This is a genomic window from Acidovorax sp. LjRoot118 (assembly GCF_964253575.1).
GTDB lineage: Bacteria > Pseudomonadota > Gammaproteobacteria > Burkholderiales > Burkholderiaceae_C > Acidovorax.
This window is the reverse complement of the sequence record NZ_CAXURB020000001.1, coordinates 3,370,883-3,592,304: the sequence shown is the minus strand read 5'-3', so window position 1 is coordinate 3,592,304 and position 221,422 is coordinate 3,370,883. Positions and strand designations below refer to the sequence as shown.

The window sequence follows — 221,422 nt, the reverse complement described above, 5'->3', positions numbered from 1 at the left end:
CTCGAGAAGAACGTCCAGGCCTTCACCGACGTGCAGGCCCAGCTGGCCGAGCAAAGCCAGAGCGTCACGCCCGAGATGTGGGCCCAGTTCATGAACCTGCAGTCGCCCATGCTCAAGGGCATGATGGGCAACTACGTCGAGCAGTCCCAGTCCATGCTCACGCAGATGCAGGAGCAGATGCAAAAGCAGACGGAGCAGATGCTGGGGGCGTTTGGCCTGAAGCGCTGATACGAACAAAGCGGAGGTCGCCATGGGCTTTTTGCAACGCCTTTTTGGGGGCGGGGACCGCAGGCTCGCACACCCCGTCTTCGGCGACCTGCTGCTCATCCGTGCCAAACACGGTGCCTACTGGGAAGGCGAGACCCAGCTGGCTGGCCACCCCCTCACCCTTGCGATCAAGGCCCCAGGCGCGGCCGAGCCTGTGCCCGCGCAGGTGGCGTTTTTCGAGCGCTACACCCAGGCCCCCGACCTGGCCTTCCACAAAGGGGAGGACCTGCTGGTCGGCGAGTGCGAACAGTGGCTGCGCAAGCCCTTTCCAGCCGACTGGCGCGAGGCTTTTGCGTGGGTGGCCCTGTCCATCCCGGCCGATGGTGACGAACTCAAGCCCTGGGACCTGTCTTTCGAGTGCCTGCAGGGTGTAGCGGCGCGGCGCCATTTCACCTGCTACATCGAGCGAGGGCATGCCGTGCGGGTGGAGGTGAGTGGGTAGCGGTGCTGGGCTTTTGGTCAAGCTGGCGGCCCCTGGCCCCTGTGGAACGGTGTTTAACAGCCCCTGGAGAGCCCCCTCCATACCCCTTTGCCCCCGGAACTGGGACAATACGGGGATATGAGCGAAGTACTGTCCCCCACGAAAACACCCAAAGTCGGATTTGTCAGCCTGGGTTGCCCCAAGGCGCTGACCGATTCCGAACTGATCCTGACGCAGCTGAGCGCCGAGGGTTACGAAACCTCCAAGACCTTCCACGGGGCTGACCTGGTCATCGTCAACACCTGCGGCTTCATCGACGATGCCGTCAAGGAAAGCCTGGACACGATCGGCGAGGCGCTGGCCGAGAACGGCCGGGTCATCGTTACCGGCTGCCTGGGCGCGCGCGAAGGCGCGGACGGCGGCAACATGGTGCGCCAGATGCACCCCAGCGTGCTGGCCGTGACCGGCCCGCATGCCACGCAGGAGGTGATGGACGCCGTTCACCTGAACCTGCCCAAGCCGCACGACCCCTTCATCGACCTGGTGCCGGGCAACTTCGGCGTGGCGGGCATCAAGCTCACGCCCAAGCACTACGCCTACCTCAAGATCAGTGAGGGCTGCAACCACCGTTGCACCTTCTGCATCATCCCTTCGATGCGCGGCGACCTGGTGTCGCGGCCCATCGGCGACGTGCTGAGCGAGGCCAAGGCCTTGTTCGCAGGTGGCGTGAAGGAACTGCTGGTGATCAGCCAGGACACGTCGGCCTACGGTGTGGATGTGAAGTACCGCACCGGCTTCTGGGACGGCAAGCCCGTGAAGACGCGCATGCTCGAATTGGTGCAGGCCCTGGGCGAGATCGCCGAGCCCTACGGTGCCTGGGTGCGCCTGCACTACGTGTACCCCTACCCGAGCGTGGACGAGGTGATTCCTCTCATGGCCACGGGCCGCGTGCTGCCTTATCTGGACGTGCCCCTGCAGCACAGCCACCCTGACGTCTTGAAGCGCATGAAGCGCCCCGCCAGCGGTGAGCGCAACCTGGAGCGCATCCAGCGCTGGCGCGAGGCCTGCCCCGAGATCGTCATCCGCAGCACCTTCATCGCCGGCTTCCCCGGCGAGACGGAAGAAGAGTTTGCCCATCTGCTGGACTTCGTGCGCGAGGCGCAGATCGACCGTGCCGGCTGCTTTGCCTACAGCGACGTGAATGGCGCCGCCGCTAACGAGCTGCCCGGCATGCTGCCCATGGAAGTGCGCGAAGAACGCCGCGCCCGCTTCATGGCCGTGGCCGAAGAAGTCTCCATCGCCCGCCTGCAGCGCCGCGTGGGCGCCACCATGCAGGTGCTGGTCGACTCCGCCCCGGGCCTGGGCCGCAAGGGTGGCGTGGGCCGCACGTATGCCGACGCGCCCGAGATCGACGGCACGGTGCAGCTGCTGCCGCCCGAGAAGATCAGCAAGACCATGAAGGTGGGCGAGTTCACGCGCGCCCGCATCGTGGGCGTGCGCGGGCACGATTTGATCGCGCAGCCGATCTGAACCCATGGATGGCCCCCGCGCCTGCCTGCGTCCACCCGGCGAGCCGGGCTGAAAACGCAAGCGTGGCCGGGAGCGATGCGGATGTCCGTGGCTGAAATCCAGGCAGGTGACCGGGTGCGGTTGCTGGGCCTGCCGGACTGGCTGGTGCACGACCTCCCGCAGGACGAGCAAACGGAGCTGCGGGCCTTCGTCGGCCAGATCACCGAGGTGACAGACATCGACGCCTACGGGTATTTCTGGCTGGGCTTTGGAGGCACGGTCGATCTGGAAGAGCAAGCTCGCTACAGCGGCCACTCCTTCTGCGTTCCGCGCGAATTCCTGGAGCGAGCCATTGATTGAGCCGGGGCCGCACTCCTCTAAAAAATCGCGATACCTATGCTACGTACTTTGATCGGTCTTTGGTTCTGCCTGGCTGCAGCCATCTCGCTTGCAGCGCCTGCGGCCGCGCCGGTGCGCGGCGAGATCGATGCCTTGTTGGCCGCGCTGCAGGCTTCCAACTGCGAGTTCCAGCGCAATGGTTCATGGCACGCAGCCACGGAGGCCAAGACCCATCTGCTGCGCAAGCTGGAATACATCGAAAAGCGAAGCACGCTGCCCAGCGCAGAAAAATTCATCGAGCTGGCCGCCTCGTCGAGCAGCGCCTCGGGCCAGGCCTACCAGGTCCGGTGCAACGGCACCGTGCAGCCCAGCGCCCAGTGGTTTGCGAGGCAGCTGGAAAGAATCCGGGCCGCTGGCTCTGCGGGTGCGCCTGGAGCCCTTGGCGCTTCATCCGCCAAGTAGGTGCCTGCGGCCCATCGCGGGCGGTTGAAGCATGTGGGGTGGTTCCCTTCCCGTTTTCGGGGCGGCCACGGGTTGCCAGATAGCAGCGCCCTAAGCTGGTGCGCAGCTGCGAAGCCCTGTTCAATTGCCTGGCCACACTGCCGCTCGCTACATAAATCTTTACACATTTGCACTGTAGCGCCGAGGGCGCAGCATCTGCGAAACCGCGCACTTCAAGGCACACTCCGGGGCATAACGGCAAGGTACTCCAGACGCCTGCAGCGCAACGCCGCAAGGGCCTGTTTCGCCTTGCCGTGCAAAACACAACAACACGACAAAAGCCGCCCCGCCGCCCATGCGCCTGTTCAGCAACGCATTGCGCGTCTCGATGCTCGAGGCGCGGTTGTTTCGCCGCTTTCCCAAGCTGCGCTGGTCGCTGCTGGGCGTGGTGGTGATACCGGCGTTCTATGCCTTCATCTACCTCGAATCGGTGTGGGACCCTGCCAGCCACACCGGCAACCTGCCGGCCGCCATCGTCAACCTAGACCGGGGTGCCATGGCCAACGGCCAGGCGGTGAACCTGGGCATGGACCTGGCGCAGACCTTGAAGGACAAGCAGCAGTTCGGCTTCTACGAAGAGGGCGACCCCGATGCTGCGCGGCGCGCCGTGCGCCAGGGCAAGAGTTTGTTTGCGCTGGTCATCCCTGCCGACTTCAGTGCCGGGGCCATGGCGGCTGGCTCGCCGGGGGCGGGCAAGCTGGTGGTGTTTGCGTCCGAGGGCAACAACTACGCGGGTGCCGGCTTTGCCAAGCGTTTTGCCGAAGAGCTGGGCCACCAGGTCAACGAGTCGCTCAACGAAAAGCGCTGGGAGGTGGTGCTGGGCGCCAGCTCTTCGGCGGCCGACAGCCTGCAGCGCCTGCACGAGGGCGTGGCCCGCTTGCGTGAGGGGGCGGCGGCGCTGCACAGTGGCACGGGCAAGGCCGAGGGCGGCTCGGCCCAGTTGGCCAAGGGCGCAACGGATCTCTCCACCGGTGTGGCACAGCTGGGCGATGGCATGAAGCAACTGGGAGCGGGGGCCCGCACGCTCGATGCGAAAAAGCCCGAGCCTGCCGACCTGCAGACCCTCAAGACCGGCGCCGCGCAACTGGCCAGCGGGCATGGCGAGTTCAAGCAGGCCCTGCCGCAGCTGGAAGATGGTGCGCAGCGCCTGGCCGATGGGGCAGGGCAGTTGCGCGATGAGTCGAAATCCATCCTCTTCGTGGGCGACAAGGTCTCGGGCGCCGCCGGGCAGTTGGCCGATGGCGCCACCCAATTGCGTGGCGGCCTGCAGCAGGCCGGCCAGGGCGAGGCCAAACTGGCCGAGGGCGCGCAGGCCCTGTCGCAAGGCGTGGCCCAGATGGCGGACGGCTTTGCCGCCTATTCGGCCGGCGCATCCACGCTGGCAGCCAAGGTGCCGGCCGATGCCAAGGTGGACCAGTTGGTGGACGGCAGCAAGGCGCTGGCGGGCGCCGCCAGCGAGCTGCGCACAGGCCTGCTGAAGGTGAAGGATGGATCTTCGCAACTGGTGCTGGGGCTCGACACGCTGGAGGCCGCCCTGCCCACCGTCGGCCCGGGGATGGAGGGCACGGCCAGCGGCCTGGCGATCTCGGTCCAGCCGCAGATCGAGATCGATGCGCCGGTCAAGAACAACGGCATGGGCCTGGCGCCCAACTTCATTCCCATCGCGCTGTGGCTGGGCGCGGTGATGACGGCCTTCATCTTCCACCTGCGCCGCCTGCCCGAAGAGGCGGCGGGCTACTCGCGCGTGTCGCTGCTGCTGGGCAAGCTCGGGGTGCTGTGGAGCGTCAACCTGGTGCAGACCGCCTGCGTGCTGCTCATGGTCTGGTTCATGCTGGGCATACAAGCCGTCAACACCCTGGGCCTGGCGCTTTCCATGGCGGTCACGTCGCTGACCTTCATGCTCGTCATACTGGCCCTGGTGCGCGCCTTTGGCGACGTGGGCAAGGCCATCGCCCTGATCCTCATGGTGCTGCAGCTGTCGTCCGCCGGCGGCGTGCTGCCGGTGGAGCTGACCAGCGCCTTCTACCGCGACATCAGCCCCTGGCTGCCCTTCACCTGGTCCATCAAGGCCGTGCGCGCCAGCGCCTTTGGGGCCCTGGGCGGCGAGTGGGGCATGGCGCTGGCCGTGCTGGGCCTGTTTGCGGTGGGGGCCTTCGTGTTCTCGCTGCTGGTGGGGCAGTGGAAGTTTGTGCCACCCGAGGAGCACCGACCGGCGATGGACATATGAGCCGGCACTGCCGGCCGGGCCGGGTGGGGTGACAGAAGGGCGGTGAAGCCCTGGGGGCTGGTGGTAGATTCGTTCAGCCCTTCCTCCCCTTGCTGCCCCCATGTCCGCCATTTTGTTTTTGCTGGTCGTCCTGTTCTGGGGGGCGGTCGCGTCGGCATTGGTGTTCAAGCTGGTCAGGCGCATCCCCGTGGCCACTGGATGGCGGGCGGCGCTGTGGTTCGTGGCCACGCCCCTGCTGTTGGTGGCCCCCATGGCCGATGAGATCGCCGGGGCCCGGCAGTTCGAGGCGCTGTGCCGGCCGGAGAACGCGATCAAGGTGCACTTCAAGGTCGCGCACCCGCGCGACCTGCTCGAGGTGTTCCAGCAGCGCGATACGGTGCCGGGCCGGCTGATTCCCATCAGCATCCAGCAGGTGGACTACCTGGACGGCAAGACAGGCACCCTGGCCGCGTCGATCAAGGTCTACAGCACCGAGGGCGGCTGGTTCTCGCGCAAGATCCTGCACGGCTGGGGCCCCTGGTTCGGACGCGGGCAATGCAGCCCGCACCCGGGCCAGGTGCGACAGTGGCTCACCCTGGCGGGAACCATCTGACACTCAGGCGAACTCAATCCCCTTGGCCGTGAGGCCCACCAGGTCGATGCGCACGGCCGTGGCCTCCAGGTTGCCCGCCATCACCACCAGATCGGGGGCCGACACCCCCCCAGCCATGATGTCGGTCAGCAGCTTGAGTTCGCTGTCGGTGCCCGCCCGGCCCACCACATTGGTCCACAGCGTCTGCGCAATCTGCGTGGGCGTGCTCGCTCCCAGCAACTGCAGCCCCAGCCCGGCAATGGTCTGGCTGCTGGCCCCGGCATCCAGCAGCCGGATCACCTCGCCCACCACGCCCTTGTTGGCCAGCAAAGCCGGCCCGCCCAGGGCACCCAGCAGCTTGGCCGCTTCGCCCGCATGGCCGTTCAGGTCCAAGGCCAGCTTGGTGTCATTGAACGTGACCCGCTCCACCCGCGTCACATCCAGCATCGCCCCATCCGTCAGGCGCTGCAGGGTGAAGCTGCCATTGTTCTGCGATTGCACATAGGTCTGTGAGAGGGTTGCCGGGATGACCACGGTGTCGATGCCTGCACCCCCATCCACATACCGGGCCAGGCCCAGCGTCGGCGTGATGGTGTTGTTGCCTGCATCACCGGTCACGGTCACATCCCGCACGGCATCCACGCGCACGGCTCCCGCTGCACCCATGCCTTCCAGCAACTGCGCCGGCGTCTTGCCCGCACTCTGCTCGGGGAACACTTGGGCGAACAGCGTGGCCACTTCCAGCGCCGTCTTGCCCGTCAGGCTCTGGATGATGGCCCCCTCGCCCTGGTTCAGATCGCGGCCAATCCACTTCTGGAACAGGTAGGCACCCGCTTCTTCGGCGGCGCTGTGCGCCACCGTCAGGCTCGGGCCCGTTGCAAAGCGCACCTGCTCGACATCCACCAGCCAATCGGAGACACCGGTGGCGGTGTGCGTGAGCTTGATGCCTGCGCCTTCGAGAGTCACGGTGTAGTCGGCGCGTGTGCCCTCCTGGATCGCCACGTCAAAGCCCGTGCCCCCATTCAGGCGGTCACTGCCGGTGCCGCCCGAGAGCAGGTCATTGCCCGCGCCGCCAAACACGATGTCGTCCCCGGCATCGCCGAAGACCTGATCGTCGCCACCTTCGCTGCCCACCACATCGTTGCCGCCGCCGCCATGGATTATGTCGTCGTCCGGGCCCAGCACGATCCACTGGGCCGATCCATCGCCGCTGGCGATGTTCTGGCCGGCGCCGCCGATGACCCTGACGGCTCCGATGATGAGAGCGAACTCCACCTTGTCCAGCTGGATCACGGAGCCCGGCGGCAGGCCTCGCGCGTCGATCACCAGGGCTTCCTGGCGGTCGGGGTGCGTGGTGCTGCCTTCGCCCGTGCCGTCGGCACCGGTAATGGCGATGGGCTGGCCCGGTGCGATGCCTGGGGTGGTTGCCAGGGTGATGGTGCGCACGACGACCTGGCCCGCATTGGGCACGGTGGCCAGGTAGTTGTCGATAGCGTCCACTTGCCCACCCGCTCCAGCGGCCCCGGCGGCGGTGACGAGCTGCAGGCGCAGCGCCGCAGGGCTGGTGGCCGGCTCGGAGCCTTGCGATGTGGCGCCCACCCCCGTGGGCAAGCCTATCTGCAGCAGGGTCTCACCATTGCTGGTGGCCAGCGGTATGTCGGCCAGCTGCGGGTTGGGCGTGCCTGCATTGTCGGGCCGGCCGCTGCTGACCGGTGCAATGCTCTGCGTGGTCGTGGTCGAGCCATCCGCGTTCTGCACGGTGCTGGTCTGTACGGGAGTCCCGTCCACCACGGTCGGTGCCGGTGACGGCGCAGGTGGCGCCGGGTCCGGGGCGGGCGCGGGGGCTGGAGCGGCCACCGTGGTGAAGTTCAGGCCTTCGGCGTCGGAGATGCCGGCAAAGGCGTTGCCTGCGCCGTCCTTGAAGGCCAGGCTCTCCACCTGCAGGTAGTAGGCGGTGCCGTAGGCCAGGTCGGCATGGGGATCGATGGTGACCGCAGCGCCGGTGATGCTCAGGCTGCCGTTCAGGCTGCCCTCGCCGGATGTGACATCGAACTGCTCGATCAGCGTGCCGGCGCCGTTCTTGAGCAGCACCAGGCCTTCTCCTGCCACCACGTTTTCGGAGAAGGTCAGCATGAGGTTGGCGGTGGTGCTGACGCCGGCAGCATTGTCCAGCGGCGTGCTGGAGGACAGCACCGGCACCACACCGTCGATGGCCAGGGCCTTGTTGTTGCCCAGCGAGTTGGCCGCACCCGGTGCCGCCAGCGTCAGCGTGCTGGCATTGCCCGCCGCATCCTTGATGGTGCCGCCATTCAGTGCCAGCGCCGCGGTGCCCAGGTAGTCCAGGTCTGCCGTGGTGTCGCCCGCCTGCACGGTGTAGGTGAAGGTCAGGGCGCTGGTGCCGCTGCCACTGGTGTAGTTCACTGCACGGTCGGTGGTGCCGGTTTCCAGTGTCAGCTGGGGCGTGCCCGTGACGGTGACGGCCTCGCTGAAGTTGACCTGCAGGCTGACGGTGTTGCCAACCTTGTAGGTGCCGTTGGCGGCGCTGGAATTGACCGATGCGACCGTGGGCGCGGTGGTATCTATCACGATGGCTTTGTTGTTGCCCAGCGAGTTGGCCGCACCGGGCGCCGCCAGCGTAAGCGTGCTGGCGTTGCCTGCCATATCCTTGATGGTGCCGCCATTCAACGCCAATGCGGTGATTCCCAGGTAGTCCAGGTCTGCCGCGGTGTCGCCGGCCTGCACGGTGTACGTGAAGGTCAGTTCACTGGTGCCGCTGCCACTGGTGTAGTTCACTGCACGGTCGGTGGTGCCGGTCTCGAGCGTCAGTTGGGGCGTGCCCGTGACGGTGACGGTTTCGCTGAAATTGACCTGCAGGCTGACGGTGTCGCCCTCCTTGTAGGTGCCGTTGGCGGCGCTGGAGTTGACGCTGGTGACCTGGGGGGACACGCCGTCGATCACGATGGCTTTGTTGTTGCCGAGCGAGTTGGCCGCGCCGGGCGCCGCCAGCGTAAGGGTGCTGGCGTTGCCTGCCGTATCCTTGATGGTGCCGCCATTCAACGCCAATGCCGTGATTCCCAGGTAGTCCAGGTCTGCCGTGGTGTCGCCGGCCTGCACGGTGTATTTGAACGTCAGGGTGTTGGTGCTGCTGCCGCTTGCGTAGTTCACCACCTGGTCGGTGGCGCCGGTTTCCAGCGTCAGTTGCGGGGTACCCGTGACGATCACTGTTTCGCTGAAGATGACCCGAATGCCGACGGTGTCGCCCGCCTTGTAAGTGACGTTGGCGGCGCTGGAATTGACCGACCCGACTGCGGGCCCCGTGTTGTCGATGGTGTACAGCTGGCCTGCGGTGTAGCCGCCGGGGATGGCGTTGCCGGCCGTGTTTTGGATGCCGGTCCCTGAACTCTTGAGGTCCAGGCGCACAGTGCCATCACCGGAGATGCTGTTCACCGTCACGGTGTAGGTGTCTCCGCTCCCCGTCACGCTGGAGATAGTGCCGTTGGCAGTATTGCTTTTGGTCAGGGAGAAGTCTGAAGTATCGACCCCGCTGACGCTTTCAGAGAACTTGACGGTGAAATTGACGCTGGTAGCGTTGGTGATCGCGGTGGAGACGCGGTTGATCGAAGACACCGTGGGTAGGCCGGTGTCATCCCCCGCAAACGCCGCCCTGTACTCTACGATGTCCTGCGCATCGAACGGCAGCATCGTCTCGATCTGCCCCGCCCAATACTCCAGGTCCCAGTCGCCGCCCAGCGCCAACGCGCCAGTGCGATCAGTGGACGCTGCGACATCGGCGCCATGCAGCGCGCTGGACAGGCTGTTGACGAATGCCTGCCCATCTTCGCCCTGGGCCACCGAGCAGCCGTACAGCAGCACGTCGGAACCCGGTGCCAGGTGGCTGGCGATCTGCGCGAGCGCGCCGGCCTGCTCACCCAGGTTGGCGGTGTTCAGGCGCAACTCGCCCAGGTGCAGCTGGCCTTCGGAGCCGTGGGTGACCAGGTGCAGCGCGTCCAGCGTGCCGTAGTCGGCCAGCGCCAGTGCCAGGGCTTCCAGGCCGTTGCCGCCTGCGGGCAGCAGGATGATCGGCATGGCGGGGTCCAGGCTGGCAACCAGCGTCTCCCAGTCGGCGATACCGGCATCGATGGCGATGACTTCACGGGTGGCGGGGGTTGTGGACATGGCGGTGCCTTGTGGTCAGAAAAAGGGATGGCTGCAGCGATGGCACCGTGAGCGGTGCCGATGGCTTGCAGGGGCAGCAGATGAAGCGGTGGCGTGGCACTGTCAACCGATATGGCCGGCCATGGTGAAACGGCTGGCGCTGAAGTCTTGCGGGGCGGTTTCCACGGGCAGCACCTCGTGGAAATACTCGCTGGGGAAGAACACGATGCTGTCGTTGTGCGGAACGATGCGTGTGAACAGGGTGCGCACATAGGCGCGCGGGTCGAAGCGGCTGTCGTACAGCAGCAGGTCGCCACCGCGGTAGGGCTTGGGCTCGCGGTGAAAGTAGTAGACGAAACTGATCCGCCGACCCGTATGGCTGAGTCCGTTGTCCTGGTGGGCCTTGAAGAAGTCGCCGGCCGCATACGCCGCGATCTTGAGCTGGATGAAATCGATGTCGAACACCGGCATGCCCAGCCGCTCGCACAGCAGGGGCAGACGCTCGCTGACCGCGGCGCGCATCGCCTCGCCCGGGGAGCCCACGTCGTAGGTGACCAGCGTGCTGCGCTGCTTTTCGTACTGGTCTGCCGCCTGCAGCTCCGTCGGCCTGAAGATGTCCTGGCGCGAGATCGCGTAGTCGAGCAGGTGCTGGTTCAGCGCATGGCCGAAGAAGCCATCGAACTGCACGAAGGGGGCAGGCGCAAAATCGGATTGCGGCAGGCGTGCTGGCGCATTGCCACCATTGAAAATGGCGTTCAGCAGGTCGATGCGAGGCGCTCCGGCCTTTCGGGCATGCAGGCGCCGGTACTCCGCCGCCGCAGCGGCCATGTCGCCCCGGCGCCGGTGGATGTCTGCCAGCAGTTCGTTGTCTGGCGCGGCGATTTTGCCCGCCCCGATCAGCTCCAGCAGGCGCTGGTCGCGCGCATCGGGTGACAGCGGCGCGCGGATTGCGGTGGCTTCAGTGGGCATGCAGTGCCTCCGATGGGGTGCGCATCGCCTCCCATTGATCCCACAGCTGGTTCAGTGGCGCCATGGCGCTGCCCATGGCCTCCGACACAGGGGCGCGCTCACGCGGGCGAAAGGGGACTTCACCGGCCTGCTTGGCATCGTATTGCGCCACGTGCACCATGCGTGCCTGCTCCGCTGCGTCCAGCCTGAGGCCGAAGTGCTCGGCAATGTCGGCCATGGCGGCCGGCAGCTGGGCATAGTTGATCGCCAGAGCCCGCCCACTCCAATGCGGCAGCGGGGCGGCAAACAGGCGCTGCAGAACCTGCGCCAGCGCTTGAGGGCCATCGGCCTGGTGGCCGCCCAGGGCAGGGGCCAGTTGCGGGAGGGCCGCCCAGCGCGGCGGCCGCGCCACCAGGGATTGCAGCACGTCGACCGGGTCCCGGTAGACGAAGACCCAGGGGGTGGCGGGAAAGAGCGCCAGCAACTGCGGCAGGTGCAGCAGGTTCCAACTGGTGAATTTGATGAAGCAGTCCACACCGACAGCCGTGCCGCACAGGGCGTGTATCAGCCCCTTGAGCTGCGGCCACTTTGCCTGTGGGTCCAAGCCGTGGGCCAGCAGCCACTGGTTCACGGGCGCAGGCTCCGATACCACGCGGTGGCGGGGTATGCCGGCCAGGCTGCGGCTCACCAGGGTGGACCCGCAGCGCGACACGTGGAAGATGAAGCCCGCCGGTGCCTTGGCCGGCGCCACCTCTGCCAGCGCCTCCAGGGGCGTGAGCTTCTGCACGGCGTTTGCCTGGACCAGCGCGTCGATGGTCTGGCGAAAGAAGGGTTCTGTGAACAGCGGCTTGGCGCCGGGGTGGATCCATCGAACAAGGCTGCGCTGGCCGGCAGTGGTCAGTTCACAGGGAATCCAGTCGGTGCTCATGCGCGTTTGCCACTTTCATAGGGAAGCACTTCATGGTGGCAATGCATTCGATTGAGGTCGCGCGGGTCTCGAGCGGGCCATCATGGCCCTAGAAGCTGCGCCCCCAGCACCTGCAGCGCCATCGCTGCAGTGCCCACGATTTGTATCATATTGCAACTTCGCTGTAAGGGTATTTGCCGGCCTTTGCGGGCCGGCCAGCCCGGGGGGGCTGGGGCAGGGCAGGGCCCTGCCTTTGATGCAAGCCAGGCTGGCTTCAAGCGAACTCAATCCCCTTGGCCGTCAGCCCCACCAGATCAATCCGCACCGCGTTCATCTCCAGATTCGCCGCCATCACCGTCAGCTCGGAGGCTGATACCCCCCCAGCCATGATGTCGGTCAGCAGCTTGAGTTCGCTGTCGGTGCCCGCCCGGCCCACCACATTCGTCCACAGCGTCTGCGCAATCTGCGTAGGCGTGCTCGCTCCCAAGAGCTGCAGCCCCAGCCCCGCGATGGTCTGGCTGCTGGCCCCGGCATCCAGCAGCCGGATCACCTCGCCCACCACGCCCTTGTTGGCCAGCAAAGCCGGCCCGCCCAGGGCACCCAGCAGCTTGGCCGCTTCGCCCGCATGGCCGTTCAGGTCCAAGGCCAGCCTGGTGTCATTGAACGTGACCCGCTCCACCCGCGTCACATCCAGCATCGCCCCATCCGTCAGGCGTTGCAAGGTGAAGCTGCCATTGTTCTGGGATTGCACATAGGTCTGTGAGAGGGTTGCCGGGATGACGACTGTGTCGATGCCTGCACCCCCATCCACATACCGGGCCAGGCCCAGCGTCGGCGTGATGGTGTTGTTGCCTGCATCACCGGTCACGGTCACATCCCGCACGGCATCCACGCGCACGGCTCCCGCTGCACCCATGCCTTCCAGCAATTGGGCAGGCGTCTTGCCCGCACTCTGCTCGGGGAAGACCTGGGCGAACAGCGTCGCCACTTCCAGCGCCGTCTTGCCCGTCAGGCTCTGGATGATGGCCCCCTCGCCCTGGTTCAGATCGCGGCCAATCCACTTCTGGAACAGATAGGCGCCTGCTTCTTCGGCGGCGCTGTGCGCCACCGTGAGGCTCGGGCCCGTTGCAAAGCGCACCTGCTCCACATCCACCAGCCAATCGGAGACACCGGTGGCGGTGTGCGTGAGCTTGATGCCTGCGCCTTCCAGCACGACGGTGTAGTCGGCGCGTGTGCCTTCCTGGATCGCCACGTCAAAGCCCGTGCCCCCATTCAGGCGGTCACTGCCCGTGCCACCGGAGAGCAGGTCATTGCCTGCGCCGCCAAACACGATGTCGTCGCCGGCATCGCCAAAGACCTGGTCATCGCCGCCCTCGCTGCCCACCACATCGTTGCCGCCGCCGCCATGGACGATGTCGTCATCGGGGCCGAGCACGATCCACTGGGCACCGCTGTCGCCGCTGGCCATGTTCTGGCCCGCGCCGCCGATGACGCGCACATTGCCCACCACGGCGATGAACTCGATGTTGTCCACCTGGATCACCGAACCTGCAGGCAGGCCGCGCGCGTCGATGATCACCGCCTGCTTGCCATCGGCAGGGTTGGCGCTGCCGTTGATGACGAGCGGCACGCTGGGATTGAAGCCCACCCCTGCCGTAGGCTTCAAGATCTGCACCGACAGCGGTTCATTGGGCCCCAGGGTGGCATAGAACACCTGGCCGGCGTTGGTCAGCTCGGGGTTGTTGCCGGTCACGCGCTCGATGCGGAACCCCAGTTCTGCCAGGGCCGCAGCCCCTGTGGACGTGCCGGAGAGGCCTTCAGCCGACAGCCCCACCCCGGTGGGCACGCTGACGGAGACGATGGAATGGCCATCGGCTGCCTTGACGATAGGGATGTCGGCCAGCGGAGTGGGTGTGCCTGCGGTATCGGGCCGGGTGGGCAGCACCACCGGCACGGTGATGATGGTGGAGCCTGCAGGGCCCGACTCGGTGGTGACGGGCACGCCGTCGATGGTGGTGGCCGGTGGGGTGCCGCCGCCAGAATCGACTGCAATGGCCGTGCTGACCACCGTGGTGGTGTTGTTCAGCACCGCCGACGCAATGCCGTCATTGACGCTGATCGTGAACGTGGTGGTCTCGGTCGCCCCCGGAGCCACACGACCCACTGCCGGTTTGAACACCAGGGCGCGAAGCGCGGCCTGGATGTCGGCGGGGGTGCCTGCCGCATGGGTGTACGTGAGCCCGCCATCGGCGGTGGAGAAGCCCGAGGCCGTGAGCGAGGCCGCAGTGAACGCCCCCTTGGCCGCAGTGTCCAGCGTGATGATCACCGTCTCCGAAGCACCCACATCCGGGTCGCTGATGACGATGCCCGCGAACGGAGAAACCGTCGCGTTGTCGTTGACGGCTTGCCCCGCCACGACCCCACTCACGGCGGGCGCCACGTTGTTGCCAGAGACCGTGACCGAATTGCCAAACAGGTCCGCAATCACCACCGCCACGGCCGCACCCGTGTTCCAGTCCTCCAGCATGCCGATGTTGTAGGTGGTGGTGTCGGTGGAGCTCGTGCCATCCTTGTTCAGCCGCAACGCCAACTGGGCCTTGTCGTTGGCGCTCATGGTCATGGTGAAGCTGGTGTTGGACGTGATGTCCACATTGGACGTATCGGTCAGCGTGTAGTTGAACGCCCCCTGGCCCAGAAAGCGAATGCGGTTGGCCGTGATGTCATTGTTCGCCCCGGTCAGCGAGAGGAAGTTGTTGCCCGTGACCACCAGCACGCCGGTGGCCACGTTGTAGGTGGCGCTGGTGACGGTGGGGGCCACCACATTGGTCACCGTGACACCATTGCCCGTCAGGTCGGCCACCACCACGGCGGCGTCTGCCCCGGCGGCCCAGTCCTCTGCGGCGATCAGGTTGTACGTATTGACACTGGTGGAGCTGGTGCCGTTCTTGTTCATGATCAGGTTGGCACCCAGGCGGTCGGCCGCGCTCAGGGTCAGCGTGAAACTGGTGCCGCTGGTGATCTCCACATTGCTGGTGGTGGTCAGCGTGTAGCTGGCACCGCCTTCGCCCTGCAGGCTCAGCTTGTTGGCCACGATGTCATTGACCGCGCCGGACGCAGCTGTGAGCCCGGTACCGGTGACCGTCAGCACGCCGGTGTTGGCGTTGTAGACGGAGCTGGTGATGGTCGGGACAGCCACGTTGCTCACCGTGATGGGCGAAGTGGCATCGGCAATGTCGCCGCCGGTGACCACGCTGTTCCAGTCGTCGGCCGCAGCCAGGTTGTAGGTGGTGCCGCTGGTGGACGTGGTGCCGTTCTTGTTGAACAGGGCCTCCACAGCCACCTGGTCTGCGCCGGCCAGGGTCACGGCAAAGCTGGTGCCCGAGATCACTTCGACGTTGCCCGTGGTGCTCAGCGAGCGGGTGGTACCACCTTCGCCAGTGATGGTCAGGTTGGACACCGTGACGTCGTTCGTTGCCCCCAGGGTCTGGACCAGACCCGTGCCGGTCACGGTGAGGACGTGGGTGGTGACGTCGTAGGTGGCCGAGGTGATGGTGGGTGCCGAGACATTCGACACGGTCACCGCGTTGCCCGTCAGGTCTGCACCCGAGGTGGTCGTCGCATCCCAGCTGGCGGCGGCGGCCAGGTTGAAGGTGGTGGCGTCTGCGGCCGTGGTGCCGGCCTTGTTCAGCAGGCCGCCCACGGCCAGCTTGTCTGCGGCGTTCAGGGTGACCGAGAACGCCGTGGCGCTGGCAGCGGCGACGTTGCCACTGGTCAGGGTGTAGGAGCCCCCGCCCTGGCCGACGACCGACAGCTTGGAGACGTCGATGGTGTCGCCGGTGACGATGTTCACGGCCGATACCGAGAGGATGCCGGTGGCGGCATCGTAGGTGGAAGAAAGGATGCTTGGGGCGGCGTTGGCAACGGTGATGCCGTTGCCGGTGAGGTCGGCGATGTTGCCGCCCGTGACCACGCTGTTCCAGTCATCGGCCGCCGCGATGTTGTAGGTGGTGGCGCTGCTGGCCGAAGAAATACCGTTCTTGTTGAGCAACGAGGCGACGCCGGCGATGTCTGCGCCCGTGAGGGTGACGGTGAAGCTGGTGGCCGAAGTCACTTCCACATTGCCCGTGGTGGACAGGGTGCGGGTGGCACCGCCCTCGCCGGTGATGGTCAGGGTGGACACCGTGACGTCGTTGGTGGCGCCGATGGTCTTGACCAGGCCGGTGCCGGTGACCACCAGGGTGTTGGTGGTGCCGTCGTAGGTAGCCGAGGTGACGGTGGGGGCGGCCACGTTGGAGACGGTGACACCGTTGCCCGTGAGGTCGGCCGCAGCGCCGACAGTGGAATTCCAGCCCGTGGCCCCGGCCAGGTTGAAGGTGGTGGTATCGACTGCGCTTGTGCCGTTGTTGTTCAGTACGCCGTTGAGGGCCAGCTTGTCTGCGGCATTCAGGGTGACGGAGAACGCCGTGGCGCTGGTGGTGGTGACGTTGGTGCTGGTCAGCGTGTAGCTGCCAGCCTGGCCGGTGAGGGACAGCTTGGATACATCGATGGCATCACCGGTCACCATGCCGGTGCCGGTGACGGACAGGATGCCGGTGGCGGCATCGTAGGTGGCCGAGGTGAGGGTGGGCGAGACCACGTTGGAGACCGTGATGCCGTTGCCTGTGGTGTCGGCGATATTCAGTGCAGCATCGGCACCATTGGCCCAATCGTCTGCCGCAGCCAAGTTGTAGGTGGTGCCGCCTGCGGATTGTGTGCCGTTGGCGGTGACCAGCGTGCGCAGGCCGTTTTTGTCGGTAGCGGACAGGGTGAGCGTGAACCCCGTGTCCGAGGTGATCTCCACGTTGGAGGTATCGGTCAGCGTGTAAGTGCCGCCGCCCTGGCCGGTGAGGGTGAACTTGTTGGCAATGATGTCGTTGGTGGCGCCACTGCGGTGCGTGAAGCCGGTGCCTGTGACCACCAGGGTGCCGGTGCTGGCATCGTAGGTGGCCGAGGTCACGGTGGGGGCCGCGACGGTGGCAGTGACGCCATTGCCCGTGAGGTCTGCAACCACCACGGCGGCATCAGCCCCGGCAGCCCAGTCCTCTGCTGCGGCCACGTTGTACGTGGTGCCGCCGGTGGAACTGCTGCCGTTCTTGTTGATGATCTGGTTGATGCCGGATTTGTCGGTAGCGCTCAGGGTCAGCGTGAACGCCGTGTTCGATGTGGTGGCGATATCGACATTGGCCGTGTCGGTCAGGGTGTAGGTGGCACCGCCCTCGCCGGTCAGGGTGAACTTGTTGGCGATGATGTCGTTGTTGACGCCCGTCAGCTGCACCAGGCCGGTACCCACAAAACTGAGAGTCCCTGTGGAGGCGTCGTACGTGGCCGACGTAATCGTCGGTACAGGCACATTCGAGACAGTCAGCGGGTTGGTGGCGTCGGAGATGTCGCCGTTCGTGATCGTGCTGTTCCAGTCATCGAAGGCGACGACGTTGTAGGTCGAGCCGCTGGAGGATGTGGCGCCATTCTTGTTGAGCAGGCTGTCAACAACGATCCGGTCGTTGCCGGACAGCTGCACCGCAAAGCTGGTGGCATCCGTCACTTCGACATTGCTCGATATCACCAGGGTGCGGCCCGTGCCGCCCTCGCCGACGATGCGCAGCTTGTTCACGGTGATGTCATTGGTCGCGCCAACGACCTTGACCAGACCGGTACCGGTGACGGTCAGTATTCCGGTGGCAGCGTCGTAGCTGGCCGAGGTGATGGTGGGGGCGGTGACGTTGCTGACCGTGACGCCGTTGCCGGTGAGGTCGGCGGGGGCGGACGCCGTGGTGTCCCAGTTGGCAGCGCCAGCCAGATTGAAAGTGGTGCCGCCGGCGGCCGAGGTGCCGTTGTTGTTCAGCACGCCATTGATGGCCAGCTTGTCTGCGGAGTTCAACGTCACCGAAAACGCCGTGGCGCTGGTGGCCGTGGTGTTGGCGGTGGTCAGGGTGTAGCTTGCGCCACCCTGGCCGGTGAGGCTGAGCTTGGTAACGTCGATGGTGTCCCCGTTGGTCATGCCGGCGGCTGTGACCGACAGAACGCCGTTGGAGGCATCGTAGGTGGCGCTGGTGATGGTGGCGGGTGGCACTGCAGCCGCCACCACGATGTCGTCGATGTAGATCGAGATATCGGCAGCGCCGTTCTGCTGCACGATTCGCACTTCGTCCACGTACTGCCACTGGGAGCCCGATACCGAAACGGTGGTGTTGCTGCCGAATGCCGGTGCCGTGAAGTTCTGCGTGGCGCCCGAGACGGCACTGCCGTTCAGGTAGCCGACGAGTCGGTAGGTGTTGGCACCCCCGCCGTTTTCCACGGTGATGGAGACAAAGGAAAACTCCTCGCCCGTGGTCGCCTTGAGCACCCCCGCAGCCTGGGTACCGCTGGAAGCAGCGACATAGGTGCCGTTCATGTATGCCGCGTGGTCGCTGCCCCCGTCGGCCATGGACGTGTCGGTGCTCAGTTGCGTCACGTCGACATAGCCCCCGGCATCCTGGGTTCCGGCGCTGTTCAATAGGGTGAATGTCCAGCCATTGATCGGGCGTGCCACCCCGGTCGTGCCCTGGCTTTGGCCGGTACCGCCATTGACGGCGACCCCGTCGAAGGTTTCGCTGACCGGCGCTGCCAGCAAGCCGCCGTAGGATGCCGGCCCCTCCATGGCGGGGGTATGTATCGCACCGTGCTGGCGCCCCAGCAACCAGTCGCCGCCCAAGGCTGCCGCACCTGTGAGGTTGGTCGATGCGGCAACGCTGGCACCGAAAAAGTCTGACAGGGTGCGCAGTAGTGCAGCGCCCGCAGCGCCTGCCCCTGAGTGACACCCATAGAGCAGTACGTCACCATCTTCTGCCAGAGTGGTGCCGATGGAACGCAGCATGTCGGCATGGCCAGGCGCATTGCCCGCATCCAGCACGGTGGTTCCCCAGTGAAGGCGGCCGTGGCTGCCATGGGACAGCACATGCAGCGCGCCGATGCCGCTTCGCCCCTGCAGGTGCGCGGCCATCTGCGCCAGCCCATCGCTCCAGCCATCGATCATCACCACCTCGGCACCTTCGGGCGCGGCGGCCGCCAGCATCTGCCAGTCGTGCAGGTCATCGAACACGAAGACCAGCTCAACAGAGTCGCGTGTGCCCGGTGGCAGGTAGTTGTCGGTGGCGTTCGGGCTGGTCATGGGCGTTTCCTCATGGATGTGGCAGACCTGCTGCCCGCCGGAGCGGGGCGGTCGCCATGTGTTCTGGATTGACGGGGGCAAGTGGCGCACAGGCCTGACAAGACCTGCAACGGCACTGCCGCGTGGTGCGCGGCATCCCGGAACATGGGCGGGTCACAGCGGGCGACGGGTGCGTGCATGTAGAGGGGCCCTGCCCATCGTCAGGTGGGGCACCCCTGCTGCGGTCGCACACTGTGAAACCGGTTTTACCAGAAAGCAAGTCATTTACAAACGAATACTCGTCGTTGGATGCCCGTGCTGGTAGTTACCCCGATGCGACAGCTCCGTCGCGCCTGACGCCGATTCAGCGCGGCTGCAGCACCTGGTCCGGGTCGCCGCGGTACAGCGCAAAGAACTCGTTGAGCGAGGCCGCTACCCGCACGGGTGGGCTGTCTGCGCTCAAGGGGCCGGCGAAGACTTCCGAGCGGCCATCCGCCGCCGTGCGCAGGCGAAACACCTGGCTATGGGTCAGAAAGTCTGCGAACTGAACGCCCCATTCGGAGGGCGGGCCCTGGTTGGCGCGGCTGACTTCGTCGAGCGACCACAGGCGCCAGAACTCGCCGTCCATGGTGACCATGCCGCCCAGGGTGGTGTACAGGGTGAGCACTTCGGCGGTGGCGGGCTGGCCCAGTTGGGCAAACAGCGCCTGGACCTGCGCAGGATCGCCGGGCGGCAGCATGTCGACCCCATCGATGCGCCAGCGGGGGAGGAGTGCGGTGAGGTCGGTGGCGAGGTCGGCGGTGGGGTCCATGGCAATGATTGTGCGCGAGGCCTGTGACGCTCGCAAGAAATCGCTGGGCCGGCGGTGGATCGGGCCGCAAGGCCCGCGCCGTGCAGGGGGCACCAACAAAAAAGGCTTCCCGGAGGAAGCCTTTTTCGGAGGTCTTGCAGGTGGGCCTGCAGAACCTTAAACGCGCTTGCGGTATTCGCCGGTGCGGGTGTCGATTTCGATCTTGTCGCCTTGCGAGACGAACAGGGGCACGGGCACTTCGAAGCCGGTGGCGATCTTGGCGGGCTTCAGGACCTTGCCGGAGGTGTCGCCCTTGACGGCAGGTTCCGTCCAGGTGATTTCGCGCTCGACGCTGGTGGGCAGTTCGACCGAGATGGCCTTGCCGTCGTAGAACACCACTTCGAGGGCCATGCCGTCTTCGAGGTAGTTAAGTGCGTCGCCCATGTTTTCGGCTTCGACTTCGTACTGGTTGTAGTCGGTGTCCATGCAGACGTACATGGGGTCGGCGAAGTAGGAGTACGTGCAGTCCTTCTTGTCCAGGATCACGTTGTCGATCTTGTCGTCGGCCTTGAACACGTTTTCGGTGCCGAAGTTGCCGATCAGGCTCTTGAGCTTCATGCGCACGGTGGCTGCACCGCGGCCGCCACGGGCGTATTCGGTCTTGAGGACGACCATGGGGTCCTTGCCGTGCATGATGACGTTGCCGGCGCGGATTTCTTGAGCGATTTTCATAGCAGTTTGGTTGCTTGGGTTGGGGGCCGCTCAACGCGCTGGCCACACGCCCCTGGGGGCTGTGCAACTGGCCGGCGCATGTTCCGCGGCGGGATTGCGCGGTGTGCGGGCACTTTGGTACCGCGCCTCGATTTGCGCAAAGCCTCGGATTTTACCTTTTTTCCGCGATAAATCCTACCAACTGGCCCACCAGGTCGGTTTGTTGCATGAGCCGTGCGCGCGCCGCACGCACGCAGGCGGTCCACTCGGCCAGGGTTTCATCATCCGGAATGATCAGCGGGCCGTGGCCGGGGATGCCGTTCCACGCGGCGTGAAAGCCGCGCAGCGAGGCCGGGGCCTGCAGCCAGTCGAGAAACGCCGCCAGCTTGGCGTGGTGGGCGCCATCGTCCTGCGGGTAGATGTGCCACACCAGGGCGCGGCCGGCCCACAGGGCGCGCACCAGCGAGTCCTCGCCGCGCACGGCGTTGAAGTCGCTGGCCCTGAGCAGGTCGTCGAAACCCGGCTGGTCGGTGGGGGCCAGAAACTGCAGTTGCAGCGGGCCATGCTCTGCCGGCAAGGTGGCCAATGCGGACCGCACCGCCTGGGTGGCACGGCCAGGCGTGACCAGCAGGCGGGTGGGTACGGCACCGGGCTGCATGGCCTGGGCCAGCAGGGCGGGCAGGGCGGCGGGCTCGTAGCAGAACAGCGACATCCAGCGCTGTGGCGTGATGGTGGCCGCAGCCTGGCCCGCGCGCCAGGCGGCGGCAAAGCCGGGTGGGCGCTGGTCCAGCAGGCCCGGCTCGCGCAGCAGGCCGCCCGTGGCGGGGGTGAAGCCGGGGTAGAAGAACCAGCGCGTCCAGCCCCGGGCGGGGCCGGACATGATGAGCGAGGGCAGGCGGTGGTTGCGCTCCACATAGGCCTCGGCCGAGAGGTATTCGAGGTTGATCCACACGGGTTGCCGGTCTTGGGCCCGCCCCACAGCCCAGGCCAGGAAGGGTTCGGGGATTTCGCAGCCAAAGGCCTCGACCAGCACATCGGGCGCGGCCTCGTGCGCGGCGGGCACCGCGCCGCCCCAGGGGCGCAGCTCGACCCCTGGGTGCCCGGCCGGCGCCATCCACCCCAGGGCCGAGGCATCGTCCACCCACAGGCGCACGCGCTGGCCGCGCGCGGCCAACTGGCTGGCCAGGCGCCAGCACACGCCGATGTCGCCATAGTTGTCGATGACCTGGCAGAACACATCCCACTGCAGCGGGGGCAGGGCCGGGGCCGTCATGCGGCAGGCCCTTGGGCAGGGGCACGCAGGTGGTCCACCAGCAGGCGCGCCACGCTCGACAGCGACTCTTCCGAGCGCACGCACAGCACCAGCTGGCGGTGGGCCCAGGGCTCGTTCAAGGTGACCACGCGGATGGGCTGGCTGCCCTTGTACAGGGCGGCGCTGCCACGCGGCATGACGCCTACGCCCAGGCCGGCGGCGACCATGAGGCACAGTGCGTCGTAGCTGGTGACCTGCATGCGCAGGCGCAGCGGCAGCCCGGTTTCGGCAGCGGCCTTGGTGAGCTGGTTGTTGATGGCGCTGCCCGGGTGCGCGCCCACGAAGTCGTAGGGCAGGGCATCCACCAGGCGCACGGATTTGCGTCGCGCCAGGGCATGGTCGCGCGGCACCACCAGGGCCAGCTCGTCGGTGCGGTAGGGCAGTTGCACCACGCGGTCGCCATAGTGGCCGTGGTTGAGGATGCCGATGTCGGCCGCGTTCTCGGCCACCGATTGGGCGATGGCGGTGCTGATCTGCTCCTGCAGCCGCACATCCACCTGCGGGTGCAGGGCCATGAAGCTTTGCAGCTGCGCCGGCAAGAACTGGCTGATGGCCGAGATGTTGGCCACCACGCGCACGTGGCCCCGCAGGCCGGCGCCGTAGTCGCGCATCTGCGTGGCGATGCCGTCCAGGTCGTTGAGCACGCCGCGTGCCAGGTTCAGCAGGGCATAGGCCGCAGCCGTGGGCTCGGTGCCCTTGTTGCTGCGGGTGAACAGGGTGACGTGCAGGGCATCCTCCAGGTCGGCCAGGCGCCGGCTCACGGCCGACGCGGCCAGGTGCTCGCGCGCGGCGGCGGCGGCAATGGTGCTTTCTTCCATCACGGCAACGAACAGGCGCAGGGAGACGGGGTCGAGCTTCATGGGTTTGATATTACCTGCCATGCCGGATTGCGATGGTGGGCTGTCATAAGAGCGTTTTGCCCGCAGGGCTTCTTTGCGCATCATGCGGGGCAACACAGCAGACCTCATCCCGCAGGCTGCGACATTGGAGACAAGAACACGATGGGTGCCACACCAACCCCCACCGCCGCCGCCCTGCAGGGCGTGCGCGTGATCGAGATGGGCCAGCTGATCGCCGGCCCCTTCTGCGGCAAGACGCTGGGCGACTTTGGCGCCGAGGTCATCAAGATCGAAGCGCCAGAATCGGGCGACCCGCTGCGCAACTGGCGCCTGATCAAGGAGGGCACCTCCGTCTGGTGGCAGGTGCAGTCGCGCAACAAGCGCTCCGTGGCGCTGGACCTGCGGCAAAAGGAGGGCCAGGACATCGCCCGCCAACTGATCGCCGAGGCCGACGTGCTGATCGAGAACTTTCGCCCCGGCACGCTGGAGGGCTGGGGCATGTCGCCCGAAGAGCTGCACCGCATCAACCCCGGGCTGGTGATGCTGCGCATCTCGGGCTACGGGCAGACCGGGCCCTACCGCGACCTGCCGGGCTTTGGCGCCATTGGCGAGGCCATGGGCGGCCTGCGCCACCTGACGGGCGAGCCGGGCCGGGTGCCGGTGCGGGTGGGGGTGTCGATTGGCGACACGCTGGCGGCGCTGCACGGCGCCATTGGCGTGCTCACGGCGCTGTACCACCGCAAGGTCAACGGCGGCCAGGGCCAGGTGATCGACGTGGCGCTGCACGAGGCGGTGTTCAACGTGATGGAAAGCCTGATCCCCGAGTACAGCGCCTTTGGCGCGGTGCGCGAGGCGGCGGGCAGTGCACTGCCGGGCATCGCGCCGTCCAACGCCTACCCCTGCACCGATGGCTGGGTGCTGGTGGCGGGCAATGGCGACAGCATCTTCAAGCGGCTGATGCAGGCCATCGGCCGGCCCGACCTGGGCGCCGCGCCCGACCTGGCCGACAACGCCGGCCGCGTCGCGCGCGTGGACGAGATCGACGCCGCCATCGGCGCCTGGAGCGCACCGCTCACCGTGCAGCAGGTGCTCGACGCCCTTGGCACCGCCCGCGTGCCGGCCGGCAAGGTCTACACCGCGCGCGACATTGCCGAAGACCCGCACTACCGCGCCCGCGACATGCTGCTCACGCAGGAGACGCGCGACGGCTACAGCGTGCAGGTGCCCGGTATCGTGCCCAAGCTGTCGGCCACGCCGGGGTCCATTCGCAGCAGCGCGCCGCACCTGGGCGACGACACCGATGCCGTGCTGGCCGAGGCGGGCCTGACGGCCGAGCAGATCGCGCTGCTGCGCAGCAAGGGGGTGATCCAATGACTAACGCAACGCAAGTAGGTGGCGTATGGGCTGGCGCGGGCAAGCGCATCCACATGCAGGAGGTGGGCCTGCGCGACGGCTTGCAGATGGAGGCCACCTTTGTGCCCACGGAGGACAAGATCGCGCTGGCCAATGCGCTGTCCGAAGCGGGCCTGTCCAAGATCGAGGTGACCTCGTTCACCTCGCCCACGGCCATCCCCGCGCTCAAGGATGCCGAGGTGGTGATGCGCGAGATCACGCGCCGCCCCGGCACCGTTTACACCGCCCTGGTGCCCAATGTGCGCGGGGCAGAGCGGGCCATCGAATCGCGGGCCGACGAGCTCAACCTGGTGATGTCGGCCAGCGCCACGCACAACATCGCCAACCTGCGCATGACGCAGGAGCATTCGTTCGCCGCGCTGGCGCAGGTGGTGGCCACGGCGCAGGCGGCGCGCGTGGCGGTCAACGTGTCGCTGTCGTGCGTGTTCGGCTGCCCGATGGAGGGCGAGGTCGCGCCAGGCGCCGTGTTCGGCTGGGTGCAGCGCTTCGTCGACCTGGGCGTGGGCGGCGTCACGCTGTGCGACACCACGGGCATGGCCTACCCCACGCAGGTGGCGGCCATCACCGCGGCGGCGCGCGCGCGCTGGCCGGGTGTGGAGTTCACTTTGCACTTTCACAACACGCGCGGCATGGGCCTGGCCAATGTGCTGGCGGGCATCAGCGCCGGGGCCGACCGCTTCGACGCCTCACTGGGCGGCCTGGGCGGCTGCCCCTACGCGCCCGGCGCCAGCGGCAACGTGTGCAGCGAGGAGATCGTGCACGCGCTCGACTGCATGGGCTACGCCACCGGCGTGGATTTGCCGCGCCTGCTGGCCGCCGCGCAGCGCCTGCCCGCGCTGATCGGCCACGACATCCCCAGCCAGATCGCCAAGGCCGGGCCGCGCCTGGCGCTGCACCCGGTGCCGGGGGACTTCGAGGCGATCAGGGAGCGGGCCCTGGCGCGGGAGAAAGAGCTGCTGGGGGGAGGGCGCGCCGCATAGCGCACCGCTTTTTTCAGCGCTGTTCTGGTTTATTCATTCAAAGAAAACAATAGACAGGAGACAAGACCATGAGCGATTCGAGAGCCCATTTCAGCCTGCCGCGCAGGCTGGTGTTTGCCGCAGTGCTGTGCACCATGGCGTTCACGGCCGCCGCGCAGGATGCCGCCAAGTTCCCCGGCAAGCCCATCACCGTGGTCGTGCCCCAGGCCGCGGGCGGTGCCAACGACGCCATTGCACGCGTGCTGGCGCAAAAGCTCAGCGAGCAACTGGGCCAGCCCGTGGTGGTGGAGAACCGCCCCGGCGCGGGCGGCAACGTGGGCACGGCCTACACCGCCAAGACCAAGGCCGACGGCTACACCCTGCTGGTGACGGCCGACAGCGCCCAGGTCATCAACCCCTGGCTGTACAAGAGCACCGGGTTCGACCCGGTCAAGGACTTCGAGCCCGTGGCGCCGCTGGCCACTGCGGGCTATGTGCTGGTGGCGCACCCGTCGTTTCCGGCCAAGAACATGGCCGAGCTGATTGCCGTGGCCAAGGCCAGCCCGGGCAAGTATTCGATCGCCTCGGCCGGCAACGGCACCCTCAACCACCTGATCGGCGAGATGCTGCAAAAGGCCGCTGGCATCGAGTTGCAGCACATTCCCTACAAGGGCTCTGCCGCCGCAGCCACCGACGTGGTGGGCGGGCAGGTGCCGCTGTCGGTGCAGAGCCTGCCGTCGTCCATCGCCTTCATCAAGGCCGGCAAGCTCAAGGTGCTGGGTGTCGTCAATGAAAAGCGCGTGGCCGCGCTGCCCGATGCGCCCACCATGGGCGAGACGCTCAAGGGCTTTGGGCAAACGCCCTGGTACGGCATGTTCGCGCCCGCTGGCACCCCGCCCGCCGTGGTGGCCTTGCTGCAGGCCGAGGTGGCCAAGGCCCTGGACCACAAGGACGTGATCGACAAACTGGCCAACGTGGGCTGCGAGCCGTTCAAGGGCACATCGGCGCAGCTTGGCACCTTGGTCAAGGACGACCTGGCGCGCTGGCACAAGGTGGTGCAGGACACGGGCGCAAAGGTCGACTGACGCCCGAGCAGCACCCCCTTCGAGATTCATTGGCAACTGAAACAACTGAGATAACGGAGACACATCCCTCATGACAACCACCCGCAAACAATTCACCCTTCTGGCCGTGGCCGCGCTGGCCGCAAGCCTTGGCGGCAGCGCCTGGGCCCAGGGCGGTAGCACCTATCCCGCCAAGCCCGTCACGCTGGTCGTGCCTACGGCCGCGGGCGGCACCACCGACCTGTCGGCCCGCATGCTGGCGCAGGCGCTGGGCCCGGTGCTGGGCCAGTCGGTCATTGCCGACAACAAGGGCGGCGGCAACGGCGCCATTGCGGCCAGCGCCGTCAAGCGCGCCGAGCCCGATGGCTACACGTTGCTCATGCAGTACTCGGGCTACCACGTCATCTCGCCCCACCTCACCAAGCAAAAGCAGTGGGAGCAGAGCGACTTCCAGCCCGTGGCCAACGTGATCTCGGCCCCGCAGATCATCGTGGTGCGCAACGACCTGCCGGTGAAGACCCTGGCCGAGCTCATTGCCTACGCCAAGGCCAACCCCGGCAAGCTCAACTACGCCTCGTCGGGCAATGGATCCTTGCAGCATGTGACCGGCGCCATGCTGGAGCAGCAGGGCGGCGTGAAGATGGTGCACGTGCCCTACAAGGGCACCGGCCCCGCGCTGCAGGACCTGCTGGGCGGCCAGGTGGACCTGACCTTCGGCACCGCGCCGCCCTTCATGCCCCACATCGCCGCCGGCAAGCTGCGCGTGCTGGCCGTGACCGGCAAGGAGCGCCTGCCCAGCCTGCCCGATGCACCCACCACCGCCGAGGCCGGCTACCCCAAGGTGGACGCCACCTCCTGGTTCGCCGTGTTCGCCCCGGCCGCCGTGCCCAAGCCCGTGATCGACAAGCTCGCCGCCGACATCCGCACCGTGGTGCAGAGCCCCGCCTTCAAGCAAAAGGCCCAGGAGCAGGGCGCCACGGCCGACTACCAGACGCCGCAGCAGCTGGGCGACAAGGCCAAGGTGGAGCTGGCGAACTGGGCGACGGTGGTGAAGACTTCGAAGATCGAAGCCGAGTAAGACGGCTTGGTCAACGCGTCTGCAGGCTCACCCGTTGAGCAGGCAGGCTGCAAGCGCCAGAAGGGCCCGCCGCGTGCGGGCCTTTGTCATGGGGGGTGTCTTTCAGCGTCAAACTTCCGCATCTGTTTCGCATCCAAATGACCATGCCGCTGACCCACGCCCACTCTCTCGGCCATGCCATGGTCCACTGCATCCGCCGATCACTGCCCCTGGCGGCCATCGCCATCGCCTGCACCCTGTCTCCGATGAAAGAAGCCAGTGCCCAGAGCCTGGGCTGCGGCGGCCTGCTGGTGGGCGTGGGCGATTCGCGCGCCAGCCTGGTCATGAAGTGCGGCCAGCCGTTTGCCACCGACACCGTATGCATCCGCGTCCCGCGCGTGGTGTGGACCGTACCCCTGCACCCACGCGAGGCGCCGCGCCAGTATGTGACGGAGACATGCGAGTACGTGGACGAGTGGACCTACCACCGCGGCGCAGGCAACTTCATGTCGGTGGTGCGGCTGCAAAACGGGGTGGTGGCGCAGATACGGGATGGGGTGCGGGTGCCGTGACCGTGCGCCTCTGGTACTTCACGGCGCAGGTCCCGCATCGAATGCAAAATTCATCCCATGCCAACGACCCCACTACAGTGCACCATCCTCGTCGCGGCGGCCATGGCATCTGCCACGGCTGCCGCGCGGACATACAACGACTACCTTGTCGTGAGCGAGGCCAAGCAGGCGGCAGCAGACGCCCTGCCCGATCCCAAGAGCGTGCGGTTTCGCGGTTTGTTCCTGTCGGAGCATGGCGATTCCAAAATCACGCTGTGTGGCGAGATCAACGGCAAGGACCGAGCGGGCAGGTCCATGGGGTTCAGGCGCTTTTTGGTCGAGGACACCCTGGACTCGATGTTCGACCCCCATGCGGGCCCAGGGGCAACGCCGGGGGAGGCCATGTTGCAGGGGATCTTTGACCGCGTCCACAAGCGGGTGTGCTCCAACAAGGTCAAGGATGTCCGGTAGGGCAAGGCACTGGTAACTGGCCCATCGGCTTCGCGCGGCCCCATCACCGCAATGCGCGGTTCACTGCCGGCAGCTCACTGCTCATCCTGCGCATAGATCTGCGGCGCCACGCCGAACACCCCCGCCAGCAGGTCGCGTACCTGCGCATAGCGGGGCTGCCTGACAATGAGCTCTGCCATGCGCGGCGGACAGGGCCGCAGGTTGATGAAGATGCCGAACTGGCACAGGCACATGAACGACACCTCGGGCACGGGCGCGTTGTCCCATTTGAGCAGCGCATTGCCTTCGCGGGCCGCGTCGATGACCAGCTCCATCAGCGTACGCACGGGGTGGCCGGCGGGCAGGGCGAGCCTGTAGCCGTAGTCGCCCTCGATGGTGGACCAGTCGTAGAGCTTGTCCGTGAAGGGCAGGGAGCGGTTCTGGTAGGTCTGGTAGTGCGCAACGACCTCGTCTGCCGAGCCGAAGGTGATGGTCTGGAACAGGTCGTAGAAATGGTCGCCGACGATGTCGGGGTCCACCTGGGCATCTTCTTGCGGCGTGCGCGGGGTGTTGGCCAGGTCGCTTTGGAAGAAGGCGTCGATCTCGGGGCGCAGGGTGTCGAGGGACACGTAGCCTGCGCTGATCAGCGCGTTCAGCAAGCTCTTGAATTCGGCGGTGGTCATCGCCTCGAAGTTGGGTTTACCCAGCACCACACCTGTCATCGGGAATCCTTGTCAATAAACGGAGGATATTTTCGTCTGTTTGCAGGGTCACCGTGCTGAGGGGCCGGGTGTGCAGTGTGACCCTGGTCGCCGCTGAATTTTGCTATCTCTGAGCATCATCGTTGCAGTGCTTTGTTGCCGATGGCGGCGCATACGCCCTGGCAAAGGTGGCCAGCGCACGCTCGGCCACACCTTGCATCGCCTGCTCCGTCAGGGGTGGCGGGTTGCGGTAGTACCAGCGCAGCTGGGTTTCTGCGTTGAGCAGCGCGAACAGCTGCAGCGCCGCCACATGTGGGTCCTCCGTGCGCAGGTGGCCGTTGTCCATGGCAGCGCGCAAGAACTCCGCCAGTTCGCAAGCGCCCCGTTGGGGCCCCGCCTCGTAGAACAGCTCGCCCATGTTCGAGTGCCCCGCCTCGGCCAGCACCATGCGGTGGGTGGCCAGCATTTGCGGGCTGCACAGAAACTGCACCAGCTTGTTGCAGAAGCTGCCCAGCACCCCATGGATGCCGCTGCGAATGTCGTGGGCCGCCAGTTCATCGAAGGCGGTGCGGATGTGCCGCTCGCCCGCTGCCAGGGTAACCGCCTGAAAAAGGGCCTCCTTGGACGGGTAGTAGCCGTAGATGGTGGATTTGGAGCCCCCGATGCGGCGAACGATCTCGGCGATGGAGGCGCGTTCGAAGCCAAGTTCCAGAAAAACCTCCGAGGCGACCTCCAGGATCGCCTCGCGGCGCGCTTCCGTCCGGACCTTCATGTTGTCTCCTTAAGTGTACCGATGGGTCCATTTTTGCTTGACAGGCGGGCTGTGTCAATTCGATAATTAACAATACCGTACCGTTCGGTACAGTTAAAACCTTCATTTTTGACCTTTTTGTGTCTGCCTGGCATTGCGAGATGCCTGGGCCCAGGAGCTCTTTCCATGCGCATGCATACCGCTATTCAACGACCCGTGGCCTGGATGGCTGCCGTTTCAGCCCTGGCGCTGGCGGCCTGTGGCGAAGCACCCCAGCCCCCTGCCGCGGGGGGCCAGGGCGTCCCCCAGGTCAGCGTGGTCACCGTGCAGCCCCAGCGCCTGCCGCTGACGACCGAGTTGCCGGGCCGTGTCGCCCCCGCCCTGATTGCCGAGGTGCGGCCCCAGATCACGGGGCTGGTGCTGCAGCGCCGCTTCAAGGAGGGCAGCGACGTGAAGGCGGGCGATGTGCTGTACCAGATCGATCCTGCGGTGTACCGCGCCAATGTGGACAGCGCCCAGGCCACGCTGTCCAAGTCCGAAGCCAATCTGGTCACGGTGCGGCTCAAGGCGGGGCGGTTCAAGGAGTTGGCTGCCATCAAGGCGGTGAGCCAGCAGGATGCGGACGATGCTGCTGCTGCGCTGCTGCAGGCCGAGGCGGAGGTCAGCTCCGCCAAGTCGGCGTTGCAAACGCAGCGCATCAACCTGGACTACACCCGCATCACGTCGCCCATCAGTGGGCGCATCGGGCGCTCGGCGGTGACGCCGGGTGCGCTGGTGACGGCGAACCAGGCCAACGCCCTGGCCACGGTGCAGCAGCTGAACCCGATCTATGTGGATGTGACCCAGTCCACGACCGCACTGCTGGCGCTCAGGCGGTCCATGGATGCGGGCACTCTCAAGAGCGGGACGGCCAAGGTACGGCTGGTGCTGGAGGACGGCAGTGTCTATGCGCAGGCCGGAACGCTGCAGTTTTCCGACGTGACGGTGGACCAGGCCACCGGGGCGGTGACCTTGCGCGCCGAGTTCCCCAACCCGCGTGCCGAGCTGCTGCCCGGCATGTATGCGCGCGCCGTGCTGGAAGAGGGCGTGCTGGAGCAGGCCTTGCTGGTGCCGCAACCGGCTGTGGGCCGCGATGCCACGGGCCAGCCCTATGCCTTCGTGCTGGGCAGCGATGGCAAGCTGGAGCAGCGTGCCTTGGTCACCGACCGCGCGGTGGGCGAGCAGTGGCTGGTGCGCGACGGGCTCAAGGCAGGCGACGTGGTCGTGGTCGAGGGCCAGCAAAAGGTGCGCGCCGGCCAGCCGGTGCAGCCGCAGCCCTACGCGCCTGCCCCATCGCACAAGTCGGCTGCCACCCAGAAGGTGGCGACCACCAGCACCGCTGCTGCCGCCCCCGGCGCTACCGCTGCCACCGCCGCGGCCCATTGAGCACCGCCAACAGAGACCACCATGGCCCGTTTTTTCATAGACCGCCCCATCTTTGCATGGGTGCTCGCCATCATCACGATGCTGGCGGGCGTGATGGCAGTGCTCACGCTGCCCATCGCCCAGTACCCCACCATCGCGCCCCCTGCCATCGCCATATCGGCGTCCTACCCTGGTGCATCGTCCAAGACGCTGGAAGACACCGTCACCCAGGTCATCGAGCAGAAGATGAAGGGGCTGGACCGGCTGTCCTACATCGCGTCGAACAGCGAGTCGTCGGGCAACGTGACCATCACCCTGACCTTCGAGAATGGCACCAACCCGGACACCGCCCAGGTGCAGGTGCAGAACAAGCTGGCCCTGGCCACGCCGCTGCTGCCGCAAGAGGTGCAGCAGCAGGGCGTGCAGGTCACCAAGTCGGCGAACAATTTCCTGAACGTGCTTGCCTTCGTCTCGGAGGATGGCAAGCTCAATGGCTCCGACCTGTCGGACTATGTGGCCGCCAACGTGCAGGACCCCATCAGCCGCGTGGAGGGCGTGGGTGACACCACGCTGTTTGGCTCGCAGTACGCCATGCGCATCTGGCTGGACCCCAGCAAGCTCAACAGCTTCAACCTGACACCGCTGGATGTGAAGGCCGCCATACAGACCCAGAACGCGCAGGTATCTGCCGGCCAACTGGGAGGCCTGCCATCGGCGGCCAATCAGGAGCTCAATGCCACCATCACCGCGCAAACGCGCCTGAAGACGGCCGATGAGTTCGCCGCCATCTTGCTGCGCACGCAGGCCAACGGCGCAGCCGTGCGGCTGAGCGACGTGGCACGGATCGAGCTGGGCAGTGAGAACTACGCCACGGTGGCCCACTTCAACGGCAAGCCCGCCGCCGGCCTGGCCATCAAGCTGGCCACGGGCGCCAACGCACTGAACACCGTCAAGGCGGTGGATGCCAAGCTGGAAGAGCTGTCCAGGTTCTTCCCCCCCGGTGTCAAGGTCATCAAGCCGTATGACACCACCCCGTTCGTGCGCATCTCCATCCAGGAAGTGATCAAGACGCTGGTGGAGGCCGTGGTGCTGGTATTCGTGGTGATGTACCTGTTCCTGCAGAACTGGCGCGCCACGCTCATCCCCACCATCGCCGTGCCGGTGGTGCTGCTGGGCACGTTTGGCGTGCTGGCTGCGTTTGGCTATTCGCTCAACACCCTGACCATGCTGGCGATGGTGCTGGCCATCGGCTTGCTGGTGGACGATGCCATCGTGGTGGTCGAGAACGTCGAGCGGGTGATGGGCGAAGAGGGGCTCTCGCCGCTGGAGGCGACCCGCAAATCCATGGGGCAGATCACGGGCGCCCTGGTGGGCGTGGCGCTGGTGCTGGCCGCCGTGTTCGTGCCCATGGCGTTTTTCGGTGGTTCCACGGGCGTCATCTACCGCCAGTTCACCGTCACCATCGTCTCGGCAATGACGCTGTCGGTGCTGGTCGCCATGGTGCTCACGCCGGCCCTGTGCGCCACCCTGCTCAAGCCGGTTCCCAAGGGCCATGCGCTGACGGACAAGGGGTTCTTTGGCGCCTTCAACCGCGCGTTCGACCGCAGCAACCGAGGCTATCAGGGCGTGGTGCAGCGCATGCTCAAACGCGGCGGGCGCTGGATGGTGGGCTACGCCATCGTGGTGGTGGCCGTGGGCTTTGTGTTCACCAAGATCCCGGCCGGATTCTTGCCCGACGAAGACCAGGGTACCTTGTTCGCCATCGTGCAATTGCCACCCGGCGCCACGCAGAAGAACACGCAGAAGGTGCTTGAGCAGGTGCAGCATCATTTTCTGGAAGAGCAAAAGGACGCCATCTTCACGGTGGCTGGCTTCAGCTTTGCGGGCAGCGGGCAGAACACGGGCTTCGCGTTCATCAAGCTCAAGGCCTGGGATGAGCGCACGGCGCCTGGCCTGAAGGCACAGGCCGTGGCCAACAAGGCCATGGGCGCACTGTCGCAGATCCGCAATGCCTCGGTCTTTGCATTTGCGCCCCCTGCTGTGTCCGAGCTGGGCAATGCCAGCGGTTTCGATCTGATGCTGCAGGACCGGGGCAACCTGGGCCACGCGGCACTCATGCAGGCGCGCAACCAGCTCTTGGGGGCCTTGATGAAAGAGCCCGGCCTGGTGGCCGTGCGGCCCAACGGCATGGAGGACGCACCCGAGTTCCGCCTGGAGATCGATGAGCACAAGGCGGGCGCGCTGGGGCTGTCGATGGGCGACATCAACAACACCTTCTCCGCCGCCTGGGGCAGCAGCTACGTCAATGACTTCATCGACAAGGGCCGTGTGAAAAAGGTCTTTCTGCAGGCCGATGCAGCCCATCGCATGTCGCCTTCGGACATCGACAAATGGTACGTGCGCAACAGCAGCGGCACGATGGTTCCGTTCAGCGCGTTCTCGACCTCGGGCTGGATCAGTGGCTCGCCCCGGCTGGAGCGTTACAACGGCGTGCCATCGGTGGAAATCATGGGCATGGCGATGCCCGGCGCCATGTCCAGCGGTCAGGCACTGGACCTGGTGGAGCGCCATGCGGCCGATTTGCCCGCTGGCATCGGCTTTGAGTGGACCGGCGTGTCGCGCCAGGAGCGGGAGGCCGGTGGCAAGGCCGCGCTGCTGTATGCGGTGTCCATCCTGGTCGTGTTCCTGTGCCTTGCGGCGCTGTACGAGAGCTGGTCGATTCCGTTTTCGGTGCTGCTGGTGGTGCCGCTCGGGGTGCTGGGCACCCTGGTCGCCGCAGTGCTGACCTGGAAGATGAACGACGTGTACTTTCAGGTCGGCCTGCTGACCACGGTGGGACTGGCGTCCAAGAACGCGATCCTGATCGTCGAGTTCGCCAAGGAGTTGTATGCCAAGGGCATGCCGCTGGTCGAGTCGGCCATCACCGCCGCGCGCATGCGGTTGCGACCCATCCTGATGACCTCGCTGGCGTTCATCCTGGGGGTGCTGCCCCTCATGCTGAGCAAGGGCGCGGGCGCCGGTGCGCAGAACGCGCTGGGTACTGCCGTGGTGGGGGGCATGGTGTCTGGCACGGTGCTGGCCATCTTCTTCGTGCCGCTTTTCTTCGTGGTCGTGCAACGGCTTGTCGGGCGCAAAAACCAGGCCCCCTCGGATGCTCCGCACGCTGGTGCACCTGTTTTGTCGGAGGGCCACTGACATGCCTCGTTCCCTGACCCTGACCCTTGTGGCTGCAGCGCTGCTGCTGAGCGGTTGCGCCAACCTGGCACCGCATTACGAGCGGCCCGCTGCCGTGGTGCCGGCGGTGTACCCCGCCGCGTCGGCCGATGGCCCGGCTGATGTACCGGCCATGGCCAGCCTGGCCTGGGGCGATTTTTTTGCAGATGCCAAACTGCGCCGCCTGATCGAGCTGGCACTGGCCAACAACCGCGATCTGCGCGTGGCCATCCTCAACATCGAGCAGGCCCGCGCGCAGTACCGTGTGCAGGACGCGCAGATGCTGCCCAGCATCAACGCTGCGGGCAGCGGCACTGCGGCGCGCACGCCGCCCGGCCTGTCGGGCACCGGCGCGGCGGTCACCAGCCACCAGTACAGCGCCAATCTGGGGGTGAGCGCCTATGAACTGGACCTGTTTGGCCGCGTGCGCAACCTGAGTGATCAGGCGCTGCAGCAGTTTCTGGCCACTGAGCAGGCGCGCCACGCCACCCAGATCAGCCTGGTGGGCGAGGTGACCACCGCCTACCTGACCTGGGCCGCCGACCTGGAGCGGCTGGCCCTGGCCCGCGAGACCTTGCGCAGCCAGGGCGAGTCGTACCGGCTGACGCAGACGCGCTTTGAACTGGGCGCGGCGTCTGCCCTGACGCTGCGCCAGCTGCAGACCAGTGTGGAGAGCGCCCGCGTGGACGTGGCCCGCTATACCGGCCAGGTGGCGCAAGACCGCAACGCCCTGGCGCTGCTGCTGGGCGCGCAGGTGCCTCAGGCGCTGGAGCCCGACGCTCTGGGCGACACACTGAATGCCTTGCCCGAGTTGCCAGCGGGCGTGCCGTCGGACCTGTTGCTGCGCCGGCCCGACCTGCTGCAATCGGAGCACCAGCTCAAGGCCGCCACCGCCAACATCGGCGCTGCGCGGGCGGCGTTCTATCCACGCATCAGCCTGACGGCCACGGCCGGCAGCGGCAGTGCAGACCTGTCGGGCCTGTTCAAGGCGGGCTCGGGCAGCTGGAGCTTCGTCCCGCAGATCAGCCTGCCCATTTTTGACGGCGGGGCCAACCAGGCCAATCTGGACAGCGCCGTGGCTGCGCGCGACATCGCGGTGGCGCAGTACGAGAAGGCCATCCAGACCGCGTTTCGCGAGGTGGCGGACGCGCTGGCGCAACGCAGCGCCGTCGGCGATCAACTGCACGCGCAAACTGCGTTGGTGCAAGCCAGTGGCGAGGTGCTGCAGATGTCGCAGGCCCGCTTTGACCGGGGGGTGGACAGCTACCTGGACGTGCTGGACGCGCAGCGCACCTGGTACAGCGCGCGCCAGGCTCTGATCGGCACGCGCCTGGCACGGTTGAGCAATGGCGTCACCTTGTACAAGGCGCTGGGGGGTGGCTGGTCGACCCCGCAGTCATGAGTGACGCAAGGAGCGGCAACGCCTTGGCGAATGGCGCCAGTGTGACGCATGGCATGCCCGTCAAGAGCGCCCTTGCCGAGCAACCCCATGTTCATTGCCGGCAGCGCTTCTCAGCGGCCTTGACCGGGGTGGAAATGCGCCCCGGGCCTGCCTTGCCGCATCCCACTGGTGGGTGAAACACGCCAGGCAAACCCGGGGACAAACCGGCAAGCCACTGGGCCCTTGCGGGCCCTCTCCCTACTTCCTCTCTTCTTTGTTAACGATTGTAGAAGCGGGGGGCGGTCTTGGCAGGCACCCAAATGGGGGAGGTGGCAACAGCCGTTGCCGTGCTCTGGGCTGCTGCGCGCGTTGGTGGGGTGGTGCCCCAGGTGGCTCTAGCCTTCGTTTATGCTGGGTGTCCGATCTTTGGGGGGCCCCGCCGCCATGCTGAGCTATATCACCCTGGGTGCGAACGATATGCATGCATCCGACCGCTTCTACTCTGCGTTGCTGGGGCCGCTGGGTTACCGCAAGCAGGTCGATAGCGAGGGCCTGGCGTTCTCGCTACCCGAGCATGCTAGCCAATCCGGCAGCCCCTGCGTCGTCTACGTGAAGCCGCCTTTCGACGGAAAGCCGGCGACCGTGGGCAATGGTTCGATGGCGGCGTTTCGCACCGGCTCGCACGACTTGGTTCGGCAGGTGCACGCGGCGGCGGTTGCCGCCGGTGGCACCGATGAGGGCCCGCCCGGGTTTCGTGCTGCCTACAGCAAGAATTTCTTTGTCGCGTATGTCCGGGACCCGGTGGGGAACAAGATTGCGCTTTTCTGCAATGAAGTTCCCCATGCATAGGGGCCCCGGCGCCGAGAAATCCACAACCATGGATATCCAGGTCACCCGGCAGGCCTGCTGCTCTGCCGACGACCAGGCGGGGCCGCTGCAAGCCGTTTACTCGGTGGACGAGCATTGCACCCTCGCGGATCTGGTGGAGGGCATCCGGGTGTCGAAATTCCTGCAGTTTTCATCCACGCACAACCGGCTGTCTGGCCTGGTGCAGGGGGCATGTGTGGTGGAGGTGTTGGCAGGGTGGGGCAGCAAGCCGGAGTTTCATGTGGACCCGGCGGCATCGGTGGGCTCCGTCATCGGCTTGCACACGTTGGACTTTTGCTTTCTCCATGCCCAGTAGAAGCGGGCTGCACCTATCTGGCTGCTGCGGTCTGCGAAAGGGCGCGCAACCGCACTGCAGCCTTGGCATCGATCACCGCATCTGCGACGCCGATGGTCGCTACGCCGCGTCGGGCTCCATCTGCACGTTCCAGGCGTCCACGATTTCTGCCAGCTTGGGGCTGCGCTTGGTGCCGATCTGCAGGCCTTGCGATATCGCGGCGACGATGTGCTTGGCCCCCAGGTCCAGGCTGGGGGGCGCGTCTGCGGCGCTGAGGACATCCCTGGCCCGCAGCAGCAGCACCCCGGCCTCAGCGATCAGATCAGTTTTGTCGATCTCGAAAAAGTCGTCGCGGATGGGCTTGTGCTTGTCGAGCCGCGTCTTGATCGCGTCAGAAAATAAATCGGGCACCGCCTTGTGCAGGCTGAGAAAGAACTTCTCGTTCGCCTGCAGGGAGCTCAGGGTGTGCCGGTACCTGGTGGGCAGGTGGGGCGCGTAGGTGCGGATGGCCGTCGCCAGCTCTTGCTGGGCGCCGACCCGGGCGGCGACGCCCGTGGGGGATTCGAACGCTTCGCGGATCAGCGCAAGCTTGGCCTCCGACGCCTGAAGCGCCACCCGCAACTGCCCCACATGCTGCTCGTAGCGGACTCTGTTGAAGGCCGTGCCTTCGTTGATTTCGTACAGCTTCCAGCTGAGTGCGCCGCAGGCTGCCAGGGCGGCAACGATCACGAAGATCACGATAAGCGCTGTTGACATGCGGGGGCCGGATGGGTGGGTGGATGAATCTGCGGAGCATACAGGTTGTGCAGATTGGGCGATGTAAGCAGGCTTCAGGCGCAGCAAGGCAGTTGGGGCCGAATACGCCGCAGGAGCTTGCGTCACTGCGTGCAGTCGGGCCGCAGGGCGCTCTCCGGTCGCTCGCCGCGTGCGCCCATTGAGGCCAGCGCTGGCTTCAGGCCCCGCGCAGCTCGGTCTTGCGCTCGATGACCCGCGACACCAGCCCGTACTCCACGGCCTCTTCGGCCGATAGCCAGTGGTCGCGCTCGATGTCGGCCAGCACCACCTCGATGGGTTTGCCGGTTTCGCGGGCGATGGTGCGGGCGATGCGCTCGCGGGCCTTGACGATTTCGCGGGCCTGCACGGCGATGTCGGTGGCCTGGCCGCCGGCGCCGCCGCTGGGCTGGTGGATCAGAAAGCGCGTGTTGGGCAGGCAGTAGCGCCGCTCGCGCGGGGCCGCGAGGTACAGGTGGGTGGCAGCGCTGCCCACCCAGCCGGTGCCGATCATGTTCACCGGCGCGGCGATGAAGCGCACGATGTCGTGGATGGCGTCGCCCGATTCGAGGTGGCCGCCGGGCGAGCTGACGATGATGTCGATGGGCTCGGGGCCCTCGGCATCCAGGGCGATGAGGCGGCGCGTGACGTCGGCCGCGGTCACGTCGGTCACGGTGCCGAAGATCAGCAGGGTGCGCGCCTTGAAGGCCTTTTCCTCCAGGTAGGAGGTGCGCGGCTCGGTGGCGCTGGAGGGTGGGGGAGGGGTGTCGTCTGCGGCGTAGTACATGGAATGGGTCTTTCGGTTGAGATGAACTGCCTTGACGAACGAGCCTGCGGTTTCGTGACATGGCCCGTGTGGCCGCGCCAGCAGAGTGCGCGGTGCTATGGCAAGATTTGTGGATGCTTGATGACCGCCACCACCTGCCCCTGACAGACCCATCCTACCGCCGCAGCCTGGTGCGTGCCGCCGCGCGCCTGCTGGGCCCGGCCGAGGCCGAGGATGCCGTGCAGGATGCCTATGTGCGCGTGCTGGAGGCCGATGCCGCCACCATGCGCGGGCTTGGTGCCGCGCAGGCCTGGCTGCACACGGTGGTGCGCAACCTGGCCATCGACCGGCTGCGGCGCCGGCAGTGGATGCAGCAGTGGCTGGCCGAAGTGGCCGGCCGCGATGGCGGCACGGAGCGGGCGTCGTCGCCCTCGGCCGAGTCCGAGGCGTTGCTGGCGCAGCAGGCCACGCACGCCCTTCGCATGCTCGCGGCCCGTTTGGCGCCAGCCGATGGGGCCGCAGTGCTGCTGTACGAGGTGTTCGAAGCCAGCCATGCTGAATTGGCCCAGGCCGGCGGCAAGACCGAGGCCGGCAGCCGCCAGCAACTGCGGCGGGCGCTGCTGCGGTTGCGGCAAGCCGATGGGGGTGGCACTGCCGAGCCCCTTGCACCGTCTGAACCGGGCGAGCGTGAAGAGGCCGCATTTCGCGTCTATCTGCAGGCGCTGCAGCTGCGCGACCCGCAGGCGCTGTGGGCCATGCTGGGCCAGCCGCCGGTGCGTGCGGTGGTGCGGGCCCTGTCGGCATCGGGCGGCCCGGCTTCGGCGTATGCGGCCACCGCCGCCACGACCAGCTGCGGCATCGTGCAGGTGGGCGGGCAGCTGGGCCTGGTGTTGACGCTCGATGGCGTCAGGCTGTGTGTGCTGCCGCTGGGTGTGCGGGCGGAGTGCGAGACGCTCACTCCATCGGCCGCTTGATCACGAAGCCCCGCTCCGTATCCCCGTTGAAGCCCAGTTTTTCGTAGAGGCGGTGGGCTTGCGGCCGCTGGGAACCCGAGAGCAACACCACCTTGCAGCAGCCAAGGCGCCAGGCTTCATGGACGGCGAACTGGAGACATGCCTCGGCCAGACCCAGACGCCGAAAGGCCGATGCGGTGACCACATGCTCGATGAAGCCGATGGGGCGGCCTGCGCTGGCGAGGTTGGCCACCAGGGCCAGCATGCAGGTCGCGCCTACCTGGCCTTCGTGCTCGCACACCACAATGAAGGATTGGGGGCTGTCGTGGACGTTGTTCCACAGCTCCAGGGCCCGGCCTGGGGCCAGCGGCGGGTCGTGCGGCCGCAGCTCGCGGTACAGGGCGAGCACGGCGTCCATGTCGGATGCGATAGCACGGCGGGCGATCATCGTGTGGGCTCCAGATTGGCTGGGTTCGGTCGGCTGGTCCACTGTAGCGGCTGGGGCGTGCCATCATCCGGCTCTACCTGAAAGCAGCCATGGTGCGTTCTCATTTCCAGGTTCCCTTTCGCGGCGTGCAACTGCACGGAACCACCACCCACAGCCCATCCCACAGCACGCCACGCACCCTGGCCCTGCATGGCGGCGGCGCCTCGTCGCGCCTGGGGTACCAGCCCTTGCTGGACTTTCTGGCTGAGCGCAGCCACGCCAGCGTTGCGTTCGACTTTGCAGGCCAGGGCGAGAGCACGAGCAGCATGGCCGCGTCGGGCCTGCTCGACCGGGCGCAGCAAGCCCTGGCGGTGGTGGACTTCCTCCAGATGCCCCGGCCCGTGTCGCTGATCGCGTCGAGCATGGGCGGCCATATCGCATGTTCGCTGATCGAGGCGCTGGCACCACCTGCACTGGTGCTTTACTGCCCGGCCGCCTACGAAGCTGCGGCACTGGAAGTGCCCTTCGGGCCGGCGTTCCAGCAGGTGATCCGCGCGACGAGCGACTTTGCTGCTTCACCCGCATTCGATGCGCTCGAACGCTTCGAGGGGCGCTTGCTGCTGGTGCTGGGCGCCGAGGATGCGGTGATCCCACGGCAGGTGGAGGACCAATACATCCGGCGTGCCCGCAAGGCCCGGAGCGTGGAGGTGCTGCTGCTCGATGGCGCGGCCCACCACTTGCATGCCTGGCTCAAGGACCGGCCGGTAGAGTTCGCGCACGTGGCGCAGCGGGTGCTTGCGATCCTGGAAGGGACGGGCTGAGGGGGCTGTCGCGCACGAACGTCGGGGTCGGACTCAGTCGTCTGCACGGTAAATGTCCAGGTCGAGTTCTATGCCCCGCTCCCCTAACGCACGCAGCGATTGAGGAGACAGGCTCAGCCCTTCGTTTGAACTGTTCAAGAAAATTCCGCAGAACAGATCGAGTTGGTATCTGCTGTTGAGATGGGCCCAGATATGCAGGTCCGAGGTGAGCTGATCAAGGAGTTCAGCGATTTGGGCATTCAAGTCTTGCGGCTTGCTCTCGGTGGCATTCAGCCGCCAGCTACCGGTTCTGGCAACGCGAATCCTGCCGTTGCTACCCATGATTTGCTCGCCCATGCGGTAGGCTTGTGTCGGTAGGGAACGCAGTAACGCTGTTATCTCATCAGGATCAAGATCGTCCCCGATGAATCGGAGCGCGGCAACAGAGCGATGAACGGGACCCATGTTGAGTGTGTAGACCTGGATGATTTGACGGTACCTGCCGTTCACGGCAGGTTTGGGCTGAGCAGTGGGCGCTATGGTACGGGCTGGCTGTTCAAGAGCCCCCAGCACCAGCCCGCCAGCGCACCGCCCCCCCCATCGCCAGCGCCGCCACCACCACGCACACCGCGGCTGCCGGCCAGCCATGGCGGTCCACCGCATTGCCGACCAGCAGCGGCCCGAGCGCCTGGCCCAGGTTGCTGCCCTGCATGAGCAGGCCCACGGCCAGCGCGGCGTGGGCGGGGGTCGCTGTGACCTGCGGCACCGACGACAGCAGGCTGGACGGCACCAGGCCGCCCATGGCCGAGAACACCAGGCACAGCGCAAAGGCGGCCCACGGGGGCAACACCGGCACGAAGATGCCCAGGGCGCAAAGCGCCATCGCGGCGGCGGCGGCCGTGCCCAGCACGGTGCGGCCCACCCGGGGCAGCAGCGCGCCTGCGGCCAGGTTGCCCGCGATGTTGGCGGCGCTGGCCAGGGCCGCGAGCAGGCCCACCGCGCCGGGGCCCACCTGCATGCGCTGCTGCAGCAGCACGGGCAGAAAGCTGAAGAGCGCGAAGAACATCAGGCTGTAGAGCAGAAAGGTGGTGGCCAGCGCCAGTGCGGGGCCGCGCCATACCTCGGCGATGCGCGCGGGCGGCGATGCGGCCGTGGCATGCGCGCCGGGGGCGCGGGGAACCGCCCACAGCACCAGCACTGCAATGAGGCCCGAGGCCAGCGCTGCGGCAACCCACAGGCTGCGCCAGCCTCCAAACCACGGCCCGGTGAGCATGGCCAGGGCGATGCCGGTGGGCATGAAGCAGCTCCACAGCGCCATGGCGCGGCTGCGGTCGGCGGCCTGCACCAGCCGCGCCAGCACGGTGGGCCCGCCCACGGTGATGAGCACAAAGCCCAGCCCCTCCACCCCGCGCGAGGCGAGCAGCGCCGCATAGCTGCCGGACAGTACGGCGAGCAGCGCGCCAAGCACCGTGGCCACCAGGCCCAGGGCCAGCATGCGGCGGTCTCCCGCACGGGCGATGACAGAGCCCGCAGCCACGCCACCCAGCGCGCCAAGCACGGCGAAGGTGCCGCCCAGGGCGCCCAGCATGGCCAGGCTGAGCCCCAGGCCGGACTGCAGCTGCGGTGCCGCAATGGCCACCTTGCCCAGGTGGAAGGACGAGGCCACGCCGGCGGCCACCACCACGGCCACGGCGCGCCAGTCGGTGGGTGGCGGGGCGGGTAGTGGTCGTGCAATTTCGTTTGCGTGCATCACGCCACCCCCTGCGCAAACCCGAGCGCCTCGGTGCCGCTACCCGGGCTGCGCATGCCTTGGGACGTGGGTGTGGTGTGACCGCAGGAGGGATAGGAGGGAACGAGAGCCTGGGTCATGGTGGCGCCAACGTCTTTCTGTGATCGGGATGAGTCCAAGTATCGGCACATGGATTGATCTACGGAAGCCATAAAATTCAGGCCATCTTGATCTATGAAACAGATCAACAAGGCCCTTCATGCTCGACGCCCTCACCCTCGATCAGATCCGCATGTTCGTCACTGTGGCCGAGGCCGGCAGCTTTCGCGCCGGGGCCGCGCGCCTGCTGCGCGCCCAGTCGGCCGTGAGCCATGCCATCGCCAACCTGGAGAACCAGCTGGGCGTGGCGGTGTTCGACCGCAGTGGGCATCGGCCCACGCTCACGGCGGCGGGCGCCGCCCTGCTGGAGGACGCGCGCGCCGTGCTGCTCAAGGTGGACTTTCTGCGCGCGCGAGCCCGCGGCCTGGGCGAAGGCGTGGAGACCGAGCTGGCGCTGATGGTGGACACGCTCTACCCGCTGCCCCTGGCGGCTGCCGCGCTAGGCGAGCTGCGCGCAACACTGCCCTCGGTGCGGCTGCGCCTGGCCACCGCGCCGCTGGGCGGCACGCTGCAGGCGCTGCGCGACGAGGCCTGCGACCTGGCCATCATGGCGGGCGAGGATTTCCGCAACCCGCGCATCGAGACCGAGGCATTGCAGGCGGTGCCCATCGTGGCGGTGGCGGCCCGGGCACACCCCTTGGCCCAGCGCCGCACCAAGACCCTGGCGGGCGCGGACCTGGCCGACCACCTGCAGATCGTGCTGGAGGACCCGAGCGACCTGTCCGAAGGGCGCGACTTTGGCGTCCTCTCACCCCAGACCCTGCGCGTGGGCACGCAGGACGCCAAGCGCGCCCTGATCCTGGCCGGCGTGGGCTGGGGCCGCCTGCCGCAATGGGCGGTGGAGCGCGAGCTGGCCGAAGGGCACCTGCTGCCCCTGCCCGCCACGGCCCTGGGCCCGCAGGGCGTGGCGCAGATGCAGACCTACCTGGCCTGGCGCACGGACCGGGCCTTGGGGGTTGCGGCGCTGGCGTTGCGGGAAGTGCTGCACCGGCTGGCGGCGGCTCCGGTTGCGCGAGTGCGAAGGCGAGTGCCGGGTGAGTCTCCGGTTGGTGCGGGTGCAAAGGCAGCCTGAGCGGGCTGCCGGCGCCATTCAGGCCGGCACCTGCCGCCCGAACGCCCAGGCCTTGCACCGCTCGTAGAAGGGCTCGCCGCCCCAGGCCCGCCAGAAGGCGGCCTCCGGGCCGTTGGTGCCAGGGGCCCGGCCCATGAGCTCGGTGGTGCGCTTCCTGTCCTGGGCCACGCAGGCCATGGCGGCGTGCTGGACCAGGTCGGTGCTGCTGGGGCGGTGGCTGACCAGGTCAGTGAGTGCTGTGTCCATGGTGTTCCAGTCGGTCACCCCGGGCTTGAAGGGTGCCAGCCGCAGGGCCGGCGCGTGGAAGAAGGCCGACAGGTAGATGACCGCGTGCATGCCCTTGCCCCGGGTCTTGGCCGTGCGCTGCACGGCCATGTCCGCCAGCTCCCGCAACTGGGGCAGGGCGTCGGTGCTCTTGAGGTCGAGCGCGGTCACCACTTCCTCGAAGAACATTTCCCCTGGCTCCGACATGGCGGGCAGGTGGGCCTTGACCAGGGCCACCGTCTGCGCTGGAGTGGCGCCGCCCATGGTCTTGAGGGCGATGTAGGTGGCGTTCCACATCGGGTCCTTGCGGCCTTGCTCCTTCACCTTGTCCAGCGCCTGGATGGCCTCTGATGTCTGGCGTTCCTGCGCAGCCCAGTCGCGGTTGGCGGGGGCATCGCGCACCGCCAGCCGGCCCAGGAAGATGGCAGCCGGCACGCTGGTGGGCGATGCCTGCACCCACTGCCTGGCCACGTCCCAGGCGGCTGTGGCTTCGGGCGTGTTGCCGCCCACGCCGCCGCTGCGCGCCCGCAGGGCGCTGAAGAAGGACTCGGCACCATTGCGGCTGGAGTTGGTGGCGGGCTGCTCCGACGCTGCGGCGTACAGGCTCTCCACCTGGGAGAACGCCTGTCGTTCAAGCAGTTGGTAGGCGCCCATGTAGTCGCGAAAGGTCGGCTGGGCCAGTCCCGTGCCGGCCATGCCGAGATACAGGAGCAAGGCGGTGGCTACCGCCAGCGATGGGCGCCGCATCACGAGGCGTTGCCCTGCGACCAGCTCTTGCAGCGCACGTACTCGTTGCGGCCTTCCCAGGCGTCGGGCACCACGTCCTGGGCGATGCGCTGCAGCACCTCGGCCGTGGTCTTCTTGTCCTGGGCGGCCACGCAGGCCATGCGGGCGTACGAGTTGAGGTTGTAGTTGTCGGGGTAGCGCTTGACCAAGTCCTCGAAGCCTGCGCGGATGCGCGGCCAGTCCACGTCGGGGCGGGCGAAGACCGCGGCGCCCTGGTGGTTCAGGCCGTAGTACACGTTCCAGTAGATGCGGGCGTAGAAAGTCTGGCCTTGTTCGGCCTTGGTGTTCTCCACCGCCTGCGCCGCCAGGTCGGCAATCGCCTTGTAGCTGCCGCCCCATTGCGGCAGCAGGCTTTGCGAGATGGTGAAGTAGACGTCGTGGTTGCGGGGGAAGGCAGCGATCGCGTCCTGGGCCAGCTTGGCATAGTCCTGGCGGCTGGCCTGGCCGTACTGCGCGTAGGTCAGCAACTCGGACCACCAGTTGGGGTCCTTGCGGCCGTATTCGGCACTCGCGAACAAGGTGCGCAAGGCCTGCTGGTTGAGCTCCTGGAATTTTTTCATGTCCTCGTCACGCACGGTGTTGGCGTAGCCGCCGCCGCGGTGCGCCCAGGCCTGCTTGCTGTAGGCGCTGGCCAGGGTCATCGCGGCCAGGGTGGACTGGGGGTTCTGCTTCAGCCAGGCCTGGGCCCGTTGCTGGTGCTCGACCCAGAAGGCGTCGTTCACGCGCGGGCAAGGCTCCTTGGCGCACGGGGGCGGGGGTGAAGCCCCGCCGAATCCGCTGGCGATGGAGCGCACCATGCGGTTGGCGCGGTAGACGCCGGAGGGCATGCGGGCGTCCTCGCGCAGCGCCTTGGTGTACCAAGCGTCCAGCTTCGCGTACTCGCCCGACGAATAATTCTTGATGAACAGCACGGCGATTTCGCTGCGCTCCTCGGCATCGCCGGCATGGGCTGGGCCGGCGGGTGCAATGAACAATGGCAAAGCCAGGGCAACCGCGGCTGCCCAGCGCGTGGTGAGTTTCCTCATGATTCGATTCCCTCTCTTTTTTGATGGGAGGGAATTTACACCGCTTGTGTGGCGCGCAAATGCAAGTGATTGTTCAGGGCCCGTTCACCGCAGCGCAAACCCCGCGCCCTTGAGCGCCTCCACCAGCCGGTGCCGGCCCTTGAGCGCATCGGCATTGGCCAGGCGCTGCAGCACCAGGTCGCCAGGGCCTGTTAACCCTGTTTTCAGGGATCGCGTTGCCTGGCCTGGGAGCCGTCTGCGGCGTTGCCCGCGCTTGCAAAGTGCACGCCTTGGCAAAGTCCGCAACGCCGTGATGCGCCCGCTGCCACCCGGCCCGAAGGGTGAGGGTATGGCAGGGCCGCACTTGTCGTTGCCGTGCTCGCTGGGTATCCAACCCGGCTGCGCCTGGCGCCTAGATTGCGGCCCTGCCAGACCCTCACGCACAGCTGATTTCCCCGCTTCAGTGGACTCGGGTCTGCACCGTGTCGGGCGGCAGGGCGTCGGGCAGAAAGTTGCGCACCGAGCGGTGCGACAGGATGTGCTCGACCACGGGGTGGCGGGGCACGGGCCAGGTGGCGGCCTGGGCGCCGTAGCGGGCCTGCAGGTAGGTGGGGGTGTAGGTCATGGCGTGGCTGGTGGGCAGGGGTGAAACGTGGCGTGACACGTCACCGCCAAGGTAGCATTCCCCGCAGGGCCGCCAAGCGCGAAAACCGCATGTGTCTATGCGGTGTGGTGATATGGGGCACCGGCCCGCAGGCTCCCTGATCCAGTCCATAGGCGCAAAGCCTGCAGACTGGCAGGCGCCAGACTTCGTTCAGACGCTCACGACGCCGGGTATCTGCACATCGGTCGCCACATCGGCCCCGTAGTCGACGCCTTCGACCCCGAAACCGAACAGGCGCAGGAATTCCGATTGGTAGCCTGCGAAATCCGTGGTCTCGCGCAGGTTCTCCGTAGTCACCTGGTGCCAGGCCTGGCCGACGGGGGCCTGGACTTTTTCTTCCAGCTCCTTTTCGTCAGCCCTGAGGCGGCCCTCTTCGTCCAGGTGGGGCGCCGCGCCATACAGGCTGTCGCGAAAAAGCCCGTCGACCTGTTCGATGCAGCCTTCGTGGGTGCCCTGCGCCTTCATGACCTTGAACAGCAGCGACAGGTACAGCGGCATCATGGGGATGGCGGAGCTGGCCTGGGTGACCACGGCCTTGAGCACCGATACGCGCGCATCGCCACCGTGGGCGGCCAGTTGGCTGCGGATGCCGATGACCCGGCGGTCCAGGTCTTTCTTGGCGGCGCCGATGGAGCCGTTCCAGTAGATGTCGCGGGTGATCTGCTCGCCCAGGTAGGTGAAGGCGGTCGTCTTGGCGCCGTCGGCCAGCACGCCGGCGGCCTGCAGGGCGTCGATCCACATCTGCCAGTCCTCACCGCCCATCACCGCCACGGTGTCGTCGATTTCCTTCTGTGTCGCAGGCTGCAGGGCGGTCTCCTTGATCACGGCGCTGTCGGTGTCGAGGCTGCGCACCTGGATGGCCTGGCCGATGGGCTTGAGCGTCGAGTTGAAGACTTCACCGGTGCCGGGGTGCTTGCGCCTGGGCGCGGCAAGGCTATAGACCACCAGATCGACCTGGCCCCAGTCGCGCCGGATGGTCTCGATGGTCTGCTGCTTGACTTCGTCGGAGAAGCCGTCGCCGTTGATGCTGGCCGCGTACAGGCCCTCGGCTGCCGCTTGCTGGTGGAAGGCGGCGGTGTTGTACCAGCCGGCGGAGCCTGGCTTGTCCGGCGTGCCGGGGCGTTCGAAGAAGACGCCGAGCGTGCCCGCGCCGCCCGCAAAGGCAGCGGTGATGCGGGCGGCCAGGCCGTAGCCGGTGGATGCGCCGATCACCAGCACCCGCTTGGGTGCCCCGCCTGCACCGCCGAGGGGGCCGCGCGCCTTGACGTAGTCGATCTGCTGGCGAACGTTGGCCGCGCAGCCCAGGGGGTGCGCCGTGACGCAGATGAAGCCGCGTATGCGGGGTTGAATGATCATGAAGAATCCGGGGATAGAGTGCCAGTTGGCTTGAGAATACCGCACCCGTAACTGCGCCCACACGCTGGCGCCTGCCCCTCACCTGCCCGGCCCCTGCCCATCGGATGCCGGGCCGCGTGGTCGGTAAGCCCTGCCTGCGTTGCCGCGACAATAGCCCCCATGTCCGAAGAAGAAGTGCATTCCGAAGAACTGCTGGCCCAGGTGGCCGCGCTGCCGCCCCTGCCGGGCGTGTACCGCTATTTTGACGCGCAGGGCGCGCTGCTCTACGTGGGCAAGGCGCGGCACCTCAAGCGCCGGGTGTCGAGCTATTTCACCAAGAACCATGGCGGCACGCGCATTGGCCACATGGTGAGCAAGATCGCGCGCATGGAGACCACGGTGGTGCGCTCCGAGGCCGAGGCGCTGCTGCTTGAAAACAACCTGATCAAGACGCAGAACCCCAAGTTCAACATCCTGTTTCGCGACGACAAGAGCTACCCCTACCTCAAGATCACCGGCGCACCGGGCGCACCAGTGGGGCAGGGCTCGCCCTCGCAGGTGTTTCCGCGCATGGCCTATTACCGGGGGTCGGTGGACAAGAAGCACCGCTACTTCGGGCCGTACCCGAGCGCCTGGGCGGTGAAGGAGTCGATTCAGCTGCTGCAGAAGGTGTTTCGCCTGCGCACCTGCGAGGACACGGTGTTCGCCAACCGTACGCGGCCCTGCCTGTTGTTCCAGATCAAGCGCTGCTCGGGGCCGTGCGTGGACCTGGTCTCGCCCGAGGCCTATGCGGCCGACGTGCAGCACGCCGAGGCGCTGCTGCGCGGCGAGACGCAGGAGGTGCTCAAGGCCATGGAGGTGCGCATGATGGCGCACTCGGACAAGCTGGAGTTCGAGCAGGCGGCCGACGTGCGCAACCAGATGCAGGCACTGTCGCGCGTGCTGCACCAGCAGTCCATCGAGACCACGGACGACAAGGACGTGGACATCCTGGCCGTGCGCGTGCAGGGCGGCCGTGCCTGCGTGAACCTGGCCATGGTGCGCGGCGGGCGCCACCTGGGCGACCGGCCGTACTTTCCGGTGCATGTGGAAGACGCCGCGGCCATCCATGAAGAGGAAGAGGATGCCGCAGTGCCAGCGCTAGCCGAAGGGGAGGGCGGCGCCGATACTGCCCCTGCCTCCCCAGCGCGCAAGCGCCGCGTCGAGGCGCTGGTGCTTGAAGCCTTCATCGCCCAGCACTACATCGGCGTGCCCGTGCCGCCGGTGCTGGTGTGCAGCGAGCCGGTGGACAAGGCGCTGATGGAGGCCCTGTCGGAGCAGACCGGCGTGCGTGTGAATGCCATCCACCAGCCGCGCGAGCAGCGCCGCGCCTGGCTGGACATGGCGCAAAAAAATGCCGACCTGCAACTGGCCCGCCTGCTGGCCGAAGAGGGCTCGCAGCAGGCGCGCACCCGCGCCCTGGTGGAGGCGCTGGACCTGCCGCCCGAGGACCTGGACCAGCTCACCATCGAGTGCTTCGACATCTCGCACACGGCGGGCGAATCGACGCAGGCCTCGTGCGTGGTGTTCCACCACCACAAGATGCAGAGCAGCGAGTACCGCCGCTACAAGATCGAGGGCATCACCGGCGGCGACGACTATGCCGCCATGCGCCAGGTGCTCACGCGCCGCTACAGCAAGGTGGTGGAGGCCGCACGCGAGGCCGGTGGCATCGACTTTGCCGCCGCGCCGCCGCCGGATACCGCCAACGCCGAGGGGGCGGTCAAGCCCAAGGGCGTGGCGCGCCTGCCCGACCTGGTACTGATCGACGGCGGCAAGGGCCAGGTGGGCGTGGCGCGCGAGGTGTTCACCGCCCTGGGGCTGGACCTGACGCGCATCGTCGGCGTGGAAAAGGGCGAGGGCCGCAAGGTGGGGCTGGAGGAGCTGGTGTTTGCCGATGGCCGAGAGAAGGTCTACCTGGGCAAGGACTCGGCTGCACTGATGCTGGTGGCCCAGATCCGCGACGAGGCCCACCGCTTTGCCATCACCGGCATGCGCGCCGCGCGCGCCAAGGTGCGCGTGGGCGGCGGCCAGCTCGAAGAGATCCCCGGCGTGGGCCCCAAGAAGCGCGCCCGCCTGCTGCAGCGCTTTGGCGGCGTGCGCGGCGTGGCCAGCGCCAGCGTGGAGGATCTGATCACGGTGGATGGCATATCGCGCGACCTGGCCGAGGAAATCTACAAGGCGCTGCGCTGAAGCCTGCAAGGGTGGTGCGCTCAGCGGCGCTGGGCCCGTGGCTGCGGCGTTGACCTCTGAGCACCCAACATGAGTGCTCAGAGGGCGGGCGGCCGCAGCGCCGGGCCGCCCCAAGCAAGGCCAGCCCCCTTGGGGGGCAGCGACCACACGAAGTGGGGAGCGTGGGGGCTCCATCCTTGGGGCAGGGAGCGACACGCAGTGCGCGACCGTGGGGGCTATCCAAGGTCGTGCACAATCGCGGCCATGTTCTGGACTATCCCCACCCTGATGACGTGGACGCGCATCGTCGCGATACCTTTGATCGTGGGGGTGTTCTATGCGCCGATAGACCCCGGCATGCGCAACCTCATCGCCACGGTGATGTTCGTGGTGTTCGCCGCCACCGACTGGCTCGACGGCTACCTGGCGCGCAAGCTCAACCAGACCTCGTCCTTCGGCGCCTTCCTCGACCCGGTGGCCGACAAGTTCCTGGTGTGCGCGTCGCTGCTGGTGCTGGTGCACCTGCAGCGCGCCGACGTGTTCGTGGCGCTGATCATCATCGGGCGCGAGATCGCCATCTCGGCCCTGCGCGAATGGATGGCGCAGATCGGGGCCAGCAAGAGCGTGGCCGTGCACATGATCGGCAAGGTCAAGACGACGGTGCAGATGGTGGCCATCCCCTTTTTGCTGTACGACGGACGCATCCTCGGCGTGATCGATACGGGCGTGTGGGGCACCTGGCTGATCTGGGCCTCTGCTGTGCTCACGGTATGGTCCATGGTGTACTACCTGCAGAAGGCGTTGCCCGAAATTCGCGCCCGTGTGAAGTAGATCGACCCAAAAAACTCTTCTGGCGTCGTTGCTGCGTCTTGTCGTACCGCTGGTACTGCCTGCGACGCAGCGCCTAGCCAGAACCGCTGCGCTGAGTTTTGTGGGCCGATCAATTCTTTGTGTATAAGCTTGCTCTGAAATCGCGCATCGGCATGGCTGCTATGCTCTTTTTGTGCCCCGTGTTGGGGCACCCAAAGCCTGCAAGCGCAGGCCTGGCAAGGCTGTCAATCGGGAATCGCGCGCATACGGCGCGTTTGAGACAAAAGCGCGCCGCAAGCCCGGCCAGGGCGTGAAATACGACTAGAATTCAGCCCAACGCTGTTGCAATACGGCGTGTTGTATTGACACCTTGAAAGTCGATGGCTTTAATCTGATGCAGCAGCCCCTGCTGTGTACGCCAGTCATTCCCCCGTCTGCAGACATCCAGCCTCACTCGGTTGAGCCTTCTGACGTGTGAAGACCAGATACCCCAAGACACACTTCATTCATCAACGCTTTTCCCGAGAGGCTTCTTGTGAACAAAACCGAACTGATCGAGCACATCGCTAACAACGCCGACATCTCCAAGGCCGCTGCAGCGCGTGCCCTGGAATCCACGATCGAGGCCGTCAAGAAGACCCTGAAAAAGGGTGGTACCGTTTCGCTCGTCGGTTTTGGCACCTTTGCCGTGGGCAAGCGCGCTGCCCGCACCGGCCGTAATCCCCGTACGGGCGATACGATCAAGATCAAAGCTGCTAAAGTGCCGAAGTTTCGTCCAGGCAAGGCTTTGAAAGACGCCTTGAACTGAAGACCCGTTTAGGTGGGGTCCTTAGCTCAGTTGGTAGAGCGGCTCCTTTACACGGAGTAGGTCGGCGGTTCGAGACCGTCAGGACCCACCACCCCCACCGGACCAAAAGGCGAACGCAAGTTCGCCTTTTGTTTTTTTGTCACTGAAAGTTTGATCATGTTTGAATCCATCCGCAAGCACTCCAAGATCGTCATGATCTTGTTGTTCTTGCTGGTCATTCCCTCCTTCGTGTTGGTGGGCATCGACAGCAAGTACTTCTCTGAAAAGAGCGAAGTGGTCGCCCGCGTTGATGGCAACAAGATCACCCAGTCCGACTGGGAAAATGCCCACCGCGCGGAGAGCGACCGCATCCGTGCGCAGCAGCCCACCATGGACGCGAAGATGCTCGACTCGCCCGCAGCCCGCTACGCCACGCTGGAGCGCATGGTGCGCGAGCGCGTGCTGGCCGCCGCCGCGCAGAAGATGCACATGGTGACCAGCGACGCCCGCCTGGCCCGCAGCCTGGCCGAGATCCCCCAGATCGCCGCGCTCAAGCGCCCCGACGGTACCATGGACACCGAAGGCTACCGCACCCTCGTCGCCAGCCAGGGCCTCACGCCCGCCGGCTTTGAGGCGCGCGTGCGCAACGATCTCTCGGTCAACCAGATCCTGGGTGGCGTGGTCGGCTCGGCCTTTGTGACCGACGCGCAGACCGGCCAGGCGCTCGATGCGCTGTACCAGCGCCGCGAGATCCAGGTCGCCCGCTTCAACGCCGCCGACTTCGCCGCCAAGGTCACCCCCACCGATGCCGACCTGGAAACCTATTACAAGGCCCACCCCAACCAGTTCAAGCAGCTCGAATCGGCCAACGTCGAGTACCTGCTGCTCACGCTCGACTCCGTGCGCGACGGCATCACGCTCAACGAAGACGACCTGCGCACCTACTACAAGGAAAACGTGGCCCGCCTGGCCGGCAAGGAAGAGCGCCGTGCGAGCCACATCCTGATCAAGGCAGGGAAGGACATGTCCGCCGCCGACCGCGAAAAGGCCAAGGCCCGCGCCACCGAGCTGCTGGCCCAGGTGCGCAAGGCGCCCGCCACGTTTGCTGACGTGGCCAAGAAGTCGTCGGAAGACACCGGCTCTGCCGCGCTGGGTGGCGACCTGAACTTCTTCGCCCGCGAAGCCATGGTCAAGCCGTTTGAAGACGCCGCCTTTGCCCTGAAGAAGGGTGACATCAGCGACGTGGTGGAGTCCGACTTCGGCTACCACATCATCCAGGTCACCGACATCAAGACGCCGCGCCAGCCCACCTTCGAAGAACTGCGCCCCTCCATGGAGAAGGAACTCAAGGCCCAGCAGGCCCAGCGCAAGTACGCCGAAGTGGCCGAGGCCTTTGCCAACGGCGTGTACGAGCAGGCCGACAGCCTGGCCCCCGTGGCCGAGAAGCTCAAGCTCAAGGTGCAGACCGCCAACGGCGTGACCCGCACCCCCGTGCCCGGCGCTACCGGCGCGTTTGCCAACGCTAAGTTCCTCGAAGCCCTGTTCTCCTCGGATTCGGTGCAGAACAAGCGCAACACCGAAGCCGTCGAAGTGGGCCCGAGCCAGATGGCGTCTGGCCGCATCGTCTCGTACACCCCGGCCGAAACCCTGCCGCTGGACAAGGTGCGCGACAAGGTGCGCACCCTGTATGTGGCCGAAAAGGCTGCCGAGCTGGCGCGCAAGGAAGGCGAGGCCAAGCTGGCCGAATACACCGCCAAGCCCGACACCGCCAGCGGCCTCACGGCCCCCGCCGTGATCGCCCGCGACACGCCCATGAACTACCCGCGCCCCCTGATCGACGCCGCCCTGCGCGCCAACGCCGACAAGCTGCCCGCCTGGACCAGCGTCGACCTGGGCGCCGGCCAGGGCTACGCGGTGATCAAGGTCAACCGCATCGTCCCCCGCGACAAGCCCGAATCCCAGCGCGCCCAGCAAGAGCGCATGCAGCTCATGCAGTGGTGGAGCTCCGCCGAGGGCGTGGCCTATTACGAGATGCTCAAGGAGCGCTTCAAGACCGAGATCAAGGTGACCCGCCCCTCCGAGTTCACCATCAGCCAGACAGAAAATTGAAAATTGGGCCCGGAGGGTAAAAACCCGGGTTATAATTTGAATCTCAAACGGTGGCTGTAGCTCAGTTGGTAGAGTCCAGGATTGTGATTCCTGTTGTCGTGGGTTCGAGCCCCATCAGCCACCCCAGATAAAAAAACAAACCCGCCAGTGCTGTGAAGCGCTGGCGGGTTTTGTCTTTTGCAGGCCCCTGCAGCCACCTTTTCGGGTCATGGCGCTGGTGCGGGCCGGGTGCTAGAGTTCATTGCACAAGGGGGGGTGAACCTCCCCAGGGGGTGATGGACGTGAACCGGATGATCATCGGCACGGCACTGGCGCTGGGCTGCCTGTTGTTGGCGGCCGGGGGCGGTGCGCTCTACCGCCACGCCGTGGTCCTCCCCGGCGAGCAGGCCGACAAGCAGGCCCTGGAAGCCCACCAGCGCACCGAGGTCTACGCCCGCGAGGTGGACCGCACTGTCAACTACGCGCGCTGCCTGGGCGCCGTCGGCTCGGGCTCCAGGGCCACGCAGGCCGAGCACTGCCAGAAGCTGGGGCAGGGCGCAGGCTGCGAGCTGCCGCAGGACATGGCCAGCGCCGTGGGCCGCCAGCATGAGCGCGGCGAGGTGCAGTGCTTCAATGAGGCGAAGATTGGCTTGTAGGCGGCTGCCCACCAAGCCCACCAAGGCCAGGTGCTGCAGGTTGCATGCAATGGCGCATGCCTGTCGAGCGCAGCAGGTACGCTGATGGGTCTTGCCGACCCCTCCAAAAAAGCCCGCTGTCGCTTCAAGGGCCCCCAAGCGCTACCGTGACTCGCCGGGCCCCTCGCCGGTCTTCTGCGGGGTCGACTACAGGCAGTCTGAATACGGCTGCATGATCTGTCCTTATGCCGTGCTGCGCGGTAGCGCCAATGGAACCGGCTGTTCGCTATTCGCTATTCGCCAGCAGAACCACGGGCCCTCCAGGTCTTGCCGAGTGTCGCCTTATGGGCAACAATCGTCGCTCAATGAGCAACAATTCTTCCTTGATGGACCTGCTGTTCCCTGGCACGCGCCAGCGCGTGCTGGCAGTGCTGTTGCTGCAACCGCAGTCGGCCTGGCACCTGCGGGAGCTGGCGCGCCTGACCGGCAGCCATGCGGGCACGTTGGCGCGCGAGGTGGACAAGCTGGCCCATGCCGGCCTGTTGCTGCGCAGTGAGCAGGGCAACCAGGTGCGCTACCAGGCGAATAGGGCCCATCCGCTGTTTGACGACTTGGCGGCACTGTTTCGCAAGACGCATGGCGTGGTGCCTGCCGTGCGCGAGGTGCTGGCGCCGCTGGACGCACAAATCCAGTTAGCGCTGGTGTTCGGCTCGGTGGCGCGTGGCACGCCCTCGCCAGGCAGCGATGTGGACCTGCTGGTACTTGGCCACGTGGGTTTCGTTGCGCTAGCGCAGGCGGTGTATCCGCTGCATGCAGCGCTGGGCCGCGAAGTGAACTCGGTGCTGTACACCCCCGAAGAGTTTGCGCAGCGCGTGCGCGATGGTGATGCGTTTGCGCGTGACATACTGGCCAAGCCAAAGCTGTTTGTGAAGGGAGGGGCCGATGGGCTTGCAGAACTTGCTGGCGATAGGGCGCTTGCAGGCCCACCAGCCTGATGCGGCGGGCATTGCCAAGCTGCTGCAGGCAGCGCGGCGCAACCTGGCCGATGCGGGCATTGCGCAGGTCAGCCCCGACAACCGCTTCGATGCGGCCTACAAATGCATCATGCAGTGCGCGATGCTGGGTTTGTGGGCCAACGGCTACCGCACATCGACCAGTCAACCAGGTCACCACCAGACGGCCATCCAGAGCCTGGGCCTGACGATAGGCCTGGCGCAGACAGACATCATCGTGCTCGACGCGCTGCGCAGGCAGCGCAATGTGAGCGACTATGAGGGGGACCCCGTTTCGACCGCCACGCTGCAGGCCTGCATCGACCAGGCCGCACAGCTGCTGTCCCGCGTCGAAAGCTGGCTCCGCGCCCACCATGCCCATCTAGTCCACTGAAGCCGCAGCGCCAGGCAGGCCGCTTCGAGCGCGACATCTGCGCCTACCCCGCACCCACCTTGCGCAGCAACCCCGGCGAAACCTTCCAGCCCTGGCCTTCGTCGGTGCGCACGCTGGCTGTCTTCTTGTTCAGGCGCTGCACGATGCCCTGCTTGACGCTGCCATCGGTGGCGGTGAACTGCACCCGGTCGCCTTCGGTGAACTGGGCCAGCGCTACCGTGCTCTTGGCCTGGGCCAGCAGGTTCAGGCGTTCGATCACCATGCGGTTGAGGTAGAGCAGGTCTTCTTCGCCCATGTGGCGCAGGGCCTGGGTGAACAACTCGCGGTCCACAATGGTTTGTTTGGAACTCGTCATCGGTGCATGTCTGTGCCGCCCGACGGGGCGGCTCGGGCCGATTTTATGGCAGTGGGGCGGCCTCAATGGATGGCTACGCACCCTGCAGGCGCTGGCCCCATTGCTCCATCCACGGCCCGGCCATCGACAGCACCATCATCACCCAGGCCACGGCGGCAAAGCGCCCGGGCCAGGCGGCGGGCGAGCGCCCCTGCCGCAGGGCCCCATGCAGCGCGCAGGCGGACAGCGCAAACGCCATGGGGATGGCCCAGGCCGACACCCAGGCCAGCACGGGCTGCCGGTCGGCAAAGATGGCCGGGTGGGCGAGGGCGAAGACCATGAGGCAGGCGATCTGCAAGGCGGGTTGCCGCAGCAGGTAGGCGGCGGGGGCGTTGGGGCTGGCGATGGCGGCTGAAGTGACTGCGGGCTTGCTGCGCATGGGTGGGGGGATCTCCTCGCCGCAATGTAGCAGCGGTGCGGGCTCTGATACCCGTTTGGGCGGCGTTTGTGGCGAACGGACACGTTGGTTACACAAGGCCAGGGATCGCTGTCGCGGACGATTGGGGAGCTGCGGCTGATCACCTCTGCGCGACCCTTGGCGATGGTGTGGCGAAGCCGCTTCCAGTGCGTTATGTACCATTGGTAAGTTACCATGGGTATATAGCAACCTACAGGGCTTTCGCCATGCACGCACTCATCGTCGTCTCGCACCCCGACCCGGGCTCCCTCACCCACGCTGTGGCCGAGCAGGTATGCCATGGCGTTCGGTCCGCAACTGCGCCAGGCACACACACGGCCGAGCTCGCCGACCTGGCCGCAGAGGGGTTCGATCCCCGTTTCTGCGAGGCCGACGTGGCCCTGCACCTGAAGCAGGCGCCACCCCCGGCCGACGTGGCGGCCGAGCATGCTCGGCTTGCGCGGGCCGATGCGCTGGTGCTGGTGTACCCGGTGTACTGGTGGTCGTTTCCGGCCCTGCTCAAGGGCTGGATCGACCGGGTGTTCACCCAGGGGTATGCCTATGAAGAGGGGGCGGACGGCAAGCTGGCGAAGAAGCTAGGGCACCTGCAGGTGCACTTGCTGGGCATTGGCGGCGCCGACATGGGCACCTATGAACGGCATGGCTATTCCGAAGCCATGAAGACGCAGATCGACCATGGCATTTTTGGCTACTGCGGCGCGCCGGTGGCCAGCTCCAGGCTGCTGCTACAGTCGTCGCAGCAGGACATGGCGGCAGCGCATCTGGCGGCAGCGCGGGAGCTGGGCAGCCGCCTGTTTCCACCCTCGTCCTGAGCATTCCCCTTTTCCCCTCATCTCGTCCGCATGCCCCGCAAACCCATCGCTGTGCCGCCGCCAGAGCACGCACCCCGCCGCCGCATGGCGCGGAGCGAGCGCGCGCGGCAGTTGCTCGATGTGGCGTGGACGCTGCTGCGCACCGAGGGCGCCGACGCCCTCACGCTCGGGCGCCTGGCCGAAGAGGCCGGTGTCACCAAGCCCGTGGTGTACGACCATTTCGGCACGCGCGAAGGGCTGCTGGCCGCGCTGTACCGGGACTTTGACGGGCGCCAGACGGCGGTCATGGACGCTGCCATCGCCGCCGCGCGCCCCAGCCTGAGGGACAAGGCCGGAGCCATCGCCGCGGCCTATGTGCAGTGCGTGCTCACGCAGGGCAGCGAGATACCCCAGGTGCTGGCGGCGCTGCAGGGCTCGCCCGAGATGGCCGCCGTCAAGCGCCAGTACCAGGAGGTGTTCATCGCCAAGTGCCAGGCCATCCTGGCGCCGTTTGCCGTCGAGCAGGGCCTGGCGCGCGCCGGGATGTGGGCCATGCTGGGCGCGGCCGATGCGCTGTCGGACGCGGCAGTGGGCGGCGACATCACCGACGTGCAGGCGCGCGATGAATTGCAGCAGACCATCATGGCCATGGTGCGGCGCAGCGCTACGCAGCGCTGAGCGGCTAACAAAACTCTGAGCCCGGCGGCTGATCCGAGGCGTGAGGCTTTGGAAGTGCGTCACTCCGCCAATGCGCAGGCGTGCCGCAGGATCTCGTCCTTGAGCCAGAGCACGGCCGGGTCGGCGTTGGAGCGCTCGGCCCAGCACACGTACAGGCGGTAGTCGGGCAGCTCCACGGGAAGGGGTGCGCTGCCGAGCTGGCTGGCGTAGTGCTGGGCCACGCGGCGCGGGAACACGGCGATCAGCTCGCTGGCGCACATCAGGTCCACCATCTGGCTGAAGGTGGCCACGGCGGCCTGCACGTGCCGCTCGCGGCCCTTGCGCGAGAGGGCCTGCTCGACTGTGTCGTCCAGCACCGAGCGGGTCTGGCCCAGCACCAGGTGCGGTGTGGTGCAGAAGGCATCGAGCGGCATGGGCGACGAGGCCAGGGCAGGGTGGCCGTGGCGCGCCACGACCACGTAGCTGTCTTCGTACAGCAGCGTGGATTCGACACCGGTGGCCGGCGACAGCCGCGGGTGCAGGCCCACGTCCACATCGCCCTTGCGCAGGCGCTCGGTGAGGCGGCCGTAGTCGGCCAGCTCCCACGACAGGCGCATGCGCGAGCCGCGCTGCGAGAGCTCGGTGCACAGCAGCGGCAGCATCACGCGGCAGGTGTGGTCGCTGCCGGTGATGCGCAGGATGCGGTCGGAGGTGGCGGGGTCGAACGCCTGCTCCAGGTTCATCAGCTTGTGCATCTCGTTGAGCACCGCCTCCACGCGTGGCGCCAGGGCCAGTGCGCGCGGCGTGGGCACGATGCCGTGGCCGGTGCGCGTGAACAGCGGGTCGTCGAAGACCTCGCGCAAGCGCTTGAGCGATGCGCTCACCGCCGGCTGGCTCAGGAACAGCCGCGCAGCCGCGCGCGACACGCTGCCCTCGCGCAGCAGCGCATCGAAGGTGCGCAGCATGGGCAGGTCCAGGCCCCGGATATCAGACTGGGCCATATCAGCTATCCAAACGTTTGAATTGATCCATATCGGGTTGTCTCCTATCGTACCGGCACCCAACGAAAACAACGGAGACAAGACATGAAGAAGAATGCTGGCAACAGCCCGGATGGACTGCGCGTGCGCAGAAGAACCATGGTGGCGGCCATGGGCGCGGCCCTGACACTGCCCGGAGCGGCTGCATGGGCGCAGCAGGCCGCTGCGGCCGCCTTCCCTGCGCGGGTGATCCGCATCGTGCCCTTCGGCACGGCGGGCGGCCCCATCGATGCCATTGCCCGCGTGTATGCCGACAAGCTGCAGCAGCGCTGGGGCCAGAGCGTGATCGTGGATGCCAAGCCGGGGGCCAGCGGCATCATTGCCGCCGATGCGGTGGCCAAGGCCGCGCCCGACGGGCACACGGTGATGCTGACCCTGCCGCTCACGCACATCAACAACGCGATCCTGCAGCCCAAACTGCCGTACGACCCGGTGAAAGACTTCGAGCCCATCTCGCAGCTGGCGCTGGGCGGGCCCATGCTGGTGGCACGGGCCGATGCGCCGTACAGCAACGTCAAGGAGTTCGTGGCCTTCGGCAAGCAGCAGAAGAACCTCACCTACGGCACCTGGGGCAATGGCTCGGCCGCGCACCTGATGGCCGAACTGCTCAAGCGCCAGACCGGGCTGGCGCTGATCCACGTGCCCTACAAGTCCGAGTCGGCGGCGCACAACGACCTGTTCGGCGGCCAGCTGGACTTTGCCTGGGCCAACCCGGCCACGGCGCGCGCCCAGGTGCAGGGCGGGCGCATGAAGGTGCTGGGCATCGCGGCCAGCGGGCGCGTGTCGTCGCTGCCGGATGTGAAGACCTTTGCCGAGCAGGGCTTCGCCGGCTTCGATCTGGACAGTTGGATCGGGGTGTACGCCCCCGCCAAGACGCCGCCCGCCGTGCTGGGCAAGTGGAACGACGCGCTGCGCGAGATCACCAAGATGCCCGACGTGCGCGACAAGCTGGCGAGCTTCGGCTTCGAGCCGCTGGGCAACACCGCCGCGCAGTTCAAGGCCAGCTATGCAGCCGACTACCCGCGCGTGGCCGAGCTGATCAAGGCCGCCGGCGTGACCGCTGATTGATGGACCGCTATCCCTCGATGGATTTCCCGAAAGACCGAACCATGAACCCCAGCACCGCACCCAGGGTGATCCCCATAGCTGTCGACACCGGCACTGCCTACGGCCTGCCCGCGACCAGCTCCAACACGACCCTGGCGCAGGTGGGCGCGGGCACGCCCATGGGCGAGCTGCTGCGCCGCTACTGGCACCCCATCGGCCTGGCGGCCGATGCCACCGACACGCCGAGCAAGGTGCGCGTGCTCGGGGAGGACCTGATCCTGTTTCGCGACAAGGGCGGCCGGCCCGGCCTGGTGTACCCGCACTGCGCGCACCGCGGCACCTCGCTGTATTACGGCAAGGTGGAAGAGCGCGGCATACGCTGCTGCTACCACGGCTGGCTGTTCGACGTGCAGGGCCACTGCGTGGAGCAACCCTGCGAGCCCGAGCTGGGCCGCGCACGCGGCAAGGTGCGCCAGCCCTGGTACCCTGTGCAGGAGCAGTACGGCCTGGTCTGGGCCTACCTGGGCCCTGCTGACAAGAAGCCCGTGCTGCCGCGCTACGAGGCGCTGGAGCGGCTGGACGAAGGCGAGCTGCTGGAGGCCAACGACGCCAGCATCGGCGGCGGCGGGCCGGCCATCGTGCCCTGCAATTGGCTGCAGCATTACGAGAACCTGGTGGACCCGTTCCACGTCGTCGTGTTGCACTCCACCTTCAGCGGCACGCAGTTCGTCGAGCAGATGGCGCAAATGCCCCAGGTGACCTGGGACACCGTGCCCCTGGGCGTGCGCACCACGTCCATCCGCGCCATGCCCGACGGCAAGGTGTTCCGGCGCATCAGCCAGGCCGGGCTGCCCACGCTGCGGGTGATACCGAGCCCCCGGCTGGGGCGCTATGGGCGTGTGGAATCGCTGGGCTGGATACTGCCCATCGACGACCACCACTTTCGCATCTACGTGGTGGGCCGCGTGCAGGAGGTGGGCGAGCTGGCGCGCATGCGCTCGCGCATGAATGGCAAGCTGTGGGAGGAGCTGACCGAGGCCGAACACCGTGCCATGCCCGGTGACTACGAGGCCATGGTGAGCCAGGGCGCCATCGCCCACCACTCCGAAGAGCACCTGGCTACGACGGACCGCGGCATCGTCATGCTGCGCCGGCTGCTGCAGCAGCAGGTGGACAAGGTGCAGCGCGGTGAAGACCCTGCCGGTGTGAGTTTTGACCCCGATGCGCCGCCCGTGGTGTTCGATGCAGGCAACTATCTCGAAGAAGCATGAGCATTGCCAGCGACGAGACTTTTACCGTGCGGGTCGCCCGCAAGCGGCAGGAGGCGCAGGGCATCGCCAGCTTCGAGCTGGTGCACCCCGAGGGGCAGGCGCTGCCGCCCTTTTGCGCCGGGGCGCATGTGGACGTGCACCTGCCCGGCGCCACCGTGCGGCCGTATTCGATCTGTAGCCCGCCGCACGAGCGCTCGCGCTACCGGCTGTGCGTGCTGCGCGAGCCCGCCTCGCGCGGCGGATCGAGCACGCTGCACGATGCCGTGGCCGAGGGGGACATGCTGCGCATCGGCCGCCCGCGCAACCTGTTCGCGCTGGCCGAGGGGGCCAGCCACCACCTGCTGCTGGCCGGGGGCATCGGCATCACGCCGCTCTTGAGCATGGCGCATGCGCTGGCGCACGAGGGGGCCAGCTTCGCCTTGCACTACGCGGTGCAGGCGCGCGAGCGCGCAGCGCTGCTGGCAGATATCGACGAGGCGGGCCTGGCGCCGCACACCACGCTGTACTGCAGCGGTGACCGCGCAGGCACGCGCATGGGCATTGCCGCCCTGGTGGCCGGTGCGCCGGCCGGGACCCATGTGTATGCCTGCGGGCCCGCGCGCTTCGTGCAGGCGGTGCAAGAGTCGGCGGCTGCCCAGGGCTGGGCCGGCGAGCGGGTTCATGTGGAGCGGTTTGCTGCCGAGGCAGTGCACCACGACGGCGATTCCGCCTTCGAGCTGGTGCTGGTCCGCTCCGGCCGCGTGGTGCCCGTGCCCGCCGGCCGCACGGCGGCCGAGGCGCTGGCCGATGCCGGCGTGGCCGTGCCCACCTCGTGCGAGCAGGGTGTGTGCGGCACCTGCCTGCTGCGCGTGACGGCCGGCCGGCCCGACCACCGCGACCTGTACCTCTCGCCCGAGGAGCAGCAGGCCAACGACCAGTTTCTGCCGTGCTGCTCGCGCTCGCTCACGCCGCGGCTGGTGGTGGATTGGTGAGGTGTGCGCCGCTCCTGGTCGAGCGCTGCAGCCCCGGTCTTGAGGGGCTTTTCTGTGACGGTTCTCCGGCCTGCAAGGATGGGCGTAACCTTGCCGCCTTCCGTTCGATGTTCTGGACGACTTTCTGGAGTACCGCATGCAGTATCGCAAGCTGGGCCGCACGGGCCTGGAGGTGTCACGGCTGTGCCTGGGCGGCATGACCTATGGTGCGCCCGACCGGGGCAACCACCCCTGGACGCTGGACGAGGACCAAAGCCGCCCCCTGATCCGCCAGGCCGTGGAGGCGGGTATCAACTTCTTCGACACGGCCAACGTCTATTCGGACGGCACGGGCGAGGAGATCCTGGGCCGGGCGCTCAAGGAGTTTGCGCGGCGCGAGGAGATCGTGATCGCCACCAAGGTCCACGGCCGCATGCGGCCTGGCCCCAACGGCGCGGGCCTCAGCCGCAAGGCCATCCTGCACGAGATCGATGCGTCGCTCAAACGGCTGGACACGGACTATGTGGACCTGTACCAGATCCACCGCTTCGACTACGGTGTGCCCATCGAGGAGACGCTGCAGGCGCTGCACGACGTGGTGAAGGCGGGCAAGGTGCGCTACATCGGCGCGTCGTCCATGTTCGCCTGGCAGTTCTCGAGCATGTTGCACGCTTCCAAGTCCAACGGGTGGACGCAGTTCGTGTCCATGCAGAATTACCTGAACCTGCTGTACCGCGAAGAAGAGCGCGAGATGCTGCCGCTGTGCGCCGACCAGGGCATCGCCGTCATCCCCTGGAGCCCCTTGGCACGCGGGCGCCTGACGCGCGACTGGAACGAGAGCAGCGAGCGCATGGAGAGCGACCAGTTCGGCAAGGGCCTGTTCGCGCGCACGGCCGATGCCGACCGCCAGGTGGTTGAGGCCGTGGCCCGCGTGGCAGCGGCGCGCGGCGTGCCGCGGGCCCAGGTCGCGCTGGCCTGGGTGCTCGCCAAGCCCGGGGTGACGGCGCCCATCGTCGGCGTGTCCAGGCCTGGGCACCTCGACGATGCGCTGGCGGCGTTGGCCATCGAGCTCACCGCCGAGGAAATCGAGCAACTGGAATCGCCTTACATTCCCCACCAGGTGGTCGGGTTCAGCTGAAGGGGCGCGCATGACCCCGCTACCATGCGCATGCCGCAGGGGCCTGTGCCTCAGCACACCAGGAGATTGTCGATGCAGCAACGCCACCTGGGAGCCCACGGGCCCCTGACCTCCGCCATCGGCCTGGGCTGCATGGGCATGAGTGAGTTCTATGGGGCGAGCGATGACGACAGCTCGCTGCGCACCCTGGCGCGTGCGCTCGACATCGGCGTGACCCATTTCGACACGGCCGACACTTACGGCCTGGGCCACAACGAATCGTTGCTGGGCCGCTTTATCGCCGCTGCCGGGCCGGCTGCGCGCGAGCGCATGGTGGTGGCCACCAAGTTCGGCATCGTGCGCCAGGCCGGGCAGTACGAGCGGCGCATCGACAACTCGCCGGCCTACCTCCGCGAGGCGTGCGAGGAGTCACTGAAGCGCTTGGGGGTTGAACGCATCGACCTCTACTACTGCCACCGGCGCAACCCCGAGGTGCCCATCGAAGACGTGGTGGGTGCCATGGGCGGGCTGGTGGCGGCTGGCAAGGTGGGTGCCATCGGCCTGTCCGAGGTGTCAGCCGACAGCCTGCGCCGCGCCCATGCCGTGCACCCCATCGCGGCGCTGCAGAGCGAGTATTCGCTGTGGAGCCGGGGGCCGGAGGATGGCATGCTGGACCTTTGCGCTGAGCTGGGCACGGCCTTCGTCGCGTACAGCCCGTTGGGGCGCGCCTTTCTCACCGGCACGGTGGACGTGACGGCGCTGGCCGACAATGATTTTCGCAAGCACAACCCGCGCTTCGTGGGCGATGCCGAGGCCGCCAACCGGCAACTGGTGCAGGCGCTCGATGCGTTTGCCGCCGCACGCGGGCGGTCCAGCTCGCAGGTGGCGCTGGCCTGGCTGCTGGCCAAGCACCCGCATGTGCTGCCCATACCGGGCACGCGGCGCATCCAGTGGCTGGAGAGCAATGCCCATGCGGCCGAAGTACGCCTCGACTCCCCTGAAGTCGCCGAGCTGGATGCCCTGTTCGACCCTGCCAAGGTGGCCGGGGCGCGCTACCCCGATGCCGGCTTTGTCGGCATTGAGGGGTGATGTGGTGTCCCGCCATGCCGCGCTGTTGCTAGCCCTGGCCATGGTGACCGGCGGCGCGCACGCTGCCGATGGGGGTGTGCCGGCCGAGCCGATTCGGCCAAGGATCGACCCCGTGGTGAGCGCCGGGTTCGAGCGCATCGTGGCGCGCTGTCGGTTCATCTACACACAGCCCTTGCGGCCGCTGCAACGGGTGATGCTGCTCAAGGGCGACGATGCGCCCGCCACCTACGCGCTGGCGGGCATGTCGCACGAGCTGGTGATGACCTCGCACCCCGTACGGCCCTACCTGGGCCGGGTGATGCTGCGCTACGCCCTGGTGCTCAAGGACCCACCCGCGGACGCGCAGGCCCAGGCCGAGGAGGCCGAGTTCGGCACGCGCATCGTCGAGACCGTGAACTTTGCCTGGCAGGACCGGCGCTGGATTTTTCGCGGGACCACGGTGGCCCTGTTTACCGGCAGACACGACAGGCTCGATCTGCCGGTGGTGGACATGACTCCCGCAGAGAGCCGGGCCGAGCATGCGGCGGCGGTCAAGGCCTGCAGGCTGGGGAGCTGAGCGCCGGCCTCAGGTCCGCTGTGGAGTGCCCCCCTGGCCCGCGACAAGAGACAGGACGTGCCGGATGGACCGCACCGTGGCCTCTGCCGAATTCGGGAGCAGGGCGAGAACACGGTCCGAGTCGCGGATGTTTTCCACGGCAGCATGGAACTCCTGTAGCTGCCTTGCTTTCGCTTCGGCTGACGACATCCGTCGCGCGTACGCATGCCTGAAGCCTCGCTCTTTCCGGCGCATGCCGCGTCGAATTCCACCGAGGCCAGGTAGTTGAAGTCGCGCAGCAGTTGCGCCAGGGCCCTGGCCGCGGGTTTCTCGGCCTTGGAGAACAGGCGCGCCCCTTCCACCAGATCCAGGTCTGCGGCACGCGCGAGCATGAGCACACGCTGCTCCAGCGTCAAAGAGGATTTCATGAGAGAGAGTGCAGGGGCTTTGGCAATGGAGCCAGGATTATGGCGTTTCAGCCTGTCGCCAGGCACTGCCGCAAGAGCCCGCAATCGGCCTCACAATGTGCCTCGCACCACTTTTGGTGTCCACCGAATCCACACTCCAGGTCTCGCCCATGCAAGCCGCCAAACTCCGCCAACGCCGGGGCGACCCGGATTTTGCCAACAGCGCTGCCGAAGCCATCGCGAAACTGCTTGTCTCTGGAGAACTGCGAGGTCCCCTGGACCTGAGAGGCATGGCCATCGAGACGGACAAGCCCATCGCTGGCTTGCCGGTATTCAACCTGTTCCGCACCCATGTGTCCGAGGTCGATCTGTCGTGCTCCCAGATCGAGGGTTCGATGTCCGAGGCCGTTTTTGACCAGGTCCACTTTGATCGGTCAAAGCTGAGCCATGTGCGGGCGGCGAAGACGGTCTTTCGTTCCTGCACGTTTGACGGCGCAACGCTCCGCCTGAATGTGGATGACGCGCGTTTTGAATCGTGCAGTTTCCGTGATGCAAGTTTCATCGCGACGGCCTCTCTCAAGGAGTGGGGCGGGCGCCGCGCTTTCTTCACCCGGTGCGACTTCTCGGGCGCCCGCTTTCGGCGGCAGGAGTTCCGTGCCAGCACTTTCGAGAACTGCATTTTCGATGGCTGTGTCTTTGACCAATGTGACTTGCGTGGCACCAGGTTCCTGGGCGAGTCGCCGCAGTTGGAGCAGTGCGTGGTCTAGGGCCGACCCGCCCCGATCATCCGGCAGCCCGTTCCGGCGCGAGGCGAAGGGCGGCCCCGGGTGCAGCAATCTGTTGGACGGCGATGCTGCCCGCCAGTCTTGCGCAGGCATCACCTTGGCGATGCAGCCGGGCTCGGGTAGATTGGGAACCGGAGGAGAAAAATTCAATGAAACCAACAAACCTGGAAGATCCACTGGCCGATGCGCCAGCGGAGCTGTTGGCGTTTTTGGACCAGGCGGCCAGCCTGCAGTCCAAACCGCTGGGCATTGCGGTGCTGGGCCGCGACGCCTGCCGTGAATACTCGCGGGCCGTGCGCGGCACGGCGTGGGGCGAAGCCCTGGGCCTGGTCGCGTTGGACGACGCCAACAACTCCATGCCGCACTGCTACGTGCTGCGCGGCCCTGCGGCCGGCATGGTGCTGCAGTTCAATCGCGTTGACGGGCAGTCACTGCGCTACCCGAGCCTTGCCGCCTTTGCATCGGCCCTGCGGGCGGCATTGGCAGGCGGCACGCACATCGAAGACCTGGCGCCGGCCACCATTGCGCCTTCGGCGCGGCAGGCCGAAGTCGTGGCGCGCCTGCTGGGCGCAATGGCGCCCCGCGCGGACCAGGAGGCGTACGCCGACGCAGCCGCCACGGTGGAGCTGCTGCTGCCCCAGCTCAATCCTGACAACCTGCCTGTGCTGCAGGCGCTCGCCTCGGACACCGATTTCTACATCCGCGAGTACGTGGCCCTGTTCCTCAAGCGCCACGCCTGTCCTGCATACGAAGCCCTGGCCAGTCGCCTGGCCGAGGACGGCCATGGCCAGGTCGCACGGCCGGCAGCCGAAGCAGCCAAGGCGATCCGGCGCATGCTGGGCGAAGCCAGACGAGAAGCGATCGCCCGCGCCAGGGCCGGGGCCGTTGATGTCCAGGTACGCCGCACCTAGTGTCCCGAGTTGGAAATTCGTTGAATAAATCTACCGACAATCCCCGCCATGCGTCGTTGCAAATGCTCGTCATGCGCCCGGCATGTCTGCGCTTTGCGCCTAGCCTGGCAGCGATTTCAGCAGATTTCTTTCTTCAACGAACTTCCAACTCAGGACACTAGTGCGCAGTGGCTTGCGATGCTTTCCATGCAATGGCTCCTCTGGACACTGGCTGCAGCCGCGCTGCTCGCGCTGGGCTTCTGTGCCACCATCGCGATCACTTTCTGGTCTGGCTTCCAGTTCAAGCGCTGCCCTGTCTGTCACAGCCGAAGGTCGCAGTTCCTTCGCTACGGCCGTCTGCATGCAGAGGAAGCTTTCAGCGTCTATCGCTGCAAATCCTGCCTGGCCCGGTTCGTCATCGCGGATGGTGCAAGCCATCGGCTCGAAGGAAGCAAGTGGGCTCAAGAGGCTCCTCCATCCACGTGAGGCAATCCACAGCTTCCCTCCATTCCGGCAGGGCGCTCTGCTGCTGGCGCCTGGCGCCTACAGCCATGTTGATCGATGCAGCAATCCGATGGGGTCGCCGCACAATCCCCGTATGTTCTCTGTGAAGACAATCGCAAATGGTCTATTACGAACTCATCGCCAGAGATCCTCAGTTGAGCTGCTACCTGTTCTCCGAGGACGACCCTCGCGGCAGGCGCGTGGTGCGCCCGCAGTACAAGCCGTTCGTTTGTCCGCGGTGTGGAAAAGTCGATGAGCTTCGTGCCCTGGCGCAGGCCGGGGTGCCGCAGATGACGTTCAGGTCGGGCAGAAGTGTGGTCTCCACTTGCGACGACTTCAAGCTGTGCGACCAGCGGCTCATCGATGGGCTCGGGGCTGCCGGCATCAGCGGTCTTGTGTTTCTTCCCCTGGATGCGCCACAGGGCTACTTCGTCGTGTTGCCAACCGCTCGTGCAAGCGTGGACGAGCCGACGGCGGGCATGGTGACCCATGGCGAGCGCTGTGTTCTGTGCGCAAGGTGGCGGGAGACCACGGTCGGACCACTGTGCGAGAGCATCGAGAAGCCGCCGGATGAACGGGCCATTTTTTCGCCCGCAGTCTGGTCCGAGTCGATCCTGGGAGTGCGCCCCATGTTTCTCTGTGCAGCGCCGGTGGCCAAGGCGGTGTCGTCGCAGAAGTTCAGCGGCCTGGAATTGGCCAGGGCGTTCTGACCCATGCGGGCATGGGCAGCTACCTGGAATGCCCTCAAACCAATGCCGAGGCCATGTGATGGATGGCACCAGGCCCGGTGTGGTGGGGGAGGAGCGCGATGGCAAGCGCAAGCAGAGGGTGGGTCTGGGTACCGGATACCCCTCGTCCATCGCGCTGCGCAGGTACTTGTCAAAGGCAACAGTCCCCGCAGCGGGTCTGCCGGCGTCGCGCATCGCCGAGACACTGGAGCCCGCCTGGCGGGCTGTCCAATTTTTCCAGCGCTGCCCCCATCGCGTGTCGGATCGCCTGGCACTAACGTGGGGCTTTTGGATGGGCTGGGGCACGCTACATTTCTGCAGCATCGCCCTTTCGTTGAATTCCCATGGCACCTGTACCCTTCACCCTGACCCGCGCCGATTTTGCCGCGTTGCAGCAGCGCGTCGCTGCCCTTGGAAAGAGGCCAATCCGAGGGGGGCGCAAGCTCGGGGGCCTGCGTCTGATGGCTGCCAGGCTGCTGGTGTGGCTGGTGATTGCCACCGTGCTGTTCAGCATGTTCAAGGTGTTCGACTCGCCCTCGTTGGCGCCGCGTTACATTGCCTGTGGCGCCTTCGGCGCCGTGCTGGCCTTTGTGCTCGCGGCAGCTTGTGCGCCTTTGCTGGCACAGCGTGCGATTGCCGATGGTGGCTGGTTTCTTTCTCCCCAGAGCGTGGTGTTGTCGGAGGTCGGCGTGCTGCAGCAGGTCAAGGGAGGGTGCATGCAGTGGGAATGGTCGGCGTTCATGGCACGGGAGGAGAGCAGCACCATGCACTACCTGTTCATCGAGCCGGGGCAGTGCGTGCTTCTGCCGAAGGCCGCCTTGCAGCCAGAGGCGCATGCGCTCATCCGCCGGCATGTGCCCGCAAAGCCTGCCGCGGGACAAGCGGCGCCAGAGAACAGCGAAACCAGCCCTTCTGCAGCGCCTTAGGCCGGTGACGATCCCCTGCGAAATCGCAAACAGGTTCTTGGCCCGGGCCAGTTAGTTGCCCGCCTGAAGAACAGCCGCCTGGCAGGAGTTCGCGCCGCCATCCGCCTGCGGGCTCGCACTGCAGGCCGCTGCATCGTAGTGGCCCAGCAGCACGGGCAAGCCGGCAGCGGACATGATGGCTGTGGGGGCCCGGGTTGCGGTGGGCGTTGTGGTGGTTGTCGCTGTGGTCGTTGCCACCGGCGGCGGGGCGGCAGGGCCGTCACCGCTGACGGGGTCGATGGGATCTGGAGCGCTGCGGGTGTTCCAGGTGATCGCAGCATAGCCGGCGGCGTACTTGGGCATGTCGACGTCGATGGCGCCCTGGTAGGTCATGAGTGGGGCGCCGCTCAGCTGGCGCACATAGAGCCACTGGCCCTGGTCGGTGCTGCCGCCATTGGCATCGAGCTGGCCGCCCATGAAGCGCAGGCTGCCGCTGCCATCGTGCACGACGAACTGCTCGTCATCTTCCTTGACCAGGCGAGAGAACAAGGCTTCGACGTGCTGGCCGGTCCTGGCGGCCTGGTATTCCGCATCGCTCAGGGGGGCCAGACGGGCAGGTTCCTTGCCGTACCTCAGCACAAAGGCCGATTGGGTGGCGAGGGGGGCATACCCCGAGAGCAGGAGCGAGCGCGTGCCTGCGGGGACGAAGATCTTGAACTCCTTGTGGTGTTGCAGTTGGGCGCCGGTGAATTCGGTCAGCGGCAGGGAGCCTCCGCCCGGGAAGGCGCAGCCGCCGGTGCCGAAACCGATCGCGCAGCCCGTCACGCCGGTCGGGGCGTACTGCTCCTTGAACCCGACTTTGGTGTCAAAGGTGTAGGTGAAGCTGCCGGCTGCGGGGGGGAGTGGCGTTTTGTGCGGGAGCTGGTGAATCGACAGAAAGTTTGCAGCCTGTGCAAACGTGCTGAACGCCGCCAAAAATACCAGAAACAGGGACCTCATTGAAACACTCCAAAAATTACGCTCGGCAAACGCTGGCCGCCCCTGGCCGGCCCCACCCTGGGCATGAACTGCCATTCTTGGTGGGGGGCCTCTGCTCATTGCTAAAGCAACGTCGGGGCGTTGAAGCGGCGCAGCGTACCCGAGGTTGCGAGGAGAGGGGGCGCTATCAAGGGGGCTATTCCCTTCAATTCGCAGGGTCACCCACCGCATGAATCGCATGGCCCATGCACTTCCGAAGGCGGGCGCAAAAGCGCCCCCGGCCCAGGGGTCGGGCCCGAAGCAGGGCTTTAAGGTTTGGTGCCTGCAGTAGCGGCCGCGCCGTCGTAATTCGCCTCCCGGTCCATCGCCGGCATGGCCACACCGGTATCGGCTGCGGTGCCGGTGGCGGGCGGGTCTTCTTCCTTCAGGGGCCGGGCCGCCAGCGAGTTTCTGCGCCAGCCGCCATAGCGGTAGTACAGCCCCGCCAGCACCACCGAGGTGACCGAGCCCAGCGGAAAGCTCCACCACACCGCCTCGGCGCCCCACGCATCCTGCAGGCCCCAGGCAAAGGGCACGCGCACCAGCAGCATGGAGATGAACAGGATGATGAGCGGCGGCAGCACCGCACCCGTGGCGCGCACCACGCCGAAGATCACGATGGTCACCCCGAACAGCACGAACGACCAGCTGGCCACGTTGTTGATGTGCACCGCCACGCCGATGGCGCCGCTGTCACCGGGCAGGAACAGGCCCAGCGCATAGCGGTCGGCCCCATACAGCAGCAGCACCAGCGCGCCGGTGAGCAGCAGGTTGAACAGCACGCCTGCGCGCGCGATCTGCTCCACGCGGTCCCAGCGGCCGGCGCCCACGTTCTGTGCGGCCATGGACGAGACGGCCGCGCCCGTGGCCAGGGCCGGCATCTGCACATAGGTCCACAGCTGCGCGGCCACGCCATAGGCCGCCGCCGTCTGCACGCCGTAGCCGTTGACCAGGCCCATCATCACCAGCGCGGCGGACGAGATGACGATCATCTGCAGCCCCATCGGCACGCCCTTGACCACGATGGTGCGCAACAGCTGCGGCCTGGGGCGAAAGTGCGAGAGCTCATGCCGCCCCGGCAGCAGCGGGTGGCGGCGCCGCGCCAGCAGCACCAGCAGGCCGGCAAAGCTGATGCCCTGCGCCAGCAGCGTGGCCAGGGCCGAGCCGGCGATGCCCAGGGCCGGCAGCGGCCCGGCGCCGCGGATCAAGAGCGGGTTCAAGGCCACGTCGATGGCGACCGACAAGGCCATGAAATAAAACGGCGTGCGCGAATCGCCCGAGCCGCGCAGCACGGCCATGGCGAAGGCAAACGAATTCATGATCGGCACCGCCACGAAGATCACGCGCAGGTAGGCCACGGCCGAGGGCAGGGCGGCCTCGGGCGTCTTGAGCAGGCCCAGGATCTCGGGCGTCCACACCCAGCCGGCGGCCGCTATCAGCGCCGATACGGCCAGGAAGAAGGTGGCGCCCGTACCCACCACGCACTTGGCGCGCTCGATGTCGCGCGCGCCGTAGGCCTGCCCGATGAGGATGGTGGCTGCCATGGACACGCCGAACACCGCGCCCAGCAGCAAAAAGAGCACCAGGTTGGCGTTGGAGGTGGCCGTCAGCGCCTCTTCGCCCAGCAGGTTGCCGATCCAGATCGCGTTGACCGAGCCGTTGAGCGACTGCAGCACGTTGGCGCCCAGCACCGGCAGCGCAAAGGCGATCAGCGTGCGGGCGATGGGGCCCTGGGTGAGGTCGCGGTTGGGGGCTCGGCGGGGAGGGGGGGTATTCATTGGCGGGGCGTGGGGTGCAGGCAGTCTACGTGCTGGCGTGCCCGTGCGCGTAGGACGTCGCCGCCAGGATGATCTTATTCCAGCACGAGCGCACGGAGGCCGGCGCAGGCTTGGCGGCCTTTTGGGGCAAGGGCCGGACCTTCCCAGGGAGCCTGTTGAACCCCGCGGTCCTTGCAGCCGTGGTACTGGTGCGCAAGGTCAATCAACTGGGTCTGCTGGAGGACACGGAAGCGTTACGCGCCTCGTTGACGATGGGCGGAGACCGAGGGGCGTTCGATGGCTGATGGCGCTGTGACGACGTGCTTGTATCAAGGGCGGAGGCCGGGTCTCGGCCCGGCGGCCGAGGCACTTGTTCTTTGCGTCGCCAAAGAGGGTGTAGAAGAAATAAATTATAATAGCGCCGCATTGACCAAGCAGGAGCAGCGCAATGGCAAAGACAGGCCGACCACCCGTGATCCCCCCTGGCGAGTACGCCACCTTGCGCGAGGTGGTCCGAGACAATCCGCAGGCGACGCTGCCCGAGTTGGCGCTGGCCTGGGCCGATCACATGGGCCGCAGCGCCCCCAGCACGGTGACTCTGCGTGCGGCACTGAAGGCTGCCGGCCTGCAGCGAGCGCGGCCCAAGTCGCAGCTGTCCCGCTCGCAGCCTGGTCAGCCTGGCACGCGCTACGGCTACACCGCCCAGCATCGGCCCGCCAGTCAATCCGGCAACGCCATTGCCGGTGCCCTGACCGATGCCGAATGGGCGCTGGCGCAGGACCTGTTCGAGCCCCAACCGGGCTCGCGTGGCAGACCGGCCACCTACTCGCGGCGTAGCGTTGTCGATGCCTGCTGCTATGTGCTGCGCACCGGCTCGTCCTGGCGCAACCTGCCGGTGCAGATCTATCCGCCCTGGCAGTCCGTGCAGAAGGCCTTCGTCAACTGGGCCCGCCAAGGCAAGTTCGAAGCGCTGCACGAGCGTCTGCGCCAGCAATGGCGCCAACGCCTGGAGCGCGCTGCGCAGCCCAGCGAGGCCATCATCGACTCGCAGTCCAACCGGGGCAGCCCTCAGGGTGGAACCTTGGGCTTCGATGCAGGCAAGAAGGTGCAGGGGCGCAAGCGCCATCTGGTCGTGGACACACTGGGCCTGCTGCTTGCGGTTGTGATCACCAGTGCAGCCGTGCAGGACCGCGACGCGGCCGCGCAAGCGGTAGCACAGGCGTGCAAGCGCACGGATGGCTCGTTCAAGACGTTGTGGGCCGACAGCGCGTACGCCGGGCAATGCGCCCATCAGATCGAGAAGGCGCACCACGTACAGGTGCGCATCGTGCGCCACAGTGCCCGCCACCGCTGGGACGATGCCCAGCAGCCGCTGTGGAGCGACGAGCAGCCTGCCCCCATCGCCAAGAAGCGCTGGGTGGTGGAGCGCACCCATGCATGGCTGGAGCGCAACCGCAGGCTGGTGATGCACCACGACCGCAAGCCGTTCTATGCGGCTGCGTGGGTGTGGCTTGCGCAGGCTCGGATGCTGTTGGGGCGGTTGCAATAGATTTCTTATACACCATCAAAGAAAAGTGCCCAAAAGAAAGGCGACCCCGCTGCCCGTGTCCCCCTCGCACTGCGTACGAGGGGGCAGCCTGCGATGCTCGGGCCTGGGGTGCACCGCGGAACTCGCTGCGTTCGGCCTTCGGCCAAACTCCGCTCGAACAACCGCGGTGAGTCAGTTCACGATGCGCGTGTCCTTCGGCACGCGCTCACCCCAGGCCCTGCGCTTCTCGGCACGGTCAGAAGGGGGTGGGAACGGGCTCCACTCGGGCCATTGCTTCGCTCGGCCCGAGGCGCCATCGCTGCGCTCGGCCTGGGCAGAGTGATCGCGCCCAACGTGTCGGCAGCGCGCAGCGCGTAACCGACACCCGGCGCAGCTGCGAAGCAGCAGCCGTCTTTGTCCCCGCTCCCCACCCCTGCTGGCTGCGCCGAGAAGCGCAGGAGCTGGGGTGGGTGCATGTGCCGAAGGACACACGCACTTCGTGATCTGGCTCGTCGCTGCTGTCTGAGCGGAGTTCGAAGAACGCAGCGAGTTCAGCGACGCCCACCCCAGATCCGAGCATCGCAGGTTGTCCCCGTTCGCCCGACAGGGCGAATGGGGGACGCAGACTGGGGGTCGTCTTCTCTTTGGTGACTTTCTCTTGACGACTCAAGAGAAAGTTACTGCGCCGCCGGGCGCACATCCCGGCCCCCGCCCTCGACACAAAAACACCAGCCCCCATCGACCACGAGCGGCGACAGCAAGCTCAAGCATCAAGCATTCAAATGCCGCACACCTGCGCCAATCCATCGCCGCCACATGAAAGGAATGCTCAACCAGCCACCGCACAGCCATCGGCATGGCAGACCGCGTCTCCTGGACGAGAACCTCCGACAGGCGCGGCGCTGGGTGAAGCCGCCCCAGCCCGAGCCTCGGCACCTGGCTCGGCCACCAGCTGCGCCACCAACGCCCCCACGCGCATATCGTCGATGCGCCCGAAGTGGTTCAGCCGCAGCCGGCCCATCCGGTCGATCAGCAGCAAGCTGGGCGTGCCGCGCAGGCCATAGGTTTGCATGGTGCGCGGGATGGCTCCACTGGTGCCCGGCATGTCAATGCCGATGGGGAAGTCCAGACGGTACTCGTGCACGAAAGCCTTGAGCGCCTGGGGCGTCATCACCGCATGGTGCTCGAACACCGAGTGCAGCCCCAGCACCGCGACATCGCGCTCGTCGAAGGTCGCGTGCAGGGCTGCGGCCTGGGGCAGGCCATGGGCCACGCAGCCGGGGCAGAGCATCTGGAAAGCATGCACGGCGATGACTTTGCCGCGCAGGCTTTGCAGCGTGACCGGTGCATCGGTGTTGATCCATTGCGCGATATCCAGTTCGGGGGCCAAACCGGTTGCGTGGAGGTCCATGGCGGTCTCCTTATCGGCGCAGCGCGACGGATGGGAAATCCACCGGCACCGCAAACGCCACGTTCACGTAGTTGGTGAACAGGTTGAGCGCCACATGGGCCACGATTTCCACCACCTGGCCGTCGCTGAAGCCGGCGCTGCGCAGGGCCTGCACATCGGCCTCGGACACCTGGCCGCGGGCTTCCACGAGCTTCAGGGCAAAGGCCAGGGCGGCGGCGGTGCGCGGGTCGTCGGACTGGCCGGTCTGCGCGGCGCCCATCTCGGCGGCGCTGGCGCCGGCCTTGCGGCCCAGGGCGGTGTGGGCGGCCAGGCAGTAGTGGCAGTCGTTGCGGTTGGCGACCGCCACGGCGATCTTCTCGCCGAGCTGCGCGTCGATGCTGCCTCCATTGCCCAGCGCGCCGAAGAAGCCCCACAGGGCGTTGAGCGCCGCGGGCGACTGGGCCACCGTGCGGAACATGTTGGGCGTGGCACCAAAGGCGCCGTGGATGGCGTCGAGCGTGCCGGCGACGCTGGCGGGGGCGGATGCGCGGTCGATCAGGGGGATGCGGTTCATGGTGATGGCTCCTGTGTCAGGGTTGAGGTGGTGAGAAAAAAGGGAGAGAAGGGAGGTGCAGCTGCAACACCGTGGAATGAAGTTTCCATCGCAACGCAGTAAAATATGGTGCGATGAGTCCATAAAACATGCCTTTTCGTCCTGAATGGACCGCTCCGCCATGAATGTCCCGCTGCCGCAACCCGTCGACCGGCTGTCTGCCTTGCTCGAGCGCTTTCGCCTTCGCGCCCACCTGTTCCATGCCGGGCCGCTGTGCGGCGTCACGCACTTCGCGGCGCAGCCGGGGCGGGGTTTTCTGCACGTGCTGCGCAGCGGTGAGATGGAGGTCACGCACCGTGCGCGCGGCGTCAAGCGCCGGCTGCAGGTGACCGAGCCCACGCTGCTGTTCTACCCACGCCCGCTGGCGCACGACTTCCACAACGCGCCGGTGGACGGGGCCGATTTCGTCTGCGCCACGCTCGACTTCGACGGCGGCGACAGCCACCCGCTGGTGCGCGCGCTGCCGCCGCTGCTGGTGCTGCCGCTGCGCGAGGTGGATGGGCTCGAGCACACGCTGGCGCTGCTGTTCGCCGAGACCGAGCGCCTGCGCTGCGGCCAGCGCCTGCTGGCCGACCGCCTGTTCGAGGTGCTGGTGATCCAGCTTTTGCGCTGGCTGCTGGACCACACGGGCGAGACCGAGCTGCCCGCGGGCCTGCTCACCGGCCTGGCCGAGCCGCGCCTGGCCCGCACCCTGGTGGCCCTGCACGAGCGCCCCGAGGCCGACTGGACGCTGGACACCATGGCCGCGCAGGCCGGCATGTCGCGCAGCGCGTTCGCCGCCGCCTTTCGCACCCACGTGGGCCAGCCGCCCGCAGACTACCTGGCCCAGTGGCGCATGGCCATTGCGCAAACCCTGCTGCGCGGCGGCACCCCGGTGAAGGCCGCGGCCGACCAACTGGGCTATGCCAGCGCCTCATCGTTCTCACGCGCGTTCACGCAGGTGGTGGGGCAGGCGCCGCGCAGTTGGGTGCAGGGGCTGCAGGGGTAAGCCGCGGCGCTGGTGCCAAAGGCCAGCAGGAGCAAAGCTGCCACTGCTAGACTTGCCGCAGCTCTGCCCGATCGGCGCCTGGTCTCGGTCACTTTGGGAGCGACATCGCAAGTCAGGGCATTGCGGGCGCAACTTATCGGCCTGGCGCTACTCCCATCTTCACGGGCTGGCCATGGTGGCTGGCGGGGTGGTCACGCCATGAACGAACTTGCGCTCCTTGAGGGCCTGGGCCTGCAGATGCCCAGCCCGGCCTATCTCATCGGCTCGCTCGTCTTCAGCCTCATCGGCTGGATCGTGTGGCGCCGCGGGCGCCGGCAAACGCGGCCGGTGCTGGCCTGGAGCGGGGCGGTGCTGATGTTCTACCCGTACTTCGTCACCCGCGCATGGCTGCTGTGGGGCTTGGGCCTGGCCCTGTGCGCCTGGGTCTACCTGCAGTGGGAGTGACTTCGCTTGGAAATGCCGGCTGGCGCTGGCCCGCGGTGGCTGGGCCCCGCCCTCAGCAGAACACCAGCGCCAGCAGGGCGGGGTCGTCCATGAGGTTCAGCAGGGCGTAGTCGGCCCAGCGGTAGGCCAGAAACAGCGTTTGTTCGATCCAGTGGTCCAGGGGCATGGGCGGAGATTATCCCTGTGTTCACCTGCTGGCCTCCATGCCGAGGGGGATGTCTACCGCGGCGGGGCGCCTTGCTGGCCGGGGGATTCGCCATCCGCCCTTGCCAGCAGCACGGCAAGAAGGTCTGGCAGCTCGCGCACTTCTGCGTCGTCGTCCTCCTTGTCAGTGGCACTGTTCGCACTGTTGGCGCCGTGGGCCCGGGAGAAGCGCCACGGCTCGCCAGGCCCCAGGCCATGCAGATGCAGCACCTCACCGGATTCCAGCCACAGTGCCGGGGCCAGCACCTGGCAGCCGGCGGCGGTGCAGGCGGCTGCCGCGTCGCGCCCGGCCTCGGGGGCGAACTCTGCCTCCCAGCCCAGCAGCAAGGTGGTGGCGTCCACTCGTTGCAGGGCTTCGGGCCCGGCGAAGGGCGCGAGCGCCAGGATATGAGGGGCGGTGCTTTCAGGCTGGGCCACGGTGCCCCGAAGGGTGTTCTCCACGGCGCGCGAATGCGCGGGTGTGGCGCTGCGGGCCAGGCAAAAGAAGCCGGTGCCGATGGGGCCGGATGATGCGTCTGCCAGCGCTGGCGCCTGTGCTGAATCGGAATTGCCGGGGCCTGCGCTGTCATCGCCCGCCGCTTCGTCTGCGCCGTCATCCCATTCTTCGCGCCGTGGTATGTGCTTCACGACGAGCACACCTTGCTCCAGCCGCAGGCGCTGGCCCGCCAGGATGGCCTGGTAGACGGCGTCCAGCAGCGCCAGCAGGTGGGGCCCCAGCTGGCGCTGGAAGTAGCGGGTGCAAAAGAGCACGACGTGGCTGTCCTGGTAGATGGCGGGTTGTCGGACCTTGCCACTGAACAGGTCGGTGGCCAGGGTGTGAATGCTTTCCATGTCCCGCCCCATGCCGGCGAACTGGTCCACGCCCTCCCAGCAGTCGCTCACCATGCAGTTGTCCAGGCTCTCGTCGTGGCAGGCGCGCGAGAGAAAGCGGGAGAACATGTCGCCGCACAGGTACTGGAACGAGGTGGCAGGGATCACCTGCGCCAGCGTGCGCACCAGGCACCGCATGCGCAGGAATACCTGCGGGCCGGGGTGCCGCAGCCGGGTGCCGTCGAAATAGCGCACCAGCTCGATGGCCATATCGGTGAGCGACTGTGGCCGGTAGTGCCGGAGGATGGCGGCGAAGGCCTCCTCGCTGACCACGGGCGAGGCCAGGCACAGGTAGGCGTGGACGTAGGTACCCAGCGGGTTGATGCGCCCGGCGGGGTCGCGCAGCGCTCCTATGCGCTCGTCGCGCGATTCGATCTGCCCTTCGAGGCACAGGCGCTTGAGCGCAGGGGCGAAGGTTTTTTTCTTGAACTCGCCTAGCTCCACGTTTTCAAGCAGGTCGGTGTACAGCTGCTGGCGCGCTTCGGTGCAAAGTGCGGCGTCCGGGGGGTAGATTTGAATGAAGTCCTGCGCCATGAACTGGGTGCGCTGTCTGTCAGCCTGTGTGTTGCCTGAGAAGAGGCGCCCCGCATCTGCTGGGTGGGGGCCGTTTGAGAGGTGGTGTGCGTTGGGCTCTTTGGCAGAGCGCCCAGGAATTTTAATCAGCGGCCCCCAGGCGTGGCTTGACAAGTTGTCAAGCGTGGTGGCGCGCTGCAAGGCGTTGCAGCGGGCCGTGGCAGCCCGTATGGATGCCGGCCTGCTGCCGGGGCCCGGGCGGGCAACTGCTAAAGTGGTCTGCCGGGCGCTGCCTGGGTGGCAGACGGATAGGTCCTTTCGCCGCCATCGCCATCATTGTGGTTTTCTTTTGTTGTCTGTTCCTTTTTCATGAGCCTGATCCAACCCCTGCCCCCCGGCCCGCTCGACATCGTGGGCGACATCCACGGCGAGTACCAGGCGCTGGTGCAGTTGCTCGGCCACCTGGGCTACGACGGCGAGGGCCGGCATGCCGATGGGCGCACGCTGGTCTTCGTGGGCGACTTCTGCGACCGGGGCCCGGACAGCCCGGCCGTGCTGGCGCTGGCGCAGCGCCTGGTGCAGGCGGGCCGCGCGGTGGCGGTGCTGGGCAACCACGAGATCAACCTGCTGCGCGAGGATGCCAAGGATGGGTCGGGCTGGTTCTTCGATGCGCGCATGGTGCGCGACCACGACAAGTACGCCCCCTCGGCACGGCCCACGCCCGCGCAGCGCCACTCCATCGTGGAGTTTCTGTCGGTGCTGCCTGTCGGGCTGGAGCGCGAGGACCTGCGCGTGGTGCATGCCGCCTGGCAGGAGGTGCAGATCGATGCGGCGCGCCTGCTGCCCCTGGGGTCGGTGCGCAGCGAGTACGACCACTGGGAGCATGCCGCCAGCCGCCAGGCGCGCGAGACCGCGCTGGAGCAGCGCATGGCGCAGGAGATGGAGCACTGGCTGCACGGGCTGGAGAACAACCTGCACCAGCCGCCGTTTCTGCACGCGCATGCCGAGAACGAGGCCAACAAGCAGATGCTCAACCCGCTCAAGGTGCTGACCTCGGGCGTGGAGAGCACGGGGCGCTCGCCCTTCTTCGCGGGCGGGCGCTGGCGGTTTACCGAGCGCCAGGCCTGGTGGGACGCCTACACCGACGACGTGCCCGTGGTGGTGGGCCACTACTGGCGCCGCCTGCGCCCCATAGACCGCAGCGTGGTGGGCAAGGGCGATGCGGACCTGTTTGCCGACACCCACCCGCTGGCCTGGCATGGCCAGCGTGGCAACGTGTTCTGCGTGGATTTTTCGGCCGGTGGGCGCTGGGCCGAGCGCAAGGCGGGCAAGGTGGTGGGGCATGACTTCAAGCTGGCGGCTTTGCGCTGGCCGGAGCGGGTGCTGCAGTTCGATGATGGGGCGGTGCAGGCAACGCAGGGCTTCGGGATACCGGGCAGCCCGTAGCCGGTGCCTGCCGAACGGCCAGCGGTTGCTGGCCATCGCGCGCGCAGAGCGCCATCATTCATGCATCGCCGCGAAGTCGCCGGATGCAGGCCACCAGAAACCCGGCGGCTGCGAGCATGCAGGCCAGGCCGGGGCCGTACTTGCCCAACGCGAGGTAGGTCAGGCCCAGAATCGCGCTCAGCCATTTGCCGCCCGACATCACCTCATCGGGGTGCGCGAGGTGCCAGGCACCGAGGCCCGCGAACATGACTGCAAGGAGCAGGTACCCCAGCCAGGCGAGCGGGTGGGGCGGTTGTTCTTCGGGTGGCTTGGTGCTCTTGGTGCTGCCAGCCGGTTGGAGGCGGGGTGTTTTGGCTGCGCGCCTGGCGTCCCGGATGGCCATGACGGGGACCAGCACCATGGGAATCAGCACGAAGACGATGAGCAATCCAATGATGAGGTAGGTCGCCATGGTCGTTCCTGCTTGTCGTTTTGCTCTGTTCTGTTCTGTTCGTCGCTTTTGGACGCGGGGCGACGTTACCACGTGGGTTTGTGGGGGGCTGTGATTTTGGGTGGAGGTACGTTCGTCAGGCGACATGCACTGGCATGTTGGTGCAGTCTTGGGGGCGTGTGTTTGGGTGGCCTTGGTGGTTGGTTGAAAGGCGGGGGCCGGGGTGTGCGCCCGGCGGCGCAGTAACTTTCTCTTGAGTCGCCAAGAGAAAGTCACCAAAGAGAAGGCGACCCCCAGTCTGCGTCCCCCGTTAGCCCTGTCGGGCGAACGGGGGCAACCTGCGATGCTCGGATCTGGGGTGGTGCCGATGAACTCGCTGCGTTCTTCGAACTCCGCTCAGACAGCATCGGCAAGCTAGAGCACGAAGCGTGTGTGTCCTTCGGCACACACGCCCACCCCAGATCCTGCGCTTCTCGGCGCAGTCAGCAGGGGTGGGGAGCGGGTGCCACACGGCTGCTGCTTCGCAGCTGCGCCTGGGGTCGGGTCGCGCTGTGCGCTGCCGACAGTTGGGCATGAAGGCCCTGCCCAGGCCGAGCGAAGCAATGGCCCGCGTGGAGCCCGTTCCCACCCCCTTCTGACCGTGCCGAGAAGCGCAGGGCCTGGGGTGAGCGCGTGCCGCAGGACACGCGCATCGTGAACTGACTCACCGCGGTTGTTCGAGCGGAGTTCGCCCGCAGGGCGAACGCAGCGAGTTCCGCGGTGCACCCCAGGCCCGAGCATCGCAGGTTGCCCCCTCGCCACCGGCGAGGGGGACACGGGCAGCGGGGTCGTCTTTTCTTGGCCTACCTTCTTTTGACGAAGCAAAAGAAGGTAGGTGCGCCGCCGGGCGCACACCCCGGCCTCCGCCCTCCATGCAGGCATGCAGCCGGCACGAACAACGAACGTGCCTAGTCCTGAAAGCAAGCCGCAGAACACGTAAACCCCCATACCCCACCGCGCGTTGAAACCAGGGGCCAACCAACAACGAAACCGAGGGACCAACCAACATGACCGCAACGACGAACGCGACAAGCAGCAGCAAGAAAAAAGTCCTGGCCGTCGCAGCGGCCATCGCCGTGGCAGCCGGCGCTGCCCTCTACGCCTCCCCCTACTGGGCCCTGCACTCCCTGTCCAACGCCGTGCGCGACCAGGACGCGGCCAGGGTGTCCGAGTACGTGGACTTCGTGCTGCTGCGCGACTCGGTCAAGGAGCTGCTGACCGCGCGCATGGACGCCGAGATGAAGACCCGCGGTGTGCCGGCCGACAACCCCTTCGCCAACCTGGCGCAGACCTTCGTGAAGAGCATGCTCACGCAGGCCTTCGACGCCATGGTCTCCCCATCGGGCGTGGTAAGGCTGCTGCACGGCAGTCCTGCGGGTGGGGCGCCGGTGGCCGCACCGCCATCATCCACGCGCGGTGGTGGCGCTGAGCGCACCAACGGCAGCACCAGGCCGCGCTTTCATGTGGACTACCGCGACTACTCGACCGTGCACGTGAGCTCCGAGGGGCGCGAGGTGGGCTTCGTCTTTCACCGCTATGGCCTGCTGTCGTGGAAGATGGTGGCCATCGACAGGACACTGCTGGACAAGCCCGGGGCGGACTGACGACGGCCATGGGGTGCCGCCCCGCCCGGTCGCCATGTCCCCGCGCACCCCACAACCCCGTGCCATGAAAGGTCTTGCTGGCCGAGCTGTCATTTACTGCCAATAGAATGGCGGTAAATGACATTCTCCAGATCCGAAGCATCCCGCATGATGGTCGCCCGCACAGCCGCCCGGCTGTTCGCCGGCCAGGGCGTGGCTGCCACCAGCGGCGGCGACATTGCTGCAGCGGCCGGTATCTCGGAGCGCACGGTGTGGCGCTACTTTCGCAACAAGGAGAGCTGTGTCGAGCCCCTGTTCGCGCAGACCTGGCAACGCTTTGCGCGCGAGCTGCGCTGCTGGCCGCGCCACCTGGCACTGGAACTCCACCTGGCCGACCAGTTCGCGCTGGACCGGCACACGCCCGAGGAGATTGCGGACATGGTGCTGGTGGTGCGGCTGATTGCCGCGCTGCCTGATGAGCCCGACCTGCGCTCCATCTGGCTGCATTCGTACCACGATGGCGAAGGGGAGATGGCGGCCCTCATCGGCGACCGGCTGGGCCGTTCGCACCATGATTTCGAGGTGCGCCTGTGCGCTGCCGCGGTGATGGGCGCCGTGCGCACGGTGGACGAGGCCATCAGCCGCGCCGCGGTGTGCGATGGCCAGGCCTTCACCACGGAGCAGGTGGTCGCGCAGATGGCGCGGGCCATCCGCGCGGTGAGCAACCTGCCGTTCTGCGACCCGGTGGCGGCAAGGCCGTTCGGCGATGCCGCCGCGCCGCCATCCCGCAAGAAACCACCGGCACCGGTGCCACGCAAGGCAGCGGCCCCCAAGGCAAAAGAAAAAGCCCCCGCCGCAGCAGCCAGGCGCACACCGAGGTGAGTGCGCAGACAACCCGCTGAACAGGCGCCTGGCCAGCCGATCAACGGCTGACCGGCTTCCCTGTCACCCCTCATTTTTCCGAACAGCCTCCAACTTTCTCCCATGCCCATTTCCAAGAAAACACCCTTGCGCATCGGCCTCGCCGTGCTGGCGCTGGCCGCTGCCGGCGCTGTTGTGAAGTGGCAGTTCTTCCCTGCCAAGCCGGCCAACAGCTTCATCACCGCCACAGCCGCCACCGGCGACCTGGAAGACACGGTGCTGGCCAGCGGCACCTTGCAGGCCTTCAAGCAGGTGAGCGTGGGCGCGCAGGTGTCGGGGCAGATCAAGTCGCTGAAGGTGGCGCTGGGCGACAACGTGAAGGCCGGCCAGTTGGTCGCCGAGATCGACTCCCTGACGCAGCAGAACACGGTGCGCAATTCCGAGGCGGCGCTGGCCACGGCGCAGGCCAACCTGCGTGCGCGCCAGGCCTCGCTGTCGCAGGTGGAGCTGGCCTACAAGCGCCAGCAGCAGCTGCGCGCGGCCGATGCCGGCCCCCAGGCCGACCTGGAGGCGGCCGAGGCCACCTGGCGCACCACGCTGGCCGATATCGACGCCCTGAAGGCGCAGATGCAGCAGGCGGCCATTGCCGCCGACACGGCCAAGGTGAACCTGGGCTACACGCGCATCGTCGCGCCCATCGACGGCCAGGTGGTGGCCTTGGTCGCGCAGGAGGGGCAGACCGTGAACGCCAACCAGGCCGCGCCCACCATCATCAAGCTGGCCAAGGTGGACACCATGACCGTCAAGGCCCAGATCTCCGAGGCCGACGTGACCCGCGTCAAGCCCGGGCAGAAGGTGTACTTCACCATCCTGGGCGAGCCTGACCAGCGCTACCAGGCCACGCTGCGCGCGGTGGAGCCCGCGCCCGATTCCATCGCCAACGAGTCGTCCCAGTCCAGCGCCGCTGCCACCAGCAACGCCACGGCCACCGCCATCTACTACAACGGGCTGTTCGACGCGCCCAACCCCGACGGCAAGCTGCGCATCTCCATGACGGCGCAGGTCTACATCGTGCGGGCCGAGGCCATGGGCGTGGTCACCATCCCGTCGGCCGCGCTGGGTGCGCGCAACGCCGATGGCACCACCACCGTGCGCGTGGTCGACGCCGAGGGCAACGCCGCGCCGAGGCAGGTGAAGATCGGCCTGAACAACAACGTCAACGCCCAGGTCACCGAGGGCCTGGCCGCTGGCGAAAAGGTGGTGCTGGGCGATGGCGCCAGCGCCCCATCGGCCACCAACCCGGGCCGCATGCGCGGCGGCCCGCCACGGCAGTGAGCGGGGCCATGCAGGCCATGCAAGGCAAGGCACACGACACCTGCGCGGTGGCAGAAACAACAGCAACAGCAGCACCGCAGCCCCTGCTCGACCTGCGCGGCGTGACGCGCGAGTTCCCGGCCGGCGATCAGGTGTTGGCCGTGCTCAAGGACGTGAACCTGACCATCCACGCCGGCGAGATGGTGGCCATCGTCGGGCAGTCGGGCTCAGGCAAGTCCACGCTGATGAACATTTTGGGCTGCCTGGACACGCCCACGCGCGGCAGCTACCGCGTGGACGGGCGCGAGACCGGGCAACTGGCGCCCGACGAGCTGGCCGAGCTGCGGCGCGAGCACTTCGGCTTCATCTTTCAGCGCTACCACCTGCTGTCGGACCTCACGGCACAGGGCAATGTGGAGGTGCCGGCCGTGTACGCGGGCCGCACACGCGCGCAGCGGCATGATCGCTCGGCGGCGCTGCTGGCGCGCCTGGGCATGGCCGACCGCATGCACCACACACCGGGCAAGCTCTCGGGTGGGCAGCAGCAGCGCGTGTCCATCGCCCGCGCGCTGATGAACGGCGGCCGCGTGATCCTGGCCGATGAGCCCACCGGCGCGCTGGACACGCACTCCGGCGCCGAGGTGATGAAGATCCTCGAAGAGCTGCACGCCGAGGGCCACACCATCATCATTGTCACGCACGACATGGGCGTGGCTGCGCACGCGCAGCGCGTGATCGAAATCCGCGACGGTGCCATCGTGGGCGACACGCGGCGCGAGGGTGCGCCTACGCCCGGCACCGGCGCCGGCCGGCCCTCCAGCCGCGCTCCCACGGGGCTTGTTGCGCGGCTGTCGGCCTTTGGCGACCGCTTTCGCGAGGCCTTCCACATGGCGCTCTTGGCCATGAACGCGCACCGGCTGCGCACCTTCCTGACCATGCTGGGCATCGTCATCGGCATCGCCTCGGTGGTGTCGGTGGTGGCGATGGGCGCGGGCACGCAAAAGAAGGTGTTGGCCGACATCAGCGCCATCGGCACCAACACCATCGAGGTGTTCTCGGGCTCGGGCTTCGGCGACGTGCGCTCTGCCGCCGTGCGCACCCTGGTGCCGGCCGATGCCGACGCCCTGGCCGCCCAGCCGTATGTGGACAGCGTCACGCCCAACCTCAACGCCGCGGCGCGGCTGCGCTGGCGCAATGTGGAGCTGACCGGCACGGTCAACGGCGTGGGCGAGCAGTACTTTCGCGTGAAGGCGGTGAAGCTGGCGCAGGGCACGGTGTTCGACGCCAGCGCCGTGCAGGAGCGCCAGCAGGTCGCGGTGATCGACGACAACACCCGCGCCAAGCTGTTCCCCAACCTGCCCAATCCGGTGGGCGAGGTGGTGCTGCTGGGCAGCGTGCCGGTGCGCGTGATCGGCGTGGCCGCCAAGAGCGACAACGCCTTCGGCAACAGCGAGGCGCTGAATGTGTGGGTGCCCTACACCACGGCCATGGGCCGCATCGTGGGGCAGAACTACCTGCGCAGCATCACCGTGCGCGTGGCCGACACCGCCCCCATGGCCGCGGCGGAGCAGGGCATCAACCAGCTGCTCAAGACACGCCACGGCCGCGAGGACTTCTATGTGCTGAACACCGACAGCATCCGCCAGACCATCGAGACCACCACGCAGACGCTGACCCTGCTGGTCGCGTCCATCGCCGTCATCTCGCTCATGGTGGGCGGCATCGGGGTGATGAACATCATGCTCGTGTCGGTGACCGAGCGCACCCGCGAGATCGGCGTGCGCATGGCCGTGGGCGCGCGCCAGGGCGACATCCAGCAGCAGTTCCTCATCGAGGCGGTGCTGGTGTGCCTGCTGGGCGGTGGCCTGGGCATCGCCATCGCGCTGGGCCTGGGCGCGTTGATCACCAGCGTGGCGCCGGTTGTGCCGCTGGCGTTCTCGGTGAGCTCCATGGTGTGGGCGTTCGCCTGTTCCACGCTGATCGGCGTGGTCTTCGGCTTCTTGCCGGCGCGCAGCGCGGCGCGCCTCAACCCCATCGATGCGCTTGCACGCGACTGATGAACATGAAGGACCGACTGCACGTGACGACCATCAAAAACTACTCCTTCGCCCTGGTTCCCCTGGCGCTGGCCCTGCTGCTGGCTGGCTGCGCCGGCACGCGCACGGCCTACCAGGCGCCGGGTGCCACCGTGCCTGCCGCCTGGCAGCAGCAACAGCCTTCGGCGTCAGCCACTGCCCAACTGCCCGACCAGTGGTGGCGCCAGTTCGGCGACCCCGCGCTGAGCCAGGTGGTCGAATCCGCCCTGGCCCGCAACAACGACCTGGCCGCCGCCGCGCTGCGCGTACGCCAGGCGCAGCTGCAGGCCGGCATTGCCGCCACGGCGCTGGCCCCCACGGTGGCGGGGCGCCTGTCCAGCAGTGCATCGCGCCGGCTCGAAGGCGGCAGCAACGCCACGGCGCGCAGCAGCGGCGCATCGCTGTCGGCCAGCTACGAGGTGGACCTGTGGGGCCGCGTGGCCAGCACGCGCGACGCGGCCGAGTGGGCCGCCCGCGCCAGCGCCGAGGACCGCGAGGCCGCCGCCCAGGCCCTGGCCGGCACGGCCGCAGGGCTGTACTGGCAACTGGCCTACCTGAACCAGCGCGTGGGCAGCGGCGGCGACAGCCTGGCCTATGCCCTGCGCACGCAGGAACTGGTGCGCGCGCAGTACGACGCGGGCGCGGTGTCGGCGCTGGAGCTGCGCGAGGCCGAGCAGACGGTGGCCAGCCAGCGCGCCGCCCTGGCCCAGCTGGAGCAGCAGCGCGTGGAAACGCGCAACGCCATCGCCGTGCTGATGAACGCGCCCCCCGGCGCCACCACCCTGGCCGAGGTGCTGCCCGCCGAGCCCCAGCGCCTGCCCGAAGCCGCCTTGCCCGCCGTGGCCGCAGGCGCCCCCGCCGAGCTGCTGGCCCGCCGCCCCGACCTGCGCGCCGCCGAGTCCCGCCTGCGCAACGTGCTGGCCAGCGGCGACGCCACCCGCGCCAGCTACTACCCCGCGCTCAGCCTCACGGGCGAGCTGGGCACGTCGAGCACCTCGCTGCTGCGCCTGCTCTCCAACCCCGTGGCCAGCCTGGGCGCGGGCCTGAGCCTGCCCTTTTTGCGCGCACAGGAGATGAAGCTTTCGGGCCAACTGGCCACTGCACAGTACGAGGAGGCGGTCACCAACTTCCGCCAGGCCTTGTACACCGCCTTCGCCGACGTGGAGAACGCCCTCTCGGCCCGCACCCAGCTGCTGCGCCAGGGCGAGCAGCTGGCCCTGCAACTGACCGCCGCCCGCGAGGCCGAGCGCCTGTACGAGGTGCGCTACCGCGCCGGCTCCACGGGCCTGCGCACCTGGCTGGACGCGCAGCAGCGGCGCCGCACCGCGGAGCTGGCGGTAGAGGAGAACCGGCTGGCGCAGCTCAATGCGCTGGCGGTGGTGTACCGGGTGTTGGGGGGCGGGGTGGGGCCGGCGGTGCCCTAGCTTGGCTGCCCCGGAAAGCTTTCCACCTCTTCCGAGAACGCCACCCACGCGCGCCGCCGCTGCGTCCATATCTGCCGCTGGGGCGTGCCCAGCTCGTCCCGCTGTTTGAGTACCCCGGTGCGCAGCGAATAGGCCGTCGGCGCTTGCTCCGCGCAGGCATACAGGGGCGTGCCGCAGTGTTCGCAGAAGGCCAGCAGCCGCCGGGCGCCGCTGTCTGCCGTCTTCACATAGGTGCGGGGCGTGCCCTGCAGCAGCCGAAAGCTGGCCGCAGGCGCGGAAATGTTGGCGCGGAAGGCCGAGCCCGAGTGGATCTGGCAGTCCGTGCAGTGGCAGATGGTCATGCTGCCCGGCTGAACCTCGGCTTCGTACGCAATCGCGCCGCAGTGGCATTGGCCTTGGACTTTCATTGGGGTTCTCCTGGTGGGCTGGCCATTTTGCCCCGGCCGCGCGCTTGCATGGCCACCTGCGCCGCCGGATAGTTCCCCGCTGATTCAGGCAAAAAAGCCGGTTTCCACGGCCTTGCACCCGCCACTGGGGCTGGCCTGCCTGGCTGAAAATACCGGTGTCAGTCTGCGTGCCAGATCCTTGCCAGCCCGCCAACCACGGTACGCCGACCTTTGTGAATGACGCAAGCTGCGGGCACCCGATCACACCATCTGCTGGAAACATGCCCGTGCGCCGCTCTGCCCTGACCCTCGCCTTCATCGTCTGGAATGCCCTGGGCGCCGTGGCCCATGCTGGTGACCGGTGCCGGGGAGACTGCCAGGGCGCGGGGCTGGCAGTGCTGATCCTCATGCCCCTGCCCATCATCTTTGCCTACTTCTGGGGCCGCAGGACGGATGGGCCCGACCTGGGCCAGATCCTGGCCTACGTGATCCAGGGCGGTGTCGTCGGCTTGTGCGTGGCGTATGCGCTGCTGGGCCTGGGGGCGCCGCGCTGGGGTGCGTGGATGGCGATCGGCCTCGCCGTGTACGCCATTTTCGCGGCGCGCATTCACCCCCGGCGGCATGTGAAGGCCTAGTGTCCCGAGTTAGAAATTCGTTGAATAAATCTACCGACAATCCCCGCCATGCGTCGTTGCAAATGCTCGCCATGCTCCCAGCATGGCTGTGCTTTGCGCCTAACCTGGCAGCGATTTCGGCAGAATTCTCTCGTCAACGAACTTCCAACTCGGGACACTAGCGTTCGGGCTTGCCGGCCAGCAACGAGCGCTCCAGTTCTGCCTCCAACTGGTCCAGCGCCAAGCGCGTCTCGCTGCCTTCGATCCAGGCCACTTCACGTTCGCAATCCACCCAGGCCGCCAGGCTTGGGCGTGGTTGGTCTCCCGGGTACTTGCGCAGGGCGATGCGCACTTGGCTGCCTGTCCAAGTGGAGCCATCTGCGGACCAGGAAGAGGCCACAGGTTTGAAGAGCACCCGGTCGCTGTTCAGGTCGCGCACCTGCGGGGTCAACACCCAGTGGGAGTTGCGCGCCTCCCAAGGGTCGACCTGGAGCGCGAACCGTCCGTCTGCCGAAGTCGATTGGTGCTCGTATGCCACTGGGCGTTCTCCTTGCGTTGCTGTGCCATGGGCCGATTCTGGCCGATGGCCATGCCAGCAGGCCCGCCGGGCAGCGCAGGGAGCGGAAGCGGCGGCTGGCGTCAGGCGGCGGCTGCCAGCCATTGCCACGGACCCTTGCCGCCGTACAGGTAGTTGCGCACGGCCTGCGCCGAGTTGCCGACGGCGGACATGGCTTCCAGGAGGTCGGCTTCCGAGCAATCAAGCGATTGCATCCATTCGGCCAAGCCGCTCTCCTGCGTGGCGATGATGGGGTGGGGATCAGCGAGGGCGATTGTCTGGCGGCGTGGCATGGCGGCTCCTTCATGGGGGGAGGGGGTACGCATCTCGGGGGCTGGTGGTGAATGGTCGCGAACGACGCGGCCCGGCCTCGTAGGAAAAGCACCCGTTCGGGTTACGTCAGCGGGCAATTTCTGGCTTGTTCGGTGCGCGCCCGCGTGCTTTGATCAACCGATGGCCAAGTACGACAACGGGCAAGAAGCGCCGCCACCCACCAAGCCCACCCGGCGGCTGGTAGCGCTGGCCGCTCTGGCGGTTGGATGCGGCCTGCTGGCAGGCTGCGGTGCCTTGCCCGGGCGCGGCGTGCACCCGGTGCACGAAGGTCCCCTGGAGGCCGTGCGCCTGCCGATGGAGTTCCACGGCGAAAAGGTATGGCCCCACGCCGAGTACGTGGCGCGCACCGAGGCCCAGTGGGAGCAGGCGTGGAGCCAGGGGCGCAGCACCGACCCGCGCAACGACAGGCGCCCGCGCGACGGCCGGCCCATGGTGGATTTCAGCCGCCACATGGTGATCGGCGTCTCGCGCGGCTACGGTGTCCAGTGCACCTACCTGGATATCCGTGATGTCGTCGAGCGGCCGGGCGAGATCGAGGTGCGGTTCGTGCACCTGTGGCCGTCGCGGGAAGAGCTCGATGAAGTGGAGCAGCAGATGATGGACAGGGCCAGCACCAACGCCTGTTTTGCCACGAGCGTCCTCCTCATCCGGTGGTACCTGCTGCCGCAGAGTTCCAAGCGCGTGCGCTTCGTGCGCATCCGGGCCAGGGGGCCCGACGGCTGACGTGGTTGGCGCCCTCAGCCGGGCATGGGAATGACCACAGCCAGGGGCAGGGCAGGGGGCTCATCGCCCCAGCGCCAAATTCGGTCCAGGCTCGCGATGGCACTCCACCGTGTTCGCATTCACCCACTCGTAAGCCACCCCATGCCCGCACACGAATTGCGCGGCCATGTGCCGGCGCTGCTCCGTGCTGGGCTGCCGTGGCAACTGCTCCTGCGCTGCGGCCTGCTGCTCCAGGCGCTCGCGCCGCACTGTGTGCTGTGCGTCCTCGTGCATCGCCCACAGCAGCGTGGACCCGATGGTCAGGGCGCCGAGCACCAAAACGGCGTTGGCAGGCGTGACGACGCGCCTGGGGCCCTGCATTTTCGGCCCTTCCATCACACGGCCTCGGTATGCGTTTCGGCCCAGGTGCGGGCCAGCACCTCGATGGCCTCGCGCGCGAGTGCATGGCCCTGCTGGGCGCAATTGACGAGGGCGTGCATGGCGCGGGTGTCGTTGTCGCGGTAGTCCATCGCAGACAGCAGGCGCGCGTAGTCGCCGCCACGCGCAAAGGCCAGGGTTTCGCGGTGGGAGGCGTCTTCGGCGGCGTACTGCGCATCGGACGCTGCGGCGCGCGCTTCGTGGTGGTGGACCGCGTCGCGCACCGGGTCGTTGGCGCTGCGGCAGAACAGGGCCCTGTCCCTGTCCGTGCCCTTGTCCATGCCGGTGGTCGGCGGGGCGGCGAAAGGTGGGCGATACGGTGCGGCGGCGGTAGCAGGGTACAAGGCGGTTTGCATGGTGCGGTGCTCCTGGCAGAGGGGCCATGCCATCTGGCCTGTGACCGGATGGCATGGGATCGGAGGGAGAGGAGAAGGCGGCAGCCCGCAGGGGCTGCCATGGGTCTATTGTTTAGCTTTGTCTAAACTTTGTCAAGATAAACTTAAACTGGCGTTTAGGGATTTCGCGACTATCCGTGCGCAGGCCGCAGAAAGCCCCAGCGCTGGCCTGCCTGGGCTCGGCGGTGGCGGATAGTGGGCGCCTGCAAAACCTGGTACCTGGGGTCCTTGTGGCTGCCGGGGTGTCCGGCTGAACAGTGGGAGGGTGTTCATGCCCGCAGGCTTTGCCGCAGATGCTTTTGCTGCCGTGGAGGACGATGGGCTGCTCATCGTCACGCTCGGGGCGCCGTCCACCGAGGGCGAGGATGTCTACCTGATGCTGCAGCACCAGGACGAATACGACGAACAGGACGTCGAGCTGGGCATGGACCAGCCCTGTATCGAGTACTGCGGCCAGGGATGGTCCTGGTACGGCCATATCCTGTCGTTCGACCTGCACCGCGACCATGTGAGGGTGCAGATGGATGCGCAGGCCGCCCAGGAGATGGACAATGACGGCCTTGCTCGAAGTGCGCTTTGACCTGGCCCAGGCTCAGCTCCACGCGCTGCAGCGGACCTTTGTCGGGCGTTCGTATTCCACGGCAGGGCCTGACCGTCGCCTGACGTGTGGCCACCCTGGAGATTGCCATGACCACCCTGGTGCAGCTCTCTGAACTCATCGACGCCTTCCAGTGGACCAGTGCCACGGGGCCGTTCGAGAACGCCGCCTATGTCGACCGCAAGACCGGAAGGATCTGGTGGGTCGGCGGCGACTGGGAGGACGAGGACGATCCGGTGCCCGACGACCTGGAGGATGGGTCGCTGTACCTTGCCGTGCCGGACACGCTTGAACTGGGGCTGGGACGGCGCCTGGCCTGGCGCTTCGCCGAGGAGCAGGCGCCGCAACTGGCCGAACGGGTGTACCGCTGTTTTGAGCGGGCTGGTGCCTATGGCCGGTTCAAGGGCCTGCTGGAAGACCATGGCCTGCTGCAGGCCTGGTACGACTTCGAGGCCGCTGCCACGGAGCAGGCCTTGCGCGAATGGGCGGCCGAGAATGGATTCACGCTCGTGTAGCCGCGCCCACTGTGACGGGCGGCCGCGCCGCAGTCAACAGTCAGCGCTTGCCAGTGCTGCGGTAGCGCAGCGTATCGAGCGCCAGCGCAAAGCCGGGCTCGGTGGCCTTGGCGGATTCGTCGGCCACCTGGGTCATGATGATGGCGGTGGTCTCGCCCAGGTTGGCCTTGAAGAAGCGCGCCTCGTGCGGCAGCTTCAGTCCCTGCAGGCTGATCTCGAAGCGCTGCGAGACGCCCTTGCTGTCCTGGCCTGCCACTTTGCGGGTGAGGGGGGCCGAGGCCACGGGGCCAAAGCGCAGTTGCTGCGCGACTGCGCTGGCATTTTTTGCGGATTCGGCGCGGTTCTTCGCCGTGTTGGCTGCGAAGGCCTCGATGTTCTGGTCCTTCAGGAAGGGGCTGAACATGAAGGTGACGACGGCCTCGTCGGGCCCTTCGAGGTCGATGCTGCGCAGGCGGGTTTCGTCCTGGGCGACCGAGTCCTCGGTCACCTTCCAGCCGGCGGGGTGCTCGAAGCTCACGCCGTCCTTGCTGTAGGTGGTGTTGGGCGCGGCCAGGGCGGGCTGGGCGAGGCCGGCCAGCAGCATCATGAGGCCCAGGGCTGCGGTGGTGACGCTGCGGCGTGTGGCTGCGCGGATGGTCGGGAGCGGGGTCGCGAAGAGGGACATGGTGCGGTGCATGGGTGGGGGAGAAGGGGGCAGTCAGGAAGGGTGGGGGCTTGTTACTACATGCCCCTACCGCTTGGCGCGGTAGCGCAGCGTGTCCATCACCAGGCCCAGGGCGGCGTCCACCTGCCTGGTATCTTCGGCCATCGACTGGGTCATGAAGTTGGCGCTGCTGGCATCGCCGAAGTCCATGGAGAAAAAGCGCGCTTCGAGCTGCACGGTTTCACCCCCGGAGGTGTAGCCGAAGCGCTGCAGCACGCCCTTGATTTCCTTGCCGCCCACGCGCCGGGTGATGGCGCTGGAGGCCAGGCCCGTGGGGGTGATCTTGTCCGGGCCCTCCTTGGCCGCAGCGCCCTTGTCCATCTGCGCGCGGTGCTCAGCGGCGCGCGTGGCCAGGGTCTCGATGTTCTGGCCCGACAGGAAGGGGATGAACATCAGGCTGATGATCGCGTCGCCGGGGCCTTCGAGGTCGATGCTGCGCATGCCGGCGCCGTCTTTCTCGATCTCGTCGGTCATCACCTTCCAGGTGGCGGGGTGCTGGAAGCTGACACCGTTTTTGCTGTAGGCCTTGGGTGGTGCGGCCTGGGCGGGCAGGGCCAGCCAGGCCAGGGCGGCGGCCAGGAGCAGGGCCAGGGCGCGCAGCAGGTTGTTGGTGGGCGGGGGCAGGGTGGGGGAGTGCATGGGGGTGTGGGGTTTGCCGGGGGCGGGGGGCTTGGGTTGGGCTGGTGGATTCTCGCATTCGTGTGGGGGTGTAGGCAGGGGCGATGGTTGATGCATGCTGTGATGAAGGGCGGAGGCCGGGGTGTGCGCCCGGCGGCGCACCTACCTTCTTTTGCTTCGTCAAAAGAAGGTAGGCCAAGAAAAGACGACCCCGCTGCCCGTGTCCCCCTCGCCCGATGGGCGAGGGGGCAGCCTGCGATGCTCGGGCCTGGGGTGACGCCGAAGAACTCCCTGCGCTGCCTCTGCGAGGCAGCTCCGGTCAAACAGCTTCGGCGAGCCAGATGACGATGCGCGTGTCCTTCGGCACGCGCTCACCCCAGGCCCTGCGCTTCTCGGCACGGTCAGAAGGGGGTGGGAACGGGCTCCACTCGGGCCATTGCTTCGCTCGGCCTGTGGTCCTTCGCTGCGCTCGGCTCGCCAGGGCGGTCGCGCCCAGCCTGTCGGCAGCGCGCATAGCGCGCGTAACCGACACCCGGCGCCGCTGCGAAGCAGCAGCCGTGTGGACCCCGCTCCCCACCCCTGCTGGCTGCGCCGAGAAGCGCAGGGCCTGGGGTGGGTGCGTGTGCCGCAGGACACACGCACTTCGTCCTCTGGCTTGCCGCAGCTGTTTGAGCGAAGTTCGAAGAACGTAGCGAGTTCTGCGGCACCATCCCAGGACCGAGCATCGCAGGTTGCCCCCATTCGCCCGACAGGGCGAATGGGGGACGCAGACTGGGGGCCGCCTTCTCTTTGGTGACTTTCTCTTGGCGGCCAAGAGAAAGTTACTGCGCCGCCGGGCGCACACCCCGGCCTCCGCCCTCAGCAAAAGCAAGCATCAACCATCAACACCGACACGTAGAACGCGCCATCAAACCGGCTGGGTCAAAGACCCAGCCCGCACCCTCACCCCAATGGCTTCCACTGCGGCGCATCCGGCTCCGGATACAGCAGCACCTCGCGCGCAGGACGCTGCATGGCCTCCCACTGGCGGCGGCGCTTGACATCGCGGGGGCGGATTTTTTCGGGCTGGGTTCTGTGGGTACGGGACATGGTGACTACCTCCTCTGGGGGTGGTGTGGTAGCTCCATTGGCGCGCAGACCGTGCCCCTTGGATGTCAGACGGCTTCGACGCCGGGCATCGGCCACTGCCGAAGCGACGTGCAGGGCCAGACCGACTGCCATCCAAAAAAAACAGCCCGCGGTGGGCGGGCTGTGAACTTGCTGTTCAGCAAGGGAGGGGTGGGTGTCGATGCGGTATCGACAGGAGCAATACTAAAGATGCCGACTCGCGATTTTTGTAGGACGGCGCCCCGTTGAAGCGTGTGCAAAAGAGAAGGGCATTTCAACCATGAGAGGGTGGCTCCCTGTGCAGGCCGGGGTGCTGCCTGTAGGAATTGTCCGACCCGCCCATTTTGCAAAAGACTGCATGCAACTGTTGCAGTGCGTTCTAAGCTGATGCCTTCTTCACGGAGGACCACATGCCTATCTTGGGAATCGTCTTTGGAATCCAGGCCATTGCCATCGTCGCAGCGCTGTCGCTGAGCCTGGCCATCTACTCCTGACCTGCATTGCCGTTGGGCGATGGGCGACGGGCCCCGCTCACGGCGCCGTCCGCCGCAGCATCAGCCCCAGCGCCGTGAGCCCCAGTGCCAGCACTGCCAGCCCAAAGCCCAGCGCCGTGGCATGCAGCCCGAAGGTGCCCGCAGCCAGCCCGGCCACGATGGCCGGCACGCTGAATGCGAAGTAGCTGAGCACGAAAAAGCCCGACATCAGCCCCCCGCGCTCTGCCGGCGTGGCGGTGCCTACCAGGCTGCGCAGCGAGCCGTTGAAGCCCGAGCCAAAACCCACGCCCGCCACCACCGTGCCCCCGAAGAAGGCCACGTTGGAATGCAGGGCCACGCCCGCCAGCGTGATCACCAGGCCCAGCACCAGCGCACTGGTGCCCAGCAGCAGCACCTGGCGCGGCGGCTGCGTGCGCACGAAGGCGATGGCCACGGCACTTGTCAGCACCAGGGCGCAGATGAGGGCGCCGCCCACCACCGGCGCGTGGCTGCCCGTGATCACCCGCGCCAGCGTGGGCCCGAGCGAGAGGTAGAAACCGCCCAGTGCCCACAGCGCCGTGTTCAGCGGCAGGATGCGCACCAGCGTGCTGCGCGAGCTGGCCGGTATGGCGATGCGCGGGCGCAGCGAGCGCCAGGCGCCTGGGCGGCGCACCACCGTTTCAGGCAAAAAGACGGCGGCCAGCGCCTGCAGCACGAACAGCGCGAGCAGCAGCTCGAACACCAGCGCTGTGTGCGTGGGTGCAAACTGCACCAGCGCACTGGTGCCCAGCGCCCCGACGGCCATGCCCAGCATGGGCGCCACGCTGTTGACCAGGGCGCCGCGCTCGGTGTGCAGGTCGATCAGCGCTGCGCTGAGCACGCTGGTGGCGATGCCCGTGGCCAGGCCCTGCACGATGCGCGCGGCAAACAGCCAGGCCACCGAATCGGCCTGCCAGAAGAGCACGGTGGAGACGATCTCCAATACCAGCGCCAGCAGCACCACCTCGCGCCGCCCCCGGTGGTCCGAGAAGGTGCCGAACACCAGCGCCGCGCCCAGCAGTGCAAACGCATAGCTGGCAAAGACCAGCGTCAGCGTCAGCGCCGAGAAGCCCCAGCTGTCGCGGTACAGCGCATACAGCGGTGAAGGCGCGCTCGACGCTGCCAGAAACCCCACCAGGATGGAGGCCAGCAGCCACAGGGCCATGGCATGGCTGAGCCGCCGTGTGGGCGCGGAGGGCGGGGCGATGGCTGCTGCGGTGGCAGCAGCGGCGCTGAGGTTCGTGGCCATGGAAACTCCAGTACGAGGCAAAAGCAAAGAATTTGCTTTTGCGTATTAAACCACTAAAGCAATGGTTTTGCTTTAGCATGGTGGCCATGAACCCCAGACCAGCCCCCCGCCCCGGGGGACGCAGCGCCCGCGTGCAGGCCGCCGTGCACCGCGCCACCCACGAGCTCACCGAGCAGATCGGCCGCGCGCAGCTCACCGTGCCGCTGATTGCCGCGCATGCGGGCGTCACGCCGTCCACCATCTACCGCCGCTGGGGCGACCTGGCCGAGCTGCTGGCCGACGTGGCGCTGGACCGGTTTCGCGCCGACACCGAGCCTGCGGACACCGGCAGCGTGGAGGGTGACCTGCAGGCCTGGGCCGAGCAGTTCTTTGAAGAAATGGGCTCCGAGGTCGGGCAGGCCATGCTGCGCGATGTGCTGGCCGGGCGCAGCCAGGGCGAGATGCCCGTGCCCTGCCAATGCGCGGCCTACACCGCCAGCCAGATCGAGATCGTGCTGGCGCGCGGCACCGCGCGCGGCGAGGCCGTGCCGGCAGTGGACGCCATCATGGACGGCGTGGTCGCCCCCATCATCTACCGCACCCTGTTCGGGCCCACCCGCGCCAGCCATGCGCTGGTGCATGCGCTGGTCAGCGGGTGCATGGCGGGCGCGGGCCGCCAACCCAGCGATTGCAACCTGGCGCTGGCCGGTGCGGCGGGGCCGATGCTGGATTGACCCACGCGGGCGCGATAGCCGTAGCTATCGCGAGGACTTGCAACGCTGCCCCGGTGTGAAAGACGCGGTTTTATTGGCATCAATTTGCGGGACAGGACACTGGTGTCAGGGGTACCTGAGAGGGCTTGCCACGGGGCCCGTGGGCTTTTTCTTGCGCGTTTCGCGCCAGTCCCACGGTGGCAGCGGGCCGGTCTGCGCCCACAGGCCGCGCCCGGCCGCCTGGGCGCGCAGCTGCAGATCGGCCAGCGCCTCATACCCCAGGCCCACCTTGGGGTCGTACCAGGCCATGCCGGCGCGCAGCTGCTCGGCAGCGGCGTCCTTGCCCTGGCATTCCACGTCGGCCACGGTGCGGCCAAAAACGTCGACGGTGATGTTGCTGAGCTTGACCTTCTGCGGTATCAGGCACAGGTTGACCAGGCTCTTGTGCGACAGCTCGCCATAAGGCTGGCGCATCTCGGGCGCATCGATGGCGCGGATGGCGACAAAGGTCTCTTCATTGCGGGTCACATCGGCGCAGCGGGCGCGAAAAGAGTCGCCATCGTGGATGGCAACGACCAGGCAAAGCAGGGTGGCGGTGGTCAAGGGCATGGTGTGGCCGGGCGGTGCTGGGAGGGGGCTGCAGCGGTGCCGGCAGGTGCGTGTGCAGGCGCATGCCCGCGCGTGCAACCGGCCTGCCGCACCGCGGCCGCGGCGTGCGGGCGGTGCCTGTCGATGCGTTCTGCCATCCCTCTCACCCCGATTGTGTATTGGTGGAATTTTTGTGGCGCTATTTTGCTATGACTGGGCGGGCCTGCAGCGCGTTGGCGTGCGGTTTTGGGGGGCTTCACCCAAATGCCGCTTACAGTGGCGCCGATCCGCTGTCCGGAAATTCATCGCTTCACGACAAACACCGTCGCACCAAGGAAGGCGTTACCGCATGAGCAAGCACCCCAACGATCCGGTCCAGCCCCCACGCAGGCGGCCGGCCGTCGGCATGGGCATTCTGGGTGCGCTGCTGCTGTTTGCGGGCGACATGCTGCTGCTGGGCCACTGGGGGGCCGCCGCTGATTTCCGCGCCGGGATGCTGGAACTGGTCCGCTCGGCGCCGGTGGAACGCATCTGGGCCGGCGGCCTGCTCGGGCCCGTGGCGGGGGCCTTGCTGGTGGCGGGCTTCTGGCAGGTGTGCCAGGGGGTGAAGGTGCCGGCAGGGTGGGCGGCGCGCGCCATGTTCGGCCTGTTCCTGCTGTTTGCGGTGGGACTGGCGGCCATCCATTCCGTGTGGGCAGTGTTCGAGCTGCTCATCCGTTCGTGCGTGGATGGCGCGGCCGGCGGGGCTCCCGCGGCATGCCAGGCGCAGGCAGACGCCGTGCAGGCCTACATGCGGGTGTCGCTGCTGGGCCTGGCCGTGCCTGGGGCCGTGGGCTCGGTGATCCTGGCCGTGCTGGTGCTGCGCGGGCGCACGCAGTGGCCGCGCTGGGCGGTGCTGGCCAATCCGCTGCTTCTGGTTGCGTTGCTGTTGCCGGCGTTTGCCGCGGCGCCTGCGCCCATCGGGGCGGTGCTGCTGGGCGGCTCGGCAAGCATTTTGCTGCTGGTGTTTTTCGTGGTGGCCCAAGGCAGTGCCAGGGGCGTGCGCGGTGAACCAGCCGGCGTGCTTGCCGGGGTGCCATGAAAGCCGGGCATGATGGCTGGATTGCCGGGGCCACCGCGCCGGCCACGGGCCTGGATTCTCCGGTTTCTTTTTCTTCACTTCACAGGAAGGCAAGGCAATGTCCGATGCAGAGCACAACCCCTACGAAGACGCCACCGCGGCCTATGACCGGGGGCACCTGAACAAGGCTTTTACGGGCTTTCTGGCGGGGGCGCAGGCGGGTGATGTGGACTGCATGGCCATGGTGGCGGTGATGTATGGCGCGGGCGAGGGGGTGCGGATCGACTTGCACCAGTCCATCGAATGGGACCAGAAGGCCATTGCGGCGGGCAGCGAGCTGGCGTTTCTGAACATCGCCATCACCTACCGCTGCGTGGGCGACCTGGTGAATGCCAGGCACTGGTTCGAGCGTGCGCTGGACTGCGGAGACGGCGAGGCCGCGCTGCATCTGGCCAAGCTCTACATGGTCAGCGACAAGGAAAGCGAGACGGTGCGCAAGTACCTGAACGTCGCCATCGACAGCACGAACGCCTTCGACGACACCAGGCAGGAAGCGCGGGACCTGCTGGCGCGGGGCGTGCAGCGCGACTGACGGTCTGGTTCAGCCGCCAGGGTTGCTCTTCATGCTCGCCCGCTTGCGGGCCTGCGCCAGTTCGGCCCACACGGGCGCATGGTCGCTGGGGTTGTCGTGGCCGCGCTCCGCACGGTCCACGCCGGCGGCCAGTACCTTCAGCCGCTGGCCGACCAGGATGTGGTCGATGCGCAGCCCGGCATCGCGTTCCCAGCGTTTGCGCCGGTAGTCCCAGAAGGTGAATGGTGGCCTCTGGGGGTGTGCCTGGGCCAGGGCATCGGTCCAGCCCTGGGCCTGCAGCTGTGCCCAGGCCTGCCGGGGCCCGGGTTGCAGCAGGGCGTTGTCGCGCCAGGTGTCGGGCTTGTAGATATCGGCGTCGGTGGGCACCACGTTCCAGTCGCCCAGCAGCACCACCGGGTGGCCTGTGGCCCAGAGTTCTGCAGCGCGCTGCTGCAGGCGCGAGAACCAGCGCATCTTGTACTCGAACTTGGGGCCGGGCCAGGGGTTGCCGTTGGGCAGGTACAGACAAGCAAACAGCACGCCCTCTATAGCGGCCTCGACGTAGCGGGCTTCTTTGTCTGCTGGGTCACCGGGCAGCGTGGTGGCCACCGGCAAGGGCTCGGCGCCGCGTGCCAGTAGGGCCACGCCGTTCCAGGTGCGCTGGCCCACTGATACCGCGCCGTAGCCTGCGGCCTGCAGAGCATCGGTGGGGAACTGGGCGGTGGTGCACTTGAGCTCCTGCAGCGCCACCACGTCGGGCTGCGTGCGCTGAAGCCAGTCCACGAGCTGGGGCAGCCGCTTGTGGATGTTGTTGACGTTCCAGGTGGCGACCCGCATGGCATCACGGTGCGGGCATGGCGTCGGTTGCCGTGCTCACCGGTCCTCTCTTTTCACGCGGCCTTGCGGTGTGGAGTGGTCGTGCCGGTCTTCCTGGCTGGCGCGGCTTTGGCGGTGGTCTTTTTGGCGGGGGCCTTGGTCTTGGGGGCCGACTTCGCATCTGCGCGGCCCTTGTGGCCCAGGCTGCGCTTGAGCAGGGCGGTCAGGTCGATCACATCGCCGCTGGCCTGCGGTGCTTCCTCTTCGGGTTCGAGCACGGTCTGGGCCTTGCCTGCCTTGGCTTTTTTCTCCACCAGCTTCATCACCTGCCGGCGAAACTCGTCCTTGAAGTCGCCGGGGTTCCAGGGGCCCGACATTTCCTGGACCAGCTGCGTGGCCATCTTGAGCTCGGCCGCGCTCACGCTCTTCTTGCCAGCAGGCGGCAGCTTGAGCGAGTCGAGCGTCTTGACTTCGTCGCCCCAGCGCAGCAGGTTGAGCACCAGGGCCGGGCCCGAGGGCACCAGCGCCGCCAGGTGCTGCTTGGTGGCGATGACGACGCGCGCCAGCCCGATCTTGCCGGTGGCGATGAGGGTTTCGCGCAGCAGTGCGTAGACCTTGTCGCTCTTGTCTGTCGGGGCGACGAAGTAGGGCCGCTCAAGGAAGATGAAGGGCATCTCGGCGGCATCGATGAAGCGCTCGATGGCGATGGTCTGCGTGGTCTTGGGGAAGACTGCCTCGATCTCCTCGGGGCTGATGACCACGTACTTGCCTTCGCCATACGCCACGCCCTTGACGATGTGGTCGCGGTCGATCTCCTTGCCCGTGCGCTTGTTCACGCGCTTGTAGCCCACGGGGTCCATGGTGCGCTTGTCCAGCCAGTCGAAATCAACGCCCTCAGCGGTGGCTGCCGTGTGCAGGCCCACGGGGATGTGCACCAGGCCGAAAGTGATGGCGCCCTTCCACAGGGTACGGCTGCCGCCTGAAGACGCTGTTGCGGCTGCTGCCTTGGATGCTGCTGCTTTGGCCATGATGGCTACTCCCCCACGGGAACCCCGGGTGGCAGAAGTCTGGCGCGCTGCGCTGGTGCGAGCTGTAGGCGGGCGCTCACGCAGTGGGTAGGCATTCGGGCAACTGCCGCGTGTGCCGCATTCACCTATGCTGGAGCCCTATGCCCGCCACCACGCTTCGCCCCATCGCAGTGCACGTGCAAGAGGCTGTGCCAAGCCGGTTTCACTGGGTGCTGACCGAGCGCGGCAGCGGCAACGGCTGGGCAGAGATCCAGCGCGCGCCCGCGCCCGCCGCCACTTACCGGCAGGCCATGGCCGACGGGCTGCTGGCACTGCAGGCATTGATTGACGACCTGGACATCGGCCCGCGCAGCGCCGCCGTGCAAGCCCCTGGCCCGCATGGGCTGCCCAGGCGGCATGCTCGCCAGGCTTCATCGGATGCCGCCCCTGCACCCCTGCCCGCCAAGCGCTCGCTGTTCGGATTCGGCCCCGCGAGGTGACATGCGGTGGCTCTTTGTAGGCCGCTTGGCGCAGGCCAACATCCGGTGAGAAAAAACCTGGTGCGGCGCAAATGGGACGCGCCAACGGCACGCAGTCCTACTGCTGGGTATTTTTGTGACTACGTAGTATGAGTGACGGCAATTTGACCGTTATTCACCGGAGACAATTCCATGTCGAACCCATCCACACCACGCACCCTCCCGTCCCTGCGCCACCTGGTGGCCGTGCCCTTGATCGCAGTGGCCGCGCTGGGGCTCACCGCCTGCGACACCATGAAATCCAGCGGCTCCAAGTCTTCGTCATCGCAGATGAGCAGCCCGCAGGCGAGTGGCACCAATTCGGGCGCCATGGGTGGCTCGACCACCAATTCCAGCAGCCCCGGCAGCTCGACCGGGATGAGCGGCACGGCGCCCTCTTCGAGCGGTAGCGGCACCGGCAACTCGGGCACCGGCAACTCGGGCACCGGCACCGCCGGCGGCACTGGCAGCTCGGGTGGCACCGGCGGCGCCGGCCCTGGCGCTGCGGGGGCCCCTGGCGGCAGTGGCGGCTCGCGTTGATGGTTTTTTTGACGCCGTGAAATGGGCGCCCCGCCAGGGCCCCAGGAGGCTATTGCCACCTGGGGCTTTTTCATGCCCTATCGAAACCCGTACCTGCGCCCATCCCCGCCGCATGCCTGTGCTGCACCCGGCATGCCCGTGGGGCATCAGCCGCCGTTCATCAACGCGTTGTAGCGGCGCTGCATCTCCTCGGGCGTCACTTTCTCGATCGAATGGCCGATATTCCAGCGGTGGCCGAAGGGGTCGCGCACGACGCCCGAGCGCTCGCCGTAGAACGCGTCCTGCGCGGGCCGATCCAGCGTGGCGCCGAGGGCAAGGGCTCGGGCGATCACCGCGTCCGCATCGTCCACGTGGATGTGCAGCGACACGCTGGTGGGCGCGCCGGCCTTGGGGCCATGGATGCCGCACTCGGGGTACTCGTCGCTGACCATCAGCGTGCTGCCGCCGAAGTCCAGTTCCGCATGGCCCAGCCGGCCGGTGGGGGGCTCGGTCAGGCGGAACAGCTCGCGCGCGCCAAAGGCTTCTTCGTAGAAGCGGATCGCCGCCGCGCCATCGGCGACGTGCAGGTAGGGAAAGAGTTCGTGGACCATGTCGTGCATCTCCTTTGGTTGCAAGTTCAGCACCACTGTAGGCAAGGCGGGCAGGGATGTCTTGAAGGAAATTGACCCTGGACCGGGTTCTTGGCTGCGTACTTCGGCACCGTGGACACAGAAAGAAGCCGGCACCGTGAGCAGAGGCGCAAATGGCCGGCCGAACCTTGCTGAAGAACATTTGCGGGCGTGGGCTAGACTTTGGGTATCGGCCAGGAGCAGCCGTTCAGACGTTAGAAGGAATCTCGTCAGGAGCAGACACTGATCTGCCCCAATGGACCAAGCCAAATCACGTACATTGATGAACTCTGCCGCAAGAGGTGGAGGTCGGCATCGACGATGCGTATTCATTCTTCGCTCCAAAACCCAAGTCAAAACTAACAGCACAAACTTCAATACTCATGAAAAAAAATACTTCCTTTCTCGGCCGCGCACTAGCAGTTATTGGATGCTTGGTCGTACTCTCTGGTTGTGCATCGATGTCGACTACCAAGTCTGAGCCCATCGCAAACGGATCCAAAATCTTGATCATGCCTTCACGCGACGTTGTACAAGGGGGGAAAGCCCATGCGCAAGGAGCAGGAAGTGGTAAAAATCTTCAAGTGGCAGTGCACCGCGAACTCAGTACCCTGTCTACATTCAAGGCGACACCCTTCGAAGCGAATGCAAAACTCAATCACTCTGCGAGCATCGTTAAATCAGACGCCCTGGAAGCGGGCAAGAGCGCTGCGGCCGATTACGTGCTCATCCTGGACCTCGGTGAATTCAGAAACGCTGCGCCAATGACTTTTCGATCTGACTTCGTGACACTCCAAAATGGTTCACTCTTGCGCGTGAGCGATGGCAAGGAAACGTGGGTTTTGAATAGCCCAATAGTCTTGGAAAAATCCAACCTGGGAAATCATTTGGTTTTGATTGACAACCTCGCCAAATTGGTGGCCGAGTCTATCCTTCGGTAGTAGCCCACGGTGCTTTGCGCTGTTCAATTTCAATTTTTTGTCCGACGATGCACAGCACAGCACAGCACAGCGCTAGCTGCATATCGCTGGCCATAAGAGCCTGTTCAAAGTCTTTTTGCAGCCGCGTTGGGGCGCAATCGGGATGAGTAGATGCTTCGGATGCGCAGCATGGGCTCATGCCCATGCAAGCAGCCGGGGCGTCCAATCGCCCGATTTCGCCCCAACCCTTCGGGCAAGTGCCTTTTCGGGCGGTCTGCGGCGTTGCGGCGCTTGCCGATAGCACGGGCTATCGGCTGCGCACCGCGCCTAGCATCCCATCCCGAAAAGGCACTTGCGCGGCTTCAAAAAGACGTTGAACAGGCTCTTAGAAATCCGGGAATGCGAAATGGGTAGTGGTGCGCACGTTTGAAGGGTTCCCGATAGGCTTGTAGAGCAAGACTGGTCAGAGGGTTTCGCAAAGCTGGGAGTTGCTTTGAGGCAAAATCGAATCAATCACTGCACACCTTCTTGGCAATTCCCCATTCGGGCCTTTGGCGTCCATGTGGCAGGCGCCAGCTGCTATGGTTTTTGCAGCGTTGCGTCGCTTCGGTGGCGCAGTGCTTTTTCGTGGATGGCGCACGTCTTCAAAACATGGCTGTTCGGCGGCTTGGACAACTGTCGACTTCTCCTGTTGCGGAGGGACTGCGCAGGGCGCATTGCCGACTCTCGCCTCATCCCAGAACCAGTCGTTCAATTCGCGCACGGTGAGTGACCGCTTCCCGGTACCAGCGTCCGGCGGCTATGGGCCCAAAGCTGCCCTTCGCTCTTGCCCAAAGCGGTCTTTCCACAACGCAATTTTCAGTGGCGCGAATCTGCCTTTTGGCTACACATTTCGCTGTGAGTTAAAGGCAATGGACTTACGAATGGAATGCCGAGCCTGCGAAAGCCCCATTCGATAGCAGAGAACGATATCCAGACCAAAAAAAAGTAGCCGAACCCACCTAGCACGGTTGTGACCTGAGCCCCAAACCAGGATGTTGGAGCGAGCTGCCCAACTGCAAAACCACCAAGTAGTGCTGCCAGCATGAGGATGATAAATAACCATCCAGCGGCTGTATACCTTACTGAGCTGGCTACAGCAGCTCTGGATTTCTTTGCACGTATTCTGAACCAGATAAAAAAAGGAAGATAGAGCAGCGCCCCGGCCAACGCAGCAATTCCACAGATAACCAATATCGCTATCCAATCCATACTTTTACCAAGTGAATATTTTCTAATCTGCTAAATTTTTTTGTGCTTCGACATGTCAGCTCATGGCCGAGGCTGTGTGAAAACGCGCATTGGTCCCTCGGTCTGACGATCCCCTCAGAAATCGACTGCTTAGAACGGCCTACAACGCACGATCTCGATGCGAGCAATGGTTGAAGTACCCCCACAAAAGTCAGCCATCGACGTTTTCACACAGCCTCGGCCGATACCAGCCATCGTAGCCGAGACTTGCGCCCAAGCCCGTCGCGTAGAGGCCTCATAAACCAGCTGCAGGGATGATTTTATCTTCACGCCGTTGCTGTCGATGTTCGTGCCAAACCAAGCCATGTTGACCTGAACTGCCGAAAATCACCTCACGCCCACCCGACAACTGACGACTCGACGGACCCTCCATCGTGGGTACACCATCTCAGACTAAATTGAAATCTTTTAGTCGCCCAAACCAGTAGTCACCCATAAATTCCTCGGCATCTTTACCAAAGACCTTATCTGCGAAAAATTCTTCTAGATTAAACGCTATGAGCTCAAAATTCGAGGTTTTTGAGTCGAGAGAATAAACGCTTCCATCGCCGCCTTCCATGAAAATGAATCCAGCCGGATCATCTGCAAAGACAATCATATCTTCGGTAACTGCGTAACGTTGAGATTCAATGAGACGCTTCACGCTAGCCACACTCAACCCAGCCCCATAAATTCTAATTATCTCCAAATTCAACCCATCCCATGCAACTAGGATTTGCTTGTGCATTTTCGAGATGGCACGCGGCAGACCATTGTCCAATTCAGCTAGCTGAGTGAAATCAGCGCCATTTTTCGGTATTTCTGAAAGGTCCCGATTCAGAATCCCAGACTGAATTATTTTGTCTATTGTCCTGACAGCTGTCATAATTATGTTTGAGGTGATTTCAGTTCAATGTTTGTGCACTTCACCAATTCTTGCTAACTGATGGGTTTGACGTTACCACGAACGACAGCTTTTGGCCGATAGGAGCCGGACTACTGAAAGATAGCCGCTACAACCGGGGCGATAAGAATGGCGGCAATCACCACTATGACTGCCACAAAACTACGGCTTGGCGTCGCCAATCCAGATTTCTCCTGAAACCCCTGCCAGAGGCGATCCTTATCTTGATTTGGTGTTTTCATGGTGATGCAAAAAATTAATTGCTGGGGTGAGGTGACGAGTGTCCGCTCGGGCCGATAGCGGAAGTCTAGCTGGTTGCGCCAGTGCCCCGTATCACCCAAGAAGGCGATTGGGAGCCTGTCGGACTTGGAAATCGTCGGCTACAAATCGACCGAAGCGGTCCATTTTTCACCGCTTTTTTGCCCATAGCCAGGCTATGGGGCTGCAAATCCGGCAAAAACTGTCCTCGCTGTGGCCGATTTTCGCTTTCGACGCTCCAAGTCCGACAGGCTCCTGGACGAGCCGAACAGATGCTCATGGTCAGCGACCTGGGAATGCACACGAGCGCCGATCTCTTCGTCCAATTCCCGCCATTCCCGCCGTTTCCGCTGTCCAGGTCAACTCGCCCCCACTGTCTAGCAGCGACCGAAATACGCATCAGCCCACGCGCACATGGTTGCGCTGTGCCGGTGCGGCGCGCAGCCAGTCTGTGGGCGTGACGCCGGTGAGGTCGCGGAACTCGCGGGTGAAATGCGCCTGGTCGGCAAAGCCGGCGTCGGCCGCGATGCCGGCGGGCTGCAGGCCCGGGGTCGCCAGCCCGGCCAGTGCCGTCTGCAGCCGCAGCACGCGCGCATGCTGCTTGGGCGCCAGACCCGTGGCCTCGCGGAAGTGAGCAATCAAGTGGCGGTGGCTCAGGCCGCTGGCGGCCACGGCCTGTTGCACCTGCGCGCCGCCGTGCAGGCTGGCCAGCGCGGCCGCCACGGTCGGGTGCAGACCGCGCACGCTGTTGCTGAGGCGCGCGAGCAGCCAGCACTCCAGCACGCGCAGGCAGGCCTCTGGCCCGTGCTGCTCCTGCAGCCTGTGCTGCAAGTCGGTGGCGCTGGCGCCGCACACGTCGGCCAGTGGCGTGTGGCGCTCGGCCAGGTCCTGCGCGCTGGTGCCCAGCAGCGCGCCCGCTGCGCCGGGCGCAAGTTGCACGCCCACCGACCAGCCAGGCGCGCCGGCCTCCTTGGCGTAGTGGCCGAACCTGGCGCCGCCGACCACGGCATCGCCGGGAAAGTAGCCCGCAGTGTCCTGGGGGTCACGGAACAGGTGCAGCGGCGGCCCGCCCCAGCGCAGCGCCAGGTGCATGTGGCCCGTGGGCAGTACGTGTTCGCGCACGGGGCAGACCGATGGCGGCGCCGGTGTGAAGCCGGCCCACAGCAGGCGCACGAAGGGGCGCAGCGGCGCAATGGGGGGTCTTGTGATCATCATGCTCATCGCCGCAGGGGAGCAGGGGCTGCGTTGGTTGGTGCGGGCCTGCGCTCAACACACCACCATGTGCTCCACGCCCGCGTCCACCTGGGTCAGTTCTTCCCGCCACCAGCGCGGATCGTTGACGTCGCGCCAGTGAACATCGGGTGAAAGGCTGCGTGTACTGGGGTGGAACACGTCTGCCAGCGACACGAAGATGCTGCCTGGCTGCGGCCAGTCGGGCTGGTCCACCGCCACCAGCCGGTTGCCTCGGCGCAACTCGGCCAGCAGGCAGGTGCGCAATCCGTCGGGCATGGCGCGCAGCATGGCGATGGCCTGGGCGTTGTGCGTGGGCACCGCCACCGAGACTGCGGCATCTTCCAGCGCGGCGATGGCGGGCTCGGTTCCCGGGAGCCGTGCAAGGGTGCGGGATGCTTTCATGGCCGGGGCGGTCTCGGCGCCTCGGTCAGACCTTCAGCTTGCGGGACTGCAGCGCGGCAGCGTAGTCCGCGACGATGCGGGCAATGGCGCCTTTTTCGTTGGCCTCCAGCGCAGTGCGCTCCTGGAACAGCTTGCTGCGGTCGGCTACCAGGCGCTCCATCTTGGCGGTGTCGGGGTTGGGTCGGTTGCTCTCGTGCTGGATGTCCGCCGCCAGGGCAGCGAGCCAGGCGCTCAGGCAGGCGGTGGCGGCCTGGTGGTGGGTGGTGGGGGTGGTCTGTGCTGTTGGCTCTGGCTGGGCGGCAGTCATCGTCATGGCTCCTGGATGGTCTTGTGGGGCGGCGGGGCAGGGGGTGTCCCCTCTACCACTTGACTGTAACGCGGGATGGTGCAAAAGCCGGGGGCGCAGATGCGCTGTCGTGCAAAACATGACCTCGGACGTAATCGACGCGCAACACGGCCTTTTCTACAGTGGCACCTGACTGCCGGGGCATGGTGCCCGCGGCGCACGGTTCATCCACCCCACCCTTTGATGGAGATCCACCATGTCCGCCTACGCCATCGGCCTGCTCGAAGACCTGCAGTTCGGCCCCGACATCGTTACCTACCTGCAGCGCATCGACGCCACGCTGGCGCCGTTTGGCGGGGAGTTTCTAGTGCACGGCACGCGCCCGGAGTTGAAGGAGGGCAAGTTCGGCGGCGACTGCGTGGTGATCGCCTTCCCCTCCATGGAGCAGGCGCGCGCCTGGTACGGCTCGGACGCCTATGCGCCGCTGATCCCGCTGCGCACGCAGCATTCCCGGTCCACGGTGTTTTTGCTGGAGGGGGTCAAGGAGGTGCCGTACCGGGCGGTGGGGTTGCTCCAGAAGTTGGGGGTGTAGGGCTGTTCAGGGTCCGGTGCCAAAAAATTTCAATTTATAGCTATTCCAATAGCCATAATCAAGCCATTGGCCGAGCAATTTGCCTATCATGATGGGCCATATGGCCTATCCCCAATTCACCACCGTCGAAATCCACCATGCCGGCCAATGGCATGCCGCTGGCGACCTGCGGGTGGTGGACCATGGACATGGTGACTTCACCTACCGTGATGACTATGTGTTCGGCCCAATGCAGTTGCCGGTGTCACTGAAGTTGCCGGTCGGCATTGCGCCTGCGCCGCTGCTGGAGGGACCGCTGGGGCCGCAGCGTGATCTGAGGCTGCCTGCGTTCCTCTACGACATGGTGCCCCAGGGCCGGGGCCGGCGATTTTTGCTGGACACGCTCGGCCTGGCCGATGCGGATGGGCTGGAGGCAGCGCTGCTGCTGCGGGGCGCGTTCAGCCCCATCGGGGCATTGCGCATTGCCTCAGCGGTCACGTTTTACGAGGAAGAGGCCCGCAAGGCCGGCCCGGCGCAGGCGTCCATGGCGCAGGGCTTCGAGCTGGCCGACATGTCTGCCCGGAGCGAGGCGTTTGTGGAGCATCTGGCACTGCACTCCATGCTGGCATCTGGCACCACGGGCGTGCAGGGCGTGGCACCCAAGTTTTTGCTGGCCACGGATGCGCAGGGGCGTTGGTTTGCGGACATGGCCTTGCCCGATTCGCAGGCCCGTGAGCATTGGCTTGCCAAGCTGCCGCGCGGGCGCACGCTGGATGACCTGGCGGTACACCGCAACGAGGCGTCGTACCTGCGCCTGGCGCATGCCTGCGGGATACGCACGAACGAGCCGCCGCAGATGGTCGGCCACATGCTGCTGGTGCGCCGGTTCGACCGCGTGGTGCGGCACAGGCTGCTGCACCGCCTTCACCAGGAGAGCGCGGCCAGCCTGTGCGGCCTGCGCGGTTTCGGGCTGCCGGTGCGCCAGCAGGATCTTGTGGTGGCCATCCGCAGCGTGGTGGACGACCCTGAGCGCGAAACGCTGGAGTTTTTGCGCCGCGACGTGCTCAACCTGGCCATGCGCAACCCCGACAACCATGCGCGCAACACGGCGGTGCAGCGCACGGCCGACGGGCTGGTGCAGTTGACACCGGTGTTCGATTTTTCGCCCATGTTCCTGGACCCGGAGCTGGTGGCGCGAAGCTGCCACTGGCAATCTGCTGCCGGCCAGCGCCTGCCCGATTGGCAGGCGGTGGTCGATGATCTGCCTGTGGACGATGCGGAGCGAGAGCGCATTGCCGCAGCGCTGGTGGCGTTTGCACCTGTGGTGGAGAGGTTGCCGCAACTGGCGATGGATGCGGGGGTGGATGGCGAGGTCATCGAGCAGTGCCGCAAAAGCATCGACCGGCAGGCGCAGCAGCTGTGGGCACTGGCGAGCCGGGGAGAGGCACACCGCCATGGCTGATGCGCGCCTGAAACGTCCTGTCGACCCCGAGACAGCTGCGGCGCGGCGCGAGGAACTGTACCGCATGGTGGCCAGCGGCGAAATCAGCCTGGGCGATGCCGTCGCCCGGATGCGCAGGATCAGCCGGCTCACGCAGGAGGAATTTGCCGCCCACCGCGGCATCAGCGTGCAGGCACTGCGCCAGATCGAACGGGACCATGGCAACCCGACGGTGGAGACCCTGAACAAGGTGGCTGCGGTGTTCAGCCTGCAGGTGGGGTTTGTGCCGCTGCGCAGGCGGTAGGCGGGTGCAGTACGCGGCAATCGGAACCTGTCAGGCCATCGCCCCCTGCCGCACCACCCGCGCCTCCTTGGTCGGCAGATTCACCAGCGCCGCCGCCAGGGCCAGTGCCGCGTCGGCCCACCACATCCAGGTGTACGCCCCGGTGGTTACCACCGTGAGCCCGCCCAGCCAGGCGCCGAAGAAGCCGCCGACGCATCCGACACTGCGGCTGCCGATTGCCAAGGGGTACTACCTGGTGCACCGGCGGGGTGTGGAGTTGCGGCCAGCGGCGGGGGCGTTGAAGGAGTGGTTGGCGTGTACGGCGAAGGCGGAGCGGGCGTGGTCGGCGGGGTTGAGGGCGGTGTGGCGTGTGGTGAGATATGCCAACGTTCTTTTGCTTGCACGCCCTTCTTCGGTATACAAGTCCAAGACTGCTGCAAAGCGGCGGCGACCTGGTTGTTGAGATTGGCTCCCGTGGTTGCTGCGTGCCTGTGTTTAGGGGCGGAGGCCGGGATGTGCGCCCGGCGGCGCAGTAACTTTCTCTTGGGCCGCCAAGAGAAAGTCACCAAAGAGAAGGCGGCCCCCAGTCTGCGTCCCCCTTTCGCCCTGTCGGGCGAACGGGGGCAACCTGCGATGCTCGGTCCTGGGGTGGTGCCGCAGAACTCACTGCGTTCTCCCTTCGGGTGAACTCCGTTCAAACAGCTGCGGCAAGCTAGAGGACGAAGTGCGTGTGTCCTTCGGCACACGCACCCACCCCAGGCCCTGCGCTTCTCGGCGCAGCCAGCAGGGGTGGGGAGCGGGTACCGCACGGCTGCTGCTTCGCAGCTGCGCCGGGGGGCGGTTACGCGCGCTGTGCGCGCTGCCGACAGGTGGGGCGCTATCGCTGTGCCCGGGCCCAGCGCGGCGAGGCAGTTGGGGTGCCTGCTTGGCGATTCGGTTGGCACTGTGGATGATGGCGCCTTGGCCGCCTCGCGTGGAAAAACGGAACACCGCCATGAACGAAGAGCTCACCGCACTGGCCCGGTCCCTGGACCTGGCGCATGAATCCAATGCGCAACTGCGCTATGCCTTCGGCTTGGCCTGTGTGGAACGGGTGCGGCATCTGCTGGAGGATGCGCGCGCGGTGGCGGCGCTGGACCGCCTGGGGGCCTATGTGGCGGGCGCGCTGGACGTTGCCGGGCTGCAGGCAGCCTGCGGCGAGGTGGAGCGGGTCGCTAGAAGCCACCCGGGATCGAAGTCGATCGACGGCACGGCGCATGCGGCCGTGTCGGCGACGAATGCGGTGGCGCATGCGCTGGCCGGGCGTGCGCTGGATGCTGCCAGCTACGCGGCCTATGCCTCGGTGTATGCCTATGGCGGCGCGGCGGTGATGGACCGGTCCGCCTTTGGTGATGAGTTCGGGTGGCAGGTGCAGGCGTTCACGCGGCTGGCGGGGCTGCGCTCGGCGGCGTAGTTCAGGGGGACGCTGGCGCTCTCTGGGCCCCTTGCGGTGCTTGCCCTGCCTGTTCTTCTGCGCCGCGGCCTTCGTCGTTGCGCAAGCCTGCAATGCTGTGCGCCAGCGCCTCGATACCGGGCGGCGACAGATCCGCCGCCTCCACCACCTGCCGCTGCTCCCACGCGCGGAAGTACGAGCGGTGCGAGCGCGCGTACGAGGGGTCGTAGTGCCGGGTGGCCAGGGCCTCGAACAGCTGGGGCAGCTGGCGCGCGATGGCCATGGCCTGCCAGGCGGCTATGGTCTCGTTGCCGTGCAGGGGTTTCAGGGGGGCCAACTGGTCGGCCAGCCACTGGGGGCGGTCGCCCAGGTAGTCGTAGTCGCGCAGCAGGTATTCCACGCGCGCGGCGGTGCTGGCGCGCAACTCGATGCAGGGGCTGGCGCGCATGCGCTCGGCCAGCGGCGTGGGCAGTGTGAGGCGGCCGATGCGGCGGCCTTCGCCTTCGATGTACAGGGGGCGGGCCGGGTCCAGGTGTTCGAGCACGCTGGCGATGGCGGTTTCGAAGGCGGTTTGCGAGGGCTGGGCCACGTCGGGCAGGGCGCCAAGCAGCGAGCCCTTGTGCCGGGCCAGGGCCTCCAGGTCCAGCACCTGATGGCCCTGGGCGGCCAGGGCGTGCAGCAGCCGGGTCTTGGCGGTGCCGGTGGCGCCGCACAGCACCACCAGGGGCAGGGCGGGGGCGCGCTGCTCGATGGTGTCGATGACGTGGCGGCGCCAGGCCTTGTAGCCGCCGGCCAGTTGCTGGGCGTCCCAGCCGACCATGCGCAGCCAGGTGGTCATGGAGCCGCTGCGCAGGCCGCCGCGCCAGCAGTAGACCAGGGGCTTCCAGCCCGGGGGGCGGTCGGCCAGGGGGCCCTGCAGGTGGCGCGCCAGGTTGGCGGCCACCATGGCGCCGCCCACCCGCCGCGCCTCGAAGGCGCCGACCTGCTTGTACAGGGTGCCGACGATGCGCCGCTCTTCGTTGTCGAGCACGGGCAGGTTGATGGCGCCGGGGATGTGGTCGATGGCGTATTCGGCCGGGCTGCGCGCGTCGATCAGGGTGTCGAAGGCGTGCCGGTCGTGCACGCGCGTGGGCTCTTTCATGGCGCCACCGTGAGGCCGGCGGGGCTGCCTGTTGCGTCGCCCTCCTGCATGCGCCCCACCACGGCGGCATCGGCAAAGCCCTGATCGCGGAAGGTGCGCAGCACGGCATCGACCGCCTGCGGCGCGCAGCTGACCAGCAGGCCGCCGCTGGTCTGCGGGTCGGTGAGCAACGCCTGGGCGGTGGGGGGCAGGCCATCGGCCAGCGTGACCTCGGCGCCATAGCCCTCCCAGTTGCGGCGTGATGCGCCGGTGACGATGCCCTGCGCAGCCCAGTCGGCCACGCCATCGAGCAGCGGCAGGCAGTGCCAGTCGAGCACGGCGCGCAGGCCGGCGCCGCGCGCCATCTCCAGCGTGTGGCCGGCGATGCCGAAGCCGGTGACGTCGGTGAGGGCGTGCACGCCGTCGAGTTCGGCCAGTGCGATACCGGGGGTATTCAGGCGCGTGGTGGTCTCCACCAGGCGGGCGTAGCCGGCGTCGTCGAGCAGGCCTTTCTTCAGCGCGGCGGAGAGCACGCCCACGCCCAGCGGCTTGCCCAGCACCAGCACGTCGCCAGCGCGCGCATCGCGGTTGCGGCGAACGCGCGAGGGGTGCACCAGGCCCATCACGACCAGGCCGTAGATGGGCTCGACCGAGTCGATGGTGTGCCCGCCGGCAATAGGTATGCCCGCCGCGCGGCACACGGCCTGGCCGCCTGCAAGCACGCGGCCGATGACCTCCACCGGCAGCTGGTTGACCGGCATGGCCACGATGGCCAGCGCCATGATGGGGCGCCCGCCCATGGCATACACATCGCTGATGGCATTGGTGGCCGCGATGCGCCCGAAGTCGAACGGGTCGTCGACGATGGGCATGAAGAAGTCGGTGGTGGCGATGAGGGCCTGCTCGTCGTTGAGCTGGTAGACGGCGGCGTCGTCGGCGGTTTCTATGCCTACCAGCAGTTCTTTGGGGAGCAGGTTGGCGAGGCCTGCGCCGCTGCTGTTTCTCAGGATTTCGGAGAGGACGCCGGGGGCGATCTTGCAGCCGCAGCCGCCGCCGTGGGAGAACTGGGTGAGGCGGATGGGGGTGGGGCTTGGCGTGGTCATGGAGAGAGAATGCGTTTGGCGGCTGGTGCTGCTCGGGTCACACATTGTGCTGTGTTGCTGGCTGCTGCTGCTGCTGCCTGGTGTCTGTGGTTGCTTCTGTTCTTTTGCCGAGGGTGGAGGCCGGGGTGTGCGCCCGGCGGCGCACCTACTTTCTTTTGCTTCGCCAAAAGAAAGTAGGCAAAGAAAAGGCGACCCCCAGTCTGCGTCCCCCGTTCGCCCTGGTGGGCGAACGGGGGCAGCCTGCGATGCTCGGAGCTGGGGTGGTGCCGATGAACTCGCTGCGTTCTTCGAACTCCGCTCAGACAGCATCGGCAAGCCAGATGACGAAGCGTGTGTGTCCTTCGGCACACACGCCCACCCCAGCTCCTGCGCTTCTCGGCGCAGCCAGCAGGGGTGGGGAGCGGGTACCACACGGCTGCTGCTGCGCAGCGGCGCCTGGTGTCGGTGACGCGCGCTGTGCGCGCTGCCGACGCGCTGAGCGCGATCGCCCCGCCCAGGCCAAGCGCAGCGACGGCGCACCGGGCCGAGCGAAGCAATGGCCCGAGTGGAGCCCGCTCCCACCCCCTTCTGACCGTGCCAAGAAGCGCAGGGCCTGGGGTGAGCGCGTGCCGAAGGACACGCGCATCGTTGTCTGGCTCGCCGAAGCTGTTTGACCGGAGCTGCCTCGCAGAGGCAGCGCAGGGAGTTCTTCGGCGCACCCCAGGAGCGAGCATCGCAGGCTGCCCCCTCGTACGCAGTGCGAGGGGGACACGGGCAGCGGGGTCGCCTTCTCTTTGGTGACTTTCTCTTGGCGACGCAAGAGAAAGTTACTGCGCCGCCGGGCGCACATCCCGGCCTCTGCCTTCAGCAGCAGCATGCATCAACCATCAGCCAATACTGCATCACCTCCACTGGGTGCGGCGGTTGCAGGTATCAGACTTTCAACGCAGAAATCTTCACTGCGCAGTAGGGCGCGTGTTCTGGGTCGGCAAACCCTGCCAGTTGAACCGTCTGGAAAATTTCATCCAGATGGCCTTCATCGATCAGGTCGGTTGATTGCCTGTACTTCGAAATGGGCTCGAAGGACAGTATGGAGAAGAACCCATTGATGTCCGCTACGTCGACGCCCATGCAGTGAAAGCCTGCGAGCGACAGTGCGGGGTTGCCCAGCGGGTGCCCGAAGCGTTGGTGCTGCCACGCGGCCACGGGTTCGGGGACCTGGATGGCGATCAGGTTGCACGCGCCGTTGGCCCGGATGGCATGTGCCACCGATTCCAGCGTTTTTTGATCCTCGATATGCAGGAGCTGGTACAGGTTCTCCTGCAGCCCCAATTCTGTGGCGATGGCGGCATGCATCGCATCGTGCTGGCTCCAGCCCGACAGCCCTACGCTGGGGATTCCATCGCAGGGCCAGACGCGGATGTCGAAGCCGATGCAGGTGTATGTGGAGGTCATCAAAGGGCGCTCAATCATTGCTCCACAACGCCGACTTCGCTATCCCCGCCACATACTGGATCACCTCCACCTCATCCTCCGGAATGCTGATGCGCGGATGCGCCTCGTTCACCGAATCGAGGTGCACCATCCCATCGCGCACATAGGCCAGCTGCTTGACCATGACCTTGCCGCTGCGCTCGCGCACCAGCACCTCATCGCCGGGCATGAAGCCATGGCTGGGCTCGATGACGACGAACTCGCCGTGGCGGATGCGCGGCTTCATGCTCTCGCCCTTGCAGCGCAGGGCGTACGCATTGGGGTCGCGCGTGGGCCAGTTGATGCGGCCGTCGCCGTGGCCCACGGGGTACTGCAGCTCGCAGAAATAACCGTCGTCGCCCAGCTGCGCGGTGCCCACCACGGGCACGCCTTCGGGCGCGAGGATGCGGGCGGCCTCGCTGCCGGCGCGCAGCAGCGAGGGGAACATGGTGCCCAGCGCAAGGTTTGCGCGCTTTTCGAGGTTCAGGGCGGCGCGCTCGCCGAAGGCCTCTTCCTCGTCCAGGTACTGCGTCATGCGGCCCTTGCTCACGCCGAACTGGTCCATGAAGCGCTGGCGGTCGGTGCCGAAGTGCTTTTCGAAGTAGGCGGTGAATTCCGCGCGGCGGGTGCTGTCGTTGCTCATGGTTGCGCAGTTTAGCTGTAGCTAAATTTTTGGCAAGTTGTTTTAGCTTGTGCTTGACTATTTGTTTAGTTAAAACTAAACTGCAGGCCATGAGATTCACGGACTGGCTGGATGCCGAACCTGGTCGCAACAAGGCGGTGGCAGAGCACTTTGGCTTGACGCCGAGCGCCATCACGCATTGGCGCCGGGCGGTGCCCCGAAGCCGCATGCACGAGTTGCATGTGCTGACGCAAGGGGCGGTGGACTTTGCGGGCATGTTGCCGCGATCCCGGGGGGCAGCAGCCCCGGCGGACCCCGATCCAGGGGTGGATTGATTGATGGATTGATTGACGGGGCGGATGGCCAGCGCCATTTCGATCCCTTGATTTCTCCTTCCATGGCGCTGACGCAGCATGCGCCATGGACTTTGCCCGGCGCTGCTTTTGGCGCCGGGCGCTTTTCTTCAATGGGCCAGTGCGCTCCCTCGGGAGCGTGGGCGCCCGCACGCCTTGTGAGGAGTTTGACGAGCCATGCGATCACCACCATCCCCCATCCACGCGGGCCCCAACGCCTTCGAGTCGGTGCGCCCACGGGGTACCGATGCTGCGCGCAACGCCTTTGCACGCCGGCCCGAAGTGCCTGCTGGCTCGGTGCTGCTGTTCAACCGCCGAGGCTTGCGCACGGTGGGCCTGGCCCCGCGGGTGCTGGGCTCCATCTGCATTGAAAGCCGGGCCCAGTCGCAGGCCAGCCTGGACAAGAGCCGCCGCATTGCGCGCGACTGGAGGCAGTGATGGCGGCTGGCAACACCTTAGAACCTGTTCAAGATCTTTTTGCAGCCGCGTTGGAGTGCAATCGGGATGAGTGGATGCTTCGGGTGCGCCGCATGGGCTCATGCCCATGCAAGCAGCCGGGGCGTGCAATCGCCCGATTTCACTCCAACCCGAAGGGCAAGTGCCTTTTCGGGCGGTCTGCGGCGTTGCGGCGCTTGCCAATAGCCAGGCTATTGGCTGCACCCCGCGCCTTGCATCCCATCCCGAAAAGGGACTTGCGCGGCTTCAAAAAGATCTTGAACAGGTTCTTTCAGCGCCTGACTTCCGACGTACTGCGTGCTGCCGCGCAATCGGCGGCCGCGCAGCACATTCCTCTGGCCGAAGCCAACCACCACGAGCCGGGCACCGCGTTGTGGGCGCAGTTCAACGAAGCCTATGCCGCAGGCACGGGGCAGGAGGGCGCGTGAGCAACAGCAGCAATGCCAAGGGCAGCGCAGGCCTGCCCGCACCGCTGACCTTGCCCGCGTGCGACCTGAGCGATTTTGCGTACATGGAGCTCGATGTGCGGCGGCTGCGCGACTCGAAGTTCGCGGCCGCTGCCGAGGGCGAGGCGTTTCGCGCGGGCATTTTGCTGTGGTGCGCGGCCTGGCACCAGGTGCCCGCCGCTTCGCTGCCCGACGATGACGTGGAGCTGGCCAACCTGGCCGGCTATGGCCGCGTGCTCAAGGAATGGAAGAAGGTGCGCGCCGCCGCGCTGCACGGCTTTGTGAAGTGCGCCGATGGGCGCCTGTACCACCCGGTGGTGGCAGAGAAGGCCATTGCGGCCTTTGCCGCCAAGGAGAAGTACGCGTACGAAAAATTCTGCGACCGCCTGCGCAAGGAGAACGCCAAGCGCGCCAAGGAGGGCAAGCCGCCACTGGACGTGCCCACGCAGGCCGTGTGGAAAGCGGGGGCCTCCCCGCAGGGAATTGCGCCGGCAGGTGGGGGCCATGGGCCACAACAGGGCGACGGCTTTCCGCCGGAAATCCTTCCTCCGTCCGCCGGAAATCCACCGGAAACCGGCCTTAAAGGGAACCGAAAGGAACGGAGCGGAGAGCGAGACAGAGAAGGAGAAAGAGAAGGAACGGATCTTTTTGGAGAAGGCAGCACCGTTGCTGGCGCAACGGGCGGCGCCGCAGCGGCCCGGGGGCAGGGCGCCGCCGTGGGCGTGGCGCCCGCCAGCCGCAGCGGCGATGCCGGTGCTGCCCTGCCACCCCAAGGGCCGGCAGACGGCCTGACGCGCGACGAGCTGTGGTCCGTGGGCAAGTCGCTGCTGCAGCAGGCCGGCATGCCCAAGGCGCAGTGCGGCAGCTTTGTGGGCCGGCTGTGCAAGGACTACGGCAACGACATCGTGATCGACGCAGTGCGCGCCACCTGCGTGGCCCGCCCGGCCGACCCGGCCCAGTACCTCAAGGCCATCTGCATGCGCGCCGCAGGGCAGCGTGGAGCTGGCCCCACCGCAGGCACCCACACGCCGGGCCTGGTTGCGCCGGCCAACCGGCAGGAGGCGCTGGAGCAGCGCAACCGCAGCGTGGCCGATGCCTGGGCGGCCGAGGTGCCCGAGGCCGCCAATCACCCGCAGAAACCTCACCACCCCACCACCCATGGACAGGAGCAACCGCATGCAGCCCTCTGAACGCGCCCCGTTTGCGCAACTGGTCACCGACGTGCTCGCCTACTACCGGCAGGACGCCAGCCGCTTTGTGCTGGACCTGTGGTGGGGCGCGTGCCAGTCGTTCGAGCTGTCGCAGATCCGCCAGGCCATGCAGCGCCACGCGACGGATGCCGAGCACGGCCGTTTTGCGCCGCGCGTGGCCGATGTGGTGCGCATCCTCGCCGGCACGGCGGCCGACCGCGCCGCGCTGGCCTGGGGCAAGACGCTGGAGGCCATGGGCAGCGTGGGCGCCTACACCGACGTGGTGTTCGACGACCCTGCCATCCACGCCACCGTGCTGGACCTGGGTGGCTGGCCCAAGGTGTGCCGCACCGACCTCAAGGAGCTGAGCTACCTGCAGCACCGCTTTTGCGAAAGCCACCGCGCCTACACCGGGCGCGGCAGCTTCGACTACCCGCGCTGCCTGGGCGGCGACCGCAGCCCCGACAGCGAGTACGCCAAGGTCGGCCTGCCCCCGCCGCGCATCGCATTCATTGGCAATGCGGAGCGCGCACGCCTGGTCTACGAAGGCGGCAGCGCGGTGGGCAAGACGGCAGTGCGCTTTCACACGCTGCAGGCCCTTGCGGCAGCGCCGCGCGCCGCAACCCATATGTCTTCTGCAGCGCCGCGTGCCGCAACGCACATGACTTCGGCAGCGCCGCAGCCCATGCAGCGCGCAGCAGCACCTACCGGCAGAGCCCCGGCGCAACCACGGCCCGGCGCATTGCGTGCCGCGCCCGTGGTGCGCCGGCCCTCCTACCACCAGGGCGCCGCCAACCAACCATTGAACACCACCGCAGAAAGGACGTACCACCCATGAAAGCCATGCTCATCAAATCCCCTGACGGCCTGCGCGGCAGCACGCCGGCCGACCAGGACGCCTGGGCCCGCTTTGCGCGCAAGCTCGAAGTGATGAAACCCGGCACCTGCCTGCGCATGGAGTGGAGCCGCCCGCGCAACGGCCCGCAGCACCGGCGCCTGTTCGCGCTGCTGCAGGTGGTGGCCGAGAACAGCGAGATCTACGACACGCGCGAGAAGGCGCTGGTGGCCGTCAAACTGGCGGCTGGCTACTGCGACGATGCCATCGACCCGCGCACCGGCAAGGCGGTGCCCATCGTCCAGTCGATCCGCTACGAGGCCATGGACCAGCAGACCTTCGAGCGCTTCTACGCGGCGGCGCTCGATGCGGTGCTGCAGGTCATTCTGCCGGGCATGGACCGCGCCACCCTGCAGCGGCTCATCGCCATGGTCGAGGAGGGCTGGGCATGAGCGCCGCGCTGTTGGCTGCCACGCGCCTGGGCACGAGCGCTGCGGTCTGCGCGTTGCTGCAAAGCGATGGGGCAGGGCCGCCATGCCCCGCGTGCCAGGCCGCGCAGGCGCGTGCACACAGCCCCCTGTTCCGCGCCCACTGCCATGGCTGCAAGGTGCGTGCGCTGGCGCAGGGCCCGCAGTTCTGGCGCTCGGTGAAGGGGGGCGCCCACACCGATGCCTACCAGGGCGAGCTGGCCGCCGTGTTCGGCGCGGCCGGCGCCGCTGCGGGCCATGCCGTGGTGCTGGCGGAATACCGGCGCCTCGGGGCCCTGCGGGACAACGCCGCGCGCTGCGGCGTGTTGCCACCTGGCTCGCGCAGTGATGCCATTGATGGCATCAACACCCACAACAACCATCCAGGACGAGCATGCTGATGACCGACCACACCAACAACCACCACCGCACCGTGGAAGAGGCCTACACCCGTGCGGGCACATCGTCCTCCAACCTCAAGGTGGACCCCGATCGCCGCGGCGATGCCGACGTGCTGATTGCCGCCGGCTGGTCGCCCGGCATGCTGGGCGGCGCGCTGATGCGCCTGCGCGGCGAGTGGGACAGCGTGGCAGCGCCACGCTTCACGCAAGACAGCACAGCGCACCAGCGCCGCAGCCACCCCGATGCCGATGCCGTGCAGTTGCTCTCGCGCCTGCGTTCGCTGGCTCAGGTGCTTGAAGCAGTGGAGCGCTGGGCCGCTGCCAAGGGCCTGGCCGATGCGCGCACGCTGGCGCGCACCAGCGTGTGCTATTGGCTCGACCCGACCTGCCGCACCTGCCTGGGCCGCGGCAGAGCGCTGGTGCCCGGCACGCCCATGCTGGGCCGTGTGTGCAAGGCCTGCGGCGGCAGCCGCAAGGCACGCGAACCCATGGGCCAGGAAGGCCGCCGCATGCTCAACATGCTGGACGATTGCGTGAGCCGCAGAAACCAGTCGATGAAAAAACGCTTGCACAACGCCATGCATCGCGGTTAGAATTGCACCAGACGATTGCAGAGGGTGCTTACCCTCTCGCCCGTCGCCCCTCTGTTGATTGCCCGCAGCCACAGCCTGGCTCCTCGCCTGTAGCGACTGCGGTAGTTAGTTGGGGTGGTGTGTCGTCTTGAATTTTGTCAATCCCGCATGGTTTGCCCTGCGGGATTTTTGCTTTTGCGGCCCTGCTTTGTTGGCAGCGGCCCTGGTTTCGTTCTCCCTCTTTTTCCACTGTCCAACGTGCATGGCGCACCCGCGCTGCGCGCGCGTTGCGGCGTGCGCCAACATCCATTCGCCGAGGTCTCCATGAACCCTGCCACCAAAGCACTGCATGAAACCCTGATCCGCCTGGCCAAGGGTGCGATCACCGCTTGGGAGCAGTGGCTGCACAAGCAGCAGCCGCCGCAGCAATCCTGACCCACCGTTCACTCTGCCCCGCGGCAGGCCGCTCTTCTGGATCTTCCGGGGACACGCCTGCCCCACGCCACGCAGACCTTGCGCCGCACCTGTTTGATGCGGCTTTTTTGTTTGTTTGTTTGTCACTTCATTTTCTCCACTGAAAGGCCCATTCCATGGCTGTATCTCTGCCCGACGGCGCAACCATCGCCATTGCAACCACCTACGGCTCGGTCAAGACCGTGACCGCCGTTACCAACGCCAACCCCGGCGTCATCACCTCGGCCGCGCACGGCCTGCTCAACGGCGCTTTCTACGAGCTCAAGTCGGGCTGGCAGAAGATCAGCGACCGCGTGTTCAAGGCCGCCAACGTGGCCACCAACGCGCTGGACGTGACCGGCATCGACACGACGGACACCAACCGCTTCGCGGCCGGTACCGGCGTGGGCAGCCTGCGCGAGATCACGGCCTGGACGCAGATCCCGCAGATCCTGGAGTTCACCACCAGCGGCGGTGACCAGCAGTTCGCCAACTTCTCCTTTCTGGAAGAAGACTACGAACGCCAGCTGCCCACGGTGACCAGCGCCCAGTCGATCCAGATCGGCATCGGCGACGACCCATCGCTGCCCGGCTACCAGGCCCTCAAGGCCGCCGGCGAAGCCCGCGCCATCCGCGCGCTGAAGGTCACCCTGCCCAACGGCGCCGTGCTGCTCTACAACGGCTTCGTGTCGTTCAACGAAACGCCCACGCTGACCAAGGGCAGCGTGATGCAGGTGCGCGCCACGATCTCGCTGCAAGGCCGCCCCACGCGCTACTGAGCGCGCCAGGCGCCGTAAGGCGCTGTTCTCTGTGCCTGCAGTCACCTCTGGTCCTGCAGGCAGGACCCCCTGCACCGACCCGGCCCTGTTCGCTCCTTCGAGGGGGCGGCAGGGCTGGACACGGGCTCTTCGTTTTGTTGACTGTTTCTCCCTCGAAAGAAAATCACCATGGCCAAACTCGTTATCGGCAAGTCCACCCCCAAGTCCTTCGCACTCAAGGTGGAAGTGCCCACCCCGCACGGGCTCGACGAAGTGAATTTTGAAGCCCGCCACTTGGCCTCCACCGTGTGGGCCAAGATGCGCGAGCAGCACGCCGAAGCCATCGGCAAGACCGTGCAGACCCTGTTCGACGCCGCGCGCCAGGAGGCCGAGAAGGCGCATGCCGCCGAGCAGAAGGACAAGCCCGCCGCCGCCAAGAAGCCCGCCGGCAAGAAGACGGCGGCCGCTGCGGCCACCGATGCGGTGGAGGCGTCGGACGCCGACGCCAAGGAAGCCGCCATCACCGCGCTGATCAAGCCCGTGAAGGAAAGCGACATCGCCAGCCTGCGCGCCCGGCACAGCGCCGAGCTGATCGTGCAGATCGTCACCGGCTGGGACCTGGACGAACCCCTGGGCGTGGACGCCCTGGTCGACATGTGCGACAGCTACCCCGGCGCCGCCGAGGCTGTGTTCAAGGCCTACAACGAAACCCGCGAAGGCTTGCGCCTGGGAAACTGAAGGACATCGGGCGCGCGCCCTACCAAAAGCCGCCCGATGAATCCGAGCTGGCCGTGTGGGGCATGCGGCCCAGCGACTTCCCCGAACAGACCGTGGAAGTCTGGCCCGAGCACGTGGACGCCTGCCTGCTGTTTTGCAGCGTGAGCACCCAGTGGCGGGTGGGCATGGGCGGGGCGACGGGGCTGGACTACCCGGCGGTGTTTGCGACCCTCGATCGGCTGCACCGCGACAAGACCGATGACGAGCGCGATGCGATCTTTGTGGATGTGCAGGTGATTGAACGGGCGGCGTTGGAAGAGATGAATGGCAAGTAGTCCTTTGCGACCTTCATGACCTATCCCTGGCGGATTTTGTGGGCCACCGGGCCGAATGTTGAAAGCCAGCTTGGCTAGCCACCTTGTGTGGTTTTCTGCCCGTTCCATTTGCGGGCTCATCGGAGAATGCGATGTCTATTTTTGAGAGCAAGAAGCTAAACGACATTGTCGGCGCTGTGAATGTCGACACTTATGTAAGAGCTGCGGACGCAGTCACCAGTCTTAATACTAGCCTGATGCAGGCGACAGGAAGCAGCGCCGCTGCGCAGAGCGCTTACGAGGCTCTGCTGGGGACGGCGAATCGCTCACGAATCGGTGTCGGCGAGCTTGGCAAGGCCTATGCAAACATTTCCATTGCTGGCCAGCAGGCGGGCATCGCGCAGCAGCGCCTTTTGGCCGTAACGGATAGTGTTGCCAGTGCAATGGTCGTCGGTGGGGGCAGTGCTCAAAACCTGAAGGTCGCGCTGGAGAAGCTGAGCGAAGCCATGGGTGCTGGGGTTGTTAGTGGCGAGCAACTCAAGGGCATGATGGACCAATCGCCTCGCCTCGCACAGGCATTGGCGGATGGGCTGGATGTGCCTATTGCAAAACTTCGAGAGATGGCCGCCGCAGGAAAAATATCTGCCGACCAGGTGGTGACAGCTCTGCAAAGCCAGAGTGGCGCGCTTGCGAAAGAGGCGGCGACAACGGCTCTGACTGTCGAACAGGCGTTCAACCAGCTAACCAGTGCTGGTACTGCAGCTGTGGGATCGTTTGACAAGACGTCGGGTGCTTCAGCTGCGCTTGCGAGCGCAATTAGCTCTGTTGCAGGGGCTGTTGGAGCGATGGGGGCAGCCTTCAAAGAAAACACCGTGGTTGTGAACACAGTAATGGGGGCTTTGACTGGCGCAGTGGCAGTTTCCGCACTTACCAGTGTTCCACGAGCGATTGCCGCGATCGGCGTTGCAGTCACCGGTCTTGGTGCCACATTGGCCTTGCATCCCGCTGTTCTTGCTCTTTTGGGTGTGGGTGCAGTAGTAGGCGGGACGATTGCTCTGATCAGGCAGCGATCTGACACTTTGGAAGGGCTTGACGGGCAGATTGCAATTCTTCAAGACGCCAATAAGCGGTCTGAAGCAGCTCTGCAGAGAGCGTTGGACGCTGGTCGGACCTCGGGAGCAGATCGTATTCGCGAAACCATGGCAGGTCGCGACAAACAGATATCCGACTTGAAAGCGAGGATCGCTGTTGAGTCTTCGGCCGGAATTGATAACCGGGCGGAAGATGCGCGGTTTGAAAGAGGCGTACTAGAGCAAAGGCTGCGCCAATCCAATCAGGGAAAAAATGCGCCCGCCACCCAGCCACGTAAACCATCGCAGGAGTCCAATGCGGATCTCGACACTTTACTCAAAGTGAGGCAACTGGTTGCAGATCGGCGGAACAAGGAATATGAAGAAATCGCTGCAGCCGTCCAAGCTGACGAGCAGGCGGCTGCCAAGTCGATTCAATCTATTCAAGAGCGAATTGCAGGGCTGAATTCAGAAGAGAAGGTGCTGGAAAAATCACGCTCGCTCAATGTGAGCCTGGCCGAAGCGATCGAGATTGTCGCTATAGAGCGTCTGAAGGAGCAACAGTCCCAACGAAATCCGGGTACTGGAGGCTGGGACACCCTTCAGCAAGAAATCGACAGGCGTCAAGAGCTTTTGACGGCCATAAGTGCTAAGGTTTCTCGCGAGAAGTCGGAAGAAGCGGGCAAGAAGGCCGTAGCGCAGTCAGAGGAAGCAGCCAAGAAGGCGCAGGAAAAATCGGAAGAAGCGGCCAAGAAGGCCCAGGAGCAATGGAAAGCTACAGCGGACAGCATCAACAAGAGTCTGACCGATGTGTTCATGAAGAGCCTGGATTCTGGCAAGGACTTCGGTAAAAACCTTGGCGACGCGCTGAAGGAACAGTTCAAGAACCTGGTGCTTAAGCCGACCATCAGCGCTATGGTGAGCCCGATTTCGGGAGCGCTCAGCACATTGGTGTCCGGCGTTATGGGGGGCAGCAACGGCCCGCTGGCAACCGTGGGTGGTGGCTCGGCCGGTGGAGGCCTGTTGGGTAACCTGATGACAGTCGGTCAGATTGGCTATCAGACCTATACCGGCCAGGGGGTGATGGGGTCCGTTGGCAATGCAATTTCGGGGTGGCTGGGAGGTAGCGCCGTCACAACAGCAAACATGGCTGGTCCGATTGCAAGCAAGGCCGCACTCGACGGCACTGCATCGTTTGGTGTCAATTCACAGCTCGGCAACACGTTGGGGGGCGCGGGAACTGCGGGCATGGGGTTCATGGGGTATGCCGCCATCATGGCAGTGCTTGCGAACGCGATGGGGTTTTTCCGCAGCAAGAACATTGTCGGCTCAGGTCTGAAAGGGACGCTTGGCGGAGCCACGCTTACACCTTGGGAGGAAGAACGTACCGGGGGTACTCTGTTCTATGGGGCGGATTTTGAGACCACCGACCCTATTGCGCGATACAAGGAACTCAAGCGACGTGACCAGGAGGCCATCGCTCGCTTCAAGGCTGAGGGTGCTGTAAGTGGCGTCTCTGCCACTTACAACGGCCAAGCTTACGATCGCACGCTAGCTGCATCCAGCATCCTCAACTACGGAACCTACGACGAGGACATGGAGCGGATGATCGGCTTGGTGCAGGCTCAGTCCGATGGCATCCAGAAGGGCTACAACGAGTTTCGCAAGAATCTTGTCGGTATGGCTAACGACCTTGGGCTGGCGGGTGACAAGATCGCGGACTTCACTTTCGACCTGGGCCAGCAAGATCTGAACTTTCAAGGGCTTGACGACGCGAAGATTCAGGAGAAGATCACTGTCGCATTTGGCAAGGCCGGTGCGAGCATGGCGAAGGAGGTCCTCGGGCAGTGGATCACCGAGACGGTGGACGTCATCAAGAGTACGCAGCTGAGCCAACTGACGGATTCGTCCGATGCTCTCTACAACGTAGAGGTCGAGCAGGTCACGCGCAAGCGCTACGAGCCGAGTGAATATGCTAAAGCGGGCGAGACTGCCTTCGATACATTGACGCGCTTGGCGACGAGCTTCAACACGCTCAACGAGGCGAGCGACGCGCTGGGGTTTGGCATTCACCAAGGTAGCTTAGCCCTTGCCGACTTTGCCGATGACTTTATTGAGGCATTTGGCGGGTTGGAAACGTTTACCAACAGTACCAATGCATTTTTGAATGCGTACTACACCGACGAGGAACGCAAGGATTCGATTATTCGCAGCGCCGTGCGTCGGGCTGAGGGATTGGGCATTCAGGGATTGACGTACGACAAAATAAAAAATGGCACTCGCATGGAGTTTCGCGAGTATGTCAACTCGGCAACAGATAACCCCGCGCTGTACAAAGACGCCATTGATCTGGCCCTGATGCTTGATCCGGTTTTTGGTTCGTTTGAAGCACAAACGCCCGTGGTTCAGGATCTGTCCAATGTTGTGGATGAACTAACCCAGAGCTATCAGAACGCCGTGGAATCGCTCACCAGCGATCGTGACAGCCTAGCGGTGGAATTATTGCGTGCTCAGGGCGATGAGAAGGGCGCCAAGGCCCTGGAGAAGAGCCAGTACATGGCCCAATTTGCTGGCCTAGACGAGGTGCGCCGTAAAGAGATCGAGACGCTTTACGACGCCAATGTCGCCACTCGCGCTTACATCCAGGGCATCAAGGACGCAGCACAGGCCCAGCTCGATGCGCTGACGCGGCAGCGCGACTCTGCAGTGCAGATGGTCAACACAGCCAGCAGCAATACCGATGCAGCTTTTGCACGCTTCGAGGAAGCGACGAACAAAGAGCGTGAAAGGCTGCAAGGTGTCATCGATGCTGCGCGCGGTGTGTTTGATGCGACCAAGGCGGCAGCCCAGTCGCTGCTCGGCGAAGTGGAAGCGGCGGTGCAGTCCGAGGGCCTGCAGGGGCGCGACTTCATCAGCGCGTCCCTGGTGGCGGCGCAAACCACGGGCAAGCTTCCAGACGGCAAACTGCTGTCCGAGGCCATTGAGGCCGTGGGCAAGGATTTCGCCGCCACGACCTATGCCAGCCAATCCGAGGCCGACTACGAGCGCCTTGTGGTGGCGAATGAACTCAAGGGGCTGCAGGACATAAGCGGCGACCAACTCACCGAAGCGGAACGCCAAGCCGAAAAGCTGGACAAGGACTTGGAGCAGGGCCGCGAAATGATCAGCGCGATGCGTGGCATCGATACCAGCGTTGGGACCTTGTCGGAAACGCTGGTTGCGCTGATCGGGGCCTACAACCAGGAGTCGCGGATTCGGTCCAATGTCGCGGCGCAAGGCGCGTTGGGCAAGGACGGTGCGTACTACAACTACCAGACCGGCACGGGACTGAACTCATCGGGCGTGTACTTCGAGGGGGCCGCCATCCGCGAGGTGGCGGCCATTGCACTCGACCAGGGCGCAACGGCCAAGGACATCTACGACGTGATTGCCGGCAGCGGGTTTTCGCTGGCGCAGGCCGAGGCCATCCTGGGTGCCACGCCCGGCAGCTTCGAGGATATCGCCAAGCAGATGGACTGGCCAATCTTCCACCGTGGTACGCGCAGTGTGCCCCGCACCGGCTTTGCCCTGCTGCAGCAAGGCGAGGCGGTGATTCCCGCTGCCTACAACCCGTTTACTGCCGGCCGCGGCTGGAACAACAGCAACGACATGCTGAGCGCCATGGAAGGCGTGCGTGCCGAACTGGTCGAAGTGCGGAGGCAGAACGATGCACTGCAGCGCTCCGCATCGCGCACTGCCGATGCCGTCAACGGGCGGCCCGAGGCCCCCATGCTCGTGGAGAACGTTTAAACATGAACATCATCGACAACATCACCATCACGGACACCATGGTCGGTGTCGGCACCACCATTGCCGAGCCCTCCACGGGCGAGACGGCGTGGGCCTCTGGCGTGGCCTACGCGGTGGGCGACATCCGCATCCGCACGGCAACGCACCGCAAGTACAAGTGCGCAGCCGTGCACACCAGCGCAGCGACTCCCACGCCCGAGAACGATGCCACTCGTTGGGTGGACATCGGCCCCACGGACCGCATGGCGCCGTTCGACATCTACACCAGCACGCAGGCGCTGGCCACGGGCAGCTTGACCTATGTGCTCAAGCCGGGCTATTTCAACAGCCTCGCGCTGTACGGCCTCACGGGCGGGCAGTACAGCGTGGCGGTGCGCGATGCACCGGGCGGCGCGGTGATCTACGCGCGCTCGGGCTTTCTGGTGGACGATCCGCTGGGCTGGTACGAGTACCTCTTCACCACCGCGCGGCCGGTGGGCAAGCTGGTGTTCACCGGCATCCCGATCCGCCCCGCGGCCGAGCTCACGCTGACCATCACGGCAGCGACGGGGCAGCCGGTGGGTGTGGGGATGATCGTGGTGGGCGACTACATCCCACTCATCAGCGACGAGGCCCAGTGGGGCGGCACCCAGTACGGCGCATCGGCCGAGCCGGTGACCTACAGCTACATCAAGACCAATGACGACGGCACCACCAGCATCGTCAAGCGCCACAGCGCGACGAACCTGCGCGCCAGTGTGGTCATGCCGCGCGAGCATGCAGACGCCGCGCTCAAGACCCTGCAGCGCGTGCTTGATCGCCCTGTGGCTTTCTTCGCCACGCCCGCCAAGGGCTACGAGGGCCTGAACGTCTTCGGCATTGCTTCCTCCTCGCCCGTGGGCTACGACAGCTTCGGGCATGCCTCCATCAACATCAACGTGAAAGGGCTCATCTGATGCCAACCAATCCTCCCACCATTACTGCGTTGCCCAGCCCACCGGATCCGAATGACCGCAGCAGTTTCAATGTGCGCGCCTATCCTTGGAGTGTGGCGCAGCAGACGCTGGCTACTGAGGTGGCGGCGGTGGCGGCCAATGTGAAAGGCAATGCGGATGAGGCTGTTGCCGCAGCGGCCAATGTGGTCACTCAGGCGGGAATTGCAACTGCCCAGGCTAACGTTGCCAGCTCTGCGGCGATCACCGCTTTGACTTCGCCAGGTACCAGCGCGACAAGCACTACGTCGCTGACTTTTGCAACAGGGCTACAGAATTTGACCATTCAGCCTGGAAAGGCATTGGTCCCTGGCCAATCATTGGTCATCGCGTATTCGGCGATGCCCACCCTTCAAATGGTGGGAACCATCGAAAGCTATGAAAGCAGTACCGGTGCGCTGCAAGTCAGGGTGACTTTCTATAACGGCACTGGCAGCCAGGCCTCCTGGATTGTCAGCATTGGCGCAGTGGCTTTTTCTGGGCCGGCCAACGTTGAGCGAGAAATTCGAATCGGCAATGCGGCATTGAGCCATTCAGACAAAGGAAAGTTCATAGATACCTCGGGTACGTGGAGTCAGTCCTTCGAACCTTGCACTACCTTGGGAAATGGGTGGTGGTGCTACTTGGGGAATTCTGGATCCGGGGACATCACGCTCGATCCGAGTGGCTCGGAGCTTATCGATGGTCTAGCTGGATACATGCTGTATCCGGGCGAGATCCGCCTGGTCATGGGCGATGGAAGCTCGCTGCGCACTGTTGTCCTCAAGGCATACAAGAGAGAGTTTCTGGTATCCGGCACATGGACGAAGTCACCTGGCTATCGCCAATTCGAAGGCATCACCATTGATGGTGGAAATGGCGGTGCCGGTGGTGCCGCCGGGAACTTTACCCATGAGGCTGCGGAGTCTTACGCAGCTGGCGGTGGGCCTGGCGGCGCTGGCGGTGCTGGCGGACTTGTCCGCACGTGGCTGGGCTTCTATGAAACGCTTGGCACGACAGAAACCGTCACTGTGGGGTCTGGCGGGGCTGGTGGAGCCAGCTCGGGCGGTCCTGGTGGAGTCGGCGGTGTGTCCGGAATCACTGGAGGTGGTTACACCGCGCTGTTGGCGGCCCCTACTACCGCCACAGGAGGAACGGGTGGACAGGCGGCTAACTTTCCCTATACCCCTGGTGGAAATGGTCAGGCAAGTGGTCCAAGCATTGACTACCTTCGGTCACCGGCAGGTGGAGGCGGTGGCGGTGGGGGCGGGCAAAGCGGAGGCAGCAACACAAACGGTGGTTTAGGTGGAGCATCGCAAGCGGCGGTATCTCGTACGGGATCCAGCGGGGCGGGAGGAGCCGGCGGTGCGGGGGCTGGGGTCGCCTATGTCGCAGGTATTTCGGGTGTGGCAGGCAGTTCGGCAACCTGCCGCGGTGGTGGAGGGGGGGGCGGCGGAGGCGGGGGCGCGGGGCGCGGCTATGGCGGTGGATCGTGCTTCAACGGTGGGCCTGGAGGTGCTGGCTTTGCGGGCAGTGTGACCGTCTGGGGAGCAATCTGATGATCAATCGATATTCCGTTGTTGTGGACGGGCGCGTTGTCAATCATGTCGATGCAACAGGCGAGTTTGCCGAGGCCCAGAGCTGGGTACTGGCCCAAGCCTCCCTCGTTGGAGATCTGTGGGATGGCGAAAGCTACGTCACGCCTGCATCGGTGCTAGAGCCCTTGTCTATTCCTCTGTCTGTGGCGCAGGCACGCGCCGTTTCCTCGATCGACGTGGCCGTAGATCACATCTACGCTGTCATGCTCGGCAATCGCCAGCCAGAGTACGAGGCTGCTGAGCGTCAGGCAAGTGCTTTCGCCGACAGCAGCTATGCCCTCCAGCCCGTGCCCGGCATGGTGCAAAGCTGGGCTACCGCCAAGGGCTGGCCTGCCGCCCAGGCTGCCGACGATATCCTGACCCAGGCTGCGCAATGGCGTGCTACGCAGGAGCTGATCCGCGCGCAGCGCCTGCTGCGCAAGGAGCAGGTGCGTTCGGCATTGGACGCCGATGAACTGGCTGCGGCCATGCAGGCCTGGTCTGCATTCGTCGCCACCGTGCGAGCCCAACTGGGTCTGGTGAGCCCTGCGGAAAGTGAGGCGCCATGACCTTGTGGCCCCTGTGCGACCATGGCACGCAGGTTCTCATCGTGATGGACCAGTTGCGCAATGCGCTGATTTCACCGTGGGATGGGACGCTGAGCGATAGGGGTGAAACGCTGTCGGTGCGCAGTTGCCGGGCGCACGGTGACGGCAAGGCCTTTGGGCGGCTGAACATGCCCGTGAGGGTCCCGCTGTCTTGTGGGCAGGGGCCAGGCCATCGCCACCACGCATTCATCCGTGGGCACGAGCAGCGCCACCTGCGCCACGACGACCAAGCCGCACCAGCGGCTTTTTTTTCGCCCGCCTCTCGCCCACCAGGCGGCGAGGGCCTGGGCGGCGACTGCAAGGAGCAGCACCCATGAGAAACGAAACCATCGACGCCCTGGGCGCCACCGGCAGCAAGACCATTGCGGCCGGCGCGGGGCTCACCAGCTTTGGCTGGATCACCTCCAACGAGTTCCTGGGGCTGGTGGGCGCCATCGTGGCCGTGGCGGGCCTCGCGATCACCTGGTACTACAAGCGCGAGGCGAACCGGCGCCATGCGCGCGAGCACGAGCTGCGCATGGCGCGGCTGCGCCGGGGCATGGACACGCCGGACACCGACCTGGCCGAGCAGGGGGTGGACGAATGAGTGCCTCCAGCTCTGCCTTCACCGACCGCAGCCTGCGCTACTTCCCCCACTTGGTCGGCTCCCTCGCCCTGGCCAGTGCCGGCGTGCTCACCTTCCTGGGCCAGTGGGAGCCCGATCCGCGCGACCCTGGCCTGGTCTATGCGGACAAACTGGCTGGCGGGTTGCCCACGGTGTGCAAGGGCATCACGCGGCATGTGACCAGCACGCCGGTGATCGTGGGCCAGCGCTGGACGCCGGCGCGCTGCGCGCAGGAAGAGGGCGCCGCCATCGAGGTGCTGCAGCTGCGCCTGGCCCAGTGCTTCACGCGGCTGCCACCACAGAGCGTGTTCGACATGGCCACCAGCCATGCCTGGAACAACGGCGTGGGCAACACCTGCGCAAGCCAGGCCATGCTGGCGTGGAACGCGGGCGACTGGGCGCTGGGCTGCCGGCGGCTGGGCGTGTCCGACAGTGGCAAGCCGGTGTGGAGCTATGTGCGCTCCGGCCGCATGTTGCCCGATGGCAAGCCCGAGATGCGCTTTGTGCATGGCCTGGCCAATCGGCGTGCGGCGGAGACGGCAGCGTGCCTGCAGGGGCTGGAGGCACGGCCATGACTGCGATGGTGGATATCGTCCTGGGCATGGTGCTGCTGACCATGCCGCCCACGCCTCAGCCGGTGACCTACACGGCCACATCGGGTGCGACCACGCTGGGCTACAGCAGCGTGGCTGGCTGGGTGCCTGCGGAGCAGTGCTTCAACCGCTGCCACACCATCGCGAACGAGCCCGTGCCGCTGCTGCGCGGCGAGTTGTCGCTGGCGGACATGGCCGACCTGGGCATCGTGATTCGCCGCGACGGTGTGCCCGTGCTGTCGTTCTGGCGCTTCTTCGGCAATGTGCCTGTGGCCTATGTGGAAGGGGGGCGGTAGTGGCGCCGCTGCTCATCACCCACACCGCTGCGGCCGTGCTCGGCGCGGCCTTGGCCGCCGCCGCTGCCTGGCAGGTGCAGGACTGGCGCCTGGGTGGCCAGATCACCAGCCTGCAGGCCACCCATGCCACCGAGCGTGCACGCGCCAGCCAAGCCGCATGGGCGGCAGAGCGCGCTACCTCCATCAAGTACCAAGGAGCCCTCAATGTTGCACGCACCCGTGAAGCCGCTTTGCAGCGCGATGCTGCCCGCGCTCGCGCTCTGTCTGACGGCCTGCGCGAGCAAGCCGCCGACGCCGCCCGCCGCATTGCCCATGGCGCTGCCCCCGCCGCCGTCGCTGAGTACGCCACTGCCGTCGGTGAGCTATTCGCTGACTGCAGCCGAAGCTATCAAAGCCTGGCGCGCCAGGCAGATGGCCACGCGGCTGATGCGCGAGCCCTCCGCGACGCCTGGTCAGGAATGACGACCCCCTGAGTCGCTTCGCGCCTTCCCCCTGAAAGGGGGACGCCGGCAGTGCGGCGGGGCGGCCCTTGCGCGGCGGCCTTGGCCTGGCCGCTCCGGCTTCAGGCGCCGCTGCGCAATGCGCCGTTCTCGACTCAGTTGCAGGCGATGGTGCCTGGCGCGCCAGCGATGCCGGCGTAGCGGATCTGGAACGGCTGCGCCAGGTTGATGCTCGACGGGAAGGCCGAGAACACGGCCTGCTTCTGCGTGGGCGAGGCGATGGTGCCGACGCCCGACCAGCCGCCCTGGGGCGTGAAGAGGGCGGTGCCGGCGTCGTAGGTGTACTGCGACACGGCCACCGAGGTGGTGCCCTGCACGAAGAAGAAGCTGCCGCTCAGAAAGCCCGGGTTGCCCGATGCGGCCGTGAGCAGCATGGTGACCTTCTGCGTCTCGGGGTTCACACCGAAGTCGGCCAGCAGCATGCCGTTGGCGTTGTTCGCCAGCGCGCCGGCGCAGGTGCGCGATGCGGCCGACACGTTGGCCACCTTCACCGTGTAGGTGCTGGTGATGGTCTTCCCCTGCAGCAGCACGCTGGCGGTGAACACGGCGTTCACGTCGGCCGTCTGGCTGGCGGCCAGGAACACGCCCTGCGGCGTGATGGTGCCTGCCGAGGCGGGCACCACGCTCCACACGGCCACGGTGGGGCTCAAGCTGCCGTCGGCATTGCGCACGGCGGCAGACAGAGTGATGGTGCCGGCCTCGTTCACCGTGGTCGGGCCCGAGATCTGCAGCTGCGCTGCCGTGCTGGCGGCCACGGCCTGGGGCACGAAGTGCAGGGACTGCGGGTCCCATTTGAAGGTGACATCCCACTCGCCCGCGCCGGGCACTTTGAGGCGCTTGACGGTGAACGTGTCGACCGCATCGGTCTGGTAGCCGGACTGGGTGAGGTCGATGTCGATCGCCGCCGAGGCGGACATCGACAGGGTGGTGGCCGCAATGGCGGCGCAAATGGCTTTGAGCTGGGTTGGTGCCTTCATGAACGATCCCTTGTTATGTGATTTTTGGCGGCTGATCGTAACGGGCGAAGCCCTGTGCGCCGCTGCCCTGTCGTATTTGTGCCAAGCACGCAAAGCCCTGCCAGAGCCCCGCTTGCGGGGCGCTTCTTCTCCCCGCGCTGCGGCATGCCATCAACCCAGAGCCCAGCACCAGCGCGGCCTGCGGGGCCGCAGCGCCGTTGCCGTGCTGCCGTCGTGGCCACCTCGGCAAGCTTCTTCAACCCTTGAGTTCTGCCCATGCAAGCACACACGCAGTTACACCTTTGTGCCCACCCGCACAGCGCCGCAGGTGCCATGGCCCTGACCATGCCCACGCGCACCATCACCAGCATCCGTGCCGGCGGCCTGAAGTCGCGCGTGGAAAAGCTATTGCACAGCCAGGCCGGCCAGCCGCTCACGCTGGGCGAGATCGGCGCCGCGCTGGACCTGCCCAAGACCTCCCACCCCGAGATCAGCAGCTGCCTGGCCAAGCTGCGCGAGGCCGGCACCGTGCAGTCCGCCCCCGGGCCCGCATCGAGCGCGCGCGGGCGGCGCCAGGTGCAGCGCTACAGCATCCTGCTGCGGCGCGTGGGGGGCGATGTGTGCATCTCGGAGATGGATGCACGCCGAGCACTGGCCATGACCGGCGGATGAATTGCAAGGAGACCCCATGGACGACAGTGAGCACAGCGAAGAAGACCTGCACCTCATCGAGCTGCAGGCCCCGGGCAGCGCGCCCCTGCACGCCGGTGTGTCCGCATCGGGCCTGGTCTACCTGCGTGGCGACCTGCACCCGCTGGGCAGCGCCACGGCCCTCATCAAGGCCGCGCGCGAGCACGTGCCCTATGCGGCGCTGGGCGCGGTGAACGTGCTCTTTCCGGCCGACTGGCTGCGCGGCGAATGCCTGCACGACGCAGACCGCCTGCGCGTGATTGCTGCGATGGAGCGCCTGGTGCGCGGGGCGAGGGCGGCATGACCGGCGAAGTTGCCCAAACCCCTGGTGCCATGATGCGTGTCGACCCCATTTACCCCATTTACCCCATCGACCCCGCCGATCAGCAACTGCAGTTCACGCTGATGGCGGCCGATGGCCAGACTGGCAAGGCCGCCGCCCCAGCAGCAACCCCGCAGGCCGCGCGGCCCGGCCGCGCTCCGCGGCTGAGGGCGGTGGCGAGCGCTGTGTCTGACCCGCAGGCGGCAGGCCGCCCACCCGGCCTGGGCGTGGCACCCGGCCCCACACCGGGCGACAGTGTCACCCAGGACATGGTGGTGCGCGAACTCGCGGGCATCGCCTTCTTCGACATCCGCAAGCTCTTCAACGATGACGGCAGCCTCAAGCGCGTGCAGGACCTCGACGGCGCCACCGCTGCGGCCATTGCTTCCATCGAGGTGGTGGAGATCGGCCCCGGCGGCCAGCTGGAGCTGGGCAAGAAGTTCAAGTCGCCCGAAAAGCTCAAGGCCCTGGACCTGCTGGGCACGCACCTGGGCATGTTCGCCAAGAAGGCCGACGACGCGCCCGACCCCTTGCGCAAGGCCCTGGCCCAGATGCCCGCCGACCGGGCCGAGGGCATGCTGGCGGCGCTGGAGCTGGTGAAATCGATCAAGGGAAAGTCGCACGGTGGTGCATGAAATGAAACACCCCCTGAGTCGCTTCGCGCCTTCCCCCTCTCTCTCCTCGCTGCGCGAGTCGGGAGGGGGACGCCCCCGGTGCGGCGGGGCGGCCCTTGCATGGGGGCACTGGTTTGGGCCGCGTCGGTTTCATGCTCAGCGGGTGGCGCGCAGCGCCATGGATAACTGACATGACAGGCCTGCCCGATGTGCTGGCCCACGCCTCCATCGAAGAGATCGAAGCCATCGAAGCCCTGCTGCGCGACAAGCTCGCCGGCTGGCGCATGCGCCACTTCTTTCAGGACGAAGGCCCCCTGCGCCGCGCGCTGTATGCGCGGCACCTGGCCTTCTTCAAGGCCGGCGCCACGCACCGCGAGCGCTGCTTCATGGCCGGCAACCGCGTGGGCAAGACCATCGGCGGCGCATACGAAACCGCCCTGCACCTCACCGGCCGCTACCCCGCGTGGTGGGAGGGCCGGCGCTTCGGTGGCCCCATCCAGGCCTGGGCCGCCGGCAAGTCGCTGGAGACCACGCGCGACATCGTGCAGCTCGAACTCTACGGCCCGCCGGGCCAGCCCGGCACCGGCATGGTCCCCGCCGACGACATCGCCAAGGCCCGCCCCCGCGCCGGCGCCAACGGCGCACTCGACTACCTGTGCGTGCGCCACCAGAGCGGCGGTGAATCGGTCATCGGCTTCAAGTCCTACGACCAGGGCCGCAAGGCCTTCGAGGGCACGGCGCGGCACTGGGTGTGGCTGGACGAGGAGCCGCCGGTGGCGGTGTACAACGAGTGTTTGACGCGGACTGCGACGACGCAGGGCTTGATTGCGATCACGTTCACGCCGCTGGAGGGGGCGACGGAGGTGGTGCTCGATTTTTTGACGAAGGGGGTGGTGGTGGGGGCGTGATCGCCATCCGACATGGTCTGGATCGGGATATGTGACACCATCGTTGGCATGAAGGTGGTCTACCAGCCAATGCAGCAGTCTCCTGGCGCTGACGATCCAGGTGGCAGGAGAAAGCCTGCCTGGCCGGCAGGCTCCGAGATTGACGCAGAGTTTTCTGAATGCGGGATGTACCGCTATGCGTTGGAGGAGGTCTGGAATGCCGACCTGCCTCTGGTCATGTTCCTCATGATGAACCCCTCTGTCGCGAGCATCGCGCACGCCGATCCAACGCTGATCAAGACGGGAAAGTTCGCAAGGGCCTTGGGCTACGGCGGACAGCTGGTGGGGAACGTGCATGCCTACCCCGTCGCCGACAGCAAACTCCTGGTCGAGCCCAAGGACCCGGTGGGCCCAGGCAACGATGCCGCCTTGCTGACGATGGTTGGCAGGGCCGAAGCCGTCGTTCTGGCCTATGGCCTGCCCCCAAAGCCTTTGCGGCCAAGGGCCCAGGCGGTCGTCAAGCTGCTGGGCGAGAAAAGCCGGCTCCAGATCCTTCGGCTGACTGCCGACGGCACACCCGGCCATCCGCTGTACCTGCCAAGCCATCTGCGGCCGATGGATTACACCCCTGCACAGTAGGTCGGTGCAGTGGTGCACTGCTCGCCCTGCTGCAGATCACCTCACACGCCTGCGGGCAGCAGCCTGCCAACCAGGATCCCCCATGAGCAAAGCCATCATCCAGGCCGGCTGGAACGACGTGCCCCACCTTGACGAGAAGACCAAGCAGGAGCTAGCCGAGAGCTTCCCCCTGCACGAGCGCGAGGCGCGCATGAACGGCGTGCCCGTGCTGGGCAGCGGCAAGGTGTTCCCGGTGGCCGAGGAGTCCATTGTGGTTGCACCGTTTGCGCTGCCCGCGCACTGGCCGCGCATCGTGGGCCTGGACTTCGGGTGGGACCACCCGGCCGCAGCCGCCTGGCTGGCGTGGGACCGCGACACCGATACCGTCTACGTGTACGACACCTTTCGCGTGCGAGAGACCAGTGTGGCCATGCAGGCCCCGCTGATCGCCGCGCGCGGCCGCTGGATGCCCGTGGCCTGGCCGCATGACGGCCTGCAGCACGACAAGGGCAGTGGCGAACAACTGGCCGGCCAGTACCGCACCCTGGGCGTGAACCTGCTGCCCGAGCGCGCCACGTTCGAGGACGGCAGCAACGGCCTGGAGGCCGGCATCAGCGATTTGCTTACGCGCATGCAGACGGGGCGCTTCAAGGTGTTCAGCACTTGCGGCGACTGGCTGGACGAGTGGCGGCTGTACCACCGCAAGGATGGGCTGATCGTGAAGGTGCGTGACGACCTGCAGAGCGCGACCCGGTATGGGGTGATGATGCTGCGGTTTGCGGTGGTGGAGCCGCGGGGGTCGACGTTGGCCGGGAGTGCTGGTGGGTATGGGGGGAGGAGAGGGGGGTATTGATGGTTGAGCGTACGCCGCCTGCTCGGACTGGACCCGTGCTGCTGTGGTGGGTGGGGGTCTTTTGCGCAGGCTGCAGCTGATGGAATTTCAGCGGACTGATGCTCTGGCGATGGCGTGTCTGTTTCAAGGGCGGAGGCCGGGATGTGCGCCCGGCGGCGCACCTACCTTCTTTTGCCTCGCCAAGAGGGTGTAGAAGAAATCTATTTCAACCGACCCAACAGCATCCGAGCCTGCGCAAGCCACACCCACGCAGCCGCATAGAACGGCTTGCGGTCGTGGTGCATCACAAGCCTGCGGTTGCGCTCCAGCCATGCATGGGTGCGCTCCACCACCCAGCGCTTCTTGGCGATGGGGGCGGGCTGCTCGTCGCTCCACAGCGGCTGCTGGGCATCGTCCCAGCGGTGGCGGGCACTGTGGCGCACGATGCGCACCTGTACGTGGTGCGCCTTCTCGATCTGCTGGGCGCATTGCCCGGCGTACGCGCTGTCGGCCCACAACGTCTTGAACGAGCCATCCGTGCGCTTGCACGCCTGTGCTACCGCTTGCGCGGCCGCGTCGCGGTCCTGCACGGCTGCACTGGTGATCACCACCGCAAGCAGCAGGCCCAGTGTGTCCACGACCAGATGGCGCTTGCGCCCCTGCACCTTCTTGCCTGCATCGAAGCCCAAGGTTCCACCCTGAGGGCTGCCCCGGTTGGACTGCGAGTCGATGATGGCCTCGCTGGGCTGCGCAGCGCGCTCCAGGCGTTGGCGCCATTGCTGGCGCAGACGCTCGTGCAGCGCTTCGAACTTGCCTTGGCGGGCCCAGTTGACGAAGGCCTTCTGCACGGACTGCCAGGGCGGATAGATCTGCACCGGCAGGTTGCGCCAGGACGAGCCGGTGCGCAGCACATAGCAGCAGGCATCGACAACGCTACGCCGCGAGTAGGTGGCCGGTCTGCCACGCGAGCCCGGTTGGGGCTCGAACAGGTCCTGCGCCAGCGCCCATTCGGCATCGGTCAGGGCACCGGCAATGGCGTTGCCGGATTGACTGGCGGGCCGATGCCGGGCGGTGTAGCCGTAGCGCGTGCCAGGCTGACCAGGCTGCGAGCGGGACAGCTGCGACTTGGGCCGCGCTCGCTGCAGGCCGGCAGCCTTCAGTGCTGCGCGCAGAGTCACCGTGCTGGGGGCGCTGCGGCCCATGTGATCGGCCCAGGCCAGCGCCAACTCGGGCAGCGTCGCCTGCGGATTGTCTCGGACCACCTCGCGCAAGGTGGTGTACTCGCCAGGGGGGATTACGGGTGGTCGGCCTGTCTTTGCCATTGCGCTGCTCCTGCTTGGTCAATGCGGCGCTATTATAATTTATTTCTTCTACATCCTCCAAAAGAAAGTAGGCAAAGAAAAGGCGACCTCGCTGCCCGTGTCCCCCTCGCCCGATGGGCGAGTGGGGCAGCCTGCGATGCTCGGTCCTGGGGTGACGCCGAAGAACTCCCTGCGCTGCCTCTGCGAGGCAGCTCCGGTCAAACAGCTTCGGCGAGCCAGATGACGATGCGCGTGTCCTTCGGCACGCGCTCACCCCAGGCCCTGCGCTTCTCGGCACGGTCAGAAGGGGGTGGGAGCGGGCTCCACTCGGGCCATTGCTTCGCTCGGCCTGTGGTCCTTCGCTGCGCTCGGCTCGCCAGAGCGCTCACCGAACACGTCGGCAGCGCGCAGCGCGTAACCGACACCCGGCGCAGCTGCGAAGCAGCAGCCGTGCGGTACCCGCTCCCCACCCCTGCTGGCTGCGCCGAGAAGCGCAGGGGCTGGGGTGGGTGCGTGTGCCGAAGGACACACGCACTTCGTGCTCTAGCTTGCCGATGCTGTCTGAGCGGAGTTCGAAGAACGCAGCGAGTTCATCGGCACCACCCCAGGCCCGAGCATCGCAGGTTGCCCCCGTTCGCCCGATAGGGCGAACGGGGGCCGCAGACTGGGGGCCGCCTTCTCTTTGGTGACTTTCTCTTGGCGGCCAAGAGAAAGTTACTGCGCCGCCGGGCGCACATCCCGGCCTCCGACCTCAGCAAAAGAACAGAAGCAACAACACGCACACTGCATCGAGCAACCAGACAGGTTGTCGCGATCCCCGGGGTTGCCGCCTGTTCGCCGCGCATCAATGTTCACGCCACATGAACACCACGAAAAAATGAACATCACCACATCCGCCACTGCCGAGCGGCATCACACCACCCGCAACCCCCTGCCACGCGGCTGCACCACCGGTCTGGCGCTGCGCTGACCCGGCACCGCAGCCCGCGTTGCCGACGGCACCACCCTCGCCTCCAGCCGAAACACCTGCACCGAATCCGCCACCGCCCCCGCAGTGCGCGTCAGCCCCTGCGCCGCAGCCGCCACCTGCTCCACCAGGGCCGCGTTTTCCTGGGTGATGGTGTCCAGCTGGCCCACGGCGGTGTTGACCTCGGAGATGCCGGCCAGTTGCTCCTGGCTGGCGTGGCTGATCTCGCCGACGACGGCGCTCACGCGGCGCACGCCCTCGACCACCTCGACCATGGTGGCCTGGGCCGCCTGGGTGCGCTGTTGGCCTTGCTCCACGCGGTGGGCCGACTGGTCGATCAACTGCTTGATCTCCCGGGCGGCTTCGGCGCTGCGGCCGGCCAGGCTGCGCACCTCGCTGGCCACCACGGCAAAGCCCCGGCCCTGTTCGCCGGCGCGGGCGGCCTCCACGGCGGCATTGAGCGCCAGGATGTTGGTCTGGAAGGCGATGGAGTCGATCACCTGCGTGATCTCGCCGATGCGGTCGGAGTCGCCCTGGATGTCGCGCATGGTCTGGCCCACACTGTCCACCGCCTCGCGGCTGCGGGTGGCGGCCGCGTTGGCCTGGCCTGCCAGGGCCGTAGCCTGGCGGGCCGCGTCGGCGCTCTGGCGCACGGTGCCGGTGATCTGCTCCATCGACGCCGCCGTCTGCTCCAGGCTGGCGGCCTGCGACTCGGTGCGTGCCGACAGGTCCAGGTTGCCCTGCGCGATCTCCTGCGCGCCCAGGCGCATGGATTCGCTTTCGTCGCGGGCATCGCGCACGATGGCGCACAGATTGAACGACAGCTGGCCCAGCGCCTGCTCCAGATCACCCAGTTCATCGTTGCGGCCCCGGCGCACGGTGGCCGTCAGGTCGCCGGCCGCGACCCGGTTGGCCGCCAGGGTCAGCGCCGCGATGGGCCCCACCAGCAGCCGCGCCAGGTACCACCAGGCCGCGCCGAACAGCGCCAGCTGCAGTGCCCCGCCGGCGGCACCGGGCAGCAGCATGCCGGTGGCCAGCGAGGCCGCCAGCAGCGCCAGCAGCAACAGCCCCAGCCGGGCCGCGAGGCCCAGCGTTGCCAGCCCGTGCGCCACGCGCCCCACCAGCGTGTGCCGCACCACGCGGCCCGAGCGCAGCCCGTGCACGCGCCGCCCGGCCTGCTTTTCTGCGCGCATGGTGGCGTACAGCTGCTCGGCCGCAGCGATCTGCGCGCGCGTGGCCTCGGTGCGCACCGACATGTAGCCCACGGGTCGGCCGTCCTGCAGCAGCGGCGTGGCGTTGGCCATCACCCAGTAGTGGTCGCCGTCCTTGCGCCGGTTCTTCACCGGGGCTGACCAGGGCCGGCCCGAGGCGATGGTGGCCCACATGTCGCGAAACGCCTCCTCGGGCATGTCGGGGTGGCGGATCATGTTGTGCGGCTGGCCCACGAGCTCATCGCGCGTGTAGCCGCTGACAGCCACGAAGGCCGCGTTGCAATGCGTGATGCGCCCCTGCGTGTCGGTGGTGGAGACAAGGGTCTGGCCCTTGGGGACAGCATATTCCTGTCCGGTGGTTGGCAGGTTCAGGCGCATGGTGGAAGACTCCGCTGGACAATGCAGACGATTGTCCGGATGCCACCGCAAGTGCGCCTTGACGAAGGTCAACGTTTGCTTGACGGGGCTCAATCTGGCGGGTTTGACCTTGGCCTTCGTTCTGTGGAGTTCGCCCTTGCCAGGGCGGGGCAGGGGCACATTGTGCAATGCGTGCGCAGGCATGGCGCCATGCCGCCAAGGGGGCAACCCTCTTGCCCTGGAAATCTCTCGGTTTCTATTCATTTATCTATTCATAAATCTATTCACCCGGACTAAGATACCTGCATGCCGACCTCCACCCGCCGCCACGCCGACCAGATTCATGACCTGCTGCGCAGCGGGCTGAAAACCGCGCGGGCATTGGCGGATACCCTGGGAACAAGCCAACCCACAGTGTCCCGGGCGCTGCAGGCGCTGGGGCCGGATGTGCTGCGTCTGGGTGCTTCACGATCTATTCAGTATGCGCTGCGCGATGCCTCGCGGGCGGACCTGGTGGCGCCGATCTACGGGGTGACTGCCGAAGGCCGGTTGCAGGGGCTGGGCACCCTGGTGCCGGTGTATCCCGAAGGCTTCGTGATGGCGCAGGCCGATGGTGCCGTGCAAGGGCACACGGATGGCCTGCCGTGGTGGCTTTTCGACATGCGGCCGCAGGGGTACCTGGGGCGGGCCTACAACCAGTGGCATGGGCCCGCGCTGGGGCTGCCAGAGCGGCTGGCCGACTGGAACGACTCGCACGTGATGCGCGCGCTGCTGCGTGAGGGGGGGGATCTGCCCGGCAACCTGCTGGTGGGCGATGCGGCGCAGCAGGCGTTCGTGAACGCGGGCGTGCCGATGCCGATTGCGCTGGCCGGCAAGGCGCGGGCCTATGCGGCGCTGGCGCTGGCCGCAGCGCGCGGTGAACAGGCGGGATCGTCTGCTGGGGGGGAGCAGCCCAAGTTCACGGCCTACGCGCAGTGCGGGGGCAGCGGCCGGGGGAGCGCTGCGGCGATGGCTGAGCCTGCCCACGTGATCGTCAAGTTCAGCGCTGCGGTGCAAAGCCCGGTGAGCGAGCGCTGGCGCGACCTGTTGCTGGCCGAGCATGTGGCGCTGCAGGTGCTGCGGGACCATGGCATCGCGGCGGCGCGCACGCAGGTCATCGACCATGGCGGGCAGCGGTTTCTGGAGGTGGAGCGTTTTGACCGGGTGGGCGCGCTGGGCCGGCGCGTGCTGCACTCGCTGACCTCCCTGGATGCGGAGTTCGTCGGCAACAGCGGGCGCTGGCCCGAGATGGTGGCGGCCCTGGCGCGCGAAGGCGTGGTGCAGCCCGAGGCGGTGGACGCCGCCAGCCTGCTGTGGGCCTTTGGCACTCTGATCGGCAACACCGACATGCACAGCGGCAACCTGTCGTTCATGGCCGAGCACGGCCGGCCGTACCAGCTGGCGCCGGCCTATGACATGACGCCCATGGCCTTTGCGCCCACGGCGGCGGGCGAGGTGCCGGTGCGCCCGCTGGCGCTGGTCATCGGCCCGCAGGTGCCGCCGCGCACTTGGCGACAGGCCCTGGCGCTGGCGCAGGATTTCGTGGGCCGACTCGCGGGCCTGGGCCGCAAGGTCGGCGCAAAGGGCGGTTTCAGCGAGGGCTTTGCTGCATGCATGGATGCGCTGTCGGCGCATGTGGCGCAGGCCGGGGAGCGGATCGGCCGGCTGGGCGCATAGGTGGGTGTGGGTGTATCTCGGGTGGCGCGGAAGAACCCGCTCATTGCGGCCCGTGTCCTGCTCGATAGCAAGCGTGCGCCTTGCTGCCGCTCCCACCGAGGCGCTGTTGTACTACCCGGGCTGCATCGGTCGGCAGGGTGTGATACCGCCGATGACATCCCGGGCGTTGTTGCCGTCCGCCGCGAGCGTTGAATGGGCTTTGCGTTGGTCTATCGCACCACGCCCGCGTCCTGTCCGAACAGCAGGCCGCGCGATGCCGCGTCGACCACCGGGGCCGTGTTGACCTCGTTGGCCTTCTGGTAGGCGCGCACTGTGGCCGGCCGCTCGCGTACGCGCTCGAACCATGTTTGCAGGTGCGGAAAATCCGACAGCACCTGGCGCTGGCGTTCGTGGGGCACGATCCACGGGTAGCACGCCATGTCGGCAATGGAATAACCGTCGCCTGCGATGAAGGTGCGCCCGTCACCCAGGTGCTTGTTCAGCACGCCGTACAGGCGCGAGGTCTCCTTCACGTAGCGCTCGATGGCATAGGGCAACGGCTCGGGCGCATATTGCACGAAATGGTGGTTCTGCCCGGCCATGGGCCCCAGGCCCCCCATCTGCCAATACAGCCATTGCAGCACCAGGTTGCGCCCGCGCAGGTCCTGCGGGATGAAGCGTTGCGTCTTGTCTGCCAGGTACTGCAGGATGGCGCCCGATTCGAACAGCGACAGTGGTGCCCCGCCGTCGGCCGGTGCATGGTCGACGATGGCCGGAATGCGGTTGTTCGGTGCGATGCGCAGGAACTCGGGCGCAAACTGCTCGCCACGGCCGATGTGGACCGGCACGATGCGGTAGGGCAGTGCGGCCTCCTCCAGAAACATGGTTACCTTGTGGCCGTTCGGTGTGGTCCAGTAGTGCAGGTCCAGCATGTCAGGCACCCGGTGCTGCGGACAGGCGGGCGTTCTGCGGAAACATGGCGCGCCGCGCTTCATCGTCGAGTTCGGTCTTGAAGGCATGCCGGGTTTTCAGCGCTTCGGCGCGCTGGGCAGCGGGCCGGGCGTTCACGGTGTCGAGCAGGCGCTTGACATGGGGCAGCTTGTCCCACGGGTCGGTGCCCAGCACATAGGGCACGGCGCGGGCCCAGCCCCAGACGGCCATGTCGACCAGCGTGTACTCCTCGCCCAGCATCCAGGTGCGGGTGGCCAGGCGCTCGTTGATGAGCGTCCAGTGCCGCCATGCCTCGAAGTCGTAGCGGTTGAGCGCATAGGTCTTGGGCTCGGGTGCCACGTGCCTGAAGTGCACCGACTGCCCCGAATAGGGCCCGATGCCGGTGGCCACGAACATCAGCCACGAGTGCATCGCAGCGCGCGCCGCTGGCGTGTTCTCGGGCAGGAAGAGGCCGGTCTTCTCCGCCAGGTACAGCAAAATGGCGTTGCTGTCGAAGACGACCGCGTCGCCATCGACCAGTGCGGGTGTCTTGCCATTGGGATTGATGGCAAGAAACGCCGGCGTGTGCTGCTCGCCACGGCGGGTGTCCACCGGCACCATCTCGTAGGGCAGGGCTGCCTCCTCCAGGAACAGGGCGACCTTGGCGGGGTTCGGTGATGGGTGGTAGTAGAGCTTGATCATGGGGATGTGTCTCAGGGGGTGGAAAGAACCTGCTCGCACAGGGCAGCGAAGCCATCGACGGTGTGGTCGTAGGCCATGTTGGGGTGGGGGTCGGGCGGGCCCGCCGGGCCCCACTCATCGGGGCGGGCGACGAAGGCAGTGCGCAGGCCTGCCGCATGCGCCGCGTTGAGGTCGAAGTTGTGGCAGGCCACCATCAGGATGCGCTCGGGGGCCAGGTTCAGCCAGCGCGCTGCCGTGGCGTAGGCTTCGCGGTGCGGCTTGTAGACGCCGATCATCTCGCACGAGACGATGGCGTCCCAGGTGAAGCCGTTGCGACGTGACACGTCGATGACCAGGGCCGTCGGCAGCATCGTGAACGAGACCACCGGCACGCGCGCACGCAGCGACGCCAGCGCCGGCGCAAAGTCGGGCCAGGCGCGCAGGCGGTGCCAGGCGCGCCACAGGTGCGTGCGGCCTGGCGCATCCAGTGCCGGGAGCCCGAAGGCCAGCACGGCCTCGTCCAGCGCCAGCAGGTGCACGTCGTCCATGTGGAACGCCGGCTGCACCTGGCCAACAATGCCCTGCATGGTGCTGCGCCGCCATGCATTGGCGAATGCGTGGCGGTCAAAGGCCAGCCCCTGCCAGGCAGGCACCCGGGCCAGTTCATCGACCAGCGATCCGTGCCAGTCCAGCACCGTGCCGCCCGTGTCGAAGGCTACTGCGTCGTATTGCATGGGAGGGCCTTGCTTGCTTGTTTGCTTGCTTGTTGGGGGGCGTCAGGAGGCTGCGGTGTACTCGCCACGGGCAGGGTAGTTTTTCGCCAGCGCGAAGTCCAGCGCATCGCGCAGCTCATCAAAGTGTGGCCGCGCAAACGGCATGGTCTGCACGGCACCGTAGTACAGCGTGCCGTCCGGGCGCACCAGGAACACGCCGGGTTCGGAGAACAGCGCCGGCTCCTGCACGCCAAGGGACGTCATGCCGCGCGAGGCGCTGATGTACAGCCCCCAGGCACGGGCCACCGCCAGCGGCAGGCTGTGGCCTACGCGCAGGCCGGGCGCGCGCAGCTTGTCCGCCATGGCCTGTGCGCGCTCGGCGGTGTCGCTGGACACCGCCACCACCTTCACCCCGCGCTGTTCAAACTCTGGCAGCAGACGGCTCAGCTCCAGCAGGTAGCGCAGGCATATCGGGCAGTGCAGACCCCGGTAGAAGACGACCAGGGTGAAATTCTGTGGTGCGTCTGCTGCGAGTGTGAAGTCGCCGTGGGCCAGCGTGGGCACGGACAGGGCGGGTACGGGTTGGCGTGGCATCAGCACAGTGAGGTCCTTGGCATTTCAAATCACATGGTCACTGTAGCAGCCAAAGTGAGACGTATGGAATCAATACGTCTCCGATAAGATACCATTCGTCTCATGTCTGATCGCCTCTCGACCCTGCTGGCCCGCTTTCAGCTGCACGCGCGCGTGGTGCACCGTGGGGCATTGCCGGGCGTGCTGGACCTGAGCGCAAGCCAGCGTGGCAGCCATCTGCACCTGCTTTGCGAGGGCCAGATGGAGATGGCAACGGCCGCAGGCGCGCGCCTGGTGGTGAGCGAGCCCAGCGTGCTGCTGCTGCCGCGCCCGCTGGGGCACCAACTGGTGCCGGCGCGGGGTGCTGTGCCTGAACTCGTCAGCGCGGCCATCGATTTCGGTCCGAGCGATGAAAACCCGCTGCTGCGCGGCCTGCCGGATGTGCTGCATGTGCCGCTGGCGCAACTGCAGGCGGGCGGGGCAGCGCTGGTGCTGGTGCAGCAGTCGCTGGTCGTCGAGGCGCAGGCGCAGCGCTGCGGACACCTGGCGGTGGTGGACCGGCTGGTCGAGGTGCTGGTGATCCAACTGCTGCGGCATGCGATGGCGCAGCGCCTGGTCGACGTCGGCGTGCTCGCCGGGCTGGCCGATGTGCGATTGGCGCGCGTGCTCAATGCCTTGCACGCCGAACCTGAACGCCCCTGGACGCTGGACACGATGGCGCTGCTGGCCGGCATGTCGCGCGCGCGTTTTGCCGCCCGGTTCGGCGCCACGCTGGGCACACCGCCCGCTGAATACCTGGGTACCTGGCGTATCGGGCTGGCGCGCTCGCTGCTGCGCCAGGGCATGTCGGTCAAGCAGGTCGCGCCCGAGGTCGGCTATGCCAATGCCAGCGCGCTCGCGCGTGCCTTCACGCAACGTCTGGGCCAATCCCCTACGGCGTGGCTGGTGCAGGAATCACGGGGGGCGGGCTGAGAATCTTTCGCCATGCCCGCCTTGCACGCTAAAACACCCCGGCCCGTCGGTGCAAATGCGTGCTTGCCATGGCCCAGCCATGTCTGTGCTTTGCGCCTGGATTCACGGCGTTTTGGCGCGCCCTGACCGGGATGGTGAACATGCCCAGGCACCCAGACTGCCACGCGCGGCCGGGGTCTGCCCATGCATTGGAACGAACCCGCATAGCGCCTGCCCACCCCATCGCTGGACCATCGGGCACCGCTGCAGGTGGCTGGCCAGCGCGTAGACGTCCTTCACGGCAGCCAGGGGGTCGGCAGCACCTGGGTATGGGCCTGCGCTCTTGAGAGGCCGGCGCCGCCCCGAGGCGCCCTTGTCCTACCCGAAGCCGCCTTGGGCTGCGGCATATTGCGCTGATGGCGAAAGACCACCACGACCAAGATGGCGCTGTTGACCCTGCTGCCGCTCTAGGAACGTGCGCGGCAGAAGGAGCATCGGCTGCAACGCCCGACAAACCGGTCTCGCCGGGTATCACCTCCGGCGCCCAGGGGGCCACCCTGGGCTTGTCGGTACTACCCAGCGATCCTGGGTTTTCGGACGTTTCGCTTCGATGCCTTCTGCCGCGCACGCTCCTAGCCCCTGTGGTGCCCGCAAGGCGGGCGGTTGCCCAACTCATGGCGGTGCTGCCATGCCTGGCGCTGCTGACCGCCTGCCAGGGCCATACGGACCTGGCCGCCAGCGGCTGCCTGCCGCTGCGCGTGCCGGCGCAGGTGGTGCTGGTGCAGGAGGCCGGGCTGTATGCGGTGGGCGGCGATGCCAAGGGCAAGACGCTGGTGCTGTCGCCGCATCCGCGCAATGCCGCCAACGACGATTTTCACGGCACACGGCTGGTGCGCACGCTGGCGCCGGGCACGCGGCTGGGCATTGACCGCCTGCAGCAGGCCTGGGGCTTCGACGTGGGCAAGGGGCGCATCAGCGCCTTTGGCGCGGTGGCCGGTGGCGAGCGCTTCGAGTACGGCTGGGGTGGTGGCACGGTGATAGGCCGCGCGCCTTGGGAGCCGGCCACGGTGCCCCATCTGCGCACGGTGGCGTGTGGCGATTGATCGCGCAGCCTGCCGGCCCGCACGCAACCCTCAACGAAGGAGCATTCCATGAAGACCATTCACCCCCACCTTCGCTCTGGCGTGCTCACTGCAGCGCTGCTGCTCGCCGCCGGTACCCCGGCCCTGGCCCAGACCACCGTGCTGTACAGCGCGCGCCCCGCCATCGGCCTTAGCGTGAGCGACAAGATGGCGGCGCGGCAGGCGCCGGTGGAGTTCACCGTCACCATGCCCGGCGGCCAGACGACCACCGCCACGGCCCAGCCCCAGGGCGGCGGCGAGCGGGCCGGCACCGTGCACTACCCCAGCGACTTCGGCAATGCCGGCACGCGTGTAGGTGACTACACCTGGGCCGCCCGGGTGGGCGGCAAGGTGGTGCAGACGGGGCGGTTTGCCTACCGACCGGCACAGGGTGGGCAACTGCTGTTCGTGCCTGGGTAGGCGTTCGTCGAATACGTCCTACGTAGTCGATAACATGGTGTGGAATATCATGCGCCATGAAACAAAATGTTAGCGAAGCTTGCGTCCTGGCGCGCCCGGGCGTGCCGCGCACTGGCTGCGTTGCGGCCCTGTTTCCCGTGCCGGGCACGGCATTTTGCGCAGGTGCCGGGTCATGAGGCTGGTCAGCACCCATCGAAGGGCCCTGCATGCGCTGGGGGTGACGCTGCTGGAGCTGCTGATCACGGTCACGCTGATCGGGCTGCTTTCGGCAGTGGCCATGCCCAGCTACAAGGCGTACATCGAACGCGCCAAGGTCGCCGCTGCCAAAAAAGACATTCTGGAAATCAGCGCCATGCTGGACCGGTACGTCAACTTCAAGCACGTGTTCCCGGCAAGCCTGGCCGATCTGCCCTTTACCCGGCTGGACCCCTGGGGCAACCCCTATCGCTACCTGTCGATGGACGGCGCCACTGTCGGCCAAAAGCGCAAGGACAAGTCGCTGCACCCGCTCAACAGCGACTATGACCTGTACAGCATGGGGCCTGATGGCGCGAGCCAGACGCCGTTGACCGCCAAGGCCAGCCGCGATGACATCATCCGCGCCAACAACGGGAGCTTCATCGGCGTCGCCGAGGATTATTGAATGCGCCTGAGTCCGGCCCATGCCATCCTGCACAGCCGTGTCGGGCGCCAGCTGCTGGCCACGTTCTTCGTGCTGGTGGCGGTGCCGGTGGGGGCCCTGTCGCTGCTGGCCTACCAGCTCACGGAGTACGTCGTGCAGCAGTCTGCAGCGCAGCTCAGTGGCGAGCTGGCCAAGGCCGTGGGCATCAACCTCATCGACCGGCTGCGCGCCGCAGAAAGCCTGCTGCATGTGCACGGGCTGCCCTCCGGCCAGGGCCCCGGGCCCGTGCCGCTGGACCAGCGGCTCGAGAGCGTCTTTGCCAGTGTGGACCGGCTTTTCCCGTCGGAGCTTGCGCCGATGCCGCAGGGCCGCAGCACCTTGCGCGTGGTAGGCGCCCCACAGCCCGGGGTGGCGCCCACCGTGGAATTGATCGTGCCCTTTGCAGGCGCCGTGGTGCGCGGCCGGTTCACCGCCGACTACCTGTGGGAGAACGCGCAGTCGGGCACGCATCGCATCTGCTTTTCGGGCCCGCAGTTGTCTGCACCCTTCTGCCAGGGGGTAGATGGGCAGGCCGCCAACGAGGTGCGCACGCAGCGCGAGATCTTCTTCACGCCCTATTTCGATGCGCCGGCCTGGACCATCACCACCACCCTGCAGCCGGACGTGCGGCGCTACCTGCCCATTGGCGTGGCGGCCTTGGTGGGCAACGTGGCCGCCATTGCATTTTTGCTCGCACTGGTGAGCAGCTCGGTGGTGCTGCGCAGGCTGACCCGCCCGCTGGATGCGCTCACCTCGGGCACGCGCGCCGTGCTGGGGGGCGATTTCACGCGCCGGGTGCAGATCGCCGGCAGGCGCAATGAATTCACCGACCTGGCCGACTCCTTCAATGCCATGACCGAAGAGGTGGGGCGCGACCTTGCGCTGGTGCGCGTACTCGCGCAGATGGACCAGGCCATCATCGGGCAGCGCCCGTTTGCCGAGGTGGTGCGCCTGATGCTCGCGCACCTGAACGCTCAGGCGGGTGGTGCGCCGGTGGGCGTGGTGCAGTGGCCAGCCGGCGCGCCCCGGCCGCTGGTGCTGTCCCTGGCGGCCGATGGAACGCTGGCGCAGCGCGAGACAGGTGCGCCGCGCGACGCGGGCCTGCCGCAGGCAGGGGAGGGGGCCGACCCGGCGGGGGGTGAAGGGCCCTGGCACGACCTGCCCGTTGCGCACACCGGCACCCGGCGGGTGTGGCTGCGCCTGGCGCGCCTGCCGGCACCCGAGGGGCGCGCCGGGCGCGAGCTGGCCGCACTGGGCCAGCGGCTCGCCGTGGCCCTGCACGCCGAGCAGCACGAGCAGCAACTGCGTGAACGCGCCACGCGCGACAGCCTGACGGGCCTGCTCAACCGCTTCGGGCTGGTCGAGGCCGTTGACCAACTGGTGCAGGCGCAAGCCGCAACGCCCTTTGCTGTGGTGTACATGGACCTCGACGGCTTCAAGGAAATCAACGATGCCTATGGGCACGACGTGGGGGACTGCGTGCTGCGCGAGGTGGCGGCCCGCCTGCGCAACTGCATAGGCCCTCGCGCACTGGCCATGGCCCGCCCGGGGGGCGACGAGTTCGTCTTCGTGCTGCCCGCAGACGCACAGGCGGCGTTGCGCGCCGACATCGAATCGGTCATGCAGGCCGTGCGCGTGCCGTACAGCGTGCCCCCGCGCCTGCTGCCCCTGGCGGCCAGCCTGGGCATGGCGCACTACCCCGCGCATGGCGCCTCGCAGGACGAACTGCTCAAGCACGCCGACCTGGCCATGTACACCGCCAAGGGCGCGGGCCGCAATGTGCTGGTGGAGTTCGAGCCCGCGCTGGCCGCAGAGCAGGCCGGGCGGCTGGCGCTGCGCCACGACCTGCGCCACGCGCTGGCCGGGCAGCAGATGTTCGTGGTGTTCCAGCCGCGCGTGCGCGCACAGGGCCGCCAGGTCGCCTCGGTCGAGGCACTGCTGCGCTGGCGCCACCCCGACAAGGGGCTGGTCTCGCCCGACACCTTCATTGCGCTGGCCGAAGAGTCCGGCTTCATCATCGAGCTGGGCCTGTGGGTGCTGCGCCAGGCGCTACAGCAGTTTGCGCTGTGGCGTGCCGACCCGCTGGTGCCCGTGCGGCATCTGTCGGTCAACCTCTCGCCCGTGCAACTGGCCGACCCGGCGTTTCCCGCAGCGCTGCACGCGCTGCTGCAGGAGTTCGGCATCCGCCCCGGCGAGCTGGAGCTGGAGATCACCGAAGGCGCGCTGATCCAGGACGTGGATGCCGCCGTCACGCGCCTGGCGGCGCTGCGCGCCCACGGCGTGGCGATTGCGCTGGACGACTTCGGCGTGGGCTACTCGGCCATGCGCTACCTCAACCGCCTGCCGTTCGATACGCTCAAGATCGACAAGAGCTTTGTGTTTGCCTTTGGCGTCGAGCGCCCCGCGCTGGCCATTGCCACCGCCATCGTGGCCCTGGCCAAGGCGCTGGACAAGCGCGTGGTGGCCGAGGGGGTGGAGACGCCCATGCAGGCCGACCTGCTGCAGGGCCTGGGCGTGAACGAGCTGCAGGGCTACCTGTACGGTAAGCCGCAGACGGCTGCAGAACTCGCCAGGCTGTGGCGCAGCGTTGAGGGCACAGAAAGACCTTCTGGCGGCCCATAGCCTTGCGCCATGCGGGCAGCGGTATTGTGACCTTGAAGTTATTATTCATACCGATTGGTCGCAGATCGGCGCAGAACAAGGGCACCAAGCAACAGGGATCTGCTCGACCAATGCTTCTCTTGCTGCGGCCCATTGCGGGTTGCGTTGGCGCCGGGCGCATCCACCGGTGGTGAATTTCATGGACCCGATCCCCAGGAACAACCTATGTGGACAATGAGAAGAGCCAGCGACAAGGGCTCGAAAGAGGCAGCTGAATCGGTGCGCTGGCTTCGCCGGATGGCGGTGCTGAGCGTGGCGGTGCCCCTGGTGATCTATGCCATCTTCGGGGTCGTCGGGTTTCTGCGGGCCACGGACGAAACCGACGCCCGGGTGTCCCGGTCCCTTCGCGTTGCGCACGAGCATGCCTCCAAGGTGATGGCCACGTCCGAGGCGGTCGCTGAAAAGGCCTTCTCCCTGGTCAACGGCAAGAACCCGCAGGATTTGCACAGCATCGAGGCCTTCCTGCACGAAGAGCTGCGCAAGCGCAGCGTGGACCAGCCCCAGATCCAGTCCATCCTCATCCTGGATGCGCAAGGCCGGCCGATAGCCAGCAGCCGCCTGTTTCCATTCCCTCGGGTCGATCTGTCCGACGGCGAGTATTTTCAGCACCACCTGCAGGGCCGCACGGGGCCCCATCTGTCCAGGCCCATCGTGACCCGCACGTCCAACGAGCGGGTGCTGAATGTCAGTGTCCCCTTCGAGGATGACGCCGGCAAGTTTGGCGGGGTCATCAACGTGGCCTTGCTCACGTCCTACTTCCACGATTTCTATGGCGACCTGGTGGCTGACGAGCCCAACCTGGCGGTCACCCTTTTTCGCGACGATGGCGCCGTCTATACGCGCTGGCCCCACAGCGCCGCAACGCCCGTCACGCTGCAGCCCGATTCGCCGGTGATGCAGCGGCTGACTGCCGGCGATGAGGTGGGGCGCTTGCAAGGCATCTCGACGGTCGATCGCAAGGAGCGGGTCATTGCCTTTCGCAAGGTCGGCGCATACCCCTTGTACGTGGCCACGGCGATGCGCCTGAATGTGCCGCTGCGCGAGCTGTTCCAACAGCTTGCGCTGCTGTTCGCCATGGGGGCGCTGCCGGTGGCCGCGCTGGTCGTCACGGCGAGGACGGCGCTGCAAAGCGCCCTTGCTGCGCACAACACACTGCAGGACCTGGAGCGCGAAACCGAAAGCCGCCAGCGTGCCGAAGAGGCGCTGCGCCAGGCGCAAAAGCTCGAGGCGCTGGGCCGGCTGACCGGTGGCGTGGCGCACGACTTCAACAACGCGCTGATGGTGATCAGCAACAACCTGCACCTGCTCAAGCGCACGGCGCCAGAGTCGGGCCTGCGGCAGATCGAATCCATTGCCCGGGCCGTGAAGTCGGCCACCAACCTCACCCGCCAGTTGCTGGCCTTCTCACGGCGCCAGCCCCTGGTGGCCGAGTACGTGCAGCTGCAGCACAAGCTCCCGGCCATCCAGGATCTGCTGGTCCCGGTAATGGGCAGCCGCGTGCAGCTGGATGTGCAGGTGGACCCTTCGACCGCGCCCGTGTTTCTGGACATGAGCGAGCTGGAGCTGGCGCTGCTCAACCTGGGCATCAATGCGCGCGACGCGATGCCCACGGGCGGTGCCCTGTCCATCCACGTGCGCAATGCCGGGCGCCAGCGGGGCGGGGCGCAGGACAACGACACCGAGATGGTCGTCATCGAAGTGTCCGACACGGGCAGTGGCATTGCGCAGGACGATCTGGACAAGGTGTTTGAACCCTTCTTCACCACCAAGCCGGTGGGCGAGGGCACGGGCCTGGGCCTGAGCCAGGTGTATGGCTTTTGCCAGGGGGTGGGCGGCTATGCGCAAATCGCCAGCGAGCTGGGCAAGGGCACCACGGTCAGCCTGTACCTGCCCAGCACGGCCCCCAGGGCACCCGGGGACGAGCCCGCCGCAGACACCACGTTCAAGCCCCTGGGCATGCGCCTGCTGGTGGTGGAAGACAACGACGAGGTGGCCGAGTCGCTGGTGCCCCTGCTGCAGTCGCTGGGCTGCACCGTCACCCGGGTGGACCGAGCCGACAAGGCCATCTACCTGCTCGATGAAGGCCAGCGGCCCGACCTGGTGCTGACCGATGTGATGATGCCCGGCGAGCTCAACGGCGAAGGCCTGGCCAGGCACATCCGCGAGAAGTGGCCTGCGCAGCGGGTGCTGCTGATGACCGGGTACGCCGAGCAACTGGCGCGCATCTCGCAACTGGGCTTTGATGTGCTGCCCAAACCCTGCACGCCGCAGATGCTGCATGCCGCCATCGGCAAGGCGGGGGGGTAGCGGCGAGCGGCCGCATCAGCGCGGCCCGGTTCGAGGATCAGGTCTTCGCTGCCTCACCGTGCAGCCAGGACAGAAACGCCTCCACTGCCGGGCGTTTCGCATGGCGTTCCGGGTACACGGCGAAGTGGGCTTTCACCCGCACGGCCTGGTCCATGCCGAATGGCGCCTTGAGCCGGCCATCGGCGAGGTGTCCGCCAGCGTTGATTGCGCTCTCCAGTGCGACGCCGAGACCTTGCGTGGCAGCGTCCAGTGACATCTGGGCCCGATCAAAACGCAGGGAAAACCTGTCGGGCGCTCGCAGCTTCGTGAAGCGGCCGAACCAGTCGGACCACTGCACGATGCTGACATTGCTCTGGATCAGGGGCAGGTCCAGCAACTGCTCCGCCCGCCGCAGTCTGTGCTCCTTGATGAAAGCCGGGCTGGCCAGGGGCACGATGGACTCCTCGAACAGCGGCTCCACCACCAGATCGCCCCATTGCGGTACGCCGTAGCGTATGTCGATATCGGCCTGGCCCAGCGCGAAATCGCTGGGTGTATGGGCGGCCGAAAGGTTCAGTGATATCTCCGGGTAGGCCTGGGCAAAATGCTGCAGGCGCGGCATGAGCCACAGGCTGGCGATGCTCGGTGCCGAGTGCACATACAGGCTGTTGCGGATGCCATGGCGCAAGTCATCCGTGGCGGTGGCGATGGCGTTCAGCGCCGCCCCCACATGCAGCAGGTAGTGCTCTCCCGCAGGGCTCAGGCGCACGCCGTGGGCGCTGCGTTCGAAAAGCCGAACGTCCAGCTGCGCTTCCAGCCTGGAAATCTGGTGGCTGATGGCCGAAGCCGTCAGATGCAGTTCGGCTGCAGCCAGCGCAAAGCTGCGCCGGCGTGCGACGGCTTCAAAGGCCTGCAGGTTGGCAATCGGCGGCAAGGTGGGCATGGGGTGAACCCTGACGTTGGGTGAAGGATTGTCATCTTACGCTGATGATTAATCGCTTGTCATCATCTTCGGCGGCTTTGAGAATCGGCTCCCAGAACAGGAGACAAAGCCGCGCAGGCCACCCCCAACGGGGTCGGCCAACGTCTCCTGATAGTTCAAACCCAAGGAGACAAGACACATGCTGCTCAAGGACCAGATCGTCATCATTACCGGTGGAGCCGGCGCCAATGGCCTCGGCTTCGCCACCGCCCGCCTGATGGCGGCGCAAGGGGCCAAGGTCGCGATCCTCGACCTCGAAGGCGCAGACCCTGCGGGTGCCGCCGCCCGGCTCGGCGAAGGCCATATTGGCTTGGTGGCCGACGTGACGGACAAGGCCTCATGTGATGCGGCCACAGCCAGGGTAAAGGCACATTTCGGCCGCATCGACGCGCTGGTCAACAACGCAGGCATCACCCAGCCCATCAAGACGCTGGAGATCACCGGGCCCGATTACGACCGCATTCTGGATGTGAGCCTGCGCGGAACGCTCCACATGTCCCAGGCCGTCCTGCCCTCCATGTGCGCGCAAAAGAGCGGCTCCGTCATCTGCATCTCTTCGGTATCCGCGCAGCGCGGCGGCGGCATTCTGGGCGGGCCGCACTATTCGGCTGCCAAGGCGGGCGTGCTGGGGCTGGCCAGGGCCATGGCCCGCGAGTTCGGTCCACAGAACATCCGTGTCAACTGCATCGCCCCGGGTCTCATCGGCACGGACATCATCAAAGGCAAGCTCACCGAAGCAAAGAAGGCCGAAATCGCCGAGACCATTCCGCTGGCGCGCCTGGGCCGCGCCGAAGACGTCGCCGGCGCCTGCGTGTTTCTGGCAAGCCCACTCTCGGCGTACTGCACCGGCATCACACTGGACGTGAACGGCGGCATGCTGATCCATTGAACGCAACAAAAAATCAACTGAACAGGAGACAAAAACCATGCAACGCAAAACCTTCACTCGCACATTGTTCGCGGCAGCGGCGCTGGCTGCCGCACTGCCCGGTCTCGCGCAGGCGCAGCCCTTGAAGCTCACTCTGGGGCACGGCGCCGCGCCCGGAAACCCGCGCCATGAGGCCGCCGTGAAGTTCGCCGAAACCGTCAAGGCCAGGACTGCTGGCCGCATCGAGGTGCAGGTGGCGCCATCGGCCCAACTGGGCGACGATGCCGCCATGGTGACTGCCGTGCGCACGGGTGCGCTGGACATGTCGGCCAACTCCCAGGGCGCCGTGTCGGTTGCCGTGCCCGAGTACGCAGCCTTCGGCATGCCTTTCATGTTCTCCACACCGGCTCAGGCCTTCAAGCTGCTGGACGGCCCGTTGGGCCAGGAGCTGGCGCAGAGGTCGGCCGAGAAGGGCATGGTGGTGCTGGGTTACTGGGACAACGGCATCCGCCACATGACCAACAGCAAGCGTCCGATCACGAAGGTGGAGGACATGAAGGGCCTGAAGATGCGCACCCCGCCCGATGCGGTGCTGGTGGACATCATGCAGGCGCTTGGCGCAGAAGCCCAGCAGATCAAGTTCGCAGAGCTGTACGTGGCGCTGCAGCAGGGCGTGGTCGACGGCCAGGAAAACCCTCTGGTCAACATCCATGCCAGCAAACTGTACGAAGTGCAAAAGCACCTGGCGCTGACCAGCCACATGTTCCAGATGACGCCTTTCGTCATGAGCAAGCGCACCTGGGACCGCCTTTCCGAAGCCGACCGCAAGGCGGTGACCGAGGCTGCGGCCGAAGCCACCGCGCTGCAGCGCAAGATGTCGCAGGACTCGGACGACAAGCTGCTCGACGAACTCAAGGCCAAGGGTGTGCAGGTGACCACGGTGGACAAGGCGGCTTTTGCCAAAGCCACCGCAGCGGTGGATGCCAAATGGCTTGCCACGCCGATCGGCCCCTACCTCAAGAAGGTCATCGCCGCTGCGCGTTGATTGATCGTTCTGGCGCTGTGCCAGGCATTTCCCAAAGCTGCTGTGTGGGCGACGCCCGCGCGGCCAAAGGAGTCTCCCGATGAACTTCATCGAATGGGCCGTCGTGGGCGTGTGCCGCCTGTTGCTGTGGATCAGCACGGCGGTCATTTTCGCCATCCTGGTGGTCAATACCGTGCTGCGCTATGCCACCGGCAGCAGTTTGCAGTGGGCCAACGAAATGCCCGAGCTGCTGTTCCCCTGGCTGGTCATGTCAGGCGTGGTACTGGCGGCGGCGCATGGGGCCCACATCACCACCAGTTTCCTGATGGACGCGGTTTCGCCCGCCCTGCGCCGCTGGACGGCCATCGGCACCTGGCTGGTGGTCGCCGTGCTCTACGCCACGCTCGCCCGGGCCACCTACCAGATGCTGGAGATCGTGCACGACGAGAAGTCGCCCATCCTGCAGGTGCCCGGCTCGCTGACCTATGGCTGCGTCATGGCCGGGCTGGCGATGCTGGGCCTGCTGGCGCTGAAGTCGGCCTGGAACGCCTGGACCACCTCGCCGGTGCAAGCGGCCTCTGGCGAAGCACCCGCCGTGCGCCAGGCGCATTGGTAATGCGCGGCGCACACGAAGGAACACCATGAGCGCACTCATTCTCTTTGTCTTTTTGGGGGCCGCCGTGCTGGCCGTGCCCATCGCCCACGCGCTGCTGGTAGCGGCCATGGCCGCGGCGGCCACTTCCGACCGCATACCGCTGGACCTGCTGGTGCAGCAGATGGTGGCGCAGGTGCAGAGCTTTCCGCTGATCGCGATTCCCTTCTTCATGCTCACCGGCTCGCTCATGATGGGCGGGCGCCTGGGGACTGCCCTGGTGGGGGTGCTGAGCACGCTGATCGGCCGCTTTCACGGCGGGCCCGCGCAGGTGGGCGTGCTCTCGTCCACCCTGTTCGGCGGTGTGTCGGGTTCGGCGGTGGCCGACGCCTCGGCCATCGGCTCGCTGCTGATCCCCTGGCACAAGCGCCTGGGATATCCGCCTGCCTTCTCGGCCGCCACGCTGGCCGCTGCCGCGACCATCGACATCCTGATCCCTCCCTCGATCCCGATGATCCTGTTCGCACTGACGGCGAACGCCTCCATCGCGGCGCTGTTCGTCGCTGGCATCCTGCCGGGCATGCTGATGTGCGGTGGCTTCATGTTCATGTGCTGGTTCGTTGGCCGTAGGCGCAATTTCCCGCGCGACCTCACGCCCATCGACTGGAGTGTGTTCCGCACACACCTGCTGTATGCCTCGCCCGCGCTGCTGCTGCCGGTGCTGATCGTGCTGTTCCTGCGCTTTGGCATCGCCACGCCGACCGAGGTGGCCGTGCTGTCCACGCTCTACGCGGCCGTTGTTTCGGTCGTGGTCTACCGCGACCTGTCGTTCAAGCGCCTGAACGATGCCGTGGTGTCTGCAGGCTTGGCAACAGGGGTGGTTCTTTTGGTCATCATGGCCTCTGCCGCCATCGGCTGGTTGCTGACCTACGACCAGATGCCCAGTGGTGTTGCCGGCTGGATCCAGCAGAACGTGAGCCAAGGCTGGCTCGTGATCCTGATCATGAACCTGCTGATGCTGTTCATCGGCATGTTCATCGACCTGCCTGCCGCTGTGTTGCTGTTGACCCCCGTGTTCCTGCCGTTGGCCCAGAGCATTGGCATGGACCCGGTGCAACTGGGGATCATGATGGTGGTGAACCTGGCCATTGGGCTCTACACCCCCCCGGTGGGCACCACACTGTTCATCACCAGCGCACTTGCCAACGTCAAGGTGGGCCAGACGGTGCGCGAGCTGGGGCCGTTCTACCTGGTGGCCTTCCTGGTGCTCGCACTGGTGTCTTACGTGCCGGCGTCGATCCTTCGCTGACCGCTTTTCTTTCGCTTTCACACAGGAGATTTCCATGACTTTCGCCGCAGACAGACTGCTGGCGCTGGCCGGGTGCGCCCATCGCATCCGCCGCTACGCCGTTCGCATGGGTGAGGTCCAGGGCCAGGGCTATATCGGTCAGGCGCTGGGTTGGGCCGACGTGCTCGCCGTGGCCTACGGCCACGCGCTCCACCTGCAGCCCCACAACCCCGAATGGGAAGGCCGCGACCGCTTTCTGCTTTCGCACGGCCACTACGCCATTGCGCACTACGCTGCGTTGATCGAAGCCGGCGTGATTCCCCACGAGGAATTGGAGACCTACGGCAGCGACGACAGCCGCCTGCCCATGAGCGGCATGGCCACTTACACGCCGGGCATGGAGATCTCGGGTGGCTCGCTGGGCCAGGGCCTGGTGATTGGCGTGGGCATGGCCTTGGGCCTGAAACACAAGAACAACCCGGCATTTGTCTACAACTCCATGAGCGATGGAGAGCTGGACGAAGGCTCGACCTGGGAAGCCGCCATGTCGGCTGCGCACCACCAGCTGGACAACCTGATCTGCCTGGTGGACATCAACAACCAGCAGGCAGACGGCCCGAGCGGCAAGGTTCTCGGCTTTGAGCCGCTGGCCGACAAATGGGCAGCCTTTGGCTGGCATGTGCAGCGTGTTGATGGCAATGACCTGCCCGCCGTGCTCACCGCTTTCGACGCCGCGCGCAGCCTGGCGGAACCCAGGCCCCGCGTGATCCTGTTCGACACGCTGATGGGCAAGGGGGTGCCGTTTCTCGAAACGCGCGACAAGAACCACTTCATCCGCGTGGACCCGCCCGAGTGGCAGCAGGCCCTCGCCATCCTCGACCAGACCGCCCCCGAAGGAGCCGCCGCATGAACGCCGTTGCCGACAAGAAACCGCGCCTGACCACCTCTGCCATGATCGCGTCCATCGCGAGCGAGGGCCAGCGCACCAAGGCTGCACCCTTTGGCAAGGCCCTCGTCGAGCTGGCCGCCAGCCGCCCCGAGATCGTGGGAATGACCGCCGATCTGGCCAAGTACACCGACCTGCACCTGTTTGCCCAGGCCTATCCCGAGCGCTTTTACCAGATGGGCATGGCCGAGCAGTTGCTCATGGGCGCCGCGGGCGGCATGGCCAAGGAAGGGCTGATTCCGTTTGCCACCACCTACGCGGTGTTCGGCACGCGCCGGGCGTATGACTTCATCCACCAGGTCATCGCCGAGGAAAGCCTGAACGTGAAGATGTGCTGCGCGCTGCCGGGGCTGACCACGGGCTATGGCCCCAGCCACCAGGCCACCGAAGACCTGGCCATGATGCGGGGCATCCCCGGGCTGACCATCATTGACCCCTGCGACGCACTCGACATCGAACAGGCTGTGCCCCAGATGGCCGCGCACGATGGCCCGGTCTACATGCGCCTGCTGCGCGGCAACGTACCGCTGGTGCTGGACGAGTACGACTACCGCTTCGAGATGGGCAAGGCCAAGCGCCTGGTGGATGGCGACGAGGTGCTCATCATCTCCAGCGGCTTCATGACCATGCGGGCCCTGGAAGTGGCGCAGGCGCTCAAGGCAGACAACGTGGGGGTGGCCGTGCTGCACTGCCCCACCATCAAGCCCCTTGACGAAGAGACCATCCTGGCCGAAGTGCAGCGCAAGCCACGCCTGGTGGTAGTGGCCGAGAACCACTCGGTGGTCGGTGGCCTGGGCGAAGCGGTGGCCAGCAGTCTGTTGCAGAACAGCGTGCAGCCAGCGCGATTTCGCCTTGCGGGCTTGCCAGACGCCTTCCTCGATGCGGGTGCCCTGCCGACCTTGCATGAGCGCTACGGCATCAGCACTGCGGCGCTGTCGTCGCGCATCAAGGGCTGGTTGGGCTAGGCTGCTTTTGCATGGCCCCGGCCCGGCAAGGGGCGAGCGTGGTTCGCTCGCAACAAGGAACCGCTCGCGGCGCAGCGCCAGCAGCCCCATTGGTCCCTGGAGAAGCTGCCGCGTGGCGCTGCGTCGATAATGGGATGGCCGCACCTTCCCCCTTGCTGAATTTCCTTGCCGCATTCCATCGACCTTTCTGACGCCAGGCTCCGGCGTTTTGCGATTCACCTGGTGTGTGGCAACCTTGCCATCATCGGGCTGCTGCTCGTGGCGGGGTGGGTCGGGCTCAAGACCAGCCTGCATGCCGATGAGGCCCGGGCCGCCGAGGTTGCGCAAAACATGGCCGCAGGCCTGGCTGCGGAGATCGCCGGTGAACTCAGGCTGGTCGACAACGCGCTGTCCAGCGCTACGTCCGCTTACCGGGCCGGGTTGGCCGATGAAGCCGGGCCCCTGGCCATCGAGAAGGTGCTGCGCCACCAGGAAAAGCTTCTGCCCGAGGTGGACGCCATTCGCATTGCCGGACCTGACGGCATGGTGCGCGCAGGGCTTGCCCAGGGCGCTGCGCCAGTGGGCATTGCCGACCGTGGCTATTTCGAAGCCGCACGCCTCACCGATGGTCTGAGCGTTTCCGAGCCCCTTCTGGGCCGGATCACCAAGAAGTGGGGAATCGTTCTTGCAAGGCGCATCGAGAACCGGGATGGAAGTTTTGGCGGCGTGGCGTACGCCAACCTGTCCAGTGAGCATTTCGCGCGCAGCTTCAGCCGGTTGAAGCTGGGCAAGTCGGGCGCCATTTCGCTGCGCTCGAAGGACCTGCGGCTGATTGCGCGCTTCGTGCCCGACGAGCCCATCGGCGACAGGAACCTCGGCTCCGCCAGCGTGTCCAGCGAACTCAGGGACGCCCTCCAGCGCAACCCTGCACAAGGCTGGTACCGCACGCCCACGGCGCTCGACGGCATCGAGCGGGTGACCGCCTACCACCGGGTTCCCGGGTTCGAACTGACGGTTCTGGCGGGTTTGGCCCCCAGTGACTTCCTGGCGCCCTGGCGGCGCGATGTGCAGATCGTCGCAGCGCTGCTGCTGCTGGCCGGCGTGTCCATGGTGGGGGCATCTTTCGGCCTGTATGTCCAGCGCCAGCGCCACGTGCTGGCCGAACGGCGCATCGCCGGTCTGCTCCAGCAACAGCAGCTGATGCTGGACAACGAGCTGATTGGCATGGTGCGCACCAAGAGCCGCACCACGGTCTGGTCGAACAAGGCGTTCAAGGCGATCTTTGGGTACGGTCCCGAGGAACTGGATGGGGAGCCTTCGCGCCTGCTCTATCTGGACGACGAGTCTTACGAACGGGTCGGGGCGCAAGGCTACGAGCACCTTCGCGACAACCGCCGGTTCCGCACCCAGCTCAAGATGCGGCGCAAGGACGGCAGCCCCGTCTGGATCGATCTGAGCGGCACGCCCGTCTCGGGCGACGAATCGCTGTGGATGTTTGTCGACATCACCGCCATGAAGGGGCGGGAGGACCAGTTGGCGCAACTGGCCCTGCACGACGCACTCACCGGCCTGGCCAATCGCACGCAATTTGCCGAGCGCCTGCGCACGGCGCTCGAGCAACTGGGCGTGGCATCGAGCCTGGTGGCCGTGTGCTACATCGACCTCGATGGCTTCAAGGCTGTGAACGACGCGCTGGGGCACGCCGCGGGCGACCAGGTGCTGGTGGAGACCGCCAGGCGCCTGCTGGCCTGTGTGCGCAGCCAGGACACCGTGACGCGCCTGGGGGGCGATGAATTCGCCATTGCGCTCACCAACGTGCAAGACCGGGGCCAGGTGGAGACCGTGCTGAACCGGGTGCTGGAGCGGCTCAGGCAGCCCATTGTGCTGGCCGGGGGCGAAGCCCGCATCCGCGCCAGCATCGGCGTGGCCTATGCGCCAGACCATGGCACCGAGCCGCAACTGCTCATGCGCCTGGCCGATGAAGCCCTGTACGAGGCCAAGCGCGCCGGCAAGGACTGCTACAAGGTAGCATCCCCGGCGCCATTGCCTCTGAATGCATAGGCACTGGTGAGCAGGCTTCAGGTCTGAGGGCAGGCACGCGCGCACGCTGGCCGCCGCGAGGCTCGGGCAGGCTTCTTACGGCGGGGCACAGGCCACCGTGTCGGCCCTGGCATGTTTTCTGACACAGGCGCCGCCCGCTCAGCGGCAGGGGGTGGGCCTTACACGAGAGGGCACAGCAGCAAACCCAGAAGAGTTTTTTTGTCGGTCGCTCTGGGCGCCGAGCGCGCATGGCCCTCGCAATCTACGCGCCGCGCCAGGCTTGCCGCAGGCGGCTGCGTGTGCAAACATGCGTCCCTCCAACCACCACCGATGACGAGGGAGTTCCATGGCGCTATCCAACCTGCGGATCTTTTTTGATGGCCTGGAAGAGGCCACGCCCGGCATGCCGTGCTACGACCCCGAGCAGCCCTGGTTTGCCCATGTCACGGTGGTGAATGCCAACGTCGACACCAAGCATGACCCCGCGCTGCGCGCCTTCGATCCGCAAAACCCGACGGCAGCGGCGGGGCCGTTCAAGGTGTCGTTCCAGGTGTTTCCGGGGCCCACGGCAGCATCGGCATCGGGTTCGACGCCGTTCACCGCCTATGAGGTCGATGGCCTGGGCGCCTATCCGGGCCTGGTTGCTTGCGCCAAGGGCTTCTCGATGCAGTTGCCCAAGGACATCAGCAAGGCGGATTTCGGGGTGAAGCGGGGCTTTCGGTTCAAGGCCGATCCGTACTTCGCCGTGCCCGAGTCCAACGAAGACGACAACAGCTTCGTCTGGGAAAGTGCCCAGGCACCCACCATGGCGCCACAGTGGCAGGAGGGCGACGCCAGCCCCTTCTCAAACCTGAAGTTCATGGATTTCCGGGGGGTTGCGGGCTCCAAACGCGATATCGAGGTGCTGGTGAAGAACCAGGGCAGCGAGACCTCGTTCCAGCTGGAGCTGCGGCTGAACATCATCGGCCCGCCTACGCCCCGCAGCCCGCTGGGCAGCGTGCTGGAGTCGGTCAGCGCCAACTCCACCGCCATCCCCACCGGCGGCTCCGTCTGGGTGCGCTTCACGGCCAAGCGCGATTTCGTGCAGCCGCGCACGGGTCTGCCCGCGCGCGAGCTCAGGCGCCTGCAGGCCGCCAACCCGGCCAGCCGGCGCTTTCGCCAGGTGCAGATGGGCAGCAGCGGCCTGCTGGGCGGCCAGAACATCCCGCGCTACCTGGTGATGGAGAAGGATTTCGACTTCATGCCGCTCAAGCCCTTCACCATCGCCGTGATGAACTCATCGAGCAGCGAAAAGGTGGCGTTTGGCGAAAGCCCCGTGGGCGGCGGCAAGAAGCCCGGCGGTGGCGGGCCGATTGCGATACCGCAGAAGTAGTCAGCGGGGTGGAAGGGCGCGCGGGGCTGTTTGCCAGGACGGCTGTGCCGCAGTGGGGCAGCTCCGTGCGGTACCTCACCCCACGGACTGCGCCACCAACACCACCGCTAGCACGAGCGCAACGTAGAACAGAAACCCGGCCAGCGACTGGCCTGTCTGTGTGACGACGCAGCGGCCTGCATGGCTGTACCACAGGGAGCCGGCTGCGCTGCGGGTGCGGTGGTCGACGCTGAAAGGGGGCTCGCATTTGCAGCAGCCAAGGGTCGCAATGCAGATGACGAAGCGCCCGGTCATCATGACCAGCAACTCGAACACTATTTCCAAGCCAACCCCCCCGAATTGTGTTGTCGATGGCTGCCATCGTAGCTCTTGCTCCAGGGTCAGCCCCCTGCGCCTCGGTCTGCTCCCAGCACCAGCGGCTTGCGGTACACGCAGTTGCGCCGATCCACCGCAAAGCCGCAGTCTTCGTACACGCGCGTCGCGCCGCTCTGGTTCTGGCTGTCCACGGCCAGTCCCGATTCGGCCATGCCGGCGGCGGCCTGGGCGCGCAGGCTGTGGGCGATGAGGGCACGCGCCAGGCCACGGCGGCGCCAGGGCTCGCCCACGCTGATGAACTCGGTCCAGCCGCGCTGGCGGCCGTTGTTGCGGTTCCATGCAGCGTCGACGTAGCTGCGTACCTGCCCCGCGACCTGGTGGGTCTGCACGTCCCACGCCACCTGCCACAGGTGGGGCTGGAATACCGGGCTCGTCAGCCACCGCAGGTAGTCCGCCTCATCGGGCGGGCAATAGCCCCAATGGCTTTGGAAGGCCCGCCCATGCGCGTCCCAGATGGCGCGGTAGTGCTCGGGCTGCACGGGCCGCAGCTCCAGTCCCTGGGGCAGGGGGAAGACCGCCACGTTGTCGAGCGTGGGGCGCACCATGGCGAAGAAGTAGCGCTCGGGCGTGTAGCCGGACTTTTCGAGCAGGGCCGCACGCGCTGTCTCGCCGTGGGTGATGTAGGCATGGTGGGCGTGGCGCGGTGCGCCGGGGTGTTCGGTGGCAGCCTGGGTGCGCTGGCGTTGCTCCAGCCAGGCGTGCAGTGCCGTGCCAATGCCCTGCCGGCGCCACTGGGGCGCCACCACGGCGAACTGCGAGTACAGCTGCAGTCCGTCGGCCTGCGCCCACGGCCATGAGCGCACGTACCCCGCGATCTCGCTGCCGGCCTGGGCGATCCACACATCGCGCTCGGGCACGCAGCTTGTGAAGGCGGCGTAGTCGCGCGCGACCTCGTGCTCCGTGCGAAAGAAGCCGGTTTCGTCGGCCGCGAAACTCGCGTTGGCGCACGCGACCATGGCCGCGTAGTCGGCAGGGCCCGCAAAGGGCCGGAAGGTCACGTGCGCGGGCGGGCTGGTGGGCATCGGGGTCCTGTCCTTTTCTTGTCGTTGTGCTGGGGCTTTGGCCGCATCGAGATCCGCTACGGCTGCAGGCGAGGGCCCAGCATGGAATGAGCCCTTTCAAGGACTGGAGCGCCGTTGAGCAACTGCGTTGGAGACTATCGAATAACTGCAGGGCGCAAGAGCGAACGGCTGCTCCGGGCCCCGAGCGCCCCCTCGCCGGTGCGGATGGGGCGCCGCAAACCTGCCGTTCGCTCCCACGAGCATCGCAAGGCAAGTCTGGACCCCGCAGTCGTCCCGCAGGGCACAGCTTGCACTTCGGCGTTCGATGCCTGATCGGGACCACTGGACCCGGATCACCCCTCGGGGGCGGCCCACCCTTTGAGACTGACATCCGCCAGCGCCTCAAAAACAGCCGGCGAACGTTCCAGGCGCGCGACAGTGCGCGCGCCTTCGACGGCGGCCACCAGCGCCGCTGCGGCAGAGGTCGCGCGCGCGGGGCTGTAACCGCAGCCCCTGAAGTGAGCCGCAATCAGCTCCGTCGAATCCTGGAACCCGCGCGCCACGCGTTGGGTCAGGTCGGCGTCGAGCGCGGGCAATTCGTTCGCCAGGTTCTGCATAAGGCATCCGTACTGGAAATCGGATGCCACCATTTCAGCCGCGAACGCGCCGAGCACCTGCCGCACGAAACGCTCGGCATCGCCCGCTGTGTTTGCCGAGATGCCCTGCAACACGGCCATGCGCGCTGTGACGTATTGGTCGATGGCTTCTTCCGCCAACTGTGCCTTGCCGCGTGGGAAGTGAAAGTAGAACGATCCTTTGGGGGCACCGCTTTCTTGGAGGATCTGGCTCAGCCCGGTCGCGGTGTAGCCCTGAATGCGGAACAGGCGCGCGGCCGTGGCAATGGCGAGGGGGCGGGCGTCGGTCTTGCGGGGCATGGCGATAAGTTACCAGCATCGGCTTGACGTGTCTATGGCGATTGCCATAGTATGGTGATCGCCATAGTTCAATTTCGGTGACGTCCCTGTCCCGACACCGTGGCGAAGAGGTCCCCCATGAGCTACCCATCTGAGTCCAGGCCCTCGTTACCCTCGGTATCGCGCCGCGCCGTCCTGGCGATCGGCGCGGCCGGCCTGGCCGCGTCTTCATTCCGTTTTGCCCACGCAAGCCCTTCAGGAGCAACCGCCATGACTGCATCCACAACGTTGCAGGGACCGCTCCCGCAAGGGGTCCGCTCACGCATGATCCAGGGGGTCAACGGCCTCGATGTCCATGTGCTGGAGGCCGGCCACGAGAGTCCCGGGCGCCCGCTGGCGCTGCTCTTGCACGGATTCCCGGACCTTGCCTACGGCTGGCGGCACCTGATGCCGCTGCTGGCCGATGCGGGCTACCACGTCGTCGCGCCCGACCAGCGGGGTTTTGGCCGCACCACCGGGTGGCTTGCTGCGTACGACAGCCCGCTGGAGCCCTTCGGCTTCTTGAACTTGACGCGCGACGCTCTCGCGCTGGTCTCGGCCTTGGGGTACCGGCGCACGGCCATGCTCGTCGGGCACGACTTCGGCTCGCCCGTGGCCGCCTATTGCGCCTTGGCCCGCCCCGATGTTTTCCCCTCGGTGGTGCTGATGAGCGCACCCTTCCCCGGTACGCCCGCATTCCCGTTCAACACGGCAGACAGCGAGGCAGCGCCGGCCCCACCGAACCTGGCCCCCCAAAGGCTGGCAGCCGCACTGGCGGCGCTGAACCCGCCGCGCAAGCACTATCAGCAGTACCTGAGCGGGCGGGAGGCCAACGCCGACCTGTGGCACCCGCCTCAGGGATTGCATGCCTTCTTGCGGGCATTTTTCTACCTCAAGAGCGGCGACTGGCCGGGCAACAAGCCACATCCCCTGAAGGCGCCAACGCCCGCAGAACTGGCGCAATTGCCAACCTATTACGTCATGGACTTGTACAAGTCCATGTCCCAGACCGTGGCGCCATTCCATCCAACGGCTGCCGAGGTTGCGGCGTGCCAATGGCTCACCGAGCCCGAATTGGCGGTGTACACGGCCGAGTACGCACGCACGGGCTTTCAAGGCGCACTTCAGCTGTACCGCGTCTTCACCGACCCAGCCCTGAATGCCGAACTGCGCCTCTTCTCGGGCCGGACCATCGATGTCCCTTCGCTCTTCATCGGCGGGAAAAGCGATTGGGCGAATTACGTTTCGCCGGGCGCCCTTGAAGTGATGAAAGCCAAGGCGACGACCAGAATGAGCGGCATCGAACTGATCGACGGAGCCGGTCACTGGATCCAGCAGGAACAACCGGCCCGCCTGGCCGCGCTCCTGCTTGCCTTCAGCAAAGAGACGGGGGCTCAACGCACCGGTGCTTGAGGCGGGGCAGGGGCTGCGTCCACGACCAGGCTGCCGGACCCCGGTGATGGCCCATCTGGCTCAACTGGCTCAACTGGCAGTTTGGGTGGCATGGACTCATTGCGAGCGGGGCGTGAAGGGCACGGGTGTCGCGGGCGGCAGCACCTGCGCCAGGTAGCGGTCCAGGTCGGCCTGCCAGAGCGCGGGGTACTGGTGGATGCGTGCAGCTGCCAGGCGACCGCAACACACTGGGCGGCACCATCGGCGGCATTCCGGCCGGGGTGACCGTGGTGCTGACCATGGGCGGCGAGGATCTGCCCCTCAGCGCGGACGGCGGCTTCACCTTTGCTACGCCGCTGGCCGCTGGCGCGGCATATGCCGTCACGGTCAAGTCCAAACCCGATGGGACGGGCTGCGTGGTGCGCAATGGCACGGGCGTGGTCGCTGCCGCGGCGGTGGACACGGTCCAGGTGAGCTGCGCCATTGCGGGCTCCGTGACCGGCTTCTGGGAGCAGGACCAGTGCAACGCAGTGCCGGGTGGCATCGGCCTGAAGAACGGCTGGCGCATCTCGCAGAGCAGGCCCGTCTTTGTGAATGTGGGCGCGGGCGGGGTGAGCTACTGCAATGCGCAGTGCACCGGCGTGGGCACCACCATGACGGGCCCGCTGGTGGGCGGGTTCACGGTGACCCAGTCGCGCCAAGAGTTCACCACCGACATTTCAGCCTACTGGGGCGTGCGCGACGGCATGACCTTCCCCACCATGCCGGTGGTGCTCGTGCGCAGGGGCAACCACCTGTGCCTGCTTGAGGACACGGCCACCCCCTCGGCCTACCCCAATGCGGCCAGCACGGCCAATGCCGTCACGGCGGCCATTGCCGCGGGCACCTGCTACATGCCCCGCTGACCCCGCGCCCACGCTCCCGCAACAAGCGCACGCGCGATCCCGCAGCTGTTCACAGCGGGGCGTGCGTCGCGGCTGCGCCGCTCTCGCAAGCCAAAAGACTGCAGCCAAGCCCTAAAATTCTCAGCCACTTGATCAAGTCCGATGAATGAAGCTGAACGCAATGCAGGGCTCCCACGTGGGGCGGAGTCGATGAAATCTCACCACGCAACGCAGCGGGTGATGGCAGGCATGCTCTTGTTCCAGACGCTTGGCGCGGGCGCCAAGCAAACGGTTGCCCGCGCGTTTGGCGCCACCCCTGCAAGGCGTTGGATCTGGCTGACGCTTGGCGTTTGGGCGGCACTGCCCGCACTGTCCTTGCTGCCGCTTTGGTCAAACCTGTTGAACCCGGTCCTGCCAGGCGTTACCGAGCACTTCCGCTACGCCGTGTTGTCGAGCCACTTTCAGGAGGCGATGGCCGCCGGCATTTGGTATCCGCGCTGGCTACCCGATTTCAATGCCGGATACGGCTATCCCGAGTTCGTCTTTTATCAACCCGGTTATTTCTTCCTCAACAGCTGGCTGGCCGTACTGACTGACGACTTGCTATGGCGTCAATTGCTGACACTGGGCACGCTGTGCCTCATTGGCGGGCTCGGTGCATACCGACTTGCACGGACTTTTGTGGACCGCCTCTCCGCTCTGGCCCTCGTGTTGTTGTTTCAGGCGGCGCCCTATGTTCACATCAACCTGTATGAGCGCGGTGATTTGAGTGAATGGATGGTTATTCAACTGTTGCCGTGGGTGCTGCACTGGAGTTGGTGCCTGCTGGCGCCAGAGCCGCGCTCAACAATGGGTATGAGGGGACGGGCGCTGTGCTGGAGCGGACTGACACTGGTCCTTGCGGCAAGCTTTTATAGCCACCCGATGGCAGTACTGTTTTTGCCATTGGTCGTCGCTCTGCTGGGTATGCTGACGCTGGCCGGTACCGGGCACCAGGCACCGCTGGCGGTCAGACTGCGCAGCGTCTTTGAACTGGCAGGTGCCCTGTTGCTGGCACTGGCACTGGCCTCGCCATACTGGCTCACGGTGGCGCAACTCAAGCCTCTGGTCAATGCCCATGTCGCTGCGATCGGCGGTTTTGAGCCCTGGCGCAACGTCGCCTCTCTGTCTGGCCTCCTGTTCAATAACGACCAGGCATTTCTGGCCGCACCCTTTGTGGCGTTGGCATTGTTGGGTGCCTGGCAGGGTCGCGAACACCCTTTCATCCGCGCCGCAGGCCTGGTCTACCTGGTGCTTTTTCTGGCCATGCTGCCGACCGGCCGCTGGTTCTGGCATCTTTACCCTTTTTCGTTGATGCAGTTTCCCTGGCGGCTGGCGGTGTTTGCGCCCGCGCTACAGGTGGTTTGCACGCTTGGCTATTGGCAAGGCAGCAATCGCCACTGGGCCCTGCGGCGCCTGGGCTTGACGCTCGGGCTGCTGGCGCTGGCCTGGTCGGCATGGAAACTCCATGACTTTCGCGCAATGCACTGGTTCGGAGAGCCCGTTGCCGGTGAGCAACTCGACTGCATCAAGACCTATCCCGGCCTGGCCCAACCCAACAAGTTGTTGGCGACGCTGGATGTTGGGGAATGGTTGCCGGCAAGATTCGCCAAAAATCCGCCCGAAACGGCTCGATATACGCCTATCAGTCAAACTTGCGAAGCACAACTGGCGCGACATCGGGCGGCCTTGACTGAACGTTTAGGAATCGACCTATTTTCAAACCGGTCCACATTGAATTGGATGACCAGTGACTCACCGCATTGGCAGGGACACCCAGAGCCCGGGCATTCGCCGCACACGCTCAACTACCGCTTCGCAGGCGCGAGTCCGGGTGTGGTGGTGATCCAGCAAATCTACCTGCCAGGCTGGTCAGTGCATGTGAATGGTTTGGCGTTGGCCGCAATGACCATCGAAGAGCAGTTGTTGCCGGATGGCCGAATGCAGGTTCGATTGGCTGCTGGCGAACACACGATTACTGCACGCTACGATGGTCCGCCCGGTTCAACGCAGCGCAACGTGGTCATTGGGTTGGCACTTTTGCTGGCTGCCGCCTATTGGCTGCGGCGGCTGCGCAAGCAGGGCGGGCTCAAGTTTGACGTGGGTTACTAGATTTCAGTGAAAGAGGCCGGAGTGCTGCGAGATCCGCTGAGCCCTCTGCGTGCTTCAACTTCAGTCCCTGAAGGACTACCAATTCGGTTTCAAATTGACAGGGGACGTCAGGAATACATGGTATTTCGCGTCCTCGCGGTGCAGCGGCATGGCCCTGACCGAAGGGCTGCATCACGTCACGCACGGCGCTGGCTACGCCCTCGTTCCAACCGCGCACCTGCACATATTGCTGCGGCCGCCAGAACCCATCGCAGGTTAGCTGGCAGGCTGATAACGGACGACGGCATTGAGCGGCCCATCTCAGTTCAAGACCACGGCATGGCCTTGGGGGTCAAAGGGAATGAACGCGCCCAACCTACCCTGGCGGATCGCCTCCACCATGTCGTGCAGCGGCTGCTCGGCCTCGGCGCTGCCAGGCTCGCGGCCCTGCTTGCCTGCAAGCGCGGCAGCGAACACCATGCCCCAGGGTTTGCCAAAGGCCTCGGCTTCGTGCACCAGTTGGTCGAAAGATTGGAGCTCGTCCAGCCCCTTGTCCACGCATATCTGAGGCACCAGCGCGCCGCCTTCACCCCGCTCGAATTCGAGCCGCTGGGCCGGCGTGGCGTCGTCAGGCAGCTCGACACCTGCGAACACGAACAGCAGCCGCTGCGGTAGAGGTTGCATGCGTGCCGCGCTCAACAGGTCGTCAAAATTTTGAATGGTCATCGTGTATCCAGGTTCTGACAGTGAGGGTTTGTAGGGTCTGGCGCGCGTGAATCAGGTCGGCGGTGGCGCGTGAGCACTCGCGCTCCGTCGTATCCGCCGAGAACACAGCAAGCGACGGTCGAATGCGCAGTGCCGTGTTCATTCGCACGCCCCATGAGCTTCGGCGGTCTCAAAAACTGATGACTTGTCCATCGTATTCCACATAGGGTTGGTAGGGCCCGGTGCCGCTGTTGGTTGCTACCGAGGCTGCGACGAAATCACCTTCCTGCGCGTCAAATACATGCACCTCGCCGTCTTCGATCACGTAGTGCCAGCCGTGCAGGGTGAGCCGGCCGGCCTCGACCTCGCGCCGCACCATGGGGTAGCCCATGAGGCGTTCGAGCTGCAGCACCACCGCGCGTTGCTCGGTGCGGCGCATCGATTCTGCGCACGGCTGCACTGGCAGCAGTGCCTCGTCGACCAGCTTGAGCCACGCGGTGAGGGCCACCGCCTCGTCGGGCGCTCCCTCGTAGGCGGTGCGGATCGCGCCACAGTGGCTGTGGCCGCAGATCACGATACGCTCCACGTGCAGGCTGAGCACGGCGAACTCGATCGCGGCCATCGTTCCATGGAGTCCGTGCGACTGGTCGTGGGGTGGAACCAGCGCGCCCACGTTGCGCACTATGAAGAGTTCACCCGGGCCAGCCCCGGTGAGCAAGTAGGGTACAAGTCGCGAGTCCGAGCAGCCGATAAACAGCGTCTTGGGGTGCTGGCCTTCGGCTACCAGGTCCTGAAAGCGCTGCTGATTGCGCGGAAAATAGTCGGAGCGGAAATGCCGAAGGCGCAACAGCAGCTCGTCTGCTGATGCGCTTGCGGCGGCCTCGCTCATTGAACAAGAGGGGTGTCCGCCCCTTCCAATTCCACGCCTTCAACGTCTGCTTGACCCACCAGCAGCTGCATATACTGGCGCAGCGCCGTGGCCTGCGACTGAAGGGCCAGCCGCGCTCCGATTTGCGCCTGCAGCTCGGCGAACTCGGGCAGGCGCCCCGCCTCGCGTTCGAGCACCTCGACGATGTGCAGGCCGAAGCGGCTGTGCACCAGGCGCGGGTGCAGGCCCAGGGCCTGGATGGCGTCGTTCTGCAGGAACAGCGCCTTGGCCAGTTCAGGCGCGCATTCCTGCGGAGTGATCCAGCCGAGGTCGCCGCCCTGGGCGCTCGACGGGCAGTTGGAGAGCTCGGTCGCAAGCTGCGCAAAACGATTGATCGACACCCCCTGGCGCGATAGTTCCAGCAGCGCGGCTTCGGCGCGCTGGGCCAGCGCGTTCACCGGCACACCCGGCGTGACCGCAAACAGGATATGCCGCACATGCAGTGCCTGGCCCACCACAAAACGCGGCTTGTGAGCCTCGTAGTGGCGCCGGCATTCCTCAAGGCCCGGCTCGGGCGAATGCACCTCGGCTTCGAGCAGGGCCTCGATTGCGCGGCGCATGTCGTCATCCGGCTCGGGCGCGTTCAAACCCGTGAATCGCGGCAGCAGGCCGGCGCTAACCGCCTGCTGGCGTAGCAGCTCGGTGCAGGCGCGTTCGCGCAGGGTCTGCTCGCCCAGCACCTCACCGGCGTGGTGCAGGTGGATGCCGTTGATGCTGGCGATCTCGACCGGGGCCGCAGCGACCTCAGGGCCTTTGCAGGCGCAGGCGCTGCTGCCGCAGCCCGAAGATGTGGAAAGGTCTTGGCTCATGGGTGCTCCCGGGGGTAGGTTGGATCAGCGGGGCTTGGAAGGATGGGCCGGGTTGGTCGGGTTGACCGGCACGCCCAGGCGGCGGCTGCGCACCACCTGGTAAGGCCGCACCAGGTAGGCAACGCTCGCGAAGCCGCTCCACACATGCACCAGGCGCGAAAACGGGAACAGCAGGAAGATCGTCATGCCCAGCACCAGGTGTACCTTGTAGGGCCAGTCCATGTTGACCAGCGCGGACGCGTCGGGGCGGAAGGTGACGATGCGCTGCGCCCACTCCGCCAGCACCAGCATGGCGCTGCCATCGGCGTGCGAATAGGAGTACGGCAGTGTGATCAGGCCCAGCGTGAGTTGCACCCAAAGAATCACCAGAATGGCGATGTCGGTGCGGTGGCTGGTCAGGCGGATGCGCGGGTCGAAGATGCGCCGGTGCAGCAGCATCGACAAGCCCACGAAGCAGATCGCACCGGCGGTACCGCCCGCGTAGATGGCCATGCGCTGCTTGAACGCGGCATCCATGAAGCCTTCGTAGAAAAAATGCGGCGTGAGCAAGCCCACGGCGTGGCCGAAGAACAGAAACAGGATGCCGACGTGGAACAGGTTGCTGCCCCAGCGCAGCTGGCCCTTGCGCAGCAGCTGCGAAGAATCGCTTTTCCAGGTGTACTGGTCGCGGTCAAACCTGGCCAGGCTGCCCATGAAGAACACAGCCAGACAGATGTAGGGATAGACGCCAAAGAGGAAGTGGTGCAGTGAGGTCATGCCTGTGCTCCTGGTGGTGGGGGGGTATGACGGCTGGTGGCCGCTTTCACGATGCGGATGGGTTGCGGCTGGCCGGGTCGGGCCTGACCTTCGGTGGAGCAGCCTCCGAACACCGCAGGTTCGGCCCAGCTCTCGTCAATACCGGGGTCGGCCGCAACTGGCACGGCCTCGGCTTTCTCGCCAGCTATCTCAAGCACTGCGGCCAGCACGCTGGCGTACGGGCTCTGGCGCTTGAGCAGCGCGCTGAAGATCACGCGCACGATGTGCGCGCTTTCGCCGAGGAACTCGCGCGCCACCGCAGCGGGCTGGGTGGAGGCGAATTCGAGCAACACGCTCAGGTGGTCGGGCAGCTCGGCTGGGCCGAAGAAGAGGCCTGCCTTCTCGTAGGTCTGGATCAGGTCGATCATCGCCGGGCCCCTGTCGCGTGAATCGCCGAGCACGTGTTCGAACAGGTGCAGCGCAGTGCTGCGACCGCGGTCGAAAAGCTCGACGTAAGCGGCCTCGACGTCGAGCGCAGGTTGCTGACTCAGGTGTACCAGCAGCGCATCCAGTTCGGCCAGGCGTGTGGCAGGCAAAGCGGCTTCGGCGCGCAACGCGGCGCGCAGTTCACCGGCGTGCTCGCGCAGCTCCGCGGTGGGGTAACGCAGCAGATGGGCGAGAACACGCAGTGTGTGCACGGCGGGCTTGGGAGTGGTGGAGAACAGGCCCATGTCAGACCCCTGCCTTGATTGGAATCGTTCGTTTTTTCTCGCTACCAAACAGGCTGGTTTCGGTCTGCCCTTCCGAGCAGCCGTTGCCAAACGTGAAGCCGCAGCCGCCCTTGATGTTGAAGGTGTTCTCGGCGTATTCGCGGTGGGTGGTGGGAATCACGAAGCGGTCCTCGTAGTTGGCAATCGCCATGGTCTGGTACATGTCCTCGACCTCGCGCACGCTGAGCTGCACCTGATCGAGCACGTCCTGGTTGATGACGCCGTCCACGTGTTTGGCACGCTGGTAGCTGCGCATGGCCAGCATGCGTTCAAGCGCGCGCACCACCGGCACGGTGTCACCGGCGGTCAGCAGGTTGGCGAGGTACTTCACCGGGATGCGCAGTTGGCTCACGTCCGGAATCTCGCCGTTACCGCCCAGGTGACCAGCGTTGGCCGCGGCGGTGATGGGCGAAAGTGGTGGTACGTACCAGACCATGGGAAGCGTGCGGTACTCGGGGTGCAGTGGCAGCGCCACCTTCCAGTCCACGGCCATCTTGTAGACCGGGCTGTGGCGCGCGGCCTCCAGCCAGTTCTCGGGGATGCCATCGGCGCGCGCCTGCGCAATCACCACCGGGTCGTGCGGGTCCAGGAACAGGTCGATCTGCGCCTTGTAGAGGTCCATCTCGTTGGGCACGCTCGCCGCCTCCTGGATGCGGTCCGCGTCGTACAGCAGCACGCCCAGGTAGCGGATGCGGCCCACGCAGGTCTCGCTGCACACGGTGGGCTGGCCGGCCTCGATGCGCGGGTAGCAGAAGATGCACTTCTCGGCCTTGCCGCTCTTCCAGTTGTAGTAGATCTTCTTGTAGGGGCAGCCGCTCACGCACATGCGCCAGCCGCGGCACTTGTCCTGGTCGATCAGCACGATGCCGTCTTCCTCGCGCTTGTAGATCGATCCCGACGGGCACGAAGCCACGCAGGCCGGGTTCAGGCAGTGCTCGCACAGGCGCGGCAGGTACATCATGAAGGTGTTCTCGAACTCACCCACCATGGCCTTCTGCGCGGCTTCGAAGCCGTTGAAATTGGCATCCTTGCTGCGTTTGGCAAACTCGCCGCCCAGGATTTCTTCCCAGTTCGGGCCCCACTCGATCTTCTCCATCCGCTTGCCCGTGATAAGGCTGCGCGGGCGGGCGGTCGGCGTGTTCTTCATCTCGGGGGCCGACTGCAGGTGGTCGTAGTCGAAAGTGAACGGTTCGTAGTAGTCGTCGATCTCCGGCATGTGGGGGTTGGCGAAGATCTTCATCAGCAGTTGCCATTTGCCCCCCTGCTTGGGCACGATGGAGCCGTCGGCGCGGCGCGTCCAGCCGCCCTGCCACTTCTCCTGGTTCTCCCACTCTTTCGGGTAGCCGATGCCGGGCTTGGTCTCGACGTTGTTGAACCAGGCGTATTCCACCCCGGGGCGGTTGGTCCAGACGTTCTTGCAAGTGACCGAACAGGTGTGGCAACCGATGCACTTGTCCAGGTTGAGCACCATGCCGATTTGGGCGCGGATCTTCATGATGCCTCCAGCAGAGCTGCCTCAAGGCAGGCATGCGTCCCCATCGGGGGCAGCGAACGAACGTGAGCGTGGGGGTTCATGGATTCTCTCCTTCTGACTGATACGCGCGGATGAGATGGTCGTCGGCCGGTGTGTCGAGCCAGTCCACCTTGTCCATCTTCCGAACCACGACGAACTCGTCGCGGTTGGTGCCGATCGTTCCGTAGTAGTTGAAGCCGTAGCTGAGCTGCGCGTAGCCGCCGATCATGTGGGTCGGCTTGAGCACGATGCGCGTGACGGAGTTGTGGATGCCGCCGCGCACGCCGGTGATCTCCGAGCCCGGGGTGTTGATGATTTTTTCCTGCGAGTGGTACATCATCACCATGCCCGGGTTCACACGCTGGCTCACCACCGCACGCGCGGCCACCGCGCCGTTGATGTTGAACAGCTCGACCCAGTCGTTGTCCTCGATGCCGGCACTCTTGGCGTCGTCTTCGCTGAGCCAGACCACGGTGCCGCCCCGGTTGAGGGTGAGCATCATCAGGTTGTCGCTGTAGGTCGAGTGGATGCCCCACTTCTGGTGCGGCGTGATGAAGTTCAGCACGATCTCCGCGTTGCCGTTGGACTTGATGTTGTGAATGCTGGAGGTCGCCTTCATGTCCACCGGCGGGCGGTAGCTGCCCAGGCCTTCACCAAAGGCAATCATCCAGGGGTGGTCCTGGTAGAACTGCTGGCGGCCGGTGAGGGTGCGCCATGGAATGAGTTCGTGCACATTGGTGTAGCCGGCGTTGTAGCTCACCGTCTCGCTCTCGATGCCGCTCCAGGTGGGGCTGCTGATGATCTTGCGCGGCTGCGCCTGGATGTCGCGAAAGCGGATCTTCTCGTCCTCGCGGTGGATCGCCAGGTGGGTGTGGTCGATGCCGGTCTGTTTGCCAAGCGCTTCCCAGGCCTTCACCGCCACGTGGCCGTTGGTCTCGGGGGCAAGCTGCAGGATGACTTCGCAGGCGTCGATGTCGGTCACGATCTTCGGCATGCCCTTGGTCACGCCTTCGTCCATTGTGGTGCCGTTGAGCTGGCCGAGCTGTTCCACCTCGGTGCCGGTTTTCCAGCCGATGCCCTTGCCGCCATTGCCCAGCTTGTCGAGCAAGGGGCCCAGCGCCGTGAAGCGTTTGAAGGTGTTGGGGTAGTCGCGCTCGACCACGGTGATCTGCGGCGCGGTCTTGCCGGGGATGAGTTCACAGTGGCCCTTGCGCCATTCCTTCACCTCAAACGGCTGCGCGAGTTCGCCGGGGGTGTCGTGCATGATGGGTGTCAGCACCACTTCTTTTTCCACACCCAGGTGGCCCACGCAGACTTCGCTGAAGGCTTTCGCAAAGCCCTTGTAGATCTCCCAGTCGCTGCGGCTTTGCCACACCGGGTCAACCGCCGCCGAGAGCGGGTGGATGAAGGGGTGCATGTCGCTGGTGTTGAGGTCGTTCTTCTCATACCAGCTGGCGGTGGGCAGCACCACGTCGGAGTACATGCAGGTGGTGCTCATGCGGAAGTCGAGCGTGACCAGCAGGTCCAGCTTGCCTTTCGGTGCGTGTTCGTGCCACACCACCTCTTGGGGCTTCGCTTCGTCCTTGCCCAGGTCTTTTCCCTGCACACCGTTCTCGGTGCCCAGCAGGTGCTTGCAGAAATACTCGTGGCCCTTGCCGCTGGAGCCCAACAGATTGCTGCGCCACACGAACATGTTGCGCGGCCAGTTCTGCGGCGCGTCCGGATCTTCGCAGCTCATGGCCAGTGTGCCGTCTTTCAGCGCTCGCACCACATAGTCCTTGGCATCAAGCCCGGCGGCGGTGGCGTCTTTCACCACCTGCAGCGGGTTGGTCTTGAGCTGAGGGGCACTGGGCAACCAGCCCATGCGCTCGGCGCGGACGTTGAAGTCGATCATGCTGCCACTGAACGCGGCCTTGTCGGCCAGCGGGCTCACGATCTCCTCCATGCCAAGCTTCTCGTAGCGCCACTGGTCGGTGTGCGCATAGAAGAAGCTGGTGCTGTTCATCTGGCGCGGCGGGCGTGCCCAGTCGGTGGCAAAGGCCAAGGGCAACCAGCCGGTCTGCGGGCGCAGCTTTTCCTGGCCCACGTAGTGCGCCCAGCCGCCCCCGCTTTGGCCGATGCAGCCGCACATCATCAGCAGGTTGATCACGCCGCGGTAGTTCATGTCGGCGTGGTACCAGTGGTTCATGGCCGCGCCGATGATCACCATCGACTTGCCGTGCGTCTTGTCGGCGTTGTCCGCAAATTGCTGCGCGACGGTGATCACCTGGTCGCGCGGCACGCCGGTGATGCTTTCCTGCCAGGCCGGCGTGTAGGCGGCGTTGTCATCGAAGTTCTTGGCGCCACTGCCCAGACCACGGTCGATGCCGTACTGCGCGACTTGCAGGTCGAACACGGTGGCCACCATGGCGTGGCGCTCTTCGCCGGCCTTGCCCAGGCGCAGGCGCACCGCCGGCACGCGTGCGTGGTTGATGCTGCCGTTCTGCGCGTTCGCGGTGAAGTGCGGGGAGGCCTCGCCACCGAAGTAGGGGAAGGCCACGTTCACCACCTGGGTGCCCTGCTCGCCGTCTTCGATCACCGAGAGCTTGAGCTTCACATCTGTGTCGCTGCGCGCTTCCTTGGCCTGCAGATTCCACTTGCCCTCGTCGCTGCGGCCGGCTTCGCCCCAGCGGAAACCGATCGAGCCGTTGGGCAACACGGCCTTGCCATCGGTATCGAAGGCGACGGTTTTCCACTCCGGGTTGTTCTGCTGGCCGAGCTGGCCGTTGAAATCGCTGGCACGCAGGTAGCGGTCGGGCACAAGGGTATTGGTGCCGTCTGCCAACACGTGTTCCTTGAGCATCACGAGCAGTGGTAGGTCGGTGTAGCGGCGCGCGTAGTCGTCGAAGTAGCTGCTGCGTGGCTTGCCGTCATCGGGAAAATAGAAGTTCTTCAGCACCACGTGGCCCATGGCCATGGCGAGTGCTGCATCTGTACCCTGCTTGGGGTGCAGCCAGAGGTCGGAGAGCTTGGCCACCTCGGAGTAGTCGGGTGTCACTGCCACCGTCTTGGCGCCCTTGTAGCGCACCTCGGTGAAGAAGTGGGCATCGGGTGTGCGCGTCTGCGGTACGTTGGACCCCCAGGCGATGATGAACGAGCTGTTGTACCAGTCGGCCGATTCGGGCACGTCGGTCTGCTCGCCCCAGACCTGCGGGCTGGCCGGCGGCAGGTCGCAGTACCAGTCGTAGAAGCTCATGCACACGCCGCCGATGAGCGAGAGGTAACGCGAGCCGGCGGCGTAGCTCACCATGCTCATGGCCGGGATGGGGCTGAAGCCAATGATGCGATCGGGTCCGTGCTGCTTGATGGTGTAGACGTTGGCTGCGGCGATCAGCTGGTTGACTTCGTCCCAGGTGCTGCGCACGAAGCCGCCCATGCCACGCACCTGCTGGTAGTCGCGACGGGCTTCGGGGTTCTCGACGATGGTGGCCCAGGCGTCCACCGGGGTCTTGGCAACGCTGAGCGCGGCACGCCAGCGCTCCAGCAGGCGCCCGCGCACCATGGGGTATTTCACGCGGTTGGCGCTGTAGAGGTACCAGCTGTAGGACGCCCCGCGCGCGCAGCCGCGGGGCTCGTGGTTGGGCATGTCCCAGCGTGTGCGCGGGTAGTCGGTCTGCTGGGTTTCCCAGGTGACGATGCCGCCCTTGACGTATATCTTCCACGAGCACGAGCCGGTGCAGTTCACGCCGTGGGTGCTGCGCACGATCTTGTCGTGCGCCCAGCGGTTGCGGTAGGCGTCTTCCCAGGTCCGGTCTTCGCCGGTGGTATGGCCGTGGTTGCCCGAGAAGTTTTCGCGCGGCAGCGAGAAGTAGGAAAGGCGGTCGAGAAAATGGCTCATGAATGTCTCCGGAAATGGGGGCGTGGCATCTGAGGTGCGCGGGGTCAGGGGTTCTTGATCTCTGCGCCCTTGCGCAGGTAGAACCACCAGTTCAAGACCAGGCAGACGGCATAAAAAATGGCGAAGCCGTACATGGCGAACTGCGGGGTTCCGGCCTTGATCTGCGCGCCGATAACCACCGGGGCGATGAAGGCGCCGTAGGCGGCCACGGCCGAGGTCCAGCCCAGCACGGGGCCGGCCTGCTGGCGGTCGAAAATGACGCCGATGGTGCGGAAGGTCGAGCCGTTGCCGATGCCGCTGGCAAAGAACAGCACGATGAACAGGCCGATGAAGGCGGGGAAGTACTGCTCGGGTGTGGCCGAGGTGTAGGCCTGCATCATCACGTAGCCCACCGCGGCGGAAGCGAGCACCATCACCGCCGAGATGACCTGCGTGACGATGGAGCCGCCGACCTTGTCGGAGATCCAGCCACCGATGGGCCGCACCGCGGCACCGACGAAAGGACCGATCCAGGCATAGGTCAAGGCCGAGGGTGCGTTCGGATTTTTCAGCGTGTGCGTCATCAGACCGGCGGCGTCCGCCACGTGCTGGAAGCCGAAGATCACCGTGATGGCCAACGGCAGCACCATCGAGAAACCGATGAAGGAGCCGAAAGTGACGATGTAGAGCGCGGTGAGCGACCAGGTGTGCTTGTTGCGGAAGATGGCGAACTGCTTTGCCACGTTCTCCTTCATGGCACCGAAGGCGGCCACGCGCATCATGAGCAGCGCGAGGATGATGTCCAGCGGGATGGCGATCCACATGTTCAGGATGCCCAGCCCGGTGGGGGCCGGCAGATACAGCCAGAGCATGAAGATGGCCGGGATGAAGGCGAGGGTGTAGAGGTAGGTGACTTTGGCGAACGCGGCGATGGGGTGACCGGCGTCGGGCGACACGGACTTCAGGTTGTCCATGCCGAACCACGCCAGGATCGACAGTGGCACGAGCGAGATCACCCAGGCGAAGCCAGCGTTCTGGATCCAGGTGGGCGTGCCGGCGGCGATCTTGCCGAAGATCCAGCCGCTGTCCTTCACCAGCGTCATCGACTCACCACCGAAGGCGCCCAGCAAGGGCAGCGTCATCACCAGCGGGATGACGATCTGCATCGTGGTCACGCCGAAGTTGCCCAGGCCGGCGTTCAGGCCCAGGGCCGTACCCTGCAGCCGCTTGGGAAAGAAGGTGCTGATGTTGGACATGCTGGAGGCGAAGTTGCCGCCACCCACGCCGGACCACAGCGCCAGCAGTTGGAATGACCACAGCGGCCACTCGGGGTGCTGCAGCGCAAAGCCGGTGCCGATGGCCGGTGCCAGCAGCATCGCCGTGGTGAGGAAGATGGTGTTGCGCCCACCGGCCAGCCGCACCAGGAAGGACGCCGGGATGCGCATGGTGGCGCCCGAGATGCCGGAGATGGCGGTAAGCGTGAACAGCTCGGCCTGGGTGAAGGGAAAGCCCAGGTTGAGCATCTGTACCGTGATGATTCCCCACATGCCCCAGACGGCGAAGCCGCACAGCAGGGCCGGCACGGAAATCCAGAGGTTGCGGTAGGCGATGCGCTTGCCGGTGGCGTTCCAGAAGGTCTGGTCTTCCGGGCGCCAATCGACGATGTCAGGTTCGACTTTGGATGTGTTGTTCATGAGAGTGGCAAGCAACGCGGAGCGTCAGTTCTGAAGGGAATAGGGTTTGGCGTTGGCGCCCATGACTTCGGTCTTGCGCACCTCGGTCCAGTACATCCAGATGAGCGAGACCCACACTACGCCGTACATCAACATGAATGCGCTTGATCGGATGCCGGTGAGGTCCATCAACACGCCGAAAAGGATGGGCAGCACGAAGCCTCCCAGGCCACCGGCCAGTCCCACGATGCCGCTGATGGCGCCGATGTTCTTCGGGTAGTCGTCGCTGATGTACTTGAAGACGCTGGCCTTGCCAAAGGCCCAGGCGATGCCCAGGATGAACATCAGTGCGGTAAAGAGGTACACGTTGAGGCCGATGTGGAAGGTCTTGGGGCCATCCACCGTTGCCACGGTGAAATCGGTCTGCGGGTACGACAGCAGGAACAGGCAGACCCAGCTCATCCACAGCACCCACCAGGTGACCTTGTGCGCGCCGAACTTGTCCGACATCACGCCGCCCACCGCGCGCAACACGCCACCGGGCAGCGAGAAGCAGGCCGCCAGCAGCGCGGCCACTCGGATGTCCAGACCGAACTCGCCCACGTAGTACTGCACCATCCACAGCGAGAGCGCCACGTAGCCGCCGAAGACGATGCTGTAATACTGGCAGTACTTGAGCACCTTGGGGTCTTTCAGCGCCTTGAGCTGATCCATGAAGGACACGTTGCTTGGCACCAGGTGGTCGGGGTTGCTGTGGGTGAACAGCCAGAACAGCACCACCGTGCCCAGCATGATGGCCGCGTACACCTGCGGCACCATGGTCCAGCCGAAGGCGACCAGCAGCACCGGGGCTACGAACTTGTTGACCGCGGCGCCCGAGTTGCCCGCGCCGTACACGCCCATGGCCATGCCCTGGCGGTGCTTGGGGAACCAGCGCGCCACATAGGGCGTGCCGACCGAGAACGCGCCGCCCGCGAGACCCACGAACAGGCCGATGGTGAGGAAGTGCCAGTAGGCGGTGGCGTAGCTCATGAGCCAGATCGCCGGCACGGTGATGGCCATGAGCAGGGCCATCACGATGCGGCCACCAAAGCGGTCGGTCCAGATGCCCAGGGGCACTCGCACCAGCGAGCCAGTGAGCACCGGTGTGGCCATGAGCAGGCCGAACTGGGTGGAATTGAGGTCGAGCGCCTTCTTGATCGGGATGCCTATGACGCCGAACATCATCCAGACCATGAAGCACACGGTGAACGCCACGGTGCTGACGATCAGCACCGACCAAGCTTTTTTGTCGTTGTTCAATTCAGAGGCCATGTTGTCTTTCTCCATGCGGGGCATGGCAAGACTGTCGGCGATGGGCACGCTGGTGGCTATCCGTCACCCGGGTGGTCAGGGCGGCTCTGAAGAACGATGGTGGGAGGACTCAGGGCGTCCAGAAGAACTACCTCAACCGGTTTGTGGCCGCCGGTTGACCTGGATCAATGCGCGAGAGCGTTGTTGCCCTACGCGCTGCCGACATCCACCGCGAGCGAGCTGGGCGGCACTCCAGCACTCGAGAAGGGCAATTGGCGGGCCTGCTATGAAGCGTGTCGGGCGGCGAATACCGCCGCCTGCACACGCGAGGTGAGGTGGAGTTTTCGCAGGATGTGCTGCACGTGTATCTTTACCGTGGTCTCGGCAATGTCGAGCTGACGGGCGATGTGTTTGTTGCTGTCGCCGCGCGCGATCAGGTGCAGGATCTCGAGTTCTCGCACCGACAGCGAGGCGAGCTCGGCATCCGAGCTAGTCACGGGTGCAACGATAGAAGTGCCAGGGCCGTCGGCGGCGGGCTGGGAGCGCAAGGCCGATACCAGCTTGGTCGTCATCTCCGGGCTCACCACCGATTCACCGTCCATCACCTTGACAATGGCCTCACACAGGTGGTGCGACTCCACCGTCTTCAGCAAATACCCGTCGGCGCCGGCTTTGAGCGCGGCCACCAGGTCGGCCTCGTTTTCGCTCACAGTGAGCATGAGCACGCGGCTGCCAGGCGCGGCCTCGCGCAGCGCGGGGATGGCGTCCACGCCCAACACGCCAGGGAGGTGGTTGTCGAGCAGGATCACGTCAGGTCGCTGGCGCGCAACGCAGCGCAGTGCCTCGCCTACGTCACCCGCTTCGCAAGTCACCTCGAAGCGTGTGTCCTGCGAAAGCAGGGCCATGAGCCCGCGACGGAACAGGGAGTGGTCGTCCACCACGAGTAACTGTATCGGGTGGGTGGGTGTGACGTTCATGGAAGGGGGTGTTCGTTGGTGATTGCTGCAACAGGGCTGGCCGCCACAGGGTGGGGTGGCAGCGTCAGGGTCACGGTGGTGCCATTGCCGGGCTCGGAGCTTACGTCGACCCGCGCGCCAATGAGCGCGGCGCGCTCGCGCATGATCTTCAGGCCCACGTGGGAATCACCGGGCGTGTCCAGCACGTCGAATCCCGCACCGTCGTCGCGCACACGAAAGCGCCAGCGCGCGCCCTTGATCACATCAAGCTGAATGTGGCGCGCCCCCGCGTGCTTGCGCACGTTGGAGAGCGACTCCTGCAACACGTGCAGCACCTGCACCTGCACATCGGCAGGCAGAGGAAGGCCGTGGCCTTCGACGTGCAACTTGGCTGGCAAGCCCGTCTGGTGCTGAAACTTCTGCAGCGTCTCCTGCAGGGCGCGTTCGATGTCGTCGGTGTTGGTGCGGGTGCGAAAGTGCACCAGCAGTTCTCGCACGTCGTTGATGCTCTCACGCAGACCTTCGTCGAGTTCGTCCAGCGTGCTCATCACTCGCGCGTCTTGGCCTTTGGTTGCCGCAGTGCGCAGCAGCTGCACCTGGATCTTGAGAAAGGCCAGCGACTGCGCGATGGAGTCATGCAGCTCGCGAGCAATCAATGCCCGCTCCTCGCCCACCGCGGCCTCGCGTTCCAGCGCGGCCGCGCGCAGGCTCTCCAGCGCATTGGCAAGGTGGCTTGCCAGGGCATCCAACAGCTCGGACTCGCCTGCGCTCAGGTTGGTCTGCGACCGGTAGAACAGGTTGATCTCGCCGATGAGGCGCTGCTGCAGGCGCACCGGCACGCTCACCAGCGTCTCGAAACCGGCGCGCACGCAGTGCCGTACCTCCAACTCGTCGTGGCTGCGGATGGGGATCACCCGGGTGCGGGCATCGGGCTGCAGGTTGCCGCAAGCACACGCCCCCGCCAGCAGACTGCGCTCGGCTTCCACCATGTCCTGCGGAAAGCAGTCGGTGGCCAGCATCAGATAGCGCTGGCTGGCTTCGTCGCTCCAGCGCACCGCCACTGCGTCCGCCTTCACCACTGCGCGAACGCGCTGGGAAAAGCCGCGAGAAAGTTCTTCGATGCTGCCAGCCTGGGCCATGAAGGCGCTGACCTCATACAGCGTCTCCAGCCGCGCGCGCTGCGCTTCGATGTGGCGCGTCTTGGCCTCTACCTGGCTCTCTAGGCCAGCGTACATCGTCTGCAGCGTGGAGGCCATGCGGTTGAAACCCCCTGCCACCTGGCCGAACTCGTCGAGTGTGTCGACCTCTACGCGCGCCTTGAAGTCGCCCGATTCCAGCCGGCGCAAGCTCTCGCGCAGGTGGGCCAGCGGGTTGATGACGTACATGTAGCCTGTGTAGAGCATCACCACCGCGCCGAGGAGTGCCAGCGCCATCATGAGGAACTGGAACAGGTTAAGGATGGCAGTCAAACCCGATAGCTGGTGCTCGATGGCGAGCACCAGTGCGTCGATGGCATCGACGAAGGCGTCGGCCGCGGCCAGGGCTTGTGTCGGATCGGGCGGCGACCCTTGTGACCACAGCGGGCGCTGGCTCTGCCATAGCGCCTCCACTGTGGCAAATTTGGTGGCAACCGTTTCGTCCCAGGGCACGAAGAGCGGCCGGCCAGCGTCGCCCCGGCGCAGCAACTCCAAGCTCTGGTCGAACTGCTGCACCAGCGCAGCCACCTCGGTCGGCGCACGATCGGATTGCGCAACGCTAGTGATCCGCCAGGTTTGCATGCGCATTCGTCCGGCCTCGTTCACCGCTGCGGCTCCACCTTCGAGCTGCCAGGTCACCCATAGCGTGAGACCGATGGAAGCGAGCGCGACGAGCAGCAACCCCGCGCCGATGCGTACCAGCTTGGTTGACAGGGATGCGGTGGAGGCCATCACGTGGTGGTTACCGGGTTTCAAGGTTTGCAAATACCTGCTTGCGACAGGCTGCTGTCTCAGGCAGTTGTGCCTGGCTGAGAAAATAATGCACTTGCAGTCCCATTTCATGTGATGCGGATCAAAAGCGATGCGCAACACCCTGGATTTCAATGAACAAGGGTGAAGTGCTGCGGGTTGTTGATCAGCAACTCTCGGTACACCGCCAAGGGTGATCGTACCCCCAGCCATTTTCTTGGGCGCTCGTTGATCTCATCGGCTATCGCATCGAGCTGCTGCTGGCTGTAGATGCTCAGGTCCTTCCCCTTGGGCAGGTACTGGCAAGAAAGAGCCGCCAACAAGGCGGCCATGGCGACGTTCTCGGTGTGGATGAACCGCGAGGCGCAGGCCCGGGCGGATGTGCTGATTGCCGGGCTGCTGAAGGATCTGCCGCTGCCGCCAAAGCGCTGAACCACCTGCTTGCACCGACGTCCCGACTGGCTTCACCGCGCGAGGGGCGGTGCCGGGCGGGGGCGGTCACTTGCCCGGGCACACCTCTTTGGGTTCTCCACGCACATAGTTCTCCCAGGCATCCAGGACGATGTGGTTGCGGCCCACCCAGGTCTGCACCTTGAGCGTGGCGGTGCTTGACCCCCCCTATGTTGTGTGCCGGTAATGGTAGCGTGCGCAATGGGTCGCGCTTACGATCAAGGGGGAGGGGGCCGCTGCGCCATTGGACCTGTTCACCGATGGGAGATACGCACCAATGCCTTCATGGCTGTACGACCTGATCGACAGCGACATGCCCACCGCGCACGACCGCGACCGGTACCTGGGTTTTGCCAGCAGCGTCATGGCCGGGCACCACGGTGATCTGGAGATCACCGGCAACGCATTCAACGTCCACTTCTCGCAAGCGGGTGTGCGAGTGCAGTGCCTTTAGGATGAAAGCCGCAGCCCCGAGTGCATGGGTCTGGCTGCGTTCATCCAGGCGCTGACAGCCCCGCCGGGCTCCCGAATGCCCTGACCCGGGCGATGCCCTCAGGCCGTAGCCTGGCGGGTCACGTGGTGCTGGGCGGGGCGGGCCTGGCCAGGCGGATCGGCCCCACCGCCTGCACCGCCGAGGCCACCGCTTGGCCGCGCTGCAGGACCTGCAGGCGGCCTTCGCCGGCCAGCCGGTCCGCAGCGTTGCGCACGGCGGGCATCATGGGGCGCCATTGCGCTTGGGCATCCCCGGCCAGTGCGCGCGCCACTTCGGAAGGGCAGATGGTCTTGCCCGGCGCGCGCTCAGCCAGCAGGGCCAGGATGGCTTGTTCGATGGCTGCGTCGCGCATGGGGGCAGGTCTGCAAGCTGTCCGGTCACTCCGCCTGCAGGTAGCACTGGCGTGACGGGATCGCGCTGGCCACAGCGCTTTCCACCTGGTCCATTGTGGGGAACTGGGCCCAGAAATGGTCCACGTCCCAGCACATGTAGGGGCCCGAGCGCGAAAACACGGCACGGGTGGGGCGGTCGCTGCTCACGGTGTAGTCCCAATTGCCCCACCAGGCCGTGATCGCGCCCCGGGTTTCCTTGCGGTCCACCTCGAAGCGCGCGTAGTCCCTTTCGGTCAACACTTTGCCGGTGCCCGTGCATTGGGCGTTGTCGTAGACCATGGTTCCCTGCGTGACGGTGACGTGGGTCTCGTCCTGGCGCGTCAGGCGAAACAGGCTGCGCCCGCTTTGGCCGGCAGTGGCGCCGGTGGGGCCGCAGGCTTCGCGCACCCACAGGCCCTCGGGCAGGCCCCACACGGCGGGGGCGCAGGCCACCTGCACCGACTCCACTGCGGCGCCGGGCACGGCACCGCTGCCCTGGGCCACGCTGCAGGTCTGGCCGGCGGGCTGCGACTGCACCCGCACCGCGTAGGCGCTGCCTGCCGCGAGCGGCGTGGCAAAGGCGAAGCGGCCACTGGCTGTGACCGTGAGGTCGTCGCCCTCGTTGTTCTGCAGCACGAGCCTGGGGGCATGGGTGCTGCTGCCCGCGCTGGGTGCGACCAGCCCGCTGACCGTGCCGCCGATGGTGAAGCGGTCTGCCGGCGAGGGGCCGGGGGCTTCATCGCCGCCACCCCCACCGCAGGCCGCCAGCGATGCCGCCAAGGCCAGGCAGGCGAGGGGGATGCAGCGCGTTGGCGCTGCGGGCGAAGGGGTTGATGGTGTGGAGTTGGTCATGGCAAAAATGGCAAATTATGGTTGCCACCACTACGCCAGGTAACCCCCCAACAGCAGCAGGGCGTGACGGGCGTCACCTGCAGTGCGCCGCGCCCCAACGCCCATCTGCCAATGGTGCACGTGGTCGGCATCAACGCCTGCCACTGCGCCTGGTGCCGGCAATGCCCGCGCCATGTCGCCAGGCCCCGTAGGTTTGCCGGGCGCGCAATCACCCAGCACCGCCTCAATGGTGTGCTGGGTGCGCAGGCCGGCGCGGCCGCCTGCTTATCGCGCGGTGCTCAGGGCCGTGCCGAGGGCGTGGTGGTGGCGGCCGTTGCCGGCCCCCTGCCGGTTGCGTTGGGCGCGTTGGTGGCATTGTGGGCCTTGTATTTCTTCCACAGGAATCCGGCAATGGCCATCAGGATCATCTTGCGCATCAGTGTTCTCCAGGTTGGTAGGTGTGCGCATAGCATCGGCGGCGATGCAGCTGCGTTCTGTAGGAGGCTGGGTCAAGAGCGTGTCGGCAAGCGGTCAGTGCAAGGGCGCGGGCGGCAGTGGGCTTGCCGCGATAGCGCCCATACAATGGCGGCATGCCTTTACCACCCGTTCTGGACCGATTCCTGGGCGCACAGGAGCCCGTGTGGGCGCGCGTGCTCGCCGAGCTCAAGGCGGGCAAGAAGCGCACACACTGGATGTGGTTCGTGTTTCCCCAGCTCAAGGGCCTGGGGCACAGTGACATGGCGGTGCGCTACGCCATACAGTCCCGCGCCGAGGCCCAGGCGTATCTGGACCACCCCGTGCTGGGCAACCGTCTGCGCGAGTGCTGCCAGTTGCTGCTCGCGCTGCCAACGGCATCTGCCCGCGACGTGCTGGGCACCCCCGACGACCTGAAGCTGTGCTCCAGCATGACGCTGTTTGGCGAGGTGTCTGCAACCGACAGCGTGTTCCAGGCCGTGCTGCAGCGGTATTTCGATGGCGTGAAGGACGCCCGCACGCTGGAACTGCTGGGCCCGGGCTGAACAGGCCTTCGCGGTGGCGCATGGCACCAGCACAGCCCACCCACCCTATCGTTTGGCCGCCACGATGGTGAATGACCTCAGCGAAAAGAAACGGCTTTCACTGGTTGCGCTGTACCAGCAGATGCCGCTGGAGCAACTGGAGCGGCGCTTCGCCCAGGGGCAGTTTGTGGCTCGCAGTAGATCCCGTGGACATGCGTGCCGGCGCCGACCGCCTGATCGCCAGCGTGGTGCAAGTCTTCGGCGCCGCGCAAGCCCACCACGCCTACCTTTTTGCCAATGCGCGGCACGCGGATGAAGCTGGTGGTGCACGATGGCTTTGGCGTGTGGTGCGCAACGCACCGCCTGAACCAGCGACGCTTTGCCTGGCCCAGCGATGGGGCGCCGCTGCAGCAACCGCACTCACACAGGCCCAGTTCGATGCCCTCATTGTGGGCCTGCCGCGGCAGCGGCTCGCACACATGCTGACCATCAGGGGCGTGTGGTGGCGTGTAATCGCTAGGCCCGTGCGCGCGGGTGAGGATCGCGCACGGGGCAATTCGAGAATGCCCCGATGACATCCATCGCCCACCTGTACGGGCGGGCGTTGCCTTGGAATGTACCGGCTATTGAATGTCGTAGACCCGCTTGTAGCGATAGCTATTCAGCATTTCACCCAGGCTCTCGGCGGTGGTCGCACCCAGTCCATAGCCGATGAAAAAGGCGGTGCCAGACAAGTGGGTCAGGTCCTGGTTCACGAACAAGACGGAGGACGTGTTTTGCAGGCGGTCGGCCCAGGCCAGTGGGTTGGCGGGATTGAGGCGGTCGAAATTGGGCACCGAGTAGGTGTACATGGTGCCGTCGGGCGTGATCGCTATGAGGTAGGGATGCCCCTTGGCACCACTGGCGAGGTGCTCGGGTTTTATCTGTACGTGCGCGGAGATCGTCAGGCGGGTCAGGGTCCCTGTGGCCACCATGGTGCCCAGCCCCGGTGCACCCGCGCCTTCGAACACCACGGGCAGCGGCGACAGTTGCGATTGTCCCACCGGCCCCACACCCAGTTGTCCTGCGTTGTTGTTGCCCCAGGCCAGGAGCGTGCCGTCGGTGGTGAGTGCCAGGGAGTGCTGGGCGGATGCCGCTACCTGTGCATACCCGCCTCCAAGGGGCTGCGGGCTTGCGCTCTCCGTGAGGGTGGCATTGCCCAACTCGCCCTGGTAGTTGCTGGTGCCCCAGGCCCAGGCCGTGCCATCAGCCTTCAGCGCCAGCGTGTGGAAGAAACCTTTGGCGACTTGGCGATAGCCGCCGCCCACCAGCACGGGTGCATCGCTAGAGCGCCATTGCCAGAGGGTTCCGTCATCCTTCAGGCCCGCGGCTGAGTAGTTGCCCAAGGCCACCTGCACAAAACCACGGTCCACCGGGCCGGCGCTGCCGTAGCCGTACTTCCAGATGACCCAGTTGTTCAAGTCCCATTCTCCCAAGGGCACAAAATCAAACTGTATGGCGCCGCCGCCCAGCACGAACAACACGTTGTTGCGGTTATTGACCATCTGCAGGTAGGCGGGTGGCAGCCGGTCCAGCATGTCGCCACCGGCACTCGCTTTGAAGAGGCTTTTCACATGGCCCCAGTACCAGACGGAGCCGTCTGTTTTGCTGGCGGTGTCCGAGGTCATCAACTGCGCAAAGCCGCTGCCGACCTGCACTGGCCGGGTTTCGTTCAGGGTCTGGCTTCTCAGCTGCACCGAGCCCCACATCCACAAGGTGCCATCGGTCTTGAGGGCCACCATGTACTTGCCAATGGCGCCCACGGCCACCTGGGCGAAACCGCTGCCGATCTGCACGGGCTTGTCCGCACTCACCATGGAGCCATTGCCCAACTGCCCGCTCTGGTTGTCGCCCCAGGTCCACAGCGATCCGTCGCTGAGCACCGCTGCAGAGTTTTGAGCGCCCGTGGCCATGTGCACCACCGTGGCGGCGTGCACGCTGCCCATGCCAGCCACCAGGGCGAACAACAGCCAGATTTTGAAGGCCAGAGGCGCCAGCTGACGGGACACGGCGGACCGCAGGCGATGGCTCGCAAAATTCGAATAGAAACTCATCAGAAGACCCATCTTTGGAAGTATTGGTGAAACCTGCCGAAGCCCACATTGGCCTCTTCAGAAAGTCGGTGCGCAACGAACGATGGACACGCCACGGTGACAGCCTCCCCTCCCTGAAATCTGGCGAATGTTTTTTTACGATCAGCAGGGGTGCCTCTCAAGCGCCATGGTATTGCGGCGCCTTGCGAAAAGCGGTGATTCGCATCACCACACCCTGTCAGCCAAACAAAGCGTTACGAATTCAGCCAGGGGAAGCCATTTGTTTCAGTCGCATCCCTGCCTTGGCAATCGGCGCGGCGAAGGTGAACGGGCCATTGGTCCCCGGCACCAGGAATGCGCCTGCCGCCTGGCGTAACCCTACCGAGGTAGGGCGCGCGCGGTGGCCCTGCCCGCCACGTCTGCGGGTACGGCTCGGCCACTGCCGTATCAGGCGAGCCTGCGGCCGGTGATGCTGTACACCATGGGGACATCATGGCCCTGGTGGTCCATGTAGAACCTGCCCGGCTCTCGCTCCACCATGCCTTCAAAACAGTCGTACGGGCTGTAGGCAAACTCGTCCACGCGCTCTATCCGAATGCCCGCGCCCACCAAGGCGTTGATGACGCTTGAAAGCGGGTGCGACCACGTGGCCAGTTGGGCTACGGCGCCTGCCCCGTTGTCGGTGTAGGTGGCTTCTTCTTCGATGTCTGGCGCCGCACTGCCAAAGTACGGCTGCCCCGCCAGCAGGTCGCGCAGGGGGTGGAACTCAACCATGTAGAACAGGCCCCCCACCGCCAGGTGCGAGGCCACCACCTGCGCCCAGCGGGCCAGGTCGGGGAGCCAGCACAGGGCCCCGTACGAGGTGAACACGATGTCGAACGCCTGCGCGCCGCCAGCGCCAAAGCCGTAGACGTCCGAGCACACGAAATCAGCGCCCAGGCCGGTGCGGGCTGCCAGCTCCCGGGCCTTGCCGATGGCCACCGGCGAGATGTCCACCCCGGTGCACACGGCGCCCTTGCGGGCCCACGACAAGGTGTCCAGCCCGAAGTGGCATTGCAGGTGCAGCAGCCGCTTGCCAGCCACCTCCTGCAACTGGCCCAGCTCGATGTCCCGCAGCGAGGTGGCGCCCGCCATGAAGCCCTCCACGTCGTAGAACCTGGATTCGAAGTGAACGCGGGCGCGGCGGTCCCAGCCGATGCGGTTCATTTCAAAATAGTGGGCGTCGGGTGTGTTCATGGCAATGCGGCGCGGGGCAGCGTGTGCGGGCTGCGTTGCACGGTGCGGGATGTTGCGGAATGCTTCGGGGCGAGGCGCCGCCCTGCAAGCGGCCGGCAGTATAGGAGATGCTGCGCGGTGCCAGGCGCGCCGATGGTGGTGGTGGCGTTGGTTTCAGTGGACCAGTCTGCGACGCAGGTCGTCGAGCAGCCATCGCCCGGCCACGCCGAGCGCGCGGTCACGCCGGTGGGCCGCGTAGATGGTCAGCCCTTCGGGTGGAGTGGGGTCGTCGTGGATCTCGATGGCGATGAGTGCCCCTGACGCGATGGCCGTTGCCACCAGGTGCTCGGGCATGCGGCACCAGCCGAATCCCGCCAGCAAGAAGTCCATGCGGCGGCCCAGATCGGCAAAACGCCATAGCCGGGTGCCCGCCACGCCGTAGTTGGGGCCGCCCGGATCGGCCGGGTCCGACAGCACCAGTTGGACGTGCGGCGCCAGGTCGCCCTGCGTGGCCGGGCGGCCCAGCGCGGCCAGCGCGGCCAGCGGATGGCCCGGCGCGGCCACCGCGCGCAGGGGGGTGCGCAGCAACGGGTAGGCGGCAATGTCCTCGGGTACGCCCGGCAGCAGCAGGCACAGCGCCATGGCCGCCGAGTCGCTGCGCAGCCGCCGCAGCGACCCGCCCAGCCCTTCGGTCGAAAAGTGCACCGGCAGATCGGGAAAGGCCTGGCTCAGCGCACGCAGGCTGTCGATCAGCGGGGCGGTGGGCACCAGCGGGTCGATGGCGATGGCCAATTGCGGCTCCACCCCCGCCCGCGTGCTGGCCGCCACCGCCTCGAAGCGCGAAGCACTGGCCAGCACGAGCCGCGCCTGGTCCACCAGCACACGGCCCACCTCGGTCAATTGGGGGCGATGGCCCTGGCGGTCGAACAGCGCGACGCCCTGCAGCTGCTCCAGGTTGGCCACCGCTTGGCTCACCGCTGACTGCACACGCCTGAGCCTGCGCCCGGCGGCCGAAAAACTGCCGGTGTCGGCAATGGCCACCAGCACGCGCAACTGGTCGAGGGTGAGGCTTCCAATCATCGGTCCATCTCCCATATCCATCTCTAAAGTAGATGAAAAGTATCACATTTTCATCGCTTCCGCAGAAGCAACGTGGTGCCTAAAGTCCCTTCACGACGCCATTGGCGGCCCCGCCCGGCGCACCCACCGGGCCCACCAGCCACCCCGAAAGACAGAAGGAAAGAAACCTCCATGACCCAACTCCTCGTTGTAGAGACCAGCCCGCGCGGCGCCCAGTCCGTCTCGCGCCAGATGACCCAGCGCTTTCTTGCGGCCTGGCGCACCGCCCATCCGGCTGGCCATGTCGTGCACCGCGACCTGGCCGATGCCGATGGCGCGCCCCCGTTCGTCACGGCGCCCTGGCTGCACGCCTACTTCACGCCGCCCGCGAACCAATCGCAGGCCATGCGGGACGAACTGCGGCTGTCGGACGAGATGGTCGCCGAGGTGCTCGCGGCCGGGCACATCGCCATCTCGACCCCGGTCTACAACTACAACGTTCCCGCGTCGCTCAAGGCCTGGGTGGACCATATCGTGCGCAAGGGCGCGACGCTCGGCCTGGACGGCCAGGGCCTGGTCAAAGGCAAGAAGGCGACCCTGCTGATGGCCTCGGGCGGCGTGTACACCGAGGGATCGCCCATCCGCGATCGCGACATCGCCACGCAGTATCTGCGGCTCATCCTCGGCGTCATCGGCATCGAGGACGTGACCGTGGTGGCGGGCGGCGGTGCCAAGGCCGTCGATCTGCAGGAGCAGACGATGGATGGGTTCCTGGCGCCGCTGCAAGCGCAGATCGAGCGCGCTGCGGGCGCTGGCATCGCGCACCGGGCATGAGGCTGCGGGGACGGGTCACCGCACCGCGCTCATTTTGAATTCGGGGGATCATCGAGTCCGATTTCCCGCGTGACCGCATCCACGAAGCTGCGAAGTTTGCTGGTCAGCCGCCTGTCGGCATGGAACAGCAGGTGCATCGGGCGCGACGGGGTCTCGAAGTCGGGCAAGACGCGCACGAGCGCGCCCGTGGCAATGGAAGCCCGCGCCAGATCTTCGGCGATGAAGGCGATGCCAAAACCCTCCAGCGCACCGGAGAGCAAGGCGGCGGCGTTGTTCACCTGCAGCGGGCCGCGCACCGGTACGTCGAATGTGCGCCCGTCTCGCATGAACCGCCAGTCGGTCGACCCGGGCCGCGTGCCGACATAGCCCAGGCATACGTGCGCAAGCAGGTCTGCCGGGTCGCGCGGGGTACCGTGTTGTTGCAGGTACGCAGGCGATGCGCATGCCAGCGAGCGAAAGGGGCGCAGCGCACGCGCAGTCAGCGACGAATCGGCCAGCCGCCCGATGCGAAAGACAGCCTCGAAGCCTTCCTCGATCAGGTCGACATAGCGGTCGCTGAGCACCAATTCGATTTCGACCTCCGGATGCTGGCGCAGGTAGCGCGCGACCAGCGGCACCAGGGTGTGGGTACCGAACGAAAGCGGGGCGTTGACACGCAAGCGCCCGCGCGGCTTGCCGGTCGCGTTGTCGCCTGCGGCGTCCGCCCAGTCCACCTCTGCCAGCACCACCTTGCAACGCTCGTAGTAGGTCTTGCCGATCTCGGTCAGGCTCTGGCGCCGGGTGGTGCGGTTGAGCAGGCGCGTGGCCAGGCGCGCTTCGAGATAGGCGACGTGTTTGGCGACCATCTGCGGCGACATTTTCAGCTCCATCGCCGCGGCTGCGAAAGAGCCCAGGTCGACGACCTTGACAAAGGTAGCCATGCTGGCAAGGCGGTCCATTCACCACTCCTGGTTGTGAGATCGATGCTCTATCTGGTGATTATCATTCATCCATCGGTCAATACACTTTGTTCCATCGGTGTCGATGTCGACGCCGACCCAAGGAACAAAGATGCCATTGAAACCCCACCGCGTACTCCCCGCCATCGCCGCCGTGCTGGCGCTGTCGTCCACCCTTTTCGCAGTGCCGGCAAACGCCGCCGATGCACAGTCCGTGATGGACAAGCTCAACGAATTCGGCCCCGAAGCCAAGGCCCTTGTTCAGCGCGCCGGAACCTGGGACGTGACCATCACCAATTGGGAAAAGCCCGGCGCCACGCCCACTGTGCAGACGGGCCTGGTGGCCGAGCGCCGCATGATCGGGCCGATGCTGGAAGAGGTGTTGCGCACGGTGCCCGGCGCACCCGGTGCGCCCTTTACCCGCGCCGACTTCCTGACCTTCAACAAGCAGGAAGGACGCTGGCAATACATGTCCATGGACGGCCGCGTGCCGGACGGAATGATGGTGGCCTACAGCATCGACCCCGATCCTGAACAGCGCATTTTCATGAGCTTTCTGCCCTTTGCCTCGCCCAACATCATTGGGGACATCGCCATCGGCCAATTTTGGCGCATGGAGCAGGTGATCACACGCCAGGATGCGGACCACGAAGTGAAGGACCAGTACTTCACGCTGGCTGGATCTGCGCCGGTGAAGTGGCGGGGCATCAGCTACAGCTACACACGCCGCAAATGAGCCGGGCTCTCGATTTGTTCTCCCACCTTGACCGGACATCACCATGACCAACCAGCCCAAAATCGCCCTCGTCACCGGCGCTACCCGCGGCATTGGACTTGCCACCACCCGCCAGCTCGCCCAGGCCGGTGTCCACGTGCTGCTTGCCGGCCGCAGCATTGCCACTGCGGCCAAGGCTGCGCAGGCCCTTCAGTCCGAAGGCCTGAGCGTTGAGCCCCTGGCGCTGGATGTCACCGTCCCAGCGAGCATCGCGGCTGCCGCCGCGCATGTGCAAAACACCTACGGCCGCCTGGACATCCTGGTGAACAACGCGGGCGTGCTGCTCGACGCAATGGACTGCAAGCCTTCCGAGCAGTCGCTGCAGGTGTGGCGCGAGACCTTCGACACCAATGTGTTCGCCCTGGTGGAGGTGACCCAGGCCTTCTTGCCGCTTCTCAAGGCGGCAGCCGCGGGTCGCATCGTCAATCTCTCCAGCCAGCTCGCTTCGTTCGGCCTGCACACAGACCCTGCTTCGCCCATCTACGATTTCAAACTGCCGGCCTACAACGCCTCCAAGAGCGTTGTCAACGCATGGACCGTGCATCTGGCTCACGAACTGAGGGGAACCCCGCTCAAGGTGAACGCCGTGCACCCGGGCTATGTGATGACCGACATGAACGGTGGCAACGGTGAAATCGATGCCGAAGCTGGCGCAAAGACCAGCGTGGCAATGGCCTTGCTCGACGACTCTGGCCCTTCGGGAAGTTTCACGCACCTGGGCAAGGCGCTGCCCTGGTGATGTGCATCTGGATGACACGTCAATTCACTTCAAGAGTTTCCATGAGCACCATCGCACTCAGCCGCCGCAAACTCATCGCCGTTGGCGGGGCCGTCCTGGCAACCGGCGTTTCTGCATTGTTGCTGCCCGCCAGCGCGCAGGGCCTCGCGCCCACCCGTTCGATGTCGGGCGGCTCCAACAACTACCGCAAGGGTGCGCCGATTGTGGAGAGGATTGGAAAGGGAGGCTTCTGGATGAGTGGCACCGTGCGCCGCGCGGGCGATGGGGCGCCGCTTGCCGGGCAACGCATTCAAATATGGGCGCACACGACCGAAGGGCAGGAGCACGAGCCGCAGAGCCATGGCGCAACGCTCACCGACAAAGACGGAAAATTCCGTCTTGAGATGCCGCAAATCATCCCTCTCTTTGGCCAGGCGCACGGGCACCTTGCCTATGACAGCGGCGAGTTCAAGACGGTGTTTCTTCGGCCGGTGATGCGCAGCGCAAAGGACAAGACGCTGGAGGCGCATTTCGTTCTTGAGCCGGCCTGACTGGATTGGTAGCAAGAAAATGAAACTCACAAAGGGGATCCTGATCTGGGCCGGCCTCGTGGCTGCCGTTTGCGTGCCCTTGGCAGCTGCTGCGGCCAGCCCGCTGCTCGAATGGCGTGGCCCCATCTACATCCTGGCTTGCTTCGCCGGAATTGCTTCACTGAGCCTCGTGCTCGTTCTGCCGCTGCTGGTTGGCGGATTCTTGCCGGGGCTCAAGGGCTATCTAGGGCGCCGAGCGCATTTCCGGGTTGGAGTCGCCTTGCTCGTCACGCTGGTGGTTCATGTCGTGGGCCTGTGGGTGACAAGTCCGCCGGACACGATCGACGCCCTGGTTTTCGCATCGCCGACGCCGTTCTCCCTTTGGGGCGTGATCGCCATGTGGGCAATTTTCGCGGCCACGCTGATGGCCACACTCCGCAGGCGATTGGGGCTGGCCCCTCGAACCTGGCGCATCGCCCACGTGGCCCTTGCAGTGGTGATCGTCACTGGCAGTGTGGTCCACGGCATGCTGGTCGAGGGGGTCATGGAGTCAGCGTCGAAGGCGGTTCTCTGTGCGCTGGTGCTTGCGGCGGCCATCAAGGCGATGCTTCACTTGCGTGTGTGGCGATAGCGAGCGCTGGCGCGAAGGGGACCGGCTGCACCAGGGCCTGATGACACCCTTGGCCCGCTATAAATCGGCTGCTCGCGCCCGCTGGCGCCGTGCAATGACCGCCCCGGCTACAGCGCCGCTGCCAGCGCCGCCACCTGGTCCCTGAGCCACTGCTGCGCCGGGTGCGCGTCATTGCGCCGGTGCCACATGAGGTCGTAGCCAATCACCGGCAGCGTGACGGGAGGCGTGAACGACGCCAGCTTGCGCCAGTGCGGCGAATGGCGCGCCACGCGGCCCATCACCGTGGCCACCATGTCGGTCTGCGCCACCATGCTGGGGGCGGCAAACATCTGCGGCAGCGCCAGGCCCAGCGTGCGGCGCTGGCCCAGGTAGGCCAGTGCCTGGTCGACCAGACCGTGGCGGTCGCCCTCGGGCGACACCAGCACATGGCGCAGCGCCAGAAAGACCTGCATGTTCATCCCGTCCTTCACCGCCGGGTGGCCGCGGCGCACGATGGTGATGAACTCGTCGCGCATGACGGAGCGGGTGAGGATGCGGTTCTCGGCCTGGGTGGGCGGCACGCCGATGGCCGCGTCGATGGTGCCGGCATCGAGCAGGTCTACCGCGCTGTCGCGGCTGCCGATGGCGTGCACCGATAGCGACAGCCCGGGGCCCAGTTGCTCCAGCGCCCGCGAGAGCAGGGGCAGCAGCACGAAGGCCGGGTATTCCGACAGGCCCAGGGTGAAGGTCATGGCGCTGGTGGCAGGCTCGAACTGCTCCTTGGGCAGCAGTGCGGCCTTGATCTGCTGCAGCGCCTGCGATACCGGCCCGGCCAGTTCGCGCGCCTTGGGCGTGGGCACCAGGCCCTGCGCGCTGCGCAGGAACAGCGGGTCGTTGAACAGCGTGCGCAGGCGCGACAGGGCGGCGCTCATCGCGGGTTGGCTCACCCCCACGCGCACGGCGGCGCGGGTCACGTTGCGCTCGCTCGCCAGCGCGTCGAAAGCGGCCAGCAGGTTCAGGTCGATGCCATGAAAATCCATAAATCAAATAATCATTTATATCGGTTATCTGTTGGACAGATTATGGCTGGTTCTTGAAAATTCACCCATCGCTTCTCAACACACCCCTTCACTCCCTGAACCGAAGACCACCATGAATGCCCTGCGAAACCCCCACTCCCGCCAGCCGCACGCTGCCATGGCGAACCCAGCACCAAGGCCTGCACCGGTCGCCCGCAAGACCGTGCTGCGCCAGTCCGCCGCGCTGAGCGCCGCCGCCGTGATGGCCTGTGCGCTGGGCAGCGTGCCTGCATTCGCCGCCGGCAAGGATGTGTCGGCGCAGAAGGTGGTGAACCTGGCCAACATCACCGAGGTGAGCCCCGGCGTGCACGTGATCGAAGACCGCCAGCAGGTCTTTCTGGTGCCCAACGTGACCATCATCGTGGGCCGCGACGCGGCGCTGGTGGTGGACACGGGCCTGGGCACCAAGAGCGCGCAACTGGTGCTGCAGACCGCCAGAAAGCTGGCGGGCAACAAGAAGCTGTACCTCACCATGACGCACTTCCACCCGGAGCACGGCTTTGGCGCGCAGGCTTTCAAGGGCCAGGCCACCATCATCTACAACCGCGCGCAGCGCGACGAGCTGCTCAAGAAAGGGCCCGCGTTCCGCGAACTCTTCTCGGACAAGCTGGACGTGGCGCAGGCCATGAAGGACGTGCGCTTCGTGATGCCCGATGTGGTGTACGACACCGAGGCCGAGATCGACCTGGGCGGGCGCGTGGTCAAGCTCAACTACTACCAGCCGGCGCACACGCTGGGCGACCAGGTGATCTCGGTGCCCGAGCAGGGCGTGGTGATTCTGGGCGACCTGCTGGAGACCAAATCGTTCCCCATCATGCCGTGGTTCCCGGACCTGGCGGACACCGACGTCGACCCGCTCAACTGGCGCGAGATCTTTCGCAAGGTGGCCGCCACCAACCCCAAGATCGTGATCCCCGGGCACGGCCGCATCGGCACGGCCGCCGACCTCGATGCGTCGGCACGCCACATGGACGTGGCCCGCGAGGAAGTGGCGCGCCGCTGCGCCGCAGGCAATGACCTGGCCACCATCCAGAAGGAGCTCACGCCCATCCTGGAAGCGCAGCACCCCGACTGGGATTTGAAGGACTGGATTGCGATGGAAATCCAGTCGTACTACGAACGGCTGTGCCGCAAGTAAGAGCGGGCCCAGAGGCACCGCCATTCATCTTCGCTACTGATCCCCCTTGTTGAAAGAGCCATCCCCATGAAAGCCGTCGGATACACCACCCCCCAGCCCATCACCCATGCCGATGCGCTGGTCGACATCACCTTGCCCGACCCCGTGGCCACCGGCCGCGATTTGTTGGTGGAGGTGCAAGCCATCTCCGTGAACCCCGTGGACACCAAGATCCGCAAGAGCGCGGCCCCCGCCGAAGGCCAGCGCTGGAAGGTGCTGGGCTGGGACGCCAGCGGCATCGTGAAGGCCGTGGGCCCCGAGGTCACGCTGTTCAAGCCCGGCGACCGCGTGTGGTACGCCGGCTCCTTCGCCCGGCACGGCACCAATGCCGAGCTGCACCTGGTGGACGAGCGCATCGTGGGCCATGCGCCCAAGACGCTCGACTTTGCCCAGGCCGCCGCATTGCCCCTCACGGCCATCACCGCGTGGGAAATGCTGTTCGACCGTCTGGGCATCGCCCCTGGCAAGAAGCCCGAGGGCAAGACGCTGCTGATCATCGGCGCATCGGGCGGGGTCGGTTCCATCATGACGCAGCTGGCCTCGCGGCTCACCAGCCTCACGGTGATCGGCACCGCATCGCGCCCCGAAACCCAGGCCTGGGTGAAGGAGCTGGGCGCCCACCACGTCATCGACCACAGCAAGCCGCTGGCGCAGGAACTCAAGGCCATAGGCTTCCCGACGGTGGACACCATCGTCAGCCTGAACCAGACCGAAACGCACCTGCCGCAGATCGTCGAAGCCATTGCGCCCCAGGGAAAGTTCGGCCTGATCGACGACCCCAGGGCGCTCGACGTGATGCCCTTCAAGCGCAAGTCCGTCTCCATCCACTGGGAGATGATGGCCACGCGTTCGATGTTCCAGACGGCCGACATGGTCCACCAGCACCACCTGCTCAACGAAGTGGCCGCGCTGGTCGATGCCGGCCTGGTGCGAACCACACTGGCCGAGCGCTTTGGCAGCATCAACGCCGAGAACCTGAAGAAGGCGCATGCGCTGATCGAATCGGGCACGGCGCGCGGCAAGGTGGTGCTGCAGGGGTGGGCATGACGGCCGGGGGCGTGAGGGTGAACGCCAGTGCACTGCATCGGCGCGCGTTCACGGCCGCCCTGGTGGCCGCCCCGGCGCTGTGGCTGGGCGCCCGCGCGCAACCCGCTGCCGCGCGCATCGCCACGCCATCGCAGACCGAAGGGCCCTTCTACCCCCTGCGCCTGCCTGCCGACGCCGACCACGACCTGCTGCGCAATGGCCGGCTCAGCTACGGCGGCGGCCAGCCGGCCTGGCTGCAGGGCACGGTGACCGACATGGCAGGCAGGCCCGTGCGCGGCGCGCAGGTCGAGATCTGGCAGAGCGATGCCGATGGCCACTACCACCACCCGGGCGACTGGGGCAGGGCGGACGCCGCCTTCCAGGGCTTTGGCCGCGTGGCGGTGGCGCAGGACGGCAGCTACCGCTTTCGCACCATCCGCCCCGTGCCCTATGCGGGGCGCACCTCGCACGTGCACTTCAAGGTGCGGCTGGGCCAGCGCGAGCTGCTGACCACGCAGCTGTATGTGGCCGGCGATGCGGGCAATGCGCGCGACCAGGTGTGGCGCGGTCTGTCAGAGGCCGAGCGCAGCGCCGTCACCGTGCCGTTTGCGCCCGGCGCCGATGGGATGCAGGCGCGGTTTCCCATCGTGGTCGCCGTCTGAATCGGCACATCCCTTCGGTGCCGAAGTACCCATCCCGGGTTGACGAAGCAGCCAACCCCACCATCCAACCATTGAACGAGAACCTTGCATGAAACACCTCAGTACCATCAGCGCCATCGCCCTGGCCAGCATCACCTTCTTAGCGCAGGCGGCCGAGCCGCTCAAAATCAGCGTGGTCACTGCACCGGAGACCAGCTTCGGGGTCAACGCCACTCTGGTCACCGGCGACAAGCAAGCCATGGTGATCGGCTCGGGCTTCACGCGGGCCGATGCCCTGCGCATTGCCGCCGCAGTGCTCGACAGCGGCAAAGCGCTCAAGACCATCCTCATCAGCGACGCCGACCCCGACTATTACTTTGGGGCAGAAGCACTGCAGGCCCTTTTCCCCGATGCGCAGGTGGTGGCCACCCCGGCCGTGGCCCAGGAAATCAGCGAGCACCTGCAGGAAAAGATGAAAGTCTGGGGCCCACGCCTGGGCGCCAACGCACCCAAGCGGCCAGTGGTGCCGCAGGTGCTGCCCACCACGGTGCTGAGCGTGGACGGGCACAGCGTGGAAATCCGGGGCACCACGGGCGAGCTTGCCAACCGCCCCTATGTCTGGATTCCCTCGGCCCGGGCCATCACGGGCAATGTGGCGCTGTGGTCCAACCTGCATGTGTGGACCGCCAACACGCAGACACCGGCCCAGCGCCTGGCTTGGCTGGCGCAACTGGACGAGATGCAGGCCCTGAAGCCCGCACTGGTCGTGCCGGGTCACATGAAGGTGGGCGACGCGCTGGACGGCCGCTCCATCGACTTCACCCGCCGGTACCTCAAGGACTTCATCGCGGCCATCCCTGAGGCCAAGGATTCGCAGGCACTGTCGGCGGCATTCAAGAAGCAGTACCCGGACGCGGGCCTGCCGATCGCGCTGGACATTGGCGCCAAGGTGGCCAAGGGAGAGATGGCCTGGTAGCACGGGCGGCTCGGAAGCGCTTGATGGGATGGAGCAACTGACGTGCCCACCTCAAACTCATTCGTCTTTTTCAATCCTGGCCAAGCACGCCCTTATTGCACTTGGCATGATATGGACGACTGGTACTTGAGCGTGGCATTCCCCACGGAAAGCTCGGAGGCCGAGCCAACGCGCAAGGTGGTTTTCAAGCCAGTCCTTTTGATATAGGAGGGCTCCTTGGTCTTCGCCGCCTCGTCAATCTTGGACATCTCCAGCATTTCGGCGAAAAGCTTGCTGGTCTGGTTCTGCAGGTAGACGGTAGCCACCGTGGCATTCCGATGTCCAGCTGAGCGGCCGACTTGCGCTGCCACCAGATAGTCTCCAAACAAAGTGGGCCTGTATTTGTTGCCCACTGGCAGAAATAGACCGTCCTGCACCTTGATCATGCCCATCGCTTCAAAGCGGCGTTCAAGCGAAATCGCGTCCCCCAAGAGGCTGTTGCACTGAATCGATTCAGCGACATCCTTTCTCGCCTCCCATGCCTGCACATCTGCGTCTGTAAGGCGAAGAGGCGTGTTTGCCGAAGCGGCCAAAGCCACGAAAAATCCGCCAAGGATTGAGATTATCTTGATTTGCACCAATTTCACCATCTTCAGTTAAAATGTATTTTCACAATTTCGTTCCGGCTTTGCCAATATCTTCAATGTATTTATTCAAATTTTTCTGCAGCTCTTCATCAGTCCCTTTGTAGAAAGCGCCCATGATAAAAGAACAACCTGCCATGATAAAACCAATGGTGTAGGCGATTAAAAATGCATGATTAAGCCCGCGCTCCAAACTTGTTCCCTTCATATCGGGAGCGGAGAAATAGAAATATGCCGCATAACACAGAATGGCTGAACCAATCACGACACCGGGCACCGGAAATGCCTTTCCAAACATGGCTCCACAGCAGGGTATCACAACGACAATTGCCATAAAGGCGAAAAATGCTTTCGAGAAACCTAGTACATAATGAAGAAATGCAAAAATCATCAGGAGAATAATGGCGGCCAGCGTCATTTGAAAAATAGCCCTCGAAAGAGAAGTTCGTTCACTCTCACCCGAGTCGCCATCAACCATTCTGGCATCTGAAGAACTTCTCTGCAGCAATTCGGATTTTGCGACTTCGCGGGCTATCGAGCTGAGCTCGCCATGCGCCAGTCGGTGTTCAATCTCTGCGGAATCCATTGCCTTGTACAGTTTCTGCAGGCTGGCTATTTTTTTGGGGTCAGTCATGATTATTTTAAGAATTTCAATGGCCGCTCAAGCCCCGACAGGGACACAACGACAGGGATCATGAACGCTTCTGGTGCGACGAACCCAAGCATCCTCGATCGCCCCTTGCACTGCGTGATTTTTCTCCTTGCGCGTCGAGGGCAGGTACCCGAAGTACCTTGTGGCGATACGCAGCCCGGTGGTGCAGACCATCCGGGAGCAGGCCAGGGATCCACCTGGGTGCCCTTGCCCCAAGCACCCGGTGCCTGGCCAATCAGTTCGTCTTCGCGAGGCGAAATCCTGTTTCGGCATGTCTGATTTGCGCTGCTTTGAAGTCGCGACTGTGGACGCTGGCAGAGCCCGCTCTCCAGTCCACCCGACCACCACGCACGGCGAGGAATTCGCATCGTTTGAGACCTCTCCCCGAATTCATGCACGCCCGCAGCAAAGTATCCGCATGGATCCCCCTTTGTCCGTGATCCGAAGCGCTTGATGGGATGGAGCAACTGACGCAGCCGCCTCAAACTCAATCGTATTTTTCAATCAAGCCTAGCAAGCCTTTATTGCCCTTGGGACGATTCTGAGACTGGCTTCGCGCGTCAGGCCAAGCCTTAATTTGCAACTATGGATATCGGCGGTAAAAGGATGATTCAGATCTAAAAATAACTTGATCCGTGCTATCAAATACAACGTATTCGATGCTTGCATTTTTAAACCGTTCTGCGCAAGTCTCGAAGTTATAAATTTTTCCATGTCCGGGTAGAATCTCTCCCCTATATCTCCATGAGATTGCGGGTGCCGGTGTGTCCTCAAATCCAATGTCGCAATGCTCCCAGGTACCGGCTACAGGCAGCACACGGGAGATTTGGACCTTAATCGGTTTATTTGATCGGTTTCCAATGAGAAAACCCGAACCACTTGGACTCACGCTGAGCATGGACGGGATGACACCTGGTGCGGCGTGAGGAGTTTGCATCTTCAAAGCAAAAATTTCCCCCAGTTCCTTAGGCGTGAATTGTTGTGCGCCTCCAGCAACTGCATTATGATTTTCAGCAGACGAACGGATGGCCAAGGCGTTTTTTTGATACTGTTCTGATTTTGCAGAGCTGATTTGCATTGGCAGCACAAAGCCAAAAAATGCAATTAAGAACGGCGTAAAGACAGCCATAACCCGTGCGACAGAAGGAAGTGGACGGGCTCCAACCATCACGAAAAAATAGCCCAGCGTTATACCCAATATAAGAGGAAATATTGTGATCAGCATAAACAGCGTACCACCAGCGCCCAAATCTGTCTTTGGTACGACATAGAGGTAATACCAGCGCACGAACATGGCTCCCCACAATCCGCCAGCAACAAGCCCTATGATGTGCAACACACCCTTAAACGGTTGCGGATCATTTTCAACCATCAATTTCTTGTGGACACCAGCTGATCTAGAATGATTGTGCTCAGATCTATTTTGTGGTTGTGATTTTGTAAGTTTTGATAGCAAGATTGCTATGGCAATAAATAACCCTGCTACGTAATACAGTCCTTGATAAAGGTTTCTGTCTTGCTTCAAGTGATCTTCTGGTTTTTCAATTACAACTCCGTTGAGTTCTAACCCCCAGACACTGCCTTGCAAGCCGGCACCTTGATAGGTCACTTTGACAATTGAATCCTTGGGTGCGTTATTTATTTTATCAAGTCGGTCCTGCTCATAAACTAATTTGAAGGTAATGTCAGAACCAAAAACCGTCAAAGATATTTGCGGCGGGCTGCCCGATCTGTACGCACCACGAAGTGGGTTGCCAGTGCTAGGGTTGCCCGGGTGGTAATATGCGTGCTTAATACGTCCAGTAACAACTTTGAGTTCGTTTAAGTTACTAGGCGTGGCAATGAAAATAAAATTGGCTAGCATGAACGCAATAAAACTAATTATCAGGAATGCGACAAAGAAAAATCGTTTAATGCTAGCCATATGCTAAATATTTAGTCTGATAAAATCACTCTCTTGGACTGCATAATCCTAATGCAATCTCCGAACAGCTTCAGTCATATCGTCAACGTATTCATTCAATTTATCGTCAAGCTCATCATCAGTACCTTTGAAAAATGCGCCCATCAAGAAAAAAGAACCTAGTATGACGTATCCCATGGTGTACACCGCCAAAAAAACATGAGTCAGCCCGCGTTCTAGGTGATCTCCTTTAATTTCGGTGGAAAAATAGAAGTATGCTCCATAAAAAATAATGGCTGCACCAATTAAACCACCAAATCTCGGAAAGGACTTTCCAAACATTGCAGCGATGCAGGGTAAAACAAATACAACGAAGATAGCAACGAAAACGCCGTTTGACCATCCCATTACAATCCGCAGGAATGCATAGCCAAGAAAAATAATCAAAGCAGCAAGCGAAAGTTGGAATAATACACCTGAGTCTGAAGTATTCGGAATCTTAGCCGCCTCGGAATCAACACCGCTGGCATAAGCAGCACTCCTTCGCTGCAGCTCCGACTTTGCAACTTCGCGGGCTATTGGACTCAGCTCACCATGTGCCAGCCGATATTCAATTTCAGCGGAATCCATTGCTTGATAGATTTTTTCCAGGCTGGCTATTTTTTTGGGATCGGTCATAAATTTTCAAGAATTCCAATGGCCGCTCGAACCCTGACATTGACACAATGACATGGAGACTGCAAGCCATCCGAGGCGACGACCTCCAGCATCCTTGATCTTCCCTTGCATGGGCTGATTTTTCAGCTTGCGCGTCGCGGACGGGTACCTGGAGTAGCCTGTGGCGATACGCAGCCAGGTGATGCAGGACCACCCGAGAGCCTCGCCATCACCTTCCGGCAGGGTCTTGCTCGCCCAGGGCGCGCAAAGGGCCAGTCTTGATCCCAGGCGCCCCTGTACATGCCCCCAATGCTCAACCGATCAGTTCGTTCGCGCGAGGCGAAATCCTGTTTCAGGATGCCAAGCCCTAGGGAATCTGGAGTCGCGGTATGTTGCTGTTGCGCGGTTACGCCACTGCTCGACCGAACCGCCGCGTACAACGATGAATTTGCACCTGTTGAGCCCTCTCCCCTGTGCTCGATCGTTTGGACCCTTCTCCCGTGCGCTGCCATCAGTTGGCGCACCCTCATACGTTTGTTGCCAGCAGTCCGCCGTCCATTCTTCTGCATTGCCTGACATGTCGTAGAGCCCGAAAGCGTTGGGCCTTTTCTTCGCAACGGGGTGGATCTTCTGTCCGCTGTTCTCCCTGTGCCAGCCTATCGGATCAATATCATTTCCACCGCAATACATATCCGTGCTATTGCCCGCCCGGCAGGCGTATTCCCACTCGGACTCTGTAGGTAAGCGATACCCCGGCCCATCAACACGATTTAGCCATTCGATAAAATCGTCTATCTCCTGGCCATCAATATACCGTACCGGAGCATCATCACTAACACTGTTATGTTTTAGAAAACCAGTGTCATTTAGCTTCTTTTCGCCTTCCCGTCCAATTGATGAAAGAAATTTTTTGTATTGAAAGACAGTGACTTCCGTCTTGCCCATCTGAAAGGAGGGCACATCAACTGCATGTGTCGGTATTGCAGGCCGTCCTGTTTTCTTGGCCGACTCCGCATCATCACCCATCATGAACGTGCCACTGGGCAAAGAGATCATAGTAATTCCAATACTATTTGTCACTTCCGGCAGCTTCGGCTGTTTTGGTCTGGCTGGCTTGCAGGCTGCGAGACCAATCACAAGGATTATGAGCGATGCTCGCAAATAAAACCGATGGATTGATCGCGTGTGGAGCGCATGGTTCGTCATAAAAAAGCAAATGGATAATTGACTAGCGTGGACATTGGCTCAAGGTATCTTGACCAGTCGAACACCTTTGTCCATGAAATTGGGAGCGTCCATGTCCTTCTCGATGGACATGCGAAAGGTGGCCTTGGTACTATCGTGCGACCGAGTTGCGCCCCCCCTGAACATCCGGGCATGGCAGTAGCCGCCGTCAATCCAGGCACTCCCATCGTTTGGTGCGCCGACGTAGTTCCCATGCCAGCAATCCTGAACGTACTCATTGGCATTGCCCATCATGTCGAACAGTCCCCAGGCGTTGGGTTTTTTGCGGCCAACAGGCTGTGGACCGTAGGTGTAACCCCCCATCCATGCCAACTCCATGAAATCGCCATCGCCGCAATACTCCTTGTGCCTGCCACCTGCCAAACAGGCATACTCCCACTCAGATTCACTCGGTAGCCTGAATCGATTCGCAGTGAGTACTGCAAATTTTTCAGCCAAAAGTTCGGCATCTTCGCGATAAAGGTTGACTACCGCTCGATCAGGCCCCAAATAAGTATTGCACTTCACAGCGCATGGATTCTTGCCAACTATCTTTTCATACTCAGCTTGCGTAACTTCATATTTACCGAGATAGAAGCCTTTCAAGCAAACTTCATGAACTGGCTTTTGATCATCCCTGCTCTTGTCAGATCCCATGTTGAAGCACCCGCTTGGCACCCACACAAATTGCATCCCGGTCGTCGCTTCTGTCCAAATCGTTCCTGCAGCCGGTTCAAATAACTTCTTTTCCCCATCAGAATACTTGACAGCAGCGACTGTCAAGATTAACAAAAATAGCCCACCAGCCAATACACGCAACATGCGTTATCCTTTAACTCAAGAAATTCCACGTCCGGATGACAGAGCCGAATGATCGGTTCATGCAACCTCAAAATCCGCTCGACCGGCAAGGCCGGCCAGGGGTGTTCGCCATGGGCGGCGCGACCAAACGCTGTCGGGACTGTGGACAAGGTTTTGCACGCTGCTCTGCCGTTCCCGGATGGCTTGCACCTCTGGTTTCCAGGCGGCAAATCCCAGCAGGTAACTCAAGCCCAGGCTGCTCCAGCCATTGAATTCTTGCTGCGCACGCTGGGCAGCAGTGAGAGCCAGCTCGCGGGCCTCCGGCAACGTGATCCAGTCTGCCAACCAGGCAAAGGAGATTACGCCTTGGGCACGGGTCAAATCCCAGCCTTTGACACCATGCACTCGCAAGAACTCACGGTTATCCAGCACCATGCGGCCAAACACCCAAAGTTCATCGTCCAGCAAGCTGCGCACTTCGGCCTCGGATTTATCAAGCATCGGAACCCAGTTTTTCTCAAAATTGGCCTGCCCCATCCTCATGTTGTTCAGGTTATCAATGGCTTTCAGGGCGTCTTCGCGGTTATGGACACCCCACCATTCCCGCAGCACGTCCCTAGATTCCTCATAGAGTCGAGGTGATTTTTCTCGGCCTGCATAAATATCGTTGCTAACGCCATTTCTTTCGTTCAGCACGGCGTTCATGCTCCAAGCCCAAAGCAATGGCGGATCATCTTTTTCGCGGATCAGTCGTTGCTTGGCTCCTGGCCTCAAACGCTGCAGGCGAGGGCGATTTTCTTTGTCCTTGGGCTGAGCGCTTGCCCAGGGGGCGGCAGAAGCCGCGCCTGCGGCGATCAGTGTAGTCATAAGGGTTCTGCGATCCATAGTTACCTCAGCTATCAATCTGTATTTCTTCAAGCATTGATGCTTAAAAGCGTGGATGCGAACGCCATCAGCGCGGCGAGGGCCAGCAGCCCGAGCCTTAGAAGAACATGTCGCCATATGCTGTCGTTCACGAAGTAAACCGCCAGGTCTTGCGACATCGGGACGGGACGAAGCGGGCTCACGCTGGCCAGCCCAGGATTGCCGACAGGAACCCAGCCCACGAGCCATGCCGGGAGGGCAAACAGAAGCCGACGCAGTTGGCCCAATAATTCGAACTTGTCACCCCGCGTCCATGCCATGCGCATCATCCAGGCATGGCTGGTTACATGGGGGATGAGGTAACGTTGGCCCAGGATGTGGGCGCGAACCACATGCCGCAAAGCAGCCTTTTCATCGCAGGCCAGCAAGGCGGATTTCATCATCGCGATTTCATGCCGATAGGCCAGCCGTGCTGACCTGAACCTGGGCACTGCGGGGGCATGATGAATGTCAGTCATGAGGAAGGATTGGATCAGTGCAACCCGCCCAAGTCTTGAACAAACCGGCTACCGCCGCCCATGATCCCCAGGGCATGGGCGTTCGCCCCCACGAAGGATTCGCTGATGCTGGCGACAACGTCAAGGTCCCAGAGCAGGCCGGCGTGCCCTTGCTGTGCCTCGGCCGTGGGTGGGGTACGTACTTGGGGCCTGTTCAGCAAAACAGGCCGCACAGCCATCATCTGATTCAGATCGCCTGGTCGCCGTCCACTGCTTTTGAGTTGAGTGCTGGAGACTACAAGGTGCGAGGCATGGGCCATGTGGTGGACGCCGGTGCGTCTCACTGCATGCAATCCGCCGAACCGGTTCGGCTGCTGTTCCTCGATCCAGCGATGCCGATTGCGCGTGGCTGGCGTGCGATTTCAGGCGGAAACGTTTGCGAGTTGGATCCCGTCCAGGTGCAGCAGCTGGAAACTCGCCTGCAGCAATGGATTCACGCAAAAGCAGACGATTCCAACGATCCACCTTTGGCAGGAACTCGCGAACAAGCACTGGCTGAATGGCTCAGCGCAAAGCTGGACCAACCACTGCGCGCGTGCGATGCTGCGCAAGTCCTTGGATTGTCGGAGGGGCGCTTTCTGCACTGGTTCACGCAGGTGCATGGTTTGCCTTTTCGACCCTATGTACGATGGCTCAGGCTTCAAAAAGCCCTTCGGTGTCTCGCCGAGGGAGCCACTCTGACCGAGGCTGCATATGCGTCGGGTTTTTCTGACAGCGCTCATCTGAGTCGCAGCTTTGCGGCGAGCTTCGGCATCGCGCCACGAGGCCTTCAGCGTGTGAGGATTCGGTTGTCCAAGTCGGCTGGGCCCGATGTGGCGGGGGTCCTGACGCCTTAGGCGGGCCAACACAGGCCAACGACGCGGGCTGCATTTGGGCATTACCGCTGGTCTTGCTGTTCAGATGGCCTGGAATACGCAGGCGGCGAAGCGGTGTTGTGCAATCAGCCCTTGCGCGGCGCCTCGCTCCATCTGCCCGGGGCGCCAACAGCGGCGACATCTTCACGAACCGGCCCAAGGCGCTTTCGATCAGCCCGTCGGCCTTGGGCATGACGAGTCCGTGCAACGGCACCCAGATCACCGAATCGCATCATACGAATTTGCCTTCAACCGTATAACGTCGTTGAGTCGCCTTGCCGTGCTGAAGCACTGTCTGCGGCCCCCCGCCTAGTTATCCGATTGCATGCAAATCCGTATCAAGCGCCAGCGCGGGCAGTCAAGCCATGCTGAAATGCGCTTGCAGCAGCTGCTCTTGCAGCGACGGCAATGCCTTGTCGGCCTGAACGTCAAGCGCCACCGTAGCGCCGCCATGCCAGGCCAGCGCGCCCCGCCTGGCGTCGAACCACAGGCTGGCCTCTTCAAACTCGCGCTGCTGGCGGGGCCCGGTGGCTGCCATGCTGACAAAGCGCAGCGGTATGACCTTGGCCGTGCTGATCCACGCCCACTGGTAAACCTGATCCTTCGGTGCATCAGCGGCCATGCCGAGCCGTTTGACTTCGGTCAGCCAGCCGTGGGGGGAGACGAACAGGTAGAGAATTTTGAAGTTCGGCGACATGCTGCGATTGTCTGCGCCACCCGGCTTTGGCCATGCGCATGCGCGTTCAAATCCCCTGCGGAAGGGCGCTGGCCCCATGCCAATCTCCACCACCGGCGAGCCTCGCTCCAGGCATGGCCCTAGCCACCTCTGTCGATGCGAAGGGCGAGAATGACCGAGGTGTTTGTCCTGGTGACTCCCTCGATCTCCCCAATTTGATCCAGCAGCACGTCAAGCCGCGCCGTGTTGTCTGCCCGAAGGGTGGCCATGTAGTCAAACTCGCCGCTGACCGACGCGAGCTGCAGCAACTCGGGAAACTTCGTCAGCTCCCTGATGACTTCCCTGCCGGCCTTGGGCTGCACCACGATCCCCACGAATGCCTGCACGCCCCGTGCGACTGCTTCGCCTCCCAGGCGCACGGAGTAACCGCCGATGAGGCCGTTGGCCTCGAGTTTTGCAAGGCGTGCCACCACGGTTGTCCTGGCCACGCCGAGCCTGCGGGCCAGGTTGGCGGTGCTCTCACGCGCGTTGGCCTGCAGCAGCGCAATCAGCTCCCGATCGAACTTGTCGCGCAGCAGTGTTTCGGGAAGGTTGGTCGGCGCGTTCATGGTGAGGGACAAAAGCCAAAAGGTATGACAAGGTGACGATTCGGCAGCATTGTCTGCCATTGCGGCGAAAATTGGTGCCATTTCGTCGAACTCATGCTTTTTTTCGTCATGGGGTTTCGGAACACTGGGTGGGTCTCCATACCCCAGTACCGTTCTGAAGGAAATTTGCATGAAAGTAGCTCTGCTCGGCGCAGGCCACATCGGCCAGACCATTGCCCAACTGCTGCACGCCAGTGGCGACTTTGCGTTGACGGTCTTCGACCGCGACCAGGCAGCATTGGATCGGTTGGCCCAAAAGGGCATCCGAACAACGTGCATCGACACATCAAGTGCCGAAGAACTCGCAAATGCCCTGGACGGGCACACCGCAGTGGTCAATGCGCTCCCGTACCACCTGGCAATTTCTGCTGCCCAGGCGGCCTTGCGCGCCCGTTGCCACTACTTCGATCTGACGGAGGACGTGGCGGCAACCCAGGAAATCAAGCGCCTCGCACAGGACGCCGAGACTGCGTTCATGCCGCAGTGCGGCCTTGCCCCGGGCTTCATCGGGATAGTGGCGCACCACCTTGCCAGCGGCTTTGAGGCCCTGCACGACGTGAAGATGCGCGTGGGCGCGCTGCCGGCTTTTCCCACGAATGCGCTCAAGTACAACCTGACGTGGAGCGTGGATGGCCTGATCAATGAGTACTGCCATCCGTGCGAGGCCATACACGATGGTCGGGTGATCTCGGCCCTGCCGCTGGAGGGGCTGGAGCACTTTTCGCTGGACGGGGTGGAGTACGAAGCCTTCAACACGTCTGGTGGCCTGGGAACCTTGTGCGAGACGTGGGACGGAAAGCTGCGCAACCTCGACTACAAGACGGTGCGCTACCCAGGGCATCGCGCGTTGATGCAATTTCTGCTGGACGAGCTGCAACTCAAGAGCGACCAGGACACGCTCAAGACCGTTCTTCGGCGCAGCATGCCCGCCACCATGCAGGACGTGGTGCTGGTGTTCGTCACCGTCTCAGGCACCAAGAACGGCTCGCTCGTGCAGGAGGTATTCGCGCGCAAGATCTTCGCCGAGCGTGATGGTGCGTACCCGTTGTCCGCCATCCAGATCACAACCGCTGCGGGGATCTGTGCGGCCCTGGACCTGTTTCGGGAACAGAAGCTGCCCCAGCGCGGGTTCATTCGCCAGGAGCAAGTGGCCCTCCCGGACTTCCTGGCCAATCGCTTTGGCCGGGCGTATCAGCAGTACCGCCAGGTTGAATCGATTGGCTGAAGGGCCTTAGAGCCTGTTGTACGCTGAACCAGCTGCAGCACCTACCTCACGTATCCTGCATTTCGGCTGGTAGCCGCTGCATAGCGCGCAAAGTGCTACCCCAGCGTTTTTCGAGACCGACGGTTCAGATCTTTTTCCGCCCCAAGCGCTCAAGCGTTGCTTCGTACGCTTGCACCACGTCAGGCCGGTCATCGGCGGCGGCGTCGAATCGGCTGGCTAGAACCGCTGCGTCGGCCTTAGTGCCCAGTTGGCCGATGGCCTTGAAGATCTTCTTCATGAAGGCCGCGTCGCCGCCGATGATGCGCCCCTCAAAGCGCAGCAGGTCCATGATGGGCTCCACCAACTGCGCAGACTTGGTCTTTCCCACCATGTCGAGCAGGTTTTTGTAGAGGTACAGGTGGTTCTCGGAGAAGCCTTCGCGCTCGTTGAAGAAGGCAAGAAACAGGTCGGTGCAGGCCGGGCTGGCGATACCCGACAGGACGCACATGATGATCTCGTGCTCGTTCTTCATCTTGCCGACGTAGAACTCGTCCTGGTAGGTGGGCCGAGCCAGCGCCGTGTAGAAGCACTCGGTCATCGGCGCGATGGTGCGTTCGCCGTACCCACAGAGCACGTGCACCACCAGGTCCGACACATCATCGTCCGGGCGCAGCCCCTTGGCGACCATGGCGTGGAAGGCGCCCTGCGCCGGGTGCGCCAGTGCGCCGCGCAGGGTCGCTGCGTCGCAACGCCGGTCCACCAGACTGGCGAAGGCTTGGCCCAGCAGCGCCAGGTCGGTGATCGCGTAGAGCGCTGGCCAATCATTTTTCGCCATCAGGTCGGCCACGCGGCGCGGCGCCTTGTCGTCCTCTGCGATGGGCTCCCCCCTGGGCCATTCATCCTGCTTCAGCCGCAGGGCGATCTGTTCCTCGCGGTGCTGTGGGTCGGCATAGAAGCGGGTGAACTTTCTGCCTGCCAGCGGCGCCAGGCTGGTGATGGGATTGTCCTGCACGTCCAGGTCCACCACGGCCGGGCATGCGGCCAACGGGGACAGATCGGTGATCTGGTTGCGGCTCAGCTGCAGCGAGGCCAGGCCGGGGTAGCTCTGCACAAAGCCCAGGTCCGCGATGCCGTTGCCCGACAGAAACAGCGCCTCGAGTTGCGGCAGGTCCAGCCCCGCAGGAAAAGCCGCCAGCTTGTTATCGTACAGAAACAGGTGGCTCAACACCTTGAAGCCGTTGAGCGCATCGAAGTTGGAGAACTTGCAATTGTCGATGATCAGCGTCTGCAGGCGGGGCAGCGCCCGCAGCGCCTCCAGGTTCGTGAATTTCAGCCCCTCCAGCTCCAGCTTGCACAGGCTGGTGATGTGGGCGATGCGCGCCAGGTCCAAGGGCTCTTTCATCTTGCTGCGGTCCAGCTTCAGTTCGAGCACATCGTCGCAGTCGGCAATCTGGTCCAGGTCCTCACTGGTGAAGCGCTCCAGGCGCAGGCCCCTGGAGTGGTTGAGTACGTTGGCGCGGGAGTGGAGCCAGTCGGTCCACTTGGATTTGAGCTTGGACATAGTGTTGGGGCTGGGATGTACGTGATGGGGTGGGCAAAGGTGCGGATTGCCTTGGCGCGGTGCCTGACCCCGCATGCGGGAACGGCTTTTGCGCAGTTTTTCCGGCATCACCCACAGTGCACTGGTGGCGAGCTTCACGGATCATAAGACGCGCCCTCGCAGGCGCACTGGACGGATTGTCCAGTGGCGCTGTCACCCATAGATAGCCGAGGTCTAGCCGCCTGCCGCAGCTTTCGGTGAATATGACATGGGCAGCCGCTTGCGATAACGAGGTGCGGTGACTTGGATCAGCCTAGTCTGGTTTGGTGATAGATCATGTCCGGTGCACGCCGCGGCATGCACCCGCGCTTGGGAGGGCGCACGCCCCGCGCATTCAGCCCTTCGGTTCCTATCTTGACTGCAGGGAAGTCCGAGCGGCATTGCGCGTCCGCGCCTGCTTACAGCCAAGGCGAGAAAGCGTAAGACTGTATCCAATTCATCGCCAAATGCTGGTTATGTGCGCATGAGCTTGGCGAGCGTTACCAGCGTGCTGCTGACGTGCTCGCGGACCACTGCTTCGATCAATTCCGGGCGCTTGCGGCGCAGCGCGTCGATGATGAAGCCGTGCTCCTCGCGGCTCGGCCTGGGCTTGTAGGTTGACTGCAGCCACAACCGCATATGGGGTTCGATGCACACGTGCAGCGCCGCAATCTGCGCCACCAGCCGCGGGCGGGCGCTCAGGCCGCACAGGTACAAATGGAAGTCACGGTGCTCGGTGACCCACGCGGAAAGATCTTCTGCGCACCGGTCCATGGCGTCCAGCCGTCGCTCCAGTTCATCGATGTCTGCAGGGCCGATCCGGTCCAGCGCGGCGGTTGCTGCCAGACCTTCGAGCACCGCACGCATTTCGAACACCTCGATCGCCTCCTGGTGGTTCAGGCCGCGCACCACCGCACCGCGGTTGGGGCGGATGGTCAGCAGTTCTTGCGTCGCAAGGCGCCGGAACGCTTCGCGCACCGGCATTCGGCTCATCCCCAGTTGCGATGCAATCTCCTCGGGCACCAAGCGGTCGCCCGCCTTGAACTGGCCCATGCGGATTCCGTTGAGAAGGAAGCGATAGGCTTCTTCCTCGGCCGTTGCGGGGCTGGAAAAGGGTGTGAGCATGATGGCCATTCACTTTGATTGGATACACGAATATACTTTGGGGCATGCAGCCCCTTGACTGGTCGTTCCCCTATACCTCGCAAAAGATGCCACTGCTCGCGGCCAATGCCGTGAGCGCCAGCCAGCCTTTGGGGGCGCAGGCCGGCCTGAGTATGCTGTACCAGGGGGGCAACGCCATCGATAGCGCGCTTGCCTGCGCTATTGCGCTGACGGTGGTCGAACCCGTCATGAACGGGATTGGCGGCGACATGTTCGTGCTGGTGTGGCATGAAGGCAGGTTGCATGGTTTGAACTCCAGCGGAGGCGCGCCCTCGCTCTGGACGCCGCAGTATTTTGACGGGCATGACAAGATGCCGGAGAAGGGCTGGGGTTCGGTGACTGTGCCGGGCCAGGTTGCGGGTTGGAAGGCGCTGTCGGATCGCTTTGGCAAGCTGCCCTTTGCGCGCCTGTTCGAACCGGCCATTCGGTATGCGCAGGAAGGCTTCATGGTGTCGCCGCAAATTGCGAGGCAGTGGGCCAACCAGGTTCCACGGTATATCGACCAACCGGGCTTTCGCGACGCGTTCACATGGGAAGGGCGTGCTCCGCGCGCCGGTGAGCTTTGGCGCTTTCCGGCACAAGCCAGGACGCTGGAGCAGATTGCCGAGAGCGGCGGCGAGAGCTTCTACCGGGGCGAACTTGCCGAGAAGATCGAAGCATTTGCCAGGCAGTGCGGCGGTGCGCTGCGCGCAACCGATCTTGCGGCGCACCGGGCCGAATGGGTCGAGCCCATTGCGCAGTCGTTTCGCGGCTATACGCTGCACGAGATTCCGCCTAATGGCCAAGGGATCGCGGCACTGATGGCTTTGGGAATGCTGGACCACTTCGACCTGGCAGGGATGGGGGTAGACAGTGCCGACTACTACCACGTTGGCCTGGAGGCGATGAAGCTGGCCTTCGCCGACCTCAGCAAGTACGTTGCCGATGCCCCTGCCATGTCGCCCGTATCTGCTGCGCACTTGCTCGACGCTGCGTATCTGGCAGAGCGTGCGAAGCTCATCGACATGAAGCGCGCGGCCAATCCAGGCCCCGGCATGCCAAAGACCGGCGGCACGGTCTATCTCGCGTCAGCGGATGCGGCAGGCACCATGGTCTCTTACATCCAGTCGAATTACCACGGCTTTGGCTCCGGCGTGGTCGTTCCAGGCACCGGCATCAGTCTGCACAACCGCGGCGAAGACTTCAGCCTGGTCGCGGGCCATCCGAATATCGTCGCTCCAGGCAAGCGGCCACTGCACACCATCATCCCGGGTTTCATTACGCGCGATGGCGCACCCGTGATGGCCATGGGCGTCATGGGCGGCTCGATGCAGGCACAAGGGCATGTGCAGATGGTGACGCGGCTCGCCAGCTTTGGACAGAACCCGCAAGCGATGAGCGATGCTCCGCGGTTTCGCGTGGAGCCGGGCCCCACGGTCACGCTGGAATCGCATGTGCCTGGCGATGTGCCGGACTCGCTGCGCGCCCGTGGACACGAGGTCACCGTCGCGCAGCGCCAAAGCCTGGACTTCGGATCGGCCCAGCTGATCTACAAGGCAGAGCATGGGTACATCGCGGCATCCGACTCGCGTCGGGACGGACAGGCCGTTGGCTTTTAGCGTGAGCGGCCAAGGCGCATCACCCTTGCTGAAAAATCTGTCCTGATCGACGACGCCATGGCGTCTCCTTAACGCACTGAAATTCCTTTCCCCTCAACTGCAACAGCGCAACAAGCCAGGAGACACCCACAATGAAGCGACGAATCTTTTCCGCAGCAGCCGCAGCCTCGGCGCTCTCTCTGGGTTTGCCAGCATCTGGGCAAGACCGCACACTGAAGCTCATTGTCGGGTTTGCGCCCGGTGGCTCATCCGACCAACTGACGAGAATTCTTGCCGACAAGCTGCGCTCTTTGCTGGGGCAAAACGTCGTCGTCGAGAACAAGCCGGGCGCATCGGGACGGGTGTCCATGGCGGAGCTCAAGCGATTGCCGCCGGATGGGCAGACACTGGTCATGGCCACCAGTGGCACGCTGGTGGTGGCTCCCTGGCTTTATCCCAATCTGCCGTACGATGCCGTGAAGGACTTCACGCCCATCGCGCGTGCCGCGAGCTTCGACTTTGCGCTCACCATTGGCCCTGCAGGTCCCCAACGCGATATCAAACATGTGTTGGCCTGGATGAAAGCGAACCCCGACAAGGCGAACTTTGCCACGTCGGGCGCCGGCACACTGGGCCACTTCACGGGCGTGCTGCTTTCGCAGACCACTGGCGTCAATCTCACGCACATACCCTACAAAGGGGGCGCACCCGCGGCGCAAGACCTGGTAGCCGGGCTGCTGCCCATGATGGTGGACACAGCTTCTGAAACCCTGGAGCACCACAAGGCGGGCAGGGTGCGGATTGTCGCGGTGACTGGTCAAGAGCGCTCCAGCGCCTTGCCCGACGTGCCCACCTTGAAGGAAGCGGGGATCAACATGACTGCGGATGGGTACTTCGCTCTGTACGGCCCTGCGGGGATGCAGCCGGCAGTCGTGCAGCGCATCGAACGGGCCGTGGCCGAGGCGCTTCGCGCTCAGGATGCGCGGGACAAGATTGCCGCGCTGGGGCTGATGCCCGATTACCTGGATTCAGCGGGGCTCAAGAAGCTGCAAGCCGAGCAGCTCAAACGCTGGGAACAGCCGGTGAAGGCCTCAGGCTTCAAGCCAGACTGAGCGCAGGCTTCGGTCCGGGGGGCCAAACACCCCCGTCGTGGTACTGAAGCATTGAACGTGGGGCGGCTTTGCAGATGCTTGCGTTGCTGGTTCCCATGCACACGAATCAATTGAATCGCCCTTGCGCAGCGCAGGCCACCAGCCCGTCGACGATGTAGCGCACGCGGGGGCTGAGGTGGGCGCGTTGGGGCCAGATGGCGTGGATGTCGATCTGGCTGCCGGCGTACTGGTGCAGCACCAGGCGCAGGCGGCCGTCACCCACCTGGTCGCGCACCATCGATATGGGCAACTGGGCCAGCCCCAGCCCTTGCAGGGCGGCATCGACCATGGCCTCGCCGTCGCTGATCTGGTGGGTGGCCGGGGGGGTGATGCGCTTTTCTACCCCCTGGTCTCTGACGAACCAGACCATGGGCGGCCCGCGCAGGGCGCCGACGACGCAGCGGTGCCCGGCAATCTCGGCAAGGTGGGTGGGCTCGCCATGCTCGCGCAGGTAGCCTGGCGAGGCGCAGATCACACGCGGTTGGGTGGCCAGCCGGCGTGCGACCAGGTGGCCCGTGTCCTTCAGTGCGCCAAAGCGGATGGCGATGTCCACGTCGTCTGCCAGCAGGTCGCTGGTGGCGTCGGTGAAGGTCAGGCTCAGCTGCAGGCCGGGGTGGGGGCGGGCGATCTGCACCAGGGCCGGCAGCACCACGCGGCGCCCGAAGGCGACCGGCATGTCGATGTGCACCCGGCCCTTGAGCACCGGGTTGCCCGATGACAGCGTTGCCTGCGCGGCGGTGATCTCTTGCATGGCCGAAGTGCAGGCCGCAAGATAGGCCTCGCCATCGGCGGTGAGGCGTGTCAGCCGGGTGGTGCGGTGGAACAGCTTGGCGCCCAGGCGGTCCTCCAGCCGGGCAATGGACTTGCCCACCGCAGATTTGGTGAGGCCCAGGCGATCGGCGGCCTGCGTGAAGTTGTCGCTGTGGGCGGTGGTGACGAAGACCGTGATGCCGGCCAGAGGGTCGAGGTCTTGCATAGTAGATTTGGGTTCTACTCTGAGGGTAGAACGGGGTGACAATGGCAAAGTGGTTCTACTTTAGCATTGGGTCAGCAGTCTGAAGCGCCGCTCTTGGCCTTGAGGTTTTGCATTGAATCGATGTGAAGGAGTGGCACATGCCCGTCGTACGAGTGAGCTGGTTTGAAGGCAAGGACCACGCGCAAAAGCAGAAGGTGGCAGCGGAGATCACGCAGAGCATCGTGCGCAACACGGCCACCGACCCGAACTACATCTATGTGATTTTTGAAGACGTGAAGCCTGCGGACTGGGCGGGCGCAGGCAAACTGTTCGGCGCGCCTGCGCAAGGCACTGCCGGTTGAATGCAGCGGTGAAAGCCGGACGTTGAAGGAGCAGCCATGGCGACAGGGATGATGAAGGCGGTGGTCATGCACGCGCCGGGCGGGCCAGAGGTGCTGCGGGTGGAGCAGCGCCCCATCCCGCACGCGGGCCCAGGCCAGGTGCTGGTGCGCGTAGAAGCTTTCGGGCTGAACCGCTCGGAGCTGTTTACCCGGCAGGGGCACTCGCCTGGGGTCGCGTTCCCCCGCGTGCTGGGCATCGAGGCCGTTGGCACCGTGGCGCAGGCACCTGGGGGCGAGTTTGCGCAGGGGCAGATGGTGGCCACCGTCATGGGTGGCATGGGCCGGGCATTCGACGGGGGCTATGCGCAGTACACCGTGGTGCCCGCGGGCCAGGTGCGGGCGTTCACGTCGCCGCTGCCATGGGACACGCTGGGCGCGCTGCCGGAGATGCTGCAGACCGCCTGGGGTGCGCTGCTCCGCGGCCTGCGGCTGCGCGAGGGAGACCGGCTGCTGATTCGGGGCGGCACGACGTCGGTGGGCCTGGCAGCGGCTGCCATCGCACGCGCCCATGGTGCACAGGTGGCATCCACATCACGGCAGGCCCAGTCCAGGGCCCTGGTCGAAGCGGCCGGGGCGCAGCATTTCATCGCGGACGATGGCGCCATCGCCAACAAGGTTCAGGCCCTGTGGCCGGGCGGCGCCGACAAGGTGCTCGAACTGGTGGGCACCAGCACATTGAAAGACTCCCTGCGCGCAACCCGCGAGCCGGGCACCGTGTGCATGGCGGGCATGGTGGGCGACCAATGGTCGTTGGCCGACTTTGCGCCCATGGATGCCATTCCCACCGGCGTATCCCTGACCACGTATTCCGGCGACGTCTCGGACTTCATGGGCATGCCACTGCAAAAGCTTTTTGATGGCGTTGCCGCCGGTACGCTGCCGGTATCGATTGGGCGCGTGTTCAGCAT

Annotated in this window: 218 protein-coding genes, 2 tRNA genes and 3 pseudogenes (2 of these 223 cut by a window edge); 128 read left to right on the top strand and 95 right to left on the bottom strand. The window is 65.6% G+C overall.

Annotated features, from left to right (window positions below):
- The 7 genes from phaR to ACSQ9E_RS16945 all read left to right on the top strand — a co-directional run.
- Positions 1–228, top strand: partial view of a polyhydroxyalkanoate synthesis repressor PhaR gene (gene phaR, locus ACSQ9E_RS16975; RefSeq protein ID WP_436218582.1) — the 3' portion only. The gene continues 339 nt to the left of window position 1, outside the view; 228 of the gene's 567 nt are visible here — the last part of the coding sequence; its start codon lies off the left edge, out of view; its stop codon occupies positions 226–228.
- A 22-nt stretch (positions 229–250) separates the two neighbouring features.
- The gene (locus ACSQ9E_RS16970) at positions 251–709 is read left to right on the top strand and encodes a hypothetical protein (RefSeq protein WP_179680699.1); all 459 of its coding nucleotides are present in this window, start codon (positions 251–253) and stop codon (positions 707–709) included.
- Positions 710–826: 117 nt separating this feature from the next.
- Positions 827–2,218 carry a 30S ribosomal protein S12 methylthiotransferase RimO gene (rimO, locus tag ACSQ9E_RS16965; RefSeq protein WP_436218581.1) on the top strand — a complete coding sequence of 464 codons (1,392 nt, stop codon included), beginning with the start codon at positions 827–829 and terminating at the stop codon, positions 2,216–2,218.
- Between the two features lie 81 nt (positions 2,219–2,299).
- Positions 2,300–2,557: a hypothetical protein gene (locus ACSQ9E_RS16960; protein WP_057264530.1), complete on the top strand. Its 258-nt coding sequence runs from the start codon at positions 2,300–2,302 to the stop codon at positions 2,555–2,557.
- Between the two features lie 36 nt (positions 2,558–2,593).
- Positions 2,594–2,998, top strand: coding sequence for a DUF5329 family protein (locus tag ACSQ9E_RS16955; RefSeq protein ID WP_428001460.1), 405 nt, complete (start codon positions 2,594–2,596; stop codon positions 2,996–2,998).
- Positions 2,999–3,332: 334 nt separating this feature from the next.
- Positions 3,333–5,264 (top strand): YhgE/Pip family protein, encoded by a 1,932-nt coding sequence (locus tag ACSQ9E_RS16950; protein ID WP_436218580.1) that lies wholly within the window; start codon positions 3,333–3,335, stop codon positions 5,262–5,264.
- A gap of 100 nt (positions 5,265–5,364) precedes the next feature.
- Positions 5,365–5,856: a hypothetical protein gene (locus ACSQ9E_RS16945; protein WP_436218579.1), complete on the top strand. Its 492-nt coding sequence runs from the start codon at positions 5,365–5,367 to the stop codon at positions 5,854–5,856.
- Between the two features lie 3 nt (positions 5,857–5,859).
- On the opposite strand, the gene ACSQ9E_RS16940 is transcribed toward ACSQ9E_RS16945, so the two are convergent.
- From ACSQ9E_RS16940 to ACSQ9E_RS16905, 8 genes are all read right to left on the bottom strand, one after another.
- Entirely contained in the window at positions 5,860–10,011 is a 4,152-nt protein-coding gene (locus ACSQ9E_RS16940; protein WP_436218578.1) for a DUF4347 domain-containing protein, read from the bottom strand.
- Positions 10,012–10,113: 102 nt separating this feature from the next.
- The gene (locus tag ACSQ9E_RS16935) at positions 10,114–10,959 is read right to left on the bottom strand and encodes a 2OG-Fe(II) oxygenase (protein WP_436218577.1); all 846 of its coding nucleotides are present in this window, start codon (positions 10,957–10,959) and stop codon (positions 10,114–10,116) included.
- Positions 10,949–11,866: a hypothetical protein gene (locus ACSQ9E_RS16930; RefSeq protein WP_057269348.1), complete on the bottom strand. Its 918-nt coding sequence runs from the start codon at positions 11,864–11,866 to the stop codon at positions 10,949–10,951. Before ACSQ9E_RS16930 ends, ACSQ9E_RS16935 begins: the two co-directional genes overlap by 11 nt.
- Positions 11,867–12,119: 253 nt before the next feature.
- On the bottom strand, positions 12,120–19,031 hold the full coding sequence (locus ACSQ9E_RS16925) for a DUF4347 domain-containing protein (protein ID WP_436218576.1): 6,912 nt from the start codon (positions 19,029–19,031) through the stop codon (positions 12,120–12,122).
- A 343-nt stretch (positions 19,032–19,374) separates the two neighbouring features.
- Positions 19,375–19,821 carry a hypothetical protein gene (locus ACSQ9E_RS16920; protein ID WP_436218575.1) on the bottom strand — a complete coding sequence of 149 codons (447 nt, stop codon included), beginning with the start codon at positions 19,819–19,821 and terminating at the stop codon, positions 19,375–19,377.
- A 156-nt stretch (positions 19,822–19,977) separates the two neighbouring features.
- Positions 19,978–20,532: an elongation factor P gene (gene efp / locus ACSQ9E_RS16915; protein ID WP_007852467.1), complete on the bottom strand. Its 555-nt coding sequence runs from the start codon at positions 20,530–20,532 to the stop codon at positions 19,978–19,980.
- Between the two features lie 151 nt (positions 20,533–20,683).
- Positions 20,684–21,784, bottom strand: a complete 1,101-nt coding sequence (gene earP, locus ACSQ9E_RS16910) for an elongation factor P maturation arginine rhamnosyltransferase EarP (RefSeq protein ID WP_436218574.1) — start codon at positions 21,782–21,784, stop codon at positions 20,684–20,686.
- The gene (locus ACSQ9E_RS16905; RefSeq protein WP_436218573.1) at positions 21,781–22,683 is read right to left on the bottom strand and encodes a LysR family transcriptional regulator; all 903 of its coding nucleotides are present in this window, start codon (positions 22,681–22,683) and stop codon (positions 21,781–21,783) included. The genes earP and ACSQ9E_RS16905 overlap by 4 nt, the downstream gene beginning before the upstream one ends.
- Positions 22,684–22,824: 141 nt before the next feature.
- On the opposite strand from ACSQ9E_RS16905, the gene ACSQ9E_RS16900 reads away from it, so the two are divergent.
- From ACSQ9E_RS16900 to ACSQ9E_RS16875, 6 genes are all read left to right on the top strand, one after another.
- A complete protein-coding gene (locus ACSQ9E_RS16900) occupies positions 22,825–24,036 on the top strand; it encodes a CaiB/BaiF CoA transferase family protein (RefSeq protein ID WP_436218572.1) in 1,212 nt (403 codons plus the stop codon).
- Complete coding sequence (locus ACSQ9E_RS16895; RefSeq protein WP_436218571.1) at positions 24,033–25,055, top strand: hydroxymethylglutaryl-CoA lyase; 1,023 nt, start codon at positions 24,033–24,035, stop codon at positions 25,053–25,055. The genes ACSQ9E_RS16900 and ACSQ9E_RS16895 overlap by 4 nt, the downstream gene beginning before the upstream one ends.
- A gap of 68 nt (positions 25,056–25,123) precedes the next feature.
- The gene (locus tag ACSQ9E_RS16890) at positions 25,124–26,119 is read left to right on the top strand and encodes a Bug family tripartite tricarboxylate transporter substrate binding protein (protein ID WP_428001448.1); all 996 of its coding nucleotides are present in this window, start codon (positions 25,124–25,126) and stop codon (positions 26,117–26,119) included.
- A gap of 70 nt (positions 26,120–26,189) precedes the next feature.
- Complete coding sequence (locus ACSQ9E_RS16885; RefSeq protein ID WP_436218570.1) at positions 26,190–27,176, top strand: Bug family tripartite tricarboxylate transporter substrate binding protein; 987 nt, start codon at positions 26,190–26,192, stop codon at positions 27,174–27,176.
- Positions 27,177–27,319: 143 nt separating this feature from the next.
- Entirely contained in the window at positions 27,320–27,727 is a 408-nt protein-coding gene (locus ACSQ9E_RS16880; RefSeq protein ID WP_436218569.1) for a DUF2845 domain-containing protein, read from the top strand.
- Between the two features lie 57 nt (positions 27,728–27,784).
- Complete coding sequence (locus ACSQ9E_RS16875; RefSeq protein WP_436218568.1) at positions 27,785–28,177, top strand: hypothetical protein; 393 nt, start codon at positions 27,785–27,787, stop codon at positions 28,175–28,177.
- A 74-nt stretch (positions 28,178–28,251) separates the two neighbouring features.
- On the opposite strand, the gene ACSQ9E_RS16870 is transcribed toward ACSQ9E_RS16875, so the two are convergent.
- Complete coding sequence (locus tag ACSQ9E_RS16870) at positions 28,252–28,878, bottom strand: hypothetical protein (RefSeq protein WP_436218567.1); 627 nt, start codon at positions 28,876–28,878, stop codon at positions 28,252–28,254.
- 103 nt (positions 28,879–28,981) lie between these two features.
- On the bottom strand, positions 28,982–29,629 hold the full coding sequence (locus ACSQ9E_RS16865) for a TetR/AcrR family transcriptional regulator (protein WP_436218566.1): 648 nt from the start codon (positions 29,627–29,629) through the stop codon (positions 28,982–28,984).
- A 165-nt stretch (positions 29,630–29,794) separates the two neighbouring features.
- On the opposite strand from ACSQ9E_RS16865, the gene ACSQ9E_RS16860 reads away from it, so the two are divergent.
- The 5 genes from ACSQ9E_RS16860 to ACSQ9E_RS16840 all read left to right on the top strand — a co-directional run bounded on the left by ACSQ9E_RS16860 (position 29,795) and on the right by ACSQ9E_RS16840 (position 36,789).
- Positions 29,795–31,033: an efflux RND transporter periplasmic adaptor subunit gene (locus tag ACSQ9E_RS16860; protein WP_436218565.1), complete on the top strand. Its 1,239-nt coding sequence runs from the start codon at positions 29,795–29,797 to the stop codon at positions 31,031–31,033.
- 21 nt (positions 31,034–31,054) lie between these two features.
- Entirely contained in the window at positions 31,055–34,207 is a 3,153-nt protein-coding gene (locus tag ACSQ9E_RS16855; protein WP_436218564.1) for an efflux RND transporter permease subunit, read from the top strand.
- Between the two features lies 1 nt (position 34,208).
- Positions 34,209–35,627 (top strand): AdeC/AdeK/OprM family multidrug efflux complex outer membrane factor, encoded by a 1,419-nt coding sequence (gene adeC, locus ACSQ9E_RS16850; RefSeq protein ID WP_436218563.1) that lies wholly within the window; start codon positions 34,209–34,211, stop codon positions 35,625–35,627.
- 423 nt (positions 35,628–36,050) lie between these two features.
- Positions 36,051–36,455, top strand: coding sequence for a VOC family protein (locus tag ACSQ9E_RS16845; protein WP_057269219.1), 405 nt, complete (start codon positions 36,051–36,053; stop codon positions 36,453–36,455).
- A 28-nt stretch (positions 36,456–36,483) separates the two neighbouring features.
- Positions 36,484–36,789: a hypothetical protein gene (locus tag ACSQ9E_RS16840; RefSeq protein WP_436218562.1), complete on the top strand. Its 306-nt coding sequence runs from the start codon at positions 36,484–36,486 to the stop codon at positions 36,787–36,789.
- Between the two features lie 99 nt (positions 36,790–36,888).
- On the opposite strand, the gene ACSQ9E_RS16835 is transcribed toward ACSQ9E_RS16840, so the two are convergent.
- Positions 36,889–37,524, bottom strand: a complete 636-nt coding sequence (locus ACSQ9E_RS16835; RefSeq protein WP_157422138.1) for a hypothetical protein — start codon at positions 37,522–37,524, stop codon at positions 36,889–36,891.
- A gap of 196 nt (positions 37,525–37,720) precedes the next feature.
- Positions 37,721–38,326: an ATP-dependent Clp protease proteolytic subunit gene (locus tag ACSQ9E_RS16830; protein WP_436218561.1), complete on the bottom strand. Its 606-nt coding sequence runs from the start codon at positions 38,324–38,326 to the stop codon at positions 37,721–37,723.
- A 113-nt stretch (positions 38,327–38,439) separates the two neighbouring features.
- Between ACSQ9E_RS16830 and ACSQ9E_RS16825 the strand changes: the two genes are divergently transcribed.
- Positions 38,440–39,279 carry an RNA polymerase sigma factor gene (locus ACSQ9E_RS16825; RefSeq protein WP_436218560.1) on the top strand — a complete coding sequence of 280 codons (840 nt, stop codon included), beginning with the start codon at positions 38,440–38,442 and terminating at the stop codon, positions 39,277–39,279.
- Here the strand turns inward: ACSQ9E_RS16825 and ACSQ9E_RS16820 are convergent.
- Entirely contained in the window at positions 39,260–39,706 is a 447-nt protein-coding gene (locus ACSQ9E_RS16820) for a GNAT family N-acetyltransferase (RefSeq protein WP_436218559.1), read from the bottom strand. The genes ACSQ9E_RS16825 and ACSQ9E_RS16820 overlap by 20 nt on opposite strands.
- An 89-nt stretch (positions 39,707–39,795) precedes the next feature.
- Between ACSQ9E_RS16820 and ACSQ9E_RS16815 the strand changes: the two genes are divergently transcribed.
- Positions 39,796–40,506 carry an alpha/beta hydrolase gene (locus ACSQ9E_RS16815; protein ID WP_436218558.1) on the top strand — a complete coding sequence of 237 codons (711 nt, stop codon included), beginning with the start codon at positions 39,796–39,798 and terminating at the stop codon, positions 40,504–40,506.
- Positions 40,507–40,539: 33 nt separating this feature from the next.
- On the opposite strand, the gene ACSQ9E_RS16810 is transcribed toward ACSQ9E_RS16815, so the two are convergent.
- Positions 40,540–40,995 carry a DUF4279 domain-containing protein gene (locus ACSQ9E_RS16810; RefSeq protein ID WP_436218557.1) on the bottom strand — a complete coding sequence of 152 codons (456 nt, stop codon included), beginning with the start codon at positions 40,993–40,995 and terminating at the stop codon, positions 40,540–40,542.
- 46 nt (positions 40,996–41,041) lie between these two features.
- A complete protein-coding gene (locus ACSQ9E_RS16805; protein ID WP_436218556.1) occupies positions 41,042–42,235 on the bottom strand; it encodes an MFS transporter in 1,194 nt (397 codons plus the stop codon).
- 238 nt (positions 42,236–42,473) lie between these two features.
- On the opposite strand from ACSQ9E_RS16805, the gene ACSQ9E_RS16800 reads away from it, so the two are divergent.
- Positions 42,474–43,445 carry a LysR family transcriptional regulator gene (locus ACSQ9E_RS16800; protein WP_436218555.1) on the top strand — a complete coding sequence of 324 codons (972 nt, stop codon included), beginning with the start codon at positions 42,474–42,476 and terminating at the stop codon, positions 43,443–43,445.
- A gap of 18 nt (positions 43,446–43,463) precedes the next feature.
- Here ACSQ9E_RS16800 and ACSQ9E_RS16795 read toward each other — a convergent pair whose 3' ends face one another.
- From ACSQ9E_RS16795 to fabV, 4 genes are all read right to left on the bottom strand, one after another.
- Positions 43,464–44,423 (bottom strand): hypothetical protein, encoded by a 960-nt coding sequence (locus ACSQ9E_RS16795; protein ID WP_157422139.1) that lies wholly within the window; start codon positions 44,421–44,423, stop codon positions 43,464–43,466.
- A gap of 32 nt (positions 44,424–44,455) precedes the next feature.
- Entirely contained in the window at positions 44,456–45,520 is a 1,065-nt protein-coding gene (locus ACSQ9E_RS16790) for a DUF4034 domain-containing protein (protein WP_057269228.1), read from the bottom strand.
- 439 nt (positions 45,521–45,959) lie between these two features.
- Positions 45,960–46,124 carry a hypothetical protein gene (locus ACSQ9E_RS16785; protein WP_200964003.1) on the bottom strand — a complete coding sequence of 55 codons (165 nt, stop codon included), beginning with the start codon at positions 46,122–46,124 and terminating at the stop codon, positions 45,960–45,962.
- A 189-nt stretch (positions 46,125–46,313) separates the two neighbouring features.
- On the bottom strand, positions 46,314–47,519 hold the full coding sequence (fabV, locus tag ACSQ9E_RS16780; RefSeq protein ID WP_436218554.1) for an enoyl-ACP reductase FabV: 1,206 nt from the start codon (positions 47,517–47,519) through the stop codon (positions 46,314–46,316).
- Positions 47,520–47,678: 159 nt separating this feature from the next.
- Here fabV and uvrC point away from each other — a divergent pair, with 159 nt between their 5' ends.
- From uvrC to ACSQ9E_RS16735, 9 genes are all read left to right on the top strand, one after another.
- Positions 47,679–49,730: an excinuclease ABC subunit UvrC gene (uvrC, locus tag ACSQ9E_RS16775; RefSeq protein ID WP_436177676.1), complete on the top strand. Its 2,052-nt coding sequence runs from the start codon at positions 47,679–47,681 to the stop codon at positions 49,728–49,730.
- Between the two features lie 243 nt (positions 49,731–49,973).
- Entirely contained in the window at positions 49,974–50,540 is a 567-nt protein-coding gene (pgsA, locus tag ACSQ9E_RS16770; RefSeq protein WP_057200909.1) for a CDP-diacylglycerol--glycerol-3-phosphate 3-phosphatidyltransferase, read from the top strand.
- Positions 50,541–51,054: 514 nt separating this feature from the next.
- The gene (locus tag ACSQ9E_RS16765; RefSeq protein WP_007858657.1) at positions 51,055–51,327 is read left to right on the top strand and encodes an HU family DNA-binding protein; all 273 of its coding nucleotides are present in this window, start codon (positions 51,055–51,057) and stop codon (positions 51,325–51,327) included.
- 15 nt (positions 51,328–51,342) lie between these two features.
- Positions 51,343–51,418, top strand: a tRNA-Val gene (locus ACSQ9E_RS16760).
- Positions 51,419–51,483: 65 nt separating this feature from the next.
- Complete coding sequence (locus ACSQ9E_RS16755) at positions 51,484–53,415, top strand: SurA N-terminal domain-containing protein (protein WP_436218553.1); 1,932 nt, start codon at positions 51,484–51,486, stop codon at positions 53,413–53,415.
- A gap of 50 nt (positions 53,416–53,465) precedes the next feature.
- Positions 53,466–53,541: transfer RNA gene (locus ACSQ9E_RS16750), tRNA-His, on the top strand.
- A gap of 155 nt (positions 53,542–53,696) precedes the next feature.
- Positions 53,697–54,050 (top strand): hypothetical protein, encoded by a 354-nt coding sequence (locus ACSQ9E_RS16745; protein ID WP_436218552.1) that lies wholly within the window; start codon positions 53,697–53,699, stop codon positions 54,048–54,050.
- A 344-nt stretch (positions 54,051–54,394) separates the two neighbouring features.
- A complete protein-coding gene (locus tag ACSQ9E_RS16740; RefSeq protein ID WP_436218551.1) occupies positions 54,395–55,024 on the top strand; it encodes a nucleotidyltransferase domain-containing protein in 630 nt (209 codons plus the stop codon).
- Complete coding sequence (locus tag ACSQ9E_RS16735; RefSeq protein WP_436218550.1) at positions 54,972–55,415, top strand: DNA-binding protein; 444 nt, start codon at positions 54,972–54,974, stop codon at positions 55,413–55,415. Before ACSQ9E_RS16740 ends, ACSQ9E_RS16735 begins: the two co-directional genes overlap by 53 nt.
- Before the next feature lie 43 nt (positions 55,416–55,458).
- Here ACSQ9E_RS16735 and ACSQ9E_RS16730 read toward each other — a convergent pair whose 3' ends face one another.
- Complete coding sequence (locus tag ACSQ9E_RS16730) at positions 55,459–55,770, bottom strand: hypothetical protein (protein WP_057200907.1); 312 nt, start codon at positions 55,768–55,770, stop codon at positions 55,459–55,461.
- Positions 55,771–55,843: 73 nt separating this feature from the next.
- Positions 55,844–56,188 carry a hypothetical protein gene (locus tag ACSQ9E_RS16725; protein ID WP_057269234.1) on the bottom strand — a complete coding sequence of 115 codons (345 nt, stop codon included), beginning with the start codon at positions 56,186–56,188 and terminating at the stop codon, positions 55,844–55,846.
- A 245-nt stretch (positions 56,189–56,433) separates the two neighbouring features.
- Here ACSQ9E_RS16725 and ACSQ9E_RS16720 point away from each other — a divergent pair, with 245 nt between their 5' ends.
- Together ACSQ9E_RS16720 and ACSQ9E_RS16715 are read left to right on the top strand one after the other, a co-directional pair.
- Positions 56,434–57,039, top strand: a complete 606-nt coding sequence (locus ACSQ9E_RS16720) for an NAD(P)H-dependent oxidoreductase (RefSeq protein WP_428001423.1) — start codon at positions 56,434–56,436, stop codon at positions 57,037–57,039.
- 30 nt (positions 57,040–57,069) lie between these two features.
- A complete protein-coding gene (locus ACSQ9E_RS16715) occupies positions 57,070–57,696 on the top strand; it encodes a TetR/AcrR family transcriptional regulator (RefSeq protein WP_436218549.1) in 627 nt (208 codons plus the stop codon).
- A 59-nt stretch (positions 57,697–57,755) separates the two neighbouring features.
- Here ACSQ9E_RS16715 and ACSQ9E_RS16710 read toward each other — a convergent pair whose 3' ends face one another.
- Positions 57,756–58,676 carry a LysR family transcriptional regulator gene (locus ACSQ9E_RS16710; protein WP_057269237.1) on the bottom strand — a complete coding sequence of 307 codons (921 nt, stop codon included), beginning with the start codon at positions 58,674–58,676 and terminating at the stop codon, positions 57,756–57,758.
- Positions 58,677–58,760: 84 nt separating this feature from the next.
- On the opposite strand from ACSQ9E_RS16710, the gene ACSQ9E_RS16705 reads away from it, so the two are divergent.
- The 11 genes from ACSQ9E_RS16705 to ACSQ9E_RS16655 all read left to right on the top strand — a co-directional run bounded on the left by ACSQ9E_RS16705 (position 58,761) and on the right by ACSQ9E_RS16655 (position 68,964).
- Positions 58,761–59,783: a Bug family tripartite tricarboxylate transporter substrate binding protein gene (locus ACSQ9E_RS16705; protein ID WP_057269238.1), complete on the top strand. Its 1,023-nt coding sequence runs from the start codon at positions 58,761–58,763 to the stop codon at positions 59,781–59,783.
- A 41-nt stretch (positions 59,784–59,824) separates the two neighbouring features.
- Positions 59,825–61,033, top strand: a complete 1,209-nt coding sequence (locus ACSQ9E_RS16700; RefSeq protein WP_436218548.1) for a Rieske 2Fe-2S domain-containing protein — start codon at positions 59,825–59,827, stop codon at positions 61,031–61,033.
- Entirely contained in the window at positions 61,030–62,004 is a 975-nt protein-coding gene (locus ACSQ9E_RS16695; protein ID WP_436218547.1) for a PDR/VanB family oxidoreductase, read from the top strand. The genes ACSQ9E_RS16700 and ACSQ9E_RS16695 overlap by 4 nt, the downstream gene beginning before the upstream one ends.
- Positions 62,005–62,140: 136 nt before the next feature.
- A complete protein-coding gene (locus tag ACSQ9E_RS16690; protein ID WP_436218546.1) occupies positions 62,141–63,121 on the top strand; it encodes an aldo/keto reductase in 981 nt (326 codons plus the stop codon).
- Positions 63,122–63,193: 72 nt separating this feature from the next.
- Positions 63,194–64,189, top strand: a complete 996-nt coding sequence (locus ACSQ9E_RS16685; RefSeq protein WP_436218545.1) for an aldo/keto reductase — start codon at positions 63,194–63,196, stop codon at positions 64,187–64,189.
- 4 nt (positions 64,190–64,193) lie between these two features.
- Complete coding sequence (locus ACSQ9E_RS16680; protein WP_436218544.1) at positions 64,194–64,745, top strand: hypothetical protein; 552 nt, start codon at positions 64,194–64,196, stop codon at positions 64,743–64,745.
- A gap of 556 nt (positions 64,746–65,301) precedes the next feature.
- Positions 65,302–65,898 (top strand): pentapeptide repeat-containing protein, encoded by a 597-nt coding sequence (locus ACSQ9E_RS16675; protein WP_436218543.1) that lies wholly within the window; start codon positions 65,302–65,304, stop codon positions 65,896–65,898.
- A gap of 167 nt (positions 65,899–66,065) precedes the next feature.
- The gene (locus ACSQ9E_RS16670; protein WP_436218542.1) at positions 66,066–66,827 is read left to right on the top strand and encodes a hypothetical protein; all 762 of its coding nucleotides are present in this window, start codon (positions 66,066–66,068) and stop codon (positions 66,825–66,827) included.
- Positions 66,828–66,875: 48 nt separating this feature from the next.
- On the top strand, positions 66,876–67,292 hold the full coding sequence (locus ACSQ9E_RS16665; protein WP_436218541.1) for a hypothetical protein: 417 nt from the start codon (positions 66,876–66,878) through the stop codon (positions 67,290–67,292).
- A 137-nt stretch (positions 67,293–67,429) separates the two neighbouring features.
- Positions 67,430–68,020, top strand: coding sequence for a hypothetical protein (locus tag ACSQ9E_RS16660; RefSeq protein WP_436218540.1), 591 nt, complete (start codon positions 67,430–67,432; stop codon positions 68,018–68,020).
- A 362-nt stretch (positions 68,021–68,382) separates the two neighbouring features.
- Positions 68,383–68,964: a YcxB family protein gene (locus ACSQ9E_RS16655; RefSeq protein WP_436218539.1), complete on the top strand. Its 582-nt coding sequence runs from the start codon at positions 68,383–68,385 to the stop codon at positions 68,962–68,964.
- Positions 68,965–69,015: 51 nt separating this feature from the next.
- Here ACSQ9E_RS16655 and ACSQ9E_RS16650 read toward each other — a convergent pair whose 3' ends face one another.
- Complete coding sequence (locus ACSQ9E_RS16650) at positions 69,016–69,942, bottom strand: hypothetical protein (RefSeq protein ID WP_436218538.1); 927 nt, start codon at positions 69,940–69,942, stop codon at positions 69,016–69,018.
- Positions 69,943–70,229: 287 nt separating this feature from the next.
- Complete coding sequence (locus tag ACSQ9E_RS16645; protein WP_436218537.1) at positions 70,230–71,738, bottom strand: MATE family efflux transporter; 1,509 nt, start codon at positions 71,736–71,738, stop codon at positions 70,230–70,232.
- Positions 71,739–72,165: 427 nt separating this feature from the next.
- On the opposite strand from ACSQ9E_RS16645, the gene ACSQ9E_RS16640 reads away from it, so the two are divergent.
- A complete protein-coding gene (locus tag ACSQ9E_RS16640; protein ID WP_436218536.1) occupies positions 72,166–73,266 on the top strand; it encodes an IS5 family transposase in 1,101 nt (366 codons plus the stop codon).
- 808 nt (positions 73,267–74,074) lie between these two features.
- On the opposite strand, the gene ACSQ9E_RS16635 is transcribed toward ACSQ9E_RS16640, so the two are convergent.
- Together ACSQ9E_RS16635 and ACSQ9E_RS16630 are read right to left on the bottom strand one after the other, a co-directional pair.
- A complete protein-coding gene (locus tag ACSQ9E_RS16635) occupies positions 74,075–74,656 on the bottom strand; it encodes a peroxiredoxin family protein (RefSeq protein WP_436218535.1) in 582 nt (193 codons plus the stop codon).
- A 10-nt stretch (positions 74,657–74,666) separates the two neighbouring features.
- Positions 74,667–75,209, bottom strand: coding sequence for a carboxymuconolactone decarboxylase family protein (locus tag ACSQ9E_RS16630; protein WP_057200893.1), 543 nt, complete (start codon positions 75,207–75,209; stop codon positions 74,667–74,669).
- Between the two features lie 160 nt (positions 75,210–75,369).
- Here ACSQ9E_RS16630 and ACSQ9E_RS16625 point away from each other — a divergent pair, with 160 nt between their 5' ends.
- Positions 75,370–76,236, top strand: coding sequence for an AraC family transcriptional regulator (locus ACSQ9E_RS16625; RefSeq protein ID WP_436218534.1), 867 nt, complete (start codon positions 75,370–75,372; stop codon positions 76,234–76,236).
- 198 nt (positions 76,237–76,434) lie between these two features.
- Positions 76,435–76,680: a hypothetical protein gene (locus tag ACSQ9E_RS16620; RefSeq protein WP_436218533.1), complete on the top strand. Its 246-nt coding sequence runs from the start codon at positions 76,435–76,437 to the stop codon at positions 76,678–76,680.
- A gap of 219 nt (positions 76,681–76,899) precedes the next feature.
- Here ACSQ9E_RS16620 and ACSQ9E_RS16615 read toward each other — a convergent pair whose 3' ends face one another.
- Positions 76,900–78,288: a hypothetical protein gene (locus tag ACSQ9E_RS16615; protein WP_436218532.1), complete on the bottom strand. Its 1,389-nt coding sequence runs from the start codon at positions 78,286–78,288 to the stop codon at positions 76,900–76,902.
- 348 nt (positions 78,289–78,636) lie between these two features.
- Here ACSQ9E_RS16615 and ACSQ9E_RS16610 point away from each other — a divergent pair, with 348 nt between their 5' ends.
- Positions 78,637–79,713, top strand: coding sequence for a metallophosphoesterase (locus tag ACSQ9E_RS16610; RefSeq protein ID WP_057200889.1), 1,077 nt, complete (start codon positions 78,637–78,639; stop codon positions 79,711–79,713).
- Between the two features lie 58 nt (positions 79,714–79,771).
- On the opposite strand, the gene ACSQ9E_RS16605 is transcribed toward ACSQ9E_RS16610, so the two are convergent.
- Positions 79,772–80,164, bottom strand: coding sequence for a hypothetical protein (locus ACSQ9E_RS16605; RefSeq protein ID WP_057200888.1), 393 nt, complete (start codon positions 80,162–80,164; stop codon positions 79,772–79,774).
- Between the two features lie 1,025 nt (positions 80,165–81,189).
- On the opposite strand from ACSQ9E_RS16605, the gene ACSQ9E_RS16600 reads away from it, so the two are divergent.
- The 5 genes from ACSQ9E_RS16600 (at position 81,190) to ACSQ9E_RS16580 (ending at position 87,439) form a co-directional block, all read left to right on the top strand.
- Positions 81,190–81,786: a DUF2939 domain-containing protein gene (locus ACSQ9E_RS16600; protein WP_436218531.1), complete on the top strand. Its 597-nt coding sequence runs from the start codon at positions 81,190–81,192 to the stop codon at positions 81,784–81,786.
- A 117-nt stretch (positions 81,787–81,903) separates the two neighbouring features.
- Positions 81,904–82,647: a TetR/AcrR family transcriptional regulator gene (locus ACSQ9E_RS16595; RefSeq protein WP_428001410.1), complete on the top strand. Its 744-nt coding sequence runs from the start codon at positions 81,904–81,906 to the stop codon at positions 82,645–82,647.
- 102 nt (positions 82,648–82,749) lie between these two features.
- Positions 82,750–83,961 carry an efflux RND transporter periplasmic adaptor subunit gene (locus tag ACSQ9E_RS16590; RefSeq protein WP_436218530.1) on the top strand — a complete coding sequence of 404 codons (1,212 nt, stop codon included), beginning with the start codon at positions 82,750–82,752 and terminating at the stop codon, positions 83,959–83,961.
- A gap of 17 nt (positions 83,962–83,978) precedes the next feature.
- A complete protein-coding gene (locus ACSQ9E_RS16585; protein WP_436220230.1) occupies positions 83,979–85,997 on the top strand; it encodes a MacB family efflux pump subunit in 2,019 nt (672 codons plus the stop codon).
- A gap of 23 nt (positions 85,998–86,020) precedes the next feature.
- Complete coding sequence (locus tag ACSQ9E_RS16580) at positions 86,021–87,439, top strand: efflux transporter outer membrane subunit (RefSeq protein ID WP_428001407.1); 1,419 nt, start codon at positions 86,021–86,023, stop codon at positions 87,437–87,439.
- Here ACSQ9E_RS16580 and ACSQ9E_RS16575 read toward each other — a convergent pair.
- Positions 87,436–87,846, bottom strand: coding sequence for a GFA family protein (locus ACSQ9E_RS16575; protein ID WP_436218529.1), 411 nt, complete (start codon positions 87,844–87,846; stop codon positions 87,436–87,438). The genes ACSQ9E_RS16580 and ACSQ9E_RS16575 overlap by 4 nt on opposite strands.
- A gap of 266 nt (positions 87,847–88,112) precedes the next feature.
- Between ACSQ9E_RS16575 and ACSQ9E_RS16570 the strand changes: the two genes are divergently transcribed.
- Positions 88,113–88,460 (top strand): hypothetical protein, encoded by a 348-nt coding sequence (locus ACSQ9E_RS16570; RefSeq protein WP_436218528.1) that lies wholly within the window; start codon positions 88,113–88,115, stop codon positions 88,458–88,460.
- A gap of 157 nt (positions 88,461–88,617) precedes the next feature.
- Here ACSQ9E_RS16570 and ACSQ9E_RS16565 read toward each other — a convergent pair whose 3' ends face one another.
- Both ACSQ9E_RS16565 and ACSQ9E_RS16560 read right to left on the bottom strand, forming a co-directional pair.
- Positions 88,618–88,977 (bottom strand): hypothetical protein, encoded by a 360-nt coding sequence (locus ACSQ9E_RS16565; RefSeq protein ID WP_057200882.1) that lies wholly within the window; start codon positions 88,975–88,977, stop codon positions 88,618–88,620.
- A 101-nt stretch (positions 88,978–89,078) separates the two neighbouring features.
- Complete coding sequence (locus tag ACSQ9E_RS16560; RefSeq protein ID WP_436218527.1) at positions 89,079–89,288, bottom strand: DUF3606 domain-containing protein; 210 nt, start codon at positions 89,286–89,288, stop codon at positions 89,079–89,081.
- A 160-nt stretch (positions 89,289–89,448) separates the two neighbouring features.
- Here ACSQ9E_RS16560 and ACSQ9E_RS16555 point away from each other — a divergent pair, with 160 nt between their 5' ends.
- A complete protein-coding gene (locus ACSQ9E_RS16555; protein WP_436218526.1) occupies positions 89,449–90,051 on the top strand; it encodes a hypothetical protein in 603 nt (200 codons plus the stop codon).
- A gap of 60 nt (positions 90,052–90,111) precedes the next feature.
- Here ACSQ9E_RS16555 and ACSQ9E_RS16550 read toward each other — a convergent pair whose 3' ends face one another.
- Positions 90,112–90,411: a hypothetical protein gene (locus ACSQ9E_RS16550; protein ID WP_436218525.1), complete on the bottom strand. Its 300-nt coding sequence runs from the start codon at positions 90,409–90,411 to the stop codon at positions 90,112–90,114.
- A gap of 14 nt (positions 90,412–90,425) precedes the next feature.
- Positions 90,426–90,824 (bottom strand): hypothetical protein, encoded by a 399-nt coding sequence (locus tag ACSQ9E_RS16545; protein ID WP_436218524.1) that lies wholly within the window; start codon positions 90,822–90,824, stop codon positions 90,426–90,428.
- 310 nt (positions 90,825–91,134) lie between these two features.
- Here ACSQ9E_RS16545 and ACSQ9E_RS16540 point away from each other — a divergent pair, with 310 nt between their 5' ends.
- The gene (locus ACSQ9E_RS16540; protein WP_436218523.1) at positions 91,135–91,443 is read left to right on the top strand and encodes an Imm10 family immunity protein; all 309 of its coding nucleotides are present in this window, start codon (positions 91,135–91,137) and stop codon (positions 91,441–91,443) included.
- 107 nt (positions 91,444–91,550) lie between these two features.
- The gene (locus ACSQ9E_RS16535) at positions 91,551–91,976 is read left to right on the top strand and encodes a hypothetical protein (protein WP_436218522.1); all 426 of its coding nucleotides are present in this window, start codon (positions 91,551–91,553) and stop codon (positions 91,974–91,976) included.
- 40 nt (positions 91,977–92,016) lie between these two features.
- Here the strand turns inward: ACSQ9E_RS16535 and ACSQ9E_RS16530 are convergent, their stop codons facing one another.
- From ACSQ9E_RS16530 to ACSQ9E_RS16515, 4 genes are all read right to left on the bottom strand, one after another.
- Positions 92,017–92,640: a hypothetical protein gene (locus ACSQ9E_RS16530; RefSeq protein ID WP_436218521.1), complete on the bottom strand. Its 624-nt coding sequence runs from the start codon at positions 92,638–92,640 to the stop codon at positions 92,017–92,019.
- 66 nt (positions 92,641–92,706) lie between these two features.
- Positions 92,707–93,318: a hypothetical protein gene (locus ACSQ9E_RS16525; RefSeq protein ID WP_436218520.1), complete on the bottom strand. Its 612-nt coding sequence runs from the start codon at positions 93,316–93,318 to the stop codon at positions 92,707–92,709.
- A 921-nt stretch (positions 93,319–94,239) separates the two neighbouring features.
- Entirely contained in the window at positions 94,240–94,386 is a 147-nt protein-coding gene (locus ACSQ9E_RS16520; RefSeq protein WP_164470730.1) for a hypothetical protein, read from the bottom strand.
- 549 nt (positions 94,387–94,935) lie between these two features.
- Entirely contained in the window at positions 94,936–96,165 is a 1,230-nt protein-coding gene (locus ACSQ9E_RS16515) for an MFS transporter (protein WP_436218519.1), read from the bottom strand.
- An 86-nt stretch (positions 96,166–96,251) separates the two neighbouring features.
- On the opposite strand from ACSQ9E_RS16515, the gene ACSQ9E_RS16510 reads away from it, so the two are divergent.
- Positions 96,252–96,878 (top strand): TetR/AcrR family transcriptional regulator, encoded by a 627-nt coding sequence (locus ACSQ9E_RS16510; RefSeq protein WP_436218518.1) that lies wholly within the window; start codon positions 96,252–96,254, stop codon positions 96,876–96,878.
- A gap of 105 nt (positions 96,879–96,983) precedes the next feature.
- Here the strand turns inward: ACSQ9E_RS16510 and ACSQ9E_RS16505 are convergent, their stop codons facing one another.
- Positions 96,984–97,466, bottom strand: a complete 483-nt coding sequence (locus ACSQ9E_RS16505; protein WP_436218517.1) for a thermonuclease family protein — start codon at positions 97,464–97,466, stop codon at positions 96,984–96,986.
- A gap of 328 nt (positions 97,467–97,794) precedes the next feature.
- Here ACSQ9E_RS16505 and ACSQ9E_RS16500 point away from each other — a divergent pair, with 328 nt between their 5' ends.
- Together ACSQ9E_RS16500 and ACSQ9E_RS16495 are read left to right on the top strand one after the other, a co-directional pair.
- Complete coding sequence (locus ACSQ9E_RS16500; protein WP_436218516.1) at positions 97,795–98,526, top strand: DUF6796 family protein; 732 nt, start codon at positions 97,795–97,797, stop codon at positions 98,524–98,526.
- A gap of 97 nt (positions 98,527–98,623) precedes the next feature.
- Positions 98,624–99,097, top strand: coding sequence for a tetratricopeptide repeat protein (locus tag ACSQ9E_RS16495; protein WP_436218515.1), 474 nt, complete (start codon positions 98,624–98,626; stop codon positions 99,095–99,097).
- A gap of 9 nt (positions 99,098–99,106) precedes the next feature.
- Here the strand turns inward: ACSQ9E_RS16495 and ACSQ9E_RS16490 are convergent, their stop codons facing one another.
- Positions 99,107–99,913, bottom strand: a complete 807-nt coding sequence (locus ACSQ9E_RS16490) for an exodeoxyribonuclease III (RefSeq protein ID WP_436218514.1) — start codon at positions 99,911–99,913, stop codon at positions 99,107–99,109.
- Positions 99,914–99,966: 53 nt separating this feature from the next.
- Positions 99,967–100,920 (bottom strand): Ku protein, encoded by a 954-nt coding sequence (locus tag ACSQ9E_RS16485; RefSeq protein WP_436218513.1) that lies wholly within the window; start codon positions 100,918–100,920, stop codon positions 99,967–99,969.
- Positions 100,921–101,060: 140 nt separating this feature from the next.
- On the opposite strand from ACSQ9E_RS16485, the gene ACSQ9E_RS16480 reads away from it, so the two are divergent.
- Both ACSQ9E_RS16480 and ACSQ9E_RS16475 read left to right on the top strand, forming a co-directional pair.
- A complete protein-coding gene (locus ACSQ9E_RS16480) occupies positions 101,061–101,399 on the top strand; it encodes a hypothetical protein (protein WP_057269268.1) in 339 nt (112 codons plus the stop codon).
- A 171-nt stretch (positions 101,400–101,570) separates the two neighbouring features.
- Positions 101,571–101,957 carry a hypothetical protein gene (locus ACSQ9E_RS16475; RefSeq protein ID WP_436218512.1) on the top strand — a complete coding sequence of 129 codons (387 nt, stop codon included), beginning with the start codon at positions 101,571–101,573 and terminating at the stop codon, positions 101,955–101,957.
- Positions 101,958–102,103: 146 nt separating this feature from the next.
- Here the strand turns inward: ACSQ9E_RS16475 and ACSQ9E_RS16470 are convergent, their stop codons facing one another.
- Positions 102,104–102,547 (bottom strand): VOC family protein, encoded by a 444-nt coding sequence (locus ACSQ9E_RS16470; protein WP_436218511.1) that lies wholly within the window; start codon positions 102,545–102,547, stop codon positions 102,104–102,106.
- A 530-nt stretch (positions 102,548–103,077) separates the two neighbouring features.
- Between ACSQ9E_RS16470 and ACSQ9E_RS16465 the strand changes: the two genes are divergently transcribed.
- A complete protein-coding gene (locus ACSQ9E_RS16465; RefSeq protein WP_428001389.1) occupies positions 103,078–103,506 on the top strand; it encodes a hypothetical protein in 429 nt (142 codons plus the stop codon).
- A gap of 541 nt (positions 103,507–104,047) precedes the next feature.
- Positions 104,048–104,257: a DUF1010 domain-containing protein gene (locus ACSQ9E_RS16460; protein ID WP_162262282.1), complete on the top strand. Its 210-nt coding sequence runs from the start codon at positions 104,048–104,050 to the stop codon at positions 104,255–104,257.
- A gap of 86 nt (positions 104,258–104,343) precedes the next feature.
- On the opposite strand, the gene ACSQ9E_RS16455 is transcribed toward ACSQ9E_RS16460, so the two are convergent.
- From ACSQ9E_RS16455 to ACSQ9E_RS16430, 6 genes are all read right to left on the bottom strand, one after another.
- On the bottom strand, positions 104,344–104,736 hold the full coding sequence (locus ACSQ9E_RS16455) for a hypothetical protein (RefSeq protein WP_436218510.1): 393 nt from the start codon (positions 104,734–104,736) through the stop codon (positions 104,344–104,346).
- Between the two features lie 427 nt (positions 104,737–105,163).
- Entirely contained in the window at positions 105,164–105,640 is a 477-nt protein-coding gene (locus ACSQ9E_RS16450) for a hypothetical protein (RefSeq protein ID WP_436218509.1), read from the bottom strand.
- Positions 105,641–105,750: 110 nt separating this feature from the next.
- Positions 105,751–105,900 (bottom strand): hypothetical protein, encoded by a 150-nt coding sequence (locus ACSQ9E_RS16445; protein WP_436218508.1) that lies wholly within the window; start codon positions 105,898–105,900, stop codon positions 105,751–105,753.
- 415 nt (positions 105,901–106,315) lie between these two features.
- Positions 106,316–107,128 carry a helix-turn-helix domain-containing protein gene (locus tag ACSQ9E_RS16440; protein ID WP_436218507.1) on the bottom strand — a complete coding sequence of 271 codons (813 nt, stop codon included), beginning with the start codon at positions 107,126–107,128 and terminating at the stop codon, positions 106,316–106,318.
- Between the two features lie 54 nt (positions 107,129–107,182).
- Positions 107,183–107,551 carry a hypothetical protein gene (locus ACSQ9E_RS16435; protein WP_057200856.1) on the bottom strand — a complete coding sequence of 123 codons (369 nt, stop codon included), beginning with the start codon at positions 107,549–107,551 and terminating at the stop codon, positions 107,183–107,185.
- A 25-nt stretch (positions 107,552–107,576) separates the two neighbouring features.
- Positions 107,577–107,858, bottom strand: a complete 282-nt coding sequence (locus ACSQ9E_RS16430) for a hypothetical protein (RefSeq protein ID WP_057200855.1) — start codon at positions 107,856–107,858, stop codon at positions 107,577–107,579.
- Positions 107,859–108,093: 235 nt separating this feature from the next.
- Here ACSQ9E_RS16430 and ACSQ9E_RS16425 point away from each other — a divergent pair, with 235 nt between their 5' ends.
- The 3 genes from ACSQ9E_RS16425 to ACSQ9E_RS16415 all read left to right on the top strand — a co-directional run bounded on the left by ACSQ9E_RS16425 (position 108,094) and on the right by ACSQ9E_RS16415 (position 110,153).
- The gene (locus ACSQ9E_RS16425) at positions 108,094–108,429 is read left to right on the top strand and encodes a DUF1330 domain-containing protein (protein WP_436218506.1); all 336 of its coding nucleotides are present in this window, start codon (positions 108,094–108,096) and stop codon (positions 108,427–108,429) included.
- Between the two features lie 100 nt (positions 108,430–108,529).
- The gene (locus tag ACSQ9E_RS16420) at positions 108,530–109,870 is read left to right on the top strand and encodes a type II toxin-antitoxin system HipA family toxin (protein ID WP_436218505.1); all 1,341 of its coding nucleotides are present in this window, start codon (positions 108,530–108,532) and stop codon (positions 109,868–109,870) included.
- Positions 109,863–110,153: a helix-turn-helix domain-containing protein gene (locus ACSQ9E_RS16415; protein WP_057200852.1), complete on the top strand. Its 291-nt coding sequence runs from the start codon at positions 109,863–109,865 to the stop codon at positions 110,151–110,153. The genes ACSQ9E_RS16420 and ACSQ9E_RS16415 overlap by 8 nt, the downstream gene beginning before the upstream one ends.
- Before the next feature lie 30 nt (positions 110,154–110,183).
- On the opposite strand, the gene ACSQ9E_RS16410 is transcribed toward ACSQ9E_RS16415, so the two are convergent.
- Positions 110,184–110,375, bottom strand: coding sequence for a hypothetical protein (locus ACSQ9E_RS16410; RefSeq protein WP_436218504.1), 192 nt, complete (start codon positions 110,373–110,375; stop codon positions 110,184–110,186).
- A 751-nt stretch (positions 110,376–111,126) separates the two neighbouring features.
- Here ACSQ9E_RS16410 and ACSQ9E_RS16405 point away from each other — a divergent pair.
- Positions 111,127–111,585 carry a hypothetical protein gene (locus ACSQ9E_RS16405; protein ID WP_436218503.1) on the top strand — a complete coding sequence of 153 codons (459 nt, stop codon included), beginning with the start codon at positions 111,127–111,129 and terminating at the stop codon, positions 111,583–111,585.
- Between the two features lies 1 nt (position 111,586).
- Here the strand turns inward: ACSQ9E_RS16405 and mnmH are convergent, their stop codons facing one another.
- The 4 genes from mnmH to ACSQ9E_RS16385 all read right to left on the bottom strand — a co-directional run bounded on the left by mnmH (position 111,587) and on the right by ACSQ9E_RS16385 (position 115,882).
- Positions 111,587–112,705, bottom strand: coding sequence for a tRNA 2-selenouridine(34) synthase MnmH (mnmH, locus tag ACSQ9E_RS16400; protein ID WP_436218502.1), 1,119 nt, complete (start codon positions 112,703–112,705; stop codon positions 111,587–111,589).
- On the bottom strand, positions 112,702–113,787 hold the full coding sequence (gene selD / locus ACSQ9E_RS16395) for a selenide, water dikinase SelD (protein WP_436218501.1): 1,086 nt from the start codon (positions 113,785–113,787) through the stop codon (positions 112,702–112,704). Before selD ends, mnmH begins: the two co-directional genes overlap by 4 nt.
- Positions 113,788–114,699: 912 nt before the next feature.
- On the bottom strand, positions 114,700–115,221 hold the full coding sequence (locus tag ACSQ9E_RS16390; protein ID WP_436218500.1) for a hypothetical protein: 522 nt from the start codon (positions 115,219–115,221) through the stop codon (positions 114,700–114,702).
- Between the two features lie 10 nt (positions 115,222–115,231).
- Positions 115,232–115,882: a S24 family peptidase gene (locus ACSQ9E_RS16385; protein WP_436218499.1), complete on the bottom strand. Its 651-nt coding sequence runs from the start codon at positions 115,880–115,882 to the stop codon at positions 115,232–115,234.
- A gap of 509 nt (positions 115,883–116,391) precedes the next feature.
- On the opposite strand from ACSQ9E_RS16385, the gene ACSQ9E_RS16380 reads away from it, so the two are divergent.
- The 19 genes from ACSQ9E_RS16380 (at position 116,392) to ACSQ9E_RS16290 (ending at position 132,783) form a co-directional block, all read left to right on the top strand.
- Complete coding sequence (locus ACSQ9E_RS16380) at positions 116,392–116,652, top strand: hypothetical protein (protein ID WP_436218498.1); 261 nt, start codon at positions 116,392–116,394, stop codon at positions 116,650–116,652.
- Between the two features lie 275 nt (positions 116,653–116,927).
- Positions 116,928–117,098 carry a hypothetical protein gene (locus ACSQ9E_RS16375; RefSeq protein ID WP_436218497.1) on the top strand — a complete coding sequence of 57 codons (171 nt, stop codon included), beginning with the start codon at positions 116,928–116,930 and terminating at the stop codon, positions 117,096–117,098.
- Complete coding sequence (locus ACSQ9E_RS16370; RefSeq protein WP_436218496.1) at positions 117,095–118,306, top strand: DUF1376 domain-containing protein; 1,212 nt, start codon at positions 117,095–117,097, stop codon at positions 118,304–118,306. The genes ACSQ9E_RS16375 and ACSQ9E_RS16370 overlap by 4 nt, the downstream gene beginning before the upstream one ends.
- Positions 118,293–119,144 carry a DUF6475 domain-containing protein gene (locus ACSQ9E_RS16365; RefSeq protein WP_057202747.1) on the top strand — a complete coding sequence of 284 codons (852 nt, stop codon included), beginning with the start codon at positions 118,293–118,295 and terminating at the stop codon, positions 119,142–119,144. Before ACSQ9E_RS16370 ends, ACSQ9E_RS16365 begins: the two co-directional genes overlap by 14 nt.
- Positions 119,141–119,593, top strand: a complete 453-nt coding sequence (locus ACSQ9E_RS16360) for a hypothetical protein (protein ID WP_436218495.1) — start codon at positions 119,141–119,143, stop codon at positions 119,591–119,593. The genes ACSQ9E_RS16365 and ACSQ9E_RS16360 overlap by 4 nt, the downstream gene beginning before the upstream one ends.
- On the top strand, positions 119,590–120,009 hold the full coding sequence (locus tag ACSQ9E_RS16355; protein WP_436218494.1) for a hypothetical protein: 420 nt from the start codon (positions 119,590–119,592) through the stop codon (positions 120,007–120,009). Before ACSQ9E_RS16360 ends, ACSQ9E_RS16355 begins: the two co-directional genes overlap by 4 nt.
- Positions 120,009–120,602 (top strand): hypothetical protein, encoded by a 594-nt coding sequence (locus ACSQ9E_RS16350; protein ID WP_436218493.1) that lies wholly within the window; start codon positions 120,009–120,011, stop codon positions 120,600–120,602. The genes ACSQ9E_RS16355 and ACSQ9E_RS16350 overlap by 1 nt, the downstream gene beginning before the upstream one ends.
- 569 nt (positions 120,603–121,171) lie before the next feature.
- The gene (locus ACSQ9E_RS16345; RefSeq protein WP_436218492.1) at positions 121,172–121,813 is read left to right on the top strand and encodes a phage tail protein; all 642 of its coding nucleotides are present in this window, start codon (positions 121,172–121,174) and stop codon (positions 121,811–121,813) included.
- Between the two features lie 168 nt (positions 121,814–121,981).
- Entirely contained in the window at positions 121,982–122,530 is a 549-nt protein-coding gene (locus ACSQ9E_RS16340; protein WP_436218491.1) for a phage tail assembly chaperone, read from the top strand.
- 62 nt (positions 122,531–122,592) lie between these two features.
- Entirely contained in the window at positions 122,593–122,844 is a 252-nt protein-coding gene (locus tag ACSQ9E_RS16335; protein WP_082604177.1) for a DUF1799 domain-containing protein, read from the top strand.
- A gap of 131 nt (positions 122,845–122,975) precedes the next feature.
- Positions 122,976–127,682, top strand: coding sequence for a tape measure protein (locus ACSQ9E_RS16330; protein ID WP_436218490.1), 4,707 nt, complete (start codon positions 122,976–122,978; stop codon positions 127,680–127,682).
- 2 nt (positions 127,683–127,684) lie between these two features.
- Positions 127,685–128,617 (top strand): hypothetical protein, encoded by a 933-nt coding sequence (locus ACSQ9E_RS16325; RefSeq protein ID WP_436218489.1) that lies wholly within the window; start codon positions 127,685–127,687, stop codon positions 128,615–128,617.
- Complete coding sequence (locus ACSQ9E_RS16320; RefSeq protein WP_436218488.1) at positions 128,617–130,191, top strand: hypothetical protein; 1,575 nt, start codon at positions 128,617–128,619, stop codon at positions 130,189–130,191. The genes ACSQ9E_RS16325 and ACSQ9E_RS16320 overlap by 1 nt, the downstream gene beginning before the upstream one ends.
- Positions 130,191–130,778, top strand: a complete 588-nt coding sequence (locus ACSQ9E_RS16315) for a hypothetical protein (RefSeq protein WP_436218487.1) — start codon at positions 130,191–130,193, stop codon at positions 130,776–130,778. The genes ACSQ9E_RS16320 and ACSQ9E_RS16315 overlap by 1 nt, the downstream gene beginning before the upstream one ends.
- The gene (locus tag ACSQ9E_RS16310) at positions 130,775–131,134 is read left to right on the top strand and encodes a hypothetical protein (protein WP_436218486.1); all 360 of its coding nucleotides are present in this window, start codon (positions 130,775–130,777) and stop codon (positions 131,132–131,134) included. Before ACSQ9E_RS16315 ends, ACSQ9E_RS16310 begins: the two co-directional genes overlap by 4 nt.
- A complete protein-coding gene (locus ACSQ9E_RS16305; RefSeq protein WP_436218485.1) occupies positions 131,131–131,403 on the top strand; it encodes a holin in 273 nt (90 codons plus the stop codon). The genes ACSQ9E_RS16310 and ACSQ9E_RS16305 overlap by 4 nt, the downstream gene beginning before the upstream one ends.
- The gene (locus ACSQ9E_RS16300; protein ID WP_436218484.1) at positions 131,400–131,996 is read left to right on the top strand and encodes a lysozyme; all 597 of its coding nucleotides are present in this window, start codon (positions 131,400–131,402) and stop codon (positions 131,994–131,996) included. Before ACSQ9E_RS16305 ends, ACSQ9E_RS16300 begins: the two co-directional genes overlap by 4 nt.
- The gene (locus ACSQ9E_RS16295; RefSeq protein WP_157412507.1) at positions 131,993–132,310 is read left to right on the top strand and encodes a hypothetical protein; all 318 of its coding nucleotides are present in this window, start codon (positions 131,993–131,995) and stop codon (positions 132,308–132,310) included. Before ACSQ9E_RS16300 ends, ACSQ9E_RS16295 begins: the two co-directional genes overlap by 4 nt.
- Entirely contained in the window at positions 132,310–132,783 is a 474-nt protein-coding gene (locus tag ACSQ9E_RS16290) for a hypothetical protein (RefSeq protein ID WP_436218483.1), read from the top strand. The genes ACSQ9E_RS16295 and ACSQ9E_RS16290 overlap by 1 nt, the downstream gene beginning before the upstream one ends.
- Positions 132,784–132,905: 122 nt before the next feature.
- On the opposite strand, the gene ACSQ9E_RS16285 is transcribed toward ACSQ9E_RS16290, so the two are convergent.
- Complete coding sequence (locus tag ACSQ9E_RS16285) at positions 132,906–133,787, bottom strand: hypothetical protein (RefSeq protein WP_436218482.1); 882 nt, start codon at positions 133,785–133,787, stop codon at positions 132,906–132,908.
- Between the two features lie 255 nt (positions 133,788–134,042).
- Here ACSQ9E_RS16285 and ACSQ9E_RS16280 point away from each other — a divergent pair, with 255 nt between their 5' ends.
- The 6 genes from ACSQ9E_RS16280 (at position 134,043) to ACSQ9E_RS16255 (ending at position 137,750) form a co-directional block, all read left to right on the top strand.
- Positions 134,043–134,438 (top strand): hypothetical protein, encoded by a 396-nt coding sequence (locus ACSQ9E_RS16280; RefSeq protein WP_436218481.1) that lies wholly within the window; start codon positions 134,043–134,045, stop codon positions 134,436–134,438.
- Between the two features lie 16 nt (positions 134,439–134,454).
- Positions 134,455–134,760, top strand: a complete 306-nt coding sequence (locus ACSQ9E_RS16275; RefSeq protein WP_436218480.1) for a hypothetical protein — start codon at positions 134,455–134,457, stop codon at positions 134,758–134,760.
- 32 nt (positions 134,761–134,792) lie between these two features.
- Entirely contained in the window at positions 134,793–135,413 is a 621-nt protein-coding gene (locus tag ACSQ9E_RS16270) for a terminase small subunit (RefSeq protein WP_436218479.1), read from the top strand.
- Between the two features lie 170 nt (positions 135,414–135,583).
- Positions 135,584–136,300, top strand: a complete 717-nt coding sequence (locus ACSQ9E_RS16265; RefSeq protein ID WP_436218478.1) for a terminase large subunit domain-containing protein — start codon at positions 135,584–135,586, stop codon at positions 136,298–136,300.
- Positions 136,301–136,312: 12 nt separating this feature from the next.
- Positions 136,313–136,918: a DUF1643 domain-containing protein gene (locus tag ACSQ9E_RS16260; protein ID WP_436218477.1), complete on the top strand. Its 606-nt coding sequence runs from the start codon at positions 136,313–136,315 to the stop codon at positions 136,916–136,918.
- 82 nt (positions 136,919–137,000) lie between these two features.
- The gene (locus ACSQ9E_RS16255) at positions 137,001–137,750 is read left to right on the top strand and encodes a terminase (RefSeq protein ID WP_436218476.1); all 750 of its coding nucleotides are present in this window, start codon (positions 137,001–137,003) and stop codon (positions 137,748–137,750) included.
- 200 nt (positions 137,751–137,950) lie between these two features.
- Here ACSQ9E_RS16255 and ACSQ9E_RS16250 read toward each other — a convergent pair whose 3' ends face one another.
- A complete protein-coding gene (locus ACSQ9E_RS16250) occupies positions 137,951–139,051 on the bottom strand; it encodes an IS5 family transposase (protein WP_436217113.1) in 1,101 nt (366 codons plus the stop codon).
- Positions 139,052–139,942: 891 nt separating this feature from the next.
- Positions 139,943–141,586, bottom strand: a complete 1,644-nt coding sequence (locus ACSQ9E_RS16245; protein WP_436218475.1) for a methyl-accepting chemotaxis protein — start codon at positions 141,584–141,586, stop codon at positions 139,943–139,945.
- A 285-nt stretch (positions 141,587–141,871) separates the two neighbouring features.
- Here ACSQ9E_RS16245 and yjjJ point away from each other — a divergent pair, with 285 nt between their 5' ends.
- The gene (gene yjjJ, locus ACSQ9E_RS16240) at positions 141,872–143,281 is read left to right on the top strand and encodes a type II toxin-antitoxin system HipA family toxin YjjJ (RefSeq protein ID WP_436218474.1); all 1,410 of its coding nucleotides are present in this window, start codon (positions 141,872–141,874) and stop codon (positions 143,279–143,281) included.
- 209 nt (positions 143,282–143,490) lie between these two features.
- Here yjjJ and ACSQ9E_RS16235 read toward each other — a convergent pair whose 3' ends face one another.
- The 4 genes from ACSQ9E_RS16235 to ACSQ9E_RS16220 are packed head-to-tail and all read right to left on the bottom strand — an operon-like array spanning position 143,491 to position 146,178.
- Positions 143,491–144,192: a glutathione binding-like protein gene (locus ACSQ9E_RS16235; protein WP_057202769.1), complete on the bottom strand. Its 702-nt coding sequence runs from the start codon at positions 144,190–144,192 to the stop codon at positions 143,491–143,493.
- A 1-nt stretch (position 144,193) separates the two neighbouring features.
- On the bottom strand, positions 144,194–144,892 hold the full coding sequence (locus ACSQ9E_RS16230; protein WP_322594663.1) for a glutathione S-transferase family protein: 699 nt from the start codon (positions 144,890–144,892) through the stop codon (positions 144,194–144,196).
- Positions 144,893–144,903: 11 nt separating this feature from the next.
- A complete protein-coding gene (locus tag ACSQ9E_RS16225) occupies positions 144,904–145,605 on the bottom strand; it encodes an HAD-IA family hydrolase (protein ID WP_436218473.1) in 702 nt (233 codons plus the stop codon).
- Between the two features lie 42 nt (positions 145,606–145,647).
- Entirely contained in the window at positions 145,648–146,178 is a 531-nt protein-coding gene (locus ACSQ9E_RS16220) for a peroxiredoxin-like family protein (protein ID WP_436218472.1), read from the bottom strand.
- A gap of 102 nt (positions 146,179–146,280) precedes the next feature.
- On the opposite strand from ACSQ9E_RS16220, the gene ACSQ9E_RS16215 reads away from it, so the two are divergent.
- From ACSQ9E_RS16215 to ACSQ9E_RS16190, 6 genes are all read left to right on the top strand, one after another.
- Positions 146,281–147,129 carry a cupin domain-containing protein gene (locus ACSQ9E_RS16215; protein WP_436218471.1) on the top strand — a complete coding sequence of 283 codons (849 nt, stop codon included), beginning with the start codon at positions 146,281–146,283 and terminating at the stop codon, positions 147,127–147,129.
- A 653-nt stretch (positions 147,130–147,782) separates the two neighbouring features.
- Positions 147,783–148,211, top strand: a complete 429-nt coding sequence (locus ACSQ9E_RS16210) for a hypothetical protein (RefSeq protein WP_057269308.1) — start codon at positions 147,783–147,785, stop codon at positions 148,209–148,211.
- Between the two features lie 48 nt (positions 148,212–148,259).
- Positions 148,260–148,649, top strand: a complete 390-nt coding sequence (locus ACSQ9E_RS16205; protein ID WP_057269309.1) for a hypothetical protein — start codon at positions 148,260–148,262, stop codon at positions 148,647–148,649.
- Between the two features lie 172 nt (positions 148,650–148,821).
- Positions 148,822–149,292: a hypothetical protein gene (locus tag ACSQ9E_RS16200; RefSeq protein WP_057269310.1), complete on the top strand. Its 471-nt coding sequence runs from the start codon at positions 148,822–148,824 to the stop codon at positions 149,290–149,292.
- The gene (locus ACSQ9E_RS16195; protein WP_436218470.1) at positions 149,293–151,932 is read left to right on the top strand and encodes a putative bifunctional diguanylate cyclase/phosphodiesterase; all 2,640 of its coding nucleotides are present in this window, start codon (positions 149,293–149,295) and stop codon (positions 151,930–151,932) included.
- Between the two features lie 213 nt (positions 151,933–152,145).
- Positions 152,146–154,278, top strand: coding sequence for an ATP-binding protein (locus ACSQ9E_RS16190; protein WP_436218469.1), 2,133 nt, complete (start codon positions 152,146–152,148; stop codon positions 154,276–154,278).
- A 37-nt stretch (positions 154,279–154,315) separates the two neighbouring features.
- On the opposite strand, the gene ACSQ9E_RS16185 is transcribed toward ACSQ9E_RS16190, so the two are convergent.
- On the bottom strand, positions 154,316–155,200 hold the full coding sequence (locus ACSQ9E_RS16185) for a LysR substrate-binding domain-containing protein (protein WP_436218468.1): 885 nt from the start codon (positions 155,198–155,200) through the stop codon (positions 154,316–154,318).
- Between the two features lie 178 nt (positions 155,201–155,378).
- Between ACSQ9E_RS16185 and ACSQ9E_RS16180 the strand changes: the two genes are divergently transcribed.
- From ACSQ9E_RS16180 to ACSQ9E_RS16145, 8 genes are all read left to right on the top strand, one after another.
- Positions 155,379–156,128: an SDR family NAD(P)-dependent oxidoreductase gene (locus tag ACSQ9E_RS16180; protein WP_436218467.1), complete on the top strand. Its 750-nt coding sequence runs from the start codon at positions 155,379–155,381 to the stop codon at positions 156,126–156,128.
- Between the two features lie 37 nt (positions 156,129–156,165).
- The gene (locus ACSQ9E_RS16175) at positions 156,166–157,152 is read left to right on the top strand and encodes a TRAP transporter substrate-binding protein (protein WP_436218466.1); all 987 of its coding nucleotides are present in this window, start codon (positions 156,166–156,168) and stop codon (positions 157,150–157,152) included.
- A 79-nt stretch (positions 157,153–157,231) separates the two neighbouring features.
- Entirely contained in the window at positions 157,232–157,747 is a 516-nt protein-coding gene (locus tag ACSQ9E_RS16170; RefSeq protein WP_436218465.1) for a TRAP transporter small permease, read from the top strand.
- Between the two features lie 25 nt (positions 157,748–157,772).
- Positions 157,773–159,032 (top strand): TRAP transporter large permease, encoded by a 1,260-nt coding sequence (locus ACSQ9E_RS16165; protein WP_436218464.1) that lies wholly within the window; start codon positions 157,773–157,775, stop codon positions 159,030–159,032.
- Positions 159,033–159,066: 34 nt separating this feature from the next.
- Positions 159,067–159,921, top strand: coding sequence for a transketolase (locus ACSQ9E_RS16160; protein WP_436218463.1), 855 nt, complete (start codon positions 159,067–159,069; stop codon positions 159,919–159,921).
- The gene (locus tag ACSQ9E_RS16155; RefSeq protein WP_436218462.1) at positions 159,918–160,922 is read left to right on the top strand and encodes a transketolase family protein; all 1,005 of its coding nucleotides are present in this window, start codon (positions 159,918–159,920) and stop codon (positions 160,920–160,922) included. The genes ACSQ9E_RS16160 and ACSQ9E_RS16155 overlap by 4 nt, the downstream gene beginning before the upstream one ends.
- 222 nt (positions 160,923–161,144) lie before the next feature.
- Positions 161,145–162,962 carry a diguanylate cyclase domain-containing protein gene (locus ACSQ9E_RS16150; protein ID WP_436218461.1) on the top strand — a complete coding sequence of 606 codons (1,818 nt, stop codon included), beginning with the start codon at positions 161,145–161,147 and terminating at the stop codon, positions 162,960–162,962.
- Between the two features lie 325 nt (positions 162,963–163,287).
- Positions 163,288–164,313 (top strand): hypothetical protein, encoded by a 1,026-nt coding sequence (locus ACSQ9E_RS16145; RefSeq protein WP_436218460.1) that lies wholly within the window; start codon positions 163,288–163,290, stop codon positions 164,311–164,313.
- A gap of 75 nt (positions 164,314–164,388) precedes the next feature.
- On the opposite strand, the gene ACSQ9E_RS16140 is transcribed toward ACSQ9E_RS16145, so the two are convergent.
- The 3 genes from ACSQ9E_RS16140 to ACSQ9E_RS16130 all read right to left on the bottom strand — a co-directional run bounded on the left by ACSQ9E_RS16140 (position 164,389) and on the right by ACSQ9E_RS16130 (position 166,624).
- Complete coding sequence (locus ACSQ9E_RS16140) at positions 164,389–164,628, bottom strand: hypothetical protein (protein ID WP_436218459.1); 240 nt, start codon at positions 164,626–164,628, stop codon at positions 164,389–164,391.
- Positions 164,629–164,693: 65 nt separating this feature from the next.
- Positions 164,694–165,710: an N-acetyltransferase family protein gene (locus ACSQ9E_RS16135; RefSeq protein WP_436218458.1), complete on the bottom strand. Its 1,017-nt coding sequence runs from the start codon at positions 165,708–165,710 to the stop codon at positions 164,694–164,696.
- Positions 165,711–166,042: 332 nt separating this feature from the next.
- Positions 166,043–166,624 carry a TetR/AcrR family transcriptional regulator gene (locus ACSQ9E_RS16130; RefSeq protein WP_436218457.1) on the bottom strand — a complete coding sequence of 194 codons (582 nt, stop codon included), beginning with the start codon at positions 166,622–166,624 and terminating at the stop codon, positions 166,043–166,045.
- Between the two features lie 303 nt (positions 166,625–166,927).
- On the opposite strand from ACSQ9E_RS16130, the gene ACSQ9E_RS16125 reads away from it, so the two are divergent.
- The 3 genes from ACSQ9E_RS16125 (at position 166,928) to ACSQ9E_RS16115 (ending at position 171,069) form a co-directional block, all read left to right on the top strand.
- Positions 166,928–168,055, top strand: coding sequence for an alpha/beta fold hydrolase (locus ACSQ9E_RS16125; RefSeq protein ID WP_436220229.1), 1,128 nt, complete (start codon positions 166,928–166,930; stop codon positions 168,053–168,055).
- A gap of 200 nt (positions 168,056–168,255) precedes the next feature.
- Complete coding sequence (locus ACSQ9E_RS16120) at positions 168,256–168,939, top strand: hypothetical protein (protein WP_436218456.1); 684 nt, start codon at positions 168,256–168,258, stop codon at positions 168,937–168,939.
- A gap of 141 nt (positions 168,940–169,080) precedes the next feature.
- Positions 169,081–171,069 (top strand): hypothetical protein, encoded by a 1,989-nt coding sequence (locus ACSQ9E_RS16115; RefSeq protein WP_436218455.1) that lies wholly within the window; start codon positions 169,081–169,083, stop codon positions 171,067–171,069.
- Between the two features lie 300 nt (positions 171,070–171,369).
- Here the strand turns inward: ACSQ9E_RS16115 and ACSQ9E_RS16110 are convergent, their stop codons facing one another.
- The 11 genes and pseudogenes from ACSQ9E_RS16110 to ACSQ9E_RS16060 form a co-directional block, all read right to left on the bottom strand.
- On the bottom strand, positions 171,370–171,774 hold the full coding sequence (locus ACSQ9E_RS16110; protein ID WP_057202785.1) for a hypothetical protein: 405 nt from the start codon (positions 171,772–171,774) through the stop codon (positions 171,370–171,372).
- A 169-nt stretch (positions 171,775–171,943) separates the two neighbouring features.
- A complete protein-coding gene (locus ACSQ9E_RS16105) occupies positions 171,944–172,642 on the bottom strand; it encodes a carbonic anhydrase (protein ID WP_057202786.1) in 699 nt (232 codons plus the stop codon).
- The gene (locus tag ACSQ9E_RS16100) at positions 172,639–173,490 is read right to left on the bottom strand and encodes a peptidylprolyl isomerase (protein WP_057202787.1); all 852 of its coding nucleotides are present in this window, start codon (positions 173,488–173,490) and stop codon (positions 172,639–172,641) included. The genes ACSQ9E_RS16105 and ACSQ9E_RS16100 overlap by 4 nt, the downstream gene beginning before the upstream one ends.
- A gap of 24 nt (positions 173,491–173,514) precedes the next feature.
- Entirely contained in the window at positions 173,515–174,246 is a 732-nt protein-coding gene (gene narI, locus ACSQ9E_RS16095) for a respiratory nitrate reductase subunit gamma (protein WP_057202788.1), read from the bottom strand.
- Positions 174,243–174,956, bottom strand: a complete 714-nt coding sequence (gene narJ / locus ACSQ9E_RS16090; RefSeq protein WP_157412512.1) for a nitrate reductase molybdenum cofactor assembly chaperone — start codon at positions 174,954–174,956, stop codon at positions 174,243–174,245. The genes narI and narJ overlap by 4 nt, the downstream gene beginning before the upstream one ends.
- A 1-nt stretch (position 174,957) precedes the next feature.
- Positions 174,958–176,490 carry a nitrate reductase subunit beta gene (gene narH / locus ACSQ9E_RS16085; protein ID WP_057202789.1) on the bottom strand — a complete coding sequence of 511 codons (1,533 nt, stop codon included), beginning with the start codon at positions 176,488–176,490 and terminating at the stop codon, positions 174,958–174,960.
- Between the two features lie 76 nt (positions 176,491–176,566).
- A complete protein-coding gene (locus tag ACSQ9E_RS16080; RefSeq protein ID WP_436218454.1) occupies positions 176,567–180,385 on the bottom strand; it encodes a nitrate reductase subunit alpha in 3,819 nt (1,272 codons plus the stop codon).
- 44 nt (positions 180,386–180,429) lie between these two features.
- Positions 180,430–183,351: pseudogene (locus ACSQ9E_RS16075) on the bottom strand (nitrate/nitrite transporter).
- A gap of 263 nt (positions 183,352–183,614) precedes the next feature.
- Entirely contained in the window at positions 183,615–184,307 is a 693-nt protein-coding gene (locus ACSQ9E_RS16070) for a response regulator (RefSeq protein WP_057202792.1), read from the bottom strand.
- Positions 184,304–186,352 (bottom strand): type IV pili methyl-accepting chemotaxis transducer N-terminal domain-containing protein, encoded by a 2,049-nt coding sequence (locus ACSQ9E_RS16065; RefSeq protein ID WP_369818306.1) that lies wholly within the window; start codon positions 186,350–186,352, stop codon positions 184,304–184,306. Before ACSQ9E_RS16065 ends, ACSQ9E_RS16070 begins: the two co-directional genes overlap by 4 nt.
- A gap of 11 nt (positions 186,353–186,363) precedes the next feature.
- Positions 186,364–186,534, bottom strand: a pseudogene (locus tag ACSQ9E_RS16060) (IS30 family transposase); the annotation flags it as partial.
- Positions 186,535–186,959: 425 nt separating this feature from the next.
- On the opposite strand from ACSQ9E_RS16060, the gene ACSQ9E_RS16055 reads away from it, so the two are divergent.
- Positions 186,960–187,136, top strand: a complete 177-nt coding sequence (locus tag ACSQ9E_RS16055; protein WP_436218453.1) for a hypothetical protein — start codon at positions 186,960–186,962, stop codon at positions 187,134–187,136.
- Positions 187,137–187,254: 118 nt separating this feature from the next.
- Here the strand turns inward: ACSQ9E_RS16055 and ACSQ9E_RS16050 are convergent, their stop codons facing one another.
- The 3 genes from ACSQ9E_RS16050 to ACSQ9E_RS16040 all read right to left on the bottom strand — a co-directional run bounded on the left by ACSQ9E_RS16050 (position 187,255) and on the right by ACSQ9E_RS16040 (position 188,814).
- Positions 187,255–187,527 (bottom strand): DUF3253 domain-containing protein, encoded by a 273-nt coding sequence (locus ACSQ9E_RS16050; RefSeq protein WP_436177867.1) that lies wholly within the window; start codon positions 187,525–187,527, stop codon positions 187,255–187,257.
- A gap of 25 nt (positions 187,528–187,552) precedes the next feature.
- Positions 187,553–188,398 carry a hypothetical protein gene (locus tag ACSQ9E_RS16045; protein WP_436177868.1) on the bottom strand — a complete coding sequence of 282 codons (846 nt, stop codon included), beginning with the start codon at positions 188,396–188,398 and terminating at the stop codon, positions 187,553–187,555.
- A 278-nt stretch (positions 188,399–188,676) separates the two neighbouring features.
- Complete coding sequence (locus ACSQ9E_RS16040) at positions 188,677–188,814, bottom strand: hypothetical protein (RefSeq protein ID WP_157422153.1); 138 nt, start codon at positions 188,812–188,814, stop codon at positions 188,677–188,679.
- A gap of 153 nt (positions 188,815–188,967) precedes the next feature.
- Between ACSQ9E_RS16040 and ACSQ9E_RS16035 the strand changes: the two genes are divergently transcribed.
- Both ACSQ9E_RS16035 and tnpB read left to right on the top strand, forming a co-directional pair.
- Positions 188,968–189,396, top strand: coding sequence for a DUF1810 domain-containing protein (locus ACSQ9E_RS16035; protein WP_436218452.1), 429 nt, complete (start codon positions 188,968–188,970; stop codon positions 189,394–189,396).
- Positions 189,397–189,467: 71 nt separating this feature from the next.
- Positions 189,468–189,861 (top strand): annotated as a pseudogene (tnpB, locus tag ACSQ9E_RS16030) (IS66 family insertion sequence element accessory protein TnpB).
- A gap of 137 nt (positions 189,862–189,998) precedes the next feature.
- Here tnpB and ACSQ9E_RS16025 read toward each other — a convergent pair.
- From ACSQ9E_RS16025 to ACSQ9E_RS16015, 3 genes are all read right to left on the bottom strand, one after another.
- A complete protein-coding gene (locus ACSQ9E_RS16025; RefSeq protein ID WP_436218451.1) occupies positions 189,999–191,423 on the bottom strand; it encodes an RCC1 domain-containing protein in 1,425 nt (474 codons plus the stop codon).
- A 471-nt stretch (positions 191,424–191,894) separates the two neighbouring features.
- The gene (locus tag ACSQ9E_RS16020; protein WP_436218450.1) at positions 191,895–192,683 is read right to left on the bottom strand and encodes a class I SAM-dependent methyltransferase; all 789 of its coding nucleotides are present in this window, start codon (positions 192,681–192,683) and stop codon (positions 191,895–191,897) included.
- A 153-nt stretch (positions 192,684–192,836) separates the two neighbouring features.
- Positions 192,837–193,742 (bottom strand): LysR family transcriptional regulator, encoded by a 906-nt coding sequence (locus ACSQ9E_RS16015; protein ID WP_436218449.1) that lies wholly within the window; start codon positions 193,740–193,742, stop codon positions 192,837–192,839.
- Positions 193,743–193,913: 171 nt separating this feature from the next.
- On the opposite strand from ACSQ9E_RS16015, the gene ACSQ9E_RS16010 reads away from it, so the two are divergent.
- The gene (locus ACSQ9E_RS16010; protein ID WP_436218448.1) at positions 193,914–194,555 is read left to right on the top strand and encodes an FMN-dependent NADH-azoreductase; all 642 of its coding nucleotides are present in this window, start codon (positions 193,914–193,916) and stop codon (positions 194,553–194,555) included.
- A gap of 29 nt (positions 194,556–194,584) precedes the next feature.
- On the opposite strand, the gene ACSQ9E_RS16005 is transcribed toward ACSQ9E_RS16010, so the two are convergent.
- The gene (locus ACSQ9E_RS16005) at positions 194,585–195,493 is read right to left on the bottom strand and encodes a LysR family transcriptional regulator (protein ID WP_436218447.1); all 909 of its coding nucleotides are present in this window, start codon (positions 195,491–195,493) and stop codon (positions 194,585–194,587) included.
- Positions 195,494–195,605: 112 nt separating this feature from the next.
- Between ACSQ9E_RS16005 and ACSQ9E_RS16000 the strand changes: the two genes are divergently transcribed.
- From ACSQ9E_RS16000 to ACSQ9E_RS15985, 4 genes are read left to right on the top strand one after another with little or no spacing between them, the layout of a single operon-like run.
- A complete protein-coding gene (locus tag ACSQ9E_RS16000; RefSeq protein WP_436218446.1) occupies positions 195,606–196,229 on the top strand; it encodes a hypothetical protein in 624 nt (207 codons plus the stop codon).
- A gap of 43 nt (positions 196,230–196,272) precedes the next feature.
- On the top strand, positions 196,273–197,007 hold the full coding sequence (locus ACSQ9E_RS15995) for an SDR family oxidoreductase (RefSeq protein ID WP_436218445.1): 735 nt from the start codon (positions 196,273–196,275) through the stop codon (positions 197,005–197,007).
- Between the two features lie 41 nt (positions 197,008–197,048).
- On the top strand, positions 197,049–197,537 hold the full coding sequence (locus ACSQ9E_RS15990) for a Twin-arginine translocation pathway signal (protein WP_436218444.1): 489 nt from the start codon (positions 197,049–197,051) through the stop codon (positions 197,535–197,537).
- Between the two features lie 19 nt (positions 197,538–197,556).
- Positions 197,557–198,147, top strand: a complete 591-nt coding sequence (locus tag ACSQ9E_RS15985) for a hypothetical protein (RefSeq protein ID WP_436218443.1) — start codon at positions 197,557–197,559, stop codon at positions 198,145–198,147.
- Between the two features lie 107 nt (positions 198,148–198,254).
- Here ACSQ9E_RS15985 and ACSQ9E_RS15980 read toward each other — a convergent pair whose 3' ends face one another.
- The gene (locus tag ACSQ9E_RS15980) at positions 198,255–199,166 is read right to left on the bottom strand and encodes a LysR family transcriptional regulator (RefSeq protein ID WP_057269333.1); all 912 of its coding nucleotides are present in this window, start codon (positions 199,164–199,166) and stop codon (positions 198,255–198,257) included.
- Positions 199,167–199,278: 112 nt separating this feature from the next.
- Here ACSQ9E_RS15980 and ACSQ9E_RS15975 point away from each other — a divergent pair, with 112 nt between their 5' ends.
- From ACSQ9E_RS15975 to ACSQ9E_RS15960, 4 genes are all read left to right on the top strand, one after another.
- Positions 199,279–200,343 carry an MBL fold metallo-hydrolase gene (locus ACSQ9E_RS15975; RefSeq protein ID WP_428001320.1) on the top strand — a complete coding sequence of 355 codons (1,065 nt, stop codon included), beginning with the start codon at positions 199,279–199,281 and terminating at the stop codon, positions 200,341–200,343.
- Between the two features lie 66 nt (positions 200,344–200,409).
- Positions 200,410–201,429, top strand: coding sequence for a zinc-binding alcohol dehydrogenase family protein (locus ACSQ9E_RS15970; RefSeq protein ID WP_436218442.1), 1,020 nt, complete (start codon positions 200,410–200,412; stop codon positions 201,427–201,429).
- Entirely contained in the window at positions 201,426–202,070 is a 645-nt protein-coding gene (locus ACSQ9E_RS15965) for an intradiol ring-cleavage dioxygenase (RefSeq protein ID WP_436218441.1), read from the top strand. Before ACSQ9E_RS15970 ends, ACSQ9E_RS15965 begins: the two co-directional genes overlap by 4 nt.
- 88 nt (positions 202,071–202,158) lie before the next feature.
- Complete coding sequence (locus ACSQ9E_RS15960; protein WP_436218440.1) at positions 202,159–203,025, top strand: MBL fold metallo-hydrolase; 867 nt, start codon at positions 202,159–202,161, stop codon at positions 203,023–203,025.
- Between the two features lie 92 nt (positions 203,026–203,117).
- On the opposite strand, the gene ACSQ9E_RS15955 is transcribed toward ACSQ9E_RS15960, so the two are convergent.
- The 8 genes from ACSQ9E_RS15955 to ACSQ9E_RS15920 form a co-directional block, all read right to left on the bottom strand.
- Positions 203,118–203,651, bottom strand: a complete 534-nt coding sequence (locus ACSQ9E_RS15955) for a hypothetical protein (protein ID WP_436218439.1) — start codon at positions 203,649–203,651, stop codon at positions 203,118–203,120.
- Between the two features lie 22 nt (positions 203,652–203,673).
- A complete protein-coding gene (locus ACSQ9E_RS15950) occupies positions 203,674–204,282 on the bottom strand; it encodes a hypothetical protein (protein ID WP_436218438.1) in 609 nt (202 codons plus the stop codon).
- Positions 204,283–204,883: 601 nt separating this feature from the next.
- On the bottom strand, positions 204,884–206,224 hold the full coding sequence (locus ACSQ9E_RS15945) for a hypothetical protein (RefSeq protein WP_436218437.1): 1,341 nt from the start codon (positions 206,222–206,224) through the stop codon (positions 204,884–204,886).
- Between the two features lie 48 nt (positions 206,225–206,272).
- Complete coding sequence (locus ACSQ9E_RS15940) at positions 206,273–206,881, bottom strand: hypothetical protein (RefSeq protein WP_436218436.1); 609 nt, start codon at positions 206,879–206,881, stop codon at positions 206,273–206,275.
- Between the two features lie 300 nt (positions 206,882–207,181).
- The gene (locus tag ACSQ9E_RS15935) at positions 207,182–207,916 is read right to left on the bottom strand and encodes a formylglycine-generating enzyme family protein (protein WP_436218435.1); all 735 of its coding nucleotides are present in this window, start codon (positions 207,914–207,916) and stop codon (positions 207,182–207,184) included.
- A gap of 189 nt (positions 207,917–208,105) precedes the next feature.
- A complete protein-coding gene (locus ACSQ9E_RS15930; RefSeq protein WP_436218434.1) occupies positions 208,106–208,906 on the bottom strand; it encodes a formylglycine-generating enzyme family protein in 801 nt (266 codons plus the stop codon).
- Between the two features lie 57 nt (positions 208,907–208,963).
- Entirely contained in the window at positions 208,964–209,752 is a 789-nt protein-coding gene (locus tag ACSQ9E_RS15925; protein WP_436218433.1) for a DUF1266 domain-containing protein, read from the bottom strand.
- A gap of 47 nt (positions 209,753–209,799) precedes the next feature.
- On the bottom strand, positions 209,800–210,267 hold the full coding sequence (locus ACSQ9E_RS15920; RefSeq protein ID WP_436218432.1) for a DUF3703 domain-containing protein: 468 nt from the start codon (positions 210,265–210,267) through the stop codon (positions 209,800–209,802).
- A gap of 17 nt (positions 210,268–210,284) precedes the next feature.
- Here ACSQ9E_RS15920 and ACSQ9E_RS15915 point away from each other — a divergent pair, with 17 nt between their 5' ends.
- Positions 210,285–211,142 carry a helix-turn-helix domain-containing protein gene (locus tag ACSQ9E_RS15915; RefSeq protein ID WP_436218431.1) on the top strand — a complete coding sequence of 286 codons (858 nt, stop codon included), beginning with the start codon at positions 210,285–210,287 and terminating at the stop codon, positions 211,140–211,142.
- A 376-nt stretch (positions 211,143–211,518) separates the two neighbouring features.
- On the opposite strand, the gene ACSQ9E_RS15910 is transcribed toward ACSQ9E_RS15915, so the two are convergent.
- Both ACSQ9E_RS15910 and ACSQ9E_RS15905 read right to left on the bottom strand, forming a co-directional pair.
- Complete coding sequence (locus ACSQ9E_RS15910) at positions 211,519–211,857, bottom strand: hypothetical protein (RefSeq protein ID WP_436218430.1); 339 nt, start codon at positions 211,855–211,857, stop codon at positions 211,519–211,521.
- A 119-nt stretch (positions 211,858–211,976) separates the two neighbouring features.
- Positions 211,977–212,444 (bottom strand): Lrp/AsnC family transcriptional regulator, encoded by a 468-nt coding sequence (locus ACSQ9E_RS15905; RefSeq protein WP_305746736.1) that lies wholly within the window; start codon positions 212,442–212,444, stop codon positions 211,977–211,979.
- Positions 212,445–212,613: 169 nt separating this feature from the next.
- Between ACSQ9E_RS15905 and ACSQ9E_RS15900 the strand changes: the two genes are divergently transcribed.
- Positions 212,614–213,708 carry a saccharopine dehydrogenase C-terminal domain-containing protein gene (locus ACSQ9E_RS15900; RefSeq protein ID WP_436218429.1) on the top strand — a complete coding sequence of 365 codons (1,095 nt, stop codon included), beginning with the start codon at positions 212,614–212,616 and terminating at the stop codon, positions 213,706–213,708.
- A 124-nt stretch (positions 213,709–213,832) separates the two neighbouring features.
- On the opposite strand, the gene ACSQ9E_RS15895 is transcribed toward ACSQ9E_RS15900, so the two are convergent.
- Together ACSQ9E_RS15895 and ACSQ9E_RS15890 are read right to left on the bottom strand one after the other, a co-directional pair.
- Positions 213,833–215,248, bottom strand: a complete 1,416-nt coding sequence (locus tag ACSQ9E_RS15895) for a leucine-rich repeat domain-containing protein (protein WP_057268105.1) — start codon at positions 215,246–215,248, stop codon at positions 213,833–213,835.
- 492 nt (positions 215,249–215,740) lie between these two features.
- Positions 215,741–216,400: a GntR family transcriptional regulator gene (locus ACSQ9E_RS15890; protein WP_057202809.1), complete on the bottom strand. Its 660-nt coding sequence runs from the start codon at positions 216,398–216,400 to the stop codon at positions 215,741–215,743.
- A 35-nt stretch (positions 216,401–216,435) separates the two neighbouring features.
- Here ACSQ9E_RS15890 and ACSQ9E_RS15885 point away from each other — a divergent pair, with 35 nt between their 5' ends.
- Positions 216,436–218,028: a gamma-glutamyltransferase family protein gene (locus tag ACSQ9E_RS15885; RefSeq protein WP_436218428.1), complete on the top strand. Its 1,593-nt coding sequence runs from the start codon at positions 216,436–216,438 to the stop codon at positions 218,026–218,028.
- 131 nt (positions 218,029–218,159) lie between these two features.
- A complete protein-coding gene (locus tag ACSQ9E_RS15880; RefSeq protein WP_436218427.1) occupies positions 218,160–219,119 on the top strand; it encodes a Bug family tripartite tricarboxylate transporter substrate binding protein in 960 nt (319 codons plus the stop codon).
- Between the two features lie 106 nt (positions 219,120–219,225).
- Here ACSQ9E_RS15880 and ACSQ9E_RS15875 read toward each other — a convergent pair whose 3' ends face one another.
- Complete coding sequence (locus ACSQ9E_RS15875) at positions 219,226–220,134, bottom strand: LysR family transcriptional regulator (protein WP_057268102.1); 909 nt, start codon at positions 220,132–220,134, stop codon at positions 219,226–219,228.
- 137 nt (positions 220,135–220,271) lie between these two features.
- Here ACSQ9E_RS15875 and ACSQ9E_RS15870 point away from each other — a divergent pair, with 137 nt between their 5' ends.
- A complete protein-coding gene (locus ACSQ9E_RS15870) occupies positions 220,272–220,475 on the top strand; it encodes a tautomerase family protein (protein ID WP_057268101.1) in 204 nt (67 codons plus the stop codon).
- A 36-nt stretch (positions 220,476–220,511) separates the two neighbouring features.
- A protein-coding gene (locus tag ACSQ9E_RS15865; RefSeq protein ID WP_436218426.1) for a zinc-binding alcohol dehydrogenase family protein crosses the window boundary here: on the top strand, positions 220,512–221,422 show its 5' portion. Its footprint extends 76 nt past the window's final position; 911 of the gene's 987 nt are visible here — the first part of the coding sequence; the start codon lies at positions 220,512–220,514; its stop codon lies beyond the right edge, outside the window.

Coding starts and splice junctions, on each gene's coding strand:
- ACSQ9E_RS16340 (WP_436218491.1), top strand. CDS start 121,982: ATGGCCAAACTCGTTATCGGCAAGTCCACCCCCAAGTCCTTCGCACTC.
- pgsA (WP_057200909.1), top strand. CDS start 49,974: ATGTTCTGGACTATCCCCACCCTGATGACGTGGACGCGCATCGTCGCG.
- ACSQ9E_RS16250 (WP_436217113.1), bottom strand. CDS start 139,051: ATGGCAAAGACAGGCCGACCACCCGTAATCCCCCCTGGCGAGTACACC.
- ACSQ9E_RS16210 (WP_057269308.1), top strand. CDS start 147,783: ATGGCGGTGCTGCCATGCCTGGCGCTGCTGACCGCCTGCCAGGGCCAT.
- ACSQ9E_RS16600 (WP_436218531.1), top strand. CDS start 81,190: ATGACCGCAACGACGAACGCGACAAGCAGCAGCAAGAAAAAAGTCCTG.
- ACSQ9E_RS16930 (WP_057269348.1), bottom strand. CDS start 11,866: ATGAGCACCGACTGGATTCCCTGTGAACTGACCACTGCCGGCCAGCGC.
- uvrC (WP_436177676.1), top strand. CDS start 47,679: ATGTCCGAAGAAGAAGTGCATTCCGAAGAACTGCTGGCCCAGGTGGCC.
- ACSQ9E_RS16675 (WP_436218543.1), top strand. CDS start 65,302: ATGCAAGCCGCCAAACTCCGCCAACGCCGGGGCGACCCGGATTTTGCC.
- ACSQ9E_RS16365 (WP_057202747.1), top strand. CDS start 118,293: ATGCAGCCCTCTGAACGCGCCCCGTTTGCGCAACTGGTCACCGACGTG.
- ACSQ9E_RS16895 (WP_436218571.1), top strand. CDS start 24,033: ATGACTAACGCAACGCAAGTAGGTGGCGTATGGGCTGGCGCGGGCAAG.
- ACSQ9E_RS16380 (WP_436218498.1), top strand. CDS start 116,392: ATGCGATCACCACCATCCCCCATCCACGCGGGCCCCAACGCCTTCGAG.
- ACSQ9E_RS16535 (WP_436218522.1), top strand. CDS start 91,551: ATGACCACCCTGGTGCAGCTCTCTGAACTCATCGACGCCTTCCAGTGG.
- ACSQ9E_RS15965 (WP_436218441.1), top strand. CDS start 201,426: ATGACGGCCGGGGGCGTGAGGGTGAACGCCAGTGCACTGCATCGGCGC.
- ACSQ9E_RS16785 (WP_200964003.1), bottom strand. CDS start 46,124: ATGACCTACACCCCCACCTACCTGCAGGCCCGCTACGGCGCCCAGGCC.
- ACSQ9E_RS16285 (WP_436218482.1), bottom strand. CDS start 133,787: ATGAAGGCACCAACCCAGCTCAAAGCCATTTGCGCCGCCATTGCGGCC.
- yjjJ (WP_436218474.1), top strand. CDS start 141,872: ATGCCGACCTCCACCCGCCGCCACGCCGACCAGATTCATGACCTGCTG.
- ACSQ9E_RS16950 (WP_436218580.1), top strand. CDS start 3,333: ATGCGCCTGTTCAGCAACGCATTGCGCGTCTCGATGCTCGAGGCGCGG.
- ACSQ9E_RS16320 (WP_436218488.1), top strand. CDS start 128,617: ATGCCAACCAATCCTCCCACCATTACTGCGTTGCCCAGCCCACCGGAT.
- ACSQ9E_RS16575 (WP_436218529.1), bottom strand. CDS start 87,846: ATGAAAGTCCAAGGCCAATGCCACTGCGGCGCGATTGCGTACGAAGCC.
- selD (WP_436218501.1), bottom strand. CDS start 113,787: ATGACCACGCCAAGCCCCACCCCCATCCGCCTCACCCAGTTCTCCCAC.
- ACSQ9E_RS16840 (WP_436218562.1), top strand. CDS start 36,484: ATGGATATCCAGGTCACCCGGCAGGCCTGCTGCTCTGCCGACGACCAG.
- ACSQ9E_RS16015 (WP_436218449.1), bottom strand. CDS start 193,742: ATGATTGGAAGCCTCACCCTCGACCAGTTGCGCGTGCTGGTGGCCATT.
- ACSQ9E_RS16620 (WP_436218533.1), top strand. CDS start 76,435: ATGAACGAACTTGCGCTCCTTGAGGGCCTGGGCCTGCAGATGCCCAGC.
- ACSQ9E_RS16475 (WP_436218512.1), top strand. CDS start 101,571: ATGTCGAACCCATCCACACCACGCACCCTCCCGTCCCTGCGCCACCTG.
- ACSQ9E_RS15885 (WP_436218428.1), top strand. CDS start 216,436: ATGCAGCCCCTTGACTGGTCGTTCCCCTATACCTCGCAAAAGATGCCA.
- ACSQ9E_RS16860 (WP_436218565.1), top strand. CDS start 29,795: ATGCGCATGCATACCGCTATTCAACGACCCGTGGCCTGGATGGCTGCC.
- ACSQ9E_RS16545 (WP_436218524.1), bottom strand. CDS start 90,824: ATGCAAACCGCCTTGTACCCTGCTACCGCCGCCGCACCGTATCGCCCA.
- ACSQ9E_RS16610 (WP_057200889.1), top strand. CDS start 78,637: ATGAGCCTGATCCAACCCCTGCCCCCCGGCCCGCTCGACATCGTGGGC.
- narI (WP_057202788.1), bottom strand. CDS start 174,246: ATGACCTCACTGCACCACTTCCTCTTTGGCGTCTATCCCTACATCTGT.
- ACSQ9E_RS16885 (WP_436218570.1), top strand. CDS start 26,190: ATGACAACCACCCGCAAACAATTCACCCTTCTGGCCGTGGCCGCGCTG.
- ACSQ9E_RS16405 (WP_436218503.1), top strand. CDS start 111,127: ATGAACGAAGAGCTCACCGCACTGGCCCGGTCCCTGGACCTGGCGCAT.
- ACSQ9E_RS16280 (WP_436218481.1), top strand. CDS start 134,043: ATGCAAGCACACACGCAGTTACACCTTTGTGCCCACCCGCACAGCGCC.
- ACSQ9E_RS16660 (WP_436218540.1), top strand. CDS start 67,430: ATGGTCTATTACGAACTCATCGCCAGAGATCCTCAGTTGAGCTGCTAC.
- ACSQ9E_RS16420 (WP_436218505.1), top strand. CDS start 108,530: ATGGCCTATCCCCAATTCACCACCGTCGAAATCCACCATGCCGGCCAA.
- ACSQ9E_RS16490 (WP_436218514.1), bottom strand. CDS start 99,913: ATGCGGGTCGCCACCTGGAACGTCAACAACATCCACAAGCGGCTGCCC.
- ACSQ9E_RS16155 (WP_436218462.1), top strand. CDS start 159,918: ATGAACGCCGTTGCCGACAAGAAACCGCGCCTGACCACCTCTGCCATG.
- ACSQ9E_RS16940 (WP_436218578.1), bottom strand. CDS start 10,011: ATGTCCACAACCCCCGCCACCCGTGAAGTCATCGCCATCGATGCCGGT.
- ACSQ9E_RS16325 (WP_436218489.1), top strand. CDS start 127,685: ATGAACATCATCGACAACATCACCATCACGGACACCATGGTCGGTGTC.
- ACSQ9E_RS16070 (WP_057202792.1), bottom strand. CDS start 184,307: ATGAACGTCACACCCACCCACCCGATACAGTTACTCGTGGTGGACGAC.
- efp (WP_007852467.1), bottom strand. CDS start 20,532: ATGAAAATCGCTCAAGAAATCCGCGCCGGCAACGTCATCATGCACGGC.
- ACSQ9E_RS15940 (WP_436218436.1), bottom strand. CDS start 206,881: ATGACCGATCCCAAAAAAATAGCCAGCCTGGAAAAAATCTATCAAGCA.
- ACSQ9E_RS16625 (WP_436218534.1), top strand. CDS start 75,370: ATGAATGTCCCGCTGCCGCAACCCGTCGACCGGCTGTCTGCCTTGCTC.
- ACSQ9E_RS16430 (WP_057200855.1), bottom strand. CDS start 107,858: ATGACTGCCGCCCAGCCAGAGCCAACAGCACAGACCACCCCCACCACC.
- ACSQ9E_RS16425 (WP_436218506.1), top strand. CDS start 108,094: ATGTCCGCCTACGCCATCGGCCTGCTCGAAGACCTGCAGTTCGGCCCC.
- ACSQ9E_RS16135 (WP_436218458.1), bottom strand. CDS start 165,710: ATGCCCACCAGCCCGCCCGCGCACGTGACCTTCCGGCCCTTTGCGGGC.
- ACSQ9E_RS16815 (WP_436218558.1), top strand. CDS start 39,796: ATGGTGCGTTCTCATTTCCAGGTTCCCTTTCGCGGCGTGCAACTGCAC.
- ACSQ9E_RS16300 (WP_436218484.1), top strand. CDS start 131,400: ATGAGTGCCTCCAGCTCTGCCTTCACCGACCGCAGCCTGCGCTACTTC.
- ACSQ9E_RS16160 (WP_436218463.1), top strand. CDS start 159,067: ATGACTTTCGCCGCAGACAGACTGCTGGCGCTGGCCGGGTGCGCCCAT.
- ACSQ9E_RS16330 (WP_436218490.1), top strand. CDS start 122,976: ATGTCTATTTTTGAGAGCAAGAAGCTAAACGACATTGTCGGCGCTGTG.
- ACSQ9E_RS16500 (WP_436218516.1), top strand. CDS start 97,795: ATGAGCAAGCACCCCAACGATCCGGTCCAGCCCCCACGCAGGCGGCCG.
- ACSQ9E_RS16385 (WP_436218499.1), bottom strand. CDS start 115,882: ATGAGCAACGACAGCACCCGCCGCGCGGAATTCACCGCCTACTTCGAA.
- ACSQ9E_RS16105 (WP_057202786.1), bottom strand. CDS start 172,642: ATGAGCGAGGCCGCCGCAAGCGCATCAGCAGACGAGCTGCTGTTGCGC.
- ACSQ9E_RS16835 (WP_157422138.1), bottom strand. CDS start 37,524: ATGTCAACAGCGCTTATCGTGATCTTCGTGATCGTTGCCGCCCTGGCA.
- ACSQ9E_RS16440 (WP_436218507.1), bottom strand. CDS start 107,128: ATGATCACAAGACCCCCCATTGCGCCGCTGCGCCCCTTCGTGCGCCTG.
- fabV (WP_436218554.1), bottom strand. CDS start 47,519: ATGATCATTCAACCCCGCATACGCGGCTTCATCTGCGTCACGGCGCAC.
- ACSQ9E_RS16705 (WP_057269238.1), top strand. CDS start 58,761: ATGAAGAAGAATGCTGGCAACAGCCCGGATGGACTGCGCGTGCGCAGA.
- ACSQ9E_RS16720 (WP_428001423.1), top strand. CDS start 56,434: ATGCACGCACTCATCGTCGTCTCGCACCCCGACCCGGGCTCCCTCACC.
- ACSQ9E_RS16190 (WP_436218469.1), top strand. CDS start 152,146: ATGAGAAGAGCCAGCGACAAGGGCTCGAAAGAGGCAGCTGAATCGGTG.
- ACSQ9E_RS16205 (WP_057269309.1), top strand. CDS start 148,260: ATGAAGACCATTCACCCCCACCTTCGCTCTGGCGTGCTCACTGCAGCG.
- ACSQ9E_RS16550 (WP_436218525.1), bottom strand. CDS start 90,411: ATGCAGGGCCCCAGGCGCGTCGTCACGCCTGCCAACGCCGTTTTGGTG.
- ACSQ9E_RS16805 (WP_436218556.1), bottom strand. CDS start 42,235: ATGCACGCAAACGAAATTGCACGACCACTACCCGCCCCGCCACCCACC.
- ACSQ9E_RS16925 (WP_436218576.1), bottom strand. CDS start 19,031: ATGACCAGCCCGAACGCCACCGACAACTACCTGCCACCGGGCACACGC.
- ACSQ9E_RS16670 (WP_436218542.1), top strand. CDS start 66,066: ATGAAACCAACAAACCTGGAAGATCCACTGGCCGATGCGCCAGCGGAG.
- ACSQ9E_RS16310 (WP_436218486.1), top strand. CDS start 130,775: ATGACCTTGTGGCCCCTGTGCGACCATGGCACGCAGGTTCTCATCGTG.
- ACSQ9E_RS16445 (WP_436218508.1), bottom strand. CDS start 105,900: ATGAAAACACCAAATCAAGATAAGGATCGCCTCTGGCAGGGGTTTCAG.
- ACSQ9E_RS15990 (WP_436218444.1), top strand. CDS start 197,049: ATGAGCACCATCGCACTCAGCCGCCGCAAACTCATCGCCGTTGGCGGG.
- ACSQ9E_RS16935 (WP_436218577.1), bottom strand. CDS start 10,959: ATGCCCACTGAAGCCACCGCAATCCGCGCGCCGCTGTCACCCGATGCG.
- ACSQ9E_RS16630 (WP_057200893.1), bottom strand. CDS start 75,209: ATGAACCGCATCCCCCTGATCGACCGCGCATCCGCCCCCGCCAGCGTC.
- ACSQ9E_RS15870 (WP_057268101.1), top strand. CDS start 220,272: ATGCCCGTCGTACGAGTGAGCTGGTTTGAAGGCAAGGACCACGCGCAA.
- ACSQ9E_RS16730 (WP_057200907.1), bottom strand. CDS start 55,770: ATGACGAGTTCCAAACAAACCATTGTGGACCGCGAGTTGTTCACCCAG.
- ACSQ9E_RS16215 (WP_436218471.1), top strand. CDS start 146,281: ATGTCTGATCGCCTCTCGACCCTGCTGGCCCGCTTTCAGCTGCACGCG.
- ACSQ9E_RS16515 (WP_436218519.1), bottom strand. CDS start 96,165: ATGGCCACGAACCTCAGCGCCGCTGCTGCCACCGCAGCAGCCATCGCC.
- ACSQ9E_RS16170 (WP_436218465.1), top strand. CDS start 157,232: ATGAACTTCATCGAATGGGCCGTCGTGGGCGTGTGCCGCCTGTTGCTG.
- ACSQ9E_RS16880 (WP_436218569.1), top strand. CDS start 27,320: ATGCCGCTGACCCACGCCCACTCTCTCGGCCATGCCATGGTCCACTGC.
- ACSQ9E_RS16740 (WP_436218551.1), top strand. CDS start 54,395: ATGAGCAACAATTCTTCCTTGATGGACCTGCTGTTCCCTGGCACGCGC.
- ACSQ9E_RS16080 (WP_436218454.1), bottom strand. CDS start 180,385: ATGAGCCATTTTCTCGACCGCCTTTCCTACTTCTCGCTGCCGCGCGAA.
- ACSQ9E_RS16130 (WP_436218457.1), bottom strand. CDS start 166,624: ATGCCCCGCAAGACCGACGCCCGCCCCCTCGCCATTGCCACGGCCGCG.
- ACSQ9E_RS16305 (WP_436218485.1), top strand. CDS start 131,131: ATGAGAAACGAAACCATCGACGCCCTGGGCGCCACCGGCAGCAAGACC.
- ACSQ9E_RS16470 (WP_436218511.1), bottom strand. CDS start 102,547: ATGGTCCACGAACTCTTTCCCTACCTGCACGTCGCCGATGGCGCGGCG.
- ACSQ9E_RS16255 (WP_436218476.1), top strand. CDS start 137,001: ATGAGCAAAGCCATCATCCAGGCCGGCTGGAACGACGTGCCCCACCTT.
- ACSQ9E_RS15995 (WP_436218445.1), top strand. CDS start 196,273: ATGACCAACCAGCCCAAAATCGCCCTCGTCACCGGCGCTACCCGCGGC.
- ACSQ9E_RS15970 (WP_436218442.1), top strand. CDS start 200,410: ATGAAAGCCGTCGGATACACCACCCCCCAGCCCATCACCCATGCCGAT.
- ACSQ9E_RS16640 (WP_436218536.1), top strand. CDS start 72,166: ATGGCAAAGACAGGCCGACCACCCGTGATCCCCCCTGGCGAGTACGCC.
- ACSQ9E_RS16870 (WP_436218567.1), bottom strand. CDS start 28,878: ATGACAGGTGTGGTGCTGGGTAAACCCAACTTCGAGGCGATGACCACC.
- ACSQ9E_RS16040 (WP_157422153.1), bottom strand. CDS start 188,814: ATGCGCAAGATGATCCTGATGGCCATTGCCGGATTCCTGTGGAAGAAA.
- ACSQ9E_RS15930 (WP_436218434.1), bottom strand. CDS start 208,906: ATGTTGCGTGTATTGGCTGGTGGGCTATTTTTGTTAATCTTGACAGTC.
- ACSQ9E_RS16540 (WP_436218523.1), top strand. CDS start 91,135: ATGCCCGCAGGCTTTGCCGCAGATGCTTTTGCTGCCGTGGAGGACGAT.
- narJ (WP_157412512.1), bottom strand. CDS start 174,956: ATGGGCCTGTTCTCCACCACTCCCAAGCCCGCCGTGCACACACTGCGT.
- ACSQ9E_RS16635 (WP_436218535.1), bottom strand. CDS start 74,656: ATGGACCTCCACGCAACCGGTTTGGCCCCCGAACTGGATATCGCGCAA.
- ACSQ9E_RS16360 (WP_436218495.1), top strand. CDS start 119,141: ATGAAAGCCATGCTCATCAAATCCCCTGACGGCCTGCGCGGCAGCACG.
- ACSQ9E_RS16035 (WP_436218452.1), top strand. CDS start 188,968: ATGCCTTTACCACCCGTTCTGGACCGATTCCTGGGCGCACAGGAGCCC.
- ACSQ9E_RS15945 (WP_436218437.1), bottom strand. CDS start 206,224: ATGGCTAGCATTAAACGATTTTTCTTTGTCGCATTCCTGATAATTAGT.
- ACSQ9E_RS16655 (WP_436218539.1), top strand. CDS start 68,383: ATGGCACCTGTACCCTTCACCCTGACCCGCGCCGATTTTGCCGCGTTG.
- ACSQ9E_RS16855 (WP_436218564.1), top strand. CDS start 31,055: ATGGCCCGTTTTTTCATAGACCGCCCCATCTTTGCATGGGTGCTCGCC.
- ACSQ9E_RS16000 (WP_436218446.1), top strand. CDS start 195,606: ATGCCATTGAAACCCCACCGCGTACTCCCCGCCATCGCCGCCGTGCTG.
- ACSQ9E_RS16710 (WP_057269237.1), bottom strand. CDS start 58,676: ATGGCCCAGTCTGATATCCGGGGCCTGGACCTGCCCATGCTGCGCACC.
- ACSQ9E_RS16560 (WP_436218527.1), bottom strand. CDS start 89,288: ATGCCACGCCGCCAGACAATCGCCCTCGCTGATCCCCACCCCATCATC.
- ACSQ9E_RS16695 (WP_436218547.1), top strand. CDS start 61,030: ATGAGCATTGCCAGCGACGAGACTTTTACCGTGCGGGTCGCCCGCAAG.
- ACSQ9E_RS15925 (WP_436218433.1), bottom strand. CDS start 209,752: ATGACTACACTGATCGCCGCAGGCGCGGCTTCTGCCGCCCCCTGGGCA.
- ACSQ9E_RS16245 (WP_436218475.1), bottom strand. CDS start 141,586: ATGCGCCTGAACCTGCCAACCACCGGACAGGAATATGCTGTCCCCAAG.
- ACSQ9E_RS16685 (WP_436218545.1), top strand. CDS start 63,194: ATGCAGCAACGCCACCTGGGAGCCCACGGGCCCCTGACCTCCGCCATC.
- adeC (WP_436218563.1), top strand. CDS start 34,209: ATGCCTCGTTCCCTGACCCTGACCCTTGTGGCTGCAGCGCTGCTGCTG.
- ACSQ9E_RS16020 (WP_436218450.1), bottom strand. CDS start 192,683: ATGAACACACCCGACGCCCACTATTTTGAAATGAACCGCATCGGCTGG.
- ACSQ9E_RS16725 (WP_057269234.1), bottom strand. CDS start 56,188: ATGCGCAGCAAGCCCGCAGTCACTTCAGCCGCCATCGCCAGCCCCAAC.
- ACSQ9E_RS16315 (WP_436218487.1), top strand. CDS start 130,191: ATGATCAATCGATATTCCGTTGTTGTGGACGGGCGCGTTGTCAATCAT.
- ACSQ9E_RS16970 (WP_179680699.1), top strand. CDS start 251: ATGGGCTTTTTGCAACGCCTTTTTGGGGGCGGGGACCGCAGGCTCGCA.
- ACSQ9E_RS16820 (WP_436218559.1), bottom strand. CDS start 39,706: ATGATCGCCCGCCGTGCTATCGCATCCGACATGGACGCCGTGCTCGCC.
- ACSQ9E_RS16520 (WP_164470730.1), bottom strand. CDS start 94,386: ATGTCCCGTACCCACAGAACCCAGCCCGAAAAAATCCGCCCCCGCGAT.
- ACSQ9E_RS16195 (WP_436218470.1), top strand. CDS start 149,293: ATGCGCCTGAGTCCGGCCCATGCCATCCTGCACAGCCGTGTCGGGCGC.
- ACSQ9E_RS16435 (WP_057200856.1), bottom strand. CDS start 107,551: ATGAAAGCATCCCGCACCCTTGCACGGCTCCCGGGAACCGAGCCCGCC.
- ACSQ9E_RS16530 (WP_436218521.1), bottom strand. CDS start 92,640: ATGTCCCTCTTCGCGACCCCGCTCCCGACCATCCGCGCAGCCACACGC.
- ACSQ9E_RS16505 (WP_436218517.1), bottom strand. CDS start 97,466: ATGCCCTTGACCACCGCCACCCTGCTTTGCCTGGTCGTTGCCATCCAC.
- ACSQ9E_RS16265 (WP_436218478.1), top strand. CDS start 135,584: ATGACAGGCCTGCCCGATGTGCTGGCCCACGCCTCCATCGAAGAGATC.
- ACSQ9E_RS16945 (WP_436218579.1), top strand. CDS start 5,365: ATGTCCGCCATTTTGTTTTTGCTGGTCGTCCTGTTCTGGGGGGCGGTC.
- ACSQ9E_RS16830 (WP_436218561.1), bottom strand. CDS start 38,326: ATGTACTACGCCGCAGACGACACCCCTCCCCCACCCTCCAGCGCCACC.
- ACSQ9E_RS16590 (WP_436218530.1), top strand. CDS start 82,750: ATGCCCATTTCCAAGAAAACACCCTTGCGCATCGGCCTCGCCGTGCTG.
- ACSQ9E_RS16180 (WP_436218467.1), top strand. CDS start 155,379: ATGCTGCTCAAGGACCAGATCGTCATCATTACCGGTGGAGCCGGCGCC.
- ACSQ9E_RS16415 (WP_057200852.1), top strand. CDS start 109,863: ATGGCTGATGCGCGCCTGAAACGTCCTGTCGACCCCGAGACAGCTGCG.
- ACSQ9E_RS15960 (WP_436218440.1), top strand. CDS start 202,159: ATGAAACACCTCAGTACCATCAGCGCCATCGCCCTGGCCAGCATCACC.
- ACSQ9E_RS16495 (WP_436218515.1), top strand. CDS start 98,624: ATGTCCGATGCAGAGCACAACCCCTACGAAGACGCCACCGCGGCCTAT.
- ACSQ9E_RS15875 (WP_057268102.1), bottom strand. CDS start 220,134: ATGCAAGACCTCGACCCTCTGGCCGGCATCACGGTCTTCGTCACCACC.
- ACSQ9E_RS16845 (WP_057269219.1), top strand. CDS start 36,051: ATGCTGAGCTATATCACCCTGGGTGCGAACGATATGCATGCATCCGAC.
- ACSQ9E_RS16165 (WP_436218464.1), top strand. CDS start 157,773: ATGAGCGCACTCATTCTCTTTGTCTTTTTGGGGGCCGCCGTGCTGGCC.
- ACSQ9E_RS16865 (WP_436218566.1), bottom strand. CDS start 29,629: ATGAAGGTCCGGACGGAAGCGCGCCGCGAGGCGATCCTGGAGGTCGCC.
- ACSQ9E_RS16200 (WP_057269310.1), top strand. CDS start 148,822: ATGAGGCTGGTCAGCACCCATCGAAGGGCCCTGCATGCGCTGGGGGTG.
- ACSQ9E_RS16125 (WP_436220229.1), top strand. CDS start 166,928: ATGATCCAGGGGGTCAACGGCCTCGATGTCCATGTGCTGGAGGCCGGC.
- narH (WP_057202789.1), bottom strand. CDS start 176,490: ATGAAGATCCGCGCCCAAATCGGCATGGTGCTCAACCTGGACAAGTGC.
- ACSQ9E_RS16555 (WP_436218526.1), top strand. CDS start 89,449: ATGGCCAAGTACGACAACGGGCAAGAAGCGCCGCCACCCACCAAGCCC.
- ACSQ9E_RS16715 (WP_436218549.1), top strand. CDS start 57,070: ATGCCCCGCAAACCCATCGCTGTGCCGCCGCCAGAGCACGCACCCCGC.
- ACSQ9E_RS16920 (WP_436218575.1), bottom strand. CDS start 19,821: ATGGACCCCACCGCCGACCTCGCCACCGACCTCACCGCACTCCTCCCC.
- earP (WP_436218574.1), bottom strand. CDS start 21,784: ATGACGGCCCCGGCCCTGCCCCCGCTGCAGTGGGATGTGTTCTGCCAG.
- ACSQ9E_RS15920 (WP_436218432.1), bottom strand. CDS start 210,267: ATGACTGACATTCATCATGCCCCCGCAGTGCCCAGGTTCAGGTCAGCA.
- ACSQ9E_RS15895 (WP_057268105.1), bottom strand. CDS start 215,248: ATGTCCAAGCTCAAATCCAAGTGGACCGACTGGCTCCACTCCCGCGCC.
- ACSQ9E_RS16275 (WP_436218480.1), top strand. CDS start 134,455: ATGGACGACAGTGAGCACAGCGAAGAAGACCTGCACCTCATCGAGCTG.
- ACSQ9E_RS16480 (WP_057269268.1), top strand. CDS start 101,061: ATGCCCGCCACCACGCTTCGCCCCATCGCAGTGCACGTGCAAGAGGCT.
- ACSQ9E_RS16110 (WP_057202785.1), bottom strand. CDS start 171,774: ATGACCATTCAAAATTTTGACGACCTGTTGAGCGCGGCACGCATGCAA.
- ACSQ9E_RS15880 (WP_436218427.1), top strand. CDS start 218,160: ATGAAGCGACGAATCTTTTCCGCAGCAGCCGCAGCCTCGGCGCTCTCT.
- ACSQ9E_RS15985 (WP_436218443.1), top strand. CDS start 197,557: ATGAAACTCACAAAGGGGATCCTGATCTGGGCCGGCCTCGTGGCTGCC.
- ACSQ9E_RS16585 (WP_436220230.1), top strand. CDS start 83,979: ATGCAAGGCAAGGCACACGACACCTGCGCGGTGGCAGAAACAACAGCA.
- ACSQ9E_RS16355 (WP_436218494.1), top strand. CDS start 119,590: ATGAGCGCCGCGCTGTTGGCTGCCACGCGCCTGGGCACGAGCGCTGCG.
- ACSQ9E_RS16825 (WP_436218560.1), top strand. CDS start 38,440: ATGCTTGATGACCGCCACCACCTGCCCCTGACAGACCCATCCTACCGC.
- ACSQ9E_RS16960 (WP_057264530.1), top strand. CDS start 2,300: ATGTCCGTGGCTGAAATCCAGGCAGGTGACCGGGTGCGGTTGCTGGGC.
- ACSQ9E_RS16525 (WP_436218520.1), bottom strand. CDS start 93,318: ATGCACTCCCCCACCCTGCCCCCGCCCACCAACAACCTGCTGCGCGCC.
- ACSQ9E_RS15950 (WP_436218438.1), bottom strand. CDS start 204,282: ATGACTGACCCCAAAAAAATAGCCAGCCTGCAGAAACTGTACAAGGCA.
- ACSQ9E_RS16260 (WP_436218477.1), top strand. CDS start 136,313: ATGGTCTGGATCGGGATATGTGACACCATCGTTGGCATGAAGGTGGTC.
- ACSQ9E_RS15900 (WP_436218429.1), top strand. CDS start 212,614: ATGAAAGTAGCTCTGCTCGGCGCAGGCCACATCGGCCAGACCATTGCC.
- ACSQ9E_RS16350 (WP_436218493.1), top strand. CDS start 120,009: ATGACCGACCACACCAACAACCACCACCGCACCGTGGAAGAGGCCTAC.
- ACSQ9E_RS16185 (WP_436218468.1), bottom strand. CDS start 155,200: ATGCCCACCTTGCCGCCGATTGCCAACCTGCAGGCCTTTGAAGCCGTC.
- mnmH (WP_436218502.1), bottom strand. CDS start 112,705: ATGAAAGAGCCCACGCGCGTGCACGACCGGCACGCCTTCGACACCCTG.
- ACSQ9E_RS16235 (WP_057202769.1), bottom strand. CDS start 144,192: ATGCTGGACCTGCACTACTGGACCACACCGAACGGCCACAAGGTAACC.
- ACSQ9E_RS16905 (WP_436218573.1), bottom strand. CDS start 22,683: ATGAAGCTCGACCCCGTCTCCCTGCGCCTGTTCGTTGCCGTGATGGAA.
- ACSQ9E_RS16005 (WP_436218447.1), bottom strand. CDS start 195,493: ATGGACCGCCTTGCCAGCATGGCTACCTTTGTCAAGGTCGTCGACCTG.
- ACSQ9E_RS16605 (WP_057200888.1), bottom strand. CDS start 80,164: ATGGCGACCTACCTCATCATTGGATTGCTCATCGTCTTCGTGCTGATT.
- ACSQ9E_RS16665 (WP_436218541.1), top strand. CDS start 66,876: ATGCGTCGTTGCAAATGCTCGTCATGCGCCCGGCATGTCTGCGCTTTG.
- ACSQ9E_RS16645 (WP_436218537.1), bottom strand. CDS start 71,738: ATGAATACCCCCCCTCCCCGCCGAGCCCCCAACCGCGACCTCACCCAG.
- ACSQ9E_RS16295 (WP_157412507.1), top strand. CDS start 131,993: ATGACTGCGATGGTGGATATCGTCCTGGGCATGGTGCTGCTGACCATG.
- ACSQ9E_RS15910 (WP_436218430.1), bottom strand. CDS start 211,857: ATGTCGCCGAACTTCAAAATTCTCTACCTGTTCGTCTCCCCCCACGGC.
- ACSQ9E_RS16230 (WP_322594663.1), bottom strand. CDS start 144,892: ATGATCAAGCTCTACTACCACCCATCACCGAACCCCGCCAAGGTCGCC.
- ACSQ9E_RS16450 (WP_436218509.1), bottom strand. CDS start 105,640: ATGACAGCTGTCAGGACAATAGACAAAATAATTCAGTCTGGGATTCTG.
- ACSQ9E_RS16050 (WP_436177867.1), bottom strand. CDS start 187,527: ATGCGCGACGCAGCCATCGAACAAGCCATCCTGGCCCTGCTGGCTGAG.
- ACSQ9E_RS16485 (WP_436218513.1), bottom strand. CDS start 100,920: ATGGCCAAAGCAGCAGCATCCAAGGCAGCAGCCGCAACAGCGTCTTCA.
- ACSQ9E_RS16055 (WP_436218453.1), top strand. CDS start 186,960: ATGCCTTCATGGCTGTACGACCTGATCGACAGCGACATGCCCACCGCG.
- ACSQ9E_RS16010 (WP_436218448.1), top strand. CDS start 193,914: ATGACCCAACTCCTCGTTGTAGAGACCAGCCCGCGCGGCGCCCAGTCC.
- ACSQ9E_RS16800 (WP_436218555.1), top strand. CDS start 42,474: ATGCTCGACGCCCTCACCCTCGATCAGATCCGCATGTTCGTCACTGTG.
- ACSQ9E_RS16220 (WP_436218472.1), bottom strand. CDS start 146,178: ATGCCACGCCAACCCGTACCCGCCCTGTCCGTGCCCACGCTGGCCCAC.
- ACSQ9E_RS16875 (WP_436218568.1), top strand. CDS start 27,785: ATGCCAACGACCCCACTACAGTGCACCATCCTCGTCGCGGCGGCCATG.
- ACSQ9E_RS16335 (WP_082604177.1), top strand. CDS start 122,593: ATGCGGCCCAGCGACTTCCCCGAACAGACCGTGGAAGTCTGGCCCGAG.
- ACSQ9E_RS16510 (WP_436218518.1), top strand. CDS start 96,252: ATGAACCCCAGACCAGCCCCCCGCCCCGGGGGACGCAGCGCCCGCGTG.
- ACSQ9E_RS15935 (WP_436218435.1), bottom strand. CDS start 207,916: ATGATCTCTTTGCCCAGTGGCACGTTCATGATGGGTGATGATGCGGAG.
- ACSQ9E_RS16345 (WP_436218492.1), top strand. CDS start 121,172: ATGGCTGTATCTCTGCCCGACGGCGCAACCATCGCCATTGCAACCACC.
- ACSQ9E_RS16115 (WP_436218455.1), top strand. CDS start 169,081: ATGAATGAAGCTGAACGCAATGCAGGGCTCCCACGTGGGGCGGAGTCG.
- ACSQ9E_RS16390 (WP_436218500.1), bottom strand. CDS start 115,221: ATGACCTCCACATACACCTGCATCGGCTTCGACATCCGCGTCTGGCCC.
- ACSQ9E_RS16225 (WP_436218473.1), bottom strand. CDS start 145,605: ATGCAATACGACGCAGTAGCCTTCGACACGGGCGGCACGGTGCTGGAC.
- ACSQ9E_RS15890 (WP_057202809.1), bottom strand. CDS start 216,400: ATGGCCATCATGCTCACACCCTTTTCCAGCCCCGCAACGGCCGAGGAA.
- ACSQ9E_RS16690 (WP_436218546.1), top strand. CDS start 62,141: ATGCAGTATCGCAAGCTGGGCCGCACGGGCCTGGAGGTGTCACGGCTG.
- ACSQ9E_RS16145 (WP_436218460.1), top strand. CDS start 163,288: ATGGCGCTATCCAACCTGCGGATCTTTTTTGATGGCCTGGAAGAGGCC.
- ACSQ9E_RS16790 (WP_057269228.1), bottom strand. CDS start 45,520: ATGAGGAAACTCACCACGCGCTGGGCAGCCGCGGTTGCCCTGGCTTTG.
- ACSQ9E_RS16955 (WP_428001460.1), top strand. CDS start 2,594: ATGCTACGTACTTTGATCGGTCTTTGGTTCTGCCTGGCTGCAGCCATC.
- ACSQ9E_RS15905 (WP_305746736.1), bottom strand. CDS start 212,444: ATGAACGCGCCGACCAACCTTCCCGAAACACTGCTGCGCGACAAGTTC.
- ACSQ9E_RS16465 (WP_428001389.1), top strand. CDS start 103,078: ATGCCTTCACGCGACGTTGTACAAGGGGGGAAAGCCCATGCGCAAGGA.
- ACSQ9E_RS16270 (WP_436218479.1), top strand. CDS start 134,793: ATGCGTGTCGACCCCATTTACCCCATTTACCCCATCGACCCCGCCGAT.
- ACSQ9E_RS16595 (WP_428001410.1), top strand. CDS start 81,904: ATGACATTCTCCAGATCCGAAGCATCCCGCATGATGGTCGCCCGCACA.
- ACSQ9E_RS16890 (WP_428001448.1), top strand. CDS start 25,124: ATGAGCGATTCGAGAGCCCATTTCAGCCTGCCGCGCAGGCTGGTGTTT.
- ACSQ9E_RS16455 (WP_436218510.1), bottom strand. CDS start 104,736: ATGGATTGGATAGCGATATTGGTTATCTGTGGAATTGCTGCGTTGGCC.
- ACSQ9E_RS16100 (WP_057202787.1), bottom strand. CDS start 173,490: ATGAGCCAAGACCTTTCCACATCTTCGGGCTGCGGCAGCAGCGCCTGC.
- ACSQ9E_RS16650 (WP_436218538.1), bottom strand. CDS start 69,942: ATGAGGTCCCTGTTTCTGGTATTTTTGGCGGCGTTCAGCACGTTTGCA.
- ACSQ9E_RS16045 (WP_436177868.1), bottom strand. CDS start 188,398: ATGACCAACTCCACACCATCAACCCCTTCGCCCGCAGCGCCAACGCGC.
- ACSQ9E_RS16175 (WP_436218466.1), top strand. CDS start 156,166: ATGCAACGCAAAACCTTCACTCGCACATTGTTCGCGGCAGCGGCGCTG.
- ACSQ9E_RS16900 (WP_436218572.1), top strand. CDS start 22,825: ATGGGTGCCACACCAACCCCCACCGCCGCCGCCCTGCAGGGCGTGCGC.
- ACSQ9E_RS15980 (WP_057269333.1), bottom strand. CDS start 199,166: ATGGATTTTCATGGCATCGACCTGAACCTGCTGGCCGCTTTCGACGCG.
- ACSQ9E_RS16615 (WP_436218532.1), bottom strand. CDS start 78,288: ATGGCGCAGGACTTCATTCAAATCTACCCCCCGGACGCCGCACTTTGC.
- ACSQ9E_RS16755 (WP_436218553.1), top strand. CDS start 51,484: ATGTTTGAATCCATCCGCAAGCACTCCAAGATCGTCATGATCTTGTTG.
- rimO (WP_436218581.1), top strand. CDS start 827: ATGAGCGAAGTACTGTCCCCCACGAAAACACCCAAAGTCGGATTTGTC.
- ACSQ9E_RS16700 (WP_436218548.1), top strand. CDS start 59,825: ATGAACCCCAGCACCGCACCCAGGGTGATCCCCATAGCTGTCGACACC.
- ACSQ9E_RS15975 (WP_428001320.1), top strand. CDS start 199,279: ATGAATGCCCTGCGAAACCCCCACTCCCGCCAGCCGCACGCTGCCATG.
- ACSQ9E_RS16735 (WP_436218550.1), top strand. CDS start 54,972: ATGGGCTTGCAGAACTTGCTGGCGATAGGGCGCTTGCAGGCCCACCAG.